The organism is Burkholderia sp. RF4-BP95 (assembly GCF_001521985.1).
In the GTDB taxonomy this organism is placed as follows: domain Bacteria; phylum Pseudomonadota; class Gammaproteobacteria; order Burkholderiales; family Burkholderiaceae; genus Burkholderia; species Burkholderia diffusa.
This window is the reverse complement of record NZ_LOSX01000056.1, coordinates 1-230686: the sequence shown is the minus strand read 5'-3', so window position 1 is coordinate 230686 and position 230686 is coordinate 1. Positions and strand designations below refer to the sequence as shown.

Below are 230686 nucleotides of genomic sequence, written 5' to 3'. Positions count from 1 at the left end.
ACGGCCTGCAAGGCGTTGTATCGCTGTGTCGACTGCCGCGAACCCTTCGACTACTTCAAACCTTATTGACCATGGCGACCCCGCAATTTCACCCGCTGCGTATCCGCGACGTGCGCCCCGAGACCGCCGACGCCGTCACCGTCTCCTTCGACGTGCCGCCCGAGTTGCGCGACGCGTACCGCTTCACGCAGGGCCAGTTCGTCACGCTGAAGACCCACATCGACGGCGAGGAAACGCGCCGCTCGTACTCGATCTGCGTCGGCACGACCGACTACGACCGCGACGGCGAACTGCGCATCGGCATCAAGCGCGTGCGCGGCGGCCGGTTTTCGAACTTCGCGTTCGACACGCTGAAGCCCGGCCACACGATCGACGTGATGACGCCGGACGGCCGCTTCTTCACGCACCTGAACGCCGACCACGGCAAGCAGTACGTCGCGTTCTCCGGCGGATCGGGCATCACGCCGGTGCTCGCGATCGTGAAGACGACGCTCGAGCTCGAGCCGCGCAGCACGTTCACATTGGTCTACGGCAACCGCAGCGTCGACGCGATCATGTTCGCCGAGGAGCTCGAGGATCTGAAGAACCGCTACATGAACCGCTTCGTCCTGTATCACGTGCTGTCGGACGACCAGCAGGACGTCGAGCTGTTCAACGGCGTGCTCGACCAGGCGAAATGCGCGGAATTCCTCGCCACGCTGACGCCGGCCGACGCGATCGACGAAGCGTTCATCTGCGGCCCCGCGCCGATGATGGACGCGGCCGAAGCCGCGCTGAAGGCAGCCGGCGTGCCGCAGGCAAAGGTGCATGTCGAGCGGTTCGGGACGCCGCTGCCGCAGGCGGGCGCGCCCGTCGTCGAGATCACCGACCAGACGCCGGCCGCCGACCTCGAAATCGTGCTCGACGGCAAGAAGCGCAAGCTGCGCCTGCCGTACGAAGGCGTGAGCCTGCTCGACGTCGGCCTGCGCGCGGGCCTCGCGCTGCCGTACGCGTGCAAGGGCGGCGTATGCTGCACGTGCCGCGCGAAGGTGGTCGAAGGCGAAGTCCGGATGGAGAAGAACTACACGCTCGAGGAACACGAAGTGAAGGACGGCTTCGTGCTCACGTGCCAGTGCCACCCGATCAGCGACAAGGTCGTCGTGAGCTTCGACGAGCGTTGAGCGGCGTCGCGCCGGCGCGGTGCGCCGGTTTCTCGTCGTCACACATCTCGCTTACACTAGGGGCCGCCGGCCGGCTGGACGTCGCAACGTCCGCCCGGCCGGCGGTTTTCTTTTGTTGATGACAGGCCGATGAGTACCATTCACGTGATTCAGGGCGGCACCGCCGCCGCGTCGCTGCGCGAGGCTCTCGCGCAAGCCGGACGCGACGAGCGCGTCGTCGGATTGCTCGACGATCTCGCGGTCGGGCCGCTGAAGGGCGCCGACGAGACGCCCGACACGCGCGCCGAGTTCTGGCAGCGCGTGCTCGGCGACCAGATTCCCGACTGGCATGCGGAGATCGAAGCTGAATTCACCCGCCTCGACCAGCTCGCGATGGATACCGACCAGGTGGTCGTCTGGCACGCACCGAGCGTCGGCGACAAGCTGCTGTTGCGCCGCGTCGCCTATCACCTGCGCAACGTGCCGCAGCGGCTGAACGAGGTGCGGTTGTCGGCCGCGGACCTCGACGCCCCGCAGCGCGCGGCGCTGAGCCGCACCGACCAGGCCTGTTCGACCGGGATGTTCTCGCCCGCGGCACTCGCCCGCAAACGGCCGGCGGCCGCGCCGATCTCGGTACTGCGCATCGGGCGCCTCGCGCTCGAATGGCAGGAGGCGAAGCACCTGAATGCCGAACTGCGTTACTGGGTCAGCAACACGATCAAGAGCGGCCACTACGCGGACCTCGACGCGCTGATCGTCGCGCACGCGGAAACCGGCTGGCTGCCCGCGCGACGCGTCGTCGGCGGCATCATGGCCGGGGCCGACCGCGGCGGGCTGTTCGTCAGCGACTCGATCGCCTGGTGGCGCTGCCGCGAACTCGCGGCCGCCGGCCGACTCGAGCTGCAGGACGACGCGCCGGCCGCCCTTTCTTCCACGCAGGTGCGCGCGGCAGCCGCGCCTCGCTAACGCTACAAAACTTTCGCATTCGACCATGGCCCGTACCCGAGCGCCCGACCACGAATCCCAGCGCGAACAGATCCTCGATCTCGCCGCCGAGAAATTCGCGCAGACGAGCTACCCAAGCACGTCGATGTCCGATCTCGCGACCGCGAGCGGCACGTCGAAGGCACGTCTCTATCACTATTACGAGAGCAAGGAAGCGATCCTGTTCGACCTGCTCGACCGCTACACGAAGCGCTTGATGCTGATCATCGCCGAGGTCGAAGGCGCGAGCCAGCGGCGCGGCCTCAGCGAGCGCGACGCGTTCGCCGAGCTGGTGCGCGCATTTCTCGCCGAGTACGAGACGTCGCACAGCCGCCATGTCGCGCTGCTCAACGACGTGAAGTATCTCGAGGACGCGCAGCGCGAAATCGTGCTCGACCGCCAGCGCGACATCGTCGCGGCATTCGCGCGCCAGCTCGCGCGCGCCTATCCGGACCGAATCTCGAAGGAAAACCAGACGTCGGTCACGATGATGGTGTTCGGGATGATCAACTGGACGTTCACATGGCTCAAGCCGGGTGGCCGCCTCGGCTACCGCGACTTCGCCGAACAGGTGATCGACCTGATGGAACACGGACTGTCGCCCGGCGCGTGATTGCCGCGCAGCAGCATGCGTTGCGCGGCGGGCACACTGCGACAGGCCGCCGCGCGTTTCATATGATGAATTTTAAATCCGTTGAAAATCAAATAGATAGAGAATTAACTAAGCGGATTTAGAATTCACCCTCAGCACAAATAACGTCAAATACGGGTTTTCCCCAACCTCCCTCAGGTAAAATGCGCTGCATTGCACAAGTCACTGGTGCAGCCACACACTGAGGAACCCACGATGAACACGCAACTCAACCGCCGTGCCGATGCAGTCGGCCACGCCGGTACTGCGCCGGTTCTCGTCAGGGAACTGGCTTCCAAAGACCGTGAGCAAATGCTCACCCACTTTCTCTCGCTCAACGAAGAGGACCGCCTGCTGCGCTTCGGCCAAATGGTGCCTGACCACGTGATCGAGAACTATGTCCGTACGATCGACTTCGGTCGCGACACGGTGTTCGGCGTGTTCGACCATGCGCTCGAGCTGATCGGCGTCGGCCACCTGGCGTACCTGCCCGCCGATGGCGACAAGCGCACGGCCGAATTCGGCGTGTCGGTGCTCGAAAGCGCCCGCGGCCGCGGCGTCGGCTCGAAGCTGTTCGAGCGCGCGGCGATCCGCAGCCGCAACACCCGCGTGACGATGCTGTACATGCATTGCCTGTCGCGCAACGCGACGATGATGCACATCGCGAAGAAGTCCGGGATGCGGATCGAATACGCATACGGCGAGGCCGATGCGTACCTGTCGCTGCCGCCGGCCGACCATTCGACGATCCTCGCCGAGATGCTGCAGGAGCAGGCCGCGGTATTCGACTACGCGCTCAAGCGCCAGGCGCACCGCACGTCGAAGTTCATCGAATCGCTGATGCCCGCCGCGCTGACGGCGTAACATCGGCCGACCGGGCTGCCTCGCGGGGCGCCCGGCCCACCTTCCCTTTCTCGCTTCCCGGCGCCACGCGCTAACGCACTGACCGGATCGGCAACGCCGTCGTCTCCTTGAAGCACTCGAGCGAGAAGCTCGTCTTCACGTCGATCACCGACGGATGGTGCAGCAAATGCTCCTGCACGAACCGGGAGAAATGCGCCATGTCCTCGACCTGCACGCGCAGCAGGTAATCCATGTCGCCCGTCATCGCATGGCACGCGACCACTTCCGGCCAGGTCTGCACGGCCGCGCGGAACAGTTCCGCGTGGGTCGCGCCGGCGCGCGCCGACGTCTCGTCGGCACGGACCGGCACCACGCCGCCGCGCTTCTCGAGCCGCACACTCACGTACGCGAGCAGGTCGAGCCCAAGCTTCTGCGGATCGAGCAGCGCGACGTAGCCGGTGATCACGCCGATCTCCTCGAGCCGACGGATCCGCCGCAGGCACGGGCTCGGCGACAGATTCACGCGCTCGGCGATCTCCTGGTTCGACAGGCGGCCGTTCTCCTGAAGAATCGCGAGAATCCGCCGGTCGATGGCATCCAATTCGGCTTGCGCCATTTTCTGCCCTCCAATGATTGTTCAGAGACTGGAAATTGCGCCATCGTAGGTATGGACGATCAAGTTCGCAAGTTTCCGCTCGCGCCCGCCCGCTACACTTTGTCGCACGTACCGATTCGTTGCGCACGCCGACGCGTGCGCCGCGTTCGACATCGAACCGGGCCGCGCACGCGCACGTCGCGCCGGCCGATCGCCCCGCACAGGAGACACGACATGCAGATCCCCAACTGGGACAACCCCGTCGGCACCGACGGCTTCGAATTCATCGAATACACCGCTCCGGATCCGAAAGCGCTCGGACAACTGTTCGAGCGGATGGGTTTCACCGCGATCGCGCGCCATCGCCACAAGGACGTGACGGTCTACCGCCAGGGCGACATCAACTTCATCATCAACGCCGAACCCGATTCGTTCGCGCAACGCTTCGCGCGGCTGCACGGCCCGTCGATCTGCGCGATCGCGTTCCGCGTGCAGGACGCCGCGAAGGCGTACAAGCACGCGCTCGAGCTCGGCGCATGGGGCTTCGACAACAAGACGGGCCCGATGGAGCTGAACATCCCGGCGATCAAGGGCATCGGCGATTCGCTGATCTATTTCGTCGACCGCTGGCGCGGCAAGAACGGCGCGCAGCCGGGCGCGATCGGCGACATCAGCATCTACGACGTCGACTTCGAGCCGATCGTCGGCGCGAACCCGAATCCGGTCGGCCATGGTCTCACCTACATCGACCACCTGACGCACAACGTGCATCGCGGCCGCATGCAGGAATGGGCCGAGTTCTACGAGCGCCTGTTCAACTTCCGCGAAGTGCGCTACTTCGACATCGAAGGCAAGGTGACGGGCGTGAAGTCGAAGGCGATGACGTCGCCGTGCGGCAAGATCCGGATCCCGATCAACGAGGAAGGCTCGGACACGGCCGGCCAGATCCAGGAATACCTCGACGCGTACCACGGCGAAGGCATCCAGCACATCGCGCTCGGCACGAACGACATCTACGGCGCGGTCGACGGCCTGCGCGGCAAGGGTGTGAAGCTGCTCGACACGATCGACACGTATTACGAACTGGTCGACCGCCGCGTGCCGAACCACGGCGAATCGCTGGACGAACTGAAGAAGCGCAAGATCCTGATCGACGGCGCCCGCGACGACCTGCTGCTGCAGATCTTCACCGAAAACCAGATCGGCCCGATCTTCTTCGAGATCATCCAGCGCAAGGGGAATCAGGGCTTCGGCGAAGGCAACTTCAAGGCGCTGTTCGAATCGATCGAACTCGACCAGATCCGCCGCGGCGTGGTCCAGGACAAGGCCTGACGCAGACGGCCGCGCGGCGCCCCGCAGCCGGGGCCGCGCGCGCCTCGGCGGCACAGGAAAAAAGGGCGGGAATCTTGCGATTCCCGCCCTTTTGTCTTTTGCATCGTTCCGGCGCGGCCCGACGGCCGCGCGAACGGATCAACGCACGTTCGCCTTCGACACGACGACGCGCGCGGCCGCCGGTTGCGCATCGGCGGCCTGCGCCGGCGCGATCTGACGCATCTGCGCGCCGGCTGCCGCCAGTGCGCTCGCGCCTTGCGCGTGCACCGGGCCGGTCATCGCGAAAAACGCCGCGGACACGATCAGGAAACTCTGGATATGACGTGTGTTCATTGCACCTCCTTTAAAACTGCCGGCGCCTCCCCGGTTGCGTCGAAACGTGCCGACGCGGCCGGGCACCTCCGGCAGGCCGACAAGATTAACGGCATTTGTACGAAGATGGGACCGGCTTTACATGCTTTTACATGATGTAACGCATCGCCGCGCGCCGTTTCGTCGACGCGTCGCTGCCCGTCGGCCGGTGGGCGGCGGGTTTATCCCAGTGCTACCATCACTCAAAACCGGCCAATATGCCGGCCACTGCCGACACGTCCACAAGACGTCGACGCAATCGAAGCTTTGGTGATCCCAAACTGGGTGGAGGAGACAGTTAATGAATGCCCCGCTAGACGCAGGCCAACGCGCGTCGCTCGAAGCCGCGCTGAAGTCCGTCACGCTTGACGACAAATACACGCTCGAACGCGGCCGCGCTTACATGAGTGGCATCCAGGCGCTCGTGCGCCTGCCGATGCTCCAGCAGGAACGCGACCGCGCCGCCGGCCTCAACACGGCCGGCTTCATCTCCGGTTACCGCGGCTCGCCGCTCGGCGGCCTCGACCTCTCGCTCTGGAAGGCCAAGCAGCACCTCGCGGCCCACCAGATCGTCTTCCAGCCCGGTCTCAACGAAGATCTCGCCGCCACCGCCGTATGGGGCTCGCAGCAGGTGAACCTGTATCCCGGCGCGAAGCACGACGGCGTGTTCGGCATGTGGTACGGCAAGGGCCCGGGCGTCGACCGCACCGGCGACGTCTTCAAGCACGCGAACTCGGCCGGCTCGTCGCAGCACGGCGGCGTGCTCGTGCTCGCCGGCGACGACCACGCGGCGAAATCGTCGACGCTCGCGCACCAGTCCGAACACATCTTCAAGGCCTGCGGGCTGCCGGTGCTGTTCCCGTCCAACGTGCAGGAATATCTCGACTTCGGCCTGCACGGCTGGGCGATGAGCCGCTACTCGGGCCTGTGGGTCGCGCTCAAGTGCGTGACGGACGTGGTCGAATCGTCGGCATCGGTCGACATCGACCCGCATCGCACCGAGATCGTGCTGCCGACGGATTTCATCCTGCCGGAAGGCGGCCTGAACATCCGCTGGCCGGACCCGCCGCTCGTCCAGGAAGCGCGGCTGCTCGACTACAAGTGGTACGCGGCGCTGGCCTATGTGCGCGCGAACAAGCTCGACCGGATCGAGATCGATTCGCCGAATGCGCGCTTCGGGATCATGACGGGCGGCAAGGCGTACCTCGACGTGCGCCAGGCGCTGACGGACCTCGGTCTCGACGACGAAACCTGCGCGCGGATCGGCATCCGCCTGTACAAGGTCGGCTGCGTGTGGCCGCTCGAGGCGCAGGGCGCGCAGGCATTCGCGCGCGGCCTCGACGAAATCCTCGTCGTCGAGGAAAAGCGCCAGATCCTCGAATACGCGATCAAGGAAGAACTGTACAACTGGCCCGATGCGCAGCGCCCGCGCGTGTTCGGCAAGTTCGACGAGAAGGACGGCGCCGGCGGCGAATGGTCGGTGCCGATGGGCAACTGGCTGCTGCCCGCGCACTACGAACTGTCGCCCGCGATCATCGCGAAGGCGATCGCGACGCGCCTTGAGAAGTTCGAGCTGCCGTCCGACGTGCGCGCACGCATCGCCGCGCGGCTCGCGGTGATCAACGCGAAGGAAATGGCGCTCGCGAAGCCGCACGTGCAGACCGAGCGCAAGCCGTGGTTCTGCTCGGGCTGCCCGCACAACACGTCGACCAACGTGCCGGAAGGCTCGCGCGCGATCGCCGGGATCGGCTGCCACTACATGACGGTCTGGATGGACCGCAACACGAGCACCTTCAGCCAGATGGGCGGCGAAGGCGTGCCGTGGATCGGCCAGGCGCCGTTCACGGACGAGAAGCACGTATTCGCGAACCTCGGCGACGGCACCTATTTCCACTCGGGCCTGCTGGCGGTGCGCGCAGCGATCTCGTCGAAGGCGAACATCACCTACAAGATCCTCTACAACGACGCGGTCGCGATGACGGGCGGCCAGCCGGTCGACGGCGTGCTGACGGTGCCGCAGATCACGCACCAGCTCGCGTCCGAAGGCGCGAAGAAGATCGTGATCGTCACCGACGAACCGGAGAAGTACGACAGCCAGAAGGCGCTGCTCGCGCCGGGCGTGACGATCCATCACCGCGACCAGCTCGACGACGTGCAGCGCGAGCTGCGCGAGATCGAAGGCACGACGATCCTGATCTACGACCAGACCTGCGCGACCGAGAAGCGCCGCCGCCGCAAGCGCGGCACGTATCCGGACCCGGCGAAGCGCGTCGTGATCAACGACGCGGTGTGCGAAGGCTGCGGCGACTGCTCGGTGAAGTCGAACTGCCTGTCGGTCGAGCCGCTGGAAACCGAATTCGGCACGAAGCGCCAGATCAACCAGTCGAGCTGCAACAAGGACTTCTCGTGCGTGAAGGGCTTCTGCCCGAGCTTCGTCACGGTCGAAGGCGGCCAGTTGAAGAAGCCCAAGGCCGTGTCGGTGGACGGCGGTGCGCTGCCGCCGATTCCGGAGCCGACGCTGCCGGCGATCGACCGTGCATACGGCGTGCTCGTCACGGGCGTGGGCGGCACGGGCGTCGTCACCATCGGCGCGCTGCTCGGGATGGCCGCGCACCTGGAGAACAAGGGCGTGACCGTGCTCGACGTCACGGGTCTCGCGCAGAAGGGCGGCGCCGTGATGAGCCACGTGCAGATCTCGCACGCGCCGACCGACATCCACGCGACGCGGATCGCGATGGGCGAAGCCGACCTCGTGATCGGCTGCGACGCGATCGTCACGGCCGGCGACGAATGCACGTCGCGGATGCGGCACGACACGACGCGCGTGGTCGTCAACAGCGCGCAGACGCCGACCGCCGAGTTCATCAAGAACCCGAACTGGGCGTTCCCGGGTTTGTCCGCGGAGAACGACATCCGCGCGGCGGCGGGTGAAGCCGTCGACTTCATCGACGCGAACCGCTTCGCGGTCGCGCTGCTCGGCGACGCGATCTACACGAACCCGTTCGTGCTCGGCTACGCGTGGCAGAAGGGCTGGCTGCCGCTCACGCTCGCGTCGCTCCAACGCGCGATCGAGCTGAACGCGGTGTCGGTCGAGAAGAACCGCGCGGCGTTCGACTGGGGCCGCCGCGCCGCGCACGACCTCGCGAGCGTGAAGCAGGCCGCGGCCGGCGACGCCCGCCCCGCGCAAGGCGCGACGGTGATCGCGCTGCATACGAAGAAGGCGGTCGACGCACTGATCGCGAAGCGCGTGGCGTTCCTCACGGCGTACCAGAACGCCGCGTATGCGGCGCGCTATGCGGCCTTCGTCGACACGGTGCGGGCAGCCGAACGCGCGCTGGCGGACGGCGACGCCGCGCAGGAACCGCTGACCGAAGCGGTCGCGCGCAACCTGTTCAAGCTGATGGCGTACAAGGACGAATACGAGGTCGCGCGGCTGCAGTCCGATCCGGCGTTCCTCGCGCGCCTGTCGTCGCAGTTCGAAGGCGACTGGAAACTGAAGTTCCACCTCGCGCCGCCGCTGTTCGCGAAGACGGACGCGCACGGCCATCTCGTGAAGAAGGCGTACGGCCCGTGGATGCTGTCGGCGTTCCGGTTGCTGGCGAAGGCGAAGTTCCTGCGCGGCACGGGCCTCGACCCGTTCGGCCGCACCGAGGAGCGCCGCACCGAGCGCGCACTGATCGGCGAGTACGAAGCGCTGATCGGCGAGGTGCTGACCAGGCTGAACGCGGCCAACCGCCCGCTCGCGCTCGAGCTGGCGGCGCTGCCGGACGGCATTCGCGGCTACGGCCACGTGAAGGAGAACAACCTGCGCGCGGTTCGCCAGAAGTGGAACACGCTGCTCGCGAAGTGGCGTTCGCCGACGGGCGGGCAGTCGCGCCAGCAGGTCGCGTAACGGCGCGCGGCGGGCGTTCGCGGTCGGGACGTCCGCCTCCGCGCGGAGGCGGTTCATAAAAAAACGCCACGGAACGCAGGTTCCGTGGCGTTTTTCATTGCGCCGCGCGCGATGCGCGGCACACGCGGGCGCGAACTTACTTCGTGTTCGCGTTCGCGGCGGCCACTGCCGTCATGTTGATGATCCGGCGCACGGTCGCGGCCGGCGTCAGGATGTGGACCGGCTTCGCCGCGCCGAGCAGGAGCGGGCCGACCGTCACGCCTTCGCCGCCGACCATCTTCAGCAGGTTGTACGCGATGTTCGCCGCTTCGACGTTCGGCATGATCAGCAGGTTCGCTTCGCCCGACAGCGTCGTGCCCGGGAATGCGGCCTTGCGGACCGCTTCCGACAGCGCCGCGTCGCCGTGCATTTCGCCGTCGACCTCGAGGTTCGGCGCACGCTCGCTGATCAGCTTGCGGGCTTCGGCCATGCGGCGCGACGACGTCGACGGCGCGCTGCCAAAGTTCGAATTCGACAGCAGCGCGGCCTTCGGCACGATGCCGAAGCGCTCGATCTCGGCGGCCGCCTGGATCGTCATGTCGGCGAGCTGTTCGGCGCTCGGCAGTTCGTTCACGTACGTGTCGCACAGGAACAGGTTGCGGCCCGGCAGCATCAGCAGGTTCATCGCCGCGAAGTGCTCGGCGCCCTTCGCACGGCCCAGCACCTGCTCGATGAACTTCAGGTGCGTGTGGTACGTGTCGATCATCCCGCAGATCATCCCGTCCGCATCGCCCAGATGCACGAGCATCGCGCCGATCAGCGTGTTGAACTTGCGCAGCGCGGCCTTCGCGACTTCCGGCGTGACGCCGTCGCGCGCGCCGATCTCGTGGTACGCCTGCCAGTAGCGGTGGTAGCGCGTGTCGTCTTCCGGATTCACGATCTCGAAATCGACGCCGGCCTTCAGCTTCGAGCCGATCTTCGCGAGGCGCATCTCGACGACCGACGGACGGCCGACGATGATCGGCTTCGCGATCTTTTCCTGCAGCACGAACTGCGCGGCGCGCAGCACGCGCTCGTCCTCGCCCTCGGCGAACACGATGCGCGCCTGCTTCTTCTTCGCGGTCGCGAACACCGGGCGCATCACCATGCCGGTGCGGTAAACGGTCGCGCCGAGCTGCTCGCGGTATGCGTCCATGTCCTGGATCGGACGCGTGGCGACGCCCGAATCCATCGCGGCCTGCGCGACGGCCGGCGCGATCTTGATGATCAGGCGCGGATCGAACGGCTTCGGAATCAGGTATTCCGGCCCGAACTCGAGCGAGTGGCCTTCATACGCCTTCGCGACTTCCTCGCTCTGGTCGGTTTCCTCGGCCAGCTCGGCGATCGCGCGCACGCACGCGAGCTTCATTTCTTCCGTGATCGTCGTCGCGCCGACGTCGAGCGCGCCGCGGAAGATGAACGGGAAGCACAGCACGTTGTTGACCTGGTTCGGGTAGTCCGAACGGCCGGTCGCGACGATCGCGTCCGGGCGCACGGCCTTCGCGTCTTCCGGGCGGATTTCCGGTTCCGGGTTCGCGAGCGCCAGGATCAGCGGGCGGTCGCCCATCGTCTTGACCATGTCCTGCTTCAGCACGCCCGCGCTTGAGCAGCCGAGGAACACGTCCGCGCCGACGATCGCGTCGGCGAGCGTGCGTGCGTCGGTGGTCGCCGCATAGCGCTGCTTCGACGGGTCGAGGTTGCCGCGCCCTTCGTAGATCACGCCCTTCGAGTCGGCGACGAGGATGTTCGACTTCGTGAGGCCGAGGTTCACCAGCAGGTCCAGACACGCGATCGCCGCCGCGCCCGCGCCCGAGCACACGAGCTTCACTTCGGACAACTTCTTGCCGACCACCTTCAGGCCGTTCAGGATCGCGGCCGACGCGATGATCGCGGTGCCGTGCTGGTCGTCGTGGAAGACGGGGATCTTCATGCGCTCGCGCAGCTTCTGCTCGATGTAGAAGCATTCCGGCGCCTTGATGTCCTCGAGGTTGATGCCGCCGAGCGTCGGCTCGAGCATCGCGATCGCCTCGACGAGCTTGTCGGGGTCGGACTCCGAGAGTTCGATATCGAACACGTCGATGCCCGCGAACTTCTTGAACAGGCAGCCCTTGCCTTCCATCACCGGCTTCGCGGCCAGCGGGCCGATGTTGCCGAGGCCCAGCACGGCCGTGCCGTTCGTGATGACGCCGACGAGGTTGCCGCGCGACGTGTACTTCTGCGCGTCGAGCGGATCGGCGTGGATCGCCTCGCACGCGGCGGCGACGCCCGGCGAATACGCGAGCGACAGATCGAGCTGGTTCGACAGCGGCTTGGTCGGGGTGACCGAAATCTTGCCGGGTTTCGGGTTCAGGTGATAAGCGAGAGCGGCCTGCTTCAGTTGTTCGTCCATGATTGACCTGCGAGAGACATGCGAAATTTTGACGGTTCAGTACACAGCACCTTGGGCCGCGTCTGCTTGAATCGAAGGGGTGGTCGACTGCGAGACGGCACGCAGCGCGCCGGATCGGCACGCCATCGAACCTTGGCGGGTAGCAAGAGGAAAGTACAAAGTACTGAACGATTTCTAAGGGTCGCCTAGTGTACACCCCCTAAATGCCGTCCGTTGGTGCGGCGCCGCATCCTCCGCATCCGCATCGAGGCGATCCAACCCCGTTTGTTTCGCCGGTGGTGAGCCGCACGCCGAACCTGCGGGAATTCCGCCGAAAACCGGCCTGGATCGGGTAAAATAGCGGGCTACGCGCGCAGCGATGCGGTCGGCCCGCCGATCGCACCCCGGCCCCTCGGGCAGGTTCCCCTTGCTGCGCCACCGGGCCCGCGCCCGCTCTTCGCTCATCACCCAAGGAATGCCCATGACAGGCTACGATCGTCAGTCGATCTCGGATACGACCGCCAAAATCCTGCTCGAAGTGCAGGCGGTGCACTTCAATGCCGAAAAACCGTTCATCTTCACGTCCGGCTGGGCAAGCCCCGTCTATATCGACTGCCGCAAGCTGATCTCGTATCCGCGCGTGCGTCGTGCGCTGATGGAAATGGCTGAAACGACGATCATGCGCGACGTCGGCTTCGAGCAGATCGACTCGGTGGCGGGCGGCGAGACGGCCGGCATCCCGTTCGCGGCATGGCTCGCGGATCGGATGATGGTGCCGATGCAGTACGTTCGCAAGAAGCCGAAGGGTTTCGGCCGCAACGCGCAGATCGAGGGTCATCTGGAAGAAGGCTCGCGCGTGCTGCTCGTGGAAGACCTGACGACCGACAGCCGCAGCAAGATCAACTTCGTCAATGCGCTGCGCACCGCGGGCGCGACGGTGAACCACTGCTTCGTGCTGTTCCACTACAACATCTTCAAGGAAAGCGTGTCGGTCCTGAAGGACATCGACGTCGACCTGCACGCGCTGGCGACCTGGTGGGACGTGCTGCGCGTCGCGAAGGCATCGGGCTACTTCGAGACCAAGACGCTGGACGAAGTCGAGAAGTTCCTGCACGCGCCGGCCGAGTGGTCGGCCGCGCACGGCGGCGCGACGGCCCCGAAGGAGTAATGCCGGGCCGGCACGCAGCCGGCACCCTGGCCGAAAGAGCCGCTCGCCTGACCGCGAGCGGTTTTTTTTCGTCCACCGATGCGCATCGGGGCGGCCCCAATCGCGGGCCGCGGCATGCATCGCTCATCGAACCCTAATGCTAGACTTGATCCATCGTCGCCATCAGCTGCGCGGGCAACGCACAACGCCAACAATGCCGGGAGCATCGGCCCGGCCCACGTGACGGGAGAAGCGCCATATGCGTGTGGATCGCCGGATCACTTCGCCTGCGTCCCCGGGTCGTCCTTCGCCGTTCATCGCCGCCCTTCCCTGCGCCGCCGCGTGCGTCGCGTTCGCCATCCTGCCCGCGCGGGCGGAAGGCCCGTTCACCGTGTCGAGCAACGACCTGACGCCCGGCGGGCGCGTCAGCGCCGCGAACGTGTTCGACCGCGGCGACTGCAAGGGCGGCAACCGTTCGCCGCAGCTCAGCTGGCGCAACCCGCCCCCCGGCACGCACGGCTACGCGATCACGATCTTCGATCCCGATGCGCCGGGGCACGGCTGGTGGCACTGGGCCGTCGCCGGCATCCCGGCGAGCGTCACGAGCCTGCCGGCCGACGCGAGCGCGTCGGGCTTCCTGCGCCGCATCGGCGCGAGCGAGGCGCGCAACGACTTCGGGATCGACGGCTACGGCGGCCCGTGCCCGCCGCCCGGCAAGCCGCACCGCTACGTGATCACCGTCTATGCGCTGAAGGGCACGGACCTGCGCGTCGCGCAAGGGCGCCCCGCCCCGATGTTCGAGCACGAGATCGGCACGCTGGCGATCGGCACCGCACGGCTCACGGTCACTTACGGACAGTGAGCGCGCATGCGCCGCCGCCTGCCCCATTGCGCGTGTCTCCGGCCGCGATCGCCCGCGCCCGCGAATTTCCCCACGCCGCGTGCGTGCTTTTCTCCCGTCATTTCGGCTTGCTAGACTCGGCGGCACCGGTCGCGGCATCCCGCCGCGCATCCGTCGCGCCGCCCGACCGCGGCGCGTGACGCGGCAGGCCGCGGCGCCCGCCGTGTCGTCCCCTTCCGGAGAACGCTTCATGTCGAACATCGTCATCGTCTATCACAGCGGCTACGGTCACACGCAGAAACTGGCCGAAGCCGTCCACGCAGGCGCGCAGGACGCCGGCGCCACCGCACGCCTGATCGCCGTCGGCGAACTCGACGACGCGGGCTGGGCCGCGCTCGACGCGGCGGACGCGATCGTCTTCGGCGCGCCGACCTACATGGGCGGCCCGTCCGCGCAGTTCAAGCAGTTCGCCGATGCCACGTCGAAACCGTGGTTCACGCAGAAGTGGAAGGACAAGATCGCCGCGGGCTTCACGAACTCCGCGACGATGAACGGCGACAAGTTCTCGACGATTCAGTATTTCGTCACGCTGGCGATGCAACATGGGATGGTGTGGGTCGGCACGGGCATGATGCCGGCCAACTCGAAGGCGGCCACCCGCAACGACATCAACTACGTCGGCGGCTTCACGGGCCTGCTCGCGCAGTCGCCGGCGGACGCGACGCCCGACGAGGGCCCGCTGCCCGGCGACCTCGAGACCGCGAAGGCGTTCGGCCGGCGCGTCGCCGACGCGACCGCCCGCTGGCTGGCCGGCGGCCGCTGAACGAACGCGGCGGCACGCGCGCCCGCTCGCGCCGCCGGTGACGCGGCAATGCGGCGCAGGCGCGCACGAGGGACACAAGACGGCCCGCGGGCCGTCCTTTTTTTGCCCCGCGCGGTGCAGGCCCGCCGGATGAGGTCTTAAAATGGCGGTTTCAGGGCGCCGCGGCTCCCGTTTCATTCAGCGAGAACGAAATGAGCACCAAAGTTTTTGTCGACGGCCAGGAAGGTACGACCGGCCTCAAGATCTTCGAATACCTGTCGGCGCGCAACGACATCGAGATCCTGCGCATCGATGAAGCGAAGCGCAAGGACGTCGACGAGCGCCGCCGCCTGATCAACGCATCGGACGTCACGTTCCTGTGCCTGCCGGACGTCGCGTCGCGCGAATCGGCATCGCTGGTCGAGAACCCGAACACGACGCTGATCGACGCGAGCACCGCGTTCCGCACGAGCGCCGACTGGGCATACGGCCTGCCGGAACTGACGCGCGCGCAACGCGAGAAGATTCGCACGTCGAAGCGCATCGCCGTGCCGGGCTGCCATGCCTCGGCGTTCGTGCTCGCGATGCGTCCGCTCGTCGATGCCGGCATCGTCGCGCCGACCTTCGCCGCGCACAGCTATTCGATCACCGGCTACAGCGGCGGCGGCAAGTCGATGATCGCCGAATACGAAAACGCGGCGCCGGGCGGCAAGCTCGCGAGCCCGCGTCCGTATGCGCTCGCGCTCGCGCACAAGCACCTGCCGGAAATGGCCGCGCACACGGGCCTCACGCACGCGCCGATCTTCACGCCGATCGTCGGCCCGTTCCTGAAGGGCCTTGCCGTGACGACCTACTTCTCGCCCGAGCAGCTCGCGAAGCGCGCGACGCCGCAGGACGTGCAGCGCGTGTTCGCCGAGTACTACGCGGACGAGCCGTTCGTGCACGTCGCGCCGTTCAACGCGGATGCGAACCTCGACAGCGGTTTCTTCGACGTGCAGGCGAACAACGACACGAACCGCGTCGACCTGTTCGTGTTCGGCAACGAAGAGCGCTTCGTCACGATCGCGCGCCTCGACAACCTGGGCAAGGGCGCATCGGGCGCCGCGATCCAGTGCATGAACCTCAACATCGGCGCCGCCGAGGATGCAGGCCTCAAGCGCTGATTCCGCTTGCATACGATGCAAAGCCGGCCGCTGGCCGGCTTTTTATTTTCCCGTATCAGGCAATCAATAAAATCCGGTTCGCGTATTTACAAATATTTACAAGCTTTCCATTGCGCGATTACCGATTGATTAATTAACCCCATTTTATCCAGTCAATCCCGAATAGGGATAAACCGGATACCGCCGCTTTAAACGCTGCCGTTATACGCGTGAGGGCCTCGAGAGCCGTCCGTGCGTGGCAGCCGCCCCACTTCGGCAGCACTCTAGCACCCTCCACGCGTTTTAATTCTTACTGAAATCCAGATTCTGCAAGGATTCATTGCGTGCACGCTGTTTCAATCGCCTTTTTTAGACGAGTTCATCAATTGACAGCAAAAATCCAGACAGCGACATTAGCTCGCACAATTAAACGATTGGAGACAGCGGCATGTCGCACGCCTTATCGAAGGGGGTGGCAACGGCCTTTGCCATCGCCCCTTTCCTGATTGCCTGTGGTGGAGGGGACGGCGGCTCGCCCGCGCCGATCGAAGCGCCCCAATGTTCCGGATCGAGCTGCGGCACGCAAGGGCCGCCGCCGTCGCAGCCCATAAACGGCGCGCTGTGCCCGGCCAACGCCGACATCGTGAAGAGCACGTACCTCGGCGGCGCCGGTAGCGGCGAGATCGTCAGCGTCAACATCGACGCGGTCGCGATGACGTACACGCTCAAGTGGCTCGAATCGCCGATTCCGCTCGCGACCGGCACGGTCACGCCGAGCCGCGCCGGCACCACGATCACCGGCAAGGTCATCCACCCGCCGACCGGCACGCTGCCGACCGCGGAGCAGACGCGCTGCGCGTTCGTGCTCACGCCGGGTTCGGGCACGGCACCGAACGGCTCGACCTATTCGACGGCCGCCGACTTCAACCAGGCGAACCCGCCGATGCTGCTGGTCGGCATGGGCGTCGCGGGCGGCGGCATCCCCGGCGCGACGGTTCAGTACGACGGGCTGACGATCATCCCGGGCGTGATCCAGAACGTCGGCCAGGTGCCGAACCGCCACTTCGACTTCTATCCGTTCCTCGGCTTCGCGAACACGACGACCGACCTCACGAAGCTGCCCGGCACGTACAACGCGCTGATCTACCACCTCGTGCCGTCGAGCAACTACGCGACGAAGGGCACGAATTCGAGCGAGACGTTCGACACGAACGGCGCATGCACGTCGACGAATGCCGGCGGCTGCCAGACGACCGGCGATCCGTGGACGGCGAACGCGAGCGGCGGCTACCTCAACAGCGCGAAGGCGCCGCAGATCCTGCCGCAGACGCGGCTGCCGCTGATCGGCGCGACCGGCAAGTCGGCCACCGCGCACATGGTGATCGGCCAGCTCAACGGCGCGACCGTGCCGGTGGTCGTGCGCACGGGCAACGTGAACCTCGGCACGCCGCCGCTGCACGCCGACGCACAAGTCGACGACGAATCGGGCATCGCGGTGCTCGGCGCGGCGACCGCGATCCAGTCGGGCGCGATCGACGGCGGCTACGCGGGCGCCGATTCGAACTTCAAGTACACGGCCGCACTGATCCGCGGCAGCAACGCGTCGTTCATCAACCCGACCACGCAGGCAGAGGAAGACGCCTTCACGCTCGACTACGGCCAGGGAACGCCGGGCCTGCTCAACACGGCGACGACGCCGGCGAGCGGCGCGACCTACCCGTCCGCATCGGGCGTGGTGATCGCGACGGGCGGCCTGTACGCGGCGCTCATCCAGGGCACGGTGAACGGCGGCGTCACGTCGACGTCGGCGAACGCGAGCACGTCGTCGACACCGTACTTCGGCGTGGGCGCACAGATCAGCAAGTAACGATCGGGGACGCGGCGGCGGCCGGTGCGCCGCCGCGGGATGCAGGGAAGGCACGAAACGACGGCGCCCGGCACGGCGCACGCAGCACGAGCACAAGCAACAGAAGCGGTCGACAGGGAGCCGGCCGCCTGACAAGACAAATCTGGAGGAGCAACATGAAGCGCAACCTCGTTCTGGCGGCGGCCCTTGCCGCCCCCCTTCTTTCCGCATGCGGCGGCGGCAGCGACAACCCGCCTCCGCTCGTCGAAGACCGGCTCTGCCCCGCGACGCTCGACTACAGCACCGTGTTTACCGGCGGCGCGGGCAGCGGCGAACTGGCCAAGGTCCAGCTCGATACGACCAAGATGACCTGGCAGGTCACCTACGTCGAATCGGCGGTTCCGCAAAAGACCGGCACCGTCACGCCGACCCGCGCGGGCACCGTCGACAGCGGCACGCTCACGCAGGAAACGCTGCTGCCGACCAACAAGCTGAACCAGTGCGCATTCCGGCTGAACGGCGCGAGCCTCGACGCATCGCGTCCGGCGCGCATCTTCGTCGGCTTCGGCGTCGCGGGCGGCACGATTCCCGGCAAGGAGATCCAGTTCGACGGCGTGCTCGGCCAGGCCGCGGTGCCCGACACGAAATTCCCGTACTACCCGTTCATCGGCTTCTCGTCGATCGAAACCGACATCACGAAGGTCGCGGGCACGTACAGCCACATCGGCTTCGGCGAAGTGCCGTCGCAGAAATTCGCGCCGGCGTCGATCGATGCCAAGGTGACGATCAACGCGGACGGCACGTGGACCAAGTGCGACACGACCGGCCAGTTCGCCGGCGGCGCGTGCGTGCAGCAGGGCACGAACTTCGTGCAGTCGGCCGACGGCAGCGGTGCATTCCAGAGCAACAACTACCAGAGCCAGTTGAAGCCGACGCTGTCGGCGACGCCGCAGGGCAAGGGCTTCATGATCGTCGGCAAGCTGCGCAACCAGCTGGTGCCGATCCTCGTGCGCACGGGCGTCGCGAACCCGAACCCGACGCCCGACAGCAACGGCGTGCCGGGCCTGACCGCCGACGACGAATCGAGCATCTCGATCCTCTCGCCGCAGACCGCGATCGCCGCCGGCTCGCAGAACGGCGAATACATCGGCGTCGACAGCCAGTTCGACTACCGGACCACCGCGCTGATCGACAAGCAGGCCACGCTGCTCGATCCGTTCCAGCCGTCGCAGGCATCGCTCGCGACCGCGCTCGACCTGGACTACACGCAGAAGGTGCCGGGCACGGTCACGACGATCCACACGGGTTCGGGCAGCACGTCGCCGACCGGCAAGTTCATCTTCACGGGTGGCGTGTTCGGTTTCCTCGACAACGCGGGTTCGACGCCGTATTTCACGATCGGCGCGTTCGTCCAGTAAGCGGAGGCAGCCGTGATGAAGAAGACCCTTCTTTGCGCGGCGGCCGGCGCCGCCGCGCTGGCGCCGCTCGCGGCGCACGCGCAGAGCGCCGGCAGCAACGTCGTCACGCTGGGCTGGTTCCACGTGATGCCGCAGCAAAGCAGCACGCCGATGACGACCAACGTCGCGCCGACGCCGATCAACACGCCGCTGCGGCTGCCGCCGTCGTTCACGTCGCCGGGCACCGGGCTGCGTACGAGCGGCGCCGATACGGTCGGCCTGACGGTCAGCCACTTCCTGACCGACCACATCGCGGTCACGTCGGTGGCCGGCGTGCCGCCGGTGTTCAAGGTGTCGGGCCAGGGCACGATCAAGCCGCCCGGCCCTGCCGGCGCGCTCGGCACGCAGAACATCGGGCTGGCCTCGGTCAATCCGATCGTGAAGAGCGTGCGGCAGTGGAGCCCGGCGGCGATCCTGCAGTATTACTTCGGGGCGGCGAACGCGAAATTCCGGCCGTTCCTCGGCCTCGGCGTGTCGTACAACTGGTTCAGCGACCTGCAGCTCAACACGAACTTCATCAAGCAGACGCAGGACAACCTCGGCGCGATCCTCGCGGCGGGCGCGGGCAAGCCGGGTACGACATCGGTGGAAGCGAAGGCGTCGTCGTCATGGCAGCCGGTGTTCAACGCGGGCCTGCAGTACAACATGACGGAGCATTTCGGGCTGGTGGCGTCGGTGACGTATATCCCGCTGAAGACGACGTCGACGGTGACGATCAAGGCGGCCGACGGCACGGTGCTCGCCGAGTCGAAATCGGACCTGAAGGCCGACCCGATCATCAGCTACGTCGGGATGACCTACAAGTTCTGACGCCGGCGACGGAGGACGGACAGAGGACGAACGGAGGGCCCGTGCAAAAAACGCGGGCAAAAAAAAGCCCGCCTAAGAGGCGGGCTGAATCCATATCAGAGGAGACATGGAGGAGACAGGTGTAACTATAGCGAATCGATTTCTGCATTGCAACATTTCCGTAGAGAAAATCAGGATTTTCCCTCGAATGCGCACTCTAGCGCGCTAGTTCGCACCTGACCCCTTCTCGATCTCCCGGTCGAGCACCTCGCCCAGCGCATCGCGCAGCAGCGCGACCGGCCGCGTCAGGCGGCCCGGCAGTGCGCCGTGCACGATCCATACGTTGATCCGCGTCTCCAGCCCCGCCGTTTCCACCACCCTCAGTGCATCGCGATGCGCACTGCGCGCCAGCGCATTCGGCGACGCGATCCCGATGCCCGCGCCGCGCGCCACGAGCGACAGCTGCAACTCCGAACCGAACGCCTCGACCGCGACGTCGAACGGCAGCCCGGCCGCGCCGAGCGCACGGCTCAGCGCCGATCGCATCCCGCAACCGTCCTGGCTCAGCACCCACGGAAAACCCGACAGCACGTCGAGCGACAGCGGGCCGTCGGGCAGCGAGAAGTCGCGCGCGGCGACGAGTACAGTCGGCTGCGTGCCGAGCAGCGTGGCCGTCAGCGTGTCGGGTAGCGCCGCGCTGGCCGGCACCATGACCGTCGCCACGTCGAGCGTGCCGCGCTCGATGCCCTGCACCAGCGCCGGCGACCAGCCGGCCGTCACGCGCAGCGTCAGCCGCGGAAACGTGTCGCGCAGCCGGTCGATCGGCCGCTCGAGCGCCAGCTCGGACAGGAACGGCGGCACGCCGATGCGCAGTTCGCCGGACGGCTCGCTGTCGGGCGCGCCGGCCGCCATCAATTCATCGACCGCACCCAGCACGTTGCGCGCGAGCGCATAGACGTCGCGCCCGGCGGCCGTCGGCTTCAGCGGCTTGCTCTGCCGCTCGAGCAGCGGCATGCCCAGCAGCGTTTCGAGGTTCTGCACGCGTCGCGTGAGGCCCGGCTGCGTCAGATGAAGCTTCGCGGCGGCGGCGACCATCGACCCGCTGTCGACCACCGCGACGAACGCCTGGAGATCACGCGTATTCAAAGCAAACTCGCATAATCATGTTAGACATATTTCAATTGTCGCATAAACATCGGGCGCCTACGATGGGGATTCCTTCGCTCGAAACCCAGGCTTCCGATGAACTGCCCTGCCGATTCCTGCTCGCCCGCCGGCCACCCCGCGCGCGGCGCACCGCCGCCCGCACTCAGTGCGGGCATGACGCTCTTCTTCGCCGCGACGGTCGGCGTGATCGTGATGGACCTGTTCGCCGCGCAGCCGTTGACCGGCCCGATCAGCGCGGACCTGCGGCTGCCGTCCGGCCTCGCGGGCCTCGTCGCGATGCTGCCGCAGCTCGGCTACGCAGCGGGCCTCGTGCTGCTGGTGCCGCTCGTCGACCTGCTCGAGAACCGCCGTCTGATCGTCGCGACGCTCGTCGCGTGCGCGGCCGCGCTCGCACTGCCGGCGTTCACGCGATCCGGCACCGTCTTCCTGCTCGCGACGCTGGCCGCGGGCGCCGCGTCGAGCGTGATCCAGATGCTGGTGCCGATGGCCGCGTCGATGGCGCCCGAAGCGCAGCGCGGGCGAGCGGTCGGCAACGTGATGAGCGGATTGATGCTCGGCATCCTGCTGTCGCGGCCACTCGCCAGCCTGATCGCGGGCACGGCCGGCTGGCGCGCGTTCTATGCGCTGGCCGCGCTCGCGAACGCGGGGATCGCGGCGGTGCTCGCGCTACGCTTGCCGCCGCGCGTGCCGCCGATGACGGCCGGCTATCGCGCGCTGCTCGCGTCGATGGGCCGCCTGCTGGCCGACGAACCCGTGCTGCGCCGACATGCGCTGTCGGCCGCGCTCGCGATGGCCGCGTTCAGCGCGTTCTGGACCGCCGTCGGGCTGCGGCTGGCGCAGCCGCCGTTCGGCCTCGACCTGCACGGAATCGCGCTGTTCGCGTTCGCCGGCGCGAGCGGCGCGATCGTCACGCCGCTGGCCGGCCGCGCCGGCGATCGCGGCCACGGCCCGGCCGCGCAGCGCATCGCGCACGTGACGATGCTCGCCGCGCTCACCGTGCTCGGCATCGCCGGCGCCGGCTGGTTCGGCTTCGATACGTCGGCGCACCGCGGGCTCGCGCTGGCGCTGCTGGCCAGCGGCGCGGCGCTGCTCGATGCGGGCGTGATCGTCGACCAGACGATCGGCCGCCGCGAAATCAACCTGCTGAATCCGGCCGCGCGCGGACGTCTGAACGGGCTGTTCGTCGGGTTGTTCTTCGTCGGCGGGGCGCTCGGCGCGGCGCTCGCGGGCAGCGCATGGGCATGGGGCGGGTGGAGCGCCGTGTGCGGCGTCGGCTTCGCATTCGCGGGCGCGGCCGCGGCATTCGGCTGGTCGGCCGGCCGCCGGGCCGGCGCCGCCGCATGGCCGCGCGCGTGATGCGGGCCCGGACAGGAAAACGCCCCGCCCTCTGACGAGGTGCGGGGCGTCCGGCGGACCGCGCGGGCCGAATTCAGTGACGAACCAGCGCCATCATCGCGCCGAAGCCGACGAAGAGGCCGCCCGTCAGCCGGTTGAAGACCTTCGCGACGCTCTGGCTCTTCAGCGTCGCGCCGATGCGCGTGCCGAACGACGCATAGACGAGATACCAGCTGACCTCGATCACCGCGAACGTGACGACGAGGATGCCGAACTGCGGCAGCGTCGGCTCGGATGCGTTGATGAACTGCGGCAGCAGCGCGGCCGCGAACAGGATCGCCTTCGGGTTACTGCCCGCGACCAGGAAACCGTTGCGGAACAGCACCCAGCGCGATGCCGACGCGACCTGGCGCGACACGGTTTCGACGTCGGTCGCGGGCTGCTCGTCGTCGACGCGCGCGCGCCACGCCTTCACGCCGAGATAGATCAGATAGGCCGCGCCTGCAAAGCGCAACGTGTTGAACATCGCCGGCCATGCCTCGAGCACGGCGCCGAGGCCCGCCGCCGACACCGACAGCATCAGCACCAGCGCGGTGAGGCAGCCGGCCATCGTCCATACCGAACGCCGCAGCCCGTGCCGCGCGCCGTGCGTCATCACGAGCAGCATGTTCGGACCCGGAATCGCCGACACGACGAACACCGTCGCCACGAAAAGCCACCACGTATGCAGGTTCATGCCCACCCCGATCGAAAGAGAAACGAAATGTCGATTATGCCGCGCGCGCGGCGTATCTGTCCCGCGCCGGCTCAGCGGCCCGCGCGGCGCAGCGCGACTTCGCCGAGCACCGCGAAGTCCTGTTCGCCGCCGCCGTGCGCGAGCGCATCGAGCAGGCTGTCGCGCACGACGCTCGCCACCGGCAGCGGGACCGAGGCGGCGTCGCCGGCCTGCAGCGCGAGGCGCACGTCCTTCAGCCCGAGGCGCGCCTTGAAACGCGCGGGTTCGTAGCTGCGCTCGGCGATCATCCCGCCGTAGCCTTCGTAGACCGGCCCCGGAAACACGCTGTTCGTGATCACGTCGAGGAAGTCGCGCATCGCGACGCCGTGCGCGCCGAGCAGCGCGGACGCCTCGCCGAGCGTCTCGATCGCAGACGCGAGCGTGAAATTCGCCGCGATCTTCGCGACGTTCGCATGCTGCGGCAGCGAGCCGAAGCGCCAGGTCTTCTGGCCGATCGCGTCGAACAGCGGCTGCACGCGGTCGATGGCCTCGGCCGGGCCGCCGGCCATGATCGTCAGGCGCGCGGCGGCCGCGACGTCCGGGCGCCCCATCACGGGCGCGGCAACGTACGCGAGACCGCGCGACGCATGCGCGTGCGCGAGCGACTCGGCGAGCGCGACCGACACCGTGGCCATGTTCACGTGAATCAGGCCGCGCGGCGCCTGCGCGAGCAGTGCGTCGTCGAATACTTCGCGCGCCGCGGCATCGTCGGCGAGCATCGAGAACACGGCATCGCCGCGAAACGCGTCGGCCGGCGTCGCGACGATCTGCGCACCGAGCGCGGCGAGCGGCTCGGCACGCTCGCGCGACCGGTTCCAGACCCGCACGGCATGCCCTGCCTTCAGCAAGTTCGTCGCGATCGCCTGCCCCATTTCGCCCAGCCCGATAAATCCGAGATCCATTTCCCGCTCCTTCGACTCGTGAAGCGTGGAGTTAAACACAGATGGCGGTGACCTGCAGCCCCGGCGCCGGGCGGCGCGCGGCGCGCGGCGCGCGGTGCGCGGTGCGATACTGCCCGGATGGCGACCGCGACCTTCCGCTTCCACGGCGAACTGAACGCGTTTCTCGCTCGCGCCCAGCGCGAGCGCGCGTTTGCGCACGCGTTTGCCCGCGACGCGACGGTCAAGCATGCGATCGAGGCGCTCGGCGTCCCGCATACGGAAATCGGCCGGCTCTGCGTGAACGGCGCACCGTCCGGCCTCGACCGGCCGCTCGGCGACGGCGACCGCGTCGACATCCATCCGGAGCGCGCGCAGCCGGCGGGCGCATCGCTGCTGCCGCGACCGGACCATTGGCGCTTCGTCGCCGACGCGCATCTCGGCGGCCTTGCGCAGCTGCTGCGCCTCGCCGGCTTCGACACCTGCTACGACAACCACTACCGCGACGACGAACTCGTCGCGCTCGCCTCGCGCGAAGGCCGGATCGTGCTGACCCGCGACCGCGAGCTGCTGAAGCGCCGCGCGGTCGCACGCGGCTGCTACCTGCACGCGCAGCAGCCCGACGCGCAGTTGCGCGAGCTGTTCGCGCGGCTCGACCTCGCGCCGCACATGCGGCCGTTCCGGCTGTGCCTGCGCTGCAACGCGCCGCTGCACGCGCTCGATGCGGCGGACGCCGCCCCGCGCGTGCCGGACGGCGTCCGGCAGCGGCACCGGCGCTTTGCCGCGTGCGACGTGTGCCGGCGCGTGTTCTGGGAAGGGTCGCACTGGCGGCGCATGCGCGCGGTGGTCGACGCGATGCGCACGCCGCCGCCCGCGGCCCTCGACGTTCCGGACGTCGCGGACGCCTGAAAAAACAAAACCCCGCAGGCCGGAGCGTGCGGGGTTTCGCGACGGGCGGCTGGCAGGGCCAGCCCCGGCGAAGCGTGCTTAGTTCTGCGCGCCTGCGTCGTTCGTGCCGGCGGCCGAAGCGGCTGCGGCCTTCGCCTTGCCCTTGGCCGAGCCGTGCCGCTTCAGTTGGTGCTTCGGCTTGCTGTGATCCTTCTTGGCCGGTGCCGATGCCGCGGCCGACGTGTCGGCTGCCGGCGCCGACGCCTGTGCGAATGCCGAAACCGATGCGAGAGCGAATGCTGCGGTCATGATCGAAGCGAGCGTCTTCTTCATTGTTCTTCCTTTAGCGGAGAAAAAGTCAAACGTACCGGTAAGAGATGCGAGGCATCCGCATCGGAACATCAGTCGCGCCGGGCTGCCGGTCGCCGCCGGGCGGGTCGGCGCCTGCCTTTCCGCCTCGACGAATTCTGATGCACTGGCTCCATAACGCGTCGCCCGCGCGACGAGTTGACATGCGGCTTGCATCCTTCGGGTTTCCCCGTAGGCGCCGGTTTCGGGCCCGCGCGACGCGCCGCGGCACGTGCATCAATCGTCCGACAAACCGCCTCTCGCGCCCGCCGCCGCGACGCTATACTGGCCTCCTTCCGTCCCAACCGGACGCGGCCGGTCGCGAGACCGCCGCCGTCGCGAGGCGCCCAAATTGCCCGATCACAATCTGGACAAACTGAAAATCGACCGGCGTCCTGTCGCGACCGCGCCACGCCGGCGCCGGTGGGTCCGCTATGCGGTCGCCGCCGCGCTCGTCATCGTCGCGATCGTCGTCGCGCTGGCGCTCACCGGCCGCCCGACGGTCGACACGACCGCCGTCACATCCGCCTACCCGTACCAGAACGACACCCAGCTCAACGCGACCGGCTACGTCGTGCCGCAGCGCAAGGCCGCGGTCGCGTCGAAGGGCCAGGGGCGCGTCGAATGGCTCGGCGTGCTCGAAGGCACGCGCGTGAAGAAGGACGAGATCATCGCGCGGCTCGAAAGCCGCGACGTGCAGGCGTCGCTGGCGCAGGCCCGCGCGCAGGCGCAAGTCTCCCGCGCCAATCTCGGCGTCGCTCAGGCGGAGCTGAAGGACGCGCAGATCGCGCTGCGCCGCACCGCCGCGCTCGCGCCGAAGGGCGCGGTGCCGGCCGCGCAGCTCGACATCGACACGGCCCGCGTGAACAAGGCGCGCGCGTCGGTCAACAGCGACGAGGCCGCGATCGCGTCCGCCGAAGCCAATGCGCAGGCCGCGCAGGTCGCGGTCGATCAGACCGTGATCCGCGCGCCGTTCGACGGTATCGTGCTGGCAAAACACGCGAACGTCGGCGACAACATCACGCCGTTCTCGTCCGCGTCGGACAGCAAGGGCGCGGTCGTGACGATCGCCGACATGGACACGCTCGAGGTCGAGGCCGACGTCGCCGAATCGAACATCGCGAAGATCCGCGCGGAGCAGCCGTGCGAGATCCAGCTCGACGCGCTACCCGACATGCGCTTCGCGGGCCGCGTGTCGCGCATCGTGCCGACCGTCGACCGCTCGAAGGCGACGGTGCTCGTGAAGGTGCGTTTCGTCGACCGCGACGAGCGCGTGCTGCCCGACATGAGCGCGAAGATCGCGTTCCTGTCGAAGCCCGCGTCGCCGCAGGACCGGCAGCCGGTGACGGCCGTGCAGGCGAGCGCGGTGGTCGAGCGCGACGGCCGGCCGGTCGTGTTCGTCGTGAAGGACGACACCGTGCATGCGGCGGCGGTGACCAAGGGCGCGCGGATCGGCGAACTCGTCGCGATCCGCGGCGTGAAGCCCGGCGACACGGTCGTGCTCGCGCCGGGCGCGAAGCTGAAGGACGGCGCGAAAGTGACCGTCGCCAAGAAGTAGCGTGGCGCGCGTGAACGACGCCGCGCCGCCGCTCGTCGAGATCAGCCACGTCGCGAAGTCGTACCGGCGCGGCAACCAGATCGTGCCGGTGCTGACGGATATCACGCTCGACATCGGCGAAGGCGACTTCGTCGCGCTGATGGGGCCGTCGGGTTCCGGCAAGAGCACGCTGCTCAATCTCGTCGCCGGCATCGACCGGCCCGACAGCGGCGAGCTGCGCGTGGGCGGCCTCGACATCTCGCGGCTCGAGGAAGCGCAACTGGCCGAATGGCGCGCGGCGAACGTCGGCTTCATCTTCCAGTTCTACAACCTGATGCCCGTGCTCACCGCGTTCGAGAATGTCGAGCTGCCGCTGATGCTCACGCACCTGTCGCGCCGCGAACGGCGCGAGCGCGTCGAGCTGGTGCTCGACATGGTGCACCTCGGCGACCGGGCGACCCATTATCCGTCCGAGCTGTCGGGCGGCCAGCAGCAGCGCGTCGCGATCGCGCGCGCGTTGATCACCGATCCCGTGCTGATCGTCGCCGACGAGCCGACCGGCGACCTCGACCGCGCATCGGCCAGCGACGTGCTCGCGATGCTGCAGCGGATGAACGCCGAGCTCGGCAAGACGATCATCATGGTGACCCACGACGCGCACGCGGCCGCCGCCGCGCGCTCGCTCGTGCATCTCGAAAAAGGGGAGCTGATCGATGGGCACGCCGTCTGACGGACGGGAGCGCGCACGATGTACGTGCTGAAGCTGATCGCGCGCAATGCGCTGCGGCACCGGCTGCGCACGCTGCTGACCGTGCTCGGGCTGACCATCGCGGTGCTGGCGTTCGGACTGCTGCACACCGTCGTCGACGCGTGGTACGCGGGCGCGGCTGCCGCGTCCAGCGGCCGGCTCGTCACGCGCAATGCGATCTCGCTCGTGTTTCCGCTGCCGGTCAGCTACGAGAACCGGATCCGCGGCGTCGACGGCGTGACCGCCGTGGTCCGCTCGAACTGGTTCGGCGGCATCTACCGCGACCCGAAGAACTTCTTCGCGAGCTTCGCGGTGTCGGAAAACTACCTCGACCTGTATCCGGAATTCATCCTCCCCGCGCAGCAGCGCGCCGACTACGACCGCGACCGCCGCGGCTGCCTCGTCGGGCGCCAGCTCGCGACGCAGTTCGGCTTCAAGGTCGGCGACGTGATTCCGCTGAAAGGCACGATCTATCCGGGCACGTGGGACTTCGTCGTGCGCGGCATTCTCGACGGCCGCGACGACTCGACGATCACGCGCCAGCTGGTGTTTCACTGGGACTACCTGAACGAGACGGTGCGCAAGCGCACGCCGAAGCAGGCCGACCAGGTCGGCGTGTTCGTGCTCGGCGTCGCGAACCCGGACGACGGCGCCGCGATCGCGCGCAACGTCGACGCAGTGTTCAAGAACTCGCTCGCCGAAACGCTGACCGAGACCGAACAGGCGTTCCAGCTCGGCTTCGTCGCGATGTCGAACCAGATCATCGCGGCGATCCGCGTCGTGTCGTACGTGGTGATCCTGATCATCATGGCCGTGATGGCGAACGCGATGGCGATGAGCGCGCGCGAACGCACCGCCGAATACGCGACGCTGAAGGCGCTCGGCTTCGGCCCCGGCTTCCTCGCGTTGATCGTGTTCGGCGAATCGGTCGTGATCGCGGTGGTCGGCGGCGGGCTCGCGATGCTCGCGACACCGCCGGCCGCGAGCCTCTTCAAGCAGGCCGCGGGCGGCATCTTCCCGGTATTCAAGGTGTCGGCCGAAACGATGGTGCTGCAGGCTGCGTGCTCGGTCGCGGTCGGCCTCGCGGCCGCGCTCGTGCCGGCGTGGCAGGCGGCGCGCGTGCGCGTGGTCGAAGGCCTGCGGGCGATCGGATGAGCGCATGGCGATTCCGCTGACCTACATCGCGCGCAACCTGTGGACCCGCCGGCTCACCACCGCGCTCACCGCGGGCGGGATGGCGCTCGTGATCTTCGTGTTCGCGACGGTGCAGATGCTCGACGCGGGGCTCACGCAGACGCTCGTGTCGACCGGCGAACCGGACAACGTCGTGGTGATCCGCAAGGGCGCGGAAACCGAGATCCAGAGCGCGATCGACCACCAGCAGGCCAACGCGCTCGAGATGCATCCGGCCGTGGCGCTCGGCCCCGATGGCCGGCCGCGGGTGTCGAAGGAAGCCGTCGTGCTGATCTCGCTCGTGAAGACGTCGAGCGGCAAACCGTCGAACGTCGTGATCCGCGGCGTGTCGCCGGCCGGCCTCGCGCTGCGCCCGCGCGTGAAGCTCGTGGCCGGCCGCGCGTTCGCGCCGGGCTCGTCGGAGATCGTCGTCGGCAGCGCGATCGCCAAAGGCTTCAGCGGCACGCAGCTCGGCGACAGCCTGCATTTCGCGCAGCGCGACTGGACCGTCGTCGGCATCTTCGACGCGGGCGGCAGCGGCTTCGATTCGGAGATCTGGGGCGACGTCGACCAGCTGATGCAGTCGTTCCGGCGCACCAGCTATTCGTCGATGGTGCTGCGCATCCCGAGCGCCGACGGCTTCGCGCGCTTCAAGGCCGACATCGACGTCGACCCGCGTCTGACGGATGAAGCGAAACGCGAGCAGACGTTTTACGGCGACCAGTCGAAGGCGCTGTCGACCTTCATCAACATCCTCGGCATCACGCTGTCGACGATCTTCTCGATCGCCGCGATGATCGGCGCGATGATCACGATGTATGCGTCGGTCGCGAACCGCACCGCCGAGATCGGCACGCTGCGCGCGCTCGGCTTCAAGCGCATGAACGTGCTCGCCGCGTTCCTGCTGGAGGCGCTGCTGCTCGGCTTCGTCGGCGGCGTCGCGGGGCTCGCGTGCGCATCGCTGATGGAGTTCGCGTCGTTCTCGACGACCAACTTCCAGACCTTCTCCGACCTGTCGTTCCGCTTCGTGCTGACGCCCGCGATCGTCGTGAAGACACTGCTGTTCTCGCTGGTGATGGGGCTCGTGGGCGGGTTCCTGCCGGCGATGCGCGCCGCGCGGCTGAACATCGTCGACGCGTTGCGCGCGCAGTGACGCGCGCGGCCGCTCACGCCCGCCGCTCGCGCGGCACCCACGCGCCGTGGAACCCGGCCGGCACGCGGCGCGGCAGGTGCACCGTCGCGACCGGCGCCGCGTCGATCGCACGCGCATCGAGGATCACGACGTCGCTCGTATCCGTCGCCGCGCGGTAGACCACCACCAGCAGCCAGCCGTCGTCCTCGTCGGCGCCGCCCGGGCGCGGCACGAACACCGGCTCGCCGTTCTGGTCGCCGGCCGGCACCGCGTAACGCGTCGTCGTGCCGCGCACGTGGTCGAAGCGCATCACGCCGCGCATTTCGGTGTTGTTCGGCTGCTCGGCCGCATACAGATAACGGTAGCGGCGCCCCGTGCGGCTTTCGTTGATGCGCGGCAGCTCGATACCGCCGTCGGCGAGCGGCCCCTCGTCGATCAGCCCGTTCGCCGTATCGATCACGTAACGCCACAGCTCGCCGACCGGGTTGTCGGCGAAGCGGCCCGTGCGCGCGTCGAGCCGCAGGAACCACGGATAGCGCACCGCATCGAGCACGATGCACGACGCATCGCAGTCGTACGCGTTCACGACGTGTTGGATGAAGCACGGCTCGATGCCGAACCAGCGCACGTCGCCGCCGTGGCGCGGCATCACGCCGATCCGCGCGTCGCGGTCGTCGTGCCAGCGCAGCGGCATCCGGTGCCCCTGCTTCAGCATCGCGAAGTCGTAGCCGACGTTCAGGTCGAGCAGCAGGCTGCGGGTTTCGGTGATCGCGAGGTCGTGCATCATCGACGGCGCTCGCACGTCGACGGCGAGGTCGACGCGCTGCACGCCCTGCGCGTCGGCAACGCCATAGCGCAGCCACGGCGCGCGCCAGTCCGCGCGAAACAGGATCAGTTCGCCCGTCACCGGATCGACCTTCGGATGCGCGGTCATCGCGCCGCCGAACGCCGCGTGCCGCGCAGGCGCACCGAGCGTGTCGAGCTCGGCCGTGATCGCGAGCGGCGCGCCGCCTTCCGCCAGCGCGAGCAATTCGCCGGCGTGCTGCAGCACGTTCACGTTCGGATTCGTGTCGGGCAGGTGCGGCGCCTGCTCCGGCGCGTGCACGTCGGCCCAGCGGCGCGTGCGCGCCCAGCGGTTCCGGTAGCCGGCCGCGCGACCGCGTTCGAATGCGATCGCGTGCAGCATCGCCGCTTCCGGCCACCACGACAGCACGTCGTTGCCCTCGAAACGGCCGCCCGGCGGATTCGGGCCGTTGCGCAGCAGCGTGCCGTCGAGTTCGGGCGGGATCGTGCCGGTCACGCGCAGGTCGACGAGGTCGACTTCATCGGCGACCGGCGCGATCGCGCCGCGGTTCAGATCGAACGTCGTCATCGCGTCGTGTGCTCCGTCAGCAGTCTTCGGTCGACGGCGGCAGATCGCCGCGCGCCAGCGCGAGCGCATGGCCGCGCACGTCGTCGGGCCAGCCGGCGATCAGCTCGGCCATCCGCGCGAGGTCGTTCGCATACAGCGCACGCGCGGCCTCCTCGAATCCGGGCAGGTCGCCCGCGATCGCGGACATGAAGTGGTACGCGCGCGCCTGCGCGTCGCGGCGCCGGTCGGCCGCCGCGTGCGTGCGCCGCGCGTCCTCGACCAGCTTGCGCAGCGCGACGGACGCGCCGCCCGGCTGCGCGGCGAGCCAGTCCCAGTGACGCGGCAGCAACGTGACCTCGCGCGAGACGACACCGAGCTTCGGACGGCCACGGCCGCGTTGTTCGGCCGCGCCGGCCGGCTCGCCGGCGGGCGCGGGCGCCTCGCCCGGCGCGGGCGCGTAACGCGCGCGAATATCGTCCGCCGTGCCGCGCAGGTCGAGGTCGATCGAGCGGCCGGTCGCGTCGTCGAAGATCACGATCGTGCCGGACATCGCGTCGCCGGCCGCCTGCCGGACCGCCACCGCCACCGTCGCGAGCGGGCCCGACGCGACGCGCCGGTGGCCGTCGAACGCCGTGTAGGAAGGGAGAAGTGTGGAGAGCGTCATCGTGGTCGCCCGTGGGCAGAAATCGGAATGATGCTATTTTTATCCGGGTATAAATTGAATGTCAATATCACCCGGGTAAAATTTGTCGACGCCGTGCGCGCGTCGAGTGAGCGCGCTGTCCCGTCTTCAGGGCGTCGCGGCCGACATCGCGGTCACGCGCGCGCTGGCGAGCGCATCGTCGAGCGACACATGCCCCTCGAACGCCGACGACGCCGGTAGTGGCCGGTTTTCCTCGATCGCGTGAGCGAACTGCACGCCGGCGTCATCGGCAAGCCGTGCGCGCAGCGCGGCGACACGCGGAAACGCGTCCTGCTCGAACACGGCGTGATAGTCCGCCCAGCGGGCGATTCCCGCGAAATACGCGTCGGCCAGCGTGCGTTGCGCGCCGAGCAGCCACGGACCGTCACGGCGCTCGAGCAGTGCCTCGAGGTGACGGTGTGCCTTCAGCACCTTGCCGCGACCATATGCCTGCAGCACGGTTTTCTCGGCGCCTTCGGCGCCGTGTTCGTACACGTACCAGAGCGCGCCGAACGCGCTGAAGAACGTCGTGTTCAACCACGCAAGCATGCGGTTCAGACGGTCGAAATCCGCGCTGCCCTGGCGGAACGCGAGGCCGCTGTCGAGTGCCTGTGCGCCGACATGGCCGAGGATCGCGACGCTTTCGGTCAGCACGTCGCCGTTCGCGGTCACGAACGCCGGCGTCTCGGCGGCGGGGTTCAGCGCGAGGAAGGCGTCGCTCGTCACGAGGCCCGGCATCGTGATGCGCGACAGCCGGTAAGGCCGGCCAGCCCATTCGAGCGCGACGATCGAGCCGAACGAGCAGCCGGCGGGAATGCCGTAGAGAAGGATCGGAGACATGGGGATTTCGCAGAAGTTGATCGAGCAATCATGCTCCCATGACGAACGATCGCGCAGTAGCCGCTAGAATCGAAACCCGTCGTTTCTCCTGGTGGACGCTGACAGTGAATCTCAACGATCTCTACCTCTTCGTACAGGCGGTCGACGCGGGCAGCATGTCGGCGGCCGCACGTCGGCTCGACCTGCCGAAATCGACGGTCAGCAAGCGTGTGGCCGAGCTCGAGCGCACGCTCGGCGCGCGGCTCGTGCATCGCACGTCGCGCAGCTTCCGGCTGACGCCGGTCGGCGCCGAATTCTTCGAGCATGCGCGCGCGGCGGTGATCGAGGCCGAAAGCGCGCGCGACGCCGTGCTGCGGCAGGCGGCCGAACCGGCCGGCGTCGTGCGGATCACGAGTTCGGTGCCGGTGGCGCAGCACATCCTCGCGCCGTGCCTGCCGGCACTGGCGATCGCGCACCCGAAGCTGCTGCTGCAGATTCATGCGAGCGACCGGCTCGTCGACATCGCGCAGGAAGGCTTCGACATCGCGGTCCGCAGCCATTTCGCACCGCTCCCCGATTCCGCACTCGTGCAACGGCCGCTGGCCACGTCGCCGATCGTCGCCGTTGCGTCGCCGGCATATCTCGCGCGTGCCGGCACGCCGGACGCGCCGGCCGACCTCGCCCGGCACGACGGGCTTCATCCCGGTCCTCAGCCATGGCGGTTGCAGCGCGCCGGCGACACCGTCGACGTCGCGCCGCGCATCCGGATGCAGGCGGACGAGTCGACGCTGCTGCTGCAGGCCGCGACGGCCGGCCTCGGGGTCGCATGCCTGCCCGACTGGATCGCGGGCGCCGCGCTCGCGTCGGGCGCGCTCGTGCGCGTGCTGCCCGGCTGGCGGGCCGGCACCGTCACGACCACACTGCTGATGCCGCACCGGCGCGGCCAGTTGCCCGGCGTGCGCGCCGCGGTCGAGTTTCTCGCGAAACACGTCGCGGCCCACCACGGCGCCGCCCCGGACGACGCGCACGCGTGAACGGACCTTCCGGCGAAGCGCGCCCACAATTCGCGTCCGTCTCCAATCGATCCAATTCCTGAATCGATCAAGTCAGCAATTGGCATGAAAGCGCGATTTTCGCCATGCCAGAATGACCCGGACGCCCGCCTCCGGGCATCGGCGTCCGGCCTCCGGCCGGCAAGATGACCACGAAAAAACGCGCGCACCGACGCGCAGCCGCTCGACGGCACCTTCCGCCCTTCGGAGGAGACAGTCATGAATCCGCTTCACGCATTGCCGGCGTCCGCGTCGGCAACGGCCCGGCGCACGCGCGTGCGCTGGCTCGTGCTGACCGTGCTGTTCGCGGTCACGACGATCAACTACGCGGATCGCGCGGCGATCGCGATCGCGGGCCCGGCGCTGGCCCGCGCGATGCATCTGAGCCATGTGCAGATGGGCTTCATCTTCTCGGCGTTCGGCTGGTCGTACGTGATCGCGCAACTGCCGGGCGGCTGGCTGCTCGACCGCTTCGGGTCGCGCATCGTCTATGCGTTCAGCATCTTCTTCTGGTCGCTGTTCACGCTGCTTCAGGGCGGCATCGGCTTCGTCGGCGGCGCGGCCGCGTTCGCGCTGCTGTTCGGATTGCGCTTCCTGGTCGGCGCGGCCGAGGCGCCGTCGTTCCCGGCCAACAGCCGGATCGTGTCCACGTGGTTTCCGGCCGCGGAGCGCGGCACCGCGTCGGCGATCTTCAACGCCGCTCAGTACGCGGCGACCGTCGTGTTCGCGCCGCTGATGGGCTGGCTCGTGCACGCGTACGGCTGGCAGTCGGTCTTCGCGGTGATGGGCGTGCTCGGCTTCGCGTTCGTGCTGGTCTGGAACCGCACGATGTACGACCCGAAGGCGCACCCGCGCATCAACGGCGCGGAGCTCGACTACCTCACCGAAGGCGGCGCGCTCGTCAACATCGACCAGGCGACCGGCGCGCGCGACGGCGGCCCGTCGATGCGTCACGTGAAGGCGCTGCTGAGGAACCGGATGCTCGTCGGCGTGTACGTCGCGCAGTATTGCATCAACGCCCTCACCTACTTCTTCATCACGTGGTTTCCCGTCTATCTCGTGCAGGCGCGCGGGATGTCGATCCTCAACGCGGGGCTCGTCGCGTCGATCCCGGCCGTGTGCGGGTTCCTCGGCGGGATTCTCGGCGGCATCGTGTCCGACGCGCTGCTCAAGCAGGGCCAGTCGCTGTCGGTCGCGCGCAAGGTGCCGATCGTGATCGGCATGCTGCTGTCGATGTCGATGATCGTCTGCAACTACACCGATTCGCACGTGCTCGTCGTGCTGTTCATGGCGCTGTCGTTCTTCGGCAAGGGGCTCGGCGCGCTCGGCTGGGCCGTCAACGCCGATACCGCGCCGCGCCAGATCGCCGGCCTGAGCGGCGCGCTGCTCAACACGTGCGGCAATCTTTCCAGCATCACGACGCCGATCGCGATCGGCTACATCGTCGACCGCAGCGGCTCGTTCAACGGCGCGCTGGTGTACGTCGTCGCGCACGCGCTCGTCGCCGTGATCTGCTACCTGTTCGTCGTCGGCGAAATTCGTCGCGTCGAGCTGAACTGAACGGCGCGGGCCGCGCCGGCGCGTCCGGCGGCCCGCGCATGACCGGAACCAGGAGCGAACCGATGTCCGAATCCCGCCGTGCCTGCACCCCGCGCGTCACGCGCATGCAGGTGATCCCCGTCGCCGGCCGCGACAGCATGCTGCTGAACCTGTGCGGCGCGCACGCGCCGTATTTCACGCGCAACCTCGTGATCCTCGACGACAGCAGCGGCCACACGGGCGTCGGCGAAGTGCCCGGCGGCGAAGGCATCCGCCAGGCGCTCGAACGGATGACCGATCTCGTGGTCGGCCAGTCGATCGGGCGTTACCAGGCGACGCTCAATGCGGTGCGCGCGGCGTTGTCCGGCACCGGCGCGGCGGCAGGACGCACGATCCGGCACGAGGTGACGTCGGCCGGCGAGGCCGCCGTGCTGCGCCAGCCGCACGAGATCAACCTGCGGTTCGACAACGTGATCACCGCGATCGAGGCCGCGCTGCTGGACCTGCTCGGCCAGCATCTCGACGTGCCCGTCGCGGCGCTGCTCGGCGAAGGCCAGCAGCGCGACGCGGTGCCGATGCTCGCGTACCTGTTCTACATCGGCGAACGGCGCCGCACCGACCTGCCGTATCGCGACGAGACGCACGCGGCCGACCCGTGGTTCCGGCTGCGCAACGAAGCCGCGCTCACGCCGGCTGCGATCGCCCAGCAGGCCGAGGCCGCCGTCGAGCGCTACGGCTTCGTCGATTTCAAGCTGAAGGGCGGCGTGATGGCCGGCGCGGACGAGATGGAAGCGATCGCGGCGATCAAGGCGCGCTTTCCCGACGCGCGCGCGACGCTCGACCCGAACGGCGCGTGGTCGCTCGACGAAGCCGTCGCGCTATGCCGCGGGCAAGGTCATCTGCTCGCATATGCGGAGGACCCGTGCGGGCCGGAAGCCGGCTACTCGGGCCGCGAGGTGATGGCCGAATTCCGCCGCGCGACCGGCATCCCGACCGCGACCAACATGATCGCGACGGACTGGCGGCAGATGGATCACGCGGTGCGGCTGCAGGCGGTCGACATTCCGCTCGCCGATCCGCACTTCTGGACGATGCAGGGTTCGGTGCGGCTCGCGCAGCTGTGCCGCGACTGGGGGCTCACGTGGGGTTCGCACTCGAACAACCACTTCGACGTGTCGCTGGCGATGTTCACGCACGCGGCCGCGGCGGCGCCGGGCACGATCACCGCGATCGACACGCACTGGATCTGGCAGGAAGGCGACGCGCGGCTCACGCGCGAGCCGCTCGAGATCGTCGGCGGCCAGGTGGCCGTGCCCGAGCGCCCTGGGCTCGGGATCGAACTCGACATGGCGCAGGTCGAGGCGGCTCATGCGCTGTACGGGCAAATCGGCGGCACGGCGCGCGACGATGCGATGGCGATGCGGTATCTGGTGCCGGGGTGGACGTACGATCCGAAGCGGCCGAGTTTCGGGCGCGGATGACGGCGGCGGAGCGGACACACGAAAAACAAAAAGGGCTCGGTCTGGCGACCGAGCCCTTCGGATTCCGTTGGTGGAGCGGAGGAGGATCGAACTCCCGACCTTCGCATTGCGAATAAGATCCATTGTCTAAGCAGATTTCGCCTGCCTACTGACTGTTGGACAGTAACTCTCGCTCGATACGGATAGTACGCGACGAAGCATCGGAATGAGCAATCTGCCCGACTGTTGCGGTTTTGGGCGTTTCGTCGGCTTCAGCCGATTTTTTAGTACGAGGCTTTCTGGTTTTGGTCGCAGCCGGCAATTGTGCTTCCGGAACGTGACCATATGCGGGAAGTGGATACGATTCATCGACATTCAGCAGATGTCCCGCCGACTCCGCTGCCATTGATACGTACATCAAAATAAATGTGATGATTGCACTGACAAGAATCAATATTCCCGTGACTACCGAATTGAAAATTTTTAATTGAGGTAGCGCGAAAGTTGTAATGAAGTAGAAGATAATTGAAGATAATAAAAGAGTCTGAAAGGTCCGCTTGAATGTATATTTTCGCCATGCAGCAGGACGATTGTCTTTATAGTTGGATTCGATTGGATTGAATTTAACGAATCGCCCGGCCCGCCCGATTGTGCGAAACATTTCAATAGCATTATCCCTTTCAAATACAAATCGAATCTCATCACCACTCAAATTGATTCCAAATGCATCTTTGACCGCAAGCTGGAGGGCACCAGATGGAATTGCGCGCCAGTCCCTTTTTTTCTTCATCAAATCAAATAGGCGCTTCGTGCGCCCCTGCGAGAAGCGTTGGTTCCCGTCGCGCCATTTCAAGTAACCCATAATAGGGACACCGACCGCAGCACCCCACACAAGGATGCTGTGGCCTTTTTCCAAAAAATTCATAATCAAATCAAGATTCATGTTTACTCCATGAATAGAATTATCTTCGTTGCATTTCGATTTGACCGAGGTGATTCCGGCCCCTCTCCGATTATGGCGCGGCTGCCATAGGACAACTAGGCCCCCTACAACTGATACAAGCAACACGTGCTGGCGCACAAGAGGCGCACCTCCCAGCGGGTTACGCTGCTGCCATCGAACGGGTTGAATCAATCGAAGACACTGACTCGGCTAGAGTCGCGAGAGAAGGCGGCATATACCAGGACAAAGTCGCACCGCGAGGATAATCGTTCGCTATGCTGCCTGTGACAACGCACCTATTCCATCCGATACACATGAGCGCAACTGCACGGACCATTCTCAAAGGCATTCTGAGCGTCCCCATCGCCTTTGGGCTCGCCTATCCCCTTATCTATCCCTCGGAAGACGGAGGCGTTCTCGGCGAAATGGAGATGCTTGGGCCAATCGGTGGCATCGTCGTCGTCGCGGTTTTCCTGGCGCTGGTCTATGCCTACGCGAGCGACCTCAGGAGCACCCTGAAATCGGTCAACCGAGGATCGCGTGCGGCCGAACCCAACAGCGTCTGGCTCATGTTCCTCTTGCCATACAACTTCATCGAGGACTTCTTCATTATTTCCAACGTCGCGAAGTCTCTGGAAGCGGAGTCTCGTATCAACCCGGCTCTGTCGGGTTTGCGTTCGTTCGGCCGGATCAGCGGCATCGGCTGGTGTCTTGCCCAGGTTCTTTCGTTGATACCCAATACCATTGGCTCCATCGCGGGCGGCGTTGCGGTTTTCCTCTGGGTTTGGCACTGGGTGTTCGTGCGCCGGGCGAACAGAATGCTCGCCGGCAGCCAGGTCTCCGTGACTACAACTCCTTGATGTAGATGATGTTTTCGTCATGCTGCTGCTTTGCTGCCTTGAACGATTGCACGTTCTTTCGAAACGCGTAGAACGGAAGGAAGAGGCGTTTTGCGATCTCAACTCCGGCTGATTTTGCGGTTTGCTTCATGTCCATCACTTGTCCTCCCGGGGGTTGGAAGTTCGCTTGTTGAGCCATGCGGTGAGGGGGTCTTCATAATCGAATACGTCCCTCCACCTACACCGAGCGCCTCTAACGGCGTTGAGACGCTCATGCGTGCTCAAGGCGATGACCAGGCAGACCGTCGCCGAAGCTAGCCAAATCCAGTTGAAGGGGTGAATGAGAACTACGGCCGTCAGGCACGCAGCGAATGCGATCAATCCAGGCGAAAACCTCGTGCTCGTACCAACACAGCCTGCGGCTGTGCTGCATTTTGAACGGAGCAGGGATTAGGTGCCGATATTGCGCCTTCGAAACAAAGGTGCGAATGGTGGCGGGAGTTTTGCCGATCAGGTCGGCAAGCTGTTCGATGAATATGACGCGCGGGGAGCGTCACCAATCGCGCCCCAGGTAATCTTCGTCAGTTCGTGCACTGGGAATATCGACGCTAGGCGAGAAGTCGCCTCGTGGCGAAGATCGTGGAACCGGAGATCCTCCAGATAGGATTTGCTGGGCACTTTCCCAGCATCTTTGCATTCGGTTACGTAGATAGACCGCGCGCGTTCTACAGCACGTTCGAACGCGCGTGTTACCGCATCACTACGAATTGGAAAGACCCTGTCGTCGTCGCTGCGCGTCTTGGCAGCTTTTCGTTGCTCCTTGAGCACTTCGACGGCACGTGTCGACAAGGGAACGTCTCTGGAACTTCCGTTCTTGGTTTCCGGGAGGTGTGCGACCCGTCGGCGTAGGTCAACGTGCTCCCACTGGAGATCGACGATTTCCCCGCGTCGCATAGCCGTTTCAACGGCGAGCCAAATAATGGCGGGCAGCAAGTCCGAACCACTTGCCGCCACGACACGCTCCAACTCCCCGGCTTCCGTTTGACGTGCAGACTCCGTGTAGGTATCGGCAACAGCGATCCGGCGGGTGCGCGCATTGTTAGCCAGTGGCTTGCGCACGAGCTCGAGGGGATTGAGCAAACTTTCCATGCCCCATTCCTTCCGGGCGATGCTGAAGACATCGGAGAGGAGCGCGAGGCGCCGCACCACGCTGGCAGGCTTCAGTGGAGGATTGGTCTGTTTCAACCAATCGTCCCTCAGTTTGGCAATGTCCGCGCTTCGCACCGAAGCCATTGGTCTGGACGCGATGACCGTGCTCTTCCACATGCGCAGCAGAGACGCCTCCTGCACATAGCCCTTCTTGGAGGCGGCGATTTCGCGATCGTATCGATCGAGCGCTTCCGCGAGCTTGGTCGATTCCGCTTCGGCGCGGCTGACGAAGACGCCGCGATCGATCTCCGACTCGATCAGCCGAGCCCAGGCCTCTGCTTCAGCTCGCGTGTTGAACGTCTCGATCTGTACCGGGTAGCCCTTGCGGCGAACGCGGGCCTGCCACTGAAGATCGCCTCGACGGGTGATAGACGCCATTCACTGCTGCTCAAGTGTTGCGTCCAAGGCTTTGATAGCCCGAGTGGCGCAAAATTGGCGCAATAAATCGAATCTACCAAAGAAAAAGGGCCTAGCCATCGGCTAAGCCCTTGATTCCGTTGGTGGAGCGGAGGAGGATCGAACTCCCGACCTTCGCATTGCGAACGCGACGCTCTCCCAGCTGAGCTACCGCCCCAACAGTCGACCATCATACACACGCATTTCCACGCTTGGCAATAGGGGATCCGTCACCCCCGGCGCGTTACTTTGACGGCGCGCCCGCCAGCACCCATTCGACCACGGAGCGCAGATCCGCGTCGCTCATGCGCGGATGCGCCGGCATCGGAATCGCGCCCCAGACGCCGGAGCCGCCGTCCTTCACCTTCTTCGACAACTTCGCGACGGCCTGCGGATCGGACTTGTAGCGGGCGGCGATGTCCTTGAACGACGGACCGACGAGCTTGCGGTCCACCGCGTGGCAGCCCATGCATGCGTTGCCGCGCGCGACCTTGAGGCCGTCGCCGACGTCCGCCTGCGCCGTGCCGAGCACACCGGCCGCGAGCGCCGCGGCTGCGGCGCCCTGCACCATCCATTGCCTGGACTTCATCGGCGTCGACTTCATTGCGGCGTTGCCTTCGGATTGCCCGGGTGCACGCTCGACGAATTCGAGATCGGCGCCGGCGGTTGCAGCGGCGTGGACTGGACCGACGCATCGGGCACCGCACCGACCGTCGCGGCATCCGCGGGCGCGGCGGCGGGTTGCGCACCGGACGCCCCGCTCGGCGACGCGGCCTGCAACGCCTGCGCGTCCTGCGGCTGGATGTACTGGAACACCTTCACGACCTTCTCGACGCCCGGCACCTGGCTGGCCGCATCGGCGCCGCGATTGCCTTCGTCGACCGTCACGAGCCCCATCAGATAGACGTTGCCGCGCTCGCTGACGACCTTGTAGTAGTTCGCCGACAGCCCCTTGGTGGCGATCAGCTCGGACTTCACGCGTCCTTCGAGGTACGAGTCGTTCGCGCGCGACGACAGCGACGACGACGGCTCGACCGACAGCTCGTTGACGATGCCGTTCACGTTGTTGATGCCGCGCACGATTTCCTCGGCGCGCTGCTTCGACGCGTTGTTCGGCACTTCGCCCGTCAGCAGCACGCGACGGTTGAACACCGTCACGTTCACGTGCGACTGGTCCGGCAGCCCGTTGTTGATCTGCGAGAGCGACTTGACCTGGATCTCGCGATCCTCGGTCTGCGCGCCGAGCGTGCGGCGATCGGTCGCGATCAGCGCGCCGCCGCCGGCCGCCGCCCCAAGCACGCCGAGCACGCAGCCCTGCAGCGACATCGCGAGGCCCGCCGTCAGCGCGGCGAGCAACGTGGTTCTGACGAGCGTCTGTTTGACGCGGCTTTGATTCATCGACGGCTCTCCTTCGTTCAATCCTCACCCAGCAGCATCGCGTCGATGCCGTCGCACAGGCAGTGGATGGTCAGCAGATGGACTTCGTGGACGCGCGCCGCACGCGAGGCGGGCACGCTGATCGGAATATCGGTGTCGGACAGCGCGGCGGCCACGGCATGGCCGTCGCCGCCCGTCAGCGCGACGACGGTCATCTCGCGCTCGTGCGCCTCGTCGATCGCGGCCAGCACGCGCGGCGACGCGCCGCTCGCGTCGAGCACCAGCAGGATGTCGCCGGTCTGCCCGAGCACGCGCACCTGCTGCGCGAACAGCTGATCGGCGGCGGCTGCCCCCGTGAGGCCGCCCTGCGACGCGTCGGTGGCCAGCGCGATCGCGGGCAGGCCCGGACGCTCGCGCTCGAAGCCGCCGACGAGCGACACGGCGAGGTAATGCGCTGCGGCGGCCGACGGGCCATCCCCGCATGCGACGATCTTGTTGCCGTTCGCCAGCGCGGCGAACATCGCGTCGACCGCGGCTGCGATCGGCAGCGACAGCGCATCGGCCGCTTCGGCATGAAGCGCGGCGCTGTCGCGGAAATGTTGCTGAATACGTTCGACTGACATCGATTCCTGGTGAACTGGGCGCGCATGGCACGCAGCGCGCAACGTCATGGGTGCGGCGAGTTTACCGCACTCCGGCACCCTCTCCGGCGGTATGACAAGAACTCTTTACATCTCGTCACAGCTCGCGGCTATGCATCGTCGGCACGAAATGCATCGCGCAGCCACTCGAGCCGACCGGCCTCGAACGCGACGACGTCGAAGCGGCATGCGGCACCCGCGCCGTGCCGCGCCCAGAAATGGAGCGCGGCCGCGACCAGACGCCGCCGCTTGCGCAAGCCGACGCTCGCCGCCGCGCCGCCATGCCGGGCGCTGCGCCGCGCGCGCACCTCGACGAACACGAGCGTGCCGTCGGGCGTGCGCATCACGAGGTCGAGCTCGCCGCCGCGCATCGTCACGTTCGCCGCGACGAACGCGAGACCGCGGCGCTCCAGGAACTGCCGCGCGCGCTGCTCGAACGTCGCGCCGATCGATCTGGATCGCATCGTGCCGGAAAAGTTGCCGCCGCCGGTCGGCAAACCGCGCTCGTTGCCCGGCGCGGCCGGCGCCGCGTGGCACAATGCCGTCCTTGTTCCGCTTGCGCCGCGATTGCGCGCATTGCCTGCCATGACTGCCCTCCTCGAACTTGCGCAAACGCAGCACTACCCGGACGCCGCGCTCTACGTGGTCGCGACGCCGATCGGCAACACCGCCGACATCACGCTGCGCGCGCTGCACGTGCTCGGCCTCGCCGACCGCATCGCGGCCGAAGACACCCGCAACACGGGCCAGCTGCTGGCCCGCTACGGCATCTCGAAACCGCTCGTCGCCGTGCACGAGCACAACGAGCGCGAAGCCGCGCTGCGCGTGATCGAGCTGCTGCGCGCCGGCGAACGCGTCGCGTACGTGTCGGACGCCGGCACGCCCGGCATTTCGGACCCCGGCGCCCGGCTCGTCGACGCCGTGCGCGCGGCCGGCTTCCCGGTGATTCCGCTGCCGGGCCCGAGCGCGGCCGTGACCGCGCTGAGCGTGGCTGGCGACTGGGCCGGCGCGTTCACGTTCGCGGGCTTCCTGCCGCCGAAGCCGAAGCAGCGTGCGAGCGCGCTGCAGGCGCTCGTGCGGCACCCGTACGCGCTGGTGTTCTACGAAGCGCCGCACCGGATCGCGGACACCGTCGCCGCCCTCGCCGACGCGTTCGGTCCGGCGCGCCGGCTGCTGATCGCACGCGAGCTCACCAAGCTACACGAGCAGCTGTTCCAGGGCACCCTGGCCGAAGGACAGAGCTGGCTCGCCGGCGATGCGAACCGCCAGCGCGGCGAGTTCGTCCTGGTCGTCGAAGGCGCGCCGGCCGACCTCGGCGAAGCCGACGACACCGCGCACGACGCGCTGCTGAAGCTGCTGCTGGAAGAAGTGCCGGTGAAGAGCGCGGCGAAGCTCGCGGCCGCGCTGACGGGCGCATCGCGCAACGCGCTGTATGCGCGCGCCCTGGCGCTGAAGGAAGGCTGACGCGCGAGCGCGGGTGGCATCCGCCGCCCGGCACGCGGAAACGAAAAAGGGCTGCCCGAGGGCAGCCCTTTTGCATGAGCGGACGAACCGCCGCGTTACTTCGACGACAGCGACGCGAACATTTCGTCGCGCGCCTCGCGCGCTTCCTGCGGCGACAGCCCTTCGATCTTCACACGGCCCGTGCCGGCATGCACGAGGCCGATCATCTTGGCGGCGGCGTACGACAGGTCGAGCACGCGGCCACGCTTGTACGGCCCGCGATCGTTGACCTTCACGACGACCCACTTGCCGCTCGACGGATTCGTCACCTTGATGTACGACGACAGCGGCAGCGTGCGGTGCGCGGCGGTCAGCGCGTTCATGTTGAAACGCTCGCCGTTCGCGGTGCGGCGGCCGTGGAAATCCCGGCCGTACCACGATGCCCGGCCCGTCTGGCGGAAGTCGGACACGTCCTTGCCGTCGATCGGCTCGGCGTCCGCCAGCGACGACTTCTTCGCGTCCTTGCTGTCGGCAGCCGGCATCGATGCCAGCGCGGAATCGAAATTCAGTTGCTGCTTGTCGTCATCCGCTTTCGCGGCAGCGGCCGTCTTGCTGACCGCGTTCTTCTGGTTGGCGCTGCTGGTGGTCTGGCTGGGTGGCACCGCACAGCCCGTCAGCGCAAAAAATAATGCAATGGTCCCGAATCGAGTCGGAAAACGAAAGTTCATCGACGTGTCGCCTTCTGGTTCGGGCCGCACCGATACAACGCTGCTCAACAACGCAGATACGCGGCCCGGACGGCAAATGCGTGCACGCCCCGCTCGGCTACGCGAGCAGGCGGCTAGCATGGGCGCGGCTTTCGTCTCTGCCGCAACCGTCCTGATTAGTTTTCACGTCTGGCGCAACCTGTCCCCGGCAGCCTGACCAGACCCCACATGCCGCCATCGAACATGGCTTCACGTTCGCGCGCGCTGCATACAGCCAACGCACAGGAACGGCGGCACAGGCCTCATCCGGCGGCGCGGCAGCAGGGCCGCAGAACGGGCGCGCAGCACCCGGCCGGACAAGACGTGAGCACCGAATGCTCGGTGCTGGATACACCGCCGGACTCCCCGGCGGTCGATGCTTGACGGTGATCCGACACCCCTTTTTTAACGGGGCCGAAACACCAGCGAATTGCGTGAAATTCACGCGCAATGGGCGGCATTATACATAAACCAAAACCCCGGCTCGAAAAGCGCCCCGTCCGGACCATTGATTCTCACTATGGCTGTAACAATCGGAATGCTCCGGGATTGCCCTGAGCAGCGCGTCCGACGCCGCGCCGCAAAGGCGGCGGGCAGCGCGCGCGACCGGTACAATCGCTCCTTTTAGCCGCCGGTGCCTCCATGAAAGTCACGCTCATTCCGGTCACGCCGTTCCAGCAGAACTGCTCGCTGCTCGTCTGCGAAAAGACCGGCCGCGCCGCCGTCGTCGATCCGGGCGGCGACATCGAACGGATCGAACAGGAGATCGCGCGGCAGAACGTGCAGGTCGAGAAGGTGCTGCTCACGCACGGCCACGTCGATCACTGCGCGGGCGCGAAGGCGCTCGCGACGCACTACGGCGTGCCGATCGTGGGACCGCAGGAAGACGAGCGCTTCTGGATCGAGCAACTGCCGATGCAGAGCCAGCGCTTCGGCTTCCCGGCCGCCGAGGCGTTCGAGCCGGACCAGTGGCTGAACGACGGCGACACCGTGCAGTTCGGCGACGAGACGCTCGAGGTCTATCACTGCCCGGGCCACACGCCCGGCCACGTCGTGTTCTTCAGCCGCGCGCATCGTGTCGCGATCGTCGGCGACGTGCTGTTCGCCGGCTCGATCGGCCGCACCGATTTCCCGCGCGGCAACCACGCGGACCTCGTGCGTTCGATCAAGGAGAAGCTGTGGCCGCTCGGCGACGACGTGACGTTCGTGCCGGGCCACGGCCCGGTGTCGACCTTCGGCGACGAGCGCCGCACGAATCCGTTCGTGTCCGACAAGGTGTTCGGATGAACCAGACCGCCATCCCCGAAATCTACGTCAGCACCGACGTCGAGGCCGACGGCCCGATTCCCGGCCCGCACTCGATGCTGAGCTTCGCGTCGGCCGCCTATACCGAGGACAAGCAACTGATCGCGACGTTCTCGGCGAACCTCGAGACGCTGCCCGGCGCGCAGGCCCATCCGGTGCAGGAAGCGTGGTGGAAGACGGAACCGGAAGCGTGGGCCGCGTGCCGGCGCGACCTGCAGGCGCCCGAGGCCGCGCTCGTCGCGTACGTCGAGTGGGTCGAGGCGCTGCCCGGCAAGCCGGTGTTCGTCGCGATGCCGGCCGGCTTCGATTTCACGTTCATGTTCTGGTACATGATGCGCTTCGCCGGACGCTGCCCGTTCTCGTGGTCGGCGCTCGACATCAAGACGCTCGCGTTCGCGATGACGGGCCTGCCGTACCGCAAGGCGATCAAGCCGCGCTTTCCGAAGCACTGGTTCGACGATCATCCGCACACGCACGTCGCGCTCGACGACGCGATCGAGCAAGGCGCGCTGTTCTGCAACATGCTCGCCGACCTGCGCCGCCAGCAGGCCGCGCTCGCGGGCCTCGCGGTGGGCGACACCGATCGGTCGGAGCAGGCGGGGGCGGGACAAAATCCCACGGATCCGCGTGCAAATTAGCGAATCTCGCTCAGCGACGCGCCGCCAGATTGCCTTTCCTTTCCCGGCCCTCTAACATTCAGCGTGTTGTAGCTGCCGCATGGAGGCGCAGGTGACGCTCGATTCCTTTTCGCAAAAAATCCTTCGCCTGTTGCAGCTCGACGCGCGCCGTTCCGTGCAGGAAATCTCCGACCAGGTCGGCCTGTCGAGCACGCCGTGCTGGCGCCGCATCAAGGACATGGAACAGTCCGGCGTGATCCAGCGCTACACCGCGCTGCTCGATCGCGAGAAGCTCGGCCTGCACGTGTGCGCGCTCGCGCACGTGCACCTGACCCGCCACAACGAAGGCGGCGTCGAGCAGTTCGAGCGCGAGATCGCGACCTGCCCGGAAGTCACCGAGTGCTACAGCACGACGGGCGAGGCCGATTACATCCTCAAGATCGTCGCCCCCGACATCAAGGCCTACGACGTCTTCCTGCACGAACGGATCTTCAAGATCCCGGCCGTGTCGCAGGTGCGCACGAGCGTCGTGCTGCGCGAAATCAAGTTCGACACGCAACTGCCGCTGTAACGCGCGGCCCGCGGTCGCCCGCGCCGCTCAGGCCTGCGCGGGCAGCCCGCGCGTGAAGCCGATCCGGCGCGCGCCGAACTGCCGCTTCAACGCGTCGACGTCGAGCCGGCTGGCCAGCGCCGCGTCGGTATCGCCCGCGCCGGCATCCAGCGTCACGTCGATCTCGAGCCCCGTACTCAAGTAGTGCAGATTGATCGCGGCCGGATGCAGCCCGCGTTGCGCGAGCGCGGCCTCGAGCCGCGCCGTGATCTCGGCACGCGGCGGCAGCGCGAGCGCCGGACGGCGCGCCGTGTCGTTCTCCGGGTCGACGTGGATCAGCGCGTCGAGCACGCGCGGGTCGCGCAGCACGCGCGCACGCGCGGTTTCCGCGATGTAATGGCCTTCTGAGACGGAGATCATCGGATCGACGAGGATGTGCGCGTCGACGAGCGCCGCATCGCCCATCTTGCGCGTGCGCAGGTCGTGCACGTCGCGCACACCCGGCGTCGCCTCGAGCAGCGCGCGGATCTCGGCCGTGTCGGCGGTGTCGAGTGCGCGATCCGACAGGTCCTGAAGCGCGTCGTAGCCGAACGTCCAGCCCATGCGCGCGACCATGAAACCGACGATCGCCGCGGCGATCGGGTCGAGCAGCCGCACGCCGGCGAGACTGCCGACGATGCCGATCGCGACGACGAGCGACGAAGCGGCATCCGAGCGCGCATGCCACGCGTTCGCGACGAGCATCGCCGAACGCACGCGCCGTGCCTCGCGCAGCATGTAGCGGAACAGCGCCTCTTTCGACACGAGCACGGTCAGCGCGACGATCAACGCGGAAAAATGGACGGCCGGGATGTTTTCGAGATTGACGAGGCGATCGCCGGCGCGCCAGAGCATGCCGATGCCGACCGCGATCAGGATCGCGCCGAGAAACAGCGACGCGACGGTCTCATAACGGCTGTGTCCGTAATTGTGATCGGCATCCGGCGATGCACCACTATGGCGATTCGCAACCAGCACGACAAAATCCGAGATCAAATCGGAAATCGAATGGATGCCATCGGCAATCAATGCCTGCGAATGCGCAACCACGCCGACGACGATCTGAAACGTCGCAAGCACCACATTCAGCACAATACTGACGAGGGTGCTCTTGCGCGCGACCGCGTGCTTATCTGCGCTTTGCGCGTCGTCGGAAAACGTGGACATGAAATACGAGATATCGGTTGGGATACGGAATTCTATCAAACGACGCGCTTGCGGCATTCCGTTAACATGAAATTTTCCATTCAAATCAACCGCTTATGCGAACGGGTTGCATTTTCATTCACGCCCGTTTCTGACATTTTCATGACAACGCGCATACATTCTGATTCCAAAATGCAAAAAACCGCGCTCCTGGCGGATGCGCGGCTCTTTTTGAGACGTCGACTTAAACGATCGTTTAAATCGCAAACTGTTCGCGGTTCTTGCCGGCGATCCAGCGCGGCGGCTTGCCGCGGCCCGACCACGTCGCGCCCGTTTCCGGATCGCGGTATTTGGCTGCCACGCCTGCGCGCGGGCGACCGACCTTGCCTGCCTTCGCGCGGCTGAGGCCGAGTTCGGCGAGCGAAAAGCCGTAGTCGGCAATTTTCTGCTTCACGTCATTCAGCACTTCGGCGTATTCGCGCGACTTCGCTTCTTCGATTTGCTTCTCCAGCTTCTCCCGCTGGGCCAGCAGGTCCTTGTAAGAAGACATAGTTTCCCTTTCTATATGACCAATGGCACCGGTCTGCAGCCGGCTCACCATTCATGGAATATTTGTGCCTCGGATTTTCGAAGGCAGAGATTAGCACAAAAAAGATTTGATAGAAGCGAGATTCATGAAAATCCCGAGATCAATTGTAATTTACGCATGTCATTTTGACCGGCTGCGGCCTTTTCTCAAGTTTTCACGCGCTTGCATAGAGATTAGGACATTACTCATCGGGTAATCGGCCTATCAATATACGCAATTACCCTGCATGCGGAAAAATCAAAGCTTTCATCCGACGACAAGTTCGGGAAAATCGTACGGCGCGAGGCGCTATTCAGACATCTCCGTATCCGCGGCGTCACGTCACATCCCGCGCGCAGGCAATCAACCGTTCGCGCAACGCACCGGCGTCGCCCGGCACCGAATCGAAGGGCGTGCGCACGCGGCGGCCGTCGCAGCGCCAGTCGGCGCCGTGGCGATCGACGCCGAGCAGGTCGAGCCCGTCGCGGCGCGCATCGCTCGAGTCGTACGCATCCCACAACGCCCGTTCGTCGTCGAACCCGAGCGGCGGCAGCGCATCGAGGCCGGCGCCGTCCACCCAGCCCATCCGGCCGAATCCGCCGATGTAGCGCAGCCGCTCGATGTCGAGCGCCCAGAACGTGAAGTCGCCGAGCGCGAGGTAGCGTCCGGCATCGGGCTCGTAGCGCGTGTAGCGCGCGGCGACATGCGGATCGTCGCCGAGCGGCACGAAGCGACCGAGCAGCGTCGCGCGCTCGGCGTTCAGCACGTCGCCGTCCGGCGCGTCGACGACGAGGAATCCCGCGCGCGGATCCGCGGTGAGGTTGCGCGTGTGTTCGGCAAGGCCGCTCACGAGAATCACCGGGCGATGACGTGCATCGGGCGCGAACGGCACGACCGTCGGATAAGGAAAGCCTTGCGGGTCGCGCGCGTGGGTCGCGAGCGTGCCGAGCGCGCAGCGGTGCAGCAGGTGCAGGGCAAGGGCGGGATCGATGTTCACGGTGACTCCTGCGGTCGAAAAGCCTGGGCGGCAACGGTGGCGATGACGCGCCGCACTGGAACGCTTCGGGCACGCCGCCTGCGCACCGATGTTACCCGCGGCGGCGTCCCGCCGGGCATCCGCCGAATGGCCAACGCGGCCCGCGCAAGCGGCGCGCGCCGAAGCGTGATCGGCCAAACGGCCAGCGCGCCGGCAAGACCGTAAGCGGTTCGATAGAATCGGACCCATCCGACGGGCGCGACGCGCCCGCTCATCGTCCATTCAAGAGCGCTCCGTGTCCGAAACCTCCTCCCGATCCTCGTCCGACTTCGCCGCGCCGCCCGACGCGCATCGCCTGCTGGCCTTGCCGGTCCGCCAGCGTGCACGCACGGCCACGATGGCTCTCTTCTTCATCGCCGGCATGATGTACGCATCGTGGGGCGTGCACGTGCCAACCGTGCGCGACAAGTTCGCGCTGAGCCCGGGGCTGCTGTCGATCGCGCTGTTCGCGGTCGCGGGCGGCTCGATCGCCGCGATGCTGACGATCGCGCGCTGGATCGCGCGCGTCGGCTCGCGCACCGCGTGCCTCGCGGGCGGGCTCGTGATGTCCGCATGCGCGGCGCTGATCCTCGTCGTGCCCGACTACTGGATGCTGCTCGTCGTGCTCGCGCTGTTCGGCTTCTCGATGGCGACGCTCGACGTCGCGATGAACGCGGAGGCGAGCGCGGTCGAGATCGCGCTCGGCAAGCCGATCATGTCGTCGCTGCACGGGATGTTCAGCATCGGCGGGATGTCGGGGGCGGCGGCCGGCGGCGCGCTGCTGTCGGCCGGCATGGCGCCGGCCGTGCATCTCGCGCTCGCGGCGGCCGTCGGCGCGGCGGTGCTGCTCGTCGCGAGCCCGGCCGTGCTGCCGCACGTGCCGCATCACGAGCACGCGCACGGCGGCGGCAACCGCTGGCGTTCGCCCGCGCTGTGGATGCTGGGCGGCATCGCGCTGATCGCGCTGATCGCCGAAGGTGCGATGTACGACTGGGCGACGGTCTACATGCGCGACGTCGTCGCGGCGAGCCCCGCGCTCGCGAGCGCGGCCTATGCCGCGTTCTCCGGCGGGATGGCGATCGCGCGATTCGCGGGCGACGCGGTGCGCGCGCGTTTCGGCGCGCCGCAGCTCGTGTTCGCGAGCGCATCGCTCGCGTGCGCCGGGATGATCGGCGCTTTGCTGCTGCCGAACCCGATCGCCGTGCTGACGGGCTTCACGCTGATGGGCCTCGGCCTCGCGAACATGATGCCCGTGCTGTTCGCCGCCGCCGCGCGCGTGAAAGGCATCCACGCGGCCGAAGGCCTCGCGCACGTGGCCGGGCTCGCGTATTTCGGACTGCTGTTCGGTCCGGTCGTGATCGGCGCGGTCGCGCAGGCCGTGAATCTGACCGTCGGCCTCTCGGTCGTCGCGCTGTGCGCGGCGCTTGTCGCGGCCGTCGCGCCGAAGGTGCTCGCGCACCTGAAGATCTGACCGCGCGGCGGGCCCGCCACCCGCTGCAGATTCGCCAAAAAGAAAGCGCGCCTGCGTTGCCGCAGGCGCGCCTTTACCCCTTCTGTCGGCCGCTTTTCAGCTTACATCTTCACTTCGTCGAGCAGCGACTTCTTGCCGTTCTTGTAGTTGTACAGCGAGATCACGCCGTGCTGCAGGTCGCCCTTCGAGTCGAAGGTCGTCGTGCCGATCACGCCCGAGTAGTTCGTCGCCGGCATCGCCGCGAGAATCTTCGCCGGATCCGTCGAGTTCGAACGCTTCATCGCATCGACGATGATGTACACGGCGTCGTACGTGAACGGTGCGTAGATCTGGATCGGCTGGCCGAAGCGCTTCTCGTACTTCGCCTTGAACGCCCCGCCGCCCGCCATCTTCTCGAGCGAAGCACCGGCTTCCGAGCACACGACGTTGTCGGTCGCGTCGCCGGCCAGGTCGGCCAGCTTTTCCGTGCACACGCCGTCGCCCGCGAAGATCTTCGCGCGCAGGCCGAGCTGCTTCGCCTGTTTCGCGAACGGGCCGCCGGTGGCGTCCATGCCGCCGTACATGATCGCGTCCGGATTCTCGCCCTTGATCTTGGTCAGAATCGCGCGGAAGTCGACCGCCTTGTCGTTCGTCGCGTCGTGCGACATCACCTTCAGGCCGAGCGCCTTCGCCTTCTTCTCGAACTCGTTCGCGAGACCCTGGCCGTATGCGGTCGAATCGTCGACCACCGCGACGCTCTTGATGCCCTTCGAGTGCGCGTAGTTCGCGAGTGCCGGGCCCTGCTGCGCATCGGTCGCCACCACGCGATACGTGGTCTTGAAGCCTTGCTGCGTGTAAGCCGGGTTGGTCGCCGACGGCGAGATCTGCACGATGCCCGCATCGCTGTAGATCTTCGAAGCCGGGATCGACGTGCCCGAGTTCAGGTGGCCGACCACCGCGACGACCTTGTCGTCGACGAGCTTCTGCGCAACCTGCGTGGCCTGGCGCGGGTCGGCCGCGTCATCCTGCGGGTCGAGTTGCAGCGTGATCTTCTGGCCGCCGACCGTGAGACCCTTGGCGTTGATCTCCTCGACTGCGAGACGCGCGCCGTTTTCGTTGTCCTTGCCCAGGTGTGCAATACCGCCCGTCAAGGGCGCGACGTGGCCGATCTTGACGACTTGATCGGCGGCCGCGTTGCTTGCAGCTGCAGCGCACAGCATCGCCGCTGCGGTGATCGGCAACAGCTTTTGCATCTTGATATTCATGTAAGTCTCCAGTTTCGGTCCCAATAAACGCCATCGCCCGGTGCCCCGCTGCCATCCCTGTGTTTGCATTCACTGGACGATTCGCCGGTTGCATCGTTCATGCACTTGGCCTCAAGCACGTAGGGAAACAGCCGCTTGTAGCGGCCGCCCGCCCGTACTTGCGCGCAAGTGTAGGTGATCAAATTAATTTGTGGGACTTTTTTGGGGTAGTGGTAACACTACCGATATGGGCGCTTTGGAATGAATGCTCGAATATCGCCGCGAGCCCCACCGGATAAGGGTTTCCGCTAATCTCGGACGGCCGGATGAAAGGTTGATTCAAAGCATTCCCGCGTCATTTCGATTCGGTATTTTGTGCGCGGGATCATTGAATGAAACGCGCGTGACAACACGCGCTTTTCTCGCTTCGATACGAGCCGGTCAGCCGGCTGTCGCGCGCCATTCGGCGTCGAGCGCGTCGACGAGTTGCGACGTCGTGAGCGCGGCCGCGCGCCGTCGCGCGAGCGGTGCGCCCTGCCCGGCCCACAGCGACAGGTAGTCGCCGTCGTTCGCGCGCGCGGCGGCCTGGCGCAGCGGCTGGGTCAGCGCGTTTTGCACCGGATACGGCGCGACGTCGGCCACGCGTTCGCCGAGCCGCGTCATCAGCGTATTGCGCAATCCGCGCGCATGGCGGCCCGTGATCGCGCGCGTGACCTGCGTCGACGTATCGGCGCTCGCGAGCAGTCGCGCTTTCCAGTCCGCCGCGATCGCGCTTTCCGCACACGTCAGGAACGCGGTGCCGAGCTGCGCGCCCTGCGCGCCGAGCGCGAGCGCGGCGGCGATCCCGCGGCCGTCCATGATGCCGCCCGCCGCGAGCACGGGCAGGCCGGTCGCATCGACAAGCTGCGGCACCAGCGCGAGCGTGCCGATCAGCGCATCGTCGGCCGAGCCGATGAAGGTCCCGCGATGGCCGCCCGCTTCGGCGCCCTGCGCGGACAGCGCGTCGGCGCCGGCCGCCTGCCACGCGCGCCCTTCGGCGACGTGCGTCGCGGTGCCGATCACGTAGGTGCCGGCGGCCTTCAGGCGCGCGACGTCGGCCGCGTCGAGCACGCCGAACGTGAAGCTCGCGACCGGCACGCGCAGCGCGACGAGCGCGTCGAATTGCGCGCGGAAGTCGGGCGCGTAGCGCGCGGGTGCGGTGCCCGGCGGCAGCCCGAGCGTCGCGTTCAACGGATCGATCGCGGCGAGCGCGCGTGCGACGGTCGCCGCGTCGGGCGCGGCCTCGGGCAATACGAACAGGTTCACGGCGAACGGACGCGCGGTCGCCGCGCGAATCGCGGCGACTTCGGTCGCGAGCCGATCCGGCTCGAACGCGCCGGCGCCGAGACTGCCGAGCGCGCCGGCATTGGATGCGGCCGCGACCATCGCGGCGGTGGTCGCGCCGACCATCGGCGCCTGCACGAGCGGCAGGCGCAGGCCGAAGCGTTCGGAAAACGGAGTGGAAAATGCACGGGCTGGCATGGCGAATCCTTCGATGACGATGTGCGAAAGCGCTTTGTAAAGGCCGACACGTCGACTCTATCGAAGCGGCGCAGCGCCGAAAAATGAATAATCGAGATCGAAACGATCGCTGCGCGAGAAGCAGGTCCGAGACGCGGATTCGACACGCGCGCACACCCGGCAGGCGCGCCGCTTGCGCGCTGCAGCGCCACGGGATTGGTGGCACACTAGGCCGCCCTTTTTTCCATCCGCGGTGCGCATGTCGCGCGCCCGTTCGCCAGGAGTTCCAACGTGACTGCCCAATGGATCGACATCCCGACCGGTAACGACAGCTTCGGCGGCTATCTCGCGCTGCCCAAGCGCGGCGAGGGCCCCGCCGTCATCATCATCCAGGAGATCTTCGGCGTGAACGCGCACATCCGCGCGGTCGCCGACCAGTACGCGGCCGACGGCTTCGTCGCGCTCGCGCCGGACGTGTTCTGGCGCACGCAGCCGCGCGTCGAGCTGACCTACGAAGGCGCCGATCGCGACAAGGGCATCGAACTGATGAAGAAGACCGACGTCGGTCTCGCGATCGCGGACATCGGCGCGGCCGCCGACGCGTTGCGCGCGCGCCCCGAAGCCACCGGCAAGGTCGCCGCGATCGGCTACTGCTTCGGCGGCCAGCTCGCGTATCGCGCGGCCGCGGCCGGCAAGGTCGATGCGGCGGTCGCCTATTACGGCGGCGGCATCCAGAATGCGCTTGACCTCGCCGGCAAGATCACGCAGCCGATCCTGTTCCACTACGCGGAGAACGACCACGGAATCCCGCTCGACGCCGTCGAGCAGGTGAAGGCCGCGTTCGCGGGCCGCCACAACGCGTCGTTCCATCTGTATCCGGGCGCCGAACACGGCTTCAACTGCACCGATCGCGCGTCGTACAACCAGCGCGCGTCGGCGCTCGCGCACGGCCGCACGCTGACGTTCCTCGCCGAGCACGCGTAACGGCGGCCGGCAGCGGGCCCGGCGCGTCGGGCCCGCGTTATCCTCCTTTCATCGCCACGGGTCACAACGGGGGTGACTGCGATGCACTCGGACTATCTCGCGCATGACGCGCTCGGCCTCGCCGCACTCGTGCGCGAGCGCAAGGCGAGCCCGCGCGAACTGCTGGACGCCGCGATCGGCCAGGCCGAAGCGGTGAACGGCGCGATCAACGCGATCGTGCTGCAGGACTACGACGATGCGCGCAAGCGGGCGGAATCGGCCGTCGATACCGGCGCCGATGCGCCGTTCGCGGGCGTCCCGTATCTCGTCAAGGATCTCGGCGCGGCGGTCGCCGGGCTGCCGCTGTCGATGGGCAGCCGCCACTATCGCTACTTCGTCCCCGCCGACGATTCGCCGGTGATCGCGCGCAGCCGCGCGGCGGGGCTCAACGTGTTCGGCAAGACCAACACGTCGGAAATCGGCCAGATGCCGTACACCGAACCCGAACTGTTCGGCGCGTGCCGCAATCCGTGGAACCTCGATCACACGCCCGGCGGCTCGAGCGGCGGCGCGGCCGCGGCCGTCGCGGCCGGCATCGTGCCGCTCGCGCATGCGTCGGACGGCGGCGGCTCGATCCGGATTCCGGCTTCGTGCTGCGGGCTGTTCGGGCTGAAGCCGAGCCGCAATCCGGTGCTGGTCGACTCGCCGTCGAACGGCGAGCTGGTCGTTCAGCATGCGGTGTCGCGCAGCGTGCGTGACAGCGCGTTGCTGCTCGACGTGACGACCGGCCAGACGCTGCCGCCCGGCGCGCCCGGCACCTTTCTGAGCGAGCTCGACACGCCGCCCGGTCCGCTGCGGATCGGCCTCGTCGTCGACCCGATGCTCGCGCCGGCGCTTTCCGACGACACGCGCGCGGCGCTCGACGACGCGGCCGCGCTCGTCGAATCGCTCGGCCATCACGTCGAGCCGGCGACGCTGAACATCGACTACGCACGCGCGGCCGAAACCTTTCTCACGCTGTGGGCGACGATCGCCGAAGAGATGGTGCTGGGTGCACGCGCGCTGACCGGGCGCACGCCGAAGCGCGCGGAGTTCGAACCGGCGACGTGGGCGATGGCCGTCGTCGGCAGGCGCATCGCCCGCGCGCGCCTGCCGGACGTGCTCGAATGGCAGCGCCAGCTCACCGTGCAGGTCTCGGGCCTCGTGTCGCGCTACGACGCGATCCTGTGCGCGACGCTCGCGGGGCCGCCGGTCAAGATCGGCGAGCTGCAGCCGACGCCGCTCGAAGCCGCGCAGATGAAGCTGCTCGGCGCGCTGCCGGTAAAACCGCTGCTGCGGGAAATGCTCGCGAAGGCATCGGAAAAGGCGTTCGCGTGGGCCGGCTGCACCGAGCTGTTCAACCTGACGGGCCAGCCGGCGATGTCGGTGCCGCTCTACTGGAACGCGCGCGGCCTGCCGATCGGCGTGCAGTTCGTCGCGCGTCACACCGACGAGGCGTTGCTGCTGCGGCTCGCGCGGCAGCTCGAACAGGCGCGGCCGTGGTTCGACCGGCGTCCGCCGCTGATGCAGGCGCAGCGCTGACGCCAGCGCCGTCGACCGTCGGCGAAAAAAAGCCCCGCCGGTTTTGCCGGCGAGGCTTTTGCGCATGCAACCGCGCGATGACGCTTACATGGAGAGCCGTTCGCAGATCGTCCGCGTCGCGGTCGCCGCGTTCAGCGTATAGAAGTGCAGACCCGGCACGCCCGCGTCGATCAGGCGCTGGCACAGGCTCGTGACGACGTCCGCGCCGAACGCACGGATCGCGTCGCGATCGTCGCCGAAGCTCTCGAGCCGGCGCGCGACCCAGCGCGGCACTTCCGCGCCGCACATTTCCGAGAAGCGCATCAGCTGCGAGAAGTTCGTGATCGGCATGATGCCCGGCACGATCGGCACGTCCACACCCAGCTTGCGCGCATCGTCGACGAAGCGGAAATACGCGTCGGCGTTGAAGAAGTACTGCGTGATCGCGGAATTCGCGCCGGCTTTCACCTTGCGCGCGAAGTTTTCGAGATCGGCCTTCGGCGAGCGCGATTGCGGGTGGTATTCCGGATAGCCGGCGACTTCGATGTGAAACCAGTCGCCATGCTCGGCGCGGATGAAGCTGACGAGCTCGGACGCATAGCGCAGCTCGCCGACCTCGCCCATCCCCGACGGCAGATCGCCGCGCAGCGCGACGATATGCCGGATGCCGTGCGAGCGGTACTGGTCGAGGATCGCGCGCAGGTTGTCGCGCGACGAGCCGATGCACGACAGGTGCGGCGCGGCCTCGAGGCCGTCCTTCTGCATGTCGAGCACGGTATCGAGCGTGCCCTGCTGCGTCGAGCCGCCGGCGCCGAACGTCACGGAGACGAATTTCGGCTTCAGCGGCAGCAGCTGCGCACGCGTCGCGCGCAGCTTTTCGACGCCGTCCGCCGTCTTCGGCGGGAAGAATTCAAACGAGAGTTCGATCGATTTCATGATTCGCAAGAATGGGCGCGGCCGTCAGCCGATGTCGCGCTGCCCGAAGATCAGCGCGGACAGCAGCCACGACACGATGCTGTACAGGATCGAACCGAAGAACGCCGACCAGAAACCCGACACCTCGAACCCCTTCAGCAGCGACGACGCGAACCAGAAGCACAGCGCGTTCACGACGAGGATGAACACCCCGAGCGTGACGATCGTGACCGGCAGCGTCAGCAGGATCAGCACCGGACGGATCACCGTGTTGATCAGGCCGAGCACGACCGCGATGATCAGCGCGGTGCCGAAGCTCTTGATGTGGATCGACGGCACGAGGTACGTGATGATCAGCAGCGCGAGGGCGTTGATGACCCAGGTGAGGATGACGCTCATGGAGGGCTCCGGTTCGGTTGTCGATCTGGTCGGTCAGTGGCCGCCGCCGGCCGCCGCACGTGCCCGCGCGGCGGCGGACACGGCGCGACGGCCGGCGGTCCGGCACCGTGCCGCGCGCCGCGCATGAACGCGGCGCGACGGCGGCGGTGCATCAGTAGCGGTAGTGGTTCGGCTTGAACGGGCCGTCCTTCTGCACGCCGATGTACGAAGCCTGCTCGTCCGACAGCACGGACAGGTTCGCGCCGATGCGCGCGAGGTGCAGGCGCGCGACCTTTTCATCGAGATGCTTCGGCAGCACGTACACCTTGTTCTCGTACTGTTCGCCGCGCGTGAAGAGTTCGATCTGCGCGAGCGTCTGGTTCGCGAACGAGTTCGACATCACGAACGACGGGTGGCCGGTCGCGCAGCCGAGGTTCACGAGGCGGCCTTCGGCCAGCAGGATGATGCGCTTGCCGTCCGGGAAGATGATGTGGTCGACCTGCGGCTTGATGTTTTCCCACTGGTACTGGCGGGTCGACGCGACGTCGATTTCCGAGTCGAAGTGACCGATGTTGCAGACGATCGCGTTGTGGCGCATCGCCTTCATGTGATCGTGGTTGATCACGTGGTAGTTGCCGGTCGCCGTCACGAAGATGTCGGCCTTGTCGGCCGCGTATTCCATCGTCACGACGCGGTAGCCTTCCATCGCCGCCTGCAGCGCGCAGATCGGATCGATTTCGGTGACCCACACGGTCGCGCCCAGGCCGCGCAGCGATTGCGCACAGCCCTTGCCCACGTCGCCGTAGCCCGCGACGACCGCGACCTTGCCCGCGATCATCACGTCGGTCGCGCGCTTGATGCCGTCGACGAGCGACTCGCGGCAGCCGTACAGGTTGTCGAACTTCGACTTCGTGACCGAATCGTTCACGTTGAACGCCGGGAACGGCAGGCGGCCGTCCTTTTCCATCTGGTACAGGCGGTGCACGCCGGTCGTGGTTTCTTCGGTCACGCCCTTGATGTGCGCGAGGCGCGTCGAGTACCAGGTCGGATCCGCGTCGAGGTGCTTCGCGATCGACTTGAAGAGCGCGACTTCTTCCTCGTTGGTCGGCTTCGCGATCACCGAACGGTCCTTCTCGGCCTTCGAGCCGAGGATCAGCAGCAGCGTTGCGTCGCCGCCGTCGTCCAGGATCATGTTCGCGAATTCGCCGTTCGGCCATTCGAAGATGCGGTGCGAGAATTCCCAGTATTCGTCGAGCGACTCGCCCTTGAACGCGAACACCGGCGTGCCGGCTTCGACGATCGCGGCAGCGGCGTGGTCCTGCGTCGAGAAGATGTTGCACGACGCCCAGCGGACATCGGCGCCGAGCGCCTTCAGCGTCTCGATCAGCACGCCGGTCTGGATCGTCATGTGCAGCGAACCTGCGATGCGCGCGCCCTTCAGCGGCTGCTGCGCCTTGTATTCGTCGCGGATCTGCACGAGGCCCGGCATTTCGGTCTCGGCGATGTTCAGCTCCTTGCGGCCCCAGCCGGCAAGCGCCATGTCGGCGACGATGTAATCCTTGGAAGCTTGCGAATCGATAATGGCGTTCATCACGCCCTCCTTTCTAAAAAAGTTCTAGAAATTGGTGACGTGAGCGCCGTTCAGGAAGCGGGGCCGGCGCGAAGGTTGCCGCACGGCTGCTTGGTGAAGCTTTCCGAGCCTGGCGGACGCAGGATGGTCCGTCGCAACGCTCCTCGGGAAGCGGGAGGGATTGTAGCAAATCGGCGCGGGAAATGCGCGCCGCGCGCGGCGTCGGCGCGCGCGGGCGTCATGAAAGGGTCAGTTCTCGGCGCCGACCCATGCCTGTTCGCGCAACCGCGCGCGCAGGCGCGCGACGGCCTGGCTGTGCAGCTGGCACACGCGCGACTCGCTGACCTCGAGCACCGCGCCGATCTCGCGCAGGTTCAGCCCGCGCTCGTAGTACAGCGACATCAGCAGTTTCTCGCGCTCGGGCAGCCGCTCGATCGCTTCGACGAGCGCCTCGCGCAGATGTTCGTCGAGCAGCGACGACAACGGATCGGCGTGATCGACGCGATAGCGGTCGAGGAACGGCTCGTCGTCGGCCGCGCGATCGAAATCCTCGTAGTAGATGAGCTGGCTGCCGTGCAGGTCCTGCAGCATCCCTTGATATTCGTCGAGCGGCATCTTCAGGTGCTGCGCGATCTCGGTCTCGCTCGCGGAACGGCCGAGCTGCTGCTCGACCTGGTGCACCGCGTACTCGACCTCGCGCGACGTCTTGCGCAGGCTGCGCGGCAGCCAGTCGTTGCTGCGCAGTTCGTCGAGCATCGCGCCGCGGATGCGCTGGGTCGCGTAGGTCTCGAACTGCGCGCCCTGGTCTTCCTTGTAGCGGCCGGCCGCGTCCATCAGCCCGATCATGCCGGCCTGGATCAGGTCGTCGAGATCGACGCTCGCCGGCATCTTCGCGACGAGCTGCAGCCCCAGGCGCCGCACGAGCGGCGCGTATTGCGCGAGCACGTCGGCCTGGGTCATCTTTCCTTGAGCGTTGTACATCATGGCTCTCTCCTTCCGGTGGCGCTCACGCGGCGTGTGCCGCACCCGCCTCGTACGACGGCTTGCCGCCCGCATGCACGGCGCGGCCGGCGCCCGATCGCGGGCGCATCGGCCAGTACAGCAGGTCGGCGGCGATCTGCCGGTAATCGCGCGCGGCAACCGACGACGGGAACGCGTCGACCGCGGTATGCATCAGGTCGCGCGCATGCTCGACGAGCGGATCGGCGCTCACGCAGCCGGCGTCGGCGATCGACACCGTCAGGTAGCGGCTCGCGACGCCCGCGAGGTTGTCAAATGCGGTCCTGGCGTCGGCGTGGCTGCCGACGTGATTGGTCAGCACGCGGAACTGCGCGACCGCGTGCGCGAAATGCAGGCGCTTCATGCACGCATACGCCTCGGTGATCGCCTGCGCGGCGACCCGCGTGACGATCAGCACGTCGTGCGCCTCGCGCGCGAGCGGGGAAAACGTGCCGTCCGCACCGAGCTGCGCGTCGACCAGCACGATATCGGCCTGGCCGTCGACGAAGTCGCTCAGTTGCGACTCGCTGTAGCCGTCCCGCGCGGCCGCGCACAGGCCGAACCCGGCGGCGACGCGCGTGCGTTCGCCGTCGCGCAGCCAGGCGCCCGCGAGCGTCGCCGTGGCCGAATGCACGTCGGCGCGCTCGTCGACGACGAGCACGTCCTTGCCGAGCGCGGTCAGCGCGGCCGCGACGTTCACGACGGTCGTCGTGCAGCCGACGCCCGCCGGCCCGCCCGTCACCGCGACGATGCGCGACGCGCGCCCGGCCAGCAGGCGCCGCAGCCCTTCGGCCTGATCGATGATCCGTTTATCCAAATCGCACCTCGTGCAGCTCGGCGGTGGAACGTGCGGTCAGTGCGGAAAGCAGCGTTGGCATGTCCTCGTCTTGCGGCACGAAGGGCGAGCCGTCGCGCGGCACACAGAACGCGCTCTTCAGCAGGAACCGGGTCGATGCGACGTACAGGTTTTCCGGCACTTTCTGGCCGGTCGACACGTAATGGACCGGCAGCTTGTAGCGGATCACCGTGTCGAGCACGCCGCCGAGGTGGGTCGCCTCGTCGAGCTTGGTCAGGATGCAGCCGGCGAGATCGGGATACTCGGCCGCGCTGCGGTAGGCCTGGACGACCTCGTTGAGCGTGTCGCCGTGGCTCGTCGCGTTGAGCAGCAGCAGGCGCTGCACCGGCGCGTTCGCGCCGTGCAGCATCGCGATCTGGTCGGACAGCGCGCGGTCGCGCTGACTCATGCCGATCGTGTCGATCAGCACGATGTGCTTGTTGCGCAGCTCGGACAGCGCGAGCTCGAGATCGCCCGCATCCTTCACCGCGTGCACGGGCACGCCGAGGATCTTGCCGAAGATGCGCAGCTGCTCGTGGCCGCCGATCCGGTAGCTGTCGGTGGTCAGGAGCGCGACCTTGCTCGCGCCGAAGCGCATCACGCAGCGCGCGGCGAGCTTCGCCGTGGTGGTCGTCTTGCCGACGCCGGTCGGCCCCATCAGCGCGAACACGCCGCCGCGCTCCATCAGCGCGTCTTCGCTCTCGAGCACCGGCAGGTTCGCGGCGAGCACCGACTGCGCCCATTCGGCGGCCTGCTCGATGGTTTGCGCGTCGTCGCCGGACGGCAGGTTGTCGACCAGCATGCGCACCAGTTGCGCGGAGAAGCCGGCCGAGAACAGGTGCCTGGTCAGCGCGCCGTGCACCGGGCTGCGGCGCTGGCGGTCGTGCCACATCAGGCTGTCGAACTGCTCTTCCATCATCCCGCGCATCGCGCCGAGCTCGTGCATCACCGTGTCGTTGACGATGCTCTCGATGCGCGTCTTCACCGCGTCGGCCACCGCGGCCGCCGCTTCCGCGGACAGGCGCGTGCGTTCGGCCGGCTTTGCGGCGCTCGCTTCGCTCTGGCGGGTCATCGGCGCGGCGGCCGACGGCATCCGGCGTTCGGCGTCGCGCACGATGTCGCGCGCCCAGCCGGCCGGCGTCGCGGATGCGGCGTCCTGCGGCGCGCGCGCCGGTGCCTGCGGCGCGGCCGGTGCCGCCTGCGCGCGGGCGATCAGCGCTTCGCGCTGCTGGGTCAGGCGTTTCGCGTGCTCGACGAGCCACGGCGCGGGTTCGGACGCTGCCGCCGGCGCGCCGGCGGCAGGCGCAGGCGCGACGGGCGCCTTCGATGCCGCGTCCATGCCGGCGTCGAAGGCGGCCGCTTCGGCTGCCGGCTTCGTCGCTTCGGCGCTTGCGCCGAACACCGACGAGAACACGTCCGGCAAGCCGCCTTCGCCCGCCGCATACGGATTGACGGCCGGGCGCGCGAGCGCGGCGCCCGGGCGCGACACGATGCCCGGGACGGCCGCGGCCGGCACGGATTCCGGCGCGCGCGGCGCGACGGTGCGCGCCCGGACGGCGGCAGGCGGCGTGACCGCGGCGAGATCCGAGTCGGCGAGTGCGACGATTTCGACGCTGCCGTCATCGAGCGTACGGTTCGACAGCACGACGGCGTCGGCGCCGAGTGCCTCGCGCACGAGGCGAAGCGCGTCGCGGCTGGTCGCGCCGGTGAATTTGCGAATGTTCAAGCGGAACCCCCGATGACGTTAACGACTTTGATCGTGCGCGTGTCCGGCACTTCGGCATACGACAGCACTTTCAGTTGCGGCAGGCTGCGGCGCAGGAAACGCGCGAGCATCGCGCGCAGCGCGTGCTGCACCAGCAGCACCGGCGGCAGCCCGAGATTCTGTTGACGCAGCATCGCCTGCTGCGTGCCGGTCAGAAGGTTGTGCGCGAGGCCGGGCTCGAGGCCCGGGTTCGCGCCGGTGGCGAGCGCCTGCGACAGCACGCGCTCGAGATTCGAATCGAGGCCCATCACCTGCATCTCGCCCGAGCCCGGATACCACTGCTGCGTGATCGCGCGGCCGAGCGACAGCCGCACCGCGGCGGTGATCTCGTACGCGTCGCCGCGGCCCGCATGTTCGGACACGGCCTCGAGGATCGTGCGCATGTCGCGAATCGGCACGCCTTCCTCGAGCAGGTTCTGCAGCACTTTCTGCAGCGTCGTCAGCGAGATCGTCTTCGGCACGAGATCCTCGACGAGCGACGGCGCATCCTTGCCGGTGCGCTCGACCAGCGCCTGCACTTCCTGGCGGCCGAGCAGTTCGGCCGCGTGCTGGACGACCAGATGGTTCAGGTGCGTCGCGACGACCGTGCTCGCATCGACGACCGTGTAGCCGTACACCTGCGCCTGCTCGCGCATCGCGACGTCGATCCACACGGCGGGCAGCCCGAAAGCCGGATCCTGCGTCACGGCGCCCGGCAGCGCGGCCGTCACCTGGCCCGGGTTGATCGCGAGCCACTGGCCCGGGAACACTTCGCCCGCGCCGATCTCGACGCCCTTCAGCGCGATCCGGTATGCGTTCGGCCGCAGTTCGAGGTTGTCGCGGATGTGGATCACCGGCGGCAGGAAGCCGATCTCCTGCGCGAATTTCTTGCGGATGCTCTTGATGCGCTTGAGCAGTTCGCCGTCGCTGTTCTTGTCGACGAGCGGAATCAGCCGGTAGCCGACTTCGAGGCCGAGCGGATCGATCAGCTGCACGTCGTCCCAGGTCGCCTCGTGGCTGTCGCCCGGCAGCGCGGCGGGCGGTGCGATCTCGGTCACGTCGCCGGCCGCCACGCGGGCCGCCGCGCGGCGGACCTGCGTGCGGGCCAGCCAGATCGCGCCGCCGCCGAGCGCGAGGAACGCGAAGTGCGGCATGCCCGGGATCAGCCCCATCAGCACGATGATCGCGCCGGTGATGGTCAGCACGCGCGGGTTGGTGAAGAGCTGGCCGGTGATCTGCGTGCCGATGTCCTCGTCGGTCGCGACCCGCGACACGATCACGCCGGCCGCCGTCGAGATCACGAGCGACGGAATCTGCGCGACGAGGCCGTCGCCGATCGTCAGCAGCGTGTAGTTGGTGCCGGCCGCCGCGAACGACATGTCGTGCTGCACCATCCCGACGATCAGCCCGCCGATCACGTTGATCGCCATGATGATCAGGCCCGCGATCGCGTCGCCGCGCACGAACTTCGACGCGCCGTCCATCGAGCCGTAGAACTCGGCTTCCTGCGACACGGCGAGGCGCCGCTTGCGTGCCTGCTCTTCGTTGATGAGGCCCGCGTTCAGGTCGGCGTCGATCGCCATCTGCTTGCCGGGCATCGCGTCGAGCGTGAAGCGCGCGGACACTTCGGCGATCCGCCCCGCGCCCTTCGTGATCACCATGAAGTTGATGATCATCAGGATCACGAACACGACGATGCCGACCGCGAAGTTGCCGCCGACGAGGAAGTGGCCGAACGCCTCGATCACCTGGCCGGCCGCGTCGGGGCCGGTATGGCCCTCGAGCAGCACGACGCGCGTCGACGCGACGTTCAGCGACAGGCGCAACAGCGTCGAGAACAGCAGCACGCTCGGGAACGCCGCGAAGTCGAGCGGCTTCATCGTGTACATGCTGACGAGCAGCACCATCACCGACAGCGCGATGTTGAACGTGAACAGCAGATCCAGCAGCAGCGGCGGCAGCGGCAGGATCATCATCCCCAGGATCATGCAGATGAGGATCGGGCCCGCGAGCGCACGCAGGTTGGTGCCGGCGAACGGATTCTGGCGTTTGGCGAACAGGCCGGTGGTCGGGGTGCTCATGCTGCGTTTCCTTGCTTGCCGAGCGTGTCTTCGGCTTCTTCACGCTCGTCGTCGGCCGATACCGACGACCCCTTGTCGAGATCGGCCGGCACGTCGAGATCGACCGGCGCGGCCGGGAAGGCGCCGCCTTCCGAGCGGAAGCGCCGCAGCTGGTAGACCCACGCGAGCACTTCGGCGACGGCCGAGTACAGCGAGCCGGGAATCTCGCGTTCGAGTTCGACGTTGTGATACAGCGCACGCGCGAGCGGCGGCGCTTCGAGCAGCGGCACGTTGTGCTCGGCCGCCAGCTCGCGGATGCGCGCGGCGACGAGGTTCACGCCCTTCGCGACGACCTTCGGCGCGCGCATCTCGCCGTCCGTGTACTGCAGCGCGACGGCGAAGTGCGTCGGGTTCGTGACGACCACGTCGGCCTTCGGCACGGCGGCCATCATCCGGCGCCGCGCGATCGCGCGCTGCTGCTGGCGGATGCGGCCCTTCACGTGCGGATCGCCTTCGTTCTCGCGATGCTCGCGCTTCACTTCTTCCTTCGTCATGCGCAACTTCTTGTTGTACTGCCAGATTTGGTAAGGCACATCGAGCGCGGCGACCACCAGCATCCCGGCGACCGTCGTGCCGCAGCACACGGCGACCAGGTGCATCGCATCGGCGAGCGCCGAGCCGAGCGGCTGGGTCGCGAGGCCGAGCAGCTCGTCCTTGCTGCGCCAGATCGCGATCCCGCCGATCCCGCCGACGACGAGCGTCTTCGCGAGCGACATCCCGAGCTGGATCGGCCCCTGGATCGAGAACATCCGGCCGAGGCCGGAAATCGGGTTCAGGCGGTCGAACTTGAGTTCGAAGGTTTTCTGCGAGATCAGCCAGCCGCCGAGCGCCATCGGCGCGAGCAGCGCGGCGAGGCCGGTGAGCGCGAGGATCGGCAGCAGCGCGGCGAGACCTTCGACGCTCGCGCTGCCGGCCGCCGACAGCATCCGGTGCGTGTCGAACGCGGTCGCGCGGTCGAACGCGAACGCGCCGCGCAGCATCGTCTGGAGATGGGCGCCCGACGGACCCGCGAGCAGCCACGCGCCGTAGAACCCGGCCGCGAGCAGCGCGAACGAAGCCAGTTCGCGCGAACGCGCGACCTGCCCCTCCTCGCGCGCCTTCTCGCGGCGTCTCGGAGTGGCGGCTTCGGTTCTGTCGAGATCGCTCTCGTCTGCCACGGTGCCTCCAGTCGGGTACGGCGAAATGCCGCTTTCCAGTGACACCGATTATTCATGCGCACGTCAAACGCCGATCGGTCGAGCAAAGCCGGGAAAGGGGGGTATTTCGGGGAATCGGGCGGGCCGGTGCGGCGGGAGGTCGCGGGCAGGCGCGGCGCGCCGGGAGGCGGTGGAAACCGCGTTCGCAGGCGGGTGCGGGGAAGCGGGTGAAGCGGGGAAGCGGGAGATCGAGGCGGCCGTGGAACGATCGTCGGCCCGCCCCGACGCGACGGCGTCGCGCGTCGAGGCGGGCGGCGCTCAGATCACCGGGATCGGATCCGAGCCGAAACGGTTCGGGCCGTTGGTGCCGCGCGAGCACATCCACACGAGCAGCAGGATCCCGCCGACGATCGGAATGAACGCGATCAGCAGGAACCAGCCGGAGCGGCCCGTATCGTGCAGGCGGCGGACGGTGACCGCGAGGCTCGGCAGCACCAGCGCGAGCGACACGACGGCCGCGACGATCATCAGCAGCAGCGAAAGTGCGCTCGCGTCGCGCCCCGCCATGGTGATCACCTGGCAGACGATCGACACGACGCTGGTCAGCAACGCGAAATACCAGTATTCGGCACGGCGCGCGCGGCCCTCGAATTTCGCATATTGATTGAGTGCGGAACGAACGGCTTCGGTGAAATTCATTTTATTGTCCTCATGTTTTATATCGGCGACCCCGGAAACAACGCGGGCATTATAAGTTTGAATTTCCGGGCATTGCATCTCTTTTTCGCGTGCCGACCTGCCGGCACGCGGGCTCCGGCATAACTGGAGCGGCTTCAGCGGCCGTATGCCTTATCGCCTGCGGGCATGTCACGTCATTTTTATAATGGCGACGTCCCGGCATAAACGACGGCCAGATAATCCACGACTTGATTACACCAGCATGAAACGCACCGCGACCGATAATCGAATCGATCGTTCGGCGCGCATTTACCGGCCGGCCGGGAATATTGCCGAGTGTCACTACGCACGTCGGGAACGGCGCGTCCCGGCCGGCGTTCGCGCTAGCCCGCCGCCGCCTGCTCCAGCACATGGAGATCGAGTTTCTTCATCTTCATCACCTGCGCCATCACGCGCTCGGCGCGTGCCGGATCGCCCGCCATCAGTTCGGCCATCTGCACGGGCACCACTTGCCACGACACGCCGAAGCGGTCGCGCAGCCAGCCGCACTGCTGCGCGCGCTCGTCGCCGCCGTCGGACAGGGCCGTCCAGTAGCGGTCGATCTCCTGCTGGTCGCGGCAGTTGACGACGAACGACACGGCCGGCGTGAGCGGAAACGCCGGGCCGCCGTTCAGCGCGAGAAACGCCTGCCCGTCCAGTTCGAACGACACCGTCATCACCGCGCCCTCGGCCTGCCCCGACGCCTGCGCACCGGACTTGCCGTAGCGGGCGACGTGCAGGATCCGCGCGTCGTCGAACACCGACACGTAGAAGCGGGCGGCCGCCTCGGCGTCGTGGTCGAACCACAGAAACGGCGTGATGCGTTGAATACGCTGGCTCATGGCGCTGTCTCCTCGATGTCGTGCCGGCACCGTTGCCGGTCTTATATCGTAGGCGCTGTGCCGGCACGGCGCGGCCGGCCGACGCGTAGTGCGTCGCCGCCTTCGAAGGCAAAAAAAAAGGGGGCGATCGCTCGCCCCCTTTCCTGCCGCCGCCGTGCGTGCGCGATCAGAACGCGACGTAAGGCTGCGCGCCGCCGCTGCCGGTGCGGTCCATCCCGAAATAGATCGTCTTGCCGTAGAAGTGCGGCATGCCGATGTCGAGCCAGCCGGCCGCGCCGAACGGGCCGGCGATGTCGTTGAACGCGAACGTCGACGAATTCGCGAACAGCGCATCGGCGTTCGCGACGGGCATCGACACGCCGCCCGACACACCGTTCTTGCCGGTCAGCGTCGCCGTATAGGTGGTCGTCGACGACGGGCAGTAGAACTGCGTGTTGGTCGAGCAGGCCTTCTGCGTCGAATCGTTGAAGAAGTACGCGTTCGAGCCCGTATCGAAGAACGCGGTCACGTTTCCGCCGAGGAACGTCGCATCGACGTCGCCCGTCGTCGTCGACGTCAGCACCGTCGACGCCCCGAGCGCGTTGTTGCTCTGCGTATTGATCCCGAACGTCAGCAGGCCCGTCGCGCTGCCCTGCCCGCTGCTCGAGATGTTCGGCATCTGCACGATCACGCCGTTGTTGTCGGTCGCGAAGCGATGGACCGGGTTGGCCACCTGCTGCGCAACCGGCACCAGCGCCACCGCGCAGCTCGAATTGCCGTTCGGGCACGCGTAGTAGTTGTTGGACGTCGCCGACGTCGACGTCGCGCAGCTCGTGCCGCAATCGACCGGCGCCGGCCCGATGCCGAGGATGCCGTTCGCGCCGAGGTCGCCGGCGGTGTTGGCCGACGTTCGGGCGCCGTTGTTCGAGCATGAACCCGGCACGTTGCTGGTGCCGAGATCACCGATGATCTGCACCGGCAGCGAGCCCGCCTGCTCGGTGCCGATCGACAGGTCGACGGTGCGCACCGAGCCCCACGTGAAGCTCGACACGAACTTGCCGCACTCGGCCACGGGCGCGCCGCCGCTCGTCGTCTGCGGCAGGTTGTTCAACACGCCCGACGACAGCGCGCTGCTGACCAGCCGCAGCCCGTACGACGCCGTATCGACGAGGACGTTGTTGACCACCTGGCAGTTCGTCGTGCCCGGCACGCAGATCTTCACGTTGACGGTCGGGATGTTGATCACGTGCGCGACACCGGTGCCGACCGTGATCACCGCCGTGTTCGCGGTATTGCCGTCGGATACGTTGGAGCCGCCGCTGTTGCCGCTGCTCCCGCCGTTGTCGTCGCCGCCGCCGCAGGCGGTCACGAGCATGGCCGTCGCGGCCGCGACGCTCAGCAGGCCGAGCCAGCGCTTGAAGGTACGAGGAATTCGCAAGATCGCTCTCCCGCTGTCACTGGATGTCGTTGCCGGTCAGCCCGGCGGGCAGCGCCGTCGGCAGCCATGCCTGGCCCGCGAAGGCGCCCATGTGGCCGCCGGTGCGGATCACGAGGCCGCTCGTATCGACGGACACGGGCGCGCGCCAGCCGCGCGCCGCATGCGCGACCTGGACGCCGGCGGTGTACTGCGGGAAATAGCTGCCGAGCAGCGACTCGAGGTCCGGCATGCTCGGCCCGCGCCAGGCGAGGCCGAACACGGTGCCGGCCGCGCTCGTGTATTCGTGGATGACGGTGCCCGATCCGAGCGTGATCTCGCGGACGGTGTAGGCGGCCGCGTTCGCTTGCGCGCCGTCGGCGGAGCGCATCGCGCGCTGCAGCGCGCGCACCGTGGCGGCGCGATCGTCCGCCGGCGGCGACATCGGCGCGCCGCCCAGTTCGGCCTGTGCGTGGACGGCCCACAGCACACCCATTGCGGCCGTCGCATGCGCGGCGGCCCAGCCCAAGCGTTTCAGCTTCACGTTCCCCCCAAGGGACTGGCTTCGTTGCCGGCGGTGCCGTCGTCAGGCGCGGCGCCGCGGGCCAACAAATGAAAGTCTTAAGAATGACGCTTCGTTGCTGCTGACGCGTAGTATGCCTGCGGAGTGTGTCGCAGTGTCAAATCAACGTTGCATGACGCAACGCAACATGACGTGCGGCACGACCCGCGCGCTGGGGCGCGCCGTGACGAGCATGGGGGAAAGCCATGCGCACCGGGCCGCGCCACGATCGGGCGCGGCGCCGATGCGCCGGGACAGCATCAGAAGCCGAGACTCGCGAGCAGGTCGTCGACCTGCGCCTGGTCCTGCACGACGTCGGACTTGCCTTCCGGCGCGATCTGCGGCCCGTTCAGCAGCGACTCGGGGCTGCCGGTCGCGCTGATCTGCTCGGCCGCGAGCGCGGCCGCGGTCGCCGCGAACTGCTCGCGCCGCTCGGGCGCGATGTTCTCGACGAGCACCGTGAGCAGCTGCTGCTCGATCAGGTAGACCATGTCCATGATCTTCTTGATCACCTGCCCGGTCAGGTCCTGGAAATCCTGCGCGAGCATGATCTCGAGCAGCTGCGCGCTGGTCGCCGACGCCGCCTCCGGCAACGCGCGCAGGAACGTGCGCGTGTCGTCCATCAGCTCGCGCACTTCCGCGTGCTCGATCGGCGCCGCATACCACTGCGCCCAGCGCGCATCGAGCGCCTCGGCCTCGTTCTGGATGCGCTCCTGCATCGGCTTCGCGACCTCGATCGCGTTCAGCACGCGCTCGGCCGCCTGCTCGGTCATCGTCGCGACGTAGCGCAGCCGGTCGCGCGCATCGGGCACGGCTTCCGCCGCGCGCTCGACATGCTTGTCGAGCCCGAGCTCGCGCATCGAATCGCGCAGCGTGCGCGTGACGTGGCCGATGCGCGCGAGGATCCGGTCGCTCGCGTAATCGGCGCCTTCGGCGTGGCCGTCGGCGTTGACTGCCGCGCCGGCGAGCGCCGCATGGATCGGCTCGTTCACGTCAGCTCCCGGCCTTGGCCATCTTGTCGATGATCTTGTTCAGCTTCTCGTCGAGCGTCGCGGCCGTGAACGGCTTCACGACGTAGCCGCTCGCGCCCGCCTGCGCGGCCGCGATGATGTTCTCCTTCTTCGACTCGGCCGTGACCATCAGCACTGGCAGGTGCGTGAGCGTCGCGTCCGCGCGGATCTCCTTCAGCATCGCGAGGCCGTCGAGGTTCGGCATGTTCCAGTCGGAGATCACGAAGTCGAAGCCGCCGCCGCGCAGCCGCGCGAGGCCGGCCGCGCCGTCCTCGGCTTCGTCGACGTTCGTGTAGCCCAGTTCCTTGAGCAGGTTGCGGACGATCCTGCGCATCGTCGGGAAATCGTCCACCACCAGGATTTTCATGCTCTTGTCCATCGTCGTTCCTTTGCAGATTCGTTACCGTCGGGGCACGCAGCATCGCACGCGCCCCCTGACATTTCATTCAGACGCGCTGCACGCGGTCGCCCATCGTCGCCAGTCGCGCCATCACGCGCCGGCTCATCTCCGACAGCGGCGCGACCTCGTCCGCGCCGCCGAGCGCGATCGCCTCGCGCGGCATCCCGAACACGATGCAGCTCGCCTCGTCCTGCGCGAACGTGTGGGCGCCCGCGCGCTTCATGTCCAGCAGGCCGGCCGCGCCGTCGCGGCCCATCCCCGTGAGGATCACGCCGATCGCGTTCTTGCCCGCATGCTGCGCCGCCGAGCGGAACAGCACGTCGACCGACGGCCGGTGCCGGTTCACCGGCGGCTCGTCGGACAGCTGCGCGATGTAGTTCGCGCCGCTGCGCGCGAGCAGCAGGTGCGCATGGCCCGGCGCGATGTACGCATGGCCCGGCAGCACGCGCTCGCCGTGCTCGGCTTCCTTCACCGCGATCCGGCACAGGCCGTTCAGCCGCTGCGCGAAGGACTTCGTGAAGCCGGGCGGCATGTGCTGCGCGATCAGCACCGCCGGCGCGTCCGGCGGCAGCGGCGTCAGCACCTCGCGGATCGCCTCGGTGCCGCCCGTCGACGCGCCAATGATGATCAGCTTCTCGGTACTGACGAGCGGGTTGTTGACCATCGGCGCGGCCGGCTGGCCGCTCGCCGCGCGCGCGGCGGCCTGCGGCTGCGGCGTCTGGCGCACGCGCGCGCGCGATGCGGCGCGGATCTTGTCCGCGAGCTTTTCCGCGTAGTCGAGCATGCCGTCGCGAATCCCGACGCGCGGCTTCGTGACGAAATCCACCGCGCCGAGTTCGAGCGCGCGCAGCGTGATCTCGGAGCCGCGCTCGGTCAGCGACGACACCATCACGACCGGCATCGGCCGCAGGCGCATCAGCTTCTCGAGGAAGTCGAGCCCGTCCATGCGCGGCATTTCGACGTCCAGCGTCAGGACGTCCGGGTTGTGCTGCTTGATGAGCTCGCGCGCGACGAGCGGATCGGGCGCGGTCGCGCACACTTCCATGTCGGGCTGGCTGTTGATGATCTCCGTCATCAGGCTGCGGATCAGCGCCGAGTCGTCGACGCACAACACTTTGATCTTCTGCACTGCGGTCATGCCTCCTGCTTTCTCGAAAGGTTGGCCGCAAACGGGCTGCCGGCCTTCGTGTTCGTCGTCTGCGCGCCCGCGCCGCCGCGTGCGCCGAACAGCTCGATGCGCGGGCGTGCCGGCGGCGGCGCGGCCGGCCGCTTCGCCGCGAACAGCTCGACGTGCGCGCGCGGCCGCTCGGCGCGCACGCGGTCGGCCTCGCGCGCCAGCGCGGCTTCGCGCTCGGTCACCCCCGGCACCTGCAGCCGCAGCTTCTTCACCATCGCGCGGCCGGTGCGCGGCATGAACGCGACCTTGCGCGGGTGCACGCCCTGCAAGTCCTCCGCGGTGATGCGGATGCGTTCGAGCGCCAGATAGCGGCGCACGAAATCCGCGTTGCGGTCGCCGATGTTGATGGTCGTCATCCCGGCCAGCACGGCCGCGCCGCCGAACACCTTCGCCTCGAGGCGCTCGCGGCGCCCGCCGGCCTTGATCAGTTCGTTGATCAGCACTTCCATCGCGTACGCGCCGTAGCGCATCGACTCCGACGCGGCCGCGCCGGCATCGGCGCCGTCGTCGGGCAGCATGAAGTGATTCATCCCGCCGATGCCCGCCAACGGGTCGTGCAGGCACGCGGCGACGCACGAGCCGAGCACGGTCATCAGCACCATGTCCTCGGACGTCGTGTAGAACTCGTTCGGCAGCAGCTTTACGCCGGGGCGTACGAAGTGGTTGTCGAAGTAGCGATTGGTCGCGATCGGCAGGGCGCTCATCCGCGTTCTCCGTAAGCGGGCACGGCGCCCGCGGCACGCGCATGGGCGCGCGGCGGCGCCGCCGCGGCCGGCGCGGCGCCGTGCGGGCGCAGGCCCGGCGCGGCATCGCGCGTCAGTTCGTACACCGTCTGCCCGCGCAGCCGGAACGCCTGCGAGACGTATGTGAAATTCTCCGAATGCCCGGCGAACAGCAGGCCGCCCGGCTTCACGAGCGGCTCGAAGCGCGACAGCACCTGCCCCTGCGTCGGCTTGTCGAAATAGATCATCACGTTGCGGCAGAAGATCGCGTCGAACGGCTTCGCGATCCCGTAGTCGGCATCGGTCAGGTTCAGCTGCTCGAAGCGGATCATCGCGCGCAGTTCCGGGCGCACCTTCACGCGGCCGGCCTGCGCGCCCGTGCCTTTCAGGAAGAAGCGCTTGAGCCGCTCCGGGCTCAGGTGCTTGACCTGGTCGTACGTGTAGATGCCGGCCTCGGCCTTCGCGAGCACCTGCGTGTCGAGATCGGTCGCGAGGATCGATGCGCCGCGCGCGGCCGATTCGCCGAGCGCCTCGATCAGCGTGATCGCGATCGAATAAGGCTCCTCGCCGGTCGACGCCGCCGAGCACCACACCGACACGGGCGCCGCGCGACGCTTCACGAAGTCGGCGAGGATCGGGAAATGGTGCGACTCGCGAAAGAACGCGGTCAGGTTCGTCGTCAACGCGTTGGTGAACGCTTCCCACTCGAGCGGATCGTCCTCCTGCTCGAGCAGGTCGAGGTAGTCGCGGAACGTGTCGAGGCCGCGTGCGCGCAGCCGGCGTGCGAGCCGGCTGTACGCCATGTCGCGCTTGTGCTCGGACAGGGAAATGCCCGCGCGTTGATGGATCAGCGCGCGGATGCGTGCGAAATCCGCGCCGGTAAACGCGAAGTCGCGCCCCGGCTCGCCCGCGCGGGGCGAGGCATCCGGTGCATCGGGTCGAAACGGTGCGCGCGCGGACGGCATGGCTTAGAAAGTCTCCCAGTCGTCGTCGGACGTGCCGGCCGCCGCCATCGCCGGCTTCTCGCCGTTCAGCGCGGGGCGTACCAGTGCGGGCTTCTCGGCGGACTTCGGCGCCGGCGCGGCGGCCGCCTTCGCGAGACGCGGGCCGTAGCCGCCCGCCGCCGGCGCATCCTTCGATGCGCGTGCGGCAGCGGCGTCCGGCGCGCGCCGGGTTTCGTGGCTCGCGGCCGGTGCCGCGGCATGCGGCGCCGGTGCGGCGCGACGGGCCGGCTGCGCGGCAGGCTGCGGTGCCGGCAATGCGGCCGGCGCCGCTTCGTGACGGTGCGCCGACGGCAACGCCGGCGCCGCTGCGTGCGCGGCCGGGCGTGCAGCGTTGCGCGCCGGCGCGAGCGCGATGCCGCCCGCGACGCGCCACTCCGACACGACCGCCTTCATCTGGCGCGTCTGCTCCTCGAGCGAGGCGGCCGCCGCCGCGGCCTGCTCGACGAGCGCCGCGTTCTGCTGCGTGACCGAATCCATCTGGCCGACCGCGCGATTGACCTGCTCGATGCCGGTCGACTGCTCGTCCGACGCGGCGCTGATCTCGCCCATGATGTCGGTGACGCGGCGCACGGCCTGCACGATCTCGTCCATCGTCGAGCCGGCGCGCGCGACGAGTGCCGACCCGCTTTCGACCTTCTCGGCCGAGTCGCCGATCAGCTGCTTGATTTCCTTCGCGGCGCTCGCGCTGCGTTGCGCCAGCGAGCGCACTTCGCCCGCGACCACGGCGAAACCGCGGCCCTGCTCGCCCGCGCGCGCGGCTTCGACCGCCGCGTTCAGCGCGAGGATGTTGGTCTGGAACGCGATGCCTTCGATCGTGCCGATGATGTCGACGACCTTGCCCGAGCTCGCCGCGATGTCCTGCATCGTCGACACGACCTGGCCGACGACGTCGCCGCCCTGCGTCGCGATGTCGGACGCGTTCACCGCGAGCTGGCTCGCCTGCCGCGCGTTCTCCGCGTTCTGCCGCACGGTGCCGGTCAGCTGCTCCATGCTCGATGCGGTTTCCTGCAGCGACGCGGCCTGCTCCTCGGTGCGCTGCGACAGGTCGGTGTTGCCGGTCGAGATCTCGCGCGCGCCGACGTCGATCGACTCGGTGCCGCGATGCACGGCCTGCACCATCGTCGTCACGGCGTCCTGCATCCGCTTGATGCCGCCGAACAGACGGCCGATTTCGTTGCTGCTGGACACGTTCACCGGCTGCGTGAGGTCGCCGCCGGCGATGCGCTCGAAGTGCGCGATCGCGTCCTCGAGCGGCTTCACGATCAGCCCGCGCATGGCGAAGCGGATCGCGATCACGACGACGAACGCGATCGCGATGCCGGCCGCGATCAGCGCGACCATCAGCGAGATCTGCGACTGCGTCGCGGCCTGGCGCTCTTCCGCGCGCTTCTGCAGCGATGCGATCACGGCCGCCGCCGTCTGGTCGAACGCGACGAACATCGGGCTGATCTTCGCGTCGGCAATCGCGTGGTACGCCGCCATGTCGCCCGCGCGCGCCGCGGCAAATTCGGGCTCGACGCCTTCCTTCACGATCGTCGTGTAGCGGGCGGTGAGCTCGTCGACGAGCGCCTGCTCGACACCGAGCTTCGGCGTCGACTGGAACGCCTGCCAGTTCTGGTTCGACTTCGTAAACAGCTCCTGCGCACGGTCGAGCACCTTCGCCGCCTCGGCCGCGTTACCGGCTTCGGTCAGCGTACGGAAGCGATCGAGCGCAATGCGCGAGCGCAGCAGGTGCGCGGCCGTGTCGTCCAGCGTGTGAATCGCCGGCAGGTCGACGTGCGCGATCTCGTCGAGCGAACGGCTCGCGTGATTGAGCGCGTAGAGGCCGAGCCCGCCGACCGCGGCGGCCAGGCACACGAGGATGAGTCCGACCGCCGTGAGCGTCGTGCGGATCGACCAGTTATGCAACATTGCAGATTCTCCCGAAATTCCTGCGCGCGCGGCGCGCTTACCCGCCGAGCGTCTCGATCAGCGCCATTTCCCGGCTCGACATCAGCTTCTCGATGTCCATCAGGATCAGCATCCGGCCATCGACGGTGCCGAGGCCCGTCAGGTACTCGGTCGTCAGCGTCGCGCCGAACTCCGGCGCCGGCATGATCTGGTCGGTCTGCAGCGTCAGCACGTCCGACACGCCGTCGACCACCATCCCGACCACGCGGTTCGACACGTTCAGGATGATCACGACGGTCTGGTGGTCGTACTCGACGCGGCCGAGATGGAACTTGATCCGCATGTCGACGATCGGCACGATGATCCCGCGCAGGTTGATCACGCCCTTGATGAAGTCCGGCGCGTTCGCGATGCGCGTGACGCTGTCGTAGCCGCGGATTTCCTGCACCTTCAGGATGTCGATCCCGTATTCCTCGTCGCCGAGCGTGAAGACGAGGAACTCCTGGCCCGTCGCATCGCCCTGCTCCGCGTCGCGGCGGCTGGTTGCCGCGTTCGCCGCGGCCGGATTGATCATTTGGACTTCAGCAGACACGTTTGCCCCCAATCGGTTGAATGGCGAGAGTCAGAAGATGGCGAGCTCGGCACCGGCTCGGGCGCCGTGCGTCGCACGGGTTTCACGGTTCAGCGCCGCGACGTCGACGATCAGTGCGACGCTGCCGTCGCCGAGGATGGTCGCCGCCGAGATGCCGTGCACCTTGCGGTAATTCGTTTCGAGGTTCTTCACGACCACCTGCTGCTGGCCGACCAGCTCGTCGATCAGCATCGCGAAGCGGCGCCCCTCGGTTTCCATGATCGTGACGATTCCCTGGGTCGGATCGGTGCGCGCGTCCTCGACCGAGAACACCTCGTGCAGCGCGACGAGCGGCAGGTATTCGCCGCGCACGCGCACCACGCGCTCGCCGTTGCCGACCGTGTAGATGTCGTCGTTCGACGGCTGCAGCGACTCCATCACGAAGTTCAGCGGCAGGATGAAGATCTCCGTGCCGACCTTCACCGACATCCCGTCGAGGATCGCGAGCGTGAGCGGCAGCACGATCCGCGTGGTCGTGCCGCGGCCGGCCTGCGAGCTGATCTCGACGTGGCCGCCCATCGACTGGATGTTGCGCTTCACGACGTCCATCCCGACGCCGCGGCCCGACACGTCGGTCACCGTCTCGGCGGTCGAGAAGCCCGGCGCGAAGATCAGTTGCCAGACTTCGTCGTCGCTGATGGTGTCGGGAATCTGCATGCCCTGCTTCGCGGCCTTCGCGAGAATCCGCTCGCGGTTCAGGCCGCCGCCGTCGTCGCTGACCTCGATCACGATGTTGCCGCCGTGATGCGCGGCCGACAGCACGAGCTGGCCGACCGCGTCCTTGCCGGCGGCGACGCGTTTGTCGACGGTCTCGATCCCGTGGTCGAGGCTGTTGCGCACGAGGTGGGTGAGCGGGTCGATGATCCGCTCGATCAGGCTCTTGTCGAGCTCGGTCGCCTGGCCGAACGTGACGAGCTCCACCTGCTTGCCGAGCTTGCCGGCCAGGTCGCGCACGAGGCGCGGGAAGCGGCTGAACACGTAGTCCATCGGCATCATGCGGATCGACATCACCGCTTCCTGCAGGTCGCGCGCGTTGCGTTCCAGTTGCGCCATCCCGTTGAAGAGGCGGTCGTGCAGCGCCGGATCGAACGCGCTCGCCGTTTCCGCGAGCATCGCCTGGGTGATCACGAGTTCGCCGACCAGGTTGATCAGCTGGTCGACCTTCTCGACGCCGACGCGGATCGAGCTGCCTTCGGCGCCCGATGCGGCGGCGGCCGGGCGCGGACGCTTGTCGTCGTGGTGGGCGGCGGCGTGAGCGGCCGGCGCGGCGGCTTCGGCGTGCGGTTGCGGGGCCGCTTGCGGCGCCAGTTGCGCGGCGGCGCCCGGCTGCGCCGGCGCTTGCGACGCGGCGGCGGCCGGCGCGGCACCGGCGGCTTGCGCGAATACCTCGACGCGCGCGGCCGGCTCCGGCGCGGCGGCCGGTTCGAGCGGGGCCGGCGCGGCGGCAGGCGCCGCCGGTGCGGCCGGCGCGGTGCCGCGTGCGATGCGGATCTGGCTGTCGTCGATCACGAAGCAGCACACGGCGACGATGTCGTCGGACGGCACGTCCGATTCGAGCCACAGCGTCAGGTCCGCGCCCGCTTCCTCGCGGCCGACGATCCGGCCGAGATTGCCGAGTTCCTCGGTGAGCAGCGCCTGGTCCTTCGCGTCGACGCCGACGAGCGTGATCTTCAGGTGCGGGCCGCCCGCGCCGGCGTCGTCCGCCGGATGCGCGGCCGCGACGGCCTGTTCGACCACGTGATCGGGCGCGCGGTCGTCGGCGACGGGCGCCGGCGCCGGTGCGGCCGCCTCGGCCGGCACCGCAGGCACGACGTCCGCGGCCGCGGGCGCACCCGCGCCGCTCTCGGCCTTCAGGCGTTCGAGCTTCGCGCAGATCGTCGCGGCAGCCGCCGCGTCCGGTTCCGCGCTGGCGCGATAGTCGACCAGCTGGTCGGACAGCACGTCCTTGGTCTCGAGGAACGCGTCGACCATTTCCTTGGTCAGCGTCAGCTCATGGTTGCGCGCGCGGTCGAGCAGCGACTCGAGGATGTGGGTCGTCTCGGTCAGCGCGGAAAAGCCGAAGGTCGCCGCGCCGCCCTTGATCGAATGCGCGGCGCGGAAGATCGCGGCCAGATCCTCGGGGTCGGGCGAGCCGACATCGAGGTTCAGCAGCAGCTGCTCCATCTGCGCGAGCAACTCGTCCGCTTCGTCGAAAAAGGTCTGGTAGAACTGCGTGATGTCGAGAGTCATGCCCGGTCACCGGTTGAATTCGTCGCGTACATGTCAGGAGGCGGTCTGCTCGGAGAGCGTCGCGACCAGGTCGATCAGCACGGCCGGGTCGATCGGCTTTTCGATCCAGCCGGTCGCGCCCGCGTCGCGCGCGGCGTCCTTGAAGGCATCGCTGCCTTCGGTGGTCAGCACGAGGATCGGCGTATCCGCGTATGCCGTCAGCTTGCGCAGCGAGGCGATCACCTCGAGCCCGTTCTTGCGCGGCATGTTCTGGTCGGTCAGCACCAGGTCGTACGGCACGGTGGCCGCCATGTCGAAGCCGGCTTCGCCGTCCGGCGCCACCGTCACGTCGTAGCCGGCCTGCGCCAGCGTCGCCTGCAGCAGCGCGCGCATGGTCGCCGAGTCGTCGATGGCGAGAATGGTTCGGATCATGTCTGTCTCGAAATCTGGGAAACGTCAGGGTTTCGGCGCCACGGCGACGGCGCTCGCGAGCGCCGGTCGCGCGGCCGGCGCCGGGCCGTCGAGCTGCTGGGCCAGCAGCTTCGAGCCCGCCGCGTCGGCCGACAGCGTCGTGGTCGTCGCGTCGTCGCGCATCAGCGCGTCTTCGGATTTGCGGTTCAGCACGATCACGCTGATCCGGCGGTTTTCCGGATCGAGCGGATCGGCCTTGTTCAGGTTCTGCGTCGACGCGAGGCCGAGCACGCGCAGCACCTTCGCCTCGTCCATGCCGCCCGCGATCAGCTCGCGGCGCGACGCGTTCGCGCGGTCGGCCGACAGCTCCCAGTTGCTGTAGCCGCCCTCGCCGCCCGCGTACGGCACCGCGTCGGTGTGGCCCTGGACGATGATCCGGTTCGGCACGTCGTTCAGCGTCTTGCCGATCTCGCGCAGGATGTCGCGCATGTACGGCTCGACGTGGTCGCTCGACATCGCGAACATCGGCCGCTTCTGCGTATCGACGATCTCGATGCGCAGCCCCATCAGCGTCGAATCGATGCGGATCTGCTGCTTGAACTGGCGCAGCGTCGGGTTCGCCTCGATCGCCGCCATCAGCTTGATCTGCAGGTCGTGCAGGCGCGTCTGCTCGAGCCGGTCCTGCGCGCCCTGCGCCTGCGAGCGCGTCTTGTCGTCGCCGGCCTTCGCGACGCGGTCGGCGAGCGACGTCGTGCCGTCGGTGCGGCGCAGCGAGCCGGCGTCGAGGCTCGACAGGTCGCGACCGCCGCCGTTGATGATGCTCGAGTCCTGCGAGCTGCGATCGCCGCTGCCGAACAGCGCGGCCTTCAGCGGCGTGTTGAAGTACTCGGCGATTCCCTTCAGCTGCACCGGCGTGACCGAGCTCAGCAGCCACATCAGCAGGAAGAACGCCATCATCGCGGTCATGAAGTCCGCATAGGCGAGCTTCCATGCGCCGCCGTGGTGGCCCTTCTTCTGCGGGGCCACCCGTTTCACGACGATCGCGCGATCCTTGTTCTTGCTCATCGAACGCTCCGCGTCACTTCGCCTTCACGCGGCGCACGTGCTCTTCGAGCTCGGTGAACGACGGCCGCTCGGTCGAGAACAGCACCTTGCGGCCGAATTCGACCGCGATCGCCGGCGCATAGCCGTTCAGGCTCGCGAGGATCGTCACCTTGATGCACTGGAACATCTTGGTCGACTCGGCCACGCGCTGCTCCGCGAGGCTCGCGAGCGGCCCGATCAGCCCGTACGACAGCAGGATCCCGAGGAACGTGCCGACCAGCGCCTGCGCGATCATCGCGCCGAGCACCGCGGGCGGCTTGTCGGCGGATGCCATCGTGTGGACGACGCCCATCACGGCCGCGACGATCCCGAACGCCGGCATCGCGTCGCCGACGCGCATCAGCGCGTGGGCCGGGCCCTCGCCTTCGGCGTGGTGCGTCTCGATCTCCTCGTCCATCAGGCTCTCGATCTCGAACGCGTTCATGTTGCCGCCGACCATCAGGCGCAGGTAATCGGTCAGGAATTCGACGATGTGGCGATCGGCGAGGATCTTCGGGTATTGCGTGAAGATCGGGCTCTTGTCCGGATCGTCGATGTCGGCCTCGAGCGTCAGCGTGCCTTCCTTGCGCGCTTTGGCGAGCAGCACGTACAGGAGCGCCATCAGCTCCATATAGACGTCCTTGGTGTACTTCGAGCCCTTGAAGAGCGTCGGCAGCACACGCAGCGTCCCCTTGATGGTCTTCATGCCGTTGCCGAGGATGAACGCGCCGACGCCCGCGCCCGCGATCATCAGGATCTCGACCGGCTGGATCAATGCGCCCAGATGCCCGCCTGCCAGCGCGTAACCGCCGAAGACGGACAACAGCGTCACGAGTGTTCCCACGATAATCAGCACTGCCTGTCCCTCACGAATGACCGGCGGGGAGACCGCCGTTAATCAGGTTTACGGCAGTCGGCAGGAAAACTTTCGCGGCCGCGCCGCGGCGGCGCGGCGGTGTTTACCAGCAAGCGCCGGCCGGTTCGCGCGGCGCGCGGCGGCCGTCCGGCGTCCGCTCGCGCCCCGCCCGAAGGCGCTCAGGCCGCGGCAGCGGACAGCTCGGCGCGCGCGGCGGCTGCCTTGCGGGTCTTGCCCGCGCGCGACGGCGGCTGGCAGAGGCCGCACACGAAACCTTGATGCGGATCATGCGCATGCGCGACGAAGTGGCCGCCGCAACGCGTGCACGGGGTCATCTGCAGCATCCCCGAGTCGAAGAAGCGCACCAGCGTCCACGCGCGCGTGAGGCTCAGCGCGGCCTCGTCGCCGGACAGGTTCACGTGCTCCAGATAGAGCCGGTACGCCTTCACGATCGACTGGATCGGCTCGCAGCGGCCGTGATCCTGCATGAACCGGTAGATGTTGTAGAACAGCGACGAGTGGATGTTCGGCTGCCACGTCATGAACCAGTCGGTCGAGAACGGCAGCATCCCCTTCGGCGGCGACGCGCCCTTCAGCTCCTTGTACAGCTTGATCAGGCGATCGCGCGACAGGCTCGTTTCCGCCTCCAGCAGCTGCAGCCGGGCGCCCAGTTCGATCAGTTCGATGGCGAGGGTGATTTCCTTCACCTCGATCACGACGCTTTTGCTTGCCATGGTGAATAACCGTCCGCTTGACGTTGTTCGGATGAGTGGCCAAAGCGCCGCCGGCCGGCGCGGCGCGCCGGGACGAACGCAAGGCGGGAAGGATCAGCGGACGCTTTCGACCGGCTGGCCGGCCATCAGGATGGCCGAATGCGCGTGCGTGACGACGTCGCTGCGCCCCTTGTCGGCGAGCGACGACAGCAACGCGTGATCGTCGAAGCGGAAGCGGCACAACATCTGGTTCGATGCGGCGAGCTTCACGGTCTGGGCGAGCGTGAGGTTCGCGAGCACGTCGGCCAGTTCCTGGGACACGCCCATGCGGAACATGCCCATCGCTTTGTCTTCCCGCAGCAGGCGCTGCGCGAGGAGGAGGTACGACAGGTTGACCTCTTTGATCTCACTGAGCATTTCGCTGGTGGCGCTCATGATTCCCCCGTTAAGAGCTTTGCTTTGGCCTTTCATGTTATGAAAACGTTTGCTCGATCAGGCCGCGCTGGGCGCACCGTCGGCACGTTTATAGTCTTACAGGGCGAATTTTGGCTAAACGGGATTTATGTCGGTATCAGCGAAGTGGCGTATGCCGCGCAGGATTTGTCTGTAAACCGTGTAGGAATTTTTCCGACAAAGCGAATTGAAAGGGAACAAACGGCGGGGCGAGTGACGCGCGAATTCGTCGACGATGCGGTACCGCATGGGACAAATCCGGCTGGAGGCCTTCCGACAAGGCTGCCGGAAAGTGAATCGGTAAAAATTATAGTGGTTTTTCACGATAGCGCAACAATTCTCGTTGCCATATCGCTTTATGTTTCCGCACCCTTTTTATCGGGGTTTTCGCGTATTTCATGGTGTAACAAGCCTTAAGTGTTTGAAAAAACACTCGAACCCCTGAAGGCGATATCGATAATGGACTCCAATGGGCGGCGGCGGGAGCCGTGCCGGCCCGCCCCGCAGCTTGCCGCCCGGCCTCCCGCGCACCGCGCCCCGGACCGGGCCACGTACCGCAGAGCGCGTGCGTCGGCGAGTTCCGCAACCCTGCATCGGACCAGCATGCGCATTCGAGCGCCCCGCGCTGGTCGACACCGGAGAACGCCCATGCGTATTGCCCAGATCGCGCCGCTTTACGAAGCTGTCCCGCCGAAACTCTATGGCGGCACCGAGCGTGTCGTGTCCTACCTCACCGAGGCGCTCGTCGAGCTTGGTCACGACGTGACGCTGTTCGCGAGCGGCGACTCCGTCACGTCCGCCCGTCTCGAGGCGGCATGGCCGCGCGCACTGCGGCTCGACCCGTCGATCCGCGACTCGATGGCGCCCCATATGCGCCTGATCGAACAGGTCGCCCGTGTCGCGCACGAATTCGACGTGCTGCACTTCCACCTCGACTACATGCCGTTCTCGCTGATGTCGCGTCTCGATACGCCTTACGTGACGACGCTGCACGGCCGCCTCGACCTGCCGGAGCTGCAGCCGGTGTTCGACGCCTTCCCGGACGCGCCGGTCGTGTCGATCTCGAACAACCAGCGCAAGCCGCTGCCGCAGGCCGCGTGGGCCGGCACCGTGTATCACGGGCTGCCCGACACGCTGCTCACGCCGCAACCGCACGTGAAGCCCGAATACCTCGCGTTCCTCGGCCGGATCTGCCCCGAAAAGCGGGTCGACACCGCGATCCGGATCGCCGCGCAAAGCGGGCTGCCGCTGAAGATCGCCGCGAAGGTCGACAAGGCCGACGCCGATTACTTCAAGGAAGTGATCGAGCCGCTGCTCGGCGAGGCGCACGTCGAATTCATCGGCGAGATCAACGAGGCGCAGAAGCCGGCGTTCCTGTCCGGCGCGAAGGCGCTGCTGTTCCCGATCGACTGGCCGGAGCCGTTCGGCCTGGTGATGATCGAGGCGATGGCCTGCGGCACGCCGGTCGTCGCGTTCAACCGCGGCTCGGTGCCGGAAGTGATCGAGGACGGCGTGACCGGCTTCATCGTCGAGGACGTGCAGGGCGCCGTCGGCGCTCTGCACCGGATCGACAGCCTGTCGCGCGACGCGATCCGCGCACGTTTCGATACGCGCTTCAGCTCGAAAGCGATGGCGCGGCGTTATGTCGAAACTTACGAATCGCTTTGCACGGCGGAAAAACGGCCGGTCTTGCGTCAGGTCGCGGGCGCCTGACGCCGAAATTCGTCAGGAAATATCCGGTGAAATTCGCGCCGAAATCGGCGTGAAAATCCCGAAAACGCCAAAGAGCCGCATCGTCGATGCGGCTCTTTCTTTTTGCGCGGTCATTCGATCAGGAAACGATCGCGGTTTTTCCCGACGATCCAATTCGGCGGCTTGCCGCGCCCGCTCCAGGTTGCGCCCGACTTCGGGTCGCGGTATTTCGGGGGCAGCGGCGCCTTTTTCGGCGGACGGCCGCGCCGCGCGCGCTCCGCGAAGCCCAGGTCCTCGGCCGTCAGGCCATATTCGGCAATCATCCGCTGGACGTCGGCGATCACCGTCGCCACTTCCTGGCGACGCACGTCGTCCGCCTGGGCCTGCAACTCGGCGATCTGCGCCTTGAGTTTCGCGTATTGAGACATTTTTCGACTCCCCTTTTCCATGATGCGGCTCCAGCGAGTCCGGCCGGAACGCCAACATCCGTTACGTCATCGTACTGCCGCCCTGCTCTTCGAATTTAATGCCGTCATCTTTAACCGATTCGTCGATATCGAGAATGCGGACTTATTCTAATAAAAGCCATTCGCCCGCCATTCAAATTTAACAATCGTTGACCCTCGCGAAGCCGATTCATTTCCTATAATCCAGACCAATTCCGGGCGTCGGAATAAAACTCCGGTCGCCCGTTTGTCTTCAACCCACTTGAACGAGGTCCTTACATGAATCTTTCTCAGCGTCTGGCTGCAGAGGTATTCGGCACGTTCTGGCTGGTGCTCGGCGGGTGCGGAAGCGCCGTGCTGGCCGCCGCCTTTCCGGGCCTCGGCATCGGCTTTGCCGGCGTCGCACTCGCCTTCGGCCTGACCGTGCTGACGATGGCATTCGCGATCGGCCATATTTCGGGCTGCCACCTGAATCCGGCGGTGAGCGTCGGCCTGACGGTCGCCGGACGCTTCCCGGCGCGCGATCTCGCGCCGTACATCGTTGCGCAGGTGGTCGGCGCCACGCTGGGTGCGTTCGTGCTGTACCTGATCGCGACCGGCAAGCCGGGCTTCGACGTCGTCGGCAGCGGCTTTGCGACGAACGGCTTCGGCGAGCGCTCGCCCGGCCATTACTCGCTCGGCGCGGCGTTCATCTGCGAAGTCGTGATGACGGCCTTCTTCCTGTTCGTGATTCTCGGCGCCACCGACAAGCGCGCGCCGGCCGGCTTCGCGCCGATCGCGATCGGCCTGTGCCTGACGTTGATTCACCTGATCTCCATCCCCGTCACCAACACGTCGGTGAACCCGGCCCGCTCGACCGGCCCGGCGCTGTTCGTGGGCGGCGAGGCGATCGGCCAGCTGTGGCTGTTCTGGGTCGCGCCGATCATCGGTGCGGCAATCGCGGGGATTGTCTATCCGCTCATCGCGGGGCGCGACGATGCCGTCGGCCTCCTGCCCGCATCCGCTCGCACCAACGAATAAAACGCTACGGGGTCACGCGAGCAGAGCAGCGAGCCTCACGCTGTCGAACAACATAGAGGCAGGTAATTTGGACGGGCGCCGCTGGCGCCCGTTTTTCATGGCCGCTCAGGAAGCGGCGACGCCGTCGAGGGTGTCCTCGAGCGCGAACAGCGTGCGCAGGTGGCGGGCGACGCCCGCGTCGAAGTTGTTGCCGATCCGCGGGATGTGCGGCAGATGCGCGACCAGGTCGGGGTTCGCGTTGTTCATCATGAACGCGTGACCGGCGGTTTCGAGCAGGTCGATGTCGTTCATGTTGTCGCCGAACGCGATGCAGTGGCCGGCGTCGACGCCGAGCCGCGCGAGCACCGCACGCAGCGCGCGACCCTTCGACACGTTGGCGGTCATCACTTCGAGACAGTCGGGCAGCGAATACGTGACGTACAGCGCATCGCCGAACCGCACGCGCATCTGCTCGGCGACCACCGCCAGATCGGCCGGCTCGCCGATGTACAGCACCTTCGCGATATCGGCGCCGTCGTGCGCGGACATGTCGATCACGTCGTAGCGGAATCCCGAATCCTGGTGGAATTCGAGCAGGTGCGGCGCGTCGCGGTCGATCAGCCAGCCGCGGTCGGTGAACAGGTTGACGATCACGCGCCCGTGCGCGCCGGTCACGCCCGGCTGCACGAGGCCGCGAACGATCGCGGGATCGATGTCCTGCGCGTGGATCGCCGTGTCGTCCGGCGCATGCACGCGCGCGCCGTTCGACGTGATCAGGTACGGCCGGATGCCCAGCACGTCGCGGATGCCGGCGACGTCCGCATAGTGGCGCCCCGTCGCGATCACGAATTGCAGGCCGTCGTGGTCGAGCCGGCGGACGGTCTCGATCGTGTACGGATCGAGCTGGTGGTCGCTGTTCAGCAGGGTGCCGTCGAGATCGGTGGCGATGACTTTGTACATGGGGACGGGTGAATGGCGCGCAGGACGCTGCGGAACCGCCATTTTAACGTCGTGCCCGCGGGGCCGCCGGGCGGTTGGGGAACGAGCCGGTTTCGGGCCGTTCGGCCTGCCCGGCCCACTCACCACTCACCTCACGCCGCCCATTTGAACCGCTCACCCCGCTTCGGCTGCCCTCAATGCCTGCAACGCAAGCCGCAACGCGCCGTGCGCGGAATCGTCGAGCGGCGCGCGCAGCCGGGCCGCGTGGCGCGCCGGCACGGCCGGCGCCAGCGCGTCGGCCAGCCCGCCGCACAGCGCGACCGGCAGCGCCTGCCGCGGATCGAGCGCGTCGATCATCTTGCCGATCTCTTCGCCGGCCTGCGCGATCAGTGCCGCCGCGCAAGGATGGTCGCGGTGCGCGAACACGATCGGCGCGAGGCGCGCGTAGATCGTCTGGTTCGCATCGCACGACCACTGGACGAGCGCGTCGCGATCGTGCACACCCGTTTCCGCGAGCAGCGCGCCGGCGAACGCGTCGCGCGGCACGCGGCCGTCGAGCGCCTGCTGCGCGTATGCAAGCGCGCGCATGCCGAGCCACGCGCCGCTCGCCTCGTCGCCGGACGGAAAACCGAAGCCGCCCGCGATGCGGCAGTCGCCCGCCGCGTCGAGCGCCGCCGCGATGCTGCCCGTGCCGAGTGCGACGATGAGCCCCGGCGCGCCGCCGTGCGCGCCGACGACGGTCGTATACGCGTCGCTCTCGATCGCGAGCGCGTCGAGCGGCGCCTGCGCACGGAACGCGGCGAGCCACGCGGCGTTGTTGACGCCCGCGAGCCCGCAACCGAGCGCGCATTGCGACCAGTCGAACGCGAGCCCGGCCCGCGTGAAGGCGTCGGCGCAGGCCGCGCCGATCGATGCCCACGCGCGCTCGATGCCGAGGCCGAGCCCCGACGGGCCGCCGCGCCCCTGCGCGAGCTCGCGCCCGTGCCGGTCGGCCAGTACCGCACGGGTGCCGGTGCCGCCGCCGTCGATGCCGATCGCAAAAAGTAGTGCCGTCATGCGTTGATCCTGCTGATTCGAACAGGCGCCAAGCTTAACCGGATCGGCGCCGCGCGCCCATCTGCCGTTCGGCCAGCTATGCCGCGAATGGGCCTTCCGCTATGCTGGCACGATCGAATCGACTCTGGAACGAGGCTGACGATGTCGCAGCGGTGCAACTGGGTAAGGACGGAAGCGGATGCTCACTATCACGATACCGAGTGGGGCGTGCCGTCGCATGACGATCGCCATCTGTTCGAAATGCTGATTCTGGAAGGCGCGCAGGCGGGGCTGTCGTGGTCGACGATCCTGAACAAGCGCGCCGGCTATCGCGAGGCGTTCGCCGAGTTCGATGTCGACGCGGTCGCGCGCTTCACGCCGAAGCGCATCGAGAAGCTGCTCGAAAATCCGGGCATCGTGCGCAATCGCGCGAAGGTGGAATCCGCGGTGACCAATGCGCGGGCCGTGCAGCGCATTCGCGACGACCACGGGTCGCTCGCGCAATTCCTGTGGTCGTTCGTCGACCATACGCCGGTGCAGAACGCGTGGCAGTCGTATCGCGACGCGCCCGCATCGACCGCCGAGTCCGATGCGCTCAGCAAGGCGCTGAAGGAATACGGCTGCAAGTTCGTCGGCTCGACGATCTGCTACGCGCTGATGCAGGCAACCGGGATGGTCAACGACCACGAGACCGGCTGCCCGTGTCACGCCAAATGCGCGGCGCTCGGCGGCAAGCAGCAGCCGGCGCGGCGCCGCAAGGCAGGCTGACGGCGACGCAGCCCCGCCCGGCGGGCTGGGTCGGTGCATCGATACGTCATCGCGTCGTGCGCGGCTCGCACGCACGCGCTGCGTTTCTTCAAACAGATGCCGATCGCGTCACGCCGACGCCGAGCGTCGCGATGACGACTTCGGAACGAACCCCGCGGCAACCCGAAACCGCCCGGCAATCCGTCGAACCCGCCGCGTCGCCATCAGGCGGCGCCCCGCCAAGGCTTGATTCCCGAGATCGAAGCCGTTTTTTCCGGCCCGAAAAGCGAAACGGCGGAGCGGCTTCTTTCGAAGCACGCTCCGCCGTTTCGCGGCGAACCGTAGATGCTCTTAGTGGAGCTTCTTCGGCAGCATCTGGCTGCGCAGGCGCTTGTGCAGGCGCTTGACGGCTGCTGCCTTCTTGCGCTTGCGGACTGCGGTCGGCTTTTCGTAGGACTGGCGTTCGCGCAGTTCAGCGATCAGGCCATTTTTTTCGATAGCACGGCGAAAGCGGCGAATCGCCACTTCGAACGGCTCGTTTTCTTTCAGAAGAATCGTCGTCATGTCGTTCCTAAATTGCTTAAACGGTCAAAAACGTAGCGGCCAAGCGCCACGCACCGGCCATCCGGGCGTCCCCACAACAGGCGAAACGAGCGGAAATACGGCCTCGGAGGCCGGAAAAGAGAGGCACAAAGCACCGCGAGTACGCTTCACAAGCCGCGTGCAGCGCCGCGTTTGACTGCCAGCAAGAGTGCCGGGACGGCACAGGCTTGACAGAAAATCTCAATTCAGCCCGCCATCATATCAGGAAATCACAGACAAAACTATCCTTTTGTCGATCCCGGTTCGCCGCCCCGCGCGGCGCGGCCGCATAAACCGTCCAACGAGACCGTCGCGCAACCCCGCCGAAATCGCTGCCAGCCATACCAGGCGCGGACTTCGCGGCAGCGGCATGCTTCCGTCCCGATTTTCCTCACACATCCCTCTAAAGTTTTCGCCGGGTGCCGCCGTCAACCAGGAAAGGCGGGCAGCGCCACTCGCGATAAAGCGCAACGCCGAAAACGAACCTGATCCTGTCTGTACTCAGGCATTTTCCAAAACGAGGAAGCAAATGCTGAACATCAACACCAACATCCTTTCGCTGTCGACGCAGACGAACCTGTCGGGCTCGCAAAACGCGCTGTCGCAAGCGATCAACCGCCTGTCGTCGGGCAAGCGCGTGAACAGCGCAGCAGACGACGCAGCGGGCCTCGCAATCGCGACGACCCAGACGGCCGCGATCAACGCGCTGAACCAAGGCGTGTCGAACGCGAACAACGGCATCTCGATGGTCCAGACGACCGCCGGCGCGCTTCAGTCGATCGTCGACAACCTGCAACGTATCCGCCAGCTGGCAGTTGAAGCAGGCGACGGCTCGCTCGACTCCAACGCACGTGCAAACCTGCAGTCGGAAGTCTCGACCCGTCTGACGGAAATCTCGCGCGTCGCAACGCAAACGACGTTCAACGGTCAATCCGTCCTGCAAGGCCTGGGCACGGTCAGCTTCCAGATCGGCGCAATCAACGGCCAGACGATCGCAGCGAACTTCGGCTCGCAGAGCTGGGACTCGGCAAACCTCGGCCTCTCCGCGCTGACGGTTTCGAGCGTCACGGATTCGCAAGCCGCGATGGGCTCGATCGACGCAGTGCTGACGAAGGTCAACACGTTCCAGGCAACGCTCGGCGCAACGCAGAACACGTTCCAGTCGGCCATCACGAACACGCAAACGCAATCGACCAACATGTCGGCAGCCCGTTCGCAGATCACCGACGCGGACTTCGCGACGGAAACGGCGAACCTGAGCAAGGCGCAAGTGCTGCAGCAAGCAGGTATCTCGGTGCTGGCACAAGCGAACTCGCTGCCGCAGCAAGTCCTGAAGCTCCTGGGTTAATACCCCACGACCGGCGGCGCGCGTCTCGCGACGCGCCGTCCGCCGGCACGGGCGCCGCGACCTGGGTCCGGCGCCCGCGCCTTTTCATCGCGCACCCGGGAGGCTCACCTCCCGTTGCGCGCTTGTTCGACACCGACGCGCGATTCGCCCGAACCTGTCCGGCGATGCGGACCGGAGCACCCGAATGACCTCGACGACCACCACCACCACGTCCTCCAGCGACCTGAACACCGCGCTCCAGCAGGCTGCGCAGTCCCTCATAAGCGGCTCGACGAAGTCGTCGCTTGACGTCAATTCGCTCGTCTCCGCGCTCGTCACCGCGAAGACCGCCGCGCAAACGACCGCACTCGCGAACAAGCAAACGTCCGACAACACCGAACTGTCCGCGATCGGGCAGATCAAGTCGCAGCTCGCGGCGCTGCAAACGGCGCTGAAGGGCCTCACCGACGGCACGGCGCTGTCGGCACTGACCGCGACGGCCAGCGGCTCCGGCCTCACCGCCACCACCGCGAGCGGCGCGGCGGCCGGCACGTACGCGGTGAAAGTCAACGCGGTCGCGACCGCCAACTCGATTTCTTCGCCGGCGCTCACATCGTCCGACACGATCGGCAGCGGCACGCTGACCGTCGGCGTCGGCACCGGCTCGATGCAGCTGTCGGTCTCGTCGACCGATACGCTCGCGACGATCGCCGCGAACATCAACAAGGCCTCGAACAACCCGGGCGTGACGGCCACGGTGATCAACGCGTCCGACGGCCAGCACCTGGTGCTCTCGTCGAACAACACGGGGGCGGCGAACACGGTGTCGATCACCGCGGGCGCCGGCCTGAACAGCAAGCTCGACTCGACGCAGTCGACCTACAACACGGTGACGCCCGCCGCGGACGCCAACATCACGATCGCCGGCAGCACCGTGACGAGCGCGACGAACCAGATCTCCAACGCGCTGACCGGCGTCACGCTCAACCTGACGGCCGCCGCGGTCAACACGACGCAGACGCTCACGATCGCGCAGGACACGACCGGCATCACGACGGCGATCAACAATTTCGCGAAGGCGTACTCGACCTTCGTCACGACGGCATCGAGCCTGTCGTCGTACACGACCACGTCGTCGGGCTCGACGGCCGGCCCGCTGCTCGGCGACGCGATGCTGAACTCGATCACGAACGGCCTCGCGACCGCGCTCAGCGGCGGCGTCACGTCGGGCGGCAAGACCTACAGCCTGTCGTCGATCGGCATCAACCTGAACACCGACGGCACGCTGACGGTCGACAGCACGAAGCTGCAGACCGCACTCACGACCAACGGCTCGGCCGTCTCGGCGATCTTCAACTCGACGAACGGCGTCGGGGTCGCGCTGAACAACTTCGCGAATTCGTACTCGCAGACGGGCGGCCTGATCGACCAGCGCACGGCCTCGCTGAACAAGGACCTGTCGAATCTGCAGGATCAGGCGACGCAGTTGAAGAACTACCAGGACTCGCTCACGGCGCAGTACAACGCGCAGTTCACCGCGCTCAACACGCTGATGACGAAGATGCAGAACAACCAGCAGTACCTGACGCAGCTGTTCGGCGGTGCGAGCAGCGCCGGCACGCTCGCCACCAACAAGTGACGGACCGGCACCCGGCCGCCGCCCACGAGGACTACTCGCCATGGAACACACTTCGCTGACACGCGCGCTGGCGCTCACGCACGCGCTCGCGGACGCCGTCTCGCACGACGCATGGGAGCGCGCCGCCGCGCTCGTGGACGAACGCGCGACGCTGCTGATGTCGCTCGACGCGGACCAGACGCCGGATGCGCTCGCGATCGTCCGCGAGATCCAGCGGCTCGACGCGATCATCACCGAACAGGCGAAGGCCGGCCGCGAACGGCTGATGACGAATCATCGGCTGGCGCTGCAGCGCATCGACGCGGCATCGCGTTATCAATCGACCGGGATGCTCGGCTGAACCGCACCGACGTGTAACGAACGAGAACAACAACGACGCCCGCGAGGGCGCACTCCTCGAAGAGCCGCAGCGATGCGGCTTCTTTTTTTGGGAATGTCCGCATGCGGCGCAGCGCCTGACCGGCCGCGGCCGTTACCGCGCCGGCGCGTCGTCCGGGGCGCCGGCGAGCCACGCGCCCCACATGCCGTGGAACGCGTCCTCGAGGTGGCGGGCGAACCGCTTCGCGTCGCCGAGCGGCGAACGCTGCATCTGCTGACGCAACCCGGCACGCATCGCCGCGAGCTCGCCGCGATCGCGGGAGAACGCGACGGCCTTCGCGATGTAGTCCGCTTCGTCGCTCGCGATCCAGTCGCCGAGACCGGCCGCATGCAGCAGGCTCTCGCAGATATGCGTGACGAACCGCTCTCCCTTCATCCCGAGCACCGGCACGCCCATCCACAGCGACTCGGCCGTCGTCGTGCCGCCCGGGTACGGAAACGGGCTCAGCATCACGTCCGCGCGGTTGTACGCAGCGAAGTACGCGTCGCGCGACGAGCCCTGCTCGAGGATCAGGCGGTCGGCGTCGATGCCGTGCGCCGCGAAGCGCGCGCGCGTCGCATCGCAGATGTCCTCGACCGCGAGTTCATACGCCTTGAGCAGCAGCTTCGCGCCCGGCACGGTGTGCAGCAGGCGCGACCAGACGCGCACCACGTCGTCGGTCACCTTCACGAGCTTGCCGAAGCAACCGAACGTGATGTGCCCGTTGCGCAGCATCGGCAGCGGGCCGACCTGCACGTCGTACGGCGGCGGCGTGAAGCACAGGTAGCTGTCCGGCAGCCGCCACGGCCGCTCGACGAAGTGCGCTTCCTCGGCGGCCGGCAGCACGTGCGCATCGCCGAGGAAATAGTCCATCTCCGCGATGCCGGTCGACGCGAAAAAGCCGAGCCAGCTCACCTGGATCGGCGCCGGCTTCCACGCAAAGGCAGGCAGCCGGTTGTGCGCCGTATGCCCGGCCAGATCGACGAGCACGTCGATCCGCTCGTCGTGGATGCGTCGGGCCGTCTGCTCCGTCCCGAGATCCGTGATGCGATGCCAGCCGTCGAAATGCGGCTTCAGCCGCGCGGTGTAGTCGTCCTCGGTGTCGAACGTCGTGAACGCGACCAGTTCGAGCCGCGACCGATCGAGATGCGCGACCACGCTTTCGAGAAAGATGCCGACCGGGTGCCGCCGGAAATCGCCCGACACGAAGCCGACACGCAACCTGCGCCCGTTCAGCGGCGCCGGCCGGTGCCGCCACGGCTGCGCGTGCATCGACATGCGCGCGCCGAACACGCGCGCATCCGCCAGATACGCTTCGGGGTCGAAGCTGGTCTGGCCCGCGAGGCAAAACAGCAGCGACGTGTAGGTGCCCGGATTGTCGGGATCGCACTCCAGCGCACGGCGATAGCACCGGATCGCCGCGTCGACGTCGCCGGTCTTGCGCAGCACGTCCGCGAGATGCGCATGCCGGCGCGCGGTGCCGGGTTCGAGTGCGACGGCGGCCTGCGCGCTTTCCAGCGCCTCATGGACGCGCCGCGCCTGGCACAGCGCGATCGACAGGTTCTGGTGAATGTCCGCCGAATCCGGATCGAATTCGAGCGCATGGCGGTACTGCACGATCGCGTCGTCGACGCGGTCCAGCCAGTAATACGCGTGGGCCAGGTTCACATAGCCTTCCGCGCGGCGCGGATCCAGCTCGATGGCCCGCTTGCCGGCCTCGACGGACTCCTCGATCCGGTTCTGGCTCTTCAGCGCCCGGCTCAGGTTGAGGTGTGCGTCGACGTCGCCGCCGGACAGTTCGACAACCCGTTCGAAATGCTCGATCGCTTCGTCGTTCCGGCCCGCTTCACGCAGCGCGCTGCCGAGACAGTTGTGGACCTGCGGGTCCAGCGGATCGAGTTCGACCGCCCGACGCAGCGTCGCGATGGATTCGTCGAGGTCGCCGCGTGCGAGCAGCGCGGTGCCGAGATTGCCGTGCACGATCGCCCGGCCCGGGTTCAGCGCGACGGCCGCGCGGTAGCTGTCCACCGCCGCGTCGAACTTGCGCTGCGTCGTCAGCACGTTGCCGAGATTGTTGTACGCGTCCGCGTAGCGCGGGTCGTGCTCGATCGCCTTGCCGTATGCGAGCACCGCCGCATCCGCCTGCCCCAGATCCTTCAGCGCGTTGCCCAGGTTGTTGTATGCCTGCGCATAGTCCGGCCGCAGCGCGATCGCCTGCGCGCAGTGCTGCATCGACGCATCCGGCTGCCGCGCCTCGCGCAGCGCATCGCCCAGGTTGTTGTGCGCTTCCGCGTAGTCCGGCTGTCGCTGCACCGCTTCGCGGTACTGAGCGATCGCATCGTCGAGCCGGCCTCGCTCGCGCAGCGCGTTGCCGAGGTTGTTGTGGTAGATCGCGCTCGGATACGCGTCGATCGAGCGGCGCATCAGCGCGATCCCTTCCTCCGGCTGCCCTGCCTGACAGGTCAGCAGCCCGAGGAAATGCAGCGCGTCCGGATGCGCGGGCTCGTGCGCGAGCAGCTGCTCGTAGCCCGCCTTCGCGTCGCCCAGCCGGCCCGCCTGGTGATGCGCCAGTGCGGCGCCGAGAATGTCCGTGGTCTGTTGCATGTCGTCGTTTCGTCGTTCGCGCGCCGCCCTGCCGGGCGGCTCAATTCCGTTCGTCGCCCGCTGCGGCCCGCTCGTCGGCGCCGGCGTTCGTCCTGTCCATCCACATCCCGTGAAACGCCTCCTCGAGATGTTTCGCGAAGCGCGGCGCGTCGCACAGCGGCGACGCGAGCAGCCGCGCGCGCAATGCCTGCCGCAGCGCCCCGAGCCGCTGCGGATCGGCCGCGGCGGCCACGGCCTTCGCGACGTAGTCGTCTTCGTCCTGTGCGATCCAGTCGCCGAGGCCGACCGTCTGCAGCACGCTCTCGCAGATGTGCGTGACGAACCGCTCGCCCTTCATCCCGAGCACCGGCACGCCCATCCACAGCGACTCGGCCGTGGTCGTGCCGCCCGGGTACGGAAACGGACTCAGCATCATGTCGACGCGCCGATAGGCCGTCAGGTAATCGGCGCGCGGCGAGCGGCCTTCCATCACCAGCCGGCTCGCGTCGATCCCGTGGCGGGCGAACCGCTCGACCGTCCGGCGCACCGCATGCGCGCCGTCGAGCTCGCCCGCCTTCAGGAACAGCCGCGCGCCCGGCACCGCGGCAAGCACCCGCGACCACACGCGCACGACCGCATCGTTCATCTTCCCGAGCTTGCCGAAATAGCCGAACGTCGTCACACCGTTCTCGCGTTGCGGCAACGGACCGACGTCGAGCGCCGGATGCGGCGGCGTGAAGCACAGATAGCTGTCGGGCAGCCGCCACGGCCGCTCGACGAAATGCGCTTCCTCGTCGGCCGGCAGCACGTGCCGGTCGCCCAGCACGTAGTCGATCGCGCGCAGCCCCGTCGACGCGAAGAAGCCGATCCACGTGACCTGCACCGGCGCGGGCTTCCATGCGAACACGCCGAGCCGGTTTAGCGCCGTGTGGCCCGACAGGTCGACGAGGACGTCGATGTCATCCGCACGAATCCGCTGCGCCGCCTGTTCGTCCGACAGGTCGAGAAGCGGATGCCACGCATCGAAATACGGTTTCAGGCGCGCGGTCGTGTCGTCTTCCGCCGCCGACGTCGGATAGGCGATCAATTCGAGCCGGTGTCGATCGAGATGCGCCAGCACGCCTTCGAGGAAAATGCCGACCGGATGCGTCACCAGGTCGCCCGACACCCAGCCGATGCGCAGTCGTCCGCCCGACGGGCGCGAGCCGGTGTCGGCATGCGCGAGCGGCCGTGCATCGGCTTCGACGTGTTCGCCGAAATGCCGCGCGGCCCGGCGCGTCTCTTCCTGGTCGATCGACGGATGCGTGGCGAGCGCGAAGATCAGCCGGTCGTGCAGGACCGGATTCGTCACGTCGAGCTCGACCGCGCGGCGGTAATGCGCGAGTTCGCCATCCACATCGCCGAGCATGCCGAGCACGTCGCCGAGCGTCATGTGCGTGGGCGCCGCGCGGTCGTTCAATGCGAGCGCCGCGCGCGCGTGATGCAGCGCGTCGTCGGCACGGTTCTGCTTCAGCAGCACCATCGCGCAGCGATGATGCGCGTCGACGTCGTTCGCATCGAGTTCGGTCGCGGCCCGGTAGCACATGACGGACGCGTCGTACTTGCCCAGATCGTGATACATGTCGCCGAGCATGCGGTAGGCGGGACCGTGATCGGGCGCCAACTCGAGCGCACGCGTCATGCACTCGGCCGCACGCGCCGTCTGCCGCCGGCGGTACAGCACCTCCGCGAGGCCCGCGTGCGCGTCGGCGCGCAACGGCGACAGTTCCGCGGCGCGCTCGAAATGCTCGATCGCCGCGTCGGCCTGCCCTGCGTTGCGCAACGCGGTACCGAGATCGACACGCGCCTGCGCGTCGGCGGGCGCCAGTTCGACGAGATGGCGCAAGGTCGCGATCGCCTCGTCGCGGTCGCCGCGCGCAAGCAGCGCCGCGCCGAGATTGCGGTGCGCGATCGGGCTGGCCGGGGCCAGCGCGACGGCCGCGCGATAGCTGTCCACCGCCGCGTCGAATTTGCGCTGCGTCGTCAGCACGTTGCCGAGATTGTTGTACGCATCGGCGTAGCGCGGGTCATGCTCGATCGCCTTGCCGTATGCGAGCACCGCCGCATCCGCCTGCCCCAGATCCTTCAGCGCGTTGCCCAGGTTGTTGTACGCCTGCGCATAGTCCGGCCGCAGCGCGATCGCCTGCGCGCAGTGCTGCATCGACGCATCCGGCTGCCGCGCCTCGCGCAACGCGTCGCCCAGGTTGTTGTGCGCTTCCGCGTAGTCCGGCTGTCGCTGCACCGCTTCGCGGTACTGAGCGATCGCATCGTCGAGCCGGCCTCGCTCGCGCAGCGCGTTGCCCAGGTTGTTGTGATAGATCGCGCTCGGATACGCGTCGATCGAGCGGCGCATCAGCGCGATCCCTTCCTCGGGCTGCCCTGCCTGACAGGTCAGCAGCCCGAGGAAATGCAGCGCGTCCGGATGCGCGGGCTCGCGCGCGAGCAGCTGCTCGTAGCCCGCCTTCGCGTCGCCCAGCCGGCCCGCCTGGTGATGCGCCAGTGCGGCGCCGAGAATGTCCGTGGTCTGTTGCATGTCGTCGTTGCGTCGTTCGCGCGCGGTCCGGTCGATGAGTCAGTCGATCGGGCGGGCGATGTCGCCGGCCCGGTCCGCGCGACGGGCCCACATTCCGTGGAACGCGTCCTCGAGATGCCGCGCGAAGCGCGGCGCATTGCACAGCGGCGACGCGATCAACTGCATGCGCAGGCCGGTCCGCAGCAGCCGCAGTTGCGCCGGATCGGTCGCGAAGGCCGCGGCCTTCGCGACGTAGTCGTCTTCGTCGCGCGCGACCCAATCGGCCAGACCGACCGTCTGCAACAGGCTTTCGCAGATGTGCGTGACGAACCGGTCGCCCCGGATGCCGAGCACGGGCACACCCATCCACAACGCATCGGCGGTCGTCGTGCCGCCCGAATACGGGAACGGGCTCAGCATCACGTCGACGCGACGGTACGACGCCAGGTATTCGCCGCGCGGCGCATTCGGCTCGAGCAGCAGCCGCGCCGGATCGATGCCGTGCTGCGCGAACCGCTCGCGCGTGCGGCGCACCGCGTACGCGCCGGCCAGCTCGCTCGCCTTGAGCAGCAGCCGCGACCGCGGCACCGCCGCGAGCACCCGCGACCAGACGCGCACGACCGCGTCGCTCATCTTCCCGAGCTTGCCGAAATAGCCGAACGTCACCGCGCCGCCGGCCAGTTGCGGCAGCGGGCCCGGCACGATCGCATCGCGCGGCGGCGTGTAGCACAGGTAGCTGTCGGGCAGGCGCCACGGCCGCTCGACGAAATGCGCTTCCTCGTCGGCCGGCAGCACGTGGCGATCGCCCAGCACGTAATCGATCGCGTCGAGCCCGGTGGTCGCGACATAGCCGATCCACGACACCTGCACCGGCGCCGGCTTCCACGCGAACAGCGCGAGCCGGTTGAAGATCGTGTGGCCCGCCGCGTCGATCAGGATGTCGATCGCATCGTCGCGAATCCGCCGGGCCGCGGCCTCGTCGCTCAGCGCGGCGAGGCTCGTCCAGCCCGCGAACAGCGGGCGCAGCCGCTGTGTCAGGTCGTCCTCGACATCGCGGGTGGGATACGCGACGAACACCACGCGCGTGCGATCGGTCGCGCGCAGCACGCTTTCGAGGAAATAGCCGACCGGGTGATGCTTCAGGTCGCCCGATACGATGCCGACCCGCAGCGGTCTCGCGCCGTCGGCCGTCGGCCACGAGCGGTACGGCACCGCTCGCGCGGCGGCCTGCGCGCCGTAATGCCGCGCGGCATCGAAATGAACGTGCGGCGCGGCGGCCGCGCTGTAATTCAACGCGAACAGCAGGTTGTCGTGCGGCTCGAGCAGATCCGGCCGCAACGCGATCGCGGCGCGGTAGCCTTCAAGCGCGGCCTCCAGTTCGCCCGCATCGAGCATCGCGTTCGCGAGATTGTTGTAGGCCTGCGCGTGGTCGGGCCGCAGCCGGATCGCCGTGCCCAGCGCCTCCACCGCGCCTTCGCAATCCTTCAGCGTGCGCAACGCGTTGCCGAGGTTGTTGTACGCGTCCGCATCGTCCGGCTGCAGCGCGAGCGCCTGCCGGAAGCACTCGGCCGCCGCCGCGGGCCGGTTGTGCGCGGCCATCACGGTGCCCAGGTTGTAGTAATAGCGTGCCTGCGGATCGCGCCGGATCGCGTCCGCGATCGCCGCGACCGCGCCGTCGAAATCGCCTCGGCGAAACGCGACCAGCCCGTGCACGTGCAGCGCCTCGGCCCGCTCGGGCTCGCGCTGCCGCACCTGCCGGCACAGACGCTCGGCGGCGTCGAGCCGGCCCGCTTCGTAATGGTCCAGCGCGGACGCGAGCAGTGCCTCGACTGGCGTGTCCGCGCCGGACGGATATCCGCGTTCGAGGAGGTTTTCGTTCATAGGCGGGGCTTCCGCTGGGTCCGCTGGGTCTGCGATAGGCATGGATGACGAACCGGCCGCCCGGGCGACTGCCCCGGACGATGCCCGGACGGCGCTTCCGGCGTGCCACAACCGGCGCCCCCCGCCGTCAGGCCGGAGGGCGCCGGGTCGCATGAAAGGCAGGCGCGGACACGCCGGCGCGTCGGCGCCGACGGCAGGAAACTCGCGGATATTGTCGCGACGTTCGCTGTGTTTCGAAGGGACGATCAGTCGAGCAAAACACCCGTAATTCGTCGCATCGCGAGGCGGGGTGGCATCTCGGGGGCGGTCTGGCGACTCGGCGCTCGGCGGCCGGCACAGGCGCGGACCGTGCGATACCGGCACGATGCGCGCGAGCGCGTGGCAGGCGTGTTGCCGGCCGAGCGTTGCCGGTGTACAGACAATCCCGTTCGAGTCCCCTAGGCTGAAGCGTGCTCCTATGGGCGGGACATGCGGCCGAAGGCCCCGCCGCGCCCCTCTTCGTGTCGCCGCCAGCGCGCCGGTATGCATCGTTCCATTGCGCCGAGGATACGCAAGATGCCTCGCTTCATCGGCCTCGCAGAGGGCTTCTCCACCAGAACGTGCACCAGCAGCGCAGCCCCTATCGCTGCAGCAACAACACCCCAAAACATCACGACCCGGTCGACAGCCGAACCGACGTCATTGAACAGCATGTAGCCGACGTTCTGGTGGATCAAATACAGCGGATAGCTGACCGCACCGAACCAAACCCATCGTGAGCTGGTGAGTATCGGCGTGCGGCGCAACGCCAGCACAAGCATCACAACGAAGAACGAGGTCATCACGGCCGCGACGACCGCCGGATTCAGAGGCTTCCCGAAGTTCTCGCTGAAGTGCGGCAGGAGCTGGAATTCGTGATAAAGCGACAGAGCCCACGCGGCGCAGACGAGCGCGATGCGCGATCGCGACGAGCCGTATGCACGGATTAGAAAGCACGCGGCGCCGGCGATGAAGAAGCCTGCATAGTCCGTCACCAAGAAGCCCTTGAGCTTGATGAACGGGAACAGCTCGACGAGCACCGTACCAATCAGCCACACATACAGCCAACGCTCGGCCCGATGGATCTGGCCGATGATGAGCAGAATGCCGACCAGGCGGTAGAACCGCAATTCCGCGCCTAGCGACCAGTACGCGCCGTCGATCGGATCGGCGCCGAAGCCACCGCCGAGCGTCACCAGGTTCACCAGGTATTGCGGCCACGTCGCGGTGAATCGATCGCCGCCTATCGCGAGCGTCACGAAAAAGGTGATCGTGCAGCAGACCCAGAACGCAGGTAGCAGGCGGGATGCGCGTGACGCGATGAAGCGCTTGATGCTTCCGTCGCCCGCCGTCATCAGGATCACAAAGCCGCTGATCATAAAAAACAGGTGCACGCCCAGAAATCCATACTGCGCGACCGGCTCGAGCGCCGGATAGTGCATGGTCGTCAAGTCGTCGCCGGCGTAGCCTCGAAAGGCATAGTGAAAGAACACAACAGCGATGGCGGCAAGGAAGCGGAGCAGGTCAAGCTCGGGAATTCGGGAAAACTTCACGGTCGAATCTTGTTGGAATTGAGAACGCGTCGGCCCGACGCTCACGCAAACACCGACCATCTCCACACACCGCTTGCGCGGTCGGCTGGCACCTGGAGGGCAGGCTCTTACGGCATGAAGCCGGTGCTGCGTGAGCGGCGATTATGGCCGAACCGCCGAAAGCAGGCGACGAGGTGTAGAGACCGCATAACCAGGGCGCATAAAAATGCACCCAAGATTCGGCTCGCCGATCGCCGCGCGGCCCGCGCTGCCCGGCCCTGTGCTGCCAGTGCGTGCATAAAGACCACTCGTTCTGGTGGGCAGGTGGGGCGGAGGCACAACTGCGCGCGCCGCGTCGGAATCGTCTTCCTCCGGTGCCGATCGGGTCCCAAGAATGCGCCCCACGCGCGTGTGCTGCGCCATATAGTCCGCGTAGGGGGTCACCACAAAGGCCGGCGCTCCGTCCGGCCCGTTGATGATTTGGATGTTAGTACGCGCGTTCATTGCGTTTCTTTCGCGGATGATCACCTGAGTCTGACGATCCGGCGCCTCCGAGTACGAACACCACGGCTGGTAACGTTGAACGAGTGCATCACAGTCGCACGCAGGCCGCCGAGCTGCACGTCGCCGCCGGCTGACTGTAATTTCACTGAAGTGGGAGAAACCGCTGAAGTAGCGAAACCGCTGAAAGCCTGATCAGGCTTTTTGGCGCGCCCGGCTGGGATCGAACCAGCAACCCCTGCCTTCGGAGGGCAGTACTCTATCCATTGAGCTACGGGCGCGTGTGACAGTGAAACGACCCCAATAAACCGGCCGCCCACCATTGGCAAGACGGCAAGGATACCCGGTTTCCCATGAAGCGTCCACCTTGCCCGCAGAATCCTCGTCAGGCCCCCATTCGTGCGGGTAAACACGCGCCTTCGCGCCGCTCGCCGTGATGTAAACGTTCCGTCTATAATCGTCCGTGCTTCATTGGACTGCCATTTTGCCGTTGCACCGCGCTCACAATTCCTATTCACGGAGACGAGGCAAGCATGAGCGAAGCACCCCACGAATCTCCCGTCAAAACCCCCGGGCAGCTGATTGCCGTCGTCATCGCATCATTTGCGATTCCGATCGCCCTGATCGTCCTGTTTGCCACCTATGCCAACCACGCGTTCCGCTCGGGCGCCGGCACGGACGCGCTATCGGACGAACAGGTCGCCGCGCGGATCGCTCCGCTCGCGAAGGTCGACGTGAAGGACGCCAACGCGCCCCGCACGTACAAGACCGGCGAGGAAGTCTACAAGGCCGTGTGCGTGACGTGTCATGGCACGGGCGCCGCCGGCGCGCCGAAGTTCGGCAACAAGGACGACTGGGCGCCGCGCATCTCGCAAGGCTTCGACACGCTGCTCAAGACGGCGCTGTCGGGCAAGGGCGCGATGCCGCCGCGTGGCGGCACGAATCCCGACGACGTCAGCGACTATGAAATCGCGCGCGCGATCGTCTACATGGCGAACAACGACGGCGCGAACTTCCCCGAGCCGGCCGCCCCGGCCGCCAATGCGGCGCCGGCGGCGAGCGGCGCGGCGGGTGCGGCAGGCGCGTCGGGCGCCGACGCGTCGAACGCGCAAGCCGCCGCTGCAATGGCCGCGATCGCCGCGATTCCGAAGGCAGGCGAAAAACCCGCGGCCGCGCCGGCCAGCGCCGACGCCGCATCGGCCGGCAAGGCGCTGTATACGCAGGTCTGCCAGGCGTGTCACGCGGCCGGCGTGCTCGGCGCGCCGAAGTTCGGCAGCAAGGAGGATTGGGCGCCGCGCCTGAAGGACTCGATGGATACCGTCTACAACTACGCGCTGCACGGCAAGGGCGCGATGCCGCCGAAGGGCGGGTCGAGCGCGTCCGACGCAGACGTGAAGGCGGCCGTCGACTATATGGTCAACGCGTCGAAGTAACGCCTGCCGGCCAGAAAAAACCCCCGCGGCGCACGCGCATCGCGGGGGTTTTCTTTTGCCGGGGCGGCCGCGCCGGCCGCCTCCCGCACGTCACTTCTGCAACAGCGCCTTCAGGCTCGCGAGCCGGTCCTTCGGCGTCATCGGCGCTTCCTCCGGCGTCGGCGGCGGCGCTTCGTCGAGGCCCATCTCGGGGATGAAGCGCGACGGTTCGCACACGACCGTCTCGCGCGCCCGCTTGCGCTTCTTGCACCAGTTCAGGTGCAGGCTGCGCTGCGCGCGCGTGATCGCGACGTACATCAGCCGGCGCTCCTCCTCGATCCGCTCGTTGTCGATCGGGCCGTCGTCCTCGCTGCCGCCGCGGTGCGGCATGATGCCTTCCTCGACGCCGACCAGGAACACGTGCGGATACTCGAGCCCCTTCGACGCATGGACGGTCGACAGCCGCACCGCGTCCGGATCCTCGTCCTTGCCTTCGAGCATCGACATCAGCGCGACGGTCTGGATCAGGCCGAGCAGGTTCTTGCCGGTATCGGCGAGCCCGTCGGCGTTGTGGAAGCCGTCGGCCTCGCCGTCGACGGCCTCCGTCTCGGGCTTGGTGCCCTTGCGCTTCAGCCATTCGAGGAATTCGAGCACGTTCTGCCACTTCGACTGCGCCTGCCGCTCGTCGAACGCGTCGTACAGGTAGGCCTCGTAGTGAATGGCCTCCATCATGTCGTCGAGCACGACGGTCGCGGGCTCCTTGTCCGCGCGATCGGTCAGGCGCTGGATGAAGTCGCAGAACATCCGCAGCGGCTCGACCTGGCGCGCGGACAGCCGCGCCTCGATCCCGCCCATGTACACGGCCTCGAACAGCGACACCTTCGCCTGCCCCGCGAACGAGCCCAGCGCTTCCAGTGTCGTGTTGCCGATTCCGCGGCGCGGCGTCGTGACCGCGCGGATGAACGCGGGATCGTCGTCGGCGTTCGCGATCAGGCGCAGGTACGCGCACAGGTCCTTGATCTCGGCCTTGTCGAAGAACGACTGGCCGCCCGACAGCACGTACGGAATCCGCTCACGCCGCAGCACCTGCTCGAAGATCCGCGCCTGGAAGTTGCCGCGATACAGGATCGCGTAGTCGCGGAACTGCGTGCGCCGCTCGAACTTGTGCGCGGACAGCCGGAACACGACCGATTCGGCTTCGTGTTCCTCGTCGTTGCACGGCGTGACGGTGATCGAGTCGCCCATCCCGTGCTCGGACCACAGCTTCTTCTCGAACAGCTTCGGGTTGTTCGCGATCACGTTGTTCGCGGCGGTCAGGATCCGCACCGTCGACCGGTAGTTCTGCTCGAGCTTGATCACGTGCAGCTTCGGGAAATCCTTGCCGAGCTGCGCGAGGTTCTCGAGCGTCGCGCCACGCCAGCCGTAGATCGCCTGGTCGTCGTCGCCCACCGCCGTGAACGCGGCGCGCGGGCCGGCGAGCAGCTTCAGCAGCTCGTACTGGCACGCGTTGGTGTCCTGGTATTCGTCGATCAGCAGGTAGCGCAGCTTGTTCTGCCAGCGGTCGCGCACCTGCTCGTTCTTCGCGAACAGCTCGGCCGGCAGGCGGATCAGGTCGTCGAAGTCGACCGCCTGGTACGCGTGCAGCGTCGCGACGTAGTTGCGGTAGACCAGCGCAGCCTGATGCTCGTCCTCGTTGGCCGCGATCGTCATCGCCTCGTCGGGCATGATCAGGCCGTTCTTCCACAGCGAGATCGTGCTCTGGATCTTGCGGATCAGGCCCTTGTCGGTGGTGCCGATCTGCTCCTGGATCATCCCGAAGCAGTCGTCCGAATCCATGATCGAGAACTGCGGCTTCAGGCCGACGTGCTCGGCCTCCTGGCGCAGGATCTGCACGCCGAGCGAGTGGAACGTGCACACGGTGAGCTGGTTGACGGGCACCTTGCGGCCTTCCTTGCCGGGCGTGGTGAGCGTCTTGCCCTCCAGCAGCTTCGACACGCGCTCGCGCATTTCGGCCGCGGCCTTGTTCGTGAACGTGACGGCCGCGATGTGGCGCGGCTCGAAACCTTTCGCTTCGATCAGGTGCGCGATCTTCTGCGTGATCACGCGGGTCTTGCCGCTGCCCGCGCCGGCGAGCACGAGGCAGGGACCGTCGAGGTAGCGCACCGCTTCGTTCTGAGCGGGGTTGAGGCCTGCGGACATGATGACGGATGATGTTGCGGTTGACGGCGGAACGCCGGGAGGATGCCGCGCGCGGCAGGCCTGGATTGCAGGCGGACACGCGGGGCAGGACGCGCATGTTAACACGTCGGCGGCGGCCGGCGGCTGACGATGCCGCCGGGCGGCGACGCGCAACACCGGCGGGCTTCGCGCCCCTTTTCCGGCACCCTTTTCCCGCGTCCTTTTCCCGCATCCTTTCCCCACGCGCTTTCCGTGCGCTGCCCGCGTCGGCGGACGCACGCCGAACATCCGAACAGGCAGCAAATCTCCCCTCTGTTTGGTCCATCGTCGCGCGGCCCCCGGCGGCAACATACGCGAAACGTCGGCGAGTACGCGCCGCCGCCCCTTCATTCGCCGTCATCGACTTCCGCCGCCATGAATGACACCGTCATTGCCGCTCCCGTCTCCGAGGCCGAGCTGGCCCGCGCCGCCGCGCTTCACGCCGCCGGCTCGCTTCAGGACGCGGAGCAGGCCTACCGCCAGATCCTGCAAGCGCATCCCGAACACGCCGATTCGCACCTCCGCCTCGCGACGGTGCTCGAACAGCTCGACCGGCGCGACGCCGCGCTGCGGCACTTCCGGGCCGCGGTGGCGACCGAGCCGTCGCAGCGGCGCTACTGGATCGCGTGCATCGACGCGCTGACGCGCGACAACCAGATGGATGCGGCGCGCGCGCTGGTCGCGCAGGCCCGCACGCACGGCATCGACGCGCTGTCGCTCGAACTCGCGGCGGCCGATGCGCCGTCGGCCTCCGCCGACGAGCTGGCGGCCGTGCTCTCCGAATTCATGAACACGCTCGCCGCGCTGCTCGACAAGCGGCAATTCGCGCAGGCCGAAGGCATCGCGACCCAACTGACCGAATGGATGCCCGACGTCGGGCTCGGCTGGCGGGCGCTGGCCGTCACGCTGGTTCAGCAGGAGCGTCACGCGGAGGCGCTCGCGCCGATGCGCAAGGCCGCCGCGCTGATGCCCGACGACGCCGACACCCGGCAGGACCTCGCCGACCTCGAGGCGCACGTGATGCAATCCGCGCCGGCGCCGCAGCCCGTCGCGCTGCCGCTGGTGCCGAACGCGACGCTCTGCACGACGCTGCCGGGCAGCCGTCAGTTCCGGCATTTCGCGGGCGGCCTGGTCGCCACGGTGCCGGTGCTGATCCCGACCTTCAACAATCCGACCTATACGCGCCGGATGGTGGCCCAGTTGAAGGCGCGCGGCCTGCGCAACATCGTGATCGTCGACAACGCGTCGAGCGCGCCGGACATGCTCGCGTTCCTGGAAAGCGTGCAGGACGACGTGACCGTCGTGCGCCTGGATCGCAACGCGGGCCCGCGCGACCTGTTCCTGTCGGACGCGAACTACGCGCGCCTGCCGGACCTCTTCTGCGTCACCGATCCGGACCTCGAACTGAACGACGCGCTGCCGCCCGAATTCCTGTTCGAACTGATCGACGCGACCGAAGCGTTCCAGACCGGCAAGGCCGGCTTCGCGCTCGACATCTCGCAACCGGAGCTGATGAAGGAAACGACGCTCTTCTGCGGCGACCGCCAATACACGACGCTCGAATGGGAAGCGAACTTCTGGCGCCACCAGATCGGCAGCACGGCGGGCGGCGACCCGATCTACAACGCGCCGATCGATACGACGTTCGCCGTCTACAACAAACGCTACTTCCGCCGCGACTCGCATCTGTGCGGCGTCCGGTTCGCGGGCCGCTACACCTGCAAGCACGTGCCCTGGTACAAGGAGACCGGCCTGACGGACGCGGAGGAGCAGTACTACCGCGAACACCAGAAGTGGTCGAACTACCTGGCCTGACACACGGCGGCGGCGAGCATCGGCACATCGCCGCGCCATGCGTGCACGCCGCCCTCTTCGCCCGACAACCCTGACACCCCGCGCCATGCTACCCAGAGTCAACCTCGTCAAGACCGACAACGCCGATTACCTGCTGTTCGCGACCCGGGACGCGATTTCGGCGAACCTCTATTACAACGGCTCCTGGGACGCATCGCTGCTGACCATCAGCCAGATGTTCTACGCGAACGAGGAGGCGCCGCTGGTCCTCGACATCGGCGCGAACCTCGGCGCCTATGCGGTGCCGATCGCCAAGAGCATCGCCGCGCAGGGCGGCATGGTCTACGCGTTCGAGCCGCAGCGCATCGTCTATTACCAGCTGTGCGGCAACGTGTTCCTGAACCGGCTCGAGAACGTGCACGCGTTCAATGTCGCGATCGGCAACCAGGACGGCATCATCCCGCTGCCCGCGATCGACTATTCGCGTTCGATCAACATCGGCGGCTTCTCCCTCGACGAGCAGTTCAACCTGCGCCGCAACTCGGTCGAGACCGTCGCGAGCCAGCAGCCGAGCGACGTGCCGATCGCCCGGCTCGACACCCTGAACTTCCCGAAGTCGCCGTCGCTGATCAAGATCGACGTCGAAGGCCTCGAACTCGACGTGCTGAAAGGCGGCACGGCCTTCCTCGAACGGCACGGCTTTCCGCCGCTGCTGCTTGAGGCCTGGAACCTCGAATGGTTCTCCGAAAAGCGCGCCGCGCTGCTCGACTACCTGAAGACGCTCGGCTACACGTGGTTCGCGATGGGCGACGAGCTCGTCGCACAGCATCCGTCGTTCGCGCGGCAGGTCAGCTTCGAGACGGGCGCCGACGGCGTGATCCGGATGAACCGCACGCGCTGACGGTTCGAACCCGGCGCGCCGTCACGCGCGCAGGCGCTGCCTGAGCGCGTCGGCGGCCTGGGCGGCCCACGCGGCGCACGCTGCCGCGCCGGGATGAAAGCCGTCCGCCGCCATCAGGTGCGGCTCGAGCGGCAGCGCGACGCGCAGGAAGGTACAGCGCGATTGCGTCGCGGCCCACTCGGCGAGCGTCGCGTTGAGCCGCTTCGCGCGCAGGCCGAGATACCACGCGAGGGGCTGCGGCAGCGCCGGAAAACGCTCCATCGGCGGCACCGCCGACAGGATCACGTGCGCGACCCCGAATCGCGCGGCGAGCAGCTCGACGAGCGCCGCCTGCGCGGCGCGCCAGCGCGCCGGCGACACGCCGCCCGTCACGTCGTTCACGCCGAGCGACGTCACTGCCACATCGAACGGCTGCACCGGCTCGGCGGCAAGCCAGTCGACGAGTTCCTCGGCGGTCAGCCCCGTGCGCGCCAGCAATTTCCAGCTTACGCGGTGCGACGCCGCAAGCGCGCGGGCAAGCTGCCCCGACAGCGCGTCGCGCTGCGACGCGACACCGACGCCCGCGGCGGCCGAATCGCCCAGCACCAGCACGCGCAGCGGCGGCCCGTCGCCGGCCGTGCCGTCGCGCGGACCGGCCGCCTCGGCGAGCCGCGGCGTGACGCGGCGCACGCGCCGCCCCTGCATCAGCAGCAACGGGCCCAGGGCGGCGGTGGCAAGCGGATATCCCATGGTTTCGATCCGGTAACGGGGCAAGCAGGCGACGCGGGACGCGCCGGAACGGCCCCATTGTGTCGGATTCGCGCGCCGGCGGGCGCGATCCCGCCATTCGGCCGAGGTCATTCATGCGCATGCGCACCGGCTCCCTGTCCGTTCGGCCAACGCCCGCTCGCGCGCGTGCCGCCGTGCCACAATAGCCGTCCGCGCGGCCGGTGGCCGCAACGCTTTGCCCCCTCGTACGCAGCCAAGGATTGCCATGTCGTCATTGCTCAGGATTGGTTTGATGGGTTTCGGTTTCGCCGGTGCAACGTTCCACGCGCCCGTGATCGCCACGAGCGGCCGCACCGAGATCGCCGCGATCGCGACGGGCCAGCCCGACCGCGCGCGCGCCGCATACCCGGGCGCACGCATCGTCCCCGATCTCGACACGCTGCTCGGCCTCGACGACATCGACTGCGTGGTGATCGCCACGCCGAACGACACGCACTTCACGCTCGCCCGCCAGGTGCTCGAAGCGGGCCGCCACGTCGTCGTCGACAAGCCCGTCACGCTCACGGCCGACGAAGCGCTCGCGCTCGCGCGGCTCGCGAACGCGCGCAGCCGCCTGTTCGCGCCATTCCACAACCGCCGCTGGGACGGCGACTTCCTCACCGTGCGGCGCATCGTCGAATCCCGCGAACTCGGGCGGCTCACGTATTTCGCGTCGCACTTCGACCGCTTCCGGCCGACCCCGCGCACGCGCTGGCGCGAGGAGCCCGCACGCGGCGGCGGCCTGCTGCTCGACCTCGGCCCGCACCTGATCGATCAGGCGCTCGCGCTGTTCGGGCTGCCGGAAACGGTCAGCGCCACGGTCAAGACGCGCCGCGACAACGGCACGGCGCCCGATTTCGTGCACCTGCTGCTCGGCTATCCGGACAAGGACGTCGCGCTGCACGCGAGCGCGCTGTCGGCGATCGAGCCCGCGCGCTTCACGCTGCACGGCACGCGCGGCAGCTACCAGAAGTTCGGGCTCGACACGCAGGAAGACCAGTTGAAGGCCGGCCTGACGCCGGACCACGTCGAGTTCGGCGGCGGCAACCCGCCCGGCGTGCTGCGCGTGCTCGACGGCGAAGTCGAGGTCGAGCGGCCGGTGCCGACGCTCGACGGCCAGTACGCGGAGTTCTACCGCGCGCTCGCCGCGTCGGTCCACGATGGCGCGCCGTTCCCGGTCACGCCGCAGGACGCCGTCGACGTGATGACGATCATCGAGCTCGCCGCGCAAAGCGAGCATGAAGGCCGCCGGGTACCGTTCGTGCGCCGCACCGTCTGACGGCAGCCGGCCGGGTCGGTGCCGTCCCGGCCTCGGCCATCGCGTCGCGCCGCGCCGCCCCCGGCAGCGGCAGCGGCCACGCGTCAGCCGCAGCGACAACACGGTCCCGAACATTCCGTTACAAATGGTGCGGGAACGAAAGTCAGCGGTCGCCCGGTCTGATGCGTTTCTCAAAAAGTCGATCCGACACCAAACCGTCAGGAGAATGTGATGCAACGGTTGATTCGCGCAGCGGCATGCTGCGTCCTGGTTTCCTCGCTCGCGGCCTGTGTCGTGCAGCCGCAGCGGCCGGCCCGACAGGCGCCCCCGCCCCCGCCGCGGCCGAATCCGCAGGTCGTCGCGAACGATCGCCTGCTGGAGGTCCAGGGCCGGATCGACAACCTGCACCGCCGGATCGACGCGCGCGTCAACGGCGGCTACTACCCGCCGCCGTACGGCGCGCAGTTGCACCACCGGCTCGACGTGATCCGCCAGGAAGCGAGCGACATGTCGACCCAGCACAACGGCGGCCTGTCCGGCGACGAGCAGCGCGTGCTGAACCAGGAACTCGACACGGCCGCGCGCGCGATCGGCGAGTAAAACCGGCCATGCCGGCGTCCGCCGGCGCCGGCAAAAGCGGCGGCGTCCCTCACGCCGCCGCTTGTCGCGAAGCGACATTATTTTGCCCAAATTGACAATGCCGACCCGCTCGCGTACAGTCGCCCGCACGCGTCGGGAGAGCGTGTGACCGCGTAGCTTCGCAACGCCGGTCGCGCCGCCGAAGGGGCACACCCGCAAACTCTCAGGCAAAAGGACCGACCGCGTCGGGGATCCCGTCCGCGCTTCGCGCGGGCCGCACTCCCCGCACTCTGGAGAGCGGCAGTAGCCCGCTGCGCGATTGCAGCGCGGGCAGGCTGCCCACCGAAGGGGCGCGCGTTCGCCGGCTCGTGGCCGCGGCGCAATCTCTCAGGTATCGAGGACAGAGGGGCATGTATCGCATCGCTCGCAGGCACACGGCCGCGACGGTCGGCACATGGCCGTTCTGACCCGCGCGCAAGCGCCTTGCCTGAGGCCTCGATGACTGCACTGAATCAAACCCCGCTCAACGCCGCGCACCGCGCGCTCAATGCCCGCATGGTCGACTTCGGCGGCTGGGACATGCCCGTCAACTACGGCTCGCAGATCGAAGAACACGAAGCCGTGCGCACCGACGCCGGCATGTTCGACGTGTCGCACATGTGCGTCGTCGATTTCACCGGCAGCCGCGTGCGCGCGTTCTTCGAACACGCGATCGCCAACAACGTCGGCAAGCTCAAGACCCCCGGCAAGGCGCTCTACTCGTGCCTGCTCAATCCGCAGGGCGGCGTCGTCGACGACCTGATCGTCTATTACTTCACCGAAGACTTCTTCCGCGTCGTCGTCAACGCCGGCACGGCCGAGAAGGACATCGCGTGGTTCAACCAGCTCAACGAACAAGGCGGCTACGGCCTGACCATCGCGCCGCGCCGCGATTTCGCGATCGTCGCCGTTCAGGGCCCGAACGCCCGTGAAAAGGTCTGGACGACGGTGCCCGCCGCGCGTGCCGCGACCAGCGAACTGAAGCCGTTCAACGCCGCGCACGTCGCCGGCACGCCGTTCGGCGATCTCACCATCGCGCGCACCGGCTACACCGGCGAAGACGGCTTCGAAGTGATCGTCCCGGCCGTGCACGTCGAAGCGCTGTGGGCCGCGCTGCAGCAAAACGGCGTGCGCCCCTGCGGGCTCGGCGCGCGCGACACGCTGCGCCTCGAGGCCGGCATGAACCTGTACGGCCAGGACATGGACGACACCGTGTCCCCGCTCGACGCAGGCCTCGCCTGGACGGTCGACCTGTCGGCGCCGCGCGAGTTCGTCGGCCGCGCCGCGCTCGAGCGCGACGGCTCGCGCGCCGCGTTCGTCGGCCTGATCCTGCAGAAGGAAAACGGCAAGGCGGGCGGCGTGCTGCGCGCGCACCAGAAGGTCGTCACGCCGCACGGCGAAGGCGAGATCACGAGCGGCACGTTCTCGCCGTCGATGCAGGAATCGATCGCGTTCGCGCGCGTGCCGGCGGCCGTCCAGGTCGGCGACATCGTTCATGTGCAGATTCGAGACAAGCAACTTCCCGCGCGCGTGGTAAAACTGCCGTTCGTGCGCAACGGCAAGGTCCTCGCTGCGTAACGACCGAGAGGCGACCGGGAGGCCGCCTCCCGGGAAGCCGGGAAATGGCGCCCGGCGCAACCACACCCCGGCGCGTCCCGGCGGCGCGCCAGCATAACGAACACACCCTTTTATCCAGGAGCATCCGATGAGCAACGTCCCGGCCGATCTGAAGTACACCGACGAACACGAGTGGATCCGCACCGAAGCCGACGGCACGCTGACGGTCGGCATCACCGATCACGCGCAGAGCACGCTCGGCGACATCGTCTTCCTCGAACTGCCGCAAGTCGGCAAGTCGGTGAACGCGGGCGACGCCGTCGGCGTCGTCGAATCGGTGAAGGCGGCATCCGACATCTACTCGCCGGTGTCCGGCGAGGTCGTCGCCATCAACGAAGAAGCCGCCGACTCGCCGGAAGAAGTGAACGGCGACGCATACGGCACGTGGCTCTTCAAGATCAAGCTCGCGGCCGGCGCCTCGACCGACAAGCTGATCGACGCCGACGCCTACAGCAAGCTGATCGACTAATTTTCCCTACCCGAACCGCGCGCGGCCGGCCAGCCGGCCCGCGCGGGACCAGAGTCACGCCATGAAGCTCGAACACCCGGACCGCCTGATGAACCGCACGCCCCTCTCGCTCGCCGCGCTCGAAACGCACGACGCGTTCGCAGAACGCCACATCGGCCCCGATGCCGCCAGCCAGCAGGCCATGCTCGACACGCTCGGCTTCGCGTCGCGCGCCGCCCTGATCGACGCCGTGATCCCGGCCTCGATCCGCCGCGCCGAAACGCTGCCGCTCGGCCCGTTCGCGCAACCGAAGAGCGAGGCCGAAGCCCTCGCCGCGCTGCGCGCCCTCGCGGACAAGAACCAGGTGTTCCGCTCGTATATCGGTCAGGGTTACCACGACACGCACACGCCGGCCGTGATTCTGCGCAACGTGCTCGAAAACCCGGCGTGGTACACGGCCTACACGCCGTACCAGCCCGAAATTTCCCAGGGTCGCCTCGAGGCGCTCCTGAACTTCCAGCAGATGGTCGCCGACCTCACGGGCCTCGCGATCTCGAACGCGTCGCTGCTCGATGAAGCAACGGCCGCGGCCGAAGCGATGACGCTGCTGCAACGCACCGGCAAGCCGGCGTCGAACGTGTTCTACGTCGCCGACGACGTGCTGCCGCAAACCCTCGAAGTAATCCGCACGCGCGCGCTGCCGATCGGCATCGAGGTCAAGACGGGCCCGGCGGCCGACGCCGCGCAGGCCAACGCGTTCGGCGTGCTGCTCCAGTATCCGGGCGTGAACGGCGACGTGCGCGACTACCGCGCGCTCACCGAAGCGATCCATGCGGCGGGCGGTCATGTCGTCGTCGCGGCCGACCTCCTCGCGCTGACCGTGCTGACGCCGCCCGGCGAATGGGGCGCGGACGTCGCGGTCGGCAACACGCAGCGCTTCGGCGTGCCGATGGGCTTCGGCGGCCCGCACGCCGCCTACATGGCCGTGCGTGACGAATTCAAGCGCCAGATGCCGGGCCGCCTCGTCGGCGTGACCGTCGACGCGCAGGGCAAGCCCGCGCTGCGTCTCGCGCTGCAGACCCGCGAACAGCACATCCGCCGCGAGAAGGCGACGTCGAACGTGTGTACCGCGCAGGCGCTGCTCGCGATCATGGCGAGCATGTACGCGGTCTACCACGGCCCGCACGGCCTGAAGACGATCGCGCTGCGCGTGAACCGCATCGCGGCGCTGTTCGCCGCCGGCATGAAGCAGCTCGGCTTCGCGACCGTCAACGACACGTTCTTCGACACGCTGACGATCGACACCGGCGCGCGCACCGCGCAGGTCCATGAATTCGCGAAGGCCAAGCGCATCAATCTGCGCCGCGTGAGCGACACGCAAGTCGGCGTGTCGGTCGACGAAACGACGACCCGCGACGACCTCGCCGATCTCCTCGCCGTGTTCGCGCAGGCCGCGGGCGGCACCGCGCCGGGCGTCGACGCGCTGGACGCGGGCCTCGCCGGCGTCGCCGCGCTGCCGGCCGGCCTCGAACGCACGAGCGCCTACCTGACGCACCACGTGTTCAACCGCCACCATTCCGAAACCGAAATGCTGCGCTACCTGCGCAGCCTGTCGGACAAGGATCTCGCGCTCGACCGCTCGATGATCCCGCTCGGCTCGTGCACGATGAAGCTGAACGCGACGTCGGAAATGCTGCCGGTCACGTGGCCCGAATTCGGCCGGATCCACCCGTTCGCGCCGGCCGAGCAGACCGTCGGCTACCGCGAGATGATCGACCAGCTCGAGCAGATGCTCGTCGCGGCCACCGGCTACGCGGCCGTGTCGCTGCAGCCGAACGCCGGCTCGCAGGGCGAATACGCGGGCCTGCTGATCATCCACGCGTATCACGCTTCGCGCGGCGAAGCGCATCGCGACGTGTGCCTGATCCCGGCATCCGCGCACGGCACGAACCCGGCGTCCGCGCACATGGCCGGCATGAAGGTCGTGGTCGTCGCCTGCGACGCGCAGGGCAACGTCGACATCGCCGACCTGAAGGCGAAGGCCGAGCAGCACGCGAACGACCTCGCGGCGATCATGATCACGTATCCGTCGACGCACGGCGTGTTCGAGCAGAACGTCCGCGAAATCTGCGAGATCGTGCACGCGCACGGCGGCCAGGTGTACGTCGACGGCGCGAACATGAACGCGATGGTCGGCCTGACCGCGCCGGGCCAGTTCGGCGGCGACGTGTCGCACCTGAACCTGCACAAGACCTTCTGCATCCCGCACGGCGGCGGCGGCCCGGGCGTCGGCCCGGTCGCGGTCGGCGCGCACCTCGCGAAGTTCCTGCCGAACCAGCGTTCGACCGGCTACGCGCGCGCGGAAGACGGCATCGGCGCGGTGTCGGCCGCACCGTACGGCTCGGCGTCGATCCTGCCGATCTCGTGGATGTACATCGCGATGATGGGCGCGAAGAACCTGACCGCCGCCACCGAAACCGCGATCCTCAACGCGAACTACATCGCGAAGCGCCTCGCGCCGCACTACCCGGTGCTGTATTCGGGCCCGGGCGGGCTGGTCGCTCACGAGTGCATTCTCGACCTGCGTCCGCTCAAGGAAACCAGCGGCATCAGCGTCGACGACGTCGCGAAGCGCCTGATGGACTACGGCTTCCACGCGCCGACGATGAGCTTCCCGGTGCCGGGCACGCTGATGGTCGAGCCGACCGAATCGGAATCGCAGGAAGAACTCGACCGCTTCATCGCCGCGATGATCGCGATCCGCGATGAGATCCGTGCGGTCGAGGAAGGCCGCGCCGATCGCGAGGACAACCCGCTGCGCCACGCGCCGCACACGGCAGCCGTCGTCACCGCGAACGAATGGCCGCACGCGTACTCGCGCGAGCAGGCCGCGTACCCGGTCGCATCGCTCGGCACGAACAAGTACTGGCCGCCCGTCGGCCGTGCGGACAACGCCTACGGCGACCGCAACCTGTTCTGCTCGTGCGTGCCGATGTCGGAATACGCATAACGCCGCGCGCACCGGAGTCCGGCCGTGACGACACCGCACGCAACCGCCGGTTGCGTGCGGTTTTTGCGTTCTCGGCCGGCCCGATCGATTCACGCTCGCCCCCCAATCCGGCTAACATCACACGCGATCCAGCCAATCAAGGAGTTCCGCATGGTGCGTCCGATGTTTCCGGGCCATGGTGCAACGCAGGAGCGGCCGCGCACGCGCCGCTTCGTGCCGCTGCTCGTCGCGTCGCTGTCGTTTGCCGCCGCCGGCCTCGGCACGGCGGGCAGCGCGCGCGCGGCGATGAATTTCTGCGCGGCGCCCGCGTTGCAGGCGAGCGAGACGACGCAGGCCGAGCCGGGCGTGCAGGCGCTGATCCGCAGCGTCGACGCACGTATCGGCGAGCAGCCGAAGGCGTTGCCGCGCGTGCACACCGAAGGCACGCTGCCGCACGAAGGCATCTACGACCAGAGCGCCGACGCGCTCAAGGACATGGAGTTGATGCGCGACGCCGCGCTCGCGTGGCGCGTGACCAATGCGCCGCGTTACCTGCAGCTCGTCGACCGCTTCCTGTCCGCGTGGGTGTCGACCTACCAGCCGAGCTTCAACCCGATCGATGAGACGCGCTTCGACAGCCTGATCGTCGCGTACGACATGACGGCGAGCGCGCTGCCGGTCAAGACGCGCAACGCGACGGCGGCGTTCATCGCGAAGCTGGGCGCCGGTTATGTCGCGCAGATCGACGCGCAGAAGCGCCCGCTCGCCGGCACCTGGCGCAACAACTGGCAAAGCCACCGGATCAAGCTGATTGCGCTGTCCGCGTTCACGCTCGGCGACCGCAAGATGATGAACGCCGCGCAGCGGCTGTTCGTCGAGCATCTCGCCGACAACATCGGCCCGGACGGCAAGACCTGGGATTTCGAGGAACGCGACGCGCTGCACTACGCGGTGTACGACCTCCAGCCGCTGGTGACGGCCGCGCTCGCCGCGCGCCGCTTCAACCGCAACTGGCTGCGCGAGCGCGGCGCGAACGGCGCGACGCTCGCGGCCGCGCTCGACTGGCTCGTGCCGTACGCGCTCGGCGAAAAGACGCACGAGGAATTCGTGAATTCGCCGGTGCCGTTCGACGCGAAGCGCCGCGAAGCCGGCTTGCCGGGCTACACGGGGCAGTGGGACCCGAAAAACGCCACTGAACTCTTTCATCTGGCCGCGCGGCTCGACGGGCGTTATGCCCGCGTCGCGCGGCAGCTTTCCCCCAATCCGCCCGCATGGCTCGCCGCGTGCCTGCCGTTGCAGGCGCGTTAGCACTATTCTCAAAGCAAGGCAGGAATCCAAATGGCAGTCAGCGTGTTTGACCTCTTCAAGATCGGCATCGGCCCGTCCAGTTCGCATACGGTCGGACCGATGCGCGCGGCGCTGATGTTCGTCCAGGGCCTCGAGCGCGACGGGCTGCTCGACGCGACGGCCAACGTGAAGGTCGAGCTGTACGGCTCGCTCGGCGCCACCGGCAAGGGCCACGGCACCGATCGCGGCGTGATGCTCGGCCTGCTCGGCGACGCGCCCGACACCGTCGATCCCGACACGATCGACGCGCGTCTGGAGGACGTCCGCAAGTCGAAGAAGCTCGCGCTGCTCGGCACGCACCCGGTGCCGTTCGTGCTGAAGGAGAACATCGCGTTCTACCGCCAGGCACTGCCCGAGCACCCGAACGGCATGAAGCTGCGCGCGTCCGACGCGAACGGCGCGGTGCTGGTCGAGCGCACTTACCTGTCGGTCGGCGGCGGCTTCGTCGTGACGGCCGGCGCGCCGAACACGAAGGTGCTGAGCGCGGCCGAGCAGATGACGCATCCGTTTCGCACCGGCGCCGAGCTGCTCGCGCTGGCCGAGTCGACCGGCAAGTCGATCGCGCAGCTGATGTGGGAAAACGAGCGCGCGTGGCACACCGAGGAAGAGACGCGCGACGGGCTGCTGAAGATCTGGGCCGTGATGCAGTCGTGCGTGTCGCGCGGCTGCGGGATCGGCAACCCGGAAGCCGACGGCAACCTGCCCGGCCCGTTCCAGGTCAAGCGCCGCGCGCCGCAGCTGTACCGCACGCTGACGGGCAGCCCGGAGCGTGCGCTGCAGGATCCGCTGTCGATGATCGACTGGATCAACCTGTACGCGATCGCGGTCAACGAGGAAAACGCCGCCGGCGGCCGCGTCGTCACCGCGCCGACCAACGGCGCGGCCGGCATCATCCCCGCCGTGCTGCATTACTACACGCGCTTCACGCCGGGCGCGAACGAGCAGGGCGTGATCGACTTCCTGCTGACGGCCGCCGCGATCGGCATTCTGTACAAGCTCAACGCGTCGATCTCCGGTGCGGAAGTCGGCTGCCAGGGCGAAGTGGGCGTCGCATGCTCGATGGCGGCCGGCGCGCTCGCGGCCGTGCTCGGCGGCACGCCGCAGCAGGTCGAGAACGCGGCCGAGATCGGGATGGAGCACAACCTCGGCCTCACCTGCGACCCCGTCGGCGGGATGGTGCAGATCCCGTGCATCGAGCGCAACGCGATGGCATCGGTGAAGGCCGTCAACGCGGCGCGCATGGCGCTGCGCGGCGACGGTTCGCATTACGTGTCGCTCGACTCGGTGATCAAGACGATGCGCGAAACGGGCGCCGACATGAAGACGAAGTACAAGGAAACGTCGCGCGGCGGCCTGGCGGTGAATATCGTCGAATGCTGATGCGGTGACGGCGGGCGGGCGCACGCGCCGAGGCGCGCCACCGCCCCGCTCGTTCCGACACTTTTCACCGGCCGGCGCACCGGCGCCCCGCCGACAGGCGTAAGCTGTAGCTCCCGCTACCCAGGGAGACGGCAGCCCATGTCGCATTCCAAGGATCTCGAGCCGCGCACCACCTCCGGCGCGCGACTGCTCGTCGATGCGTTGCTCGCCAATCACGTCGAACGCGCGTTCTGCGTGCCGGGCGAGAGCTTCCTCGCCGTACTCGATGCGCTGGCGGACGACACCGCGCGCATCCAGACGGTCGTCTGCCGCCACGAGGCGGCCGCCGCGAACATGGCGGAGGCGGTCGGCAAGCTGACCGGCCATCCCGGCATCGCGTTCGTCACGCGCGGGCCCGGCGCGACCCACGCGTCGATCGGCGTGCACACCGCGTTCCAGGACTCGACGCCGATGATCCTGTTCGTCGGCCAGTGCGCGCGCGAGCACCTCGACCGCGAAGCCTTCCAGGAAATCGACTACCGCCGCATGTTCGGCCAGATGGCGAAATGGGTCGCACAGATCGACGACCCACGCCGCATTCCCGAATACCTGAGCCACGCATTTCACGTCGCGACGTCCGGCCGGCCCGGTCCGGTCGTGCTCGCGCTGCCCGAGGACGTGCTGTCCGAAGCCTGCGCGCCGCAGCCCGTCGTGCCGGCCGCGAAGCGGGTCGCGGCGTCGCCGTCGGCCGCGCAGGTCGACGAGCTGCGCGAACGGCTCGCGCGCGCCGAGCGGCCGTTCGCGATCGTCGGCGGCAGCGGCTGGACGCCCGACGCATGCGCGAACCTGCGCACCTTCGTCGAGCGCTGGCAACTGCCGGTCGCATGCGCGTTCCGCTTCCAGGACACCTTCGACAACGCACACCCTAACTACGCGGGCGACGTCGGTCTCGGGATCAATCCCGCGCTCGGCAAGCGGATCCGCGACGCCGACCTGCTGCTGGTGCTCGGCCCGCGCCTGGGCGAAGCGACGACCGGCGGCTACACGCTGCTCGACATCCCGAAGACGCGCCAGACGCTGATCCACGTGCACCAGGGCGCGGACGAACTCGGCCGCGTATATGCGGCCGACCTGCCGATCGTGTCGGGGATGCCGGAGATCGCGGCGCCGCTCGCCGCGCTCGAACCGCCGGCGCACCCCGCGTGGGCCGGCACGGCCGCCGACGCGCACCGTGCATACCGCGAATGGCATGCGCCGCTGCCGATGCCCGGCGACGTCCAGCTCGGCGACGTGATGGTGCAACTGCGCGAGCGCCTGCCACACGACGCGATCCTGACCAACGGCGCCGGCAACTACGCGATCTGGCTGCATCGCCACTTCGCGTACCGGCACTTCCGCTCGCAGCTCGCGCCGACCAGCGGCGCGATGGGTTACGGACTGCCCGCCGCGCTCGCCGCGAAGTCGCTGTATCCGTCGCGCGCCGTCGTCGCGCTCGCCGGCGACGGCTGCTTCATGATGGCCGGCAACGAACTCGCGACAGCGATGCAGTACGGGCTGAACATCGTCGCAATCGTCGTCAACAACGGGCATTTCGGCACGATCCGCATGCATCAGGAGCGCAACTATCCGGGCCGCGTGCACGGCACCGGGCTCACGAATCCCGATTTCGCCGCGTATGCGCGCGCGTTCGGCGCGCATGGCGAGACGGTCGAGCGCACCGCCGACTTCGCCCCCGCGCTGGAGCGCGCACTGACCTGCGGGCTGCCGGCGCTGATCGAGATCCGCATCCCGCAGGACGCCAGCACGCCGGCCGCGACGCTCGAGCAGATCCGCGAACAGGGCCGCCGCGCGCGCGGCGCATGACCGTGGAACGGCGCACCGCCGCGGCCGGCCTCGCGCTGTCGCGCGACGACGCGCTTGCCCACCCGGGCACGCTGCTCGCGCCCGACGGCACGCTCGTCGCGCCGTACGACCTCGAGCACGGCGGCGGCCCCGCGGAGGATCACGTGCCGGCCGCGCCGGCGCTCGGCCTGCTGCACGCCGCGCACCAGCCGTTCCGGCTCGACTTCGACCGCATGACGGACGTGCACGTGATCAACGGAATGGGCGTCACGCTCGGCGACTCGGTGATCGGGCTGACCGCGCTCGCCGCGCTGCGCGCGATGCATCCCGGCCTGCGCTTCACGCTGTTCCGGCCGGCCCGCGCGCCGCGCTACGTCGACGCGCTGTATGCGCTCGCGGCCGACGTCGTCGCGCCGTCGCGTGCGCTGCCGTGCGCCGCCGATGCGCTGCCCGCGCACGCGCCGTGCGTCGATCTCGGCAATCACCTGTATTGGCCCGCGTTCGCACGGCAGCCGATGATCGACTTCTTCCTGGACGCGCTCGGCGCCGATCCGGCCACGGTGCCGCCCGCCGCGAAGCGCAACCGCTGGCTCGCGCGGCTGCGGCTGCCCGCGCTGCCGGCCGAATGGCGGCGGCCATACGTGCTGTTCTGCCCGAACGCGAGCACCGCGGTGCGCAGCGTGCCGCCGGCGCTGCACGCGACGTTCGTCGAGCGACTCGCGCAGCGTTACGGGCTGCCGGTGGTCGGCTTCGGCCCGGTCGCGCATCCCGCCTACGTCGACGTGAGCCGCGATGCGGCCGACACCGCGCGCTTCATTGCCTGGGTCAAGGGGGCGAGCGTGCTGTTCGCGCCCGATACGTCCGCGCTGCATCTCGCCGACGGCTTCGACGTGCCGACGCTCGGCTGTTTCACGACGATCGGGCCGGCGCTGCGCGTGCGCGACTATCCGCGCTGCGTGCCGGTCGCGCTCGACGTGCCGGCCCAATTGCACGGGCTGCATCGCAGCGAGCGACCGGACGATCTCGCGGCGGTCGAAGCCGCATACCGGGCGATCGACTGGGATGCCGTGCCGTGGCCTGCGCCGCGCGACGCGGCGGCTACGTCCGGATAGAAAAACGAAAATCGCCCGAAGGATCGGGCGTGCAGCGGCAGCCATGCGCCGCCGCCCGACTCATCCCGCCGCCACCGTCACCGCGCGCTCGCGCAGCGTCTCCGACGGCCGCTTGCCGAACAGCCGCCGATAGTCGGTCGCGAACTGGCTCAGGTGCCAGAAGCCCCACGCCTCCGCGACGTCCTGCACCGAGCCGGCCGCCCGCCCGCACAGGTCGCGCCGCGCGCCGTTCAGCCGCAGCGTGCGCAGGTAGGTCGCGGGCGCCATGCCGAGCACGTCCTGGAAGCAGTACTGCAGCGTGCGCCGGCTCACGTGCAGTTGCTCGCACAGCTCGGGCACGCCGACCGGGCGCGTGCGGTGCGCGAGCACGTATTCGCGCGCCTGCTCGACGATCCAGCGTCGTGTCGACGGTGCGCCGCCGACGCCATCGTCCGCGGGCTGCGCGCACGCATCGAACAGCGCGGCCAGCACCTCGGCCTGCAGGTCGTCGCGCTGCGCGTCGGGCAGCGGCCCACCCACGGCCGCCGCACCGTCGAGCCGGCGGCCGAGCAGCGCGCACAGGCGCGCGAGCCGCGTATCGCCGACCTGGATCACGCGCTGCGTGAACAGCCGCTCGTCGAGCGCGCGGTGTTCGACTTCCTCCGCGTAGCGGCGCAGCACGTCGCCGCGCACGACCACGCCGTAGATCGAGAACTGCGCGGGCGTCAGCAATTCGAATTCGACGTTGCCGGGCCGGAACGCGAGCGCACCGGGCCCGATGCGGCACGCATCGACGCGCGCGGTGCCGTCGCTGACCAGCGGGATGCCGAACCAGTACGCGTCGCCGCGCACCTCGCACGCCTGGCGCAGCAGGTGGCTGGTCGATTCGCGAAACAGCTTCATCGTGTCGAGCGGCAGCTCGGTCAGCGTGCCGACGAAGCGGCCGGCCGCGAGCTGGTCGTAAGTCTGCCGCCAGCCGATCAGGTTGCGCGCCTGCTCGTCGGCGTCGTGCGCGACGCTGACCACGGCCTGGCCGGCGAGCGCGTCGTCACCCTGCGCGCTGCACCGCGTGTCCTCGGCCGTCGGCTCGGCCATGCACTCCACTCGTTGACCCATCGTGTTCTCCTCACCTGCCCGGAACTGCGTCCAACACGCAAGTCCCGTGCCGAACCGCGCGGTCCGGCGACAAGCCCGTCATTGCACGCCGTGCGGCCGCCGCGCGCCATGAGGGCGCACCCGGAGGCGGCACGCCACGCACCGCGCGGGTGCGGCATGCGCGCCGCGCGCAGCCCGGCGACGCGCTACGCGCCCGGCCGCAACCGCACGACCCGCGTGCCGCAATTGCCGTACGCCTGCGCGACCGCCAGCTCGACGATCGGGCTGCCGGCCGGCCAGGGCGCGGCATCCGCCGCCGGCAGATCGGCGCACAACGTCGCGCGGCCGTTGATCCGATAACGGATGCCGCGCACGAAATCGACGAACAACAGCCCGATGCCGCTGCCGTCGCACCCGCGCGCATCGATCCGGTCGCCGTCGCCGTGCGTCGGCAGCGCGAAGCGCAGCGTCTTCGTGTCGATCACGCGCACGACCGGCCACAGGTCGCCGTTCGCGTCGCGCATGCCCTGCACGATGTCGCAGGTCACGCGCGCCGTGCCGCCGCACGTCGTGCCGACGAACATGAACGGCTGCGATTCGACGAACTGGCGCACGCCGATGCTCAGCCGCGTCGTGACGACGTCGCTCATCCGCTCGGCTTCGTCGGCGACGCCGAACCGGTGCTGCGCGTCGAGCTCGCCCGCGTGGAACACCGGGTGACGCGGATAGGATCGGGGCGGTTCTGCCATGCTGGTTTCCGTCGGGGCCATCGATGGATGCGCGATGCGGGCGCGAACGCGCGACGGCCGGTGCCGCGCAGCCGACGCGCGTATCGAATGACGAAAGGCGAAAGACGGCGAAGCGCCGGACGATCGCCCGGACCGTCGAACGTTTGCACGGCGATCCGGCGTCGGACGACACGCCGCCGTCCAACACCGGCCACCGCACCGGGCAGCATTGCGCCGCCGCCCGGCCCGCACTTCGCCTCCTGGCGCCGGCGATCAGAAGAACCCGAGCGCCTCGGCCTGGTAGCTGACCAGCAGGCACTTCGTCTGCTGATAGTTCGACAGCGCCATCTTGTGCGTCTCGCGGCCGATACCCGACTGCTTGTAGCCGCCGAACGCCGCATGCGCGGGGTACAGGTGGTAGCAGTTGGTCCACACGCGGCCGGCCTCGATCTCGCGGCCCATGCGGTATGCGCGCGTGCCGTTGCGCGTCCACACGCCCGCGCCGAGCCCGTAGAACGTGTCGTTCGCGAGTTCGATCGCTTCCTGCTCGTCCTTGAACGTCATCACCGACGCGACCGGCCCGAAGATCTCTTCCTGGAACACGCGCATCTTGTTGTTGCCGAGCAGCATCGTCGGCTTCACGTAGTAGCCCGTGCCGAGGTCGGCGGCCGGTGCCGTGCGCTCGCCGCCCGTCAGGCATTGCGCGCCTTCGTCGCGGCCGATGTCGATGTACGACAGGATCTTGTCGAGCTGCTGCTGCGACGCCTGCGCGCCGATCATCGTCTGCAGGTCGAGCGGGTGGCCGGCCTTGATGCGCTCGACGCGCGCGACGGCCTTCTCGATGAAGCGTTCGTAGATCGATTCCTGGATCAGGATCCGCGACGGGCACGTGCACACCTCGCCCTGGTTCAGCGCGAACATCGCGAGCCCTTCGAGCGCCTTGTCGAGGAACGCGTCGTCCTGGTCGAGCACGTCGGCGAAGAAGATGTTCGGGCTCTTGCCGCCCAGTTCGACCGTCGACGGGATCAGGCTCTCGGCCGCGGTGCGCAGGATGTGCTTGCCGACCGGCGTCGAGCCGGTGAACGCGATCTTCGCGATGCGCTTGCTGGTCGCGAGCGCCTCGCCCGCTTCCTTGCCGAAGCCGTTGACGATGTTGATCGTGCCGGCCGGGAACAGGTCGCCGATCAGCTCCATCAGCACCAGCACCGACGCGGGCGTCTGCTCGGCCGGCTTCATCACGACGCAGCAGCCGGCCGCGAGCGCCGGCGCGAGCTTCCATGCGGCCATCAGCAGCGGGAAGTTCCACGGGATGATCTGGCCGACGACGCCGAGCGGCTCGTGGAAGTGATACGCGACGGTGTTGTCGTCGATCTCGGAAATGCCGCCTTCCTGCGCGCGGATGCAGCCCGCGAAATAGCGGAAGTGATCGATCGCGAGCGGCAGGTCGGCCGCCATCGTCTCGCGCAGCGGCTTGCCGTTGTCGATCGTCTCGGCCACCGCGAGCAGCTTCAGGTTCTTTTCCATCCGGTCGGCGGCGGCGAGCAGCAGGTTCGCGCGCTCGGCGACCGACGTCTTGCCCCACTTGCGGCGCGCGGCGTGCGCGGCATCGAGCGCGACCTCGATGTCGTCGGCGCCGGAGCGCGGCACGCGGCAGAACGGCTTGCCGTTGATCGGCGACACGTTCTCGAAATACTCGCCCTTCACCGGCGCAACCCACTTGCCGCCGATGTAGTTGTCGTACTGCTGACGATACGGATATTCGACGTCGAGGCCCAGTTGTTTCAGGTCAAACGGGTTCATACATGTCTCCTGTTCATCGTGCTTGTGTGAATGCAGCGCCGGTTGGATCGCGCTGCACGGTTTACGCAACATGCGTGCCAAACCGGCCGAAAACGGAACAGGAGCGGTGCGTCCGGCCGCCCGCCGCGGGCGGTGCCGGCGCACGGAAAACGAGTGTGCCGAATCTGAACACCGCGACGGCACAGGCGGCGCGGCGGGTGTTCTGATTTTCCACAGCGCGCACGCGCACGCGTCGCCGCGCGCCTCGCGCGCAGCGTGGCATGTCGCTTGCGTGCGGAACGCGGATCCGCACGCACCGGCCACGCGCCGCCCGAACCATGAACGACCCGCGTCCCCTCGGCGACGATGCCGTCGCGTTCATCCACGAACAGGCTTTCCTGATCGTCGCGACCGCGAACGCGGCGGGCGACGGCGACTGCTCGTATCGCGGCCGGCAGCCGCGCGCGGACGGTTCGTTCGCCCCGCTCGTCGACCTGCCCGATCGCCGGACGCTCGTGCTGCCCGATTTCGCGGGCAACAACCTGTTCAACACGATCGGCAACCTGCTCGTGAATCCGGCGATCGCGCTGCTGTTCGTCGATTTCGTCCGGCAGACGACGTGGCTCGTGCAAGGGCGCGCGGCAATCGATGAAGATGCCGGCAGTCGCGCGCACCTGTGGCCCGATGCGCTGCGCTATGTGGTCGTCGAGGTGGAAAGCGCGCAGGCGCGGGCCGATGCGGGATTGCCGCCGCTCGTGCTGGCGTGAGGCGCGGCGCCATGTCGTCGTCGGCACGAGGCGGGCATGCAGGGCCAGGTGCGGTGCTGCGGACGCTTGTACAAGCGTGATGGACGCGTGCCCGGCGCGCGACGCAGCGCCCGACGGTCATTCGCGCGCGGGGCCGCGCGTCGGTTCACGGATCCGCGTGACCGCAAAAACGCACGGGCGCGCTGCCCGCGATCGTCGACCCGCGCGCCCCCGGGCGACGCCCCGCTCACCGCCCGCTTGCCTCCGCGCAAGCCGGTTCGGTTCGGCCGCGCGCCGGCGCGTCGGGATGCGCATGTTCACCGTCGTCGCCGCGCGCTTCGGTCACCCCGGGCCGTGCACCCAGAAACGCGAACACCACCACCGCACACAGCACCGTGACGACCGCGAGCCCGATCAGCAGCCGATCGAACGCGTGCGTATAGCTCGCGAGCAGCGCCGTACGCCCGACGCCCGGCAACACGGCCGCCGCGCCGGCGAGATCGCCGGTGGCGAGCCGCGCGGCCGCGCGCAACGCCGCGTCGGACGCGCCCGCCGCCTGCCGCAAATCGGCGTGCGCGAGCGTCGCCAGCACCGCGCCGGCGATCGCGAGCGCGATCCCCTCGCCCGCCACGCGCGTCGTGCTGAAAATTCCGGTCGCCATCCCCGCGCGCTCCTTCGGCACGACGCTGACCGACAGCCCGTCCATCAGCCCCCACGGCATGCCGGCCCCGACGCCGATCGCGAGCATCGGCGCGATCGCCGCCGGCCCCGCGCCGCCGCGCAGCGCGACGTCCAGCCACACGAGGCCCGCCGCCGCGAGCAGGAGCCCGAGCCCCGAGATCACGCCGGCCGACAGCCAGCGCGTGAGCGTCGCCGCGACGAGCGGCACGACCAGCATCGGCGCGGAGATCGCGAGCATCAGCCAGCCCGCGCCGATTTCGCTGAAGCCGTCGATGCCGATGAAGCGCAGCGGCAACACGACGAGCAGCACGATGTAGCAGCAGCAGGTCGACACCGGCAGCACCTGCACGCCGACGAAGCGCGGAATCCGGAACAGCGACAGGTCGAGCATCGGCCGCGCGACGCGCGTCTCGATCGCGACGAACGCGCACGCGCCCAGCGCCGCGCCCGCCAGCAGCGCGACGACGAGCGGATGCGTCCAGCCGCGCGCGGGCGCCTCGATCACGCCGAACGTGAACAGCGTGAGCGCGGCGGTGAACGCGGCCGTGCCGGGCCAGTCGAGCCCGGTCGCGTGCGGATCGCGCGACTCGTGCATGCGCGGCAGCCCGAACGCGAGCGACACCGCGCCTGCCGCCGCGCCCGTGACGAAGATCGCGCGCCAGCCGAAGTGCGCGATCAGGCCACCGGCGAGCACGGGCCCGAACGCAAGCCCGATCCCGAACGTCGTGCCGAGCAGGCTGAACGCGCGCGTGCGCGCCGCGCCGTCGAACTCCTGCGCGAGCGCGGCCGTGCCGCCCGCGAGCGCCGCGGCCGCCGCGAGCCCCTGCGCGGCGCGCAGCAGGTCGACGGCGAGCATCGACGGCGCGAACGCGAGCGCCACCGACATCAGCGTGAAGCCGCCGACGCCGATCGCGAACACGCGCTTGCGGCCGAACTGGTCGGCCAGCGCGCCCGCCGCCATCAGGAAACTGCCGAACGCGAGCATGAACGCGTTGGTGATCCAGTTCATCGCGACCGGGCCGCCGTGCAGGTCGCGGCCGATCGCGGGTGTCGCGACCGCGCCGCCCGAAAACGACAGCGGCAGCGCGACGGCCGCCATGCAGACGGCGGCCAGCACCCACGCGCGCCGGCGCGCCGACGTGGGTGAAGCGGCTGAAAACGGGTGATCCATCATCGCTCCTCGAAAAGCCGGCGCGGATGCGCCTCAAGCGCGATCAAGGATAATTTCGATTCAATCATCGAAAAACGATGTGAAGCTCCGCATATAGCGGACTAAAATTCTTCAATTCACCGCTTCGCGCCCGCCTACGTCGATGGAAAACCTGAACGGCATCGCCGCCTTCGTCCGCACCGCCGAAGCGCTCAGCTTCGTCGCGGCCGGCCGCGCGCTCGGCATCTCGGCCTCCGCCGTCGGCAAGACGATCGCGCGGCTCGAGCAGTCGCTCGGCGTGCGCCTGTTCAACCGCACGACGCGGCGCGTCACGCTAACCGACGAAGGGCGCCATTTCTACGAACGCTGCCAGCGGATCCTCGAGGATTTTCGTGATGCGGAGGCGACCGTGACGGCCTCCGCGCAGCGCCCGCGCGGCAAGTTGCGCGTGAGCCTGCCGGTGATCGGCTACCGGTTCCTGCTGCCGGTGCTGCCCGAATTCAGGCAGCGCTATCCGGACGTCGAGCTCGACCTGGATTTCAACGACCGGATGGTCGACGTCGTCGAGGGCGGCTTCGACGCGGTGATCCGCAGCGGCCCGCTGTCGGATTCGAGCCTGATGTCGCGGCGGCTCGGCCCGTTCGCGTTCGTGCTGTGCGCGACGCCCGCGTATCTCGCGCGGGCCAGCCTGCCGCGGGCGCCGCACGATCTCGAAACGCACGATTGCGTGCGCTACTGTTTCCCGACCACCGGCAAGCTGCAGGACTGGGCGCTCGCCGCCGACGACGGCACGCCGCTGAAGCTGCGCACCGCGATGACCTGCAACAACATGGAAGCGCTGCGCGGCGCGGTGATGGCGGGGCTCGGCATCGGCTACATGCCCGACTTCCTCGCGCGCGACGCGCTGGACACCGGCGCGCTCGTCACCGTGCTCGACGACTACCGGATCGCGCCGGGGCAGTTCTCGATCGTGTGGCCGTCGAGCCGGCAGCTGTCGCCGAAGCTGCGCGTGTTCGTCGACTTCCTGTGCGAGCGGTTGTTCAAGTAGACGGGTCGCCCCGTCACACCGCGCCGATCCGCTCCGCTTCCGCCTGCGGCAACAACGCGTCGCTGTCGTCCTTCAGGCCGACGCCCGTCAGCTTGAGCCTGCGCGCATGCGTCATCAGGTAATGCACCTTGTGCGCGGCGGCGGCATGCGGCAGCCCTTCGGGGCGCACGTTCGAGATGCAGTTGCGCAGCGCGTCGTGGCAGCCGACCTTCGGCGCCCAGGTCAGGTACACGCCGAGGCTGTCCGGCGAACTGAGCCCCGGCCGTTCGCCGATCAGCATCGCGACGACCTGCGCGCGCAGCAGCTCGCCGATCTCGTCGCCGAGCGCGACGCGCGCCTGCGTCGCGACCACCACCGGGCCGACCCGCCAGCCGTCCGCGTCGAGGCGCGGCCGCATCGCCTGCAGCAACGGCAGCGCCTGCTTCGCGGCCGCGAAGGCCGACAGCCCGTCGCCCACCACGAACACGACGTCCGGCGCATCGTCGAGCGCCGCGCCGTAGCCGGCCAGCAGCGCGCGGCCGTCGTCGGACAGCTTGCGGCCGAGATCGGGCCGGCGCAGGTAATGCTGGCGATCGGGCGCCGCGCTCTGCACGCCGAGCGTCGCGAAGCCGGCCGCGTCGATCTCGCGGCGCAGCGCGTCCGCGTCGAGCGGCTGGTGCACGGCGTCGCGCGCCTGCGCGTGCGACAGGTTGAACGCGAGCAGCGGCGCGGTCGGCAGGCTGCTGCCCGCGCGGCCGAGCGCGATCCGCGCGTTCGTGAACGACTTCAGCTGCGCCCACGGATTCTTTTCGACGGCGTCGCTCATGCCGAAATCCCCATCCAGTCGTTCGCGCCCGCGAGCAGCGGCACGCGCGCGTTCGCGGCGCGCAGCGCGCCGTGCGCGTCGGCGATCTCCATCGTCTCCAGCCATTCCTCGAACTCGGGCGCGCGGCGCAGGCCGAGCACCTCGCGCACGTAGAGCTGGTCGTGAAACGACGTGCTCTGGTAGTTCAGCATCACGTCGTCCGCGCCCGGAATCCCCATGATGAAGTTGATGCCGGCGGCGCCCAGCAGCGTCAGCAGCGTGTCCATGTCGTCCTGGTCGGCTTCCGCGTGATTCGTGTAGCAGATGTCGCAGCCCATCGGCACGCCGAGCAGCTTGCCGCAGAAGTGATCCTCGAGCCCCGCGCGAATGATCTGCTTGCCGTCGTACAGGTATTCCGGCCCGATGAAGCCGACCACCGTGTTCACGAGGAACGGATCGAACTTGCGTGCGACCGCATACGCGCGCACCTCGCAGGTCTGCTGGTCGACGCCGAAATGCGCGTTCGCCGACAGCGCGCTGCCCTGGCCCGTCTCGAAATACATCAGGTTGTTGCCGACGGTGCCTCGCCGGAGCGACAACGCGGCCTCGTGCGCCTCGCCGAGCAGCGCGAGCGAGATCCCGAAGCTCGCGTTCGCCTTCTCGGTGCCCGCGATCGACTGGAACACCAGGTCGACCGGCGCGCCCTTCTCGATCGCCGCGATCGTGTTGGTCACGTGGGTGAGCACGCACGACTGCGTCGGCACGCCGTAGCGCTCGCGGAATCCGTCGATCATCGCGAGCAGCTTCACGATCGCCGCGAGGCTGTCGGTCGCCGGGTTGATGCCGATCATCGCGTCGCCGCAGCCGTACATCAGCCCGTCGAGCATCGACGCGGCGATGCCCTTCACGTCGTCGGTCGGATGGTTCGGCTGCAGCCGCACCGACATCCGGCCCGGCAGCCCGACCGTGTTGCGAAAGCGCGTGACGACGCGGCGCTTGCGCGCGGCCGCGATCAGGTCCTGGTTGCGCATCAGCTTCGACACGGCCGCGACCATCTCGGGCGTGAGGCCCGGCGCGATCCGTTCGAGCGCGGCGCCGTCGGCCGCGGGCGACAGCAGCCAGTTGCGGAAGTCGCCGACGGTGAGGTGCGAGATTTCCGCGAACGCGGCCGCGTCGTGATCGTCGAGGATCAGGCGCGTGACCTCGTCGTGTTCGTACGGAATCACCGCCTCGTTCAGGAACGCCTTCAGCGGCACGCCCGCGAGCGCGATCTTCGCGGCGACGCGCTCCTCCTCGCTCGCCGCCGCGACGCCGGCGAGCTGGTCGCCGGAGCGCAGCGGGCTCGCCTTCGCGAGCAGCGTCTTCAGGTCCGCGAAGCGGTACGTACGCGGGCCGATCGTCTCCGTGTAGGACATCGTTCGAATCTCCTTGCCAGTCCTTGCCTTGCGAAACGCCGACGGCGCGCCCGTTCGACGGGGCGCGCCGGATGCCGTCACCAGCGGCCGTTCGGGTTCGTCATCGTCATTCCTCCAGCAGCACGTCGGCCGGCGCGCTCGCGCGCTGCGAACGGGTCGCGAGGAAGTACGCGTAGCCGAGCGCGAGGAACGCGACGAACACCATCGCCACCAGCCCGTTGAAGTACACCATCGTCGCAAGGCAAATCAGGGCCGCAACGATCGCGAATGCCGGGAAGAACGGGTACAGCGGCGCGCGGAACGGCCGCGCCATGTTCGGCTGCGAACGGCGCAGCTTGAACAGCGCCGCCATGCTTACGATATACATCACGATCGCGCCGAACACCGACATCGTCACGATGTTCGCGGTGAGCGTCTGGCCGCCGAACTGGATCAGCTCATCGCTGTAGATGGCGGCGATGCCGACCACGCCGCCCGCGAGGATCGCGCGATGCGGGGTCTTGAAGCGCGGATGCACCTTGCCGAGCCACTCCGGCAGGTAGCCTTCGCGGGCCAGCGCGAAGATCTGGCGCGAATAGCCGAGGATGATCCCGTGGAACGACGCGACGAGCCCGAACAGCCCGAGCCACACGAGCATGTGCATCCAGCCGCTGTTCGCGCCGACGATGTACTTCATCGCCTGCGGCAGCGGGTCGTTGATGTTCGCGAGCTTGGTCCAGTCGCCCGCGCCGCCGGCGAACACCATCACGCCGATGGCCAGCGCGACGAGCGTCAGGATGCCGGCCACGTAGGCGATCGGGATCGAGCGCTTCGGGTTCTTCGCCTCCTCGGCGGCCATCGCGACGCCTTCGATCGCGAGGAAGAACCAGATCGCGAACGGGATCGCCGCGAACATGCCGTGGAATGCGCCGACGCTGAAATGATCGGCGCCCGACCAGCCGCCCTTCATGAAGTTGCTCCACGCGAAGCCCGGCGACACGACGCCCATGAACACCAGCAGCTCGAAGATCGCGAACAGCGTGACGACCAGCTCGAACGTCGCGGCGATCTGCACGCCCACGATGTTCAGCGCCATGAACACGAGATACGCGCCCATCGCCGCGTGTTTCGGTTCGAGCCCCGGAAACTGCACGTGCAGGTACGCGCCGATCGCGAGCGCGATCGCGGGGGGCGCGAACACGAACTCGACGAGCGTCGCCGCGCCGGCGAGATAGCCGCCCGCCGGGCCGAACGCGCGGCGCGCATACGCGAACGGGCCGCCCGCGTGCGGGATCGACGTCGTCAGCTCGGTGAAGCTGAAGATGAAGGTGGTGTACATCGCCGCGACGAACAGCGCGGTGACGACGAAACCCAGCGTGCCCGCACTCGCCCAGCCGTAGCTCCAGCCGAAATATTCGCCTGAAATCACGAGGCCGACCGCGATGCCCCACAGTTGCCAGGTCCCGAGCGTCTGCTGCAGCGCGGGCTGGCCGGACGACTTGGCGCCGGCGACGGGCCGGCCATTCGACTCTGCTTTCATCGGATTCTCCTGAAAGGCGCCGGCCTGCCAGGCCCGCGCGACTGAGAATCGATGCTAGAGAGTCATTAAACGACGTGTTATCGAAATTCGGCAAAGATGACGGCTGACGTTTCGCTGACGGCAACGCCGGCCGCGCGTCGCGGTCGTCCCGCGCGCGCCGTCCGGCCGCACGAGGCGGCCGGGCGGCCGACGCTTACTGGCCCGACGGGCCGCCGCCGCGCTGGTTGAACCAGCGGTCGAGCAGCTTGCCGGCGGCTTCGCGGCCGCCGAGGCCGAACGACAGCGCGACCGCCACCGCGATCGCGCCGAGCACGAGGCCGAACGCGAGCTGCACGATCTCGTTGGCGATGCCCATCGCGCGCAGCCCCATCGCGAACACCAGGCCGAGGATCGCGAATTGCGCGATCCGCGCGAACAGCACGCTGTGCTCGCGGTCGGCCTGCTCGATCACGCGGCGCGCGAGGCCCGCGAGCCACACGCCGATCACGAGGATCACGCCGCCCATCAGCACGTGGCCGCCGAATTCGATGAACAGCGTGACGACGTCGCGCACCTGCGTGAAGCCGAGCCGGTTCGCGGCCTCGACCGACGCGAACAGCATCGCGAAGAACACGATCAGCCGCGCGACCAGCACCGACGGCTGCAGGATCCCCGAAAACACGCGCTCGACGCCGAGCACGGCCGGCAGCCCGTCGACGCCGGCGGCCTCCAGCAGCTTCTGCGCGAGCGACGCGACGAAGCGCGCGAAGTAGAACGTGACGAGCACGATCACGATCGCCGCGACGATGTCCGGCACCGCGCCGAGGAACTGGTTCAGCATGTTGGTGGCCGGGATCGAGATCGCGTCGATCTTCAGCGCGTCGAGCGCGGAGATCAGCGTCGGCACGAACACGAACACGTAGACGATGGTGCCGATCAGGCTCGACACGCGCACCGGCGTCGGGCTGTCGAGGCCTTGCGTGAGGCGATCGGCGCCGGCGGCGACGAGCAGGTTCGTCACGAGACCGCGCAGCACGCGCGCGACGATCCAGCCGACGAAGCCGATCACCGCGGCCGCGAACAGGTTCGGCACGATCGCGAGCAGCTTGTCGACCATCCCCTGCACCGGCGACAGCAGGCCGGACAGCGCGAACGACGCGAGAATCGCCGGCAGGAACATCAGGATCACGAGCCAGAACAGCACGTCGCCGAGATAGCCGCTCATCGGCTGCATGCCCGCGCTTTCGGACAGCTTGTCGTCGACCTTACTCGCCTTCAGCGCGCGGTTCGCGAGGCTGCGCAGCAGCGATGCGATCAGCCACGCGATCAGCGTCAACGCCGCGCCGCCGATCAGGTTCGGCAGGTAGTTGACGATGTGCGTGACGAGCAGCGAGAACGGATTGGAGACCGCGTAGAGGTTGAGCACGTTGAAGATGCCCACCGCGGTGACGAGCAGCACGAGCCAGAACAGCCCGCCGGCGATGATCCGCTCGACGCACGCGCCCTGGCCGGTGCTTTCGTTGATCCGCTGATCGACCTTCAGCGCGTTGAGCAGCCGGAGCGCGCCGGCCCGCACCGCCACGGCGATCAGCCAGCCGATCACCAGGATGCCGATCGCGCCGGCGATCTTGGGCAGGTATCCGCCTAGCGTGGTCTGCAGCGACGTGATGAAGCTGGAAGCATCCATTTCTTCTTCTCCCGAAAAACGTGGCGTTGCGATTGAACATCGACGAACTACCTGCGTACTTCGAAAACCGTGCGTTGCCGTCCGAGCAACTTACCCGAGAAAAATGACGCGATCACCCGATTTCACCGTCTTTAACTTTAGACATAGATCGACGGGAACGAGACCCAATTTCGCCAAAATAAAAAGGGCCGGAATTGTTTGCCCTACGCATTTCCGCAAGATTTATCAATCGGCGGCGTGCTACCGTGACGTCGACTCTGGCCCGGGATGCACGCATGACCGTCGACACGAAAGCCGAAACGCCGGCCTGGACCCGCTATGCGGCACGCATCGCGCGCGTTCACGACTACATCCTCGCGCACCTCGACGACACGCTCGACCTGAACCGGCTCGCCGAAATCGCGTGCCTGTCGCCGTATCACTGGCAGCGCGTGTATCGCGCGCTGTACGGCGAGTCGATCGTGCTGACGGTGCGGCGGATGCGGATCGTGCGCGCGTCCGAGGATCTCGTGTGCACGGCGCTGCCGCTCGACGCGATCGCGCGGCGCGCCGGCTACGGCTCGACGCACGCGTTCGCCCGCGCATTTCGCGATGTTTACGGCGTGCCGCCCGTGCAGCACCGGCTCGCCGGGGTCCACCGGCCGATTTATCCGTTACAGCGAGGGGAGGAAGACATGTTCAAGCAGGAAGTCGAGATCCGGCGGCTGCCGGAACTGCGCGGTTATGCGGTGCCGCATACGGGCGCGTACCTGAAGGTCGGCGACGCGTTCGGGCAGATCGGCGCGTGGGCCGGGCGGCACGGGTTGATCGGCCCCGGCGCGCGGATGATCGGGATCTTCTACGACGATCCGGATACGACGCCCGAGGCGCAGTTGCGCGCGAAAGCGTGCTTCGTGCCGGCCGACGGCGCGCCGGACGTCGAGCCGACGCCGCCCGTGGAGCGCATCGCGGTTGCCGGCGGCGAGTACGCGGTGTTGCTGCACACGGGGCCGTATGCGGACCTGAAGACGGCCTACCAGTGGCTGTACGGCGACTGGCTGCGGCACTCGGGCCGCGAAGCCGCCGACGCGCCGCCGTTCGAGCTGTATCTGAATACGCCGATGGATGCGGCGCCGGCCGACCTGCGCACCGAGATTCATTTGCCGCTGCGTTGAGCGGTGTTGCGTGGCGCGGGGGTTCCGGGCCCGCGCGCCATGCCGTCTTGGGGATCGGCCGTCACGCCGGCAGCACGGCCGGCAACATGGCCGGCGATCGCGCCTTACCCGGCCTGCGTCCCGCAGCCAGGGCAGAAGCGCGCGTCGGCGGCCAGCGCCGCGTGGCACCGGCTGCACGCCTTGCCGCGCTGCGATACGCCGCACTGCGCGCAGAATCGCGCATCCGCGGCGTTGATCGCGCCGCAGCCTGCGCACGCGAGCTGGCGCAGCGGCACGTTGCCGCCCGGGCCGCCCTGCGCGTCGGCCGACGGCTGCCAGCCCCATCCGTGCCGGTCGCGGCCGCGTGCATCGTGGCCGCCGGGACCGCCGCGTTGCTGCCCGCCGTGATGCCCGCCGCTGCCGTGGCCGCCTCCATGCCCGCTGCCGTGGCCCCCTCCGCCGTGACCGCCACCGTGGCCGCCCAGGATCCGCTTCAGAAAGCTCATCGCCCGCTCCTCATCGCTTCGCGGTCGCGCCGTCGAACACGCCCGTCTTCGACAGCAGCCGCAGCCCGTTGCCGACGACGATCAGGCTCGCGCCCGCATCGGCGAACACGGCCATCCACATCGTGCCGAGCCCCGCGACCGTGAGGCCGAGGAACACGATCTTCACGCCGAGCGCGAAGCCGATGTTCTGCACCAGCACGCGGTGCGTCGCGCGCGACAGCCGCACGAACGCGGGGATCTTGCGCAGGTCGTCGTCCATCAGCGCGACGTCGGCCGTCTCGATCGCCGTGTCGGTGCCCATCGCGCCCATCGCGAAGCCGATGTCGGCGCGCGCGAGCGCCGGTGCGTCGTTGATGCCGTCGCCGACCATCCCGACCGCGCCCGCACCGCCCGCCGACAGTTCCTCGACCGCCGCGAGCTTGTCCTCGGGCAACTGGTTGCCGCGCGCATCGTCGATGCCGGCCTGCCGCGCAATCGCCTGCGCGGTGTGCGGGTTGTCGCCGGTCAGCATCGCGGTGCGGATGCCGAGCGCGTGCAGGTCGGCGATCGCCGCGCGGCTGGTGTCCTTGATCGTGTCGGCCACCGCGAAGATGCCGAGCACGCGCGTGTCGTCGACCAGCATCACGACGCTCTTGCCCTGCCGCTCGAGCGCGTCGAGCTTCGCCTCCAGCGCCGGCGAGCAGCGTTCGAGCTCCTCGACGAGGCGGTGGTTGCCGAGCCAGTAGCGCGTGCCGTCGATCGTGCCGCGCACGCCGCGCCCGACGAGTGCTTCGAAGTCCTCTACATCGGCGAACGCTGCCGTCTGCGCGTCGCGGGCCGCGGCGGCGATCGCCTGCGACACGGGGTGATCGGAACGCGCCGCGAGGCTCGCGCCGAGGTGACGCACGCGCGCCGCGTCGACGTCCGTCGCATGCGGGTCGAAATCGGTCTGCACCGGCTTGCCGTGCGTGATCGTGCCGGTCTTGTCGAGCGCAAGCCATGCGAGCTTGCGGCCTTCTTCGAGATATACGCCGCCCTTCACGAGAATCCCGCGCCGTGCCGCGGCCGCGAGCCCCGACACGATCGTCACCGGTGTCGAGATCACCAGCGCGCACGGGCACGCGATCACGAGCAGCACCAGCGCACGGTAGATCCAGTCGTGCCACGCGCCGCCCATGACGAGCGGCGGCGCCACCGCGACCAGCAGCGCCACCGCGAACACGATCGGCGTATAGACGCGCGCGAACTGGTCGACGAAGCGCTGCGTCGGCGCCTTCGCGCCCTGCGCTTCCTCGACCGCGTGGATGATCCGCGCGAGCGTCGAGTTGGCGGCCACCGCCGTCACGCGATAGTCGAACGAACCCGCTTCGTTGATCGTGCCCGCGTACACCGCGTCGCCGGACGTCTTGTCGACCGGCAGGCTCTCGCCGGTGATCGGCGCCTGGTTCACCGTCGAGCGGCCCGCGACCACTTCGCCGTCCAGCCCGATCCGCTCGCCCGGCTTCACGCGCACGATCGCGCCGAGCGCGACCTGCGCGGCCTCGATCGTGCGCCACGTGCCGTCGGCGTCCTGCACGGTCGCGGTGTCGGGCGCGAGCTGCATCAGGCCCTGGATCGCGTTGCGCGCGCGATCGAGCGACTTCGCCTCGATCAGCTCGGCGATCGTGAACAGCACCATCACCATCGCGGCTTCCGGCCACTGGCCGATCGCCATCGCGCCCGTCACCGCGATGCTCATCAGCGCGTTGATGTTCAGGTTGCCGTTGCGGATCGCGATCCAGCCTTTCTTGTAAGTGGTCAGCCCGCATGCGAGCACCGCCGCGAGCGCCAGCACCGCCGACAGCCACACCGGCAGGCCGGCCCAGCTCATGGCCTCGGACGCGATCGCGGCGACGCCGGCCAGCGCGAGCGGCCACCACGGCTTCGCGGGCGGCGGCGCGACGGGGGCTGCCGGTGCGTCGGCCGACGCGGCTTCCGGCGTCATCCCGAGCGTGCGGATCGCGCTTTCGATCGCCGGCTGCGCACCGGGCACGTGTTCGACGGTCAGCATCCGCTGCATCAGGTTGAATTCGAGCGCCGAGACCTGCTGCATTCCGCCGAGCTTCTTGCGAATCAGCGTTTCCTCGGTCGGGCAGTCCATCTGCATGATCCGGAACGCGGAGCGGACGTGACCCGACGCGGTCGCCCGCGCGACCGGCAGCGGCGCGAGCGTCAGCGCGGCCGGCGCGCAGCAGGCGCCGGCCGCGTGGTCGTGGTCGTGGTCGTGGTCGTGGTCGTGGTCGTGGTCGTGGTCGTGGTCGTGACCGGCATGGTCATGCGCCGCGTGGGCGTGCGCCGTCCCGTGCTCGGATGCGTGATCGTGCTCATGATCGTGGCCGCATGCATGCGGCTGCGCGCGGTGCGCCGCCGCGTCGCCATGCGCGTGCTCGCCGGCCGCCGGCGCCGCGTCGGCAACGGTCGCCGCCTGCGTGTCGCGCGCGTCGGCGCAGCACGCATCGGCGCCGCCGGGATGGCGGTGTCGTGGGTCGGGGGTACGCTGGGCGTCGGTCATGACAACCTCCTCTATGGCTTGACGGTGTAGAGTTAACACCCTGAAGCCACTACAAGGTCAACCCTTACAACGGAGAAAGCCATGAAGATCGGCGAACTGGCCAAGGCGGCCCGCTGCACGCCCGAAACGATCCGCTTCTACGAGAAGGAGGGGTTGATGCCGGACGCCGAGCGCACCGATTCGAACTACCGCAACTACACCGACGTGCACGTCGAGCGGCTGCGCTTCATCCGCAACTGCCGCGCGCTCGACATGGCGCACGACGAAATCCGCGCGCTGCTGCAGCTCACCGACACGCCGGCCGACCCGTGCGATTCGGTCAACGCGCTGCTCGACGAGCACATCGGCCACGTCGACGCGCGCCTCGCCGAACTGACGCATCTGCGCGATCAGCTCACCGAATTGCGCCGCCAGTGCGTCGGCGAACATTCGGTCGAGGACTGCGGCATCGTTCACGGTCTCACGACGATGGAAACCGTCGCGCCGGCCGCGAAGCGCTCACACCTCGGCTGAAACCCTTGTGGAATATGATAGTCTAGTCGATACTAGTTATATTCTCACTAGACATAATAGAACTATTCATGGCAACAAGCCGCCCGTCTCCGCTCGCGCTCGCGGTCCTCGCGACGCTCACCGAAACGCCGATGCATCCATACGGAATGCTCCAGCAGTTGAAGGCGCGCGGCTATGACGAAGTCGTCAACGTGCGGCAGCGCACGAGCCTCTACCAGACGATCGACCGGCTGCTGCGCGACGGGCTGATCGCCGTGCACGACACCGAGCGCGACGGCGCGTTTCCCGAACGCACGCTGTACACGCTGACCGAAGCCGGGCATACGGCCGGGCAGGCGTGGCTGCATGCGCTGCTCGCGGAGCCCGCGCGCGAGTTTCCGGCGTTCGGCGCCGGCCTCGCATTCCTGCCGCTGCTCGACGCCGACGATGCGCGCCAGCAACTCGAGCGCCGCATCGCCGCGCTCGACAGCGAACGCGAACGTCTCGAGTCGCTGCGCAACGCCGCGCAGAACGACCAGGTGCCGCGCCTGTTCCTGTTGCAGAACGAACATGCACTCGTGCTGCTCAACGCGGAGCTCGACTGGGCGCGCAGCGTCGTCGAACACCTGAAGATCGGCGCGCTGCGCTGGGTCGACGGCTGACGCGCCCGCCCCGGCTCGCGCCGATCAAAGCACCTTGCCGGGATTGAGCACGCCGGCGGGATCGAGCGCGGCCTTCAGGCGCCGCATCAAGCCGATTTCCGCTTCGCTGCGCGTGTGCGCGAGATAGGCGCGCTTGAGCATGCCGATGCCGTGCTCCGCCGACACCGAGCCGCCCATGTCCCGAACGACCGCGTAGACGCAGCGATCGATCGCATCGGCGTCCGCGTCGCGCATGCCGGCGAGCGATACGCCGATATGCACGTTGCCGTCGCCGACGTGGCCGAAGAACAGGCACACGATGTCGGGCCAGACCGCACGCAACGCCGCCTCGCAGCGCTCGGCGAACCGGCCGAGCTCGCCCGTCGGCAGGCTCACGTCGAAGTTCACCAGATGCGGCAGCGCATCGATCGCAAGGCCCTCGCGCAACGTCCACAGGTCGCGCGCCTGCCGCTCGGACGTCGCGAGCGCCGCATCGTCGACCAGCCCCGCCTCGATCGCATCCGCCAGGCCGGTTTCCAGCGCCTGGCGCGCATCGCCGCCCGGTGCGCTCGTCGCGCACTCGAGCAGCACCGCGAAGCCGCCGTCGCCCGCGAACGGCGCGACGACGCCGGGCGTGTGGCCCGCGACGTAGTCGTAGAAGGCCGGCCACATCGCTTCGAAACTGACGATCTCGGGCAGTGCGCGCAGGCGGTTCCACAACCCGACGACGGCGTCGTAGCCATGCACGCGGCAGAGCGCGGTGGCCGGCGCGGCGAGCTTCGGATGCAGCCGCAGCACGGCGCGCGTGACGATGCCGAGCGTGCCTTCGCTGCCGATGAACAGCTGCTTCAGGTCGTAGCCCGCGTTGTTCTTCAGCATCCGGTTCATCGACGACACGACGGTGCCGTCGGCGAGCACGGCCTCGAGTCCGAGCACCTGCTCGCGCATCATGCCGTAGCGGATCGCGCGCGTGCCGCCCGCGTTGGTCGCCAGCATGCCGCCGATCTGGCACGAACCGCGTGCGCCGAGATCGACGCCGAACGTGAAGCCCGCCGCGTCCGCGGCCTCCTGCACCGTCTGCAACGGCGTCCCGGCGCGCACCGTCATCGTGCCCGCCGCCGCGTCGATTGCCTCGACGCCCGCGAAACGCTCCATCGACAGCACGATCTCGCCGCCCAGCGCGACCGCGCCGCGTGCGAGCCCGGTGAGGCCGCCCTGCGGCACGACCGGCTGCCCGAGCCGCGTGCACAGCGCGAGCGTGCGCGACACGTCGTCGACGCTGCGCGGCCGCACCAGCGCGCGCGGCCGCACACCGGCCGGCTCGTTGTACGCGGTGAAGTAGCGCGGATCGATCTCGGCCGCCCGCGTGACCAGCGTGTCGCCCAGTGCGGCGACGAGCGCCGCCTCGAGCGTGCCGTCCGCCGGCGCCGCCGCGCCGTCGCCGCCGGGCTCTCCGCCCGTATCCAGGCTCTGCATCGTGCGCGTCCGCTTACTTGGTGGAGATGTCGATATCGCCGAAGTACTTCTGGCCGAGCGACTTCACCGTGCCGTCCGCCTTCAGCTTGTCGATCGCGGAATCGAGTTTCGCCTTCAGCGCGTCGTCGCCCTTGCGCAGGCCGAACGCGATCCCGCTGCCGAGAATCCGGTCGTCGCGCACCGGCTGGCCGACGAACGCGAAACCCTTGCCGTCCGGGCGCGACAGGAAGCCGCGCTGGCCGGCCGGCGCGAGCACCAGCGTTGCGTCGAGACGGCCCGCCACGAGGTCCGTATACACCTGGTTCTGATCCTGATACGCGACGATCGACACGCCGGCCGGCTCCCAGTGCGCCTTCGCGTAGGTTTCCTGGATCGATGCCTGCAGCACGCCGACGCGCTTGCCCTTCAGCGATTCCGGCGTCGGCAGCAGGCCGCTGCCGTTACGCGCGATCAGCTGCGTCGGCACGCGGTAGATGATCGTCGTGAAGTCGATCGCCTGGCGCCGCTGTTCGGTCGCGTTCATCGCCGAGTTGATCGCGTCGAACTTGCGGCCCTTCAGCGCGGGAATCAGCCCGTCGAACGACGTCTCGACCCACTTGCACGACAGCTTCGCGGTCTGGCAGACGGCGTTGCCGACGTCGATGTCGAAGCCCTGCAGGTCGCCGTTCGGCGCCTTCGACTCGAACGGCGGATATTGCGCCTCGAGGCCGAAACGCAGCGTCTGCCCGTCGGCGAGCGCCGCGCCGGAACCGAGCGCGCACGCGAGGGCGAACGCGAGCTTGAGGGTATTTGCATGCTTCATCGTGATCTCCTGGCTTGTCGGCCGGCGCCGTGCGGTCGCACGTGCGCCGGTTCCGGCGGTGACTTTCCGTGCGACGTACACGTCGCCTGCTTGGGGTGCGGGCCGCGCCCGCGATTACAGCGAACGCAACCGCCGCGCGCCTTCGATCAGCGTCGCGTCGTCCTTCGAGAAACTGAGCCGGATCACGCCCGCGTCGGTGCCGTCGGTGTAGAACGCCGACAGCGGAATCGTCGCGACGCGCGCATCGCGGATCAGGCGCAACACGAAGTCGCTGTCGCGTTCGTCCGAGAAGTGCCGGAAGCGCGCGAGCATGAAGAACGAGCCTTCGCTCGGCAGCAGCTCGAAGCGCGAACCGGCCAGCTCGCGCGCGAGCAGGTCGCGCTTGGCCTGGTAAAACGCCGACAGGCCGAGATAGCTTTCCGGCCGCGCGAGGATTTCCGCGAACGCGACCTGCATCGGCGTATCGGCCGAGAACACCATGAACTGGTGCACCTTGCGGATCTCGTCCATCAGTTCGGCCGGCGCGATGCAATGGCCGACCCGCCAGCCCGTCACGTGGAACGTCTTGCCGAACGACGACACGATCACGCTGCGCCCGGAGAGCTCACGGTGACGCGCGACGCTCTGATGCTGCGCGCCGTCGAACACCACGTGCTCGTAGACCTCGTCCGACAGGACCACGATGTCGGTATTGCGCGTGAGCTGCGCGAGCCGTTCGAGATCGTCGGCGGAGAACACCGTCGCGGTCGGGTTGTGCGGCGTGTTGACGATGATCATTCGCGTGCGCGGCGTGATCGCCGCGGCGACTTCGTCCCAGTTCACGCGGAAATGCTCGGGCGACAGCTTGATCGCGACCGGCGTCGCGCCCTGCAATCGCACGATCGGCGCATAGCTGTCGAACGACGGCTCGAAATAGATCACTTCGTCGCCCGGATGCACGAGCGCGCTGATCGCCGCGTAGAGCCCTTCGCTCGCGCTCGCGATCACCGTGATCTCGGTGCCCGGGTCGTAGCGCGTGCCGTACAGCGCCTCCGTCTTCTCCGCGAGGCGTTCGCGCAGCGACGCGACGCCGGCCATCGGCGCGTACTGGTTGTGGCCGTCGCGCATCGCGCGCGCGACGCCCTCGACGAGCGCCGGATCGGGCGCGAAATTCGGCGCGCCCTGCGACAGGTTCAGCGCATCGTGCTGCGCGGCGAGCTGGCCGATCACCGTGAAGATCGTCGTCCCGACGTCCGGCAGTTTCGAGCGGGGCGTGGTGGCGCTTCGCATGACTCCTCCTTCAGATGTCCTTCGGACCGGCCCGCGCGACGCGCGCGGCCCGGCTCATGACGCATGATTTAGCCCGAGCCAATAAGGGCGGACAATCGAAAGTTCGTCATGGCGGCCATGCATTTTTCTCATGATCGGCCATCCGCAACGCTCGATGCCAAGGCCGCGTGGCCGGCAATGCATGCGCATCCGGCATTTCCCCAGGGTCTTGGTCGCGCTCGCGGCGGGCTTACGCCGGATGCTCGGCCCGCATGGCCGCGCCGCGCGTCACGCGCCCGCGGCCGCCAGATAGGCGGCCAGCACGGCCTGCAACTCGCCGCGCAACGCCGCGAAGTCGAGCGCCGGCCCGAGCGTGAGCAGCGCCTGCGACACGCCGCCGTAGCAGACGGCATGCGCCATCCGCGCGATCCCGTCGAGCCGCGCGGCCGGCGGCGGATCGCTGCACTGCGCAAGCGCGTCGCGCCACAGCGCGACATACGCGTCGTAATGGCGGCGGTATGCGGCGAGCGGCGACACCTGCCGCTCCAGCGCGAAGAACGCGCTCCACGACGCGGCGTCGGCGGCGATCGCATCGACCTGCAAATCGACGAGCGCGGCCGCGAGCGCGGCGCGCGGCACGCCGCGCAGCCCGTGCGCCGCTTCGCGCAGCCGGTCGGCCAGCGCCAGCACGCGCCGGTGGATGCACAGCGCGGCGAGGCTCTGCTTGTCGCCGAAGTATTCGTAGAAGGTGCCGACGCTCACGCCCGCGACGGCCGCGATTTCGCGGATCGTCGCCTTCGCGTAACCGCGCTCGAGCAAAAGCTGAACGAAGGCCTGCTGGAGCGCGTCGGAGGTGGCCTGCGCGCGCGACTGGCGCGGCCGGCGACGCAACGCGGGCGCGGGTTGCGCCGCCTGCTGGCCGGGCGGCGCCGGAACCTGAACATGTCGCGGCGGCATATTTGCTACTCTGAAATTCAGCGGAAACGCGTTTGACCGGCAGACCGCGAAGCACGAGACCGGAGACAGCCCGATGACCGAATCGACCCATGCCGTCACGAACCAGTTCGACGAACTGGTCGACTATAACCTCTTCGCCACCGACGTCGCGCTGCGCGAGGCCATCGCCCGCGCGGGCGCCGGCTGGGCCGTGCCGCGGCTCGACGCGTACGGCGCGCGACTCGGCAGCGCCGACACCGCGCAGCTCGCCGACGAAGCGAACCGCCACACGCCGGAACTGAACGCGTTCGACCGCCGCGGCCGGCGCATCGACCGCGTCGACTTCCATCCGGCGTGGCACACGCTGCTCGGCATGTACCGCAACGAAGGCTTCGTATCGCTCGCGTTCCGCGATACGCGCCCGGGCCGCTGGGCCGCGACCGCGGCCGGCTTCTACCTGCACGGCCAGATCGAGGCCGGCACGCTGTGCCCGGCGACGATGACGCAGGCCGCGATTCCGGTGCTGCAGAAGGAACCCGCGCTGTGGGACCTGCTGCGCGACAAGCTGTACAGCGACGACTACGATCCGCGCGACGTGCCGGTCGCCGACAAGCGCTCGATCTGGTTCGGCATGGGCATGACCGAGAAACAGGGCGGCTCCGACGTGCGCGCGAACACGACGCTGGCGAGCGCCGTCGGCGCGGGCGGACGCGGCGGCGAATACCGGCTGCGCGGCCACAAGTGGTTTTTCTCCGCGCCGATGTGCGACGCGCATCTGGTCGTCGCGCGCACCGAAGCGGGCAGCCCGTCGTGCTTCTACGTGCCGCGCTGGCGGCCCGACGGAACGAAGAACGCGGTCGAGATCCAGCGGTTGAAGAACAAGGTCGGCAACCGCAGCAACTCGAGCAGCGAAATCGAGTTGAACGACGCATGGGGCATCATGCTCGGCGACGAAGGCCGCGGCATTCCGACCATCATCGAGATGGCCACGCACACGCGGCTGAACTGCGTGCTCGGCAGCGCGGCGATGCTGCGCCAGGGCGTCGTGCAGGCGATCGCGTACACGCGCCAGCGCCACGCGTTCGGCCGCGCGCTCGCCGAGCAGCCGCTGATGCGCACCGTGCTCGCCGATCTCGCGCTCGAAAGCGAAGCCGCGCTCGCGCTCGCGATGCGTCTCGCCGATGCGTTCGAGCGCGACGACTCGCCGCGCGAACGCGCGTGGAAGCGGATCGTCACGCCCGCCGCGAAATTCTGGGTGTGCAAGCGCGCGGTCGAGCTGACCGGCGAGGTGATGGAAGTGTTCGGCGGCAACGGCTACGTCGACGACGGCCCGATCGCGCGGCTGTTCCGCGAAGCGCCGGTCAACTCGATCTGGGAAGGCTCCGGCAACGTGATGTGCCTCGACGTGCTGCGCGCGGTGTCGCGCGAGCCCGACGCGGCCGCGGCGCTCTTCGCCGAACTGACCGACCTCGGCGCGGGCGAACCGCGCATCCGCGCGGCGCTCGATGCGCTGCGCGCGATGCTCGCGGCACCCGCCGATACGCTCGAGGCGTCGGCCCGTGTGTTCGCGCAGCGGCTCGCGCTCGTCGCGCAGGCCTGCCTGCTGCGGCGCGACGCGCCCGCGGCCGTCGCCGACGCGTTCATCGCGACGCGGCTTGCCGCGCCCGACTGGGGCCGCATCGCGGGCGGCTTCGATCCGCACGCGCTCGACGTCGCCGCGCTGCTGCAGCGCGCGTACCCGGCCTGACGGGCGCCGAGCCCGCCGCCGACGCCAAAGAAAAAGCCACCGGACCCGACGGCCCGGTGGCTTCTTCGCATGATGCCCCGCGCGGCGCCCTTCGACGCCGCCGGCGACTCACGCCATGCTTACTTGCCGCCGATGCTCTTCAGCGGCTTCCACTCGCCCTTCTCGACCTTGTACATCGTGATGCCGCCGTTCTTCAGGTCGCCCTTCGCGTCGTACGCGACGTGCGACGACGTGACGCCGGCCATGTCGGTCTTCGCGAGCACCGGCAGGTACTTCGCCGGATCGGTCGAATCGGCCTTCTTCATCGCGTTGAGCATCGCCATCGCGCCGTCGTACGCGTACGGCGAGTACGTCTGCACGTCTTCGCCGAAGCGCTTCTTGTACTTGTCGGCGTAGGTCTTGCCGCCCGGCATTTCCTCGAGCGGCAGGCCTGCCAGCGATGCGATCGTGCCGTCGGCCGCGTTGCCCGCGATCTTCAGGAACGTCGGCGTCTTCACCATTTCGCCGCTCATCAGCGGTGCGGTGATGCCGAGCGTCTTCATCTGCTTGACCATCGGCGCTGCCTGCGAATCCGCGCCGCCGTAGTAGACGAGGTCCGGCTTCGCCGCCTTCAGCTTGGTCAGGATCGCCTTGAAGTCGACGGCCTTGTCGTTCGTGAATTCGCGGTCGACGATCGTCGCGCCGCCGGCCTTCGCGGCCTTCTCGAACTGGTCGGCGAGACCCTGGCCGTAGGCCGTGCGGTCGTCGACGATCGCGATCTTCTTCATGCCGAGATCCTTCGCCGCGAAGGTGCCCGCCACCGAGCCCTGCTGCGTGTCGGACGTCATCATGCGGAAGGTCGTCTTGTAACCCTGCTGCGTGTATTCCGGCGCCGTCGCCATCGCGATTTCCGGAATGCCGGCGTTCGCGTAGATGCGCGAGGCCGGAATCGTCGTGCCCGAGTTGAAGTGGCCGAGCATGCCCTTGATGCCGTCGTCGACGAGCTTCTGCGCAACCGTCGTGCCGGTGCGCGGGTCAGCCTGGTCGTCCTGCGTCTCGAGCACGAACTTCACTGCCTTGCCGCCGATCTTCGGGTTCGTCGCGTTGAAGTCTTCCAGCGCGAGCGCGATCCCGTTCTGCATATCCTTGCCGTAGTGAGCCTGGGCGCCCGTCATCGGCCCTGCGTAACCGATCTTCACGTCGTCCGCATGGGCCGTCCCCGCAAGCGACATGACGGCGACGAACGTCGCGCCTGCCAGCTTTTTCATCGTGTGTTGCATAGCATCTCCTTGGTACCAGGGTAAATGGAGCGGCTTCGGGATCGCCTTGCCGCTTCCTTTGTTTGATCCGAACGGCAAGGATGGTCAGCCGATCGTCATCAAATTCGCATTGCCGCCCGCCGCGGCCGTGTTCACGCTCACCGAGCGCTCGGTCAGCAGGCGCTCGAGCGCGTAGTCTTCCGCGTCGCCGTTCTCGAACGCGCCCGCCGACACGCCCTGCACCGACACGATCGGGCCCGCCCGCTGCGCGACGTCCTTCACGAGCGTCTGCAGTTCGTCGCTGTCGCCTTCGAACAGCACCGCGTCGAACGGCGCGTCGGCCTGCTTGCGCACGGCCGCATGCGCCTTCAGCGCAGCCGGCAGCGCGGCGACCAGCGCCTCGCCCGCCGCGCCGACGAACAGCGCGCGGTTGCCCGTCGCCAGCACCGCCGCGAACTGCGCGCGCGCGCCGCCCGGCGTGGCCGCGACACACAGCACCGTGCCGCGCGGGCCGAGTGTATACGTGTTTCGCTCGCCCGTCGGCCCGGTCAGCACCGCGGTCGCACCGGCCGGCACCTGCGCGAGATAGCCGTCGCAACGTGCGGCCAGCGCCGGCTCGCGCTGCTCGATCAGCCAGTCGCGCAGCGCGGTGAGCGCCGCCGCCGGGTTGCTGCGCTGTTCGCCGTCAACCGCGCCATCCGCGATCAGCGTCTGCGCGAGCGAACGCGGCAGGCCCGACGGACGCGTCGCGAGCAGGCGCTGCAGGTACAGCGCGCCGCCGGCCTTCGGGCCCGTGCCCGACAGCCCTTCGCCGCCGAACGGCTGCACGCCGACCACCGCGCCGATCACGTTGCGGTTCACGTAGATGTTGCCGACGTGCGCGTTCGAGATCACGTGCGCGATGGTCTCGTCGATCCGCGTGTGGATGCCGAGCGTCAGGCCGTAACCCGTCGCGCGGATCTGCTCGAGCAGCTTGTCGAGCTGGCTGCGGCGATAGCGCACGACGTGCAGCACCGGGCCGAACACTTCACGCTTCAATTCGTCGATGCTGCCGATCTCGATCAGCGTCGGCGGCACGAACGTGCCGTGCGCGCAGGCTTCCGGCGACGGCAGCTGCGTGACCGCGTGGCCCTTCTCCTTCATCGCCGCGACGTGCGTGTCGATCGTCTGCTTCGCTTCGGCGTCGATCACCGGGCCGACGTCGGTCGACAGACGGTCCGGGTTGCCGAGCGCCAGCTCGTGCATCGCGCCCTTGAGCATCGTCAACGTGCGGTCCGCGACGTCGTCCTGCAGACACAGAACGCGCAGCGCCGAACACCGTTGACCGGCCGAGTCGAACGACGACTGCATCACGTCCGCGACGACCTGCTCCGCGAGCGCCGACGAGTCGACGATCATCGCGTTCTGGCCGCCCGTTTCCGCGATCAGCGGAATCGGCTTGCCGTCCGGGTCGAGGCGCGCGGACAGCGTCTTGTTGATCAGGCGCGCGACTTCGGTCGAGCCGGTGAACATCACCGCGCGCGTGCGCGGATCGGCGACCAGCGCCGCGCCGACGGTCTCGCCGGTGCCCGGCAGCAGCTGCACCGCGCCGGCCGGCACGCCGGCCTCGCGCAGCAGGCGCACGGCCTGGGCGGCGATCAGCGGCGTCTGTTCGGCCGGCTTCGCGAGCACCGTGTTGCCGGCCGCAAGCGCGGCGGCCACCTGGCCCATGAAGATCGCGAGCGGGAAGTTCCACGGGCTGATACAGACCACGGGGCCGAGCGGACGGTGCGTGTCGTTCGAGAATTCGTCGCGGATCTGCGCCGCGTAGTAGCGCAGGAAGTCGACGGCTTCGCGAATTTCGGCGATCGCGTTCGGCAGCGACTTGCCGGCTTCGCGCACGATCAGGCCCATCAGCGTGTGCATCTGCGCTTCGAGCAGGTCGGCCGCGCGCACCAGGCAGTCGGCGCGCGCATCGACCGGCGTCGCCTGCCAGATCGGCGCGGCCGCCACGGCATGCGCGAGCGCCGCGCTCACGTGTTCGGCCGTCGCTTCGCTGACGGTGCCGACCAGGTCGCGCTGATCGGCCGGGTTGCGCACGTCGCGCGCCGGGGCGTCGGCGAGCGCGTCGTCGGCGAGCATCGGCGCCGCGCGCCATGGATGGTGCGCGCTCGCGAGCAGCGCGGACGACAGCGACGCGAGACGATGTTCGTTCGACAGGTCGAGGCCCATCGAGTTGGGACGCTCGTCGCCGTACAGGTTGCGCGGCAGCGGGATCTTCGCGTGCGGCGCGCCGAGCGGCACGACCTTCGATGCCTCGTCGACCGGATCGGCGACCAGTTCCTTCACCGACACGGTTTTATCCGCGATGCGGTTCACGAACGACGTGTTCGCGCCGTTCTCCAGCAGGCGGCGCACGAGGTACGCGAGCAGCGTTTCATGCGTGCCGACCGGTGCGTACACGCGGCACGGACGGTTCAGCTTGTCGCGGCCCGTGACTTCCTCGTACAGCGGCTCGCCCATCCCGTGCAGGCACTGGAATTCGTACTGGCCGGGGTAATAGTTCTGGCCGGCCAGGTGATAGATCGCGGCCAGCGTGTACGCGTTGTGCGTCGCGAACTGCGGGTAGACGGCGTCGGGCGCCGCGAGCAGCTTCTTCGCGCACGCGAGGTACGACACGTCCGTGTAGATCTTGCGCGTGTAGACCGGATAGCCTTCGAGGCCGTCGACCTGCGCACGCTTGATTTCGGTATCCCAGTACGCGCCCTTCACCAGACGGATCATCAGGCGGTGACGGCTGCGGCGCGCGAGGTCGATCAGGTAGTCGATCACGAACGGGCAGCGCTTCTGATAGCCCTGCACGACGAAGCCGATGCCGTTCCAGCCCGCGAGTTCCGGGTCGAAGCACAGCGCTTCCAGCAGGTCGAGCGACAGCTCGAGACGGTCGGCTTCTTCAGCGTCGATGTTCAGGCCGATGTCGTAGCGGCGCGCCAGCAGCGCGAGCGCGCGCACGCGCGGCAGCAGCTCGCTCATCGTGCGGTCCTGCTGCGAGCGCGAGTAGCGCGCGTGCAGCGCCGACAGCTTGATCGAGATGCCCGGGCCTTCGTAGATGCCGCGGCCGCCGGCCGCCTTGCCGATCGCGTGGATCGCCTGCTCGTACGATGCGTAGTAGCGTTGCGCGTCCTCTTCGGTCGTCGCCGCTTCGCCGAGCATGTCGTACGAGTAGCGGAAGCCGCGCGCTTCGTACTTGCGGCTGTTCGCGAGCGCTTCGGAAATCGTCTCGCCGGTGACGAACTGCTCGCCCATCAGGCGCATCGCCATGTCGACGCCCTTGCGGATCAGCGGCTCGCCGCCGCGGCCGATCAGGCGCGTGAGCGCCGACGACAGGCCCGCTTCGCTGTTGGTCGTCACGAGCTTGCCGGTGATCATCAGGCCCCAGGTCGCCGCGTTCACGAACAGCGACGGCGCGTGGCCGACGTGCGAGCGCCAGTCGCCCTTGCTGATCTTGTCGCGGATCAGCGCATCGCGGGTCGCGCGATCGGGAATGCGCAGCAGCGCTTCGGCGAGACACATCAGCGCGACGCCTTCCTGGCTCGACAGCGAGAACTCGTGGATCAGCCCCTCGACGCCGCCGCCCGAGCTCTTCTCGCGCAGCGCCTCGACGAGCTGCGTCGCGAGCGTCTGCACGTCGGCCTGCAGGTTCGCGGGCAGGCGCGCCTGGCCCAGCAGGAACGGCACGCATTCCGGCTCGGGGCGGCGATACGCGGCCGTGATCGCCGCGCGCAGCACCGATTGCGGCTGCACGTTCTGGGCGAACTCGAGGAACGGATGCGGCGAGTTGTCGTCGTCGCCGTCCACCGCCTGGCCGTCGGCAAGCTCCGTCACGCCGCTGCTGCCCGACAGTTCGGGCGGCAGCTGGCCGTGCTCGATCCGCTCGAGATACGCGAAGATCGCCTGCTTGATCAGCCAGTGGGGAGTGCGCTCGAGACGCGCTGCCGCGTCTTTCAGGCGCGAGCGGAGAAGGTCGTCGACTTTGACGCCGAGAGTCGTGCTTGCCATGGTGGGTTCGTGCGCCGGTGCGAGCCCGGCAATGTGGTGTGAGAGGATGCGCGAAATCCTACGGCACGCAATAAAAAGGTGCAACCGAATTGATGGATTGGTTGCACCCACAAGTTATTCAATATAATCAGCCACTTATGAGGTTGCAACCTAGGGGTTGCCCGTGGTCGGCGGATCGGTGTTTTCCCTGATCGGGTCAAGTTGGCGCACGTGGGCAACCCGCGGCGTGCACCACCAAGGGGAAAAGCGGGTTGCACTGTGCTTGGCGGCGGGTAATGCAGGCGGGTGTGGGACGGGCCGGGAGGAGGATCGCGCGGGTCGGTGGGTCGGTGGATCCGGCCGGCTCGATATCGGCATGCGGCACGGCGGCCGCGCGCGCACCGCTCAGATATCGAGCGGATCGACCTCGACGCTCCACCGCAGCACGCCCTTCAGCGCGCGCAGTTCCGGCTGCCATGCGCGCAGCGCATGCTGCAGTGCCGCCCGCGACGCGCTTTCGAGCAGCAACTGCGCGCGGTGGACGTTCGCGACCTTGACGATCGTCATCGGCACCGCGTCGTAGACGGTCACGCGATCGGCGCCCGGCAGCCCCGGCAACGCGGCCGCGGCCTGCAGCAGGAACGCGAGCGCCGCGTCGAGCGTGCGCCCTTCGGCGCGCAGCAGCGCCTGGTAGACGAACGGCGGCAGGTGCGCGTCGCGGCGCTCGCCGAGCGTCGAATTCGCGAAGCCGACGTAATCCTGCCGGCCGAGCGCGTGATACAGCGCGTGACGCGGATAGCGCGTCTGCACGAGCACCTCGCCCGGCAGCCCGGCGCGCCCCGCGCGGCCGCTCACCTGCATCAACTGCGCGAACAGCCGCTCGCTCGCGCGGAAGTCGTGCGAGAACAGCGCGGTGTCGGCATTGAGCACGCCGACGAGCGATACGCGCTGGAAGTCGTGCCCCTTCGCGATCATCTGCGTGCCGACCAGGATGTCGACTTCACCGGCGTGCACGTCCGAGAACAGCGCCTGCGCACTGCCCTTGCGTCGCGTGCTGTCCGCGTCGATGCGCAGTATCCGTGCGCCCGGCACGGCCTCGGCGAGCGCCTCCTCGATGCGCTGCGTGCCGCGCCCGAGCGGCGCGATATCGACGTTCCCGCATTCCGGGCACGACCGCGGAATGCGCGCTTCCCAGCCGCAGTGATGGCAGCGCAGTGCATGTTCGGGCTTGTGCAGCACGACGTAGGCGCTGCAGCGCGGGCAACCGGCGACCCAGCCGCATGCGTCGCACGCGAGCTGCGGCGCGTAACCGCGCCGGTTCAGGAACACGAGGCTCTGTTCGCCGCGTTCGAGCCGCGCCTTCAACGCCGCGACGAGCGGCCCCGACAGCCCGCCCATCGACGCGCGCCCGCGCCGCCGCTCCTCTTCGAGATCGATCAGCCGCACGGTCGGCAGCGTCGCGTCGGCCACCGCGCGGCGCGACAGCGTGAGTCGCGTGTAGCGGCCCTGATCGGCTTGCCACCAGCTCTCGAGCGACGGCGTCGCCGAACCGAGCACGACCGGAATGCCAAGATGCTTCGCGCGCCACACGGCAAGATCGCGCGCCGAATAGCGCAGCCCTTCCTGCTGCTTGTACGCGGGTTCGTGCTCCTCGTCGACGACGATCAGTGCGAGCGTCGGCAGCGACGCGAGCACCGCGAGCCGCGTGCCGAGCACGATCCGCGCGCGGCCCGTGTGTGCGGCGAGCCAATTGCGCGCCCGCTCGCCCTCCGCGAGCCCGCTGTGCAGCGTGACGATCGCGTCGTCGGCGAGCGTGCCCGCGAAGCGTGCGCGAAACGCGGCCTCGAATTGCGGCGTCAGGTTGATTTCGGGCACGAGCACGAGCGCCTGCGCGTCGGGCCGCGCATCGAGCAGCGCGGCGAGCGCATGCAGATAGACCTCGGTCTTGCCGCTCCCGGTCACGCCATGCAGCAGGAACGGCGCGAAACCCTGCGCCGCGCGGATCGCGTCGAGCGCCTCCGCCTGCTGGTCGGTGAGCGCCGGCGGCACAGTTCGTCCACTGGTTGTCGACAGGTTATCCACAGCTTTGGGCACAGGCGCGTCGGCCCAGCCGATTTCCTCGACGGCGACCCAGCCGCGCGCCGCCCAGTCGTCGAGTGTGGCGGCGGCCTTCGGATGCAACGCACGCGCATCGGGCAACGTCATCGAATCGGTGTCGGCGAGCGCCTGCGCGAGCCGCCGCAGCGCGGCCCCGCGCGCCGGCAGTGCGTCGGGAAGCGCCGCCCGGCCGGCTTCGGTCAGCCGGTAGCGCACCTCGGGCGCCAGCAGCCGGCCCCAGCGCTCCGCGTCGCGCAGCGCCTGCGGCAACGCCGGCAGCGCAACTTCGCCGCGACCGCGCTGGTAATAATCGGCCGCGAACGACACCAGCGCGAGCCAATCCGGCGCGAGCGGCGGCAGCTCGGTACAAATCGCGTCGATCGCCCGCAACCGGGACGGCGGCACGTCGGTGTGAGTCGTCACTTCGCAGACGAGACCGACAACCTGCCGCTTGCCGAACGGCACCTGCACCAGGGTGCCGGGCTCGGGCGCCGGCTGGACGTCGCAGCGGTAGTCGAACAGGGTGGCGAGCGGATGGTCGAGGGCGACCCTGAGGTAAGTGCCGTCCATCACCGCGCTCCGGCGACAGCGCGAGGCGCACCGACGGCTTGCACCCGGGCCCGCGCCACGGTGGCGAACTTAAAGTAAAACTTCAGATTCGGCGCTAAGTTTTGGATTCGCATTAGGAATCGCCGTATACCCTGACCAGCCTGTGGATAACTTTGTTGAGAACTCGCCGTTCAACAGCCGCGAAGCGCGCGGGGCCGTGCTTTCCGCTGTTTTCGGCCGCCCTCGACCGCGCCCCGCGGAGCCTTATTCCATAAGGCTGCTATTCAAATTACGAAACCATAGCGAGACAATTCGACCGATACAGAGCTCTACCGCGCTGCAACGTGGAAAATGTGTATAAGTCAAGTCTTGACAAGCCTTGAATCGGCAACCGGTGCGGGGTTGCGCCCTGTTTAGCGCCGACAGCGAAACGCCGTCACCCCGCAGTGCAGCATGACACCACTTGCGCTCAGCCCGCGGCTCCGCTACGGATCTTGCGGCTGTGGGTGTGCACTTCGTCGACGAGTTCGGCGACGTGGTCGGGCGACGTGAACTGCGAAATGCCGTGGCCGAGGTTGAATACGTGACCCGGATGATTGCCGTAGCTGTCGAGCACCGCGCGCGCCTGCTCGCGCACCACGGCCGGCGGCGCAAACAGGATCGTCGGGTCGAGGTTGCCCTGCAGCGCGACGCGCCCGGCGACGCGTTCGCGCGCGGCGCCGAGATTGACGGTCCAGTCGAGGCCGACCGCGTCGACGCCGGTCGCCGCGATTTCCTCGAGCCACAGCCCGCCGCCCTTCGTGAACGTGATCACAGGCACGCGCTCGCCGTCGTGCTCACGCTTCAGCTGCGCGACCACGCGACGGATGTAGTCCAGCGAGAAGCGCTGGTATGCGCCGTCCGCCAGCGCGCCGCCCCACGTATCGAAAATCATCACGGCCTGCGCGCCGGCTTCGATCTGCGCGTTCAGGTAAGCGGCCACGGCCTGCGCGTTCACGTCGAGGATCCGGTGCATCAGGTCGGGGCGCGAATACGCCATCGACTTCACGGTGCGGAAATCGTCCGACCCGCCGCCTTCGACCATGTAGCACGCGAGCGTCCACGGGCTGCCCGAGAAGCCGATCAGCGGCACGCACTGGCGGCCCTGGCCGTCGGTCAGCGCGCGGCGGATCTCGCGCACGGCGCCCGTCACGTAGCCGAGCGTCTCCTCGATGTCCGGCACCGCGAGCTTCGCGACGTCGGCCTCGGTGCGCACCGGATGCGCGAACTTCGGCCCTTCGCCGACCTGGAAGTCGAGGCCGAGACCCATCGCGTCGGGGATCGTCAGGATGTCCGAGAACAGGATCGCGGCATCGAGCGGGAAGCGCTCGAGCGGCTGCAGCGTCACTTCGGTCGCGTAGTCGGGATTCTTCGCGAGGCCGAGGAAGCTGCCGGCGCGCGCGCGCGTCGCGTTGTATTCGGGCAGATAGCGGCCGGCCTGACGCATCAGCCAGATCGGCGTGTAGTCGGTCGGCTCGCGCAGAAGCGCACGCAGGAAGGTGTCGTTGAGCAGGGTATGGGCCACGGTAGGAGCGACGATGCGAAGGCAAAGCGGCATTTTACCGGAGCGCGGCCGCACGGCCGCGTATGCCGATGCGATGGCGGCCATATGACGCGCGCGATGGCTCCGCTATGATCGGACGCTGATATCGAACCGAACGAAGGAGGAGACCGATGAAGACATTCGCCACGCTGGCCACGCTCACCGCTGCGATGCTTTGCTGCGCCGCCGCGCACGCGCAGGGTACGACCGCGACGGCGGCCCCGACCGCCGCAGCCGTCGGCTCGCGGCTCGACGACGTGGTCGCACGCGGCACGCTGCGCGTGTGCACGACGGGCGACTACAAGCCGTATTCGTACCACCGGACGGACGGCCGTTTCGAGGGCATCGACATCGAGATGGCCGAGTCGCTCGCGAAATCGCTCGGCGTGAAGGCCGACTTCGTGAAGACGAGCTGGTCGAACCTCACCAACGACTTCGTCGCGAAGTGCGATATCGCGGTGGGCGGCGTGTCGACGACACTCGAGCGCCAGAAGCGCGTGTTCTTCACGCAGCCGTACGTGGTCGACGGCAAGACGCCGATCGTGCGCTGCGCGGACGCCGACAAGTACCAGACCGTCGCGCAGATCGACCGGCCCGAGACCCGCGTGATCGTGAACCCGGGCGGCACCAACGAGCGCTTCGCGAAGCAGTTCTTCACGCATGCGAACCTGAGCGTCTATCCGGACAACGTGACGATCTTCAAGCAGATCCTCGCGGGCAAGGCGGACGTCATGGTGACGGATGCATCCGAGACGCTGCTGCAGCAGAAGCTGAATCCGGGCCTGTGCTCCGTGCATCCGGACAAGCCGTTCCAGTTCGGCGAAAAGGCGTACATGGTGCCGCGCGGCGACGTCGTGTTCCAGCAGTACGTCGACCAGTGGCTGCACCTGGTGCTGTCATCCGGCGAATACCAGGCGATCTCCGACAAGTGGCTGAAGTGAGCACGAGCGCTCGCCCAACAAGCGGCCGATGACCGGCAGGGCCGCCGTCATTGCCGCCGGCCGGGCGCACCGCCGTTACACATCGGCGTGGCGCCCGGCCGGCGTGAAATCGCGAAAACCGGCCGAATGGCCGACTATCGCGTGCCCCAATCACGTTTCAAAATCTTTCCGACGAATGATTCGTCAGATGCGGTATCTGCCGCGCGATGCGCATTCCAGCGTGTAAATCGGCAATTCAGCGACTTCGATACGCATGAAAAACGCATTACGCGCACCCGATGAAAACTCTGCGGAAAAGATGGGTAAATATGACCTTTTTCAGGACCCCGAAAACAGCAAAAAATCCCGGAAAGCCTTATCTGGCGGGCGTTACAACCTGAAACACTTTGTTACCGCGAGGGGTCATTAATTCGCCCACAATGGCCTCAACGGTTTCAACACGGATGCGGTCTCGTGTGCCAAGTGTGAGCGGACGCGAAGCGCTGCGAGCCAGTCGGTCACGTACCGAAGCCCTTCCGAGGGGCATCCCTGTTGGAGTCGTTTCCGGCCCCCGCCGGACTCGGTTTCATCTTTGGTCTCCTCGCGCTAACCCCGTAGCGTGTGGTTTTTAGCGGGCTAATAAGCCCGCTTTTTTTCGTCCATCGAAAACGCAACGGCCCGCAGGCCGCCGCGTTTGTCCCGCCGCCGGGCCGCTCGGTCGTTTCAAGCGGTCTTCTGCACGTCGAGCTTCAGTTCGTCGATCATCCGTTCGCGCATCACGAACTTCTGCACCTTGCCCGTCACCGTCATCGGCAGCTCGTCGACGAAGCGGATGTAGCGCGGAATCTTGTAGTGCGCGATCTGGCCGCTGCAGAATGCGCGCACGTCGTCCTCGGTCATCTGCTCGTCCGCGCGCAGCACGATCCACGCGCACAGCTCCTCGCCGTATTTCGCGTCGGGCACGCCGAACACCTGCGCGCTCTGAATCTTCGGATGCCTGAACAGGAATTCCTCGATCTCGCGCGGATACACGTTCTCGCCGCCGCGAATCACCATGTCCTTCAGCCGGCCGACGATGTTGCAATAGCCGTCGGCGTCGAGCGTCGCGAGGTCGCCCGTATGCATCCAGCCGTCGACCAGCACCTCGCGTGTCTTCGCGTCGTCGTCCCAGTAGCCGAGCATCACCGAATAGCCCTTCGTGCACAGCTCGCCGGTCGCGCCGACCGGCACGATCTCACCGTTCGGGTCGACGATCTTCACCTCCAGGTGCGGCTGGATGCGGCCGACCGTCGTCGTGCGCTTTTCGAGCGGGTCGTCTGTCGAGCTCTGGAACGACACGGGGCTCGTCTCCGTCATCCCGTACGCGATCGTGATTTCGGACAAATGCATCTGCGACACGACGCGCTTCATCGTCTCGATCGGGCACGGCGAGCCGGCCATGATCCCGGTGCGCAGCGTCGACAGGTCGAACTTCGCGAAGTCCGGATGATCGAGCTCCGCGATGAACATCGTCGGCACGCCGTGCAGCGCGGTACAGCGCTCGTCGGCGACGGCCGCGAGCGTCGCGACCGGATCGAACGCCTCGCCGGGAAACACCATTGCCGCGCCCTTCGACACGCACGCGAGCACGGCCAGCACCATCCCGAAGCAGTGATACAGCGGCACCGGGATGCAGAGCGAATCCTGCTCGGTGAAGCGCATCGCCATCGCGATCGAGCGCGCGTTGTTGACGACGTTGCGGTGCGTGAGCGTCGCGCCCTTCGGGCTGCCGGTCGTGCCGCTGGTGAACTGGATGTTGATCGGATCGGTGGCCGCGAGCGTCGCGCCGATCGCGTCGAGCCGCGCGACGTCGAGCGTGTCGCGGCCGCGCGCCATCACGTCCGCGAAGCGGAACATGCCGGCCGGCGCGGCCTCGCCCATCGACACGACCGTGCGCAGGCTCGGCACGCGCGCCGCATGCAGGTCGCCCGGCGTCGCGCTCGCGAGTTCCGGCGCGATGGTCTGCAGCATCTCGACGTACGCCGATGTCTTGAAGCGCTCGGCCGCGATCACGGCCTTGCAGCCGACCTTGTTCAGCGCGTATTCGAGTTCCGCGAGCCGGTAGGCCGGGTTGATGTTGACGAGGACCGCGCCGATGCGCGCGGTCGCGAACTGCGTGAGCAGCCATTCGCTGCGGTTCGGCGACCAGATGCCGACGCAATCGCCCTTCACGATCCCGAGCGCGGCGAGGCCCGCCGCGAGCACGTCGACCTCGTGCGCGAACGCGCGCCAGGTCCAGCGCACCTGCTGTTCGCGGAACACGACGGCCGGGCGATCGGGAAAGCGGCCCGCCGTGTCGAGCAGGAACCGGCTGATCGTCGCGTCGGATAGCGGCACGTCGGTCGCGCCGCGCACGTACGACAGTCCGTTTTCGGGCGCGATCAGCGCCCCCTTGCCAAGGTCTGCTGCCATCGATGTCTCCGTCCGTTTTTGTCTGATCGGCCCGGCACGCGGCTGACGCGCGCGCCTGCTCCGCCGCGATCGCGGCGGACTGCCTCTGCCCGGATGATGCCGCGCTCTGCTGACGCCACTCTGACATCAAATCGCGGCGGGCGGATGAAATAGCACGACCGGACGATACGATGCGGCCCGCAAAAAAACAGACGAAAACGACGGACGAAAAAAAAGCAGCCCGAAGGCTGCTTTCTTTCGCGGGATACGCGCGCGCGGCTCAGTGCCGGCTGCGAATCTTCGCCAGACGCTGGATCGCTTCGAGCTGCGCCATCGCGGTCGCGAGCTCGGATTGCGCCTTTGCGAGGTCGAGGTCCGACTTCGCGTTCTGCAGCGTTTCCTCGGCACGCTTGCGCGCTTCCTCGGCTTTCGCCGCGTCGAGGTCCTTGCCGCGGATCGCGGTATCGGCGAGCACCGTCACGGCGCCCGGCTGCACTTCGAGAATGCCGCCCGCGACGAACACGAATTCGTCGTTGCCGCCCTCGACTTCGATGCGCACCGCACCCGGACGAATCCGCGTGATCAGCGGCGTGTGACCCGGCAGAATACCCAGCTCACCCGTTTCGCCCGGCAGCGCGACGAATTTCGCCTCGCCCGAGAAGATCTGCTCTTCCGCGCTGACGACGTCTACTTTGATGGTTGCCATATCGACTCCTGGTTGAGCGTATTACGTGGGCGCCCGCCCGTGAAAAGATGCCGTCGAGACATCCTTCACGAACGCACGGGCGCCCGCTGCGTTACACCCGACCTTTACTGGATCTTCTTGGCCTTTTCGAAGGCTTCGTCGATCGTGCCGACCATGTAGAACGCCTGTTCCGGCAGGTGGTCGCACTCGCCGTCGACGATCATCTTGAAGCCACGGATCGTTTCCTTCAGCGGCACGTACTTGCCCGGCGAGCCCGTGAACACTTCAGCGACGTGGAACGGCTGCGACAGGAAACGCTGGATCTTACGAGCGCGCGCGACCGACAGCTTGTCTTCCGGCGACAGTTCGTCCATGCCCAGAATCGCGATGATGTCGCGCAGTTCCTTGTAGCGCTGCAGCGTCTGCTGAACGCGACGGGTGATCGAGTAGTGCTCTTCACCGATCACGTTCGGGTCGATCTGGCGCGACGTCGAGTCGAGCGGGTCGACCGCCGGGTAGATACCCAGCGAAGCGATGTCACGCGACAGAACGACGGTTGCGTCCAGGTGGCCGAAGGTGGTTGCCGGCGACGGGTCGGTCAAGTCGTCCGCAGGGACGTACACGGCCTGAACCGACGTAATCGAGCCCTTCTTGGTCGACGTGATGCGTTCCTGCAGCTTGCCCATTTCTTCAGCCAGCGTCGGCTGATAGCCCACTGCCGACGGCATACGGCCGAGCAGTGCCGACACTTCGGTACCGGCCAGCGTGAAACGGTAGATGTTGTCGACGAAGAACAGCACGTCGAGGCCTTCGTCACGGAAGTGCTCGGCCATCGTCAGGCCGGTCAGCGCGACGCGCAGACGGTTGCCCGGCGGCTCGTTCATCTGGCCGTACACCAGCGCGACCTTGTCGAGAACGTTCGAGTCCTTCATTTCGTGGTAGAAGTCGTTCCCTTCACGGGTACGCTCGCCCACGCCCGCGAACACGGAGTAACCGCCGTGTTCCTTCGCGATGTTGTTGATGAGCTCCATCATGTTGACGGTCTTGCCCACGCCAGCACCGCCGAACAAGCCAACCTTGCCGCCCTTCGCGAACGGGCAGATCAGGTCGATGACCTTGATACCCGTTTCGAGCAGTTCGGTCGACGGCGACAGTTCGTCGAACGCCGGAGCCTTCTGGTGGATCGAACGCGTGTGTTCGCTTTCGATCGGGCCGGCTTCGTCGATCGGACGGCCGAGCACGTCCATGATACGACCGAGGGTCGGCTTGCCGACCGGCACCGAAATCGGCTTGCTCGTGTTCTTCACGGTCAGGCCGCGGCGCAGGCCGTCGGATGCACCCAGACAAATGGTACGGACCACGCCGTCGCCCAGCTGCTGCTGGACTTCGAGCGTCAGTTCCGAGCCATCGAGAATGAGCGCGTCGTAGATCTTCGGCATGCTGTCGCGCGGGAATTCCACGTCGATAACGGCGCCGATGCACTGTACGATCTTGCCTTCTACCAAAGCAGCAGTACTCATCGCTTTTCCTTTAAATACCTGATTCTTTACTCGCGCAAAGGCGCAGTTGTCGTCCCGGGCGCGCGCTTAAACAGCGGCTGCGCCGCCGACGATCTCCGACAGTTCTTTCGTAATCGCGGCCTGGCGGCTCTTGTTGTACACGAGCTGCAGTTCGCTGATCACCGTCTTCGCGTTGTCGGACGCGGCCTTCATCGCGACCATCCGCGCCGATTGCTCGGACGCCATGTTCTCCGCGACGGCCTGGTACACCAGCGCCTCGACGTAACGCACGAGCAGTTCGTCGACGACTGCCTGCGCGTCCGGCTCGTAGATGTAGTCCCACGACGTGGCCGGCGTACCGTCATCGGCTTCGAAGTGTTCCGACGACAGCGGCAGCAGCTGCTCGATCACGGCTTCCTGCTTCATCGTGTTGACGAAGCGCGTGTAAGCGATATAAACCGCCGACAGCTTGCCTTCCGAGTACAGATCGAGCTGCGTCTTCACGGCGCCGATCAGCTTGTCCAGATGCGGGGTGTCGCCGAGGTGCACGACCTGCGACATCACCTTCGCGCCGAAGCGGTTCAGGAACCCGAGGCCCTTGCCGCCGATCGCGGTGGCTTCGACCTTCTGGCCCTTCTCTTCCAGCTCCTTGAACTTCTGCACCGTCGCACGCAGCACGTTGGTGTTCAGACCGCCGCAAAGACCCTTGTCCGTCGTGACGAGGATGATGCCGGCCGTCTTCGCGCCGTCGTTTGCCACCATGAACGGGTGGCGGTACTCCGGGTTCGCGCGGCTCATGTGCGCGGCGATGGCACGGACCTTGTCTGCATACGGACGAGCGGCGCGCATGCGTTCCTGCGCGCGACGCATCTTCGATGCGGCCACCATCTCCATCGCCTTCGTGATCTTGCGCGTGTTCTGCACGCTCTTGATCTTGCCGCGAATTTCCTTCATTCCAGCCATAGCTTGCTCCTTGACCGAAGCGGCGCGGGCGCATCAGCACCCGCGCGGCCTCAGTGTGTCACTCGCGGATCAATAGGCACCGGACTTCTTGAAGGATTCGATCGCCGAGCGCAGTGCGCCTTCGTCGTCCTTCGAGAGATCCTTGGTGTCTTCGATGCGCTTGATGAGGTCAGCGTGGCTGGTCTTCAGGTTGTCGCGCAGGCCCTTCTCGAACGACAGCACTTGCTTGACGTCGAGATCGTCGAGGTAGCCGTTGTTCGCGGCGTACAGCGACACGGCCAGTTCCCACACCTGCAGCGGCTGGTACTGCGGCTGCTTCAGCAGTTCCGTCACGCGGCGGCCGCGCTCGAGCTGCTTGCGGGTCGCTTCGTCGAGGTCCGATGCGAACTGCGCGAATGCGGCCAGTTCACGGTACTGCGCGAGGTCGGTACGGATACCGCCCGACAGCTTCTTCACGACCTTCGTCTGAGCGGCGCCACCGACTCGCGACACCGACACGCCGGCGTTGATTGCCGGGCGGATGCCTGCGTTGAACAGGTCGGTTTCCAGGAAGATCTGGCCGTCGGTAATCGAGATCACGTTCGTCGGAACGAACGCGGTCACGTCGCCAGCCTGCGTTTCGATGACCGGCAGTGCCGTCAGCGAGCCGCTCTTGCCCTTCACTTCGCCGTTCGTGAACTTCTCGACGTACTCTTCCGACACGCGAGCAGCACGCTCGAGCAGACGCGAGTGCAGATAGAACACGTCACCCGGATATGCTTCACGGCCCGGCGGGCGGCGCAGCAGCAGCGAGATCTGACGGTATGCCCATGCTTGCTTGGTCAAGTCGTCATAGATGATCAGCGCGTCCTGGCCGCGATCGCGGAAGTATTCGCCCATCGTGCAGCCGGCGTACGGTGCGAGGTACTGCATCGCTGCCGAATCCGAAGCCGAAGCGGCGACGACGATCGTGTATTCCATCGCGCCCGTTTCTTCGAGCTTGCGAACCACGTTCATGATCGACGAAGCCTTCTGGCCGATCGCGACGTAGATACAGATCAGGTCCTTGCCCTTCTGGTTGATGATCGCGTCGAGCGCCACCGCGGTCTTGCCGCACTGACGGTCGCCGATGATCAGCTCACGCTGGCCACGGCCGATCGGCACCATCGCGTCGATCGACTTGATGCCCGTCTGCACCGGCTGCGACACCGACTTACGCCAGATCACGCCCGGGGCGATCTTTTCGATCGCGTCGGTCAGCTTCGCGTTGACCGGGCCCTTGCCGTCGATCGGGTTGCCGAGCGCGTCGACCACGCGGCCGACGAGTTCCGGACCGACCGGGACTTCCAGAATGCGGCCCGTCGTCTTGACGATGTCGCCTTCCGAGATGTGTTCGTATTCGCCGAGAATCACCGCGCCGACCGAGTCGCGCTCGAGGTTCAGCGCGAGGCCGAACGTGTTGCCCGGAAACTCGAGCATTTCGCCCTGCATCACGTCCGACAGGCCGTGGATGCGCACGATACCGTCGGTCACGGAGATCACGGTGCCCTGGTTGCGAACGTCTGCGCTCGCTTCAAGGCCCTGGATCCGGCTCTTGATCAGCTCGCTGATCTCAGAGGGATTGAGTTGCATTATTCGCTCCTGATAGTCAATTCTGTTGCGTGCCGGCGTGGCGCTCAGGCGGTCAAGGCAGCCTGCATCGATGCGAGGCGCGCGCGAACCGAGGTGTCGAGCACTTCGTCGCCGACCGTCACGCGCACGCCGCCGATCAGCGACGAATCGACTTCGACCGTCGGCTTCAGCTTGCGCTTGAACTTGCGTTCGAGGCCAGAGACGAGGCTTTCGAGATCCGCGCCGTTCAGCGGGAACGCGCTCACGATCTCGGCGTCGGCTGCACCTTCGCGTTCGTTCTTGAGCGCCTCGAACTGCTCGGCGATTTCCGGCAGCAGCGCGATGCGATGATTGTCGACCAGCATCTGCACGAAGTTCTTCGCTTCGGCGCCAGCCGCGACCGGCGACTTCACCGCAGCAAGCAGCAGCTCGGCCACTTGCGTGCGCGTCACCTTCGGGCTCGACGCGACCGACAGCACTTCCGGCAGACGCGCAACCTGGGCCAGCTCTTGCACGAGCGTGGACCAGGCGGCGATGTCACCTCCCTCGGCCACGCGGAACAGCGCTTCTGCGTAAGGGCGGGCGATGGTTGCAAGTTCGGCCATGATCAGAGCTCGGCTTTCAGTTGATTCAGCAGTTGGGCGTGGGCCGTTTGATCGACTTCGCGCTTCAGGATCTGCTCGGCGCCCTTCACGGCCAGCGCGGCGACTTCGCCACGCAGCGCTTCGCGCGCCTTCACGATTTGCTGTTCTGCTTCCGCTTTCGCCTGGGCGACGATGCGGGCGGCTTCAGCCTGGGCGTTGGCCTTGATTTCCTCGGCGACCGCCTGGGCACGCTTTTCAGCGTCGGCGATGCGCTGCTGGCCGTCGTTGCGGGCCTGCGCGAGTTCCTGGTCCACGCGCTTGTGCGCTGCGTCGAGTTCCGCCTTGCCCTTCTCCGCGGCGGCGAGGCCGTCGGCGATCTTCTTCGAACGTTCGTCGAGGGCGTTGATCAACGGCGGCCACACGAACTTCATCGTGAACCACGCGAGGACCAGGAACACGACCATTTGCGCAAACAGAGTTGCGTTGAGATTCACGGTGTTTCCTTATCTGCTATTCCGGAAAAATGAAACGGTAAGGCGCTCATCGAGTTGCATTCGATCAGCGCCCCAAGTCTCCGTTCCGCCCTGCGCCGGCTTACGCCGGGCGCATATTTCCGAGGAACCTTAGCCTGCGAGCTTCGACAGGAGCGGGTTCGCGAACGCGAACAGCATTGCGACACCAACGCCGATCAGGAATGCAGCGTCGATCAGGCCGGCCAGCAGGAACATCTTCGTTTGCAGCGGGTTGATGAGTTCCGGCTGACGTGCGCAGGCTTCGATGTACTTGCCACCCATCAGCGCGATACCGATACAGGCGCCGATTGCACCCAGGCCGATGATGATGCCGATACCGATGGCGGTCAGACCCTGGATGTTGGCGATGTAAGCTTGCATGATCACTCCTTTGTGAAAAGACTTGGAACTGAGATTTAAAAAACTAAAACGGAAACTCTTTTTTGCACGCCGCGCTTAGTGCTTGTCGTGCGCCTGGCCGAGATACACCAGCGTCAGCATCATGAAAATGAATGCCTGCAACAGAACAATCAGGATGTGGAAGATTGCCCAGACGCTACCCGCGATCACGTGACCAATGAAGCCGAGGAACGTTGCGTCGCCACCGAAGCTCCACATGCTGCCGAGCAGGGCGATCAACAGGAACAACAGCTCACCCGCGTACATGTTGCCGAACAGCCGCATGCCGAGGGAAACGGTCTTTGCGAGATATTCGACGATGTTCAGCGCGAGGTTCGGGATCCACAGCAGCGGGTGGGCGCCGAACGGGGCCGACAGCAGCTCATGCACAAAGCCGCCCGCGCCCTTGATCTTGATGCTGTAGTAGATCATCAGGACGAACACGCCGAGCGCGATGCCGAGCGTGCCGTTCAGGTCGGCGGTCGGGACGATGCGATGGTGGGAAATCACGTCCGACAGACCGAGCAGGCCGATGACGCGGCCCGGCAGGTCGACGGGGAGGAAGTCGAGGGAGTTCATCAGCGCGACCCACACGAACACCGTGAGGGCGAGCGGAGCGATGAAGGTGCGGTTGCCGTGGACGATGGCCTTCGATTGATCCTCGACCATTTCGACGAGCATCTCGATCGCACACTGGAAACGGCCCGGCACGCCCGAGGTCGCCTTGCGGGCGGCCAGACGCAGCAGGACGATCGTCACGATGCCGCACACGATCGACCAGAACAGCGTGTCGAGGTTCCAGACGTGGATGTCGAAAATCGACGTCTGATGCGAGGTGGAGAAATTCTGCAAGTGGTGCGCAATGTACTCGGACGGATCCGGACCGCGCGTGCCTTCGCTAGCTGCCATATCGTTAATGCCACCCAAATTGTCGAAAATCGTTTTGCCCCGTTCCGCAATACGCTATTGCGGGAACGGGCCGGTGCGGTTCGTTGTCGAAACCGCACGCTGCTTGTTGCTTACCGCCAGGCCAGCGCGATCCAGTACGTCTTCAGCACGACGAGGTAGGTGACGAGGAGCGCCGGCCAGTGCACGCCGGCATAGCCGTACGCCACTGCGGCGAACATCCCGATCGTCACGCCGAGCTTCAGGGCTTCGCCCATCACCCAGCTCATCACGGTGGCCGAACCACCTGCCTTCAGTCGTGCCACGAACAACGCGCTTGGCACCCAGCCGATCGCCCCGCCCAGAAACGCGGATTGCGCAGCGGCGCCCGGCGACTTTGAAAACAGCCACCACGCCAGCGTTGCAACCAGGGACAAGACCACCTGCGCGATCACCACCTTGTAGGGGGTCACGCGCGACGGCTTGCTCACGTTCGGACCGAACAGCCTCTCGGCTTCCGTCCGCGTGAGCGGAACGATGTTGTTATCTTGCAGCTCGGCATCCCAGTCGTCGTCATCGGACTCGCGCCGCTCGCCGGCCGCTGAAGCGGTGCGTTGCGCTCGGTGATCATCGTGCCTGTCGTTCGGCGCCTGACCCGCCATCGCAATCTTCCGCAAAATCCTTGAACCCGGCCCCAAGCTTTCCGAAAGCTTTCAGGGGTGCCTAGCTAACAAATCCGGGCGATTGTAAGCGATAGTTGCAGGTGATTCAAGGCTTTAGACGCGACAAAAACCAGCGTAAAACGACGCCTCATCATGTGAAAAACGCGCGCGTCGATGACGTACGATGACAGTTGTAAGGTCGGTTTTTCGCACCGGCATTTCTCGCCCAAAAAAATGCGGACGCAACGAAGTGACGTGACGGCGACGTGCAGTGCGGGCGCCACCGGCGCGGCGCGATCGCAGCAGGAATTCTGCTGTGACGCGAACACGGGAAACGATCCGACGCGGCGATGGGCAATAGAGGAACCACTGTGGCCACCGCGTCGAGCGCGATGCGCGAAATACGCTCGAACCGAGCGCGCCGATGCCCGCAATCAGTTGTTGCGCCACCACAGTCGAACGACTGTGGTGGCGCAACACTTATCAACAGGCCCGGCCTTCCAACGACAAGGAACGCTGTGCGCCCTCCCCGCCAGGCTTGCGGCACGCGTGCGCCGCACTGATCCGCATCACTCAGCCGTGAACGAGCAACCACGCACCCAGCGCCGCGCTCACGAGCGCGAACGGAATCGACACGAGGTGAAACGGCAGCCACATGCGCGGCTCCTTCGCGAGACGCACCGCGATCAGGTTCGCGAGCGAACCGATCGCGAAACCGAAGCCACCGACCGATACGCCGAACGCGAGCGCCCGCCAGTCGCGCGTGAATTCCGACAGCAGGATCGCCGCCGGCACGTTGCTGATTCCCTGTGACACCACCGCGCCCGCCGCGAACACACGCAGCGGCGAATCGAGATGGGTTCGCGCGATCGCATCGTGGACGACCGGCAGCGCGGCCGCGCTACGCAGCACAACGAACATCAGCACGAAGATCAGCAGCAGCAGCCAGTCGATCCTCAGGACTGCGTCACGTCTCGCCACCAGCAGCGCGATCACGACGCCGATCAGGCCCGGCACGGGATTGTGCGCATCGGCGAGCAGCACGAACGCACCGAACAGCACCGCCGCAAGCAACGCATGCATGCGCTGCACGGAAACGGCCTGGACGTCTCCCGACAGGTCGAGCGGCTTCGCGCGAAACGCGCACGCCGTCAACACGAGCAGCAGCACCATCAACGCCAGTGCAAGCGGCCCGAGCGTGACGACGAAGCGGCCGAACGACACGCCGCTCAATTGCCACAGGAAAAGGTTCTGGGGATTGCCGAGCGGGGTCGCGACGGACCCCGCGTTGACGGCCAGCGCGACCACGATCACGAGCCGCCGGAACGGCAGCGGCGTCAACGTGCGCAGCGATACCATCAGCGGCACGACGACGAACAACGCGACATCGTTGGTGAGCCACATCGCGAGCGCCGCCGCGAACACGACGAGCAGCATCGCGAGCCCGCGCTCGGAATGCACGTGATGCACGATGCGATGCGCGAGCCACATCAGGCACCCGGACAGCTCGAGCGCCTTGGTCAGCATCAGCAGACCCGCGAGCGTCGCGACGGTCTGCCAGTCGACGAGACCGACCAGTTCGCCAACTGGTTGCGGACGCAACCACTGCAGAACAATCAGCGCAAGCGCCAGCACCGTCAGTACGGGTTCCTGCAAAAGCCAGCCAAGCCACCGGCGCGGCGCCGGCGCGCCCGTGTTTTCCATCGATCGTGCCTCGTTATTCTTCGGTCGCGACGTTGCCGCGCAGACGCGCAAGAATGCCCTCGAGCGCGTCGAGGTTGCCGAAGTCGATCATCACCTGCCCTCGCCCGCGGCGGCCGAGCTTGATCTTCACCGTCGACGCGAGCAGGTCGGACAACTCCTCCTCGAGACGACGCGTGTCGCGGCCGCCATCGTCCTTCGCGCGCGCCTTCACCGCCGGCGCTTCCTTCGTCGTATGGGCGACCAGCTTCTCGGTCTCGCGCACCGACATGCGCTTGTTGACCACCTGGTGCGCGAGCGTGATCTGCGTGGCGGCATCGACCGCAAGCAGCGCACGCGCATGGCCCATGTCGAGGTCGCCGGCCAGCAACATCGTCTGCACCGGCGCCGCGAGGTTCAGCAGGCGCAGCAGGTTCGATACCGCGCTGCGCGAGCGGCCGACCGATTCGGCCGCCTGTTCGTGCGTGAAACCGAACTCATCGAGCAGGCGCTGGATACCGTGCGCCTCTTCCAGCGGATTCAGATCCTCGCGCTGGATGTTCTCGATCAGTGCCATCGCGGCGGCAGCCTGATCGGACACGTCCTTCACGAGCACCGGCACTTCGTCGAGGCCGGCCAGGCGTGCCGCGCGGAAACGCCGCTCGCCCGCGATGATTTCGTATTTGTCAGATGAAATAGGTCGTACCAGGATCGGCTGCATCACGCCTTGCGCGCGAATGCTGGCCGCCAGCTCCTGCAGGCTGCCTTCGTCCATCCGCGTCCGCGGCTGGTACTTGCCCGCCTGCAGCTTGCCGAGCGCGAGCGTGTTCGGCGCCCCTTCGATCTTCACCGCTTCGGTGATGTCTGCACTGCCGCCGAGCAGCGCTTCGAGGCCACGTCCCAAGCCCTTCTTCTTTGGTACCGCGTTCATGTCTTTCTTCCTCGCTTCGCTCATGTCCGGATCACGACACCTCGAACGCGCGCACGCGATCGATCATCTCGGCACCGAACTGGAGATACGCCTGCGCACCGCGCGAGTTACGGTCGAATACGACGCCCGGCAACCCGTAACTCGGCGCTTCCGCCAAGCGCACGTTGCGCGGAATCACCGCGTCGAACACCTTGTCGCCGAAGTGCGCTTTCAGTTGATCGGAAACTTGCTGCTGCAGCGTGATGCGCGGATCGAACATCACGCGCAGCAAGCCGATGATCTTCAGGTCGCGGTTCATGTTCGCGTGAACCTGCTTGATCGTATTGACGAGATCCGACAGCCCCTCCAGCGCGAAGTATTCGCACTGCATCGGGATCACGACGCCATGCGCCGCGCACAGTCCGTTCAGCGTCAGCAGCGACAGCGTCGGCGGGCAATCGATCAACACGAAGTCGTAATCGTCGGCCACGTGTTCGAGCGCGGCCTTCAACCGTCGCTCGCGGTTATCGATGCTGATCAGCTCGATCTCCGCACCGGACAGTTCACGGTTGGCCGGCAGCACGTCGTACGTGACACCTTCCGGACGCACGCGCGCGTCCGTCACCGAGACGCCGTCGACCAGCACTTCGTACACGGTCGACTCGCAGGCGGCCTTGTCGATCCCGCTGCCCATCGTCGCGTTGCCCTGCGGGTCGAGATCGATCAGCAGGACTCGTTGCTCCTGCGCTGCAAGGCTTGCGGCGAGATTGACCGATGTCGTCGTCTTGCCGACGCCCCCCTTCTGGTTCGCAACGCAGAAGATCTTTGCCATCGTTGGTGTGTTCCCTTTACCTTCAAACAAACGGCGCGCTACCGCGCACCTTCAATTCGCCTCGTCGACGGTGACCTCGATCAGATGCCGTTCGGCATCGAGCATCGGTACCGCCAGCCGCATCGTCTGCTTTACGTGACTGCCTTCCGGCAGCCGTGCAATTTCGTCGTCCGGATGGACACCCTTCATTGCCCAGATCGATCCGCCGGGCGCGACGAGATGTCGAGCAAGTTTAACGAAGTCGGATAGATCCGCGAAAGCGCGGGATACGATCATGTCGAATTTTTCCGGCACTTCGACACCCGGCTGCAGCGATTCGACACGCCCGGTGACGACAGACAGGTTCGCGAGCTTCAGCTCGGCGCGCATCTGCGTCTGGAATGCAGACTTCTTCTGCACGATATCGTTCAGCGTGACCCGCCAGTCCGGCTGGACGATCGCCAGCACGATACCGGGCAATCCGCCGCCCGAACCCACGTCGAGCACGCGCGCTGATGCACGGTCGCGCAGATGCGGAACGATGGAGAGCGAATCGAGAATGTGCTGGATCAGCATCTGCTTCGGGTCGCGGATCGCGGTCAGGTTGTAGACCGCGTTCCACTTGCCGAGCAGCGCGACATAGTCGAGCAGCTGGTTGCGTTGTGCATCCGTCAACGTGATGTCGAGCGCGGCCGTGCCGTCGACGAGCATCTGTTCAAGTACGTCCCGATTAACCGCCGGCGCGCGACGCGCCGTCATTGTTGCGTCGGGACGGTGCCGTCCCCCTGTTCCGTCACTTCCGCGGCGGCGCCGTTACGACGGCCGAGGCCCCGGCGTTTCAGGTGCACCATCAGCAGCGAGATCGCAGCCGGCGTGACGCCCGAAATCCGCGATGCCTGGCCGATCGTTTCCGGGCGGAACTCGTTCAGCTTCTGGCTCACTTCGAACGACAGGCCGCGCACCTCGCGGTAGTCGATACCGTCCGGCAGGCGTGTGTTCTCGTTCGCATCGTTGCGCTCGATCTCGCTGGCCTGCCGCTCGATATAGCCCTGATATTTGATGCCAATCTCGACCTGCTCCTTGATCTGCTCGAGCAGCACCGGATCGTCGGCCAACGGCTCTGCAGGCGCACATTCACCGCCCTTCAGGCCGCACACACCGTCGTAGCTGATACCGGGGCGCCGCAGCAGTTCGGCGAGGCTGTACTCGTGATCGATCGCCTTGCCGAGCAACGCAGTCGCCTCTTCAGGCGGCAGCGTCTTCGGCGTGACCCACGTCGACTTCAGTCGTTCGGTTTCACGTGAAACAGCGTCGCGCTTCCGACTGAACGCATCCCAGCGCACGTCGTCGACGAGGCCCAGCTCGCGGCCAATCTCGGTCAGGCGCATGTCCGCATTGTCTTCACGCAGGCTCAGACGGTATTCGGCACGACTCGTGAACATCCGGTACGGCTCGGCCACGCCACGCGTGACGAGGTCGTCGACCAGCACGCCAAGATAGGCCTGATCGCGACGCGGGCACCATGCGTCCTTCTCCTGCACGTAGCGGCCTGCATTCAGGCCGGCCAGCAGCCCTTGTGCGGCCGCTTCTTCGTAGCCGGTCGTGCCGTTGATCTGGCCCGCAAAAAACAGCCCGTTGATCGCCTTCGTCTCGAGCGATGCCTTCAGCGCGCGCGGGTCGAAGTAGTCGTATTCGATCGCGTAGCCGGGGCGCAGGATGTGCGCGTTCTCGAGGCCGCGCATCGAGTGCACGAGGTCGAGCTGCACGTCGAACGGCAGGCTCGTCGAAATCCCGTTCGGATAGAACTCGTTGGTCGTCAGCCCTTCCGGCTCAAGGAAGATCTGGTGCGATTCCTTCGATGCGAACCGGTGGATCTTGTCCTCGATCGACGGGCAGTAACGCGGGCCGACCCCTTCGATCACGCCTGTATACATGGGCGAACGATCGAGGCCGCCGCGAATGATGTCGTGGGTGCGCTCGTTCGTGTGCGTCACCCAGCACGGCAACTGCTGCGGATGCTGCTCCGCACGGCCCAGAAACGAGAATACGGGGATCGGATCGAGGTCGCCCGGCTGCTCGTCCAGCTTCGAAAAGTCGATCGAGCGGCCATCGATACGCGGCGGCGTACCGGTCTTCAGGCGGCCCTGCGGCAGCTTCAGCTCCTTCAGGCGGGCCGACAGCGACACCGCCGCCGGATCGCCCGCGCGACCGCCCGTATAGTTGTTCAGGCCGACGTGAATCTTGCCGTCGAGGAACGTACCGGCCGTCAGCACGACCGCACGTGCGCGGAAGCGGATGCCGATCTGCGTGACGGCGCCGACCACGCGGTCGCCTTCGACCATCAGGTCGTCGACAGACTGCTGGAACAGCCACAGGTTCGGCTGGTTCTCGAGCCGATGGCGGATTGCAGCCTTGTACAGGATGCGGTCGGCCTGCGCACGCGTCGCGCGCACGGCCGGGCCCTTCGACGAATTGAGGATCCGGAACTGAATACCGCTCTCGTCCGTCGCGGCGGCCATCGCGCCGCCGAGCGCATCGACTTCCTTGACCAGATGGCCCTTGCCAATGCCGCCGATCGACGGATTGCAGCTCATCTGGCCGAGCGTTTCGATGTTATGGGTCAGGAGCAGCGTCTTCGCACCCATACGGGCCGATGCCAACGCGGCTTCCGTGCCGGCGTGCCCGCCACCGACGACGATGACGTCAAATTCTGTGGGAAAAAGCATGGTGGATTCCGTGCGCAGGACTGCGCACGAACCTATCTGAGAAATGTATGGGGCGAATTATAGCGGGTTCGCTTTTCACCCGAAGACCGTCCGAATGGTAGGGCCGGTTCATTTGGTCGTTTTTTTCGCCTGATCGTACAAACTGTACCGTGCGGCCTGCTTCGGCCGGCGCTGCCGCAGCCTCAGCGCACATCGTCAGGCTGTGCAAAATCGCACACCCGGCAATTGTTTGCGAAACCCGCAGTCGCTGCGCCATCACAGCATTTCGGATCGACCTTCCTGCGCTTATCCCCTGTGCCGTTTGGCCCGTGTCGATAGAACACCGTCGCGCGTACCGCGCTTACTACCCTGTGCAACCCGACGTGATGGGGTCTCACTCGTCACAGGGCTTCCGCTTGTTGCTCCGGCACTTATCCCCACGCCCGACTCACCGACGTATCGCCCTCTTCCGGAAAACAAAAGCGGCGTGTTTCACGTGAAACACGCCGCCCGTTTCCCGCCGACCGCCCCACCGATCAAGCCGTCTTTTTCACCAACCCCAGGTATGTTTCGATCACGCGCGGATTTTGCGCCAGCTCGGCCGCCGGCCCTTCCAACGCAAACTCCCCCGTCTCCAGTACATAGCCGTAGTCCGAGATCTGCAGCGCGGCCCGGGCATTCTGCTCGATCAGCAGCGTCGCGACGCCTGTGCCGCGTAACGCGCTGATGATATGAAAAATCTCCTTCACGATCAGCGGCGCCAAGCCGAGGCTCGGCTCGTCGAGCATCAGCAAGTCGGGCTTGCCCATCAGCGCGCGGCCCACCGCGAGCATCTGCCGCTCACCACCCGACAGCGTGCCGGCTGCCTGCTTGCGCCGCTCCTTGAGCCGCGGAAACAGCGCAAATACGTGATCGAGCTGGTCGAGGAAGTTCGACTCGCCTGCGAGCTTGCGGCGATACGCGCCCAGCACAAGGTTATCCTCGACCGTCATCGTGCTGAACAGCTCGCGCTTTTCCGGCACCAGGCACATTCCCCGCGCGACACGCTGTTCGACCGGCAGTGCGCCCACGTCCTTGCCACGGTACACCACCGCCCCTGATGCATGCCCGGTCACCGGCAACGCGCCCATGATTGCGTTCAGCAGCGTCGACTTGCCGGCCCCGTTGGGGCCGATCACGCTGACGATCTGCCCGGCGCCGACCTTGATCGCCGCGCCGTGCAGCGCCTCGACCTTCCCGTAACGCACCGCCAGGCCGCGCACGTCGAGAATCGGCATCGTCGTATCCGTCATCACTCCACCCCGCCCAGATATGCTTCGAGCACCGCCGGATCCTGCTGCACGTCCTGCGGCAGCCCTTCCGCGATCCGCGTGCCGAATTCCATCACCACCAGCCGGTCGGTGAGGTTCATCACGAAATCCATGTCATGTTCCACGAGCAACACGCTCATCCCTTCCGCCTTCAGGCGCCGCAGCAAGTGGGCGAGTTGCTGCTTCTCCTGGTAGCGCAGCCCGGCGGCCGGCTCGTCGAGCAGCAGCAGCGTCGGATCGCAGCACAGCGCACGCGCGATTTCGAGAATCCGCTGCTGACCGAGCGCGAGGCTGCCCGCTTCGTCGTACATGTGCCTCTCCAGCCCGACGCGGCGGATCTGGCGTGCCGCCTCGGCCAGCAGCTGCGCTTCCTCGTGCGCATTGAGCCGCGCGATGCTGCGCCACACGCCCGTATGGCCGCGCAGGTGCGCGCCGATCGCGACGTTCTCGAGCACCGTCATCGTCGGCAGCAGCTTCACGTGCTGGAACGTACGACCGATCCCCCGCCGGACGATCTGGCGCGACGTGAGCCCGTCGATCCGCTCGCCGCGGAACGTGATCGTGCCGGCGGTTGGCTGCAGCACGCCGGTCACGAGGTTGAACGTGGTCGACTTGCCGGCGCCATTCGGGCCGATCAGGCCGATGATCTGCCCCGCTTTCACGTCGAAGCTGACGTCATTGACGGCCACCAGGCCGCCGAACTGCTTGCGCGCGTTATCGACGACGAGCAGCGCTTCGCCCGCCACCGGCTTCGCGCGCTGCGGCAACGGGTCGGCATGGTCGGGCACATGCGCGCGCGGCCCGCGCGGAAACAGCTTCGCGACGAACGGCCACACGCCCTGGCGCGCGTACTGCAGCAGCAGCACCATCAGCACGCCGAACACGATGATCTCGAAGTTGCCTTCCGAGCCGAGCAGCTTCGGCAACAGCGTCTGCAGATAGTCCTGCAGCACCGTGAGGATCGCCGCCCCGAGCACCGCGCCCCACACGTGGGACACGCCGCCGACCACGGCCATGAACAGGAATTCGATCCCGTGGTTCAGGCCGAACGGGGTCGGGTTCACCGCGCGCTGCAGGTGCGCATACAGGAAGCCCGAAACCGCCGCGAGCACGGCCGCGTAGACGAAGATCACGACGCGCATCCACGCGGTGTTCACGCCCATCGCCTCGGCCATCACGCCGCCGCCGCGCAATGCGCGGATCGCGCGGCCCGGCCGGCTGTTGAGCAGGTTCTGCACCGACACGATCGCGGCCAGCACGACGGCCCAGATCAGGAAGTACAGGCTTCGGCCGCTTCCCAGCTCGATGCCGAACAGGTTCAGTGCCGGAATCCCGTTGATCCCGTCGTACTTGCCGAGCAGTTCGAGATTGCCGAACAGGTAGAACAGCGCGAGGCCCCACGCGATCGTGCCGAGCGGCAGGAAGTGCCCGGACAGGCGCATCGTGACCGCACCGAGCACGAGCGCGACAAGCGCCGTCAGCACGACGCCGACGATCAGCGCGAGCCATGGCGACACGCCGTAGCGCGTCGTCAGGAACGCGGTCGCATACGCGCCGATGCCGACGAATGCGGCCTGCCCGAAGCTCGTCATCCCGCCGACGCCCGTCAGCAGCACGAGTCCGATCGCGACGATCGCGTAGAGGCCGATGTAGTTCAGCAGCGTGATCCAGTATTCGGGCACCTGCAGCGCGCCGGGCAGCACCGGCAGCGCGAACAGCGCCACGAGGAACACCCAGAAGGTCTTGTTGCGTACCATCGTCTTCATCGCGTCACTCCTCTTCCTCTTCCGTGTGCGGCGTCGCGAAACTGCGCCACAGCAGCACCGGGATGATCAGCGTGAACACGATCACTTCCTTGTACGCGCTCGCCCAGAACGACGAATACGATTCGAGCACGCCGACCAGCAGCGAGCCGGCGGCCGCGAGCGGATAGCTGACCAGCCCGCCGATGATCGCGCCGACGAAACCCTTCAGGCCGATCAGGAAGCCGGAGTCGTAATAGATCGTCGTCAGCGGACCGACGAGGATGCCGGACAGCACACCGAGCCCGGCCGCCAGCGTGAACGCGAGCCGCCCTGCTTCGGTCGTGCCGATGCCGACGAGCCGCGCGCCGAGCCGGTTCACCGACGTCGCACGCAGCGCCTTGCCGGCGATCGTGCGGCCGAAGTACACGTAGAGCGCACCGATCAGCACCAGCGCGGTCACGACCACGAGGATGCTCTGCACCGACACCGTCATGCTGCCGACCGACAGCGACGCATCCGCGAAGCCGTTGGTGCGCGAGCCTTCCGCCCCGAACATCACGAGCCCGAGGCCAACCATCGCGAAATGGACGGCGACGGACACGATCAACAGCAGCAGCGTCGTGCCTTCGGCGATCGGCTGATAAACGAGCCGGTAGACGAACGGCCCCATCGGCACGACGATCGCGAGCGTCAGCGCGATCTGCGCAAGCATCGGCATCGGCTGCGCGGCGAAGCTGCGCGCGATCGCGAACACCGCGAGCGGCAGCAGCACGTAGCGGCTAGCGAGCGTCGCGAGCGTGCGGCCGAGCTGATGGCGGCGTTCGCGATGGCGGATCAGGCCGCCGACTTCCAGCAGGAAGCACGCGATACCCATCACGAACAGCAGCCAGCAGGTGGCGGGAAATTTCTGCGCCTGCAGCGCTGCAAGCGTGAGCGCACCGTAGGCGACGAATTCGCCCTGGGGAATGAAGATCACCCGCGTGACGGAAAACACCAGCACGAGCGCCAGCGACAGCAATGCATAAATGGCGCCGGTCGTGATGCCGTCTTGCGCGAGGATCGCCGCAATCGAGAGATCCATACGTTTCGTGTATCGAGAATGCTGCGGAGAAACGAAAGACGGGAATGGCCGCGGCGCACGAACGGCAAGATCGGCGCGTCGGGCGCCACGCGGCGGGCCCCGGTGATTCCATGCGGCACGGGAGCAGCCCGACAGGCCCGCTCCGCTGCCGACGGCGCGCACGGCGCCGTTCGCGCCGCGCCCGCCGGTTTCACGTGGTGCTTATTCGGCCTGCAGCTTCCACTTGCCGTCGACGATCTGCACCATCACGCGCGCACGCGTGTCGAAGCCGTTGTGATCGGTCGGCGTCGTGTTGATCACGCCGTGCGACACGGGCAGGTCCTTCACGCTCTCGAGCGACGCGCGCAGCGCCTCGCGGAACGCCTCGGTACCCGGCTGGCCCTTCTTCAGCGCGTCGGGAATCGCACGCTGCAGCAACAGCCCCGCATCCCATGCGTGGCCGCCGAAGGTCGACAGCGAACCCGCGCCGTACGCCTTCTCGTACGCGGCCTTGTAGCCGAGCGCCGGCTTCTTCACCGGGTTCGAATCCGGGAGCTGGTCGGTCACGAGCACCGGGCCGGCCGGCAGGATCTCGCCTTCGCAATCCTTGCCGCACACGCGCAGGAAGTCGTTGTTCGCGACGCCGTGCGTCTGGTACACCTTGCCCTTGTAGCCACGCTCCTTCAGCGTCTTGGCGGGCAGCGCGGCCGGCGTGCCGGACCCGGCGATCAGCATCGCGTCGGGATTCGAGCCCATCAGCTTCAGCACCTGCCCCATCACCGACGCGTCGGTGCGGTTGTAACGCTCGTTCGACACGAGCTTCAGCCCGTTCTTCTCGGCCGCCGCGCTGAACGTCTTGTACCAGCTGTCGCCGTACGCATCGGCGAAGCCGATGAAGCCGACCGTCTTCACGCCGTGCTTCGCCATGTAGCCGGCGATCGCATCGGCCATCAGCTGGTCGTTCTGCGGCACCTTGAACATCCATGCGCGCTTCGCGTCCATCGGCGAGATGATCTGCGCGCTCGCCGCGAGCGAGATCGTCGGCGTCTTGCCTTGCGATACCGGATCAAGCATCGCGAGCGAGTTCGGCGTGACGGACGAACCGATGATCGCGTCGACGTGATCCTCGTCGATCAGCTTGCGCACGTTCTGCACCGCGCGGCTCGTGTCGGACGCATCGTCGAGCACGATGTACTGGACGCTCTTGCCCGCGATTTCCTTCGGCAGCAGCGCGATCGTGTTCTTTTCCGGAATCCCGAGCGATGCGGCCGGCCCGGTGGCCGACAGCGTCACACCGATCTTCACCTGCGCCGACGCCGTGGCCGCCGCGCACACGAGGCCCGCGGCAAGCAGAACCTCCATCCATCGATTCATCTTCATTTACGTTGTCTCCAAACGCTGCTCGAAAAATCCGCGGGTCGCTCGGGCGGCTCCCGGTCCTCAAACAAGTTAATAATTTAACTATCTCGCCGTACCGCGCCTACGCTCGTTTTCCCGTGAAACGCCGGCACCGCCATCAAGCCCCGGCGATACCGCGCGCGCACGTGCCGCGGCGCGTGCCGACACGGTCGTGCGACCGCCACGATGCGCGGCGGCAATGTCGTCAGGATGAACAAAACGGAGAAATGCGACGTTGCGCGAGACGCGATCGATGCGGACGCAACGATCGTCGGAAGGTCGGCCGGCCGGGCCGGGTTCGGCTCCACGAGCGAGCGGCGCAGAATCGAAAAATCGGCCGTTCATGCGAACGCGAACGACACGTCGGATGCGAACGCAACGACCGCGGAGACCGACGTGCCGGCAAATCGCACCGGAACGCGCATGCCGGCCGCAGGACGGCTCGTGAACGCCGGGGCATACCCGTGCACTGCCGACCCCGAACGAGCGGCGCCAGCCGCCCCTCGCACCCCGATCCATCGTCCCGCGCTTCTCATCCAACCGCACTCCCTCTTCTGCATTTTGCTTGTAGGAGAACTGCCGACCGTTTTCCCGACCGCTCGGTCGGCGAAAGCTGAGTGTAACGGACGCTTTTTGCGCACGCCAACCGGGTAAGCCCGGACGACGATGCACGCGGCTGCGCGCCGGCGGCGATCGACCGGCAGGAATGGATGAAAACGGGGAGACGGGATGAGGCGCGAGCGAGGTGGTGCAGAATGCGGCGCCACTGCCCTGCACCAGCAATGGAAATTCGCGCACCAAATGAAAAAGCGCTGTTGGATTCCGTCCAACAGCGCTTTGGGGTCCGGGCACTTTGTGCCTCGATTGTCTCCTCGTTCTCCACCTGCAAATTCGTTTCGCGGTGCATCAGAACTGAAACGAAGATTAAAGGACCTTTCACCCTGCGACAACTTAGCATTTACCCCTATGGTGCATCGCCGCACGAAAATGGGGCACCAGTCTCGCCGCGCGGCACCGGCACGAGGCCGCCGAAACGCCCTTCCCCGCCGCGCCGGATGGTGCTTCGCATCAACGCGCCGCGCCGGCCGCCGCGCTGCAATCAGGACGGCCTGAGCGTCTTGACCCGCGCGACCATCTCGCCGACGATCCCGCGCCTGAACGCAAGCACGCATGCGATGAAGATCAGCCCCGTGACGATCGTCGTCGATTCGCCGAGCGAGTGGAACCAGCCGATGCCGGTCGCCGACGCGAGCCACTCGCCGATGTCGCCGAGCCGGTCCTCCAGCGCGACGATCAGCGCCGCGCCGAGCAGCGGCCCGAACAGCGTGCCCATCCCGCCGACGAGCGTCATCAGCACGACGAGGCCCGACATCGTCCAGTACGCGTCGGACAGCGTCTCGAAACCGAGCACCAGCACCTTCAGCGAACCGGCCAGCCCCGCGAGCCCGGCCGACAGGATGAACGCGAGCAGCTTGAAGCGGTCGGTGTCGTAGCCGAGCGAGATCGCGCGCGCCTCGTTCTCCTTGATCGCGACGAGCACCTGGCCGAACGGCGAGTGCACGATCCGCACGATGAACGCGCACGCCGCGACGATCACCGCGAGCACGACGTAGTAGAGCGCGATGTCGTTCGACAGGTCCATGAGCCCGAACAGGTGCCCGCGCGGCACGCCCTGCAGGCCGTCCTCGCCGTGCGTGAACGGCGCCTGCAGGTAGATGAAGTAGACCATCTGCGCGAACGCGAGCGTGATCATCGCGAAGTAGATCCCCTGCCGGCGAATCGCGAACAGGCCGACCACGAGCCCCAGCAGCGTCGCGGCGAACGTGCCCACGAGCACGCCGAGCTCGGGCGTGAAGCCGAGCGTCTGGATCGCATAACCGGTCGCATAGCCGGCGGTAGCGAGGAACATCGCGTGGCCGAACGACAGCAGCCCCGTATAGCCGATCAGCAGATTGAACGCGGCCGCGAACAACGCGAACGTGAGCACCTTCATCACGAACACCGGATACGCACCGATGAACGGCGCGGCGAGCAGTGCCGCGAGCAGCACGCCGTAGAGCACTTTTCTCTGCATCATTTTTCCTTGCCGAACAGGCCCGCCGGGCGAATCAGCAGCACGATCGCCATGATCACGAACACGACCGTGGCCGATGCTTCCGGATAGAACACGCGCGTGAAGCCCTCGATCACGCCGAGCAGCAGCCCCGTGATGATCGAGCCGAGGATCGAGCCCATCCCGCCGATCACGACCACCGCGAACACGGTGATGATCATCGGCTGGCCCATCAGCGGCGACACCTGAATCACCGGCGCCGCGAGCACGCCCGCGAACGCCGCGAGCGCGACGCCGAAGCCGTAGGTGAGCGTGATCATCATCGGCACGTTCACGCCGAACGCCTCGACGAGCTTCGGGTTCTCGGTGCCGGCGCGCAGATAGGCGCCCAGGCGCGTCTTCTCGATCACGAACCAGGTCGCGAGACACACCGCGAGCGACGCGAGGACCACCCACGCACGGTAGTTCGGCAGGAACATGAAGCCGAGATTGGTCGCGCCGGACAGCTGCGACGGCACGTCGTACGGCTGGCCGGACGCCCCGTAGATCGAGCGGAACACGCCTTCGACGACGAGCGTGAGGCCGAACGTGAGCAGCAGCCCGTACAGGTGATCGAGCTTGTACAGCCAGCGCAGCATCGAACGCTCGATCAGGATCCCGAACGCACCGACGATCAGCGGCGCGAGCACGAGCATCGCCCAGTACGGCAACGCGAAGTACGACAGCCCCATCCACGCGAGCATCGCGCCCAGCATGAACAGCGCGCCGTGCGCGAAGTTGATCACGTTGAGCAGCCCGAAGATCACCGCGAGGCCGAGGCTCAGGATCGCGTAGAACGAGCCGTTGACGAGCCCGAGCAGCAACTGGCTCAGCATCGCCGGCAACGGAATGCCAAAGATTTCCATCGACTTAGCCGTCAGAATGAGTTTCGTTGCGTGCGCAACGTTCAAGCCGTCGCGCGCACGAGCGGCGCAGCGGGCACATCGCTGCACCCGCCGCCGCGCGGCGCTACGTCGCGCTTACTTCCACAGCGCGCAGCGCGATTCCTGCTTGGTGCCGAATGCCTGATCGCCCGGAATCGTCGCGAGCACCTTGTAGTAGTCCCACGGCTCCTTCGATTCGGACGGCTTCTTCACTTCCATCAGGTACATGTCGTGAATCATGCTGCCGTCCTGGCGAATGAAGCCCTTCGCGTAGAAGTCGTTGATCTTCATCTTCTTCAGCTCGGCCATCACCTTGTCGGAGTCGGTCGTGCCGGCCGCCTGCACGGCCTTCAGGTAGGTCGTCACCGACGAATAGTCGGCCGCCTGCAGGCTCGACGGCATCTTCTTCATCTTGCCGAAGTAGCGCTGCGCCCACTGGCGCGACGCCGCGTCGCGGTTCCAGTACCAGCTGTCGGTCAGCACGAGGCCCTGCGTCGTCTCGAGGCCGAGGCTGTGCACGTCGTTGATGAACATCAGCAGCCCGGCGAGCTTCATCGTCTTCGTGATGCCGAATTCCTTCGCGGCCTTGATCGCGTTGATCGTGTCGCCGCCCGCGTTCGCGAGGCCGAGGATCTGCGCCTTCGACGACTGCGCCTGCAGCAGGAACGACGAGAAATCCGACGCGGACAGCGGGTGCCGCACCGCGCCGAGCACCTGGCCGCCGTTCGCCTTCACGACGTCCGACGTGTTCTTCTCGAGCGCCTTGCCGAACGCGTAGTCGGCGGTCAGGAAGAACCAGCTCTTGCCGCCCTGCTTCACCACCGCCGAGCCGGTGCCCTTCGCGAGCGCCATCGTGTCGTACGCATAGTGCACCGTGTACGGCGTGCACTCCTCGTTCGTCAGCGTGTCCGCGCCCGCACCGATGTTGATGTAGACCTTCTTCTTCTCCGCAGCGAGCTTGGCCATCGCCAGCGCCGTCCCCGAATTCGTGCCGCCGACGAGCAGGTCGAGCCCGCCGCGGTCCATCCACTCGCGCGCCTTCGACGCGGCGATGTCCGCCTTGTTCTGGTGATCGGCATAGACGACCTCGATCGGCTTGCCGAGCACCTTGCCGCCGAAATCGGCGACGGCCATGCGGATCGCCTCGAGGCCGCCCTGCCCGTCGATGTCCGCGTAAAGCCCCGACATGTCGGTGACGAAACCGATCTTCACGCTATCCGCGGCGTGTGCGGCGCCGGCGGTGAACGCTGCGGTCGCGACCGCGAGACACGCGTGTGCGAGGGTCTTCATTTTCATTGACGTCTCCTGTTCTTCTGATGCGTTGTGGTTGTTCGAAGGCCGCCACGGCTAGCGGCAAGGGAAACGGGGCGGCGTCACACCCCGAGCAGGTCGTGAAGGATCGGCATCTTGCCTTCCAGTTCGGATGAGCGGAAATGCTCGACGATGCGGCCATGTTCCATCACGTAGAAGCGATCGGCGAGCGGCGCGGCGAAGCGGAAATTCTGTTCGACCATCACGACCGTATAGCCGCGCGCCTTCAGCGCGACGATCATTCGCGCGAGCGCCTGCACGATCACCGGCGCGAGGCCTTCGGAAATCTCGTCGAGCAGCAGCAGGTTCGCGCCGGTGCGCAGGATCCGCGCCACCGCGAGCATCTGCTGCTCGCCGCCGGACAGCCGCGTGCCCTGGCTCTGCCGGCGCGACGCGAGGTTCGGGAACATCGCGTAGATCTCGTCGAGCGACATCGCGTGCTCGCGCGGCCCGATCGGCGGCGGCAGCATCAGGTTCTCCTCGCACGACAGGCTCGAGAAGATTCCGCGCTCCTCCGGGCAATAGCCGACGCCGAAATGCGCGATGCGATGCGTCGCGAGGCCGATCGTCTCGTTGCCCGCGACCTTGATCGAGCCGCTGCGCCGGCCGGTGAGGCCCATGATCGCGCGCAGCGTCGTGGTGCGGCCCGCGCCGTTGCGGCCGAGCAGCGTGACGACCTCGCCGCGATGAACGCTCAGGTCGACACCGTGCAATATGTGGGATTCCCCGTACCAGGCCTCAAGGCCCGTGATCTCCAGCGCGGGCGTGCCGCTTTCGACGCCGCTCAATTCGCGTTCCTCCCGTTCGCTGTGCTTCATGCGTGCGCCCCCGCGAGCGCCGCATCGGCGCTGCCCATGTAGGCCTCGATCACCAGCGGATTCTTCGACACTTCCGCATACGACCCTTCGGCCAGCACCTCGCCGCGCTGCAGGACGGTGATCGTGTCGGAGATGCCCGCGATCACGTTCATGTTGTGCTCGACCATCAGGATCGTGCGGCCGCTCGCGACCTTCTTGATCAGCGCGGTCACGCGGTCGACGTCCTCGTGGCCCATCCCTTGCGTGGGCTCGTCGAGCAGCATCAGTTCGGGTTCCATCGCGAGCGTCGTCGCGATCTCGAGCGCGCGCTTGCGGCCGTACGCGAGCTCGACCGTCGGCACGTGCGCGAAATCGGTGAGGCCGACCTGCGTGAGCAGGTCCATCGCGCGATCGTCGAGGCGCCGCAACGTGCGCTCGCTGCGCCAGAAGTGGAATTCGGTGCCGAGCGCGCGCTGCAGGCCGATGCGCACGTTCTGCAATGCGGTCAGGTGCGGGAATACCGCCGAGATCTGGAAGGAACGGATGATGCCGCGACGTGCGACCTGGGCGGGCCGCTCGTCGGTGATGTCGATCCCGTTGAAGACGATCTGGCCGGCCGTCGGTGTCAGGAATTTGGTGAGCAGGTTGAAGCAGGTGGTCTTGCCCGCGCCGTTCGGTCCGATCAACGCATGGATCGCACCGCGGCGCACACGCAGGTTGACACCGTTCACGGCGGTGAAGCCCCTGAATTCCTTCGTCAGTCCGCGTGTTTCGAGAATCGTGTCGCCGAGAATCATGTTCCCTTCCGTACGAAGTCAGGCGAAGCACCGGGAAGATTCGCGCAAGCGACCGCGAACAGAACCGCGGATCAGCGGGCTGCCCCCGGGGCGCCGTATTACGCCTCGAGGGTGGTCTCCCGCGCCGACGCGTATGCACACTGCGCAACATTGTCGCGCCGTTGGTGCAGTGCAATCATCGGGATTTGCACTTATAGGGCTGGCCGCCATACAGGACGCGGCTGAGCGCGGATTTCGACGCGTTTTTTTTGACACGCGCATCATCGACGGTCGCGCGCTCGCACGACGCGTGCCTGCAAGCGCGGGCACGTTACGCTGCGCGTCATGTCGTCGCGCAACAGGAAGACTGCGAACAATGCGCGGCGTGCGCGTCGTCGATCGGTTGCGATCCGCACGCGCGAGCTTGTTTCGCATAGCGAATCAGCGGGCACCGGGATGACGGCCCGCTGTCACGCGTGTCAGCGTGGCGTCATGCTGCCGTCACCGCCGCTTCCGTTCGCACCTGTGTCGCGTCGTGCGCAGCACGTCGATCGGCGCGGATCATGTCGCTCGCGCGCTCGGCGATCATCAGCGTCGGCGAATTCGTGTTGCCCGACGTGATGAACGGCATCACCGATGCATCGACGATCCGCAGCCCCGCGATGCCGCGCACGCGCAGCCGGCTGTCGACGACGGCGCGCGCGTCGTCCGCACGCCCCATCCGGCACGTACCGACCGGATGGAAGATCGTCGTGCCGACCGCACCCGCCGCTTCGATCAGCTCGGCTTCGGTCTGGTACCGCGTGCCCGGCAGGATCTCCTCGGGGCGGTAGCGCGCGAGCGCCGGCGCGGACGCGATCCGGCGCGTGAGGCGCAGCGCATTCGCCGCGACATGACGATCGTGGTCGGTCGACAGATAGTTCGGCGCGATCGACGGCGCCGCGCCCGCATCGGGGCTCGCGATATGCACGCTGCCGCGCGAACTCGGTCGCAGATGGCAGACGGACGCCGTGAAGGCGTTGAAGCCGTGCAGCGGCTCGCCGAAACGCTCCAGCGACAGCGGTTGCACGTGGTATTCGAGATCGGGGCGCGTGAGCGCGGGATCGTCCGGATCGGACTTCGCGAACGCGCCGAGCTGCGACGGCGCCATCGACATCGGCCCGCGCTGCAGCAGCGCATATTCGGCGCCGATCATCAGCTTGCCCCACCAGTGCGCGGACAGCGTGTTCAGCGTGCGTACGCCTTCGACGCGAAATGCCATCCGCAACTGCAGGTGATCCTGCAGGTTCTCGCCGACACCCGGCAGATCCTGCACGACGTCGATGCCGAGGGCCTGCAGTCGCGCGCCCGCACCGATGCCCGACAGTTCGAGCAATTGCGGCGAATTCACCGCGCCGGCGGTGAGCAGCACTTCGGCGCGCGCGCGCGCGACGTAGTCGGTGCCGCCGCCGCGATACTCGACGCCGACCGCGCGCCGCCCGTCGAAGATCACGCGCTGCGCTTGCGCGCCGGTGATCACGGTGAGGTTCGGGCGGGTCATCGCGGGCCGCAGGAACGCCTTCGACGTATTCCAGCGCACGCCGCGCTTCTGGTTCACTTCGAAATAGCCGACCCCGGTGTTGTCGCCGCGGTTGAAATCGTCGGTCGCCGGGATGCCCGTCTGCTGCGCGGCCTGCGCGAACGATTCGAGGATCTCCCAGCGCAGCCGCTGCTTCTCGACGCGCCAGTAGCCGCCCGCGCCGTGCGCATCGCTCGCGCCCGCGTGGTGGTCCTCGCTGCGCTTGAAGATGGGCAGCACGCTGTCCCACGACCAGCCGGCGTCGCCGGTTTCCTGCGCCCAGCCGTCGTAATCCTCGCGCTGGCCGCGCATGTAGATCATCCCGTTGATCGACGAGCAGCCGCCGAGCACGCGGCCGCGCGGATACGACAGCGCGCGGCCGTTGAGCGCCGCCTCGGGCTGCGTCTTGTACAGCCAGTCGGTGCGCGGATTGCCGATGCAATACAAATAGCCGACCGGGATGTGGATCCAGTGATAGTCGTCCTTGCCGCCGGCTTCGAGCAGCAGCACGCGGATTTCGGGATCCTCGGTCAGGCGGTTCGCGAGCACGCAGCCCGCGGTGCCCGCGCCGACGATCACGTAATCGAATTCGCCCTCGAGCGTGCGTTGAGTACTCACGAGTGTCTCCATGGATTGTTGTGTATCGCGCATGCGATTCCGCGCGTCGTTTTCAGCATAGTGCGTCGCGGTCGATGCGGTCGATGAAGCGTACTCCGGCCGCCCGCCGCCGATCCAATGAGTTATGCTGAACCGCGTTATAAGCTGCGCTCATATCACGACGATGGATCTCACCCTGCTCCGTGCGTTCGCGACGGTCGCCCGCGAAGGCAACCTGACGCGCGCCGCCGTGCATTTGCACCTGACGCAGCCGGCCGTCAGCCTGCAGATCAAGCATTTGCAGGAAACGCTCGGCGTCACGCTGTTCACGCGCACGTCGCGCGGGCTTGCGCTCACGCGCGACGGCCAGACGCTGCTGCCGCATGCGGAGCGCGCGCTGGCCGCGGCCGCGGACGTGCAGCGCGCCGCTGCCGCGCTGCGCCACGAGGTGCGCGGCCGGCTGCGGATCGGCACGATCCTCGATCCCGGCTTCCTGCGGCTCGGCGGCTTCCTGCGCGCGCTGGTCGAAACCCATCCGCAGATAGAAACCGCGTTGCGGCACGGGATGTCCGGCTGGGTGCTCGAACAGGTGCGCGCGCAGGCGCTCGACGTCGGCTATTACATCGGCCGGCCCGGCGAGGACGATCCGCGCGACGACGCGCTGTTCCACACGGTCACGCTCACGCACTTCCAGTACCGTGTGCTCGCGCCGGCCGGCTGGAAGGAGCGCGTGCAGCGCGCGCACGACTGGCGCGCGCTCGCCGCGCTGCCGTGGATCTGGACGCCGCCGGCGTCCGCCCATCACCGGCTGCTGTCGCGGCTGTTCGCGGCGGCCGGCGCGCAGCCGGTGAAGGTCGCCGAGGTCGACCAGGAGCAATCGATGCTCGATCTCGTGAAATCGGGGATCGGGTTGACGCTCGCGCGCGACTCGACCGCGTTGGCCGAAGCGCACGCGCATGCGCTGACGATCGTCGAACGCGTGACGGTGCCGACCGAACTGACTTTCGTGACGCTCGCCGAGCGGCGCGCCGAACCGGCGATCGCGGCCGCCCTGTGGCTGATCGAGACCCAATGGGCAATATGAGCGCCGCTGATGCCGGTGCGGCCGATCGGGCACCGGGCACCGGGCGTCGAACTTCGGCGTCCGACGCGCATCAGGTGCCCGATCGGCGCCCGTACGTGACGGGTGTTATCGCGAAAGGGCGCGAATCGCCGCCCCCGCGGCGCGTCGCCGCGTCCCGCCTTCCCGTCACGCCACCATCGCAGGCTTTTTGCTAGATTGTGCCTTCGCACACCGCGAGACCCCTGATTGAAGGAGACCCGCATGGCCCGCAACATCGAGATCAAAGCCCGCGCCCGTGAATTCGACCGGCTGCGCGAACAGGCGGCCAAGCTCGCCGCCGAAGCACCGCTCTTCTACCGCCAGCAGGATTTCTTCTACGACGTGCCGCGCGGCCGGCTGAAGCTGCGCCGCTTCGAGGACGGCACGCCGGCCGAACTGATCTTCTACCAGCGCGACGACCGTGACGGCCCGAAGGCGTCGTACTACACGCGCAGCCCGGTGACGAACCCGGACGCGATGCACTCGCTGCTCGCGACCGCGCTCACCACGCGCGGAATCGTGACGAAGGAACGGCACGTCTACCTCGTCGGCCGCACGCGGATCCACCTCGACCGCGTCGACGGCCTCGGCGACTTCATCGAACTGGAAGTGGTGCTCGGCCCCGACGACGACGAAGCCGGCGGCGAAGCCGAAGCCCATGACGTGTTCGCCAAGCTCGGCGTGGCGCAGGAGGATCTCGTCGCGGTCGCGTACGTCGACCTGCTGAACGCCGACGCACGATCCGAAGCGGCCTGATCCGGCCCTGTCCGCGGCGGCGCCTCGCGCCCCGCCGCCGGCCCGGCCACCGCGTCAGGCGGCGCCGGGCGCCAGGTGCGCGAGCGGCAGCGCGCCGTTGCGCTTGAAGGTCGTCAGCACGATGTTCGAGCGCACGCTGTCGACGCCCGGCACGCGCATCAGCTTCTTCATCACGAACTGCGACAGCGCGTTGAGATCCGGCGCGACGATCCGCAGCAGATAGTCGGCGTCGCCGACCACCGCATGACATTCGAGCACTTCGGGCAGCACGTCGATCTGTTGCTGGAACTGCTCGATGATCGAATCGCCGTGGTGCTTGAGCTTCAGGCTCGTGAACGCCGTGACGCCGAGCCCGAGCTTTTCGGGGCGCAGCATCACGCGGTAGCCTTCGATCACGCCGGCCGCCTCCAGCCGCTGCAGCCGCCGGCCGATCTGCGACGGCGACAGCGGCACCTCCTCGCCGAGCTGCTGGTGCGTCGCGCGGCCGAAGCGCTGCAGCACGTCCAGAAGCGCGAGATCGAAGTGATCGAGTTCCAGCATGAGCATTCTCCGCATTGATTCCGATTTTGATGCGCGATTATCGCATCAATAAGCGAATCCACGCCATCTTTGCGCCCATTCCGCATGTCGCCCGCTCTACACTTGCATGGTTCCCAACCACAGCGTGCAGAGCCTCACCATGTCCACCGTCGTCACCGCGAAACTGCAGGAGCAGTTCGACGCGGGCCTCGAAACCCGCGCCGATTTCACCATCGACCAGCCGCTCGAACGCTACGGCCAGGTCGACCACGCGGTGTGGCGGCAGCTCTATGCGCGCCAGTCGGCGCTGCTGCGCGGACGCGCATGCGACGCGTTCGTCGCGGGGCTCGGGAAGATCGAGCTGCCGGCCGACCGCGTGCCGTCGTTCGCCGACGTGAATCGCCAGCTGAAACCGGCCACCGGCTGGGAAATCGTCGCCGTGCCGGGCCTCGTGCCCGATCGCGTGTTCTTCGAACACCTCGCGAACCGGCGGTTTCCGGTCACCTGGTGGATGCGGCGCCCCGATCAGCTCGATTACCTGCAGGAACCCGACTGCTTCCACGACCTGTTCGGCCACGTGCCGCTCCTGATCGAGCCGGTGTTCGCCGACTACATGCAGGCATACGGCCGCACCGCCCTCGCGGTGGCGGACGACGAAGCGGCGCTCGCGCGGCTGGCGCGTCTCTATTGGTATACGGTGGAGTTCGGGCTGATCCGCGACCCGAACGGCACGAACGGGCTGTCGATTTACGGCGCCGGGATCGTGTCGAGCAAGGGCGAGAGCCTGTACAGCCTTGAAAGCGCGGCGCCGAACCGGCTCGGTTTCGACCTCGAGCGCGTGATGCGCACGCGCTACCGGATCGACACGTTCCAGAAGACCTACTTCGTGATCGACGATTTCGCGCAATTGTTCGCGCTGGCCGACGTCGACGGCCGTGCGCTGGCCGACCGGCTGGCCGCGCTGCCCGAATTCCCGGCCGGCGCGGTGGTCGACGGCGATCTCGTGCTGCAACGCGGCACGGGCGAAGGCTGGCCGGACGACGCCGACGCGTAAGTCCGCGGGCCATGCCGGCGTGATTCGCGCGCCGGCGCCCGCCCCTCCCGATGTCCGTCTCCGGATGGCCGTCCCGCAACTATGAAACAATGACCGGTACCGGCTTTGCCGCGTGGCCCTTGCCCGCGTGCGGGCGCCGTTACCGAACGAGGTGCAACATGATCCACAAGCTCACATCAGAAGAACGCAAGACCCGGCTCGAAAGCCTGCCGCACTGGACGGCCGTGCCGGGCCGCGACGCGATCCAGCGCAGCCTGCGCTTCGCCGATTTCAACGAGGCCTTCGGCTTCATGACGCGTGTCGCGATCAAGGCGCAGGAAATGAACCACCATCCGGAATGGTTCAACGTGTACAACCGCGTCGACGTGACGCTGTCGACCCACGACGCGGACGGCCTGACCGAACGCGACATCGCGCTCGCGACGTTCATCGACCAGGTGTGCGCCCACACGGAACCGGCCGCCTGAGACGTTCCTCTACCACCGCGCGTCTTTCGACGCGCGGCGCGTCAACTTTTCATTTCGATGAACGTTTTCTAGGATGTACTCAGCGAAAGCCTTCAGCTTTCCAAGCCATCCTTAAGGCGCACGTAAGTCTCGTACGCTTTCCGCGCCTTGGGGTCCAAACCTTCCAGTTGCAGCGCGCCTTCGCGCTGTACAATCAGCAGCGCATACGGCTTGGAGAGCGCGCTGGCCTCTTCGCAGAGTTTGAGTTCGTCGCCGCTCGACGGCGAGCGGGCGCGCCAGAAATTGATCGCGGCTTCGAGGTCGTGAATCGAAATATCGGACATGATTGGATTTAATCGTTCGCTGGCCGCCATGCTTGATTGTCAGGCGATGCGGCGCCCCTGTGGAAACGGCGTCGTGCTATCCGCGTGCCTGAACCGCCAACCCATTGTACTTGAGCGAACTTCATGCGACTCCTTCTGATCGAAGACGACCGCCCCATCGCACGCGGTATCCAGAGCAGCCTCGAGCAGGCTGGCTTCACCGTCGACATGGTGCATGACGGCATCTTTGCCGAACAGGCGCTGGCACAAAACCGCCACGAACTCGTGATCCTCGACCTCGGCCTGCCGGGCATCGACGGAATGACGCTGCTCACACGTTTCCGCCAGACCAATCGCCACACGCCGGTCATCGTGCTGACCGCGCGCGACGAATTGAACGACCGGATTCAGGGCCTGAACTCCGGCGCCGACGATTACATGCTCAAGCCGTTCGAGCCGGCCGAGCTCGAAGCGCGCATCCGCGCGGTGATGCGCCGCAGCGGCCCGCACAGCGACATGCCGCGTCCGGAAGTGTCGCTCGGCGGTGTCCGCCTGTCGGGCGTCGATCGCCGCATCTTCAACGACGACAAGCCGCTGGAACTGTCGCCGCGCGAATTCGCGGTGCTCGAAATGCTGCTGCTGCGTCACGGCCGCGTGGTCAGCAAGGCCCAGCTGCAGGATCACCTCACGCATTTCGGCGGCGATCTCGGCGACACCGCGATCGAAGTCTACGTGCACCGGGTGCGCAAGAAACTCGAGCAGTGCCGTGTCGAAATCGTCACGGTGCGCGGCTTCGGCTACCTGCTGCAGGAAATCCGCCAGACCGCGAGCGTCTGAGCGGCGCCGCACGCCGGCCGGCCGCGTGCCGCCGGCAAGCCGCCCTGCCCGCGTCGCCGTCCGACGCACGTCCGCGCCGCTCCCCGTGAGCGGCGCTTATCCATTTGCCCGTCGAAATGTCTTCTGATCCGGCTGTCACCACCAGCCTGCGCCGCTCGCTGCTTCGACGCCTCGCTGCGCCGCTGTCGATGCTCGCGCTGATGAGCGGCCTGATTGCCTACTGGCTCGCGTGGCAATACACGCAACACGTGATCGACCGCTCGCTCGCCGATCTCGCCACCGCCATCTCCAAACAGATCCAGATCGCCGGGCCGGACGCGCCGTTCACGGTGCCGCCGCTCGCGCAGGCGATGTTCTCCGATCCGGCGGAGGCGCTGATCTACCGGATCAGCGACGGCGAACAGGAACTCGCCGGCGACCCGAAGCTGCCGCTGCGCGGCATCAACGTGCGCCGCATGCATCACGCGTACGTGTTCGAGGCCGAGTACGACAATCGCGCGGTGCGCGTCGCGCAGGTGCGCGTCGACGATGTCGAAGGCGGCAAGCCGATGGTGGTCGAGGTCGCGCAGCCGGTGCGGCACCGCTACCGGATCGCGGCCGAATTCCTCGTCGCGATCATGATGCCGCTGCTGCTCCTGCTGCTCGCGGGCTGGGGCATCGTGTGGCGGGTCGTGAACCAGCAGCTCGGCCCGCTCACGCATCTCGCCGATTCGCTGAACCGGCAGACCCACACATCCCTGGAGCCGGTCGACGAGACCGACGTGCCGCTCGAGATCCGGCCGCTGACGAGCGCGATGAACGCACTGCTCGGCCGCCTGAAGACCGCGCTCGACGCGCAGCGCAAGTTCATCGCCGATGCCGCGCACCAGTTGCGCACGCCGCTCACGGCCGTAAAGCTGCATGCCGAGCAGGCCGCCGTCGCGCGCGACCCGCAGCAGACCTACGCCGCGGTGCGCGAACTGCGCGCGGCCGCCGACCGCGCGGTGCGGCTGTCGAATCAGCTGCTGTCGCTCGCGCGTGCGGAACCGGGCGAACAGGCCGCGCGTTTCGTCGACGTCGACCTGGCCGCGATGGCGTTCGAGACGGGCGCCGAGTGGGTGCCGCGCGCGCTCGCATCGCATGTCGACCTCGGCTTCCAGCGCAGCGACGATCCCGGCGAAGACGAGACGCTGAACGTGCGCGGCAACCCCGTGCTGCTGCGCGAAGTGATCGCGAACCTGCTCGACAATGCGCTGAAATACGTGCCGCTCGCACGGCCGGCCGGCGCGCGGATCACGGTGAACGTCGCGCGCGGCGCGCTCGAGGACGGCCAGCCGGCCGCCGAGATCGTCGTCGAGGACAACGGCCCGGGCGTGCCGGCCGGCCAGCAGGCCGACCTGTTCAAGCGCTTCTTCCGCGGCGATGCGCAGAGCGGCAACGGCGTCGAGACCGGCGCCGGGCTCGGGCTCGCGATCGTGCACGACATCATCGCGATGCACGGCGGCACGGTGTCGTACGAGGATGCAGCGGAAGGTGGTTCGCGTTTCGTGGTGCGGGTGCCGCTCGCCAAGCGCACCGCGAAGCCGGCAAGCGAGACGCCGGCCGCCGCGCCGACGCACTGAAGCGCGCGCGCCAGCCCGTATCGGGCAGGACGGACGGCCGCGCGGCGGCCATCCGGTGAAGGTGAAGCAGCCGCGCACGATGCGCGGCCGCGCCGGTCACTTCTTCTTTTTCTTGTCCTTCGCGCCGGACTCCGACTTCCGGTCCTTCTTCTTTTTCTTCTTGCCGTCGTCGTCGGGCGTGGCGAGCAGCGTGCCGCGACACGCGACCGCGCCGCAATGGCACGCGTATTCGCGCTTGAGCTTCTTCGTCAGCTTCTCGTCGATCACGAGGCCATAGTCGTAGAACAGCTCTTCTTCCGGCCCGATATCGCGCAGCGCGTGGATGAACACGCGGCCCTTGATCTCCTCGGCCTCGCAGTTCGGCGCGCACGAATGGTTGATCCAGCGCGCGCTGTTGCCGTCGATCTTGCCGTCGATCACGCCGCCCTCTTCCAGTGCGAAGTAGAACGTATGATTCGGCTCGTTCGGGTCGTGCGGATGGCGGCGCAGCGCTTCCTTCCACGAAATTCGCTCGCCCTTGTATTCCACTACGCGTTCGCCGGCCTTGATCGGCTCCACCGCGAACACGCCCTTGCCGTGTACTCCCGAGCGGCGCACCGCGATCCTGCGTGAACTCATCGAACGAATCCTTTGAAGACGACTTGAATGGAAGACGGCCGCGTTTGCGTCCTGCGCGGCCCTGCGTCGCGCGAAACGAAAACGCGGCACCGGTCGGTGCCGCGTCGGGGCATGCGGCGAATCACCCGCATCCTACACGTTCACGATTGCTTCGTTCAACATCGCGCGCAATATCGCGCGCATGACGCTCAGCGCTGGCCGAATGCGATGTCGCCGAACAACGTCTTGTGCTCGCGCGGCTGCGAGCGCCAGTACTGCGGCGGCGCCGAAACCTGCGCGCCGAGCTCGGCGGCCGCATGCCACGGCCAGCGCGGGTCGTACAGCATCGCGCGCGCCATCGCGACGAAATCGGCGTCGCCGGACTCGATCAGCCGGTTCGCATGCGCGGGCTCGTTGATGAGGCCGACCGCGATCGTCGGCATCCCGACCGCGCGCTTCACCGCCTGCGCGAACGGCACCTGGTAACCGGGCGACAGCGGAATCTTCTGCAGCGGCGACACGCCGCCGGACGACACGTCGATCCAGTCGCAGCCGCGTTGCTTCAGTTCGTGCGCGAACACGATCGTATCCTCGAGTTCCCAGCCGCCCTCGACCCAGTCGGTCGCCGACACGCGCACGCCGACCGGCCGGTCCGCCGGGAACGCCGCGCGCACGATCTCGAAGATCTCGAGCGGAAAGCGCATCCGGTTGTCTCGCGAGCCGCCGTATTCGTCGGTGCGCTGGTTCGAAAGCGGCGACAGGAACTGATGCAGCAGATAGCCGTGCGCCGCGTGCACCTCGATCGCATCGATGCCAAGGCGCGCCGCACGCTTCGCGGCCGCAGCGAACGCTTCGCGGATCCGGTTCAGGCCGGCCGCGTCGAGCGCGAGCGGCGGCGTCTCGCCGTCCTTGTGCGGTAACGCCGACGGCGCATGCGGCAGCCAGCCGCCATCGGCGACGGACACGAGCTGGCCGCCCTTCCACGGCACCTCGCTCGACGCCTTGCGCCCCGCATGCGAGAGCTGCATCGCGACACGGACCGGCGAATGCTTGCGGATCGCCGCCAGCACGGGCTCGAGCGCCGCTTCGGTCACGTCGTCCCACAGGCCGAGGTCGCCGGCCGTGATGCGCCCGTCGGGTTCGACGGCGGTCGCTTCGATGCAGAGCAAGCCCGCGCCGGACAACGCGAGATGGCCGAGGTGAATCATGTGCCAGTCGGTCGCCTCGCCGCGCTCGGCCGAGTACTGGCACATCGGGGAGATCACGATCCGGTTCGGAAGGGTCACGCCGCGCAGCGTGAACGGAGAAAACAGCGCAGTCATGGATGCCGCTCGCCAGGAAAGGGAAAGACCGGATCAGCGTAGCATGCGGGCTCGAAGCCTGCTGGCAGCCGGTTCGGCAGTAAGCGGATGGTCAGGCAGGGCCGGCGTGCAGCCGGCAGCGAGGCAGCGCGCATGCGGCGTGCGGCGGTGCACCGGCCGCAATGCCCGCGGGCCGGTCACGCGCGATGCCGCTCGCCCGGGATCAAAGCCCGACGCTGTCGAGCCACTCGCCGAACATGCGTCGGGCGGCCGTCTCCAGCACAGGACCGTGTTGAACGGTGTCGGCGCGCAACTGGCGCGCGTCGATGCCGGGCGTCGACGCGATTTCGCCGGCGTTGCCGATCAGCCAGGGTTCGAAACGGTCGGCGCGGATTTCAGGATGACATTGCAGCGCCAGCACGTGCTGCCCCCACGCGAACGCCTGGTGGCGGCACGCCGGGGTCGAGGCGAGATGGATCGCGCCGCCCGGCAGGTCGAACGTATCGCCATGCCAGTGCAGCATCGAGGTCGCCGCGCCGTCGAGATGGCGCAGCGGCGACGCGCGGCCCGCGTCGGTGAGCGTCAGCGGCGCCCAGCCGAGTTCCTTCTGCGCAGCCGGATAGACGCGCGCACCGAGCGCGCGGGCGATGAACTGCGCGCCGAGGCAGATGCCGAGGATCGGCAGTCCGGCGTCGATGCGCTGGCGCACGAGTGCCGCGAGCGGCGCGATCGACGGATACTGCGCATCCTCGTACACGCTGAGTGGCCCGCCGAGCATCACGAGCAGCGCCGGCTTGAGCGCGTCGAGCGCCTCGACGCGCGACGATCCGACGTCGACGTAGCGCACCCGCCGCCCGCGCTCTCCGAGCACCTGCTCGAAGCTGCCGAGGTCCTCGAAATGCACGTGGCGGATCGCGACCACTTCAGCGTTCATCATCGGCCTCCCGGTCGATCGACGGACGTCAGCCGGCGAATACCTTCCAGGTCTTCTTTTGCGTCGCCGCGTCGGCTTCTTCGTGCACCGAACAGTCGAGACGCAGATCGCTGTCGGCCATCGACAGATCGAGCGCCGCGCAGTGATGCACGGTCTTCTTCGACTGCTTGCCCGGCTGGAAATGCGCGCACGTCAGGCACATGCGCTGCGGCGGCGTCGCACCGGCCACCTGCAGTTCGCGCAGCGTCTTCAGCAGCGCACGGTACAGCGTGCCCTGCTCGTCCGCGCCGAGCTTGCCGACCGCTTTCGTCAGGAATTCAGGCCATTGCAGCGCCTTCTTCGCCGCGGTACGGCCGCGGGCCGACAGGCGCACGGCGAGCGCACGGCCGTCGTCCAGTGCGCGACGCTTCTCGACGAGACCCTTCGTCTCGAGCGTGCTGACCGCATCGCTGGTGGTCGCAGCCGTGAGCTGCGTCTCGCGTGCGATCTCGCCGAGCCGCATCGGGCCCTTGCGTTGCAGCAGCAGCACGAGGATCTCGCCCTGCGTCGGCGTGAGGCCTGCGCCTTCCGCCCAATCCCATGCCTGGCTTCGCATGGCCGTACTCAACCGCAGCAAGCTGTGGGTCACACGTCCCGAAGCCTGATTCCCGTAAACGCCTTCGCTCATAGTCTTTTCGCTTTGCCGCCGCCCGGATCGCCGAGCAGCCGTAGTGTGGAGATCGAATGTCATCTCAAAACAGACGCTCGTTGAAGAGCGTCGACACGGCCGTCGCGAGGCACACGCGGCGGTCGCGTTCGCGGCGACCGGTGAGACACGGGTCGTTCCGGTGTCCGCAAAGCCGACATTCTAAGCGAGAGCGGAAAATCGCACAGCTAAGTTATCCCCTGCATTCTGTGGAAAATCGCTGGATAACCGGATTTTTTCGTTGTGCCGGCAATCTCTGCCGACCCCACAACCGAACGCGCAAACATTTTCCTGTTCGAATCGGCCATCGTGCCGACGGCATCGGTCCACCGGGTTATCCATCCCGCAGAGCGTTGACTTTGAAGCGGAATATCGGGTTATCCACAGATTTTCAGGACGACTGGCGACGCGCTGCGCACGAATCGGCGCCGAACGGCGTTCAGCGAATCGCCGCGCGGTCGAGCCTGTAATCTGCAAAACATTTTTTCATTCACGCCAGCGCAGGCACTGCTGACGGACCGTCTCGTTCAGCGATTTTTCCTGTTTGAAAACGGTTCTCAACCACGATGCGTCATTCACGCGCGCCTTCGCGAGCGCGCCGATCTCGTCGAGCGCCGCGCGCGAGCCGAGCGCGGCCGCATGCGGCGCGATCCGGTCGAGCGTGTCGAGGATGTCTTCCGCGATCGTGCGGCGCTCACCTGTCTGAGGATTGACGCAGGTGCCCTCGAGCCCGAAGCGGCACGCTTCGAAACGATTGAATGTGTAGACGAGATAGTCGTCCTCCGACAGCTTCAGCGGCCGGTCGGTCAGCAGGTAGCGCGCGAGCGTCTGGATGTAGCAAGCAATCGCGGCCGCGCGATCGACCGACAGCGGCGTGTCCATCACGCGCACCTCGATCGTCCCGTAGCCGGGCTTCGGCCGGATGTCCCAGTAAAAGTCCTTCATCGAGTTGACGACGCCCGTGTTGACCATCTTCATGAAGTACTCCTCGAAGCTGTCCCAGGTCAGCACGAACGGCGCGCGGCCCGACAGCGGGAACGCGAACACCGAATTCAGGCGCGCCGAATGGAAGCCGGTGTCGACGTTCTGCACGAACGGCGACGACGCGGACAGCGCGATGAAGTGCGGAATGAAGCGCGACATCGAGTGCAGCAGGAACAGCGCGCTGTCCGGATCGGGACAGCCGATGTGCACGTGCTGGCCGAACACGGTGAACTGCTTCGCGAGATAGCCGTACAGCTCGGAGATGTACTGGAAGCGCGGCGCGTCGTAGATCTGCCGGTCGCTCCACTGCTGGAACGCGTGCGTGCCGCCCCCGGCGAGCCCAACGTTGAGCTGGTCGGCCGCCTTCACGAGCACGTCGCGGATCGCGTGCAGCTCGCTGACCGCCTGCTCGTGCGAATGGCAGATGCCGGTCGACAGCTCGATCATGCTCTCGGTGATTTCGGGCGTGATGTTGCCGGGGAAGGTCTCGCCCTGGATGAGGCGCATCAGGTCGGATGCCGCCTTGGTCAGGTCGTAGTTGTGCGTGTTGACGACCTGGATCTCCAGTTCGACGCCGAACGTGAACGGTTCGGAATTGACGAAAGTTTCGAGTGCCATGGCAGGTTCCGGAAATCAGTTGCCGTCGCTGCGTTCGCTGACCGCCGACAGGCAGCGGTAGACGACGAACGGGCTGACAAGCTGCAGGATCACGATCGTGCACATCACGATCGCGCGCAGGTGCGGGTCGAAATTCGGATAGAGCTGGTAGGTGTCGTCGACGAGCAGGTACGACAGCGCGGACATCGGCGTGAGCGCGATACCGAGCGCGATGCCCTGCTTCATCCCGATGCCGCTCGGCTTCGCGAACGCGACGACGCCGGCCAGCTTCGCCACGAGCCGCGTGACGATCAGCGCGATCGCGAGCAGCCCGCCGAGTGCGATGTCGCCCCACGTGAACGACGTGAGCGTCAGCACGAACAGCACCACCGTCAGCAGCCAGCCGGCCGTGCCGAAATGCTCGGGCCACAGCTGCGGCCGCGCTTCGAGGTTCTTCACGATGATGCCGGCGAGCAGCAGCGTGAGCAGCGTCGACAGCTTCAGCGCCTGCGCCACCGCGATCGCGAGCATCACGAGGCCGAACAGCGCGACGAACGAATGCTCGTCGCGCATCGTCGAGGTCATGTGGCGGAACAGGTAATTGCATGCGCGCGCGACCAGGTACGCGACGATGAACGAACCGGCGATCAGGTAGACGGGCTGCAGGATCGTCGCGAAGACGTTCCCGTACGCCTCCTGGTGGAGCCAGCTCGTGACGAGCTTGGTCAGCACGATCGCGTACACGCTGTTCAGCGCGGTCAGCGTGATGAGGCGCTGCGACACCTGCCCTTCCGCGCGCAGTTCGGTCTTGAGCTGGATCACCATCGACGGCGACGTCGCGATCGCGATCGCCGACAGCACGAGCGCGACCATGCCCGACACGCCGAGCGCGAGCATCACGAACAGCACGAGCACGAACGTCAGCGTCGCCTCGGCAAGGCTCGACGCAATGAGCCACGGATTGCGGCGAATCCATTTCAGGTCGAGACGGCTGCCGAGCTCGAACAGCAGCAGGCCGAGCGCGACGTCGATCAGCAGCCGCGAGGTTTCGTCGGTGCTCGCGTCGATCACGCCGAATCCGAACGAACCGGCGACGAGACCGATCACCGCATAGCCGGTGATGCGCGGCAACCGCCATGCGCGGTAGCACAGCTCGCCGCACAGACCGGCCGCGAACAACGCGAGCCCGGCCCAGAACACGGCATCCGGCGCGAGCGGCCAGTTGGGCAGGAATGAGAACGCCGACTTCATCGTGGTGACTTCTCCTTTGGAAGCAATCGCCAGCGGCGCGGGGTCAAGCGTCAGAAATGAGATGCGCGCCGGCTGGGTATCGCCCCGAATGTGATTGTTGTGGTCGACGACGGCGGGACATGGGATCCGCCTTTTTCCGCCGTCCGGCGGAACTGTCGTTCAGGCTGCCGATCTGGATTGTCGGCCTGGTGTGTGAACGGACTGCGCAGTCTCGAAGATTCAGATTCGAAATCGTGCCGACCGTTCCATTGAAGCATGTCCGGCGCCTGGCCGAACGAACGCGAAGGAAACCGATTGTGCCACAGCTTTTTCGCTCCGGAACCGATCGAATCGACTCGCGGCCCTGTGAGGCACCACAGGTCTTTGGTTTCAATGGTTTACTTGTATATATACGTAGTAGAAGTTAACAAGACGCGCACAGTTCTGTGGATAACTTCGGTTTACGCAACAAGATCAAGGCGTTGGCACAGCGATAACCCGTTGCACAGGCTGTTTGCTCACAGCGGTTTGAGTTGAGCAACTTTCGAGCCGTTCGACGACTGTGCCGAGTTGCCCAGTTTACGTCCACTGTGATTGCACACGAACCGCGCGTGGATTCCGCGCGGTTATCCACAGCGTCGAGTGGATAACCTTGCGCGAAAAAATCGAAGGACTGTGAGATTTCGGCTGACGAGATCAGCCGATCTGGCGGCCGCGCAGCGCGCGGATCAGGAATCGGGCCGGGTCGACGGCATCGGCGAGTTCGCGCTCGAGCGGCAGCGGCTCGCCCTCGAGTTGCGACGCGATCAGCTCGGCGCCGAGCGCCGCCCACACCAAACCGCGGGAGCCGTAGCCGAATGCGCCGTAGAGCCCAGCGGTGCGCGGCAGGTCGCGCGCCTTCGCACCGCTCAGCGCACGTGCGTTCGCGACGGTCTGCGCTTCGTCGGCGAGCGGGCCGATCACCGGCACGCGGTCGGCGACGACCCAGCGAAACGCGACGCGCCCGCGCAGCGTCCCGACGTCCGGCAGATCGCCGATCAGGCCGGGCAGCAGATGCCGCACGCGCTCGACATTTTCGATATGTCCGGCGGGGCGCATCGCAGGATCGAGGTCGTCCGGTTCGAATGTTGCGCCGATCAGCAGCGTGCCGTCGTCGAGCGGCACCGCATAGCCGTCGCCGATCGCCGGGCACGGCAGAGGCGCCGTGCTGCCGGGCGGCAGCAGCGTCAACTGGCCGCGCACCGGCTGCAGCGCGACGTGCCGCAGGCCGGCGAGACGCACGGCATCGCCCGCGTTCGCGAGCACGACGACCGGCGCTTCGGCGAGCGTCGCACCTGCCGCATCGACGGCGCGCCACGTGTCGCCGTCACGCTCGAGTCGAGCGACCTCGGTGCCGGCCAGCAGTTTCACGCGCTCACCGGCCGCCGCGACTTGCGCGGCGCAGAGCGCTGCCGGCCATACGGCGCCGCCGTGCGGAAACAGCAGGCCGCCATGTGCGACGGGCAGGTTCAGATGCGCGCGTGCGGCGTCGGTGTCGAGCAGCGACACGTAGTCGGACGGTGCGCCGAGCGCGTCGAACGCCTCGCGCATCCGCACGAAATCGTCGGCCGATTCCGCGAGATGAATCATTCCGCGCGTGCTGCGCGCGAACGCATGGCCGGCCTGCTCGAGCGCGCGCCAGCGTGCGAGCGCATGCAGGAAACCGCTGCGCGTGAGGCGGCTCGCGACGTTGTCGTCGCGCGTCATCAGTGGATGAAATACACCGGCCGGATTGCCCGATGCATCGCTCGCGATCCGCGCGTGCCGCTCGATCAGCGTGACGTTCCAGCCGCGTGCCGCAAGCCGTTCGACGACCGCGCAGCCGGCCAGGCCCGCGCCGATCACGATCGCATCGCGCGCGGCGACCGGCAATGCGCGTGGCGGTTCGTGCCGGCGCATCCGCCAGCGCGGTGCATATTCGCCCGCGAGCATCGCGAACTTGCCGGCCAGCCCGGCGATCTTGCGATACGTGAAACCCGCGTCGAGGAGCGCTTGTTTCACCACGCCCGCGCTCGAATACGTCGCAAAGGTCGCATCGTCGGCGGCGACGCGTGCGAGTGCGCGAAACACATCGGCCGACCAGAGCTCCGGGTTTTTTGCGGGCGCGAAGCCGTCAAGATAGAACGCATCGGCGCGTGCGACCAGTTTCGGCAGCATCTCGCGCGCGTCGCCCAGTGCGAGCGTGAGCACGACGCGGCCGGCGTCGAATTCGAGGCGATGAAAACCTGGAACGAGCATCGGCCACGCATCGGCGAGCATCCCCGCTTCTGCCGACATGGTTGTGTTCGCAACTATATTTGACAGTGCGTGGCGCAGATCGTCGCGCGAAAACGGATGTTTCTCGAACGACACGAAATGCAGCCGCTCGCAGCGCGCGGGATCGTCGCGCCAGGCGGCCCAGGTCGCGAGGAAGTTGGCGCCCGCGCCGAACCCGGTCTCGACGATGGTGAACGTGCGGCGGCCTTGCCAGCGCGCGGGCAGCGCGTTGCCCGCGATGAACACGTGGCTCGCCTGCGCGAGCGCGCCCGCGACGTTGTGATAGATGTCGCCGTATGCGGGCGAGACGAGGGTGCCGTCGTCGCGAAACGCGAGCGTGGCGGGAACGAGTCGGTCGGGCATGCGAAACAAAAAACGTGGCAGCCAAGCCTGGCAAGGGATTGCGCGGAGGCGTCCGGCGGGCCGTTGGCAAAAACCAACGGCGTTGCGCGACGGCGGACCCGGCTGCGTATCCTGTCCGGTTGGCGCAGGTCAAAAAACGGGCAATCGACGATTCATTCGGCGAAATACCGATGAAAATCTTTGAAACCCTTGTCGTTATTGGGTTTGCGCTGCGCTATCATAGCAACGCCGTACCGCGGGGTGGCCGCCGGCAAGCCGGACGGCACGTCGCGCGGGCCAGGATTCGGCGCTGTGCCGTCGGAGTCTGACTCTCGACGGCACGGTTCGCGCACGTATAATCGGCGCGTTCGCGCTGTTCGTGTCAAACCTAACCTGAAAAAGGAACCTTAATGAACAAACAGGAACTGATCGACGCCGTCGCCGCCCAAACGGGCGCCAGCAAGGCTCAAACCGGCGAAACGCTGGACACGCTGCTCGAAGTCATCAAGAAGGCCGTGTCGAAGGGTGATGCGGTTCAGCTGATCGGCTTCGGCAGCTTCGGTTCGGGCAAGCGCGCAGCACGTACGGGCCGCAACCCGAAGACGGGCGAAACCATCAAGATCCCGGCAGCCAAGACGGTCAAGTTCACGGCTGGCAAGGCGTTCAAGGACGCCGTCAACAAGCGTTAATTCAGCGCCTGTTCCAGGAAAAAAACCCGCCTTCCGGCGGGTTTTTTGTTGGGCGCGCGCGGCATTTTCGCCACAGTTCGCGTCACTCTTGCAAGATTTAACGGTTACTGTCCGCAGCCGTTTTTCCCGAGTTTTACCGTGTATTACGCGTGCACGATCTGCGTGTCGCCCGGGTCTTCGTCGTCGTGCGAATCGACATCCCACACCGGAAACGGATCGTCGAACGTGGCCCATTGCGGCGCGCCGAGCGCGAATTCCGCATCGGTGAGCAGGCATGTGTCGAGTTTCGCGCGCCATGCGTCGGCGTCGAGTCCGATGCCGATCAGCACGAGTTCCTGACGGCGATCGCCGACCGAGCGGTCGTCGAGGTCGCCCTGCCACTCCGTGCGAATTTCGGCGAGCAACTCGTCGTCGTCCGGCCATTCCGCGCGATCCTGCGCGGCCCACCAGAGACCTGCCGGGCCATGCCGGCACACGCCGCCCGCCTGCGACAGCGAACCCGCGATGTCGTTGCGCGTCGCGAGCCAGAAGAAGCCCTTGCTGCGCAGCACGCCCGGCCACTCCTGATGCAGCAGCGCCCAGAGTCGCGCCGGATGAAACGGCCGGCGCGCGCGATAAACAAAATTGCCGATGCCGAATTCGTCGGCCTCGCCATGCACGTGCGCGTGATGCGGATCGTGGCACTCGGGATCGTCGCAATGCGTGTGATCGTGATCGAGCGACGCGAGCCAGCCCGGCGCGTTCGCGGCTTCGTCGAAATCGAAGCGGCCGGTGTTCAGCACTTCGCCGAGCGCCACGTTGCCGAACGTCGACACGACCTGGTGCGCGCGCGGGTTGAGCCGCGCAAGGATGTGCTGCAGGCGCGCGAGTTCGTCCGCGCCGACGAGGTCGGCCTTGTTGATCACCAGCACGTCGCAGAATTCGATCTGCTCGATCAGCAGCTCGACGAGCGTGCGATCGTCTTCGTCCGATGCGGCGATGCCGCGCGTCGCGAGCGCGTCGTCGGAACCGTAGTCGCGCAGGAAATTGTAGGCGTCGACCACGGTGACGAGCGTGTCGAGGCGCGCGACGCTCGACAGCGACGCGCCGTCGTCGTCGACGAACGTGAAGGTTTCGGCGATCGGCATCGGCTCCGCGATGCCGGTCGATTCGATCACGATCGCATCGAAGCGGCCGTCCGCCGCGAGATTGCGGATCTCGACGAGCAGGTCGTCGCGCAGCGTGCAGCAGATGCAGCCGTTCGACATCTCGACGAGACGTTCCTCGACGTGCGACAGCGCCTGCGCATCGCGCACGAGCGACGCGTCGATGTTGACCGCCGCGAGATCGTTGACGATCACGGCGACTTTCAGGCCCGCGCGGTTCGCGAGGATGTGATTGAGCAGCGTGGTCTTGCCGGCGCCGAGGAAACCGGACAGCACGGTGACGGGCAACGGCTGGTTCATTGCCGGATTCATAACGATTTGCACCAACGGAAAAGAGGGAAAAGCGGCCGCGGCGCCCTGGCGGGGCGCGATCGGCCCGGGCCGGTCGAAATCGCGGCGTGAGATGCGCATTGTGCATCAAACGCGCGCCGGTCGAGCGGCACGGCGTCAGCCGGCGCTGCGGCGCGGCGTCACTGCTCGGGCGGCAGCAGCTTCCACTGCGCCAGGATTCCGGCGATCTGCCGCGCGTACTTGTCGCGCAGCGACGGCGTTTCGGAATGATAGGCGCCGACGGCCTGCCATGTGTTGCCGTAGCGATTCATCTTCTGGCGCAGGTGCCACGCGGCGATGTAGACGCTCTTGCACGGCTGCATCAGCGTGTCGCGGCCGATGCCGTAGCGCGACAGCGTCGGCAGGTGGATCGAATTGATCTGCATCAGGCCGTAGTCGACCGAGCCGTTCGTGTTCTTGTTCAGCGCGTCGGGCCGGTTGCGCGACTCCTGCCACGCGATCGCGCGCAGGATCAGCGGATTGACCTTCTGGTAGCGGGCGGCTTCGTCGAAACAATCCGCGCGAGCGTTTCCGCAGGCGAACCACGCGCCGGCGGCGATCAACGCGATCGAAGCGAACCGTCTGTTCATGTTGCGGAAACGAAAGGGAAATGACGCAAGGATCGGGAAAACCCGTGTCTGTTATTCGTACGACTGGAAACGCGCCGCCCGTATCATACAGACAGTCCGTCGCGTGACGACAAGCGAAAGGCGGCAGCCCGTTTATACCGCATTTTCGTGTCGATTCATCGCAAAACGACGGCGATGACCTGAATGCCGGGGCATTGCCGAAATCTTACATATTGCATACGGTGTGCCGGATACATGTCGTATGTGAGACAGTCTTCGGATCAATGTGATATTTCGGACATGAAAAACTGCTAATGTCGCGCCTTTAGGACCTGGATCCCAGCACTACCGCCGGAAGTGGCCTGAGCCGGCATCGACCCAATCATCCATGACAAGAAATCGCTTCGTTATGCGGCGCATCGCCACGACCTTGATGGTCGCCGGCATCATCGTCTCGCAGGCCGCCTACGCTCAGGTCACGCTCAATTTCGTGAATGCGGATATCGACCAGGTCGCCAAGGCGATCGGCGCCGCAACCGGCAAGACCATCATCGTCGACCCCCGCGTGAAGGGGCAGCTCAATCTCGTGGCCGAACGGCCGGTACCGGAAGACCAGGCGCTGAAGACGCTGCAGTCGGCGCTGCGCATGCAGGGCTTCGCGCTGGTGCAGGATCACGGCGTGCTGAAGGTCGTGCCGGAGGCCGACGCAAAGCTGCAGGGCGTGCCGACCTATGTCGGCAATGCGCCGCAGGCGCGCGGCGACCAGGTCATCACGCAGGTGTTCGAGCTGCGCAACGAATCGGCGAACAACCTGCTGCCGGTGCTGCGGCCGCTGATCTCGCCGAACAACACGGTCACCGCCTACCCGGCGAACAACACGATCGTCGTCACCGACTACGCGGACAACGTGCGCCGCATCGCGCAGATCATCTCGGGTGTCGACAGCGCCGCGGGCGCGCAGGTTCAGGTCGTGCCGCTGCGCAACGCGAACGCGATCGACCTGGCCGCGCAACTGCAGAAGATGCTCGACCCCGGCGCGATCGGCAACAGCGACGCGACGCTGAAGGTGTCCGTCACGGCCGATCCGCGCACCAACTCGCTGATGCTGCGCGCGTCCAGCGCGTCGCGCCTCGCGGCCGCGAAGCGCCTCGTGCAGCAGCTCGACGCGCCGAGCGCGGTGCCCGGCAACATGCACGTCGTGCCGCTGCGCAACGCCGACGCGGTGAAGCTCGCGAAGACGCTGCGCGGCATGCTCGGCAAGGGAAGCGGCAGCGACAGCGGTTCGTCGGCGTCGTCCAACGATGCGAACAGCTTCAACCAGGGCGGCGGCTCGTCGTCGAGCGGCAACTTCTCGACCGGTACGTCGGGCACCCCGCCGCTGCCGTCGGGCGGCCTGGGCGGTTCGTCGTCCTCGTCGTACGGCAGCGGCGCGACGGGCAGCGGCGGCCTCGGTACTGGCGGCCTGCTCGGCGGCGACAAGGACAAGGGCGACGACAACCAGCCGGGCGGGATGATCCAGGCCGACTCGGCGACCAACTCGCTGATCATCACCGCGTCCGATCCGGTCTACCGGAACCTGCGCTCGGTGATCGACCAGCTCGACGCACGGCGCGCGCAGGTCTATATCGAAGCGCTGATCGTCGAGCTGAACTCGAACACGTCCGGCAACCTCGGCATTCAGTGGCAGATCGCTCAGGGCCAGTTTCTCGGTGGCACGAACTTCAGCGCTCCCGGTACACCCACCGGCAACATCCTCGGTGTGTCGGGCGCGGTTGCAGCCGGCGGTGCGACGGGTCTCGGCGCGTTGGGGCAGACTCTCCTGCCGGGCCTCAACGTCGGTTGGCTGCACAACATGTTCGGCGTGCAGGGCCTCGGCGCGCTGCTGAATTACTTCGCGGGCGTGAGCGACGCGAACGTGCTGTCGACGCCGAACCTCATCACGCTCGACAACGAAGAGGCGAAGATCGTCGTCGGCCAGAACGTGCCGATTCCGACGGGTTCGTATTCGAACCTGACGAGCGGCAACACGAACAACGCATTCAATACCTACGATCGCCGCGACGTCGGTCTCACGCTGCACGTGAAGCCGCAGATCACCGATGGCGGTATTCTGAAGCTGCAACTCTACACGGAGGATTCGGCGGTCGTGACCTCCACTGCGACCGCAGTCAACGGTCCGACCTTCACCAAGCGCTCGATCCAGTCGACGATCCTCGCGGACAACGGCGAAATCATCGTGCTCGGCGGCCTGATGCAGGACAACTACGCGGTGTCGAACAGCAAGGTGCCGCTGCTGGGCGACATCCCGTGGATCGGCCAGCTGTTCCGCTCGGAGAACAAGAACCGCCAGAAGACCAACCTGATGGTGTTCCTGCGCCCGGTGATCATCAACGATCGCAATGTCGCGCAGCAAGTCACGGCTAACCGCTACGACTACATTCAGGGCGTGACGGGCGCGTACAAGTCGGACAACAACGTGATGCGCGACAAGGACGATCCGGTCGTCCCGCCGATGCCGCTCGGCCCGAGCCAGGGCGGCACGCCCGCCGGGAACCTGTTCGATCTCGACAAGATGCGTCGCCAGCAGCTGCAGCGCCAGGTCGCGCCGGTGCCGGCCCAGCCGTTGCCGGAGGCAACGCCCGCGCAGCCGCAGAGCGTGCCGCAGCAGGCCGTGCCGCAACAGCCGCTGACCGCCACGCCGGGAGCCTCGCAGTGACCGACGTGCTCGCGTCCTCCGCCCACGACGGCGCGCCGGGCGAACGGCAGCCGCCGTCGCCGCTCGCCGCGCGCCTGTTGCCGTACGGCTTTGCGAAGAGCGGCCAGGTGCTGATCGCGCACCAGCTCGACGACACGCTCGAGGTGTGGATCAGCGAACGCACGAACGACGCGGCGCTCGCCGAAATCGCGCGCAACTTCGGCTCGATCTCCGTGCATCGCGTGCCGGCCGACGAGCTCGCGCAGGCGATCAACCAGGCCTATGCGCGCCAGGACGGCAGCGCGGCGCAGATCGTCGGCGAGGTCGAAGGCGAAGTCGACCTGTCGCGGCTGATGCAGGACATTCCCGAAGTCGAGGATCTGCTCGAATCGGAAGACGACGCGCCGATCATCCGGATGATCAACGCGCTGCTCACGCAAGCGGCGCGCGAACAGGCATCGGACATTCACATCGAGCCGTTCGAGAACGCATCGGTCGTGCGGTTTCGCGTCGACGGCACGCTGCGCGACGTCGTGCGCCCGAAGAAGGCGCTGCACGGCGCGCTGATCTCGCGGATCAAGATCATGGCGCAGCTCGACATCGCCGAGAAGCGCCTGCCGCAGGACGGCCGCATCACGCTGCGCGTCGGCGGCCGGCCGGTCGACGTGCGCGTGTCGACGCTGCCGACCGGGCACGGCGAGCGCGCGGTGCTGCGTCTGCTGGAAAAGGATGCGCAGCGCCTGAACCTCGAGGCGCTCGGGATGGGCCGCGACACGCTCGTTCAGTTCGACAAGCTGATCGGCCGCCCGCACGGGATCGTGCTGGTGACGGGCCCGACCGGTTCGGGCAAGACGACGACGCTGTATGCGTCGATGTCGCGGCTCGAAACGGCGACGACCAACATCATGACCGTCGAGGATCCGATCGAATACGACCTGTCCGGCATCGGCCAGACGCAGGTGAACGAGCGGATCGGGATGACCTTTGCCCGCGCGCTGCGCTCGATCCTGCGCCAGGACCCGGACGTGATCATGATCGGCGAAATCCGCGATCTGGAAACCGCGCAGATCGCGGTGCAGGCGTCGCTCACGGGCCACCTCGTGCTCGCGACGCTGCACACGAACGATGCCGCATCGGCCGTCACGCGCCTGACCGACATGGGCGTCGAGCCGTACCTGCTCGCGTCGTCGCTGCTCGGCGTGCTCGCGCAGCGCCTGGTGCGCCAGCTCTGCCCGGTCTGCAAGGAAGAGCGGCACGAGGAAGGCCGCACCGTGTGGCATCCGGTCGGCTGCGACAAGTGCGGGCATTCGGGCTACACCGGCCGGCGCGGCGTGTACGAACTGCTGGTCGTCGACGATTCGATCCGCACGCTGATCCACCGCAACGCGGCCGATGCGGAGATTCTCGCCGCGGGCCGCGCGGAAGGGATGCGCACGCTGCGCGACGACGCCGAGCGCTGGCTCGCGGCCGGCGCGACGTCGCTCGAGGAAGTGCTGCGCGTGACGGGAGGCGCATAGCGCGATGCCGGCATTCCGTTTCGAAGCAATCGATTCGGCGGGGCGCGCGCAGAAAGGCGTGATCGACGCCGACAGCGCGCGCGCCGCGCGCGGGCAGCTGCGCACGCAGGGGCTCACGCCGCTCGTCGTCGAGCCGGCCGCCAGCGCGACCCGCGGCGCGCGCTCGCAACGCCTCGCGTTCGGCCGCAAGCTGTCGCAGCGCGAGCAGGCGATCCTCACGCGCCAGCTCGCGAGCCTGCTGATCGCGGGGCTGCCGCTCGACGAGGCGCTCGGCGTGCTCACCGAGCAGGCCGAGCGCGACTACATCCGCGAATTGATGGCCGCGATCCGCGCGGAAGTGCTCGGCGGCCATTCGCTCGCGAACGCGCTGGGCCAGCATCCGCGCGACTTTCCGGAAATCTACCGCGCGCTCGTCGCGGCGGGCGAGCACACCGGCAAGCTCGGCATCGTGCTGTCGCGCCTTGCCGACTACATCGAACAGAGCAATGCGCTGAAGCAGAAGATCCTGCTGGCGTTCACGTATCCGGGAATCGTCACGCTGATCGCATTCGGCATCGTCACGTTCCTGCTGAGCTATGTCGTGCCGCAGGTCGTCAACGTATTCGCGAGCACGAAGCAGCAACTGCCGCTGCTGACGATCGTGATGATGGCGCTGTCGGATTTCGTCCGGCACTGGTGGTGGGCGATCCTGATCGCGGTCGCGCTCGTCGTGTGGTTCGTGAAGGCGACGCTGTCGCGCGACGGGCCCAGGCTCGCGTTCGACCGCTGGGTGCTGACGGCGCCGCTCGCGGGCAAGCTCGTGCGCGGCTACAACACGGTGCGCTTCGCGAGCACGCTCGGCATCCTGACCGCGGCCGGCGTGCCGATCCTGCGCGCGTTGCAGGCGGCCGGCGAGACGCTGTCGAACCGCGCGATGCGCGCGAACATCGACGATGCGATCGTGCGCGTGCGCGAAGGCTCCGCGCTGTCGCGCGCGCTGAACAACGTGAAGACGTTTCCGCCGGTGCTCGTGCACCTGATCCGTTCCGGCGAGGCGACGGGCGACGTGACGACGATGCTCGATCGCGCGGCGGAAGGCGAGGCGCGCGAACTCGAGCGGCGCACGATGTTCCTGACGAGCCTGCTCGAGCCGCTCTTGATCCTCGCGATGGGCGGCATCGTGCTCGTGATCGTGCTGGCCGTGATGCTGCCGATCATCGAGCTGAACAACATGGTGCAGTGACGGCCCGGGCGCCGGTCGGGCCGCCGCCGTTCAACGCATGTAGATCGCGGGGGACGGCGTGTTCGCGGGGAGCTGGATTTCGGCGCGGGCGCCGTTGCGGTCGACGATGATCGAGCGGCTGCGGACTTCGGCGAGCTTCGCGCCGGGCGTGACTTCCGCGCCGAGCGACACGGCACGCGGCGGTTCGCCGCCGACGCCGACGATCGCGGCACCGCCATGATCGAGCGCGAGAATGCCGAACAGGTGGATGTCCTGCACGGGATTCTTGTCGAGCTGTCCGCCGAAGAGCGCGGCGGCGTCCTCGGTGCGGATCGGCAACCGCGCGGCGGCGGCGGGCAGCGGCGCTTCGCGGGCCGACAGCGTGACGACCCAGTAGGTGGCCGTCGCGCACAAACCCGCGAAGAGGGCTAGGGAGAGGATCCGGATCGAGAGCGCGTTCATGCGCGCTATTGTACGGATGTATATGAAATTTGCGTTGGGTGAAAGCCCTCGGCAATGCGCGCCTTACAATGCGTGCTCCGCGCCCGGGGAAACGGAAGCCGGCCGTCAGGCAAGCGTCCGGAATGCGCCGGGTGCGTCACTCAATCGACGATATTTTTTGGAAAGAGGTAGTCAGTCATGCAAACGTGGATCACTCGCCGTAATGCGGCCGTGCGCCGTCAGCGCGGTTTCACGCTGATCGAGATCATGGTGGTGGTCGCGATCCTCGGGATCCTGGCGGCACTGATCGTGCCGAAGATCATGAGCCGTCCCGACGAGGCACGTCGTATCGCCGCGAAGCAGGACATCGGCACGATCATGCAGGCGCTCAAGCTGTACCGTCTCGACAACGGCCGCTATCCGACCCAGGAACAGGGCCTGAACGCGCTGACCCAGAAGCCGACCACCGATCCGATCCCGAACAACTGGAAGGACGGCGGCTATCTCGAGCGCCTGCCGAACGATCCGTGGGGCAACGGGTACAAGTACCTGAACCCGGGCGTGCACGGCGAGATCGACGTGTTCAGCTACGGCGCCGACGGCAAGGAAGGCGGCGAGAGCAACGATTCCGACATCGGTTCGTGGCAGTAAGCGCGCGCTGACCGGACCGACGTTCTTCCCGTTTCTTCACTTCATGCCCGCCCTTCGCACGCCCTTGCGCTCCGCTCGCGCTCGCCGCGATGCCCGCGACGGCCGCGTGCGTCGCGGCGCGGCCGTGACCGCGGCGCGAGCGCGCGGCTTCACGCTGCTCGAGATGCTGGTCGTGCTCGTGATCGCGGGCCTGCTGGTGTCGCTCGCGTCGCTGTCGCTCACGCGCAATCCGCGCACCGACCTGCGCGAGGAAGCGCAGCGCATCGCGCTGCTGTTCGAGACGGCCGGCGACGAAGCGCAGGTGCGCGCACGTCCGATCGCGTGGCAGCCGACCGCGCACGGCTTCCGTTTCGACGTGAGCTCGCCCGACGGCTGGCGCACGCTGCGCGACGACGTGCTGCGCCCGCGCGACTGGGACGGCGGCGTCACCGGCGCCGACATCGACTATCCGGGATCCGACACGCGTGCGAGCCGCGTCGTGTTCGGCATCGAAAGCGTCGACACGCCGGTACGCGTGACGCTGCATTCGGCGGTCGGCAGCGCGACGATCGTCGGCACCGGCAACGGCCGCTACGAGGTGCAATGACGATGCGTCGTCGCCTGCCCTTCCCGGCTCCTTCCCGAGGCTTCACGATGATCGAGGTGCTGGTCGCGCTCGCGATCATCGCGGTCGCGCTTGCCGCGTCGATCCGCGCGGTCGGCACGATGGCGACCAATGCATCCGATCTCCATCGCCGGCTGCTCGCCGGCTGGAGCGCCGACAACGCACTCGCGCAGCTGCGGCTCACGCATGCGTGGCCGGAGGTCGGCGAGCAGAGTTTCGACTGTTCGCAAGGCAACGTGCAGCTGGTCTGCACGCAGCGCGTGAGCACGACGCCGAACCCGGTGTTCCGGCGCGTGCAGATGTCGGTGAGCATGCCGGGGCACGTCGGCGTGCTCGCGCAAATGGTGACGGTGGTCGCGAATGAAACCAGCCGTCCGCTCTGACGCGCCGATGCGGCGCCGGCCCGTGCGTTCCGTCGGCCCGCGCCGCGTGCGCGGCTTCACGCTGATCGAACTGATGATCGCGATCGCGATCCTCGCGGTGGTCGCGATCCTCTCGTGGCGCGGGCTCGACCAGATCATGCGCGGCCGCGACAAGGTCGCGTCCGCGATGGAGGACGAGCGCATCTTCGCGCAGATGTTCGACCAGATGCGCATCGACGCGCGGCTCGCCGCCACCGACGACGAAGCCGGCCAGCCGGCGATCGGCGTCGCCGGCAACACGCTGCAGATCGTCCGCGAACTCGACGTGCCGGGCGCCGCGCCGCGGTTGCAGGTGGTCCGCTACCGGATCGCCGGCGGGCGCGTCGTGCGCTATGCGTCGCCGCCGCTCGACGACGCGAACCGCCTGCGCGACGTGCTGAAGGACAGCAGCGTCGACGGCTGGAGCTGGGTCGCGCTGATGGGCGGTGTCGGTGCGATCGACGCGAAGCTGTACGTGCCGCGCGTCGGCTGGACCACCAACCTGCAGGCGGCCAGCGACGCGCTGTCGCAGAACAACGATGCGCTGAAGGTGCCGCAGATCGGCAACGCGCCGCCGACGCGCGCGGTGACGGGGCTGCAGGTCAGCATCGGCGCGACGTCGCTGCGCGTGCCCGTCACGCGCATTTTCCTCGTCGGGGAATGACGATGCGAGCGCGCCCTCACCGTTCCCGGTTCGCCGCGCGTGGCGGCGCACGCGCGCATGCACGCACCCGCCGCGAGCGCGGTGCGGCGATCATCACCGCGCTGCTCGTCGTTGCGCTGTCGGCGATCCTCGTGTCGGGGATGCTGTGGCGTCAGCAGGTGCAGATTCGCCGCATCGAGAACCAGCGCGTGATCGCGCAGGCGCAGTGGGTCGCGCGCGGCGCGCTCGACTGGACGCGCATGATCCTGCGCTCCGAAGGCGACACGGCGCCCGGCATTACCTATCTCGGCGGGATCTGGGCCGTGCCGATCGCGAAGACCAAGCTGTCCGACTTCCTCGGCCGGATCGGCGCGCCGAACGACAACGGCGGCGAAGACACCTACATCTCCGGATCGATCGAGGACGCGCAGGCGAAGTACAACCTGCGCAACCTCGTGTCGTCGCCGGCGCCCGGCGTGCTGCAGCTCAACGTGATGCAGCTCCAGGCGTTCCAGCGGCTGTTAACGACGCTCGGCTACGACGGCGCGTTCGCTAAGCGGATCGCGCTGCAGATGCGCGCGGGCCTGATGCATTCGGCGACGCGCTTCCAGACGCCGACGCTGCCCGGCGCCGGTACGGCCGCGACCGCGCCGGTGCCCGGCGGCGACATGACCGGCAACATCACCGACGAACCGGGGATGTCCGACGGCGATCGCGGGCCCGCGCCGCTCCAGATGACCGGCGTCGACAGCCTGCTCGACGTCGACGGCGTGACGCCCGAGATGGTCGCGCGGCTGCGCCCGTTCGTCACCGTGCTGCCGACCACCACGCCGGTGAACATGAACACCGCGCCGGCCGAGGTGATCGCGGCGCTGGTGCCGGGGATGAGCGTGTCGTCCGCGCAGGCGCTCGTGGCGCGGCGCGAGACCGTGTTTTTCCGCAACGTCGGCGACGTGCAGCTCGCGCTGCGCGGCGCCGGCGCGCCGCCGAACGCGACGATCGATTCGAGCCTCGTCGACGTCAATTCGAACTATTTCATCGTGCACGGCCGGATTCAGCACGATCGCGCGGAGGTCGATCGCACCTCGCTCGTGTATCGTGATTCGACCACGCACTCGACGCGGGTCGTGCGCATCCGCGACCAGCTATAACGACGCCATTCGGGAGAGGAGCTCTTGAGCACGCTGATTGTTTCTTTGCCTCCGCGCGAGCCGGCCGTGCCGCTGCAGGAGTGGCAGTGGCCGGAGCTGCCGTTCACGCTCGTGGACAAGGCCGGCCAGGTGCAGCGCGCGGGCCGCGCCGCGCTCGCGCTGCTGCCGCGCGCGAATGCGACGGTGCTGATCGTCGCCGCGCGCGACGTGCTGCTGCTGGCCGCGACCGTGCCGCCGCTCAAGGGGCCGAAGCTGCGCCAGGCGCTGCCCAACATCGTCGAGGACCAGCTGATCCAGGATCCGCTCGGCTGCCATATCGCGCTCGATCCGGTCGCGCTGCCGGACGGCCGCCGCGTGCTGGCCGTCGTCGATCGCGCGTGGTTCCGCGCGATCTGCGACGCGTTCACGGCAGCCGGCCACCGGCACCTGAGCGCCGTGCCCGCGACGCGCTGCCTGCCCGCGCCGCGGGCGCCGGCTGCGGACGCGGCGCCCGATGCGCCTGCCGACGGTGAGGCCACGCCGGCCGACGCAATCACGGCGGCGGACGAGCCGCCCCTTCGCCCGACGGCGGTGGCCGCGGTGCTCGGCCTCGCGACGACGGTCGAACCCGTGCTCGTGGAAGCCGGCGCGCAGCCGGCCGCGGCCGGTGCGCCGCGTCTCGAGCTCGCGGTCGCGCGCGGCGCGCTCGGCGAAGGTTTCGCGGCGCCGGCATCCCGCGCGGGCGGCACGCTGGCCGCGCTCGCCGGTGGTGGCGACGTCGAGCTGTACGAACTCGGCGAACCGGGCGCGGAGCCGCGCCTCGCGTCGGTCGGGCGTGCCGACGGCCCGCTGCTGCCGGGCGCGCAACCGCTGTCGTTCGACGCATTCGCGCGGCGTGCGCTGACCGAGCGCTTCGATTTGTGCCAGTTCGAATTCGAATCCCAGCCGTGGCGCTTCGACCGCGCGACGGTGAAGCGCCTGCGCGTGCCGATCGCACTCGCCGCGGCCACGCTCGGTGTCGCGGTGATCGGGATGAACCTGCACTGGTGGAAGCTGTCGCGCGAGCGCGACGCGCTGTCCGCGCAGATCACCGAGACGCTGCTGTCGGCCTTCCCGAAGACGACGACGGTGCTCGATCCGCCCGCGCAGATGCAGCGTCAGCTCGACCAGCTGCGCCTTGCGGCGGGCGAGCTGTCGCCGAACGATTTCCTCGCGCTGTCGAGCGGGTTGTCGCGTTCGATGGGCGCGCTGCCGCTGAACGGAATCGCGTCGCTCGATTATCACGACCGGCGGCTCGACGTCGGCTTCAAGCCGGAGGTCAAGGTCGACCCCGATTTCCCGCAGCGTCTCGCGCGCAACGGGCTGTCCGGCGAAGTCGACAGCAGCACCGGCAAATGGACGATCCGGAGCCGCTCATGAAGACCGAACAACTGAACCAGACGCTGGCCCAGTTCTGGGGCGAACGCACGCCGCGCGAGCGGACGCTGCTCGGCTGGGGCGGCGCCGTGCTGGCGGTCGCGATCGCGTATTCGGTGCTGTGGTCGCCCGCGCAGGAAGGCCGCGCGCGGATCCGCCACGAACTGCCGACGATGCGCCGCGAGCTCGCGCAGATGACCGCGCAGGCCACCGAGGCGAAGTCGCTGACGGTCGCCGCGCAAGGCGTCGCGCCGACCGGCCTCGCGCTGAAGGATGCGCTCACCGCGTCGCTGTCCGATCACGGGCTGCAGGGCGCGCAGGTGCAGGTCGTCGGTAACGGCGTGCAGGTCCAGATGAAGAACGTGCCGTTCCCGGTGTGGACGCAGTGGCTCGACGACGCGCGCCGGCAGTTCAAGGTGCAGGTCGGCGAAGCGCACGTGACCGCGCTGAAGGAAGACGGCCAGGTCGACCTGACGGCCGTGATGCAACCCTCGACGCAGAAATGACGCAGTGGATGAAACAAGCGACGGTCGGCCGATGAGGCCAGGGATTCGGCGGCTCGTCGCCGCATTGCCGTGGGTGGTGGCGGGCGGGCTCGCGACGGCGCTGACGCTCGTCGCGCTCGCGCCGGCCGCCTGGATCGCCCCGCAGTTCGCGCGCGCGACCGGTGGGCACGTCAACCTCGTCGATCCGGACGGATCGCTGTGGCACGGCTCGGGCACGCTGATGCTCGCGCCGGGCGCCGACCAGAGCGCGGCGACGCTGCTGCCGGGCCGGGTCGAATGGACCACGGGCTTCTGGCCGCTCCTGACCGGGCGCGTGCGGATGCGCATGCGGCAGACCGAGGCGATGCCCGACGCCGTCACGCTCGACGCGACGTGGCGCGGCGCGGTGCTGTCGGCGGGCTCGATGGCCGTGCCCGCGTCGCTGCTCGCCGGGCTCGGCACGCCGTTCAACACGCTCGATCTGCAGGGTGACGTGCGGCTCGGCTGGACCGACTGGCGGATGATCGGCAACAACGCGTTCGGCCAGTTGACGGTGACGATCGATTCGATGAGTTCGCGCGTGTCGCGCGTGAAGCCGCTCGGCTCGTACCGTGCGGTGCTGCAGGCGAAGGGCTCGGACGCCGATCTCGACCTGTCGACGACGCAGGGCCCGCTGTTCCTCGACGGGCACGGCAGCTTTGGCCCCGGCCAGGGTTCGTTTCGCGGCACCGCGCATGCGGCGCCCGAGCAGCAGGCGAACCTCGCGGGGCTGCTGAACCTGCTCGGCCATCCGATCGGCAACAACCAGGTGTCGCTGATCTTCGGCGACGCGACGCGCTGACGCGCGAAGTGTGCTCAAACAAATGTGATCGGCTGGAATGATTTTCACGGAAGTCACTGCCGGCCGGGTTGCAATACGTCGATCCCTCCATCGATTCAGATATCGATGGCGCGGACAATGAAACGAAGGGCCGGCAAAACCGGCCCATGTAACTTACTTGTCGCCCGTCGGCGTTTTCAGAACCCAATAGCGCTCGCCGTTCGGTGTAGGCGGCATGATATTGCCGATACCGATGGAGCGAGTGTCATTCGGATTTCCGACGGGATACCACGTACCACCCTGCGGGCATTTTTCTCCGATATTTGCAGTCATTTCAGTCGTTTCCTTGTTAATGGTGAATTCGCATCATGGTGTTGATGCAATGAATTCATGGGCTGAGCCATTAATAAGTTCGCGAATTTTATTTTGAGATAATTGCAAGATGACGAAAATCAAGTTTTATAATTTTTGTCGAATTCGATTATCCTTTCTAGGAAGTGACCGAAAGATGCCATTTTCGCCGTCCTTTTGGTAAGCGATATGGCATGCAGTCGTTCAATCGAGCGTAATATTCATTTCTGCGCGACCGACGCGCTGCTCGCCGGCACCGGCGCCGCCACATCGCCCGTTTCGCGCGCCATGTCCGATGCATCCCAGCCGCCGCCGAGCGCCTTCACGAGCCCGACCGACGACACCATCCGCTGCCCGCCGATCGTCGCGAGCTTTTGCTGCGCGGTGAACGCGGTGGTCTGCGCGGTCAGCACGTTCAGGTAGGCGACCGTGCCGGCCTTGTACTGGTTCGTGACGATCGCGAGCGCGTGCTCGGCGCTGTCGACGGCCTGCCGCTGCACGTCGACTTCCTGCGCGAGGATGCGCTGCGACGCGAGGTTGTCCTCGACATCCTGGAACGCGGTGAGCACCGCGAGGCGGTACGCGGCGACATCCTGGTCGTAGGTCGCGCGCGCGGCATCGGTCTGCGCGGCGCGCAGGCCGGCGTCGAACAACGTCGCCGCGAGCTGCGGGCCGACCGTCCAGAACCGCGCGGGGAGCGTGAACAGCTGCGACCACACCGAGCTCTGGAAACCGCCGGTGGCCGACAGCGTGAGCGTCGGGAAGAACGCGGCAATCGCGACGCCGATTTGCTCGTTCGCGGCCGCCGCGCGGCGCTCGGCCGCCGCGATGTCGGGCCGGCGCTCGAGCAGCGCGGACGGCACGTCGACCGGCGTGATCGGCGGTTCCGCCGCGAGCGGATTCGGCGGCAGCGAGAACGTCGAGGCCGGTTCGCCGATCAGCGTCGCGATCGCGTGCTCGTACTGCGCGCGCGCGACGCCGTTGTCGATCGCCGCGGCCTGCGCGCTCTGCAGCTGCGTCTGCGCCTGGATCACGTCCGCGCGCGCGGCGACGCCCTGCGCATACTGGTTCTGCGTGAGCTTCAGCGATTCGCCGTACGACTTCACGGTGTCGTCGAGCAGCTTCTGCAGCGCATCGGACGTGCGCAGCTGGAAGTAGGTCTGCGCGAGCAGCGCCTGCTGCGACAGCCGCGCGTTCGCGAGATCGGCCGCGGCGGCCGCCTCGCCGGCGCGCTGCGCGCTGACGCTGCGGCTCACCTTGCCCCACAAGTCGGGCTCCCAGCTCGCATCGAGACCGACGCTGTAGCTGTTGCCGATCGACGAGCTGCTGCCGAGACCCGACGTGCTCGACGTCGACGCGCGCCCCGTGCGGGAGCGCGAGCCCGACGCGGTCAACCCGACGGTCGGGAAGTACGCGGCACGCGCTTCGGCGACGAGCGCGCGGGCTTGCCGGTACGCGGCGGCCGATTGCGCGATGGTCTGGTTCGATGCGTTGAGCTTGCCGATCAGCGCGTCGAGCTGCGGATCGTTGTAGACGGTCCACCACGGGCCGCGGTCGGCCCGGTCGGCGGGCTGTGCGACCTTCCAGCCGGCCGGCGCTTCCTTGAAGGCGGCGGGGATCGACGTGTCGGGCCGGTGATAGTCGGGCCCGACGGCGCAGCCGGCGAGCAGCACGGCCGTCGCAACGGCGACGGCGGCGCTCAGCGGGCGAAGGGCGCGCGGGAGGGGGGCGTACGGCATCGTGGTATTCCTGTCTGGGCGCGATGGCCGGCGAGCGGCGTCGCGCGATGCGGTCGTTGTGCCGCTGGCGGACAAATGGTAACTGACGGCGGGAAAGCTGCGCAGCCCTAAGGGTACGGTGCGCGGCGGCACGAATGTGTTACCGGCTCGGCCGGCCGGTTTACCGGTCATTACGGATCGCTTGCGCGCGGAGCGGGCAACGAATGCGGCGCGGACGGCGCCGGGCCGCGGGGATGCGGCCGACGTTCAGTCCGGATGGCGGGGGTGGTGCGGTGTCAGTGGCAGTGCACGGGCACCGGGACGGGATCGGCGGCGGACCGCCATGTCGACGGCTCCGTTGCCGCCGGCTGGCTCGTGCGGCGGGCGGTGTGCTTCGCGTTGCGCTGCCGGCGGTGATCGAACCATGCGAACCCGAGCGCCGCGAGCGATCCGCCCGGTACCACCAGCATCGTCACGTACAGCGCGATCTTCCAGCCGCGGTGCGGCCCGGAGAACACATGATGAGCGGTATCGGTCAGGTTGCGGCGCAGCGCGCCGGCGGCATTTTTCAGGAACAGCATCGCGAACATCCTCGGGGTGCCCGGCAGCGCGGGCGAAGCGGTCAGAACATCGTCTCCGGCAGTGCAACATGCACGTCGTAACTGGTTGCCTGAAATAATATTGACTAAGCAATTAATTTTCAAGATACTGGGCGCGTTTTGACCTGAAACGCACTATTGCAGCGCGCGCAATTCGCATGAACGGCGGCCTCTACGATCCCGACACCATCGCACTGGAAACGAGCCTCGGTTACTACCTGACCAAGGCCCGGCAGGCGCTCGTCGAGCGAATGGACCGCGCGCTCGAGCCGTACGACCTCACCGCGCAACAGATCGGCGTGATCCTGCTGTTGTCGCGCGGCTATGCGCGCACGCCGTTCGAGCTGTCGCGCAAGATGTCGTACGACAGCGGCTCGATGACCCGGATGCTCGACCGTCTCGAGCGCAAGGGCCTGATCGCACGCTCGCGCAGCGAACAGGACCGCCGGGTGATCGAGCTGACGCTGACCGAACGCGGCGCCGAAGCGGCCCGCGCGCTGCCGTCGCTGATCGCGACCGCGCTGAACGCGCAGCTGGCCGGCTTCTCGGCCGACGAGCTCGCGCTGCTCACCGGCCTGCTGCAGCGGTTCATCGCCAACGGGCCCGGCGACACCGGCTGCCCGAAGCCCGACGAACCGGATTGTTGAGCACGGAGGCCCGATGTCTAGGTTAAGCAGTCGCTTATTTCTCTGTCTGGGCAGAAGATGACAAGGCACGTGCTCCGTCTCTCCCCTCACCCGTTCCAACCAGCCGGGCCGCGCGATATCGTGCGCCCGTGCGCCGTGCCGGCGCGTCGCGCGCGCCGCGTCTAGGAGATTCCGATGTCCGCCACCACGGCATCCGCCGCGCCCCGTCCCGCCGAACCCGCGCCGCTGACCGGCGGCGCGCTCGCGCTCCTCACCGTCGGGCTCGCGCTCGGCACCTTCATGGAAGTGCTCGACACGTCGATCGCGAACGTCGCGGTGCCGACCATCTCGGGCAGCCTCGGCGTCGCGACGAGCGAAGGCACGTGGGTGATCTCGTCGTATTCGGTCGCGTCCGCGATCGCGGTGCCGCTGACCGGCTGGCTCGCGCGGCGGGTCGGCGAAGTGCGCCTGTTCACGCTGTCGGTGCTCGCATTCACGATCGCGTCGGCGCTGTGCGGCCTCGCGGAGAACTTCGAGACGCTGATCGCGTTCCGGCTGCTGCAGGGCCTCGTGTCGGGGCCGATGGTGCCGCTGTCGCAGACGATCCTGATGCGCAGCTATCCGCCCGCGAAGCGCGGGCTCGCGCTCGGGCTATGGGCGATGACGGTGATCGTCGCACCCATCTTCGGCCCGTTGCTGGGCGGCTGGATCAGCGACAACTACACGTGGCCCTGGATCTTCTACATCAACCTGCCGATCGGGATCTTTTCGGCGGCCTGCGCGTACTTCCTGCTGCGCGGCCGCGAAACGAAGACGACCAGGCAGCGGATCGACGCGGTCGGCCTCGCGCTGCTCGTGATCGGCGTGTCGTGCCTGCAGATGATGCTCGACCTCGGCAAGGACCGCGACTGGTTCAACTCGACCTTCATCGTCGCGCTCGCGCTGATCGCGGTCGTGTCGCTGGCGTTCATGCTCGTGTGGGAGGCGACCGAGAAGGAACCGGTGGTCGATCTGTCGCTGTTCAAGGACCGCAACTTCGCGCTCGGCGCGATGATCATCTCGTTCGGCTTCATGGCGTTCTTCGGCTCGGTCGTGATCTTCCCGCTGTGGCTGCAGACGGTGATGGGCTACACGGCCGGCAAGGCCGGCCTCGCGACCGCGCCGGTCGGGCTGCTCGCGCTCGTGTTGTCGCCGCTGATCGGGCGCAACATGCACCGGCTCGACCTGCGGATGGTCGCGAGCTTCGCGTTCATCGTGTTCGCCGGCGTGTCGATCTGGAACTCGACGTTCACGCTCGACGTGCCGTTCAACCATGTGATCCTGCCGCGGCTCGTGCAGGGGATCGGCGTCGCGTGCTTCTTCGTGCCGATGACGACGATCACGCTGTCGAGCATCTCCGACGAGCGGCTCGCGAGCGCTTCGGGGCTGTCGAACTTCCTGCGCACGCTGTCCGGCGCGATCGGCACCGCGGCCAGCTCGACGTTCTGGGAGAACGACGCGATCTACCACCACGCGCGGCTGTCGGAATCGGTGAGCGTCTATGCGCAGAGCACGACCGACTACCAGGGCGCGCTCGCGCAGCTCGGCATCGTCGGGCAGACGGCCAACGCTCAGCTCAACCAGCTCGTCACGCAGCAGGGCTTCATGATGGCGACCAACGACTTCTTCCACCTGTCGGCGGGCGTGTTCATCGCGCTCGCGGCGCTCGTGTGGATCACGAAGCCGAAGAAGGGCGCGGGGCCGGCGATGGGGCACTGAACGCGCGACGGGCCGCGCCGGCGCCGGCCCGCTCCTCTTCCATCCCGGCGGTGAGTCTCACTCCCGCGCCAGCAATCCGCCGAACGCCAGATCGTCGCCCGACGCGATCGGCAGCGTCGCCCGCGCGACCTCGAGCCATGCACGCGCCGCGTGCGACAGGTAACCCTTCTTCAGCCAGCCGAGCGCGATCGCCCACGTGATTTCCGGCTCGACGATCGGCCGGCACGTGAACTGCCGCGCGTCGAGCCGCCGGCAGTACGGCTCCGGCAACAGCGCGATGCCGACGCCCGCGTGCACGAGGGCCGCCATGAAATCCCAGTGTCCGCTGCGGCTCACGATCGACGGCGTGAAGCCGGCCTGCCGGCATGCGTCGAGCACCGCATCGTGCAGCGCGAGGCTCTCCGCGTAGAACACGAACGACTCGCGCTCGAGATCGGCGAGCGGCACGGCCTTGTGGTCCTCCCAGCGCGACTCGCGCGGCGCGACGAGCCACAGCGGCGCGCGCACCATCGGCAACCGCTCGAACGTGGCGGGATCGACCGGCTCCAGCAGCCCGCCGAGCTCGAGCTCGCCCGACATCAGCGCGGCCTCGATCATCCGCGCGCCCTGCTCGAACAGCTTCAGCTCGATGTTCGGATAGCGCTGCTTGTACGCGGCGATGATCGGCGTGAACAGCGACCCGCCGAGCGGCGGAATGCCGATCGTCAGCTCGCCGCGCCCAAGCGTGCCGAGATCCTTCAGCTCCGACTGCAGCTGCGCCTGCGCCGCGAGCACGTCCTGGCCGCGCTGGAACACGATCCGCCCCGCGTCGGTCAGCACCATCTGCCGGCCGTCGCGCAGCAGCAGCGGCGAGCCGATTTCGTCCTCGAGCGCCTTCACCATCTTGCTGATGGTCGGCTGCGTGACGAACAGCCGGTCGGCGGCCGCCGTGAAACTCTGCTGACGGACCACCTCGACGAAGTACCGCAGCGCGCGCAATTCCATCGATCACTCCCCAGGTTGGTGCAGCGAACACAAACTGAATTCCGAATTGGAATGATAAGGATAGAGACAAGTCATTTTATTTATGGTTAGGGGAAACCCTATACTCACACCATCGACGAAACATCTGTATGGAGCCCGCCATGACCCAGCCGACCGCCACTGCCGCCGCCCGCCCCGCCGCTTCGGGCAACGTTGCGCGTACGGGCCGGATCGTGCTTCAGGCCACCGCGCTCGGCGTGCTGTGGATGGCCGTCGACTGGACGGTGCGCGCGGTCGGGCTGCCGGTGCCGTCCGGTGTGATCGGCCTCGCGGTGCTGCTCGCGCTGCTGTTTTCGGGCCGCGTCGCGCCCGCGTGGGTCAAGGACGGCGCGAACTGGCTGCTGTCCGACATGCTGCTGTTCTTCGTGCCGGCCGCCGTCGCGGCCGTCCAGTACGGCGGGCTGTTCCGCGAGGACGGCTGGCGTATCGCGCTGGTCATGCTCGCCGGCACCGCCTTCGTGATGGTCGCGGTGGCGGTGGCGGTCGACCTCGCCGCGAAGCTCGAACGCCGGCTCGCCGCGCAGCGCGTGTTCGCCGAGCGCCGCCGCGCGCGCCTCGCCACCGTGTCCGCCCACTGAGCCGGAGCCTGGAATGCCTGCGCTGCTGTCGAACCTGTCCGCCGACCAGGTGAATACCGCGATTTCCGTCGGCTGCTTCGTGCTGACGGTCGTCCTGTATTTTGTGTCGAAGCGGCTCTACGCGTACAGGAAGACGCTGCTGTTCTCGCCGCTCGTGTTCGTGCCCGGCGTGCTGGTGCTGCTGGTCCTGCTGACCGGCATCCCGTATTCGGTCTATTTCCGCGACACGCGCTGGCTGATGTGGCTGCTCGGCCCGGCGACGATCGCGTTCGCGGTGCCGATCTACGAGTACCGCGACCTGATCCGCCGCCACTGGCTGTCGCTGTCGGTCGGCGTCGCGGTCGGGATCGGCGCGGGCGTGTGCGGGTCGCTGTTGCTCGCGAAGCTGCTGCACCTGTCGCCCGAGCTGCAGCGCTCGCTGATGACGCGCTCGGTCTCGACCCCGTTCGCGCTGGCCGTATCCGACAAGATCCATGCCCCGAAGGACCTCACCGCCCTCTTCGTGATCGCGACCGGCATCTGCGGGATGCTGCTCGGCGAAATCGTGCTGGCGCTGGTGCCGATGCGCACGCGGCTCGCGCGCGGCGCGCTGTTCGGCGCGGCCGCCCACGGCGTGGGCACCGCGAAGGCGCGCGAGATCGGCAGCGAGGAAGGCGTCGTGTCGAGCCTCACGATGATGATCGCCGGCGTCGCGATGGTGCTGATCGCGCCGCTCTTGTCGCTGTTGCCGATCTGACGCCGCGCGGGTGGACGCCGCCGCCAGCCCGCTCCGCCTCGCAGCCCCGGCGCCCGCCGGCTGCGCCTCACCCCGCCGTTCCCGCCCTGCATCGAGCCGACACCCGCCCGACAATCGGCTGAGATAGCCGCAATTCCCCCCTCTTTTCCGCCCATCGGGCTCGGCCCGGATGCCGAACAATGCATGCTACGAGACATCACGCACGCATTCACATGGCCTCCACGACTGCAAACCCGACCGCCGACAAGCCGGCTTCGTCCGGCAAGTTCAAGCGCATCGCGCTCATCGCCGTCATCGCGCTGGGCGCGGCCGCCGCCGCCGCGGGCGGCATGTACGTGTTCCTGAGCAAGGCAGGCGTCGGCCATGCGAGCGCGCCCGCCGAACCCGCGCCGCTTGCCGCGCCGGTGTTCTTCCCGCTCGACCCGTTGACCGTCAACCTGCAGTCGGACGACGGCGTGCAGCACTACCTGCGCGTCGGCCTGTCGCTGAAGCTCACCGACCCGAAGGCGCAGGAGCAGCTGACCGCGCGCATGCCGGAGATCCGCAGCCGGATCCTGCTCGCGCTGTCGAACAAGCATCCCGAGGATCTCGCGACGCCGGACGGCAAGCGTTCGCTCGCGACGGAACTGCGGGAGCTGATCGAACAGCCGACGCAGCCGGGCAACCAGCGCGCGAAGGTCGACGACGTGCTGTTCACCGAATTCGTCGTCCAATAACGCGGCCGGACAAGGAGCGCGCATGGGCCACCAGGAGTTCATGTCCCAGGAGGAGGTCGACGCCCTCCTCAAGGGCGTCACGGGCGAAACCGATTCAGTCGACGAGCAGCGCGACACGTCGGGCGTCCGCCCCTACAACATCGCGACGCAGGAGCGGATCGTCCGCGGCCGGATGCCCGGCCTCGAGATCATCAACGACCGCTTCGCGCGCCTCTTGCGGATCGGCATCTTCAACTTCATGCGGCGCACGGCGGAAATCTCCGTGAGCCAGGTGAAGGTGCAGAAGTACAGCGAGTTCACCCGCAACCTGCCGATCCCGACGAACCTGAACCTGGTGCACGTGAAGCCGCTGCGCGGCACGTCGCTGTTCGTGTTCGACCCGAACCTCGTGTTCTTCGTCGTCGACAACCTGTTCGGCGGCGACGGGCGCTTTCACACGCGCGTCGAGGGCCGCGACTTCACGGCCACCGAGCAGCGGATCATCGGCAAGCTGCTGAACCTGGTGTTCGAGCACTACACGACCGCGTGGAAGAGCGTGCGGCCGCTGCAGTTCGAATTCGTGCGCTCGGAGATGCATACGCAGTTCGCGAACGTCGCGACGCCGAACGAGATCGTGATCGTCACGCAGTTCTCGATCGAGTTCGGGCCGACGGGCGGCACGCTGCACATCTGCATGCCGTACTCGATGGTCGAGCCGATCCGCGACGTGCTCGCGTCGCCGATCCAGGGCGAGGCGCTCGAGGTCGACCGCCGCTGGGTGCGCGTGCTGTCGCAGCAGGTGCAGTCGGCCGAGGTCGAGCTGAGCGCGAATCTCGCCGAGATCCCGTCGACCTTCGAGAAGATCCTGAACCTGCGTGCGGGCGACGTGCTGCCGCTGGAGATCGAGGACACGATCACCGCGAAGGTCGACGGCGTGCCGGTGATGGAATGCGGCTACGGCATTTTCAATGGTCAATATGCGTTGCGCGTGCAGAAGATGATCAGCGCGGGCGACACGATGAAGGAAGGTGGATATGAGTGAGCTGAACCCGACGCCCGAACTCGACCCGCAGGCGCTCGCCGACGCGGCGCTCGCGGAATCGGCCGCGGCCGTGCCGGCGGCCCCCGCCGCGGCGGAGGAAGAGTCGAGCCTGGATGACTGGGCCGCCGCGCTGGCCGAGCAGAACCAGCAGCCGGTGCAGGCGGGCGCGACCGGCGCCGGCGTGTTCCAGCCGCTGTCGAAGGCCGCGGCCAGCTCGACGCACAACGACATCGAGATGATTCTCGACATCCCGGTCAAGATGACCGTGGAACTCGGCCGCACGAAGATCGCGATCCGCAACCTGCTGCAGCTCGCGCAGGGTTCGGTCGTCGAACTCGACGGCCTCGCCGGCGAGCCGATGGACGTGCTCGTGAACGGCTGCCTGATCGCGCAGGGCGAGGTCGTGGTCGTCAACGACAAGTTCGGCATCCGGCTGACCGACATCATCACGCCGGCCGAACGCATCCGGAAGCTGAATCGGTGAACGTCATGACGTCCGGCCGCGGCGCGCGCCTTTTGCCGAGCGTGGCGACGCTGGCCATCGCCGCGTCGTTCGTCTGCGCGCCGGCCGGCGCCGCCGACATGAACGCGGTGAACAACGCCGGCGCCATCGCGTCGAGCGTGACGGTCGGCTCGGCCGTGCCGTCGCTCGGCGTCGGCGCGGTGCTGCAGACGCTCGTCGGGCTCGCGGTCGTGATCGGCCTCGTGTTCGGCTGCGCGTGGCTCGCGCGCCGCTTCGGGTTCCAGCCCGCGCGGCGCGGCGGCCCGCTGAAGGTCGTGTCGAGCGTCGGGCTCGGCGCGAAGGAAAGCGCGACGATCGTCGAGATCGGCGATACCTGGCTCGTGCTCGGCGTCGCGCCGGGCAACGTGCGGCTGCTGCATACGCTGCCGGCCGGCTCGGCGGCGGTCACGACGGCGCCGGCTTCGGCCGACGCCCCCGCCGGCGTTGCATCGGACGAACGCGGCCAGCCCGGGACGTTCGGCGCGCGGTTTCGCGATGCGCTCGCGGGCGAAGCCGCGAAGCGCTTCGGGCGCGGCAAGGACCGCTGACATGGCGTCGCGCCCTCTTTCCGTATTCGCATCTCGATGAAACACGAATTCCTGCGTCACGCGGCGCGCTTCGCGCCCGTGCTGATCCTCGGCCTCGCCCCCGCGCTCGCATGCGCGCAGGCGGCCGGCCTGCCCGCGTTCAACACGAGCCCGGGCCCGAACGGCGGCACCACCTATTCGCTGAGCGTGCAGACGATGCTGCTGCTCACGATGCTGTCGTTTCTGCCGGCGATGCTGCTGATGATGACGAGCTTCACGCGCATCATCATCGTGCTGTCGCTGCTGCGCCAGGCGCTCGGCACCGCGACGACGCCGCCGAACCAGGTGCTGGTCGGCCTCGCGATGTTCCTCACCTTCTTCGTGATGTCGCCGGTGCTCGACCGCGCGTACGCCGACGGCTACAAGCCGTTCTCCGACGGCGCGATGCCGATGGAGCAGGCCGTGCAGCGCGGCGTCGCGCCGTTCAAGAGCTTCATGCTGAAGCAGACTCGCGAGACCGATCTCGCGCTGTTCGCGAAGATTTCGAAAGCCGCGCCGATGCAGGGCCCGGAAGACGTGCCGCTGTCGCTGCTGGTCCCCGCGTTCGTCACGAGCGAGCTGAAGACCGGTTTTCAGATCGGCTTCACGATCTTCATCCCGTTCCTGATCATCGACATGGTCGTCGCGAGCGTGCTGATGTCGATGGGGATGATGATGGTGTCGCCGTCCACCGTGTCGCTGCCGTTCAAGCTGATGCTGTTCGTGCTCGTCGACGGCTGGCAGCTGCTGATCGGCTCGCTCGCGCAGAGCTTCACGTAAGCGGAGGAAGCGCGCGATGACGCCCGAACAAGTGATGACGCTGGCGCACCAGGCGATGATGGTCGGCCTGCTGCTGGCCGCCCCGCTGCTGCTGGTCGCGCTCGCGGTCGGCCTCGTCGTGAGCCTGTTCCAGGCCGCGACGCAGATCAACGAATCGACGCTGTCGTTCATCCCGAAGCTGCTCGCGGTGGCCGCGACGCTCGTGATCGCCGGCCCGTGGATGCTGACGACGATGCTCGACTACCTGCGGCAGACGCTGCTGCACGTCGCGACGCTCGGCGCCGGCTGAGCGGCACGCCAGACTCCGTACCGCCGCGATGTTTTCGGTCACCTACGCGCAGCTCAACGGCTGGCTGACGGCTTTCCTGTGGCCGTTCGTGCGGATGCTCGCGCTCGTCGCGACGGCGCCCGTGATCGGCCACGCGGCCGTGCCCGTGCGCGTGAAGATCGGCATCGCCGCGTTCATGGCGCTGGTCGTCGCGCCGACGCTCGGCGCGATGCCGGGCGTCACCGTGTTCTCGGCGCAGGGCATCTGGATCGTCGTCACGCAGTTTCTGATCGGCGCGGCGATGGGCTTCACGATGCAGATCGTGTTCGCGGCCGTCGAGGCGGCTGGCGACTTCATCGGCCTGTCGATGGGGCTCGGTTTCGCGACCTTCTTCGACCCGCATTCGAACGGCGCGACGCCGGCGATGGGCCGTTTCCTGAACGCGATCGCGATGCTCGCGTTCCTTGCCGTGGACGGCCATCTGCAGGTATTCGCGGCGCTGGCCGCGTCGTTCCAGTCGCTGCCGGTGTCGGCCGACCTGCTGCACGCGCCCGGCTGGCGCACGCTCGCCGCGTTCGGCGCGACCGTGTTCGAGATGGGGCTGCTGCTCGCGCTGCCGGTGGTCGCGGCGCTGCTGATCGCCAACCTCGCGCTCGGGATCCTGAACCGCGCGGCGCCGCAGATCGGCATCTTCCAGATCGGCTTTCCGGTGACGATGCTGGTCGGGCTGTTGCTCGTGCAACTGATGATCCCGAACCTCGTGCCGTTCGTGGCGCATCTGTTCGACATGGGGCTGGATGCGATGGGGCGGGTGCTGGTGGGGTGGCGGTAGGTGGGGAGCGTGGCTTGGATTTTGCCCATGTGTGGCGATCGTTGTTAGCTTCCACACGGATCACGCGGTACCTGGCGTCGCCTACGCGCGCGTGAGTGGGCAAATCGGGGCGTACGCGTACGAGATGCAGGTTTCCAGGCTGGCCGGAAGCGCCGTAATCACGTTGAACACGGCACGCTCACCATTACCGCGGTCTGAACGCCGAACTTCAACTCATCACACCAACAACAAGGGCCGCACTCGTGGCCCTTGGGTCATCAAATACGCTTAATTACTTCCAGCTCATCCCATAGCTGAGGCAGCCCAATCGACTTCATATAAGTCCCATAATCGAAGAAACTTCCGGAACTAATCTCGCTGCTCGACAACCATGTCGCGTCGCACTCGGGACAAATATAAATTACGCGCTCATTCGCTTTGATTCGCGCCTCTACAATCTCATCTTGCTCACACCGCGGGCAAATCATTTCCACTCCTTCAATGCACTGGATAAGCTGTAATAACCTCGTTCGTTCCAGGACGAGTGATTATCTTGATGTTTGCCTCCCCGGTACTACCTATAGCCCTGCCCATCGGAACGACATAAGCACCCGGATCGTTAGCTAACGGCTGGCGGCGTTTCGCCCAAGCCTCATCCACCAAGTCTAATGAACCGCCTTTCTTGAAGGTACAGAACACTGCGTGAGTTGGCTTGTTTGAATTAGGAGACTCGTGCTCCAAGACATGCTTAATTCGGTTGCCTTGTTTGGACCCTTTGCCGTAGCTCAATCCGATCGGTGTGCTCCAACTCCATGTGCTCTTGTCATAGCCGAGCTTCAGCAACCCGAGCGGGTCAATCCAATTGACCGGATTGGGCGCGTACTGGTAGACATTGATACTCCCTTCCAGTCCGATCGGGTCCTTCGACACGAAACGCCCCGACACCGGATCGAAATACCGATGCCGGTTATAGTGCAGACGCGTCTCAGCATCGAATGATCAGGCAGTGAGGTTCATTCGTATTGCTCAACTTCATGCTTGATCAATTCGAGAAGTTCCTGTGGCGAAAGTAGCTGTCCCTTGCCTTCAGTTCCGGGAAACGCAGCACAAATTCTTCCGTCCGTCTCCATCCCGGGTAGCCATCGCGACAGGAACTCGTCCAGAGCAATAGCTTTAGGATGGAAGTTCTTCCATTCACTACTGGCACACATGACGGCAAATTCCTCTTCCGGCCAGAACGGAATCACCGTATGACCACCCGAGGTACCGGTCGCCCATCCAGTATCGAATAGGCCCCAGACAACTTCGGAGTCGGCAACTTTCCGGACAAAGTAATCACATCGCGCCTGAGTATCGAGCCGCAGAACATTCTCGATCTTCTTCGGGTGAGGTTTCATCAATACCCTCCAACCTAGTGTTGGGTCTTATGGAGGACAGCATCTTGCAATTCGGAGTGCCTATAGCAATAGCCATCTTTTGCTTCCGTCCCGCGCCCGTAAGCGAGTTCCATGCCGGGAGTTCGAGAATTACGTGAGTTGCCGGGCAATCTAACCGACGTACGATTTCCGGTTTCGATGTGCCTTATTTCGTTCCGAATCCAGCCCCTCACCCAACTGGGCTGCATTGGGTCGTCAGCCAGCGCTTTCAGCCTTTCCTGCTTGTTCGACCTCCCATGTGAGCCATCACAGCACATCGGACATGCGAGCTTCGAGGCGAGCCCAAGAGGATCGGTCCACAGGACAGGATTTTCCGCGTATTGATAGACTTTTTACACCGACACGCTCACCCCTCGTATACGCCGCAATCTCTTATCCAGCAAGACTTCCAGCCCTTCGCCTACGCCACGTCAGTAATTTTTCCCTAGACACGATTTTCCCGAGGCACACGCCAAGGCCCAAGCGCGACTCCACGCCGCTTTGCAATATTTGAGTTAACACAATTTTTTGTCTAGCGCCGGGTTTTATCCGGCCACACCGGTCCATGTCAGTAGTCTGAAGACGAACGAAGGACCGCGTCAGCGGCCCTTTCGTTTCTAATTCTTATCGATTTTCAAAATTATATCTAGCAACTGACGAGACCGACTCATCTTCATCTTGCATAAGGCCGCTAATTATCGAAATAGGAGCCTTTTTGTTCGACGCGATACCTTGCCGCACAACCGGATCAGGATCTTTTGCCAAGAGTTCAAATAGCTCTCTGGACAATTTCCTCTTGACGGCGACAAAGCGTCGCACTTCAGCTTCGAACTGACAAAGCTCCGCCAGAATTTCCACAGGAACTGTTTTGTTGTGAGCGACCCACTTTCTGTAGTCTGGAAATCTGACGATTACATCCCTCCAAACTGAGACAGACGCCTCGTCGGTCGCTGCGCGGTCATATTCGTCCTTGATGCGACTGTCTCTCAGCGCAATAAATTCCTCGGCAGACTGGATCATTTCGAATCCTTGCACTTCAGCGAGTTAAAGTTAATGTCCTTGCCTGTATCACTCTTGTGCTTGTTCATGTAGTCGCCATAGACGTCGGCATCGGCCACCCATGTGCCATTTTTGTCGTACACCTTCCAAGCACTATTTCCGTGTCCGGTTTGATCCTCAGACCACCACATGCCTGTGCCCGGATCGCGCACGTATTTAGCGTAACCAACGCCTGGCACATTGCCTGAACATATCCTGTCAAAACGATTTATTTCCCACTTATTCCTGCACGGGCACTTAGCGTTCTGATTGGGTTTGGTCGAATGTGGCTTTCTTCCTGCCCCACCAGGTACCTTTGCCAAGCCAAAAGGATCAACCCACTCAACCGGATTGGGCGCGTATTGATACGCGTTCAGTCCACCTTGCAGCCCAATCGGGTCCTTGCTAACGAACCGCCCACTACCCGGATCGTAGTACCGATGCCGGTTGTAATGCAGCCCCGTCTCACGATCAAAGTACTGCCCCGCAAACCGCAGCGGATTCGCGATCCCGGCCTTGCGCGCCGCCGCGCTGATCACCTCCCGCGCTTCACCCCACGCCTGATAGCGTGCCGACCACGCCAGTTCACCCGCCTCGTCCGTCAACTCCTGCGGCGTGCCG

At 67.3% G+C, this 230686-nt stretch carries 207 protein-coding genes, 2 tRNA genes, 1 pseudogene and 3 riboswitches (1 of these 213 cut by a window edge); of the genes and pseudogenes, 86 read left to right on the top strand and 124 right to left on the bottom strand.

Annotated features, from left to right (window positions below):
* The 5 genes from paaD to WS46_RS20615 form a co-directional block, all read left to right on the top strand.
* Window positions 1-69, top strand: partial view of a 1,2-phenylacetyl-CoA epoxidase subunit PaaD gene (gene paaD / locus WS46_RS20635; protein WP_059533371.1) — the end only. 495 nt of this gene lie to the left of the window's left edge; only the last 69 of its 564 coding nucleotides appear in the window; its start codon lies off the left edge, out of view; its stop codon occupies window positions 67-69.
* A 2-nt stretch (window positions 70-71) separates the two neighbouring features.
* Complete coding sequence (gene paaE / locus WS46_RS20630; RefSeq protein WP_059533373.1) at window positions 72-1160, top strand: 1,2-phenylacetyl-CoA epoxidase subunit PaaE; 1089 nt, start codon at window positions 72-74, stop codon at window positions 1158-1160.
* A gap of 129 nt (window positions 1161-1289) precedes the next feature.
* Window positions 1290-2105, top strand: a complete 816-nt coding sequence (locus tag WS46_RS20625) for a DUF1835 domain-containing protein (RefSeq protein ID WP_059691571.1) — start codon at window positions 1290-1292, stop codon at window positions 2103-2105.
* A gap of 25 nt (window positions 2106-2130) precedes the next feature.
* On the top strand, window positions 2131-2736 hold the full coding sequence (locus WS46_RS20620; RefSeq protein ID WP_059533377.1) for a TetR/AcrR family transcriptional regulator: 606 nt from the start codon (window positions 2131-2133) through the stop codon (window positions 2734-2736).
* Between the two features lie 234 nt (window positions 2737-2970).
* Window positions 2971-3618 (top strand): GNAT family N-acetyltransferase, encoded by a 648-nt coding sequence (locus WS46_RS20615; protein ID WP_059533379.1) that lies wholly within the window; start codon window positions 2971-2973, stop codon window positions 3616-3618.
* Window positions 3619-3688: 70 nt separating this feature from the next.
* On the opposite strand, the gene WS46_RS20610 is transcribed toward WS46_RS20615, so the two are convergent.
* A complete protein-coding gene (locus WS46_RS20610; RefSeq protein ID WP_059691570.1) occupies window positions 3689-4213 on the bottom strand; it encodes an Lrp/AsnC family transcriptional regulator in 525 nt (174 codons plus the stop codon).
* A 213-nt stretch (window positions 4214-4426) separates the two neighbouring features.
* Here WS46_RS20610 and hppD point away from each other — a divergent pair, with 213 nt between their 5' ends.
* Window positions 4427-5524, top strand: a complete 1098-nt coding sequence (hppD, locus tag WS46_RS20605; protein ID WP_059691569.1) for a 4-hydroxyphenylpyruvate dioxygenase — start codon at window positions 4427-4429, stop codon at window positions 5522-5524.
* Window positions 5525-5662: 138 nt separating this feature from the next.
* Here hppD and WS46_RS20600 read toward each other — a convergent pair whose 3' ends face one another.
* Window positions 5663-5857: a hypothetical protein gene (locus WS46_RS20600; RefSeq protein WP_059533382.1), complete on the bottom strand. Its 195-nt coding sequence runs from the start codon at window positions 5855-5857 to the stop codon at window positions 5663-5665.
* 319 nt (window positions 5858-6176) lie between these two features.
* On the opposite strand from WS46_RS20600, the gene WS46_RS20595 reads away from it, so the two are divergent.
* Window positions 6177-9767, top strand: a complete 3591-nt coding sequence (locus WS46_RS20595; RefSeq protein ID WP_059691568.1) for an indolepyruvate ferredoxin oxidoreductase family protein — start codon at window positions 6177-6179, stop codon at window positions 9765-9767.
* Window positions 9768-9903: 136 nt separating this feature from the next.
* On the opposite strand, the gene WS46_RS20590 is transcribed toward WS46_RS20595, so the two are convergent.
* On the bottom strand, window positions 9904-12174 hold the full coding sequence (locus WS46_RS20590) for an NADP-dependent malic enzyme (protein WP_059691567.1): 2271 nt from the start codon (window positions 12172-12174) through the stop codon (window positions 9904-9906).
* 460 nt (window positions 12175-12634) lie between these two features.
* Between WS46_RS20590 and WS46_RS20585 the strand changes: the two genes are divergently transcribed.
* From WS46_RS20585 to WS46_RS20555, 7 genes are all read left to right on the top strand, one after another.
* Window positions 12635-13321, top strand: a complete 687-nt coding sequence (locus WS46_RS20585) for an orotate phosphoribosyltransferase (protein ID WP_006752465.1) — start codon at window positions 12635-12637, stop codon at window positions 13319-13321.
* 238 nt (window positions 13322-13559) lie between these two features.
* A complete protein-coding gene (locus WS46_RS20580; RefSeq protein WP_059691566.1) occupies window positions 13560-14162 on the top strand; it encodes a YbhB/YbcL family Raf kinase inhibitor-like protein in 603 nt (200 codons plus the stop codon).
* Between the two features lie 229 nt (window positions 14163-14391).
* Window positions 14392-14964, top strand: a complete 573-nt coding sequence (locus tag WS46_RS20575; RefSeq protein ID WP_059533389.1) for a flavodoxin family protein — start codon at window positions 14392-14394, stop codon at window positions 14962-14964.
* 191 nt (window positions 14965-15155) lie between these two features.
* Window positions 15156-16106, top strand: a complete 951-nt coding sequence (gene argC, locus WS46_RS20570; RefSeq protein ID WP_059691565.1) for an N-acetyl-gamma-glutamyl-phosphate reductase — start codon at window positions 15156-15158, stop codon at window positions 16104-16106.
* Between the two features lie 427 nt (window positions 16107-16533).
* Window positions 16534-17952 carry a DUF2957 domain-containing protein gene (locus tag WS46_RS20565; RefSeq protein WP_059691564.1) on the top strand — a complete coding sequence of 473 codons (1419 nt, stop codon included), beginning with the start codon at window positions 16534-16536 and terminating at the stop codon, window positions 17950-17952.
* A 155-nt stretch (window positions 17953-18107) separates the two neighbouring features.
* Window positions 18108-19349, top strand: a complete 1242-nt coding sequence (locus tag WS46_RS20560; protein WP_059691563.1) for a DUF2957 domain-containing protein — start codon at window positions 18108-18110, stop codon at window positions 19347-19349.
* A 15-nt stretch (window positions 19350-19364) separates the two neighbouring features.
* Window positions 19365-20198, top strand: coding sequence for an OmpW family protein (locus WS46_RS20555; RefSeq protein ID WP_059533397.1), 834 nt, complete (start codon window positions 19365-19367; stop codon window positions 20196-20198).
* 204 nt (window positions 20199-20402) lie between these two features.
* Here the strand turns inward: WS46_RS20555 and WS46_RS20550 are convergent, their stop codons facing one another.
* On the bottom strand, window positions 20403-21323 hold the full coding sequence (locus WS46_RS20550; protein ID WP_059691562.1) for a LysR family transcriptional regulator: 921 nt from the start codon (window positions 21321-21323) through the stop codon (window positions 20403-20405).
* 96 nt (window positions 21324-21419) lie between these two features.
* On the opposite strand from WS46_RS20550, the gene WS46_RS20545 reads away from it, so the two are divergent.
* The gene (locus WS46_RS20545; protein ID WP_059691561.1) at window positions 21420-22700 is read left to right on the top strand and encodes an MFS transporter; all 1281 of its coding nucleotides are present in this window, start codon (window positions 21420-21422) and stop codon (window positions 22698-22700) included.
* Window positions 22701-22773: 73 nt separating this feature from the next.
* Here the strand turns inward: WS46_RS20545 and WS46_RS20540 are convergent, their stop codons facing one another.
* Together WS46_RS20540 and WS46_RS20535 are read right to left on the bottom strand one after the other, a co-directional pair.
* Window positions 22774-23415 carry a LysE family translocator gene (locus WS46_RS20540; protein ID WP_059691560.1) on the bottom strand — a complete coding sequence of 214 codons (642 nt, stop codon included), beginning with the start codon at window positions 23413-23415 and terminating at the stop codon, window positions 22774-22776.
* 71 nt (window positions 23416-23486) lie between these two features.
* Entirely contained in the window at window positions 23487-24584 is a 1098-nt protein-coding gene (locus tag WS46_RS20535) for an NAD(P)-dependent oxidoreductase (protein WP_257130021.1), read from the bottom strand.
* Between WS46_RS20535 and WS46_RS20530 the strand changes: the two genes are divergently transcribed.
* Window positions 24474-25241 (top strand): Mut7-C RNAse domain-containing protein, encoded by a 768-nt coding sequence (locus tag WS46_RS20530; RefSeq protein ID WP_059691559.1) that lies wholly within the window; start codon window positions 24474-24476, stop codon window positions 25239-25241. The two genes, WS46_RS20535 and WS46_RS20530, sit on opposite strands and share 111 nt — an antisense overlap.
* Window positions 25242-25319: 78 nt before the next feature.
* On the opposite strand, the gene WS46_RS20525 is transcribed toward WS46_RS20530, so the two are convergent.
* On the bottom strand, window positions 25320-25553 hold the full coding sequence (locus WS46_RS20525; protein ID WP_040126461.1) for a hypothetical protein: 234 nt from the start codon (window positions 25551-25553) through the stop codon (window positions 25320-25322).
* A gap of 367 nt (window positions 25554-25920) precedes the next feature.
* Here WS46_RS20525 and WS46_RS20520 point away from each other — a divergent pair, with 367 nt between their 5' ends.
* From WS46_RS20520 to WS46_RS20505, 4 genes are read left to right on the top strand one after another with little or no spacing between them, the layout of a single operon-like run.
* Window positions 25921-27126 carry an efflux RND transporter periplasmic adaptor subunit gene (locus WS46_RS20520; RefSeq protein WP_059691558.1) on the top strand — a complete coding sequence of 402 codons (1206 nt, stop codon included), beginning with the start codon at window positions 25921-25923 and terminating at the stop codon, window positions 27124-27126.
* Window positions 27127-27136: 10 nt separating this feature from the next.
* Window positions 27137-27835: an ABC transporter ATP-binding protein gene (locus tag WS46_RS20515; RefSeq protein ID WP_059691580.1), complete on the top strand. Its 699-nt coding sequence runs from the start codon at window positions 27137-27139 to the stop codon at window positions 27833-27835.
* 18 nt (window positions 27836-27853) lie between these two features.
* Window positions 27854-29008, top strand: a complete 1155-nt coding sequence (locus tag WS46_RS20510) for an ABC transporter permease (RefSeq protein WP_059533413.1) — start codon at window positions 27854-27856, stop codon at window positions 29006-29008.
* Window positions 29009-29012: 4 nt separating this feature from the next.
* Window positions 29013-30179 carry an ABC transporter permease gene (locus WS46_RS20505; RefSeq protein WP_059533414.1) on the top strand — a complete coding sequence of 389 codons (1167 nt, stop codon included), beginning with the start codon at window positions 29013-29015 and terminating at the stop codon, window positions 30177-30179.
* Between the two features lie 13 nt (window positions 30180-30192).
* Here the strand turns inward: WS46_RS20505 and WS46_RS20500 are convergent, their stop codons facing one another.
* The 3 genes from WS46_RS20500 to WS46_RS20490 form a co-directional block, all read right to left on the bottom strand.
* Window positions 30193-31530 carry a carotenoid oxygenase family protein gene (locus WS46_RS20500; RefSeq protein WP_059691579.1) on the bottom strand — a complete coding sequence of 446 codons (1338 nt, stop codon included), beginning with the start codon at window positions 31528-31530 and terminating at the stop codon, window positions 30193-30195.
* Window positions 31531-31546: 16 nt separating this feature from the next.
* A complete protein-coding gene (locus WS46_RS20495) occupies window positions 31547-32173 on the bottom strand; it encodes a DUF2239 family protein (protein ID WP_059691557.1) in 627 nt (208 codons plus the stop codon).
* Window positions 32174-32299: 126 nt separating this feature from the next.
* Complete coding sequence (locus WS46_RS20490; protein ID WP_059691556.1) at window positions 32300-33031, bottom strand: glutathione S-transferase family protein; 732 nt, start codon at window positions 33029-33031, stop codon at window positions 32300-32302.
* Window positions 33032-33069: 38 nt separating this feature from the next.
* On the opposite strand from WS46_RS20490, the gene WS46_RS20485 reads away from it, so the two are divergent.
* The 3 genes from WS46_RS20485 to WS46_RS20475 all read left to right on the top strand — a co-directional run bounded on the left by WS46_RS20485 (window position 33070) and on the right by WS46_RS20475 (window position 37082).
* Window positions 33070-34044 (top strand): LysR substrate-binding domain-containing protein, encoded by a 975-nt coding sequence (locus WS46_RS20485; RefSeq protein ID WP_059691555.1) that lies wholly within the window; start codon window positions 33070-33072, stop codon window positions 34042-34044.
* Between the two features lie 237 nt (window positions 34045-34281).
* Window positions 34282-35622 (top strand): MFS transporter, encoded by a 1341-nt coding sequence (locus WS46_RS20480; RefSeq protein ID WP_059691554.1) that lies wholly within the window; start codon window positions 34282-34284, stop codon window positions 35620-35622.
* Between the two features lie 62 nt (window positions 35623-35684).
* Entirely contained in the window at window positions 35685-37082 is a 1398-nt protein-coding gene (locus WS46_RS20475; protein WP_059691553.1) for an enolase C-terminal domain-like protein, read from the top strand.
* Window positions 37083-37227: 145 nt separating this feature from the next.
* On the opposite strand, the gene WS46_RS35535 is transcribed toward WS46_RS20475, so the two are convergent.
* The gene (locus tag WS46_RS35535; RefSeq protein WP_156443164.1) at window positions 37228-38004 is read right to left on the bottom strand and encodes a hypothetical protein; all 777 of its coding nucleotides are present in this window, start codon (window positions 38002-38004) and stop codon (window positions 37228-37230) included.
* Window positions 38005-38318: 314 nt separating this feature from the next.
* Between WS46_RS35535 and WS46_RS20470 the strand changes: the two genes are divergently transcribed.
* Window positions 38319-38864 carry a hypothetical protein gene (locus tag WS46_RS20470; protein WP_257130020.1) on the top strand — a complete coding sequence of 182 codons (546 nt, stop codon included), beginning with the start codon at window positions 38319-38321 and terminating at the stop codon, window positions 38862-38864.
* Here WS46_RS20470 and WS46_RS20465 read toward each other — a convergent pair.
* The 7 genes from WS46_RS20465 to WS46_RS20435 form a co-directional block, all read right to left on the bottom strand.
* Window positions 38851-39000, bottom strand: a complete 150-nt coding sequence (locus WS46_RS20465) for a hypothetical protein (protein ID WP_156443163.1) — start codon at window positions 38998-39000, stop codon at window positions 38851-38853. The two genes, WS46_RS20470 and WS46_RS20465, sit on opposite strands and share 14 nt — an antisense overlap.
* Before the next feature lie 353 nt (window positions 39001-39353).
* Window positions 39354-40430 (bottom strand): site-specific integrase, encoded by a 1077-nt coding sequence (locus WS46_RS20460; protein WP_059691551.1) that lies wholly within the window; start codon window positions 40428-40430, stop codon window positions 39354-39356.
* A 120-nt stretch (window positions 40431-40550) separates the two neighbouring features.
* Window positions 40551-40626: transfer RNA gene (locus WS46_RS20455), tRNA-Ala, on the bottom strand.
* Window positions 40627-40692: 66 nt separating this feature from the next.
* Window positions 40693-41052 (bottom strand): c-type cytochrome, encoded by a 360-nt coding sequence (locus tag WS46_RS20450; protein WP_059691550.1) that lies wholly within the window; start codon window positions 41050-41052, stop codon window positions 40693-40695.
* Window positions 41049-41846, bottom strand: a complete 798-nt coding sequence (locus WS46_RS20445; RefSeq protein WP_059533438.1) for a BON domain-containing protein — start codon at window positions 41844-41846, stop codon at window positions 41049-41051. Before WS46_RS20445 ends, WS46_RS20450 begins: the two co-directional genes overlap by 4 nt.
* 17 nt (window positions 41847-41863) lie before the next feature.
* Window positions 41864-42448 (bottom strand): SIS domain-containing protein, encoded by a 585-nt coding sequence (locus WS46_RS20440; RefSeq protein WP_059691549.1) that lies wholly within the window; start codon window positions 42446-42448, stop codon window positions 41864-41866.
* A gap of 128 nt (window positions 42449-42576) precedes the next feature.
* On the bottom strand, window positions 42577-43005 hold the full coding sequence (locus WS46_RS20435; RefSeq protein ID WP_179949174.1) for a YraN family protein: 429 nt from the start codon (window positions 43003-43005) through the stop codon (window positions 42577-42579).
* A 46-nt stretch (window positions 43006-43051) separates the two neighbouring features.
* On the opposite strand from WS46_RS20435, the gene rsmI reads away from it, so the two are divergent.
* Complete coding sequence (gene rsmI / locus WS46_RS20430) at window positions 43052-43930, top strand: 16S rRNA (cytidine(1402)-2'-O)-methyltransferase (RefSeq protein ID WP_059691547.1); 879 nt, start codon at window positions 43052-43054, stop codon at window positions 43928-43930.
* A 95-nt stretch (window positions 43931-44025) separates the two neighbouring features.
* Here rsmI and WS46_RS20425 read toward each other — a convergent pair whose 3' ends face one another.
* Window positions 44026-44637, bottom strand: a complete 612-nt coding sequence (locus WS46_RS20425; RefSeq protein WP_059691546.1) for a septal ring lytic transglycosylase RlpA family protein — start codon at window positions 44635-44637, stop codon at window positions 44026-44028.
* Window positions 44638-45297: 660 nt separating this feature from the next.
* Here WS46_RS20425 and WS46_RS20420 point away from each other — a divergent pair.
* The 3 genes from WS46_RS20420 (at window position 45298) to WS46_RS20410 (ending at window position 47148) form a co-directional block, all read left to right on the top strand.
* Window positions 45298-45942, top strand: coding sequence for an MBL fold metallo-hydrolase (locus WS46_RS20420; RefSeq protein WP_059533448.1), 645 nt, complete (start codon window positions 45298-45300; stop codon window positions 45940-45942).
* Window positions 45939-46598 (top strand): hypothetical protein, encoded by a 660-nt coding sequence (locus WS46_RS20415; RefSeq protein WP_059452651.1) that lies wholly within the window; start codon window positions 45939-45941, stop codon window positions 46596-46598. Before WS46_RS20420 ends, WS46_RS20415 begins: the two co-directional genes overlap by 4 nt.
* 79 nt (window positions 46599-46677) lie before the next feature.
* On the top strand, window positions 46678-47148 hold the full coding sequence (locus WS46_RS20410; protein WP_006477376.1) for an Lrp/AsnC family transcriptional regulator: 471 nt from the start codon (window positions 46678-46680) through the stop codon (window positions 47146-47148).
* 27 nt (window positions 47149-47175) lie between these two features.
* Here the strand turns inward: WS46_RS20410 and WS46_RS20405 are convergent, their stop codons facing one another.
* The 3 genes from WS46_RS20405 to WS46_RS20395 all read right to left on the bottom strand — a co-directional run bounded on the left by WS46_RS20405 (window position 47176) and on the right by WS46_RS20395 (window position 49877).
* Window positions 47176-48333, bottom strand: coding sequence for a cation diffusion facilitator family transporter (locus WS46_RS20405; protein ID WP_059691545.1), 1158 nt, complete (start codon window positions 48331-48333; stop codon window positions 47176-47178).
* Window positions 48334-48568: 235 nt separating this feature from the next.
* Complete coding sequence (locus tag WS46_RS20400; RefSeq protein WP_006491875.1) at window positions 48569-48862, bottom strand: H-NS family nucleoid-associated regulatory protein; 294 nt, start codon at window positions 48860-48862, stop codon at window positions 48569-48571.
* Between the two features lie 355 nt (window positions 48863-49217).
* Window positions 49218-49877 (bottom strand): HugZ family protein, encoded by a 660-nt coding sequence (locus WS46_RS20395; RefSeq protein ID WP_059691544.1) that lies wholly within the window; start codon window positions 49875-49877, stop codon window positions 49218-49220.
* 274 nt (window positions 49878-50151) lie between these two features.
* Here WS46_RS20395 and WS46_RS20390 point away from each other — a divergent pair, with 274 nt between their 5' ends.
* Window positions 50152-51366: an MFS transporter gene (locus tag WS46_RS20390; protein ID WP_059533454.1), complete on the top strand. Its 1215-nt coding sequence runs from the start codon at window positions 50152-50154 to the stop codon at window positions 51364-51366.
* Window positions 51367-51467: 101 nt separating this feature from the next.
* Here the strand turns inward: WS46_RS20390 and WS46_RS20385 are convergent, their stop codons facing one another.
* A complete protein-coding gene (locus WS46_RS20385; protein ID WP_059533457.1) occupies window positions 51468-52610 on the bottom strand; it encodes a branched-chain amino acid ABC transporter substrate-binding protein in 1143 nt (380 codons plus the stop codon).
* A gap of 420 nt (window positions 52611-53030) precedes the next feature.
* Window positions 53031-54110, bottom strand: a complete 1080-nt coding sequence (locus WS46_RS20380; protein ID WP_059691543.1) for a nitronate monooxygenase family protein — start codon at window positions 54108-54110, stop codon at window positions 53031-53033.
* Between the two features lie 270 nt (window positions 54111-54380).
* On the opposite strand from WS46_RS20380, the gene WS46_RS20375 reads away from it, so the two are divergent.
* Both WS46_RS20375 and WS46_RS20370 read left to right on the top strand, forming a co-directional pair.
* Window positions 54381-55073: a dienelactone hydrolase family protein gene (locus tag WS46_RS20375; protein WP_059691542.1), complete on the top strand. Its 693-nt coding sequence runs from the start codon at window positions 54381-54383 to the stop codon at window positions 55071-55073.
* Between the two features lie 81 nt (window positions 55074-55154).
* On the top strand, window positions 55155-56633 hold the full coding sequence (locus WS46_RS20370) for an amidase (RefSeq protein WP_059691541.1): 1479 nt from the start codon (window positions 55155-55157) through the stop codon (window positions 56631-56633).
* An 84-nt stretch (window positions 56634-56717) separates the two neighbouring features.
* Here WS46_RS20370 and metF read toward each other — a convergent pair whose 3' ends face one another.
* The 25 genes from metF to flhD form a co-directional block, all read right to left on the bottom strand.
* A complete protein-coding gene (metF, locus tag WS46_RS20365; protein ID WP_059533463.1) occupies window positions 56718-57548 on the bottom strand; it encodes a methylenetetrahydrofolate reductase [NAD(P)H] in 831 nt (276 codons plus the stop codon).
* A gap of 24 nt (window positions 57549-57572) precedes the next feature.
* Entirely contained in the window at window positions 57573-57926 is a 354-nt protein-coding gene (locus WS46_RS20360; RefSeq protein WP_006477367.1) for a phage holin family protein, read from the bottom strand.
* Between the two features lie 151 nt (window positions 57927-58077).
* Window positions 58078-59496, bottom strand: coding sequence for an adenosylhomocysteinase (gene ahcY, locus WS46_RS20355; RefSeq protein WP_059691540.1), 1419 nt, complete (start codon window positions 59494-59496; stop codon window positions 58078-58080).
* Window positions 59497-59530: 34 nt separating this feature from the next.
* Window positions 59531-59647, bottom strand: a riboswitch (S-adenosyl-L-homocysteine riboswitch).
* Window positions 59648-59724: 77 nt separating this feature from the next.
* Window positions 59725-60459 carry an RNA polymerase sigma factor FliA gene (locus WS46_RS20350; protein ID WP_059452641.1) on the bottom strand — a complete coding sequence of 245 codons (735 nt, stop codon included), beginning with the start codon at window positions 60457-60459 and terminating at the stop codon, window positions 59725-59727.
* Between the two features lie 22 nt (window positions 60460-60481).
* Window positions 60482-61291, bottom strand: a complete 810-nt coding sequence (locus WS46_RS20345) for a flagellar biosynthesis protein FlhG (protein WP_059691539.1) — start codon at window positions 61289-61291, stop codon at window positions 60482-60484.
* Window positions 61284-63035: a flagellar biosynthesis protein FlhF gene (flhF, locus tag WS46_RS20340; protein WP_059691538.1), complete on the bottom strand. Its 1752-nt coding sequence runs from the start codon at window positions 63033-63035 to the stop codon at window positions 61284-61286. The genes WS46_RS20345 and flhF overlap by 8 nt, the downstream gene beginning before the upstream one ends.
* Entirely contained in the window at window positions 63032-65134 is a 2103-nt protein-coding gene (flhA, locus tag WS46_RS20335) for a flagellar biosynthesis protein FlhA (protein WP_059533471.1), read from the bottom strand. Before flhA ends, flhF begins: the two co-directional genes overlap by 4 nt.
* Complete coding sequence (flhB, locus tag WS46_RS20330) at window positions 65131-66330, bottom strand: flagellar biosynthesis protein FlhB (RefSeq protein ID WP_059533473.1); 1200 nt, start codon at window positions 66328-66330, stop codon at window positions 65131-65133. The genes flhA and flhB overlap by 4 nt, the downstream gene beginning before the upstream one ends.
* 297 nt (window positions 66331-66627) lie before the next feature.
* Window positions 66628-67008 carry a DUF805 domain-containing protein gene (locus WS46_RS20325; RefSeq protein ID WP_059691537.1) on the bottom strand — a complete coding sequence of 127 codons (381 nt, stop codon included), beginning with the start codon at window positions 67006-67008 and terminating at the stop codon, window positions 66628-66630.
* 362 nt (window positions 67009-67370) lie between these two features.
* Complete coding sequence (locus WS46_RS20320) at window positions 67371-67868, bottom strand: VOC family protein (RefSeq protein ID WP_059691536.1); 498 nt, start codon at window positions 67866-67868, stop codon at window positions 67371-67373.
* A gap of 166 nt (window positions 67869-68034) precedes the next feature.
* Window positions 68035-69285 (bottom strand): DUF3443 domain-containing protein, encoded by a 1251-nt coding sequence (locus tag WS46_RS20315; RefSeq protein ID WP_059691535.1) that lies wholly within the window; start codon window positions 69283-69285, stop codon window positions 68035-68037.
* A 16-nt stretch (window positions 69286-69301) separates the two neighbouring features.
* A complete protein-coding gene (locus WS46_RS20310; RefSeq protein WP_059505484.1) occupies window positions 69302-69805 on the bottom strand; it encodes a DUF2844 domain-containing protein in 504 nt (167 codons plus the stop codon).
* Window positions 69806-70083: 278 nt separating this feature from the next.
* Window positions 70084-70815 carry a protein phosphatase CheZ gene (gene cheZ, locus WS46_RS20305; RefSeq protein WP_059533481.1) on the bottom strand — a complete coding sequence of 244 codons (732 nt, stop codon included), beginning with the start codon at window positions 70813-70815 and terminating at the stop codon, window positions 70084-70086.
* 1 nt (window position 70816) lies between these two features.
* Complete coding sequence (gene cheY, locus WS46_RS20300; RefSeq protein ID WP_006754880.1) at window positions 70817-71212, bottom strand: chemotaxis response regulator CheY; 396 nt, start codon at window positions 71210-71212, stop codon at window positions 70817-70819.
* Window positions 71213-71279: 67 nt separating this feature from the next.
* Complete coding sequence (locus WS46_RS20295; protein WP_059533483.1) at window positions 71280-72371, bottom strand: chemotaxis response regulator protein-glutamate methylesterase; 1092 nt, start codon at window positions 72369-72371, stop codon at window positions 71280-71282.
* The gene (gene cheD / locus WS46_RS20290) at window positions 72368-73114 is read right to left on the bottom strand and encodes a chemoreceptor glutamine deamidase CheD (protein ID WP_059691534.1); all 747 of its coding nucleotides are present in this window, start codon (window positions 73112-73114) and stop codon (window positions 72368-72370) included. Before cheD ends, WS46_RS20295 begins: the two co-directional genes overlap by 4 nt.
* The gene (locus WS46_RS20285; protein ID WP_059691533.1) at window positions 73111-74097 is read right to left on the bottom strand and encodes a CheR family methyltransferase; all 987 of its coding nucleotides are present in this window, start codon (window positions 74095-74097) and stop codon (window positions 73111-73113) included. Before WS46_RS20285 ends, cheD begins: the two co-directional genes overlap by 4 nt.
* Window positions 74098-74100: 3 nt before the next feature.
* A complete protein-coding gene (locus tag WS46_RS20280) occupies window positions 74101-76047 on the bottom strand; it encodes a methyl-accepting chemotaxis protein (RefSeq protein WP_059691532.1) in 1947 nt (648 codons plus the stop codon).
* 37 nt (window positions 76048-76084) lie between these two features.
* A complete protein-coding gene (cheW, locus tag WS46_RS20275) occupies window positions 76085-76600 on the bottom strand; it encodes a chemotaxis protein CheW (protein WP_031397017.1) in 516 nt (171 codons plus the stop codon).
* Between the two features lie 48 nt (window positions 76601-76648).
* On the bottom strand, window positions 76649-78886 hold the full coding sequence (gene cheA / locus WS46_RS20270; protein WP_059691531.1) for a chemotaxis protein CheA: 2238 nt from the start codon (window positions 78884-78886) through the stop codon (window positions 76649-76651).
* A gap of 33 nt (window positions 78887-78919) precedes the next feature.
* The gene (locus WS46_RS20265) at window positions 78920-79297 is read right to left on the bottom strand and encodes a response regulator (RefSeq protein ID WP_059533493.1); all 378 of its coding nucleotides are present in this window, start codon (window positions 79295-79297) and stop codon (window positions 78920-78922) included.
* A 24-nt stretch (window positions 79298-79321) separates the two neighbouring features.
* A complete protein-coding gene (gene motB, locus WS46_RS20260) occupies window positions 79322-80341 on the bottom strand; it encodes a flagellar motor protein MotB (RefSeq protein WP_059533495.1) in 1020 nt (339 codons plus the stop codon).
* 13 nt (window positions 80342-80354) lie between these two features.
* Complete coding sequence (gene motA / locus WS46_RS20255) at window positions 80355-81215, bottom strand: flagellar motor stator protein MotA (RefSeq protein ID WP_059452624.1); 861 nt, start codon at window positions 81213-81215, stop codon at window positions 80355-80357.
* Window positions 81216-81394: 179 nt separating this feature from the next.
* Window positions 81395-81949, bottom strand: coding sequence for a flagellar transcriptional regulator FlhC (gene flhC, locus WS46_RS20250; protein ID WP_059452623.1), 555 nt, complete (start codon window positions 81947-81949; stop codon window positions 81395-81397).
* Window positions 81950-82042: 93 nt separating this feature from the next.
* Window positions 82043-82363 carry a flagellar transcriptional regulator FlhD gene (gene flhD, locus WS46_RS20245; RefSeq protein WP_014895554.1) on the bottom strand — a complete coding sequence of 107 codons (321 nt, stop codon included), beginning with the start codon at window positions 82361-82363 and terminating at the stop codon, window positions 82043-82045.
* A gap of 39 nt (window positions 82364-82402) precedes the next feature.
* Here flhD and WS46_RS35530 point away from each other — a divergent pair, with 39 nt between their 5' ends.
* Together WS46_RS35530 and WS46_RS20240 are read left to right on the top strand one after the other, a co-directional pair.
* Complete coding sequence (locus WS46_RS35530) at window positions 82403-82798, top strand: hypothetical protein (protein WP_156443162.1); 396 nt, start codon at window positions 82403-82405, stop codon at window positions 82796-82798.
* Window positions 82799-83029: 231 nt separating this feature from the next.
* Window positions 83030-84094, top strand: a complete 1065-nt coding sequence (locus WS46_RS20240; protein WP_059691530.1) for a glycosyltransferase family 4 protein — start codon at window positions 83030-83032, stop codon at window positions 84092-84094.
* Window positions 84095-84204: 110 nt separating this feature from the next.
* Here WS46_RS20240 and WS46_RS20235 read toward each other — a convergent pair whose 3' ends face one another.
* Entirely contained in the window at window positions 84205-84501 is a 297-nt protein-coding gene (locus tag WS46_RS20235) for an H-NS histone family protein (protein ID WP_059533499.1), read from the bottom strand.
* A 297-nt stretch (window positions 84502-84798) separates the two neighbouring features.
* Between WS46_RS20235 and aqpZ the strand changes: the two genes are divergently transcribed.
* Window positions 84799-85539: an aquaporin Z gene (gene aqpZ, locus WS46_RS20230; protein ID WP_059533501.1), complete on the top strand. Its 741-nt coding sequence runs from the start codon at window positions 84799-84801 to the stop codon at window positions 85537-85539.
* A 105-nt stretch (window positions 85540-85644) separates the two neighbouring features.
* Here aqpZ and WS46_RS20225 read toward each other — a convergent pair whose 3' ends face one another.
* Both WS46_RS20225 and WS46_RS20220 read right to left on the bottom strand, forming a co-directional pair.
* Window positions 85645-86478, bottom strand: a complete 834-nt coding sequence (locus tag WS46_RS20225) for a Cof-type HAD-IIB family hydrolase (RefSeq protein ID WP_059691529.1) — start codon at window positions 86476-86478, stop codon at window positions 85645-85647.
* A gap of 153 nt (window positions 86479-86631) precedes the next feature.
* Window positions 86632-87513, bottom strand: coding sequence for a BadF/BadG/BcrA/BcrD ATPase family protein (locus tag WS46_RS20220; protein WP_059691528.1), 882 nt, complete (start codon window positions 87511-87513; stop codon window positions 86632-86634).
* Window positions 87514-87654: 141 nt separating this feature from the next.
* On the opposite strand from WS46_RS20220, the gene WS46_RS20215 reads away from it, so the two are divergent.
* Window positions 87655-88260: a DNA-3-methyladenine glycosylase I gene (locus tag WS46_RS20215; protein ID WP_059533507.1), complete on the top strand. Its 606-nt coding sequence runs from the start codon at window positions 87655-87657 to the stop codon at window positions 88258-88260.
* A gap of 330 nt (window positions 88261-88590) precedes the next feature.
* On the opposite strand, the gene rpsU is transcribed toward WS46_RS20215, so the two are convergent.
* Entirely contained in the window at window positions 88591-88803 is a 213-nt protein-coding gene (gene rpsU / locus WS46_RS20210; protein ID WP_006401410.1) for a 30S ribosomal protein S21, read from the bottom strand.
* Window positions 88804-89350: 547 nt separating this feature from the next.
* On the opposite strand from rpsU, the gene WS46_RS20205 reads away from it, so the two are divergent.
* The 3 genes from WS46_RS20205 to WS46_RS20195 all read left to right on the top strand — a co-directional run bounded on the left by WS46_RS20205 (window position 89351) and on the right by WS46_RS20195 (window position 92127).
* A complete protein-coding gene (locus WS46_RS20205) occupies window positions 89351-90169 on the top strand; it encodes a flagellin domain-containing protein (protein ID WP_059508662.1) in 819 nt (272 codons plus the stop codon).
* A gap of 184 nt (window positions 90170-90353) precedes the next feature.
* A complete protein-coding gene (gene fliD, locus WS46_RS20200; RefSeq protein ID WP_059691527.1) occupies window positions 90354-91787 on the top strand; it encodes a flagellar filament capping protein FliD in 1434 nt (477 codons plus the stop codon).
* A gap of 40 nt (window positions 91788-91827) precedes the next feature.
* On the top strand, window positions 91828-92127 hold the full coding sequence (locus tag WS46_RS20195) for a flagellar protein FliT (RefSeq protein WP_059533511.1): 300 nt from the start codon (window positions 91828-91830) through the stop codon (window positions 92125-92127).
* 132 nt (window positions 92128-92259) lie between these two features.
* Here WS46_RS20195 and WS46_RS20190 read toward each other — a convergent pair whose 3' ends face one another.
* The 5 genes from WS46_RS20190 to WS46_RS20170 form a co-directional block, all read right to left on the bottom strand.
* Window positions 92260-94749, bottom strand: a complete 2490-nt coding sequence (locus tag WS46_RS20190) for a tetratricopeptide repeat protein (protein WP_059691526.1) — start codon at window positions 94747-94749, stop codon at window positions 92260-92262.
* A 40-nt stretch (window positions 94750-94789) separates the two neighbouring features.
* Window positions 94790-97300 carry a tetratricopeptide repeat protein gene (locus WS46_RS20185; protein ID WP_059691525.1) on the bottom strand — a complete coding sequence of 837 codons (2511 nt, stop codon included), beginning with the start codon at window positions 97298-97300 and terminating at the stop codon, window positions 94790-94792.
* A gap of 39 nt (window positions 97301-97339) precedes the next feature.
* Window positions 97340-99160, bottom strand: coding sequence for a glycosyltransferase family 41 protein (locus WS46_RS20180; protein WP_059691524.1), 1821 nt, complete (start codon window positions 99158-99160; stop codon window positions 97340-97342).
* 455 nt (window positions 99161-99615) lie between these two features.
* Window positions 99616-100731, bottom strand: coding sequence for an acyltransferase (locus WS46_RS34300; RefSeq protein WP_257130019.1), 1116 nt, complete (start codon window positions 100729-100731; stop codon window positions 99616-99618).
* A 685-nt stretch (window positions 100732-101416) separates the two neighbouring features.
* A tRNA-Arg gene (locus WS46_RS20170) sits at window positions 101417-101492 on the bottom strand.
* 252 nt (window positions 101493-101744) lie between these two features.
* On the opposite strand from WS46_RS20170, the gene WS46_RS20165 reads away from it, so the two are divergent.
* The gene (locus WS46_RS20165; RefSeq protein ID WP_059531098.1) at window positions 101745-102644 is read left to right on the top strand and encodes a cytochrome c5 family protein; all 900 of its coding nucleotides are present in this window, start codon (window positions 101745-101747) and stop codon (window positions 102642-102644) included.
* Window positions 102645-102734: 90 nt separating this feature from the next.
* Here the strand turns inward: WS46_RS20165 and WS46_RS20160 are convergent, their stop codons facing one another.
* Window positions 102735-104822, bottom strand: coding sequence for a UvrD-helicase domain-containing protein (locus WS46_RS20160; protein ID WP_059531101.1), 2088 nt, complete (start codon window positions 104820-104822; stop codon window positions 102735-102737).
* A gap of 393 nt (window positions 104823-105215) precedes the next feature.
* On the opposite strand from WS46_RS20160, the gene WS46_RS20155 reads away from it, so the two are divergent.
* Both WS46_RS20155 and WS46_RS20150 read left to right on the top strand, forming a co-directional pair.
* Window positions 105216-106655 carry a glycosyltransferase family 2 protein gene (locus tag WS46_RS20155; RefSeq protein WP_059691523.1) on the top strand — a complete coding sequence of 480 codons (1440 nt, stop codon included), beginning with the start codon at window positions 105216-105218 and terminating at the stop codon, window positions 106653-106655.
* Window positions 106656-106740: 85 nt separating this feature from the next.
* Complete coding sequence (locus WS46_RS20150) at window positions 106741-107535, top strand: FkbM family methyltransferase (RefSeq protein WP_059531107.1); 795 nt, start codon at window positions 106741-106743, stop codon at window positions 107533-107535.
* A gap of 21 nt (window positions 107536-107556) precedes the next feature.
* On the opposite strand, the gene WS46_RS20145 is transcribed toward WS46_RS20150, so the two are convergent.
* Entirely contained in the window at window positions 107557-108264 is a 708-nt protein-coding gene (locus WS46_RS20145; protein ID WP_059691522.1) for an SGNH/GDSL hydrolase family protein, read from the bottom strand.
* A gap of 244 nt (window positions 108265-108508) precedes the next feature.
* Between WS46_RS20145 and WS46_RS20140 the strand changes: the two genes are divergently transcribed.
* The 9 genes from WS46_RS20140 (at window position 108509) to WS46_RS20100 (ending at window position 120872) form a co-directional block, all read left to right on the top strand.
* The gene (locus tag WS46_RS20140) at window positions 108509-109561 is read left to right on the top strand and encodes an oxidoreductase (protein ID WP_059539829.1); all 1053 of its coding nucleotides are present in this window, start codon (window positions 108509-108511) and stop codon (window positions 109559-109561) included.
* Between the two features lie 210 nt (window positions 109562-109771).
* Window positions 109772-110140 carry a hypothetical protein gene (locus WS46_RS20135; protein WP_059531112.1) on the top strand — a complete coding sequence of 123 codons (369 nt, stop codon included), beginning with the start codon at window positions 109772-109774 and terminating at the stop codon, window positions 110138-110140.
* 123 nt (window positions 110141-110263) lie between these two features.
* A riboswitch (glycine riboswitch) is annotated at window positions 110264-110368 on the top strand.
* Between the two features lie 31 nt (window positions 110369-110399).
* A riboswitch (glycine riboswitch) is annotated at window positions 110400-110533 on the top strand.
* An 84-nt stretch (window positions 110534-110617) separates the two neighbouring features.
* Window positions 110618-111736 carry a glycine cleavage system aminomethyltransferase GcvT gene (gene gcvT, locus WS46_RS20130; protein WP_059691521.1) on the top strand — a complete coding sequence of 373 codons (1119 nt, stop codon included), beginning with the start codon at window positions 110618-110620 and terminating at the stop codon, window positions 111734-111736.
* A gap of 127 nt (window positions 111737-111863) precedes the next feature.
* Entirely contained in the window at window positions 111864-112244 is a 381-nt protein-coding gene (gcvH, locus tag WS46_RS20125; RefSeq protein ID WP_059452603.1) for a glycine cleavage system protein GcvH, read from the top strand.
* A 61-nt stretch (window positions 112245-112305) separates the two neighbouring features.
* Entirely contained in the window at window positions 112306-115233 is a 2928-nt protein-coding gene (gene gcvP / locus WS46_RS20120; RefSeq protein ID WP_059691520.1) for an aminomethyl-transferring glycine dehydrogenase, read from the top strand.
* Window positions 115234-115383: 150 nt separating this feature from the next.
* On the top strand, window positions 115384-116520 hold the full coding sequence (locus tag WS46_RS20115) for an alginate lyase family protein (RefSeq protein ID WP_059531120.1): 1137 nt from the start codon (window positions 115384-115386) through the stop codon (window positions 116518-116520).
* Window positions 116521-116550: 30 nt separating this feature from the next.
* Window positions 116551-117939 carry an L-serine ammonia-lyase gene (locus tag WS46_RS20110; protein WP_059531123.1) on the top strand — a complete coding sequence of 463 codons (1389 nt, stop codon included), beginning with the start codon at window positions 116551-116553 and terminating at the stop codon, window positions 117937-117939.
* 138 nt (window positions 117940-118077) lie between these two features.
* Window positions 118078-119781: a thiamine pyrophosphate-binding protein gene (locus tag WS46_RS20105; RefSeq protein ID WP_059691519.1), complete on the top strand. Its 1704-nt coding sequence runs from the start codon at window positions 118078-118080 to the stop codon at window positions 119779-119781.
* Window positions 119778-120872, top strand: a complete 1095-nt coding sequence (locus WS46_RS20100) for a hypothetical protein (RefSeq protein ID WP_059691518.1) — start codon at window positions 119778-119780, stop codon at window positions 120870-120872. The genes WS46_RS20105 and WS46_RS20100 overlap by 4 nt, the downstream gene beginning before the upstream one ends.
* 60 nt (window positions 120873-120932) lie before the next feature.
* On the opposite strand, the gene WS46_RS20095 is transcribed toward WS46_RS20100, so the two are convergent.
* The 3 genes from WS46_RS20095 to WS46_RS20085 form a co-directional block, all read right to left on the bottom strand.
* Window positions 120933-121967 (bottom strand): helix-turn-helix domain-containing protein, encoded by a 1035-nt coding sequence (locus WS46_RS20095; protein WP_059531131.1) that lies wholly within the window; start codon window positions 121965-121967, stop codon window positions 120933-120935.
* Between the two features lie 185 nt (window positions 121968-122152).
* Window positions 122153-122695 carry a hypothetical protein gene (locus WS46_RS20090; RefSeq protein ID WP_059691517.1) on the bottom strand — a complete coding sequence of 181 codons (543 nt, stop codon included), beginning with the start codon at window positions 122693-122695 and terminating at the stop codon, window positions 122153-122155.
* Window positions 122696-122947: 252 nt separating this feature from the next.
* Complete coding sequence (locus WS46_RS20085; protein ID WP_059531136.1) at window positions 122948-124474, bottom strand: aldehyde dehydrogenase family protein; 1527 nt, start codon at window positions 124472-124474, stop codon at window positions 122948-122950.
* Between the two features lie 317 nt (window positions 124475-124791).
* Between WS46_RS20085 and WS46_RS20080 the strand changes: the two genes are divergently transcribed.
* Window positions 124792-125220, top strand: coding sequence for a pyridoxamine 5'-phosphate oxidase family protein (locus WS46_RS20080; protein WP_059691516.1), 429 nt, complete (start codon window positions 124792-124794; stop codon window positions 125218-125220).
* Between the two features lie 226 nt (window positions 125221-125446).
* Here the strand turns inward: WS46_RS20080 and WS46_RS20075 are convergent, their stop codons facing one another.
* Window positions 125447-127051 (bottom strand): MFS transporter, encoded by a 1605-nt coding sequence (locus tag WS46_RS20075; RefSeq protein WP_059691515.1) that lies wholly within the window; start codon window positions 127049-127051, stop codon window positions 125447-125449.
* 142 nt (window positions 127052-127193) lie between these two features.
* Between WS46_RS20075 and WS46_RS20070 the strand changes: the two genes are divergently transcribed.
* The gene (locus tag WS46_RS20070; protein ID WP_059691514.1) at window positions 127194-128078 is read left to right on the top strand and encodes a LysR family transcriptional regulator; all 885 of its coding nucleotides are present in this window, start codon (window positions 127194-127196) and stop codon (window positions 128076-128078) included.
* 13 nt (window positions 128079-128091) lie between these two features.
* On the opposite strand, the gene eutC is transcribed toward WS46_RS20070, so the two are convergent.
* The 4 genes from eutC to WS46_RS20050 form a co-directional block, all read right to left on the bottom strand.
* A complete protein-coding gene (gene eutC, locus WS46_RS20065; RefSeq protein WP_059691513.1) occupies window positions 128092-128883 on the bottom strand; it encodes an ethanolamine ammonia-lyase subunit EutC in 792 nt (263 codons plus the stop codon).
* Window positions 128880-130277 carry an ethanolamine ammonia-lyase subunit EutB gene (locus tag WS46_RS20060; RefSeq protein WP_059691512.1) on the bottom strand — a complete coding sequence of 466 codons (1398 nt, stop codon included), beginning with the start codon at window positions 130275-130277 and terminating at the stop codon, window positions 128880-128882. The genes eutC and WS46_RS20060 overlap by 4 nt, the downstream gene beginning before the upstream one ends.
* A 106-nt stretch (window positions 130278-130383) precedes the next feature.
* Window positions 130384-131796: an ethanolamine permease gene (gene eat, locus WS46_RS20055; RefSeq protein WP_059531155.1), complete on the bottom strand. Its 1413-nt coding sequence runs from the start codon at window positions 131794-131796 to the stop codon at window positions 130384-130386.
* Window positions 131797-131989: 193 nt separating this feature from the next.
* Complete coding sequence (locus WS46_RS20050) at window positions 131990-133462, bottom strand: mechanosensitive ion channel (protein ID WP_059531158.1); 1473 nt, start codon at window positions 133460-133462, stop codon at window positions 131990-131992.
* A 275-nt stretch (window positions 133463-133737) separates the two neighbouring features.
* On the opposite strand from WS46_RS20050, the gene WS46_RS20045 reads away from it, so the two are divergent.
* Window positions 133738-134616, top strand: coding sequence for a GyrI-like domain-containing protein (locus WS46_RS20045; RefSeq protein WP_059691511.1), 879 nt, complete (start codon window positions 133738-133740; stop codon window positions 134614-134616).
* Window positions 134617-134720: 104 nt separating this feature from the next.
* Here the strand turns inward: WS46_RS20045 and WS46_RS20040 are convergent, their stop codons facing one another.
* Both WS46_RS20040 and WS46_RS20035 read right to left on the bottom strand, forming a co-directional pair.
* Window positions 134721-135101, bottom strand: coding sequence for a zinc ribbon domain-containing protein (locus WS46_RS20040; RefSeq protein ID WP_059691510.1), 381 nt, complete (start codon window positions 135099-135101; stop codon window positions 134721-134723).
* 10 nt (window positions 135102-135111) lie between these two features.
* The gene (locus tag WS46_RS20035; protein WP_059691509.1) at window positions 135112-137631 is read right to left on the bottom strand and encodes a heavy metal translocating P-type ATPase; all 2520 of its coding nucleotides are present in this window, start codon (window positions 137629-137631) and stop codon (window positions 135112-135114) included.
* 81 nt (window positions 137632-137712) lie between these two features.
* Here WS46_RS20035 and cadR point away from each other — a divergent pair, with 81 nt between their 5' ends.
* Complete coding sequence (gene cadR, locus WS46_RS20030) at window positions 137713-138144, top strand: Cd(II)/Pb(II)-responsive transcriptional regulator (protein WP_059531173.1); 432 nt, start codon at window positions 137713-137715, stop codon at window positions 138142-138144.
* A gap of 68 nt (window positions 138145-138212) precedes the next feature.
* On the top strand, window positions 138213-138785 hold the full coding sequence (locus WS46_RS20025) for a PadR family transcriptional regulator (RefSeq protein ID WP_059691508.1): 573 nt from the start codon (window positions 138213-138215) through the stop codon (window positions 138783-138785).
* 24 nt (window positions 138786-138809) lie between these two features.
* On the opposite strand, the gene WS46_RS20020 is transcribed toward WS46_RS20025, so the two are convergent.
* From WS46_RS20020 to WS46_RS20005, 4 genes are all read right to left on the bottom strand, one after another.
* Window positions 138810-140240 (bottom strand): FAD-binding oxidoreductase, encoded by a 1431-nt coding sequence (locus tag WS46_RS20020; protein ID WP_059691507.1) that lies wholly within the window; start codon window positions 140238-140240, stop codon window positions 138810-138812.
* Window positions 140241-140253: 13 nt separating this feature from the next.
* Window positions 140254-141042, bottom strand: coding sequence for an ABC transporter substrate-binding protein (locus tag WS46_RS20015; protein ID WP_059691578.1), 789 nt, complete (start codon window positions 141040-141042; stop codon window positions 140254-140256).
* Window positions 141043-141156: 114 nt separating this feature from the next.
* Window positions 141157-142311 (bottom strand): pyridoxal phosphate-dependent aminotransferase, encoded by a 1155-nt coding sequence (locus WS46_RS20010; RefSeq protein WP_059531185.1) that lies wholly within the window; start codon window positions 142309-142311, stop codon window positions 141157-141159.
* 267 nt (window positions 142312-142578) lie between these two features.
* Entirely contained in the window at window positions 142579-143247 is a 669-nt protein-coding gene (locus WS46_RS20005) for a TetR/AcrR family transcriptional regulator (RefSeq protein WP_059691506.1), read from the bottom strand.
* Window positions 143248-143320: 73 nt separating this feature from the next.
* Between WS46_RS20005 and WS46_RS20000 the strand changes: the two genes are divergently transcribed.
* Window positions 143321-144973, top strand: coding sequence for an acyl-CoA dehydrogenase family protein (locus tag WS46_RS20000; RefSeq protein ID WP_059531188.1), 1653 nt, complete (start codon window positions 143321-143323; stop codon window positions 144971-144973).
* A gap of 119 nt (window positions 144974-145092) precedes the next feature.
* On the opposite strand, the gene WS46_RS19995 is transcribed toward WS46_RS20000, so the two are convergent.
* The 4 genes from WS46_RS19995 to hemE form a co-directional block, all read right to left on the bottom strand.
* On the bottom strand, window positions 145093-146232 hold the full coding sequence (locus WS46_RS19995; RefSeq protein WP_059531190.1) for a branched-chain amino acid ABC transporter substrate-binding protein: 1140 nt from the start codon (window positions 146230-146232) through the stop codon (window positions 145093-145095).
* Between the two features lie 84 nt (window positions 146233-146316).
* Window positions 146317-150249, bottom strand: coding sequence for a trifunctional transcriptional regulator/proline dehydrogenase/L-glutamate gamma-semialdehyde dehydrogenase (gene putA, locus WS46_RS19990; RefSeq protein ID WP_059691505.1), 3933 nt, complete (start codon window positions 150247-150249; stop codon window positions 146317-146319).
* Between the two features lie 384 nt (window positions 150250-150633).
* Window positions 150634-152895: a primosomal protein N' gene (locus WS46_RS19985; RefSeq protein WP_059691504.1), complete on the bottom strand. Its 2262-nt coding sequence runs from the start codon at window positions 152893-152895 to the stop codon at window positions 150634-150636.
* Between the two features lie 448 nt (window positions 152896-153343).
* Window positions 153344-154438 carry a uroporphyrinogen decarboxylase gene (hemE, locus tag WS46_RS19980; protein WP_306453761.1) on the bottom strand — a complete coding sequence of 365 codons (1095 nt, stop codon included), beginning with the start codon at window positions 154436-154438 and terminating at the stop codon, window positions 153344-153346.
* A gap of 149 nt (window positions 154439-154587) precedes the next feature.
* Here hemE and WS46_RS19975 point away from each other — a divergent pair, with 149 nt between their 5' ends.
* On the top strand, window positions 154588-155397 hold the full coding sequence (locus WS46_RS19975; protein ID WP_059691502.1) for a transporter substrate-binding domain-containing protein: 810 nt from the start codon (window positions 154588-154590) through the stop codon (window positions 155395-155397).
* A gap of 702 nt (window positions 155398-156099) precedes the next feature.
* Here WS46_RS19975 and WS46_RS19970 read toward each other — a convergent pair.
* From WS46_RS19970 to WS46_RS19850, 25 genes are all read right to left on the bottom strand, one after another.
* On the bottom strand, window positions 156100-157827 hold the full coding sequence (locus tag WS46_RS19970) for an AMP-binding protein (protein ID WP_059691501.1): 1728 nt from the start codon (window positions 157825-157827) through the stop codon (window positions 156100-156102).
* A gap of 259 nt (window positions 157828-158086) precedes the next feature.
* Complete coding sequence (locus WS46_RS19965; RefSeq protein WP_006477288.1) at window positions 158087-158512, bottom strand: F0F1 ATP synthase subunit epsilon; 426 nt, start codon at window positions 158510-158512, stop codon at window positions 158087-158089.
* Between the two features lie 104 nt (window positions 158513-158616).
* Complete coding sequence (atpD, locus tag WS46_RS19960) at window positions 158617-160011, bottom strand: F0F1 ATP synthase subunit beta (RefSeq protein ID WP_059531206.1); 1395 nt, start codon at window positions 160009-160011, stop codon at window positions 158617-158619.
* Between the two features lie 66 nt (window positions 160012-160077).
* Entirely contained in the window at window positions 160078-160953 is an 876-nt protein-coding gene (gene atpG / locus WS46_RS19955; protein ID WP_034188170.1) for a F0F1 ATP synthase subunit gamma, read from the bottom strand.
* A gap of 69 nt (window positions 160954-161022) precedes the next feature.
* Window positions 161023-162564: a F0F1 ATP synthase subunit alpha gene (gene atpA / locus WS46_RS19950; protein WP_014895499.1), complete on the bottom strand. Its 1542-nt coding sequence runs from the start codon at window positions 162562-162564 to the stop codon at window positions 161023-161025.
* A gap of 44 nt (window positions 162565-162608) precedes the next feature.
* A complete protein-coding gene (locus tag WS46_RS19945) occupies window positions 162609-163148 on the bottom strand; it encodes a F0F1 ATP synthase subunit delta (protein WP_014895498.1) in 540 nt (179 codons plus the stop codon).
* A 2-nt stretch (window positions 163149-163150) separates the two neighbouring features.
* A complete protein-coding gene (locus tag WS46_RS19940) occupies window positions 163151-163621 on the bottom strand; it encodes a F0F1 ATP synthase subunit B (RefSeq protein ID WP_006477283.1) in 471 nt (156 codons plus the stop codon).
* 129 nt (window positions 163622-163750) lie between these two features.
* Window positions 163751-164020, bottom strand: a complete 270-nt coding sequence (atpE, locus tag WS46_RS19935; protein WP_006482730.1) for a F0F1 ATP synthase subunit C — start codon at window positions 164018-164020, stop codon at window positions 163751-163753.
* 75 nt (window positions 164021-164095) lie between these two features.
* A complete protein-coding gene (atpB, locus tag WS46_RS19930; RefSeq protein ID WP_059531209.1) occupies window positions 164096-164947 on the bottom strand; it encodes a F0F1 ATP synthase subunit A in 852 nt (283 codons plus the stop codon).
* 110 nt (window positions 164948-165057) lie between these two features.
* The gene (locus WS46_RS19925; protein WP_059531211.1) at window positions 165058-165585 is read right to left on the bottom strand and encodes an ATP synthase subunit I; all 528 of its coding nucleotides are present in this window, start codon (window positions 165583-165585) and stop codon (window positions 165058-165060) included.
* 573 nt (window positions 165586-166158) lie between these two features.
* Complete coding sequence (locus tag WS46_RS19920; RefSeq protein WP_059691500.1) at window positions 166159-167289, bottom strand: SLC13 family permease; 1131 nt, start codon at window positions 167287-167289, stop codon at window positions 166159-166161.
* A 13-nt stretch (window positions 167290-167302) separates the two neighbouring features.
* Window positions 167303-168196 (bottom strand): ParB/RepB/Spo0J family partition protein, encoded by an 894-nt coding sequence (locus WS46_RS19915; protein ID WP_059531410.1) that lies wholly within the window; start codon window positions 168194-168196, stop codon window positions 167303-167305.
* A gap of 31 nt (window positions 168197-168227) precedes the next feature.
* Complete coding sequence (locus WS46_RS19910; protein WP_044845234.1) at window positions 168228-169007, bottom strand: ParA family protein; 780 nt, start codon at window positions 169005-169007, stop codon at window positions 168228-168230.
* A 51-nt stretch (window positions 169008-169058) separates the two neighbouring features.
* A complete protein-coding gene (rsmG, locus tag WS46_RS19905; RefSeq protein WP_059691499.1) occupies window positions 169059-169745 on the bottom strand; it encodes a 16S rRNA (guanine(527)-N(7))-methyltransferase RsmG in 687 nt (228 codons plus the stop codon).
* Window positions 169742-171712, bottom strand: a complete 1971-nt coding sequence (mnmG, locus tag WS46_RS19900) for a tRNA uridine-5-carboxymethylaminomethyl(34) synthesis enzyme MnmG (RefSeq protein ID WP_059691498.1) — start codon at window positions 171710-171712, stop codon at window positions 169742-169744. Before mnmG ends, rsmG begins: the two co-directional genes overlap by 4 nt.
* A 515-nt stretch (window positions 171713-172227) precedes the next feature.
* Window positions 172228-172983: an ABC transporter ATP-binding protein gene (locus WS46_RS19895; RefSeq protein ID WP_059531413.1), complete on the bottom strand. Its 756-nt coding sequence runs from the start codon at window positions 172981-172983 to the stop codon at window positions 172228-172230.
* The gene (locus tag WS46_RS19890) at window positions 172983-174767 is read right to left on the bottom strand and encodes an ATP-binding cassette domain-containing protein (RefSeq protein ID WP_059691497.1); all 1785 of its coding nucleotides are present in this window, start codon (window positions 174765-174767) and stop codon (window positions 172983-172985) included. The genes WS46_RS19895 and WS46_RS19890 overlap by 1 nt, the downstream gene beginning before the upstream one ends.
* A 4-nt stretch (window positions 174768-174771) precedes the next feature.
* The gene (locus WS46_RS19885) at window positions 174772-175827 is read right to left on the bottom strand and encodes a branched-chain amino acid ABC transporter permease (RefSeq protein WP_059691496.1); all 1056 of its coding nucleotides are present in this window, start codon (window positions 175825-175827) and stop codon (window positions 174772-174774) included.
* 201 nt (window positions 175828-176028) lie between these two features.
* Window positions 176029-177186, bottom strand: a complete 1158-nt coding sequence (locus WS46_RS19880; RefSeq protein WP_059531229.1) for an ABC transporter substrate-binding protein — start codon at window positions 177184-177186, stop codon at window positions 176029-176031.
* Between the two features lie 1117 nt (window positions 177187-178303).
* On the bottom strand, window positions 178304-179278 hold the full coding sequence (locus WS46_RS19875) for a branched-chain amino acid ABC transporter permease (RefSeq protein WP_059691577.1): 975 nt from the start codon (window positions 179276-179278) through the stop codon (window positions 178304-178306).
* Window positions 179278-180162 (bottom strand): branched-chain amino acid ABC transporter permease, encoded by an 885-nt coding sequence (locus WS46_RS19870; RefSeq protein ID WP_059691495.1) that lies wholly within the window; start codon window positions 180160-180162, stop codon window positions 179278-179280. The genes WS46_RS19875 and WS46_RS19870 overlap by 1 nt, the downstream gene beginning before the upstream one ends.
* Before the next feature lie 114 nt (window positions 180163-180276).
* On the bottom strand, window positions 180277-181476 hold the full coding sequence (locus WS46_RS19865) for an ABC transporter substrate-binding protein (RefSeq protein WP_059531235.1): 1200 nt from the start codon (window positions 181474-181476) through the stop codon (window positions 180277-180279).
* Between the two features lie 77 nt (window positions 181477-181553).
* The gene (locus WS46_RS19860; protein WP_059465973.1) at window positions 181554-182309 is read right to left on the bottom strand and encodes an ABC transporter ATP-binding protein; all 756 of its coding nucleotides are present in this window, start codon (window positions 182307-182309) and stop codon (window positions 181554-181556) included.
* Window positions 182306-183085: an ABC transporter ATP-binding protein gene (locus WS46_RS19855; protein ID WP_040142748.1), complete on the bottom strand. Its 780-nt coding sequence runs from the start codon at window positions 183083-183085 to the stop codon at window positions 182306-182308. The genes WS46_RS19860 and WS46_RS19855 overlap by 4 nt, the downstream gene beginning before the upstream one ends.
* A 469-nt stretch (window positions 183086-183554) precedes the next feature.
* On the bottom strand, window positions 183555-185240 hold the full coding sequence (locus tag WS46_RS19850) for a GMC family oxidoreductase (protein ID WP_059691576.1): 1686 nt from the start codon (window positions 185238-185240) through the stop codon (window positions 183555-183557).
* Between the two features lie 163 nt (window positions 185241-185403).
* Between WS46_RS19850 and WS46_RS19845 the strand changes: the two genes are divergently transcribed.
* Window positions 185404-186303, top strand: a complete 900-nt coding sequence (locus WS46_RS19845) for a LysR family transcriptional regulator (RefSeq protein WP_059691494.1) — start codon at window positions 185404-185406, stop codon at window positions 186301-186303.
* A gap of 240 nt (window positions 186304-186543) precedes the next feature.
* On the top strand, window positions 186544-187077 hold the full coding sequence (locus WS46_RS19840) for a class IV adenylate cyclase (RefSeq protein WP_059531241.1): 534 nt from the start codon (window positions 186544-186546) through the stop codon (window positions 187075-187077).
* A gap of 54 nt (window positions 187078-187131) precedes the next feature.
* Here the strand turns inward: WS46_RS19840 and WS46_RS19835 are convergent, their stop codons facing one another.
* The gene (locus WS46_RS19835; protein WP_006408082.1) at window positions 187132-187617 is read right to left on the bottom strand and encodes an Lrp/AsnC family transcriptional regulator; all 486 of its coding nucleotides are present in this window, start codon (window positions 187615-187617) and stop codon (window positions 187132-187134) included.
* A 106-nt stretch (window positions 187618-187723) separates the two neighbouring features.
* Here WS46_RS19835 and phhA point away from each other — a divergent pair, with 106 nt between their 5' ends.
* Both phhA and WS46_RS19825 read left to right on the top strand, forming a co-directional pair.
* Window positions 187724-188650 carry a phenylalanine 4-monooxygenase gene (gene phhA / locus WS46_RS19830; protein WP_082725368.1) on the top strand — a complete coding sequence of 309 codons (927 nt, stop codon included), beginning with the start codon at window positions 187724-187726 and terminating at the stop codon, window positions 188648-188650.
* Between the two features lie 158 nt (window positions 188651-188808).
* Window positions 188809-189117, top strand: coding sequence for a 4a-hydroxytetrahydrobiopterin dehydratase (locus WS46_RS19825; protein WP_059691493.1), 309 nt, complete (start codon window positions 188809-188811; stop codon window positions 189115-189117).
* Window positions 189118-189209: 92 nt separating this feature from the next.
* Here the strand turns inward: WS46_RS19825 and WS46_RS19820 are convergent, their stop codons facing one another.
* Window positions 189210-189440 (bottom strand): DUF3717 domain-containing protein, encoded by a 231-nt coding sequence (locus WS46_RS19820; protein WP_006756491.1) that lies wholly within the window; start codon window positions 189438-189440, stop codon window positions 189210-189212.
* Window positions 189441-189563: 123 nt separating this feature from the next.
* On the opposite strand from WS46_RS19820, the gene WS46_RS19815 reads away from it, so the two are divergent.
* Complete coding sequence (locus tag WS46_RS19815; RefSeq protein ID WP_006401494.1) at window positions 189564-190256, top strand: response regulator transcription factor; 693 nt, start codon at window positions 189564-189566, stop codon at window positions 190254-190256.
* Window positions 190257-190372: 116 nt separating this feature from the next.
* Window positions 190373-191857 (top strand): sensor histidine kinase, encoded by a 1485-nt coding sequence (locus WS46_RS19810; RefSeq protein WP_059531258.1) that lies wholly within the window; start codon window positions 190373-190375, stop codon window positions 191855-191857.
* A gap of 96 nt (window positions 191858-191953) precedes the next feature.
* On the opposite strand, the gene WS46_RS19805 is transcribed toward WS46_RS19810, so the two are convergent.
* The 7 genes from WS46_RS19805 to mnmC all read right to left on the bottom strand — a co-directional run bounded on the left by WS46_RS19805 (window position 191954) and on the right by mnmC (window position 200843).
* The gene (locus WS46_RS19805; RefSeq protein WP_059691492.1) at window positions 191954-192475 is read right to left on the bottom strand and encodes an SET domain-containing protein; all 522 of its coding nucleotides are present in this window, start codon (window positions 192473-192475) and stop codon (window positions 191954-191956) included.
* A gap of 188 nt (window positions 192476-192663) precedes the next feature.
* Window positions 192664-193776, bottom strand: a complete 1113-nt coding sequence (locus WS46_RS19800) for an NADH:flavin oxidoreductase/NADH oxidase (protein ID WP_059691491.1) — start codon at window positions 193774-193776, stop codon at window positions 192664-192666.
* A gap of 202 nt (window positions 193777-193978) precedes the next feature.
* Window positions 193979-194689, bottom strand: a complete 711-nt coding sequence (locus WS46_RS19795; RefSeq protein ID WP_059531420.1) for a glutamine amidotransferase — start codon at window positions 194687-194689, stop codon at window positions 193979-193981.
* 28 nt (window positions 194690-194717) lie between these two features.
* Window positions 194718-195356, bottom strand: a complete 639-nt coding sequence (locus tag WS46_RS19790; protein WP_059531266.1) for a MarR family winged helix-turn-helix transcriptional regulator — start codon at window positions 195354-195356, stop codon at window positions 194718-194720.
* A gap of 504 nt (window positions 195357-195860) precedes the next feature.
* A complete protein-coding gene (locus WS46_RS19785) occupies window positions 195861-196976 on the bottom strand; it encodes a YbdK family carboxylate-amine ligase (protein ID WP_034183814.1) in 1116 nt (371 codons plus the stop codon).
* Between the two features lie 15 nt (window positions 196977-196991).
* Window positions 196992-198206 carry a cation:proton antiporter gene (locus WS46_RS19780; RefSeq protein ID WP_059531269.1) on the bottom strand — a complete coding sequence of 405 codons (1215 nt, stop codon included), beginning with the start codon at window positions 198204-198206 and terminating at the stop codon, window positions 196992-196994.
* A 675-nt stretch (window positions 198207-198881) separates the two neighbouring features.
* Entirely contained in the window at window positions 198882-200843 is a 1962-nt protein-coding gene (mnmC, locus tag WS46_RS19775; RefSeq protein WP_059691490.1) for a bifunctional tRNA (5-methylaminomethyl-2-thiouridine)(34)-methyltransferase MnmD/FAD-dependent 5-carboxymethylaminomethyl-2-thiouridine(34) oxidoreductase MnmC, read from the bottom strand.
* Window positions 200844-201232: 389 nt separating this feature from the next.
* Between mnmC and WS46_RS19770 the strand changes: the two genes are divergently transcribed.
* Window positions 201233-201511 carry an HU family DNA-binding protein gene (locus WS46_RS19770; RefSeq protein WP_006401505.1) on the top strand — a complete coding sequence of 93 codons (279 nt, stop codon included), beginning with the start codon at window positions 201233-201235 and terminating at the stop codon, window positions 201509-201511.
* A 143-nt stretch (window positions 201512-201654) separates the two neighbouring features.
* On the opposite strand, the gene WS46_RS19765 is transcribed toward WS46_RS19770, so the two are convergent.
* Window positions 201655-202968, bottom strand: a complete 1314-nt coding sequence (locus tag WS46_RS19765; RefSeq protein WP_059691489.1) for a GTP-binding protein — start codon at window positions 202966-202968, stop codon at window positions 201655-201657.
* Between the two features lie 158 nt (window positions 202969-203126).
* Window positions 203127-203576 (bottom strand): lytic transglycosylase domain-containing protein, encoded by a 450-nt coding sequence (locus tag WS46_RS19760; RefSeq protein ID WP_059691488.1) that lies wholly within the window; start codon window positions 203574-203576, stop codon window positions 203127-203129.
* Between the two features lie 367 nt (window positions 203577-203943).
* Between WS46_RS19760 and gspD the strand changes: the two genes are divergently transcribed.
* From gspD to gspF, 3 genes are read left to right on the top strand one after another with little or no spacing between them, the layout of a single operon-like run.
* Complete coding sequence (gspD, locus tag WS46_RS19755; protein WP_059531280.1) at window positions 203944-206271, top strand: type II secretion system secretin GspD; 2328 nt, start codon at window positions 203944-203946, stop codon at window positions 206269-206271.
* Entirely contained in the window at window positions 206268-207767 is a 1500-nt protein-coding gene (gene gspE, locus WS46_RS19750) for a type II secretion system ATPase GspE (RefSeq protein ID WP_059531283.1), read from the top strand. The genes gspD and gspE overlap by 4 nt, the downstream gene beginning before the upstream one ends.
* Before the next feature lie 4 nt (window positions 207768-207771).
* A complete protein-coding gene (gene gspF, locus WS46_RS19745; protein ID WP_059531287.1) occupies window positions 207772-208989 on the top strand; it encodes a type II secretion system inner membrane protein GspF in 1218 nt (405 codons plus the stop codon).
* Window positions 208990-209019: 30 nt separating this feature from the next.
* Here gspF and WS46_RS19740 read toward each other — a convergent pair whose 3' ends face one another.
* Window positions 209020-209430: a type II secretion system protein N gene (locus WS46_RS19740; protein WP_059448336.1), complete on the bottom strand. Its 411-nt coding sequence runs from the start codon at window positions 209428-209430 to the stop codon at window positions 209020-209022.
* A gap of 177 nt (window positions 209431-209607) precedes the next feature.
* Between WS46_RS19740 and gspG the strand changes: the two genes are divergently transcribed.
* From gspG to WS46_RS19700, 8 genes are read left to right on the top strand one after another with little or no spacing between them, the layout of a single operon-like run.
* Window positions 209608-210060 (top strand): type II secretion system major pseudopilin GspG, encoded by a 453-nt coding sequence (gspG, locus tag WS46_RS19735; RefSeq protein ID WP_059531290.1) that lies wholly within the window; start codon window positions 209608-209610, stop codon window positions 210058-210060.
* 43 nt (window positions 210061-210103) lie between these two features.
* Window positions 210104-210646, top strand: a complete 543-nt coding sequence (locus WS46_RS19730; protein ID WP_059531294.1) for a GspH/FimT family pseudopilin — start codon at window positions 210104-210106, stop codon at window positions 210644-210646.
* On the top strand, window positions 210643-211047 hold the full coding sequence (gene gspI / locus WS46_RS19725) for a type II secretion system minor pseudopilin GspI (protein WP_059691487.1): 405 nt from the start codon (window positions 210643-210645) through the stop codon (window positions 211045-211047). Before WS46_RS19730 ends, gspI begins: the two co-directional genes overlap by 4 nt.
* Entirely contained in the window at window positions 211025-211729 is a 705-nt protein-coding gene (locus WS46_RS19720) for a type II secretion system protein J (protein ID WP_059531300.1), read from the top strand. The genes gspI and WS46_RS19720 overlap by 23 nt, the downstream gene beginning before the upstream one ends.
* A 2-nt stretch (window positions 211730-211731) precedes the next feature.
* Complete coding sequence (gene gspK, locus WS46_RS19715; protein ID WP_059531422.1) at window positions 211732-212859, top strand: type II secretion system minor pseudopilin GspK; 1128 nt, start codon at window positions 211732-211734, stop codon at window positions 212857-212859.
* A 24-nt stretch (window positions 212860-212883) separates the two neighbouring features.
* Entirely contained in the window at window positions 212884-214257 is a 1374-nt protein-coding gene (gspL, locus tag WS46_RS19710; RefSeq protein ID WP_059691486.1) for a type II secretion system protein GspL, read from the top strand.
* Complete coding sequence (gene gspM / locus WS46_RS19705; protein WP_059691574.1) at window positions 214254-214760, top strand: type II secretion system protein GspM; 507 nt, start codon at window positions 214254-214256, stop codon at window positions 214758-214760. Before gspL ends, gspM begins: the two co-directional genes overlap by 4 nt.
* Before the next feature lie 31 nt (window positions 214761-214791).
* Window positions 214792-215580: a type II secretion system protein N gene (locus WS46_RS19700; protein WP_059691485.1), complete on the top strand. Its 789-nt coding sequence runs from the start codon at window positions 214792-214794 to the stop codon at window positions 215578-215580.
* Window positions 215581-215733: 153 nt separating this feature from the next.
* Here the strand turns inward: WS46_RS19700 and WS46_RS36115 are convergent, their stop codons facing one another.
* The 3 genes from WS46_RS36115 to WS46_RS19690 all read right to left on the bottom strand — a co-directional run bounded on the left by WS46_RS36115 (window position 215734) and on the right by WS46_RS19690 (window position 218209).
* Window positions 215734-215892, bottom strand: a complete 159-nt coding sequence (locus WS46_RS36115) for a hypothetical protein (RefSeq protein ID WP_179949172.1) — start codon at window positions 215890-215892, stop codon at window positions 215734-215736.
* Between the two features lie 239 nt (window positions 215893-216131).
* The gene (locus tag WS46_RS19695) at window positions 216132-217649 is read right to left on the bottom strand and encodes an efflux transporter outer membrane subunit (RefSeq protein WP_059691484.1); all 1518 of its coding nucleotides are present in this window, start codon (window positions 217647-217649) and stop codon (window positions 216132-216134) included.
* A 275-nt stretch (window positions 217650-217924) separates the two neighbouring features.
* Window positions 217925-218209: a multidrug ABC transporter ATPase gene (locus WS46_RS19690; RefSeq protein ID WP_082721891.1), complete on the bottom strand. Its 285-nt coding sequence runs from the start codon at window positions 218207-218209 to the stop codon at window positions 217925-217927.
* A gap of 176 nt (window positions 218210-218385) precedes the next feature.
* On the opposite strand from WS46_RS19690, the gene WS46_RS19685 reads away from it, so the two are divergent.
* Together WS46_RS19685 and WS46_RS19680 are read left to right on the top strand one after the other, a co-directional pair.
* Entirely contained in the window at window positions 218386-218874 is a 489-nt protein-coding gene (locus WS46_RS19685; RefSeq protein WP_059531315.1) for a MarR family winged helix-turn-helix transcriptional regulator, read from the top strand.
* A gap of 174 nt (window positions 218875-219048) precedes the next feature.
* Window positions 219049-220611, top strand: coding sequence for a DHA2 family efflux MFS transporter permease subunit (locus tag WS46_RS19680; protein WP_059691482.1), 1563 nt, complete (start codon window positions 219049-219051; stop codon window positions 220609-220611).
* A 57-nt stretch (window positions 220612-220668) separates the two neighbouring features.
* Here the strand turns inward: WS46_RS19680 and WS46_RS19675 are convergent, their stop codons facing one another.
* On the bottom strand, window positions 220669-221595 hold the full coding sequence (locus WS46_RS19675) for a LysR family transcriptional regulator (RefSeq protein WP_059691481.1): 927 nt from the start codon (window positions 221593-221595) through the stop codon (window positions 220669-220671).
* A 140-nt stretch (window positions 221596-221735) separates the two neighbouring features.
* On the opposite strand from WS46_RS19675, the gene WS46_RS19670 reads away from it, so the two are divergent.
* The 9 genes from WS46_RS19670 to fliR all read left to right on the top strand — a co-directional run bounded on the left by WS46_RS19670 (window position 221736) and on the right by fliR (window position 227633).
* Window positions 221736-222212, top strand: a complete 477-nt coding sequence (locus WS46_RS19670; protein WP_059531325.1) for a CidA/LrgA family protein — start codon at window positions 221736-221738, stop codon at window positions 222210-222212.
* 13 nt (window positions 222213-222225) lie between these two features.
* Entirely contained in the window at window positions 222226-222948 is a 723-nt protein-coding gene (locus tag WS46_RS19665; RefSeq protein WP_059531328.1) for an LrgB family protein, read from the top strand.
* A gap of 179 nt (window positions 222949-223127) precedes the next feature.
* On the top strand, window positions 223128-223664 hold the full coding sequence (fliL, locus tag WS46_RS19660; RefSeq protein ID WP_059531331.1) for a flagellar basal body-associated protein FliL: 537 nt from the start codon (window positions 223128-223130) through the stop codon (window positions 223662-223664).
* Window positions 223665-223686: 22 nt separating this feature from the next.
* Window positions 223687-224685 (top strand): flagellar motor switch protein FliM, encoded by a 999-nt coding sequence (gene fliM / locus WS46_RS19655; protein ID WP_059531334.1) that lies wholly within the window; start codon window positions 223687-223689, stop codon window positions 224683-224685.
* Window positions 224678-225169: a flagellar motor switch protein FliN gene (fliN, locus tag WS46_RS19650; RefSeq protein WP_059531336.1), complete on the top strand. Its 492-nt coding sequence runs from the start codon at window positions 224678-224680 to the stop codon at window positions 225167-225169. Before fliM ends, fliN begins: the two co-directional genes overlap by 8 nt.
* 5 nt (window positions 225170-225174) lie before the next feature.
* Window positions 225175-225735, top strand: coding sequence for a flagellar biosynthetic protein FliO (gene fliO / locus WS46_RS19645; protein WP_156443160.1), 561 nt, complete (start codon window positions 225175-225177; stop codon window positions 225733-225735).
* Between the two features lie 36 nt (window positions 225736-225771).
* Window positions 225772-226533 (top strand): flagellar type III secretion system pore protein FliP, encoded by a 762-nt coding sequence (gene fliP / locus WS46_RS19640; RefSeq protein WP_059465943.1) that lies wholly within the window; start codon window positions 225772-225774, stop codon window positions 226531-226533.
* Window positions 226534-226549: 16 nt separating this feature from the next.
* Window positions 226550-226822, top strand: coding sequence for a flagellar biosynthesis protein FliQ (gene fliQ / locus WS46_RS19635; protein ID WP_006750427.1), 273 nt, complete (start codon window positions 226550-226552; stop codon window positions 226820-226822).
* A 28-nt stretch (window positions 226823-226850) separates the two neighbouring features.
* A complete protein-coding gene (gene fliR / locus WS46_RS19630; protein ID WP_059691479.1) occupies window positions 226851-227633 on the top strand; it encodes a flagellar biosynthetic protein FliR in 783 nt (260 codons plus the stop codon).
* Window positions 227634-228110: 477 nt separating this feature from the next.
* Here the strand turns inward: fliR and WS46_RS34275 are convergent.
* The 5 genes and pseudogenes from WS46_RS34275 to WS46_RS36520 all read right to left on the bottom strand — a co-directional run.
* Window positions 228111-228605: pseudogene (locus WS46_RS34275) on the bottom strand (RHS repeat-associated core domain-containing protein); the annotation flags it as partial.
* 20 nt (window positions 228606-228625) lie between these two features.
* Window positions 228626-229009: a DUF2750 domain-containing protein gene (locus WS46_RS34270; protein WP_082725365.1), complete on the bottom strand. Its 384-nt coding sequence runs from the start codon at window positions 229007-229009 to the stop codon at window positions 228626-228628.
* A gap of 14 nt (window positions 229010-229023) precedes the next feature.
* Window positions 229024-229236, bottom strand: a complete 213-nt coding sequence (locus tag WS46_RS36525; protein WP_257130015.1) for a polymorphic toxin type 8 domain-containing protein — start codon at window positions 229234-229236, stop codon at window positions 229024-229026.
* A 415-nt stretch (window positions 229237-229651) separates the two neighbouring features.
* Complete coding sequence (locus WS46_RS19625) at window positions 229652-230047, bottom strand: hypothetical protein (protein ID WP_059691478.1); 396 nt, start codon at window positions 230045-230047, stop codon at window positions 229652-229654.
* The coding region (locus tag WS46_RS36520) for an RHS repeat-associated core domain-containing protein (protein ID WP_257130014.1) at window positions 230044-230686 on the bottom strand (643 nt) is incomplete at its 5' end. The genes WS46_RS19625 and WS46_RS36520, both read right to left, overlap by 4 nt.

Bases quoted from the DNA above. Each gene is read 5' to 3' on its own strand.
- WS46_RS20500 (WP_059691579.1), bottom strand. From the start codon at position 31,530: ATGACGACGTTCGATCTGAACCGCGGCGCGATCGCGCCGGTCGCCGAT.
- WS46_RS20010 (WP_059531185.1), bottom strand. From the start codon at position 142,311: ATGCGAAGCGCCACCACGCCCCGCTCGAAACTGCCGGACGTCGGGACG.
- WS46_RS20150 (WP_059531107.1), top strand. From the start codon at position 106,741: ATGCTACCCAGAGTCAACCTCGTCAAGACCGACAACGCCGATTACCTG.
- WS46_RS19855 (WP_040142748.1), bottom strand. From the start codon at position 183,085: ATGATTCTCGGCGACACGATTCTCGAAACACGCGGACTGACGAAGGAA.
- WS46_RS20450 (WP_059691550.1), bottom strand. From the start codon at position 41,052: ATGAAGTCGACGCCGATGAAGTCCAGGCAATGGATGGTGCAGGGCGCC.
- WS46_RS20160 (WP_059531101.1), bottom strand. From the start codon at position 104,822: ATGTCCGCAGGCCTCAACCCCGCTCAGAACGAAGCGGTGCGCTACCTC.
- WS46_RS19765 (WP_059691489.1), bottom strand. From the start codon at position 202,968: ATGAATCCGGCAATGAACCAGCCGTTGCCCGTCACCGTGCTGTCCGGT.
- WS46_RS19835 (WP_006408082.1), bottom strand. From the start codon at position 187,617: ATGCTGGAACTCGATCACTTCGATCTCGCGCTTCTGGACGTGCTGCAG.
- WS46_RS20035 (WP_059691509.1), bottom strand. From the start codon at position 137,631: ATGACCGACGCCCAGCGTACCCCCGACCCACGACACCGCCATCCCGGC.
- WS46_RS20405 (WP_059691545.1), bottom strand. From the start codon at position 48,333: ATGTCCACGTTTTCCGACGACGCGCAAAGCGCAGATAAGCACGCGGTC.
- WS46_RS20195 (WP_059533511.1), top strand. From the start codon at position 91,828: ATGGAACACACTTCGCTGACACGCGCGCTGGCGCTCACGCACGCGCTC.
- atpE (WP_006482730.1), bottom strand. From the start codon at position 164,020: ATGCAAGCTTACATCGCCAACATCCAGGGTCTGACCGCCATCGGTATC.
- WS46_RS35530 (WP_156443162.1), top strand. From the start codon at position 82,403: ATGAAAACGTTTGCTCGATCAGGCCGCGCTGGGCGCACCGTCGGCACG.
- fliP (WP_059465943.1), top strand. From the start codon at position 225,772: ATGAAACACGAATTCCTGCGTCACGCGGCGCGCTTCGCGCCCGTGCTG.
- fliD (WP_059691527.1), top strand. From the start codon at position 90,354: ATGACCTCGACGACCACCACCACCACGTCCTCCAGCGACCTGAACACC.
- WS46_RS20445 (WP_059533438.1), bottom strand. From the start codon at position 41,846: ATGAATCAAAGCCGCGTCAAACAGACGCTCGTCAGAACCACGTTGCTC.
- WS46_RS19945 (WP_014895498.1), bottom strand. From the start codon at position 163,148: ATGGCCGAACTTGCAACCATCGCCCGCCCTTACGCAGAAGCGCTGTTC.
- WS46_RS19845 (WP_059691494.1), top strand. From the start codon at position 185,404: ATGGATCTCACCCTGCTCCGTGCGTTCGCGACGGTCGCCCGCGAAGGC.
- WS46_RS19840 (WP_059531241.1), top strand. From the start codon at position 186,544: ATGGCCCGCAACATCGAGATCAAAGCCCGCGCCCGTGAATTCGACCGG.
- mnmG (WP_059691498.1), bottom strand. From the start codon at position 171,712: ATGCTTTTTCCCACAGAATTTGACGTCATCGTCGTCGGTGGCGGGCAC.
- WS46_RS20240 (WP_059691530.1), top strand. From the start codon at position 83,030: ATGCGTATTGCCCAGATCGCGCCGCTTTACGAAGCTGTCCCGCCGAAA.
- WS46_RS20410 (WP_006477376.1), top strand. From the start codon at position 46,678: ATGGAGGCGCAGGTGACGCTCGATTCCTTTTCGCAAAAAATCCTTCGC.
- WS46_RS19690 (WP_082721891.1), bottom strand. From the start codon at position 218,209: ATGCTGTTCCTGAAAAATGCCGCCGGCGCGCTGCGCCGCAACCTGACC.
- WS46_RS20075 (WP_059691515.1), bottom strand. From the start codon at position 127,051: ATGGATCACCCGTTTTCAGCCGCTTCACCCACGTCGGCGCGCCGGCGC.
- WS46_RS20465 (WP_156443163.1), bottom strand. From the start codon at position 39,000: ATGGACATGAAGCAAACCGCAAAATCAGCCGGAGTTGAGATCGCAAAA.
- gspG (WP_059531290.1), top strand. From the start codon at position 209,608: ATGCAAACGTGGATCACTCGCCGTAATGCGGCCGTGCGCCGTCAGCGC.
- WS46_RS20265 (WP_059533493.1), bottom strand. From the start codon at position 79,297: ATGATCCGAACCATTCTCGCCATCGACGACTCGGCGACCATGCGCGCG.
- WS46_RS20595 (WP_059691568.1), top strand. From the start codon at position 6,177: ATGAATGCCCCGCTAGACGCAGGCCAACGCGCGTCGCTCGAAGCCGCG.
- WS46_RS20510 (WP_059533413.1), top strand. From the start codon at position 27,854: ATGTACGTGCTGAAGCTGATCGCGCGCAATGCGCTGCGGCACCGGCTG.
- gspK (WP_059531422.1), top strand. From the start codon at position 211,732: ATGCGAGCGCGCCCTCACCGTTCCCGGTTCGCCGCGCGTGGCGGCGCA.
- WS46_RS20025 (WP_059691508.1), top strand. From the start codon at position 138,213: ATGGCAACAAGCCGCCCGTCTCCGCTCGCGCTCGCGGTCCTCGCGACG.
- cheA (WP_059691531.1), bottom strand. From the start codon at position 78,886: ATGACTCTCGACATCACGCAGTTCTACCAGACCTTTTTCGACGAAGCG.
- cadR (WP_059531173.1), top strand. From the start codon at position 137,713: ATGAAGATCGGCGAACTGGCCAAGGCGGCCCGCTGCACGCCCGAAACG.
- WS46_RS36525 (WP_257130015.1), bottom strand. From the start codon at position 229,236: ATGCAGCCCAGTTGGGTGAGGGGCTGGATTCGGAACGAAATAAGGCAC.
- motB (WP_059533495.1), bottom strand. From the start codon at position 80,341: ATGAGCAAGAACAAGGATCGCGCGATCGTCGTGAAACGGGTGGCCCCG.
- WS46_RS20530 (WP_059691559.1), top strand. From the start codon at position 24,474: ATGGCGACCGCGACCTTCCGCTTCCACGGCGAACTGAACGCGTTTCTC.
- WS46_RS20490 (WP_059691556.1), bottom strand. From the start codon at position 33,031: ATGTCTCCGATCCTTCTCTACGGCATTCCCGCCGGCTGCTCGTTCGGC.
- eutC (WP_059691513.1), bottom strand. From the start codon at position 128,883: ATGAGCGACGCCGTCGAAAAGAATCCGTGGGCGCAGCTGAAGTCGTTC.
- atpA (WP_014895499.1), bottom strand. From the start codon at position 162,564: ATGCAACTCAATCCCTCTGAGATCAGCGAGCTGATCAAGAGCCGGATC.
- putA (WP_059691505.1), bottom strand. From the start codon at position 150,249: ATGGCAAGCACGACTCTCGGCGTCAAAGTCGACGACCTTCTCCGCTCG.
- WS46_RS20140 (WP_059539829.1), top strand. From the start codon at position 108,509: ATGTCGTCATTGCTCAGGATTGGTTTGATGGGTTTCGGTTTCGCCGGT.
- rsmG (WP_059691499.1), bottom strand. From the start codon at position 169,745: ATGACGGCGCGTCGCGCGCCGGCGGTTAATCGGGACGTACTTGAACAG.
- WS46_RS20585 (WP_006752465.1), top strand. From the start codon at position 12,635: ATGACAGGCTACGATCGTCAGTCGATCTCGGATACGACCGCCAAAATC.
- WS46_RS20095 (WP_059531131.1), bottom strand. From the start codon at position 121,967: ATGGGTCAACGAGTGGAGTGCATGGCCGAGCCGACGGCCGAGGACACG.
- WS46_RS19805 (WP_059691492.1), bottom strand. From the start codon at position 192,475: ATGAGTTCACGCAGGATCGCGGTGCGCCGCTCGGGAGTACACGGCAAG.
- cheY (WP_006754880.1), bottom strand. From the start codon at position 71,212: ATGGACAAGAGCATGAAAATCCTGGTGGTGGACGATTTCCCGACGATG.
- WS46_RS20385 (WP_059533457.1), bottom strand. From the start codon at position 52,610: ATGAATATCAAGATGCAAAAGCTGTTGCCGATCACCGCAGCGGCGATG.
- gspI (WP_059691487.1), top strand. From the start codon at position 210,643: ATGACGATGCGTCGTCGCCTGCCCTTCCCGGCTCCTTCCCGAGGCTTC.
- WS46_RS20135 (WP_059531112.1), top strand. From the start codon at position 109,772: ATGCAACGGTTGATTCGCGCAGCGGCATGCTGCGTCCTGGTTTCCTCG.
- WS46_RS20015 (WP_059691578.1), bottom strand. From the start codon at position 141,042: ATGAAGCATGCAAATACCCTCAAGCTCGCGTTCGCCCTCGCGTGCGCG.
- WS46_RS20060 (WP_059691512.1), bottom strand. From the start codon at position 130,277: ATGTCCTACACGGAGACGATCGGCCCGCGTACGTACCGCTTCGCGGAC.
- WS46_RS20100 (WP_059691518.1), top strand. From the start codon at position 119,778: ATGACCGTGGAACGGCGCACCGCCGCGGCCGGCCTCGCGCTGTCGCGC.
- WS46_RS19825 (WP_059691493.1), top strand. From the start codon at position 188,809: ATGATCCACAAGCTCACATCAGAAGAACGCAAGACCCGGCTCGAAAGC.
- WS46_RS20185 (WP_059691525.1), bottom strand. From the start codon at position 97,300: ATGCAACAGACCACGGACATTCTCGGCGCCGCACTGGCGCATCACCAG.
- WS46_RS19670 (WP_059531325.1), top strand. From the start codon at position 221,736: ATGACCCAGCCGACCGCCACTGCCGCCGCCCGCCCCGCCGCTTCGGGC.
- WS46_RS20225 (WP_059691529.1), bottom strand. From the start codon at position 86,478: ATGTACAAAGTCATCGCCACCGATCTCGACGGCACCCTGCTGAACAGC.
- cheW (WP_031397017.1), bottom strand. From the start codon at position 76,600: ATGATCAATCCGGCCGCGGCGAACGCGGCAACCAGCCGCCGCGACGCG.
- WS46_RS19665 (WP_059531328.1), top strand. From the start codon at position 222,226: ATGCCTGCGCTGCTGTCGAACCTGTCCGCCGACCAGGTGAATACCGCG.
- WS46_RS19865 (WP_059531235.1), bottom strand. From the start codon at position 181,476: ATGAAAATGAAGACCCTCGCACACGCGTGTCTCGCGGTCGCGACCGCA.
- WS46_RS19995 (WP_059531190.1), bottom strand. From the start codon at position 146,232: ATGCAACACACGATGAAAAAGCTGGCAGGCGCGACGTTCGTCGCCGTC.
- WS46_RS20370 (WP_059691541.1), top strand. From the start codon at position 55,155: ATGCACTCGGACTATCTCGCGCATGACGCGCTCGGCCTCGCCGCACTC.
- ahcY (WP_059691540.1), bottom strand. From the start codon at position 59,496: ATGAACGCCATTATCGATTCGCAAGCTTCCAAGGATTACATCGTCGCC.
- WS46_RS19740 (WP_059448336.1), bottom strand. From the start codon at position 209,430: ATGAACGCGCTCTCGATCCGGATCCTCTCCCTAGCCCTCTTCGCGGGT.
- WS46_RS19685 (WP_059531315.1), top strand. From the start codon at position 218,386: ATGAACGGCGGCCTCTACGATCCCGACACCATCGCACTGGAAACGAGC.
- WS46_RS19790 (WP_059531266.1), bottom strand. From the start codon at position 195,356: ATGAGCGAAGGCGTTTACGGGAATCAGGCTTCGGGACGTGTGACCCAC.
- rsmI (WP_059691547.1), top strand. From the start codon at position 43,052: ATGACTGCCCTCCTCGAACTTGCGCAAACGCAGCACTACCCGGACGCC.
- WS46_RS20090 (WP_059691517.1), bottom strand. From the start codon at position 122,695: ATGGCAGAACCGCCCCGATCCTATCCGCGTCACCCGGTGTTCCACGCG.
- WS46_RS20525 (WP_040126461.1), bottom strand. From the start codon at position 25,553: ATGAAGAAGACGCTCGCTTCGATCATGACCGCAGCATTCGCTCTCGCA.
- WS46_RS20535 (WP_257130021.1), bottom strand. From the start codon at position 24,584: ATGCTTGACCGTCGCGTCGCGGGCAAACGCGTGCGCAAACGCGCGCTC.
- WS46_RS20205 (WP_059508662.1), top strand. From the start codon at position 89,351: ATGCTGAACATCAACACCAACATCCTTTCGCTGTCGACGCAGACGAAC.
- aqpZ (WP_059533501.1), top strand. From the start codon at position 84,799: ATGAATCTTTCTCAGCGTCTGGCTGCAGAGGTATTCGGCACGTTCTGG.
- WS46_RS19700 (WP_059691485.1), top strand. From the start codon at position 214,792: ATGAGGCCAGGGATTCGGCGGCTCGTCGCCGCATTGCCGTGGGTGGTG.
- WS46_RS19880 (WP_059531229.1), bottom strand. From the start codon at position 177,186: ATGAAGATGAATCGATGGATGGAGGTTCTGCTTGCCGCGGGCCTCGTG.
- phhA (WP_082725368.1), top strand. From the start codon at position 187,724: ATGGTTCCCAACCACAGCGTGCAGAGCCTCACCATGTCCACCGTCGTC.
- WS46_RS20020 (WP_059691507.1), bottom strand. From the start codon at position 140,240: ATGCAGAGCCTGGATACGGGCGGAGAGCCCGGCGGCGACGGCGCGGCG.
- WS46_RS19680 (WP_059691482.1), top strand. From the start codon at position 219,049: ATGTCCGCCACCACGGCATCCGCCGCGCCCCGTCCCGCCGAACCCGCG.
- WS46_RS20575 (WP_059533389.1), top strand. From the start codon at position 14,392: ATGTCGAACATCGTCATCGTCTATCACAGCGGCTACGGTCACACGCAG.
- WS46_RS20580 (WP_059691566.1), top strand. From the start codon at position 13,560: ATGCGTGTGGATCGCCGGATCACTTCGCCTGCGTCCCCGGGTCGTCCT.
- WS46_RS20085 (WP_059531136.1), bottom strand. From the start codon at position 124,474: ATGAACCCGTTTGACCTGAAACAACTGGGCCTCGACGTCGAATATCCG.
- fliM (WP_059531334.1), top strand. From the start codon at position 223,687: ATGGGCCACCAGGAGTTCATGTCCCAGGAGGAGGTCGACGCCCTCCTC.
- WS46_RS19810 (WP_059531258.1), top strand. From the start codon at position 190,373: ATGTCTTCTGATCCGGCTGTCACCACCAGCCTGCGCCGCTCGCTGCTT.
- WS46_RS20380 (WP_059691543.1), bottom strand. From the start codon at position 54,110: ATGCCAGCCCGTGCATTTTCCACTCCGTTTTCCGAACGCTTCGGCCTG.
- WS46_RS19785 (WP_034183814.1), bottom strand. From the start codon at position 196,976: ATGGCACTCGAAACTTTCGTCAATTCCGAACCGTTCACGTTCGGCGTC.
- atpB (WP_059531209.1), bottom strand. From the start codon at position 164,947: ATGGCAGCTAGCGAAGGCACGCGCGGTCCGGATCCGTCCGAGTACATT.
- atpG (WP_034188170.1), bottom strand. From the start codon at position 160,953: ATGGCTGGAATGAAGGAAATTCGCGGCAAGATCAAGAGCGTGCAGAAC.
- WS46_RS19625 (WP_059691478.1), bottom strand. From the start codon at position 230,047: ATGATCCAGTCTGCCGAGGAATTTATTGCGCTGAGAGACAGTCGCATC.
- WS46_RS20600 (WP_059533382.1), bottom strand. From the start codon at position 5,857: ATGAACACACGTCATATCCAGAGTTTCCTGATCGTGTCCGCGGCGTTT.
- WS46_RS20320 (WP_059691536.1), bottom strand. From the start codon at position 67,868: ATGAGCCAGCGTATTCAACGCATCACGCCGTTTCTGTGGTTCGACCAC.
- WS46_RS20000 (WP_059531188.1), top strand. From the start codon at position 143,321: ATGACCGAATCGACCCATGCCGTCACGAACCAGTTCGACGAACTGGTC.
- WS46_RS20155 (WP_059691523.1), top strand. From the start codon at position 105,216: ATGAATGACACCGTCATTGCCGCTCCCGTCTCCGAGGCCGAGCTGGCC.
- cheD (WP_059691534.1), bottom strand. From the start codon at position 73,114: ATGAGCGCCCTGCCGATCGCGACCAATCGCTACTTCGACAACCACTTC.
- WS46_RS19760 (WP_059691488.1), bottom strand. From the start codon at position 203,576: ATGAACAGACGGTTCGCTTCGATCGCGTTGATCGCCGCCGGCGCGTGG.
- WS46_RS20470 (WP_257130020.1), top strand. From the start codon at position 38,319: ATGAGCGCAACTGCACGGACCATTCTCAAAGGCATTCTGAGCGTCCCC.
- WS46_RS20560 (WP_059691563.1), top strand. From the start codon at position 18,108: ATGAAGCGCAACCTCGTTCTGGCGGCGGCCCTTGCCGCCCCCCTTCTT.
- WS46_RS19675 (WP_059691481.1), bottom strand. From the start codon at position 221,595: ATGGAATTGCGCGCGCTGCGGTACTTCGTCGAGGTGGTCCGTCAGCAG.
- WS46_RS19920 (WP_059691500.1), bottom strand. From the start codon at position 167,289: ATGGAAAACACGGGCGCGCCGGCGCCGCGCCGGTGGCTTGGCTGGCTT.
- WS46_RS19770 (WP_006401505.1), top strand. From the start codon at position 201,233: ATGAACAAACAGGAACTGATCGACGCCGTCGCCGCCCAAACGGGCGCC.
- eat (WP_059531155.1), bottom strand. From the start codon at position 131,796: ATGAAAGCAGAGTCGAATGGCCGGCCCGTCGCCGGCGCCAAGTCGTCC.
- gcvH (WP_059452603.1), top strand. From the start codon at position 111,864: ATGAGCAACGTCCCGGCCGATCTGAAGTACACCGACGAACACGAGTGG.
- WS46_RS19970 (WP_059691501.1), bottom strand. From the start codon at position 157,827: ATGGCAGCAGACCTTGGCAAGGGGGCGCTGATCGCGCCCGAAAACGGA.
- WS46_RS20180 (WP_059691524.1), bottom strand. From the start codon at position 99,160: ATGAACGAAAACCTCCTCGAACGCGGATATCCGTCCGGCGCGGACACG.
- WS46_RS20485 (WP_059691555.1), top strand. From the start codon at position 33,070: ATGACGAACGATCGCGCAGTAGCCGCTAGAATCGAAACCCGTCGTTTC.
- WS46_RS20220 (WP_059691528.1), bottom strand. From the start codon at position 87,513: ATGACGGCACTACTTTTTGCGATCGGCATCGACGGCGGCGGCACCGGC.
- fliN (WP_059531336.1), top strand. From the start codon at position 224,678: ATGAGTGAGCTGAACCCGACGCCCGAACTCGACCCGCAGGCGCTCGCC.
- WS46_RS20440 (WP_059691549.1), bottom strand. From the start codon at position 42,448: ATGTCAGTCGAACGTATTCAGCAACATTTCCGCGACAGCGCCGCGCTT.
- WS46_RS20460 (WP_059691551.1), bottom strand. From the start codon at position 40,430: ATGGCGTCTATCACCCGTCGAGGCGATCTTCAGTGGCAGGCCCGCGTT.
- fliQ (WP_006750427.1), top strand. From the start codon at position 226,550: ATGACGCCCGAACAAGTGATGACGCTGGCGCACCAGGCGATGATGGTC.
- WS46_RS20105 (WP_059691519.1), top strand. From the start codon at position 118,078: ATGTCGCATTCCAAGGATCTCGAGCCGCGCACCACCTCCGGCGCGCGA.
- WS46_RS20415 (WP_059452651.1), top strand. From the start codon at position 45,939: ATGAACCAGACCGCCATCCCCGAAATCTACGTCAGCACCGACGTCGAG.
- WS46_RS20190 (WP_059691526.1), bottom strand. From the start codon at position 94,749: ATGCAACAGACCACGGACATTCTCGGCGCCGCACTGGCGCATCACCAG.
- rpsU (WP_006401410.1), bottom strand. From the start codon at position 88,803: ATGACGACGATTCTTCTGAAAGAAAACGAGCCGTTCGAAGTGGCGATT.
- gspF (WP_059531287.1), top strand. From the start codon at position 207,772: ATGCCGGCATTCCGTTTCGAAGCAATCGATTCGGCGGGGCGCGCGCAG.
- WS46_RS35535 (WP_156443164.1), bottom strand. From the start codon at position 38,004: ATGAATCTTGATTTGATTATGAATTTTTTGGAAAAAGGCCACAGCATC.
- WS46_RS20115 (WP_059531120.1), top strand. From the start codon at position 115,384: ATGGTGCGTCCGATGTTTCCGGGCCATGGTGCAACGCAGGAGCGGCCG.
- gcvP (WP_059691520.1), top strand. From the start codon at position 112,306: ATGAAGCTCGAACACCCGGACCGCCTGATGAACCGCACGCCCCTCTCG.
- WS46_RS20215 (WP_059533507.1), top strand. From the start codon at position 87,655: ATGTCGCAGCGGTGCAACTGGGTAAGGACGGAAGCGGATGCTCACTAT.
- WS46_RS19985 (WP_059691504.1), bottom strand. From the start codon at position 152,895: ATGGACGGCACTTACCTCAGGGTCGCCCTCGACCATCCGCTCGCCACC.
- fliL (WP_059531331.1), top strand. From the start codon at position 223,128: ATGCATGCTACGAGACATCACGCACGCATTCACATGGCCTCCACGACT.
- WS46_RS20145 (WP_059691522.1), bottom strand. From the start codon at position 108,264: ATGGGATATCCGCTTGCCACCGCCGCCCTGGGCCCGTTGCTGCTGATG.
- WS46_RS19890 (WP_059691497.1), bottom strand. From the start codon at position 174,767: ATGAAGACGATGGTACGCAACAAGACCTTCTGGGTGTTCCTCGTGGCG.
- WS46_RS20350 (WP_059452641.1), bottom strand. From the start codon at position 60,459: ATGATGTACAACGCTCAAGGAAAGATGACCCAGGCCGACGTGCTCGCG.
- WS46_RS20360 (WP_006477367.1), bottom strand. From the start codon at position 57,926: ATGAGCGTCATCCTCACCTGGGTCATCAACGCCCTCGCGCTGCTGATC.
- flhD (WP_014895554.1), bottom strand. From the start codon at position 82,363: ATGAGCGCCACCAGCGAAATGCTCAGTGAGATCAAAGAGGTCAACCTG.
- WS46_RS19925 (WP_059531211.1), bottom strand. From the start codon at position 165,585: ATGGCGGGTCAGGCGCCGAACGACAGGCACGATGATCACCGAGCGCAA.
- WS46_RS20165 (WP_059531098.1), top strand. From the start codon at position 101,745: ATGAGCGAAGCACCCCACGAATCTCCCGTCAAAACCCCCGGGCAGCTG.
- WS46_RS20280 (WP_059691532.1), bottom strand. From the start codon at position 76,047: ATGTTGCATAACTGGTCGATCCGCACGACGCTCACGGCGGTCGGACTC.
- WS46_RS19800 (WP_059691491.1), bottom strand. From the start codon at position 193,776: ATGACTGCGCTGTTTTCTCCGTTCACGCTGCGCGGCGTGACCCTTCCG.
- WS46_RS20555 (WP_059533397.1), top strand. From the start codon at position 19,365: ATGAAGAAGACCCTTCTTTGCGCGGCGGCCGGCGCCGCCGCGCTGGCG.
- argC (WP_059691565.1), top strand. From the start codon at position 15,156: ATGAGCACCAAAGTTTTTGTCGACGGCCAGGAAGGTACGACCGGCCTC.
- gspD (WP_059531280.1), top strand. From the start codon at position 203,944: ATGACAAGAAATCGCTTCGTTATGCGGCGCATCGCCACGACCTTGATG.
- WS46_RS19895 (WP_059531413.1), bottom strand. From the start codon at position 172,983: ATGACGGATACGACGATGCCGATTCTCGACGTGCGCGGCCTGGCGGTG.
- WS46_RS20420 (WP_059533448.1), top strand. From the start codon at position 45,298: ATGAAAGTCACGCTCATTCCGGTCACGCCGTTCCAGCAGAACTGCTCG.
- WS46_RS19910 (WP_044845234.1), bottom strand. From the start codon at position 169,007: ATGGCAAAGATCTTCTGCGTTGCGAACCAGAAGGGGGGCGTCGGCAAG.
- WS46_RS19860 (WP_059465973.1), bottom strand. From the start codon at position 182,309: ATGAAGCACAGCGAACGGGAGGAACGCGAATTGAGCGGCGTCGAAAGC.
- WS46_RS20235 (WP_059533499.1), bottom strand. From the start codon at position 84,501: ATGTCTCAATACGCGAAACTCAAGGCGCAGATCGCCGAGTTGCAGGCC.
- fliR (WP_059691479.1), top strand. From the start codon at position 226,851: ATGTTTTCGGTCACCTACGCGCAGCTCAACGGCTGGCTGACGGCTTTC.
- WS46_RS20625 (WP_059691571.1), top strand. From the start codon at position 1,290: ATGAGTACCATTCACGTGATTCAGGGCGGCACCGCCGCCGCGTCGCTG.
- WS46_RS36115 (WP_179949172.1), bottom strand. From the start codon at position 215,892: ATGACTGCAAATATCGGAGAAAAATGCCCGCAGGGTGGTACGTGGTAT.
- WS46_RS19815 (WP_006401494.1), top strand. From the start codon at position 189,564: ATGCGACTCCTTCTGATCGAAGACGACCGCCCCATCGCACGCGGTATC.
- WS46_RS19870 (WP_059691495.1), bottom strand. From the start codon at position 180,162: ATGGAAATCTTTGGCATTCCGTTGCCGGCGATGCTGAGCCAGTTGCTG.
- atpD (WP_059531206.1), bottom strand. From the start codon at position 160,011: ATGAGTACTGCTGCTTTGGTAGAAGGCAAGATCGTACAGTGCATCGGC.
- WS46_RS19720 (WP_059531300.1), top strand. From the start codon at position 211,025: ATGAAACCAGCCGTCCGCTCTGACGCGCCGATGCGGCGCCGGCCCGTG.
- paaE (WP_059533373.1), top strand. From the start codon at position 72: ATGGCGACCCCGCAATTTCACCCGCTGCGTATCCGCGACGTGCGCCCC.
- WS46_RS20400 (WP_006491875.1), bottom strand. From the start codon at position 48,862: ATGTCTTCTTACAAGGACCTGCTGGCCCAGCGGGAGAAGCTGGAGAAG.
- mnmC (WP_059691490.1), bottom strand. From the start codon at position 200,843: ATGCCCGACCGACTCGTTCCCGCCACGCTCGCGTTTCGCGACGACGGC.
- WS46_RS20070 (WP_059691514.1), top strand. From the start codon at position 127,194: ATGGAAAACCTGAACGGCATCGCCGCCTTCGTCCGCACCGCCGAAGCG.
- fliO (WP_156443160.1), top strand. From the start codon at position 225,175: ATGACGTCCGGCCGCGGCGCGCGCCTTTTGCCGAGCGTGGCGACGCTG.
- WS46_RS20475 (WP_059691553.1), top strand. From the start codon at position 35,685: ATGTCCGAATCCCGCCGTGCCTGCACCCCGCGCGTCACGCGCATGCAG.
- metF (WP_059533463.1), bottom strand. From the start codon at position 57,548: ATGAAATCGATCGAACTCTCGTTTGAATTCTTCCCGCCGAAGACGGCG.
- WS46_RS20425 (WP_059691546.1), bottom strand. From the start codon at position 44,637: ATGAACTTTCGTTTTCCGACTCGATTCGGGACCATTGCATTATTTTTT.
- WS46_RS19885 (WP_059691496.1), bottom strand. From the start codon at position 175,827: ATGGATCTCTCGATTGCGGCGATCCTCGCGCAAGACGGCATCACGACC.
- WS46_RS20045 (WP_059691511.1), top strand. From the start codon at position 133,738: ATGACCGTCGACACGAAAGCCGAAACGCCGGCCTGGACCCGCTATGCG.
- WS46_RS20505 (WP_059533414.1), top strand. From the start codon at position 29,013: ATGGCGATTCCGCTGACCTACATCGCGCGCAACCTGTGGACCCGCCGG.
- gcvT (WP_059691521.1), top strand. From the start codon at position 110,618: ATGACTGCACTGAATCAAACCCCGCTCAACGCCGCGCACCGCGCGCTC.
- WS46_RS19820 (WP_006756491.1), bottom strand. From the start codon at position 189,440: ATGTCCGATATTTCGATTCACGACCTCGAAGCCGCGATCAATTTCTGG.
- WS46_RS19730 (WP_059531294.1), top strand. From the start codon at position 210,104: ATGCCCGCCCTTCGCACGCCCTTGCGCTCCGCTCGCGCTCGCCGCGAT.
- WS46_RS19915 (WP_059531410.1), bottom strand. From the start codon at position 168,196: ATGAACGCGGTACCAAAGAAGAAGGGCTTGGGACGTGGCCTCGAAGCG.
- WS46_RS20590 (WP_059691567.1), bottom strand. From the start codon at position 12,174: ATGGACGAACAACTGAAGCAGGCCGCTCTCGCTTATCACCTGAACCCG.
- gspM (WP_059691574.1), top strand. From the start codon at position 214,254: ATGAAGACCGAACAACTGAACCAGACGCTGGCCCAGTTCTGGGGCGAA.
- WS46_RS19695 (WP_059691484.1), bottom strand. From the start codon at position 217,649: ATGCCGTACGCCCCCCTCCCGCGCGCCCTTCGCCCGCTGAGCGCCGCC.
- WS46_RS19975 (WP_059691502.1), top strand. From the start codon at position 154,588: ATGAAGACATTCGCCACGCTGGCCACGCTCACCGCTGCGATGCTTTGC.
- WS46_RS20615 (WP_059533379.1), top strand. From the start codon at position 2,971: ATGAACACGCAACTCAACCGCCGTGCCGATGCAGTCGGCCACGCCGGT.
- flhC (WP_059452623.1), bottom strand. From the start codon at position 81,949: ATGGCAAGCAAAAGCGTCGTGATCGAGGTGAAGGAAATCACCCTCGCC.
- hppD (WP_059691569.1), top strand. From the start codon at position 4,427: ATGCAGATCCCCAACTGGGACAACCCCGTCGGCACCGACGGCTTCGAA.
- WS46_RS20325 (WP_059691537.1), bottom strand. From the start codon at position 67,008: ATGAATTTCACCGAAGCCGTTCGTTCCGCACTCAATCAATATGCGAAA.
- WS46_RS19875 (WP_059691577.1), bottom strand. From the start codon at position 179,278: ATGCAGAGAAAAGTGCTCTACGGCGTGCTGCTCGCGGCACTGCTCGCC.
- WS46_RS34270 (WP_082725365.1), bottom strand. From the start codon at position 229,009: ATGAAACCTCACCCGAAGAAGATCGAGAATGTTCTGCGGCTCGATACT.
- WS46_RS20565 (WP_059691564.1), top strand. From the start codon at position 16,534: ATGTCGCACGCCTTATCGAAGGGGGTGGCAACGGCCTTTGCCATCGCC.
- WS46_RS20610 (WP_059691570.1), bottom strand. From the start codon at position 4,213: ATGGCGCAAGCCGAATTGGATGCCATCGACCGGCGGATTCTCGCGATT.
- WS46_RS20545 (WP_059691561.1), top strand. From the start codon at position 21,420: ATGAACTGCCCTGCCGATTCCTGCTCGCCCGCCGGCCACCCCGCGCGC.
- WS46_RS20110 (WP_059531123.1), top strand. From the start codon at position 116,551: ATGGCAGTCAGCGTGTTTGACCTCTTCAAGATCGGCATCGGCCCGTCC.
- WS46_RS20620 (WP_059533377.1), top strand. From the start codon at position 2,131: ATGGCCCGTACCCGAGCGCCCGACCACGAATCCCAGCGCGAACAGATC.
- WS46_RS20285 (WP_059691533.1), bottom strand. From the start codon at position 74,097: ATGCCGTCCGCGCGCGCACCGTTTCGACCCGATGCACCGGATGCCTCG.
- WS46_RS19795 (WP_059531420.1), bottom strand. From the start codon at position 194,689: ATGAACGCTGAAGTGGTCGCGATCCGCCACGTGCATTTCGAGGACCTC.
- WS46_RS19965 (WP_006477288.1), bottom strand. From the start codon at position 158,512: ATGGCAACCATCAAAGTAGACGTCGTCAGCGCGGAAGAGCAGATCTTC.
- WS46_RS20540 (WP_059691560.1), bottom strand. From the start codon at position 23,415: ATGAACCTGCATACGTGGTGGCTTTTCGTGGCGACGGTGTTCGTCGTG.
- WS46_RS20040 (WP_059691510.1), bottom strand. From the start codon at position 135,101: ATGAGCTTTCTGAAGCGGATCCTGGGCGGCCACGGTGGCGGTCACGGC.
- WS46_RS20295 (WP_059533483.1), bottom strand. From the start codon at position 72,371: ATGACCGCAGTGCAGAAGATCAAAGTGTTGTGCGTCGACGACTCGGCG.
- WS46_RS20080 (WP_059691516.1), top strand. From the start codon at position 124,792: ATGAACGACCCGCGTCCCCTCGGCGACGATGCCGTCGCGTTCATCCAC.
- WS46_RS20480 (WP_059691554.1), top strand. From the start codon at position 34,282: ATGAATCCGCTTCACGCATTGCCGGCGTCCGCGTCGGCAACGGCCCGG.
- WS46_RS19780 (WP_059531269.1), bottom strand. From the start codon at position 198,206: ATGAAGTCGGCGTTCTCATTCCTGCCCAACTGGCCGCTCGCGCCGGAT.
- WS46_RS20050 (WP_059531158.1), bottom strand. From the start codon at position 133,462: ATGGATGCTTCCAGCTTCATCACGTCGCTGCAGACCACGCTAGGCGGA.
- WS46_RS20005 (WP_059691506.1), bottom strand. From the start codon at position 143,247: ATGCCGCCGCGACATGTTCAGGTTCCGGCGCCGCCCGGCCAGCAGGCG.
- WS46_RS20495 (WP_059691557.1), bottom strand. From the start codon at position 32,173: ATGACGCTCTCCACACTTCTCCCTTCCTACACGGCGTTCGACGGCCAC.
- flhA (WP_059533471.1), bottom strand. From the start codon at position 65,134: ATGAGCACCCCGACCACCGGCCTGTTCGCCAAACGCCAGAATCCGTTC.